Source organism: Mesorhizobium sp. CAU 1741 (assembly GCF_039839275.1).
GTDB lineage: Bacteria > Pseudomonadota > Alphaproteobacteria > Rhizobiales > Rhizobiaceae > Aerobium.
On the sequence record NZ_JBDOQP010000006.1, the window covers coordinates 1 to 230,686 of the forward strand.

Here is a 230,686-nt window from a genome sequence, read left to right on the forward strand (position 1 = left end):
CGCCGAATACGCCTCGGCTGAATTGATCGGGACGAAAATCGCGTCCCCGCCAATCGACGCTTGCCAAGCGTTCAATTCCGTCGAATCTTGGGCCTGTCCATTGTAGCCGATCTTCGTGCCGGATTCGGCAGTGCCTTCCACGGTACCCTCGAAGGAAAAGAAGTATAAAGTCATCCCGCTGTAATCTCCCTGCTCAAATATATTACCCAGGTAGCGTACGGCCCGCTTCAATTGCATGACAATAGAGCATTTTTTCGTTCTCCCCGGTTCATTGAAGGGATACACGCCGAGGCGGATTGATGCAAATCTTGGGCTCGGACAGGAGGTTTGAATGCCTCGCTCAAATGAAGAGGATTTGCGCGCTCAGCTAATATAGGGGTTGTCCAGGATGGCGGTTCGGCGCGATCGGCGGCCGCACGGTTGGAGATCGGCTGCGACAATGGTGAGAAGGTGCGCGTCGCCTTCGCACTCGACTGCTGCGACCGCGAGCCCATCGCTCATGTCGCCACCACGCAGGGAATCAGGGGCGGGGACGTGCGCAACCTCATCGTCACCGCCGTTGAAAGCCGTTCGGCCAGATCAGTCAGCGGCCCGCGACGATCGAGTGGCTCAGCGATAAAGGATCGGGCTACTTCGCCCATGAGACTAATGCGATGGCCCGTGACATCGGCCTGAAGTGAAGAATGACGCCGGGCCAGAGCCCGCAAACCAACGGAATGGCCGATGCGTGCCTTGTGACGCAAAGCCGGAGCTCCATCGCTTATGAATGTCTTGAGTGGCCTTTGCATCTGGCGACGGGTCAACCCCAGAACGGTCGCTGCCGCGGCCACCGCCATTAATCGCTCGCTGACCTTGGAAGGAACCTCGATACGATGCAGATCGCGATCGCTCATCGCCATCAATCCCATCCGCAATCCTCTGCGCACGGTTCACGCGCGGGGATTCTAACTTTGCAGAAACAGGACATTCCAACTTTGCGGTGTGAGTTCTTGCTGCATAAGATGTCTTATGGAACTCATCATCCGGCCGCAGCGCCGATCAGGATGCTCACGTCGCGTGCAGGAACAATCCAACACGAACTTGAGAAAATGCAGCATTCGCGGTTGGTCCTGCTCATCTGTGGAGCGCGCTCTCGCCCGCGGAGCTGCAGTCCGCTCCCTCGGCGGCGTGCTGGAAGTGACGGCGCCGTTTTCCCTGATGGGCACCATCCTGTGGCGGCAGCCGGGACAGATGCATCTGCATTTCAGGCCGTTGGCGACGTTCTCTATGTGACGTGGCAGCTGCGTTTCGATGCATTCGGCGACGACCAGTTTGCCGTCCGTGCAGGAGGTCAGCTCGCCGAGCGTGATCCGGCATTCGCCGGATGCAGATAGTGAGGGTCGTTCCAGTTGCTCGTGCGGATCGTCGTTATGCATGATGACCGGCGCCGGCTTCGGAACGACGATCCTAACGCCATCCGGCCGTCACGGAGACTTCCCTGTCGTCCGTATAGAGAAGCCAAACCGTCGTTGCCGGACGCTTGCGACCCGACTTTCCTCTAACCTATCGATGCCAGCCCATGCCATCCGAGGAACGCGAACCCGTGAGCTGAGCGGGCATGTTGAAAATGGCGCCTCAGTAAGCTATGTAACCCGATAGACAGTTTACGGAGTTTACAATGAGCCGGACATCGCCGGTCAGTTCTCGGATTGCCTCCTCTTCCGTGGTCGCACAGGAAGTGACGGCTGCTGTCGCGGCAATGCTAGTCGAGGAAGACGCACAGCCGAAGGAGAAGCCTGCCAAGAAGAAAATGCGCCGGACCGCTGCGTCGATTCTGCAGGCGCGAAAGCGGAAGATAAAAGCGATCGTGAATCGATCGATGAACGAGACGCACGACTTCGTGTTTTCAGACAATGTCGATCCCGCCGCGGTCCAACTTTTCACGACGATTCACGAAATGGTCCAGGCGAAGAGAGAGGAGTTTTCCGGACGCAAGCTGGAACTGCTCGTCGAAGCGATGCTCCCCGCGAATGATCCCATGGGCGCGGTCCATTCGAAGATCGAACTGGACAATGCGAAAGCGCGGGTGAAATTCCTGGAGGAGGTCCGCTGCCTTACCTCCAGTGAGTTGGCTGACATGGCAGGGCACGGCGCCCAAAACAGAAGTGTCACCGCTTCGAGATGGAAATCTGAGCGCAAGGTATTTTCGGTGAGCGCGCGGCGCCAGGAGCTCTATCCAGCCTTCCAGTTCAGGGACGGGAAACCTGACCCGGCCATCGCCCAGATCCTTTCCGAGCTGCCGTCGAAGATGACCGCGTGGCAGATTGCCTTCTGGTTCGTTTCCAGCAACAGCTGGCTAGATGGCCGCGCGCCCCAGTCCACGCTTGATGATCCGGCAGCGGCGATAGCGGCCGCAAGGCACCTGAACGAAGTGCCTGCAGGTTGACATCCCTCCCTCCTCCGCCTGCGTCGCTTTCCTGCAACGCGATGACCATCCGCGTCGGCACGCGCCTGCACCGGATCCATGCGCGTCGCTTTCAGGCGGAGGAGTTCAATCCCGGTATGGGGTCGTCGCGGTTTGCCCCGTTCGCAAGCGCCGGATCGCAGGTTCCAACGATGTATGCCGGAACCACCTTCGCTTGCGCGGCTTACGAAACGATCTTCCATGACATCGATCCAGCCGCGACCTTCAAGTCCGTGTCGATGGTCGAAGTGGAACAGCGAGCCGTGTCGTGCATAGAGGTCGATCGCGATCTCAAGCTGGCGCGGCTCTTCGAACCGGACCTGAACCGTTGGGGACTTACCCGAAAAGACCTGATCGATACCCCGAGGTCCCTATACCCGCAAACAAGCCTGTGGGCGGCGGCAATCCACGATTCGGATCCCACGCTTGACGGAATGATCTGGACCTCGCGGCGTTTCGACGAAGAGAAGTGCATCATCCTGTTCGGGGCCCGCCTCGATCCGGATTCGATTTCCGTCCAGAGCTCGGAACATTTTGCGACCTCGCCCGGCTCGCTTGCAGCCCTCAGGGAAGCCGGGCAGCTTGCCGGAATTACCATCACCATCTGACGATGCCGAGGCGCGTCCTGACAAATGACTGGCTCTGGCCAATCGAACGCTGCGCGGGTGTCACGAAACCGCCTGCAGTTGGCGCTGGCTTCGAAGGCTTCTCCGGCAGGCCACCTGGCCCGGAAGGCATCGAGGGTCGAATACGGTGACCTTGCCGTATCGGCAGCTGGGCGCCCGACCAGCGCCATCAGGCCAGGCCCCTGACCTAAATGTAAAACCAGCACACGGCCGCAGGAGCTTGTCCAGCAACCCTGCACTGAATGGGTCAGAATGAACTCGGTGCTACAGTCCGAAGGTTACCGATCACGGTCCATCAATGGTCCACGCCGGATTACAGGCGATATCCCAGCCATGTTCGTCGGGGTGGCCACGTAACCGCGGTATCTATCCGGCGTGCGGCGGTGCGTCACCTCCCCGGCCCATACGCCCGCCTGTCTTTGCCAATTGTTGCATGACGGCGATGACGTCGTCATGGGAGGGCACGTTTTGGCCCAGCGAGAATGCACCAGGCACCGAAAGCCCTGTGCAGCCCATATCCAGTTCAAGGGCCGGCTTGCTGAATGTGCCGAGACCGAAACCGTTCATCCGGTAGAAGATGATCTCCTCATTCTCGACGATCGCTGTCCAGCCCAACCCCTCCACGTCGAAGCTGCGGGGAGCGGGCAAGGTTGTTGATGCCAGGCGTGACGACGGAACTCTACTGCTGCACGTCCAGTCCTCTGTTCGCCACGCACAATCGTGCAAGCGTTCAAGGTCTTGGGCCGTCACATCGCGACCGAAGAACCCGCTTTTGCGGGGGCCGGGCCAACCGCACCGACGTAACCTGTTCTAGACTGTTGTGGGCTTTCACATCCGGGTGCAGGGGCACAGCTCGTCAGTCTGTCCCATTCAGGTATCTCCAGAAAGGCAAAATACCCTTGAGGTCATATCGCTCACGCAGTTCAACAGGACTTTCAGCTCGAACTGCGGTCGCCCCAGACCGGGTCCAGGCTTCAAGACGGATCTGGAGGTCGGACAAAAATGGCGCACCGTAGGCATGACGACACGGGCAACAGCCACGCTCGTGGCTCAGATCAACGGCAACACTTCCGCGCGCTTGACCTGTCCAAGTGCGAAGCTGGTCTCGATCGATGCAACATTGTCCAAGCGCGTCAACTTGTCCTTGAGGAACCGCTCGTAGGCCTCAAGATCAGCCGCCGCGATGCGCATCAAATAGTCGCGTTGCCCGGTCATCAGATAGCAGTCAACGACCTCGGGCCAGCGCGCAACCGCATCGGCGAATGCTTCGAGGTCTTCCTCGCGCTGCCGCTCGAGCTTGATTGAGGCAAAGGCGCTGATTGGAAGCCCGACCTTCTTCTGGTCGAGGATCGCGGCGTATCCCTTGATGACCCCAGCCTGCTCCAGAAGCCGCACGCGGCGCGCGCAGGGAGATGGAGACAGCCCCACGCGACTTGCCAGTTCAGCGGTCGTGATCTGACCATCAGCCTGCAGTACGCGCAGGATTCTTCGGTCAATCTCGTCCAAGTCCGATTGTGGCATGAATCACCAAGAAAGCGGATGAAGTTGATGATTCTAGCTAACTCACGCGACGTTCGGGCGCAACTTTAGCCGCATTCGCTGCGGAGATGGATATAGGGTCGGTACAGGAGAGGAAAACACGAATGACCGACCTCAGAATTTTGACGGATCTCCAACGCAAGGTCCTTTGGCTGGCCACATGGATGATCCACAATGCCAATCATCTGCGAGACAATGGTGATGGTGTAAAGGTTGGCGGCCATCAAGCGTCGTCAGCTTCAACCGCGGCAATCATGACGGCCCTCTATTTTGCCGCCCTGCGTCCCGAAGACAGAGTCGCCGTCAAGCCGCACGCCAGCCCGATCTTTCACGCGATCCAGTATCTTCTGGGACACCAGACGCTGGATAAGATGAAAAACTTCCGCGGCTACAAAGGGGTGCAGTCGTATCCATCTCGCACCAAAGATGTCGACGACGTCGACTTTTCCACCGGCTCGGTCGGACTGGGCGTTGCCCAGACACTGTTTGCTTCGCTGGTCCAGGACTACGTGCAATCCAAGAGCTGGGCACCAGATCTGCCCGAAGGAAAGATGATTGCCCTGCTGGGCGATGCCGAGATGGATGAAGGCAATATCTTCGAGGCTCTGCTCGAGGGGTGGAAGCATGGTCTGCGAAACACGTGGTGGATCGTTGACTACAATCGCCAGAGCCTCGACGCAGTGGTTCGTGAGGGGCTGTGGGCTCGCTTCGAGGCGGTTTTCCAGAGTTTCGGTTGGGAGGTTGTCGTCCTGAAGCATGGACAGCTGCAAGAAGCGGCTTTCGCAGAGCCAGGCGGCGACAGGTTACGCGACTGGATCGATCAATGTCCGAACCAACTTTACTCGGCGTTGACCTACCAAGGAGGCGCTGCGTGGCGTAAGCGCCTCTTGGACGACATCGGCGACCAGGGACCGGTATCGCAACTGATCGACGCGCGCTCCGATGACGAGTTGGCGGCACTGATGGGCAATCTCGGCGGACACGACCTGCCGTCACTTTTGGAGGCATTCGAAGAAGCGCGCGGGCACGACCGGCCGGTATGTTTCATTGCCTATACCATCAAGGGTTTCGGGCTTCCACTTGCTGGCCACAAGGACAATCACGCGGGGCTGATGACGCCATTGCAGGTCGAAGCGCTGCGCGAGGAAATGGGCGTGCGGGAAGGCTTCGAGTGGGAACCACTCGAAGCCATGAAGATGCCAGAACCTGAAATCCGCGACTTCCTCAAAGCCGTACCATTCGCAGCTAAAGGGCGTCGTCGTTTCCAGGCGGACACCATCGAGGTTCCCGATGCGCTTGCCTACGGAGCTCAGCCAGTGATGTCTACCCAGCAAGGTTTCGGGCTTCTGATGCACGAGATCGGCAAGTCTGACACCAGGCTGGCCGACCGCGTGGTCACGGCTTCGCCCGATGTCACCGTTTCCACGAACTTGGGGGCGTGGGTGAACAGGCGTGGCCTCTTTGCGAAAGAAAAGACCGCAGATCTTTTCAAGGCGGAGCGTATTCCGTCGACGTTCAACTGGTCATTTTCCCCCGACGGCCAGCACATGGAGCTTGGCATTGCAGAGATGAACCTGTTCATCATGCTGTCGGCGCTGGGTCTGTCTCATTCCATCTTTGGAGAGCGGTTACTACCGGTAGGCACGCTTTACGATCCCTTCATCGAGCGTGGTCTCGATGCGCTCAAATACGCCTGTTACCAAGACGCCAGGTTTTTGCTGGCTGCGACGCCATCTGGCGTGACGCTCGCGCCGGAGGGCGGAGCACATCAGTCGATCGCAACACCGCTGATCGGCATGGCGCAAGATGGGCTGGCGAGCTTCGAGCCGGCTTTCGTCGATGAACTGGCCGTAATGATGCGCTGGGCATTCGAATATATGCAACGGGACGGCAACGAGGAGCCTGATGCATCCACATGGCTGCGCGACGCCATCGGCGGCTCGGTTTACCTGCGGCTGTCAACCCGCCCTATCGACCAGCCGAGGCGCGAGATGAACAGCGCTTTGCAGGGTGATATCATCAATGGTGGGTATTGGCTGCGGCGTCCAGGGCCGAACGCGCAGGTCGTGGTAGCCTACTCTGGCGCTGTGGCGCCAGAGGCCATCGAAGCGATCGGACTCATGGCGGAAGATCGCCGCGATGTCGGGCTGCTCGCGGTCACGTCCGCTGACCGTCTCAATGCTGGCTGGACGGCCGCACAGCGTGCCCGTGAAGGCGGCCTCACCAGCGCTACGTGCCATGTGGAGCGGCTATTGATGGACCTGCCGCCGCACTGCGGGATCGTCACCGTGATTGACGGTCATCCTGCTGCGCTGGCTTGGCTAGGCTCCGTACACGGCCATCGCACGCGCTCGCTCGGTGTCGAACATTTCGGGCAAACGGGCTCGATCGCAGAACTCTACCGGCACTACGGCATCGATGCCCGCGGGATCGTCGCCGGTGCGGCAACACTTACGCCGGGTCGGCCGATCAGGACTTTTCATATTTGATGCGGTGGGTGGCCGCCGCTTCCGGCGTCGAGGTGCCATCGTGAGTTTCAAGCTAGGTCGCCGGCTGGTCAGGTCTGCCGAACTCATGACCGCCGTCAGTGCAGATGCAGCGTTCCCGTCGTAGCGGAAGCATCGTCTCGACTGTCGCAATCGGATCGAGAAGACATTTTCAGTCAGAATCCGGCACCGTAGCGCGCCATCCATAAGGATCGTTGTCCATGCCTTTTTGCACGGCCAGAAGCTTTTTGTAGAGCCAATCCGTCGTTGGTCCACTTCGACCACCACAAATCAGCACCTCCTTATCCTTATAGGCGATCCGACCGATCGGCGAGATGATCGCTGCGGTGCCCGTCCCCCAGACTTCGTCAAGTTCACCAACTTCGTGGGCTTGGAATAACTCGTCGATAGCGATCGGTTCTTCGCTGCAGTCCACCTGGTTGTCCTTCAACAGCTTGAGAACAGTATCCCGTGTGACGCCAGCCAGGATGGAGTCGGAGAGCGGCGGCGTGCGGACCTTGCCTGCGATCTTGACGAAGATGTTCATTGAGCCGACTTCTTCCAGGTATCGCCGCTCCACGCCATCGAGCCATAGGATCTGGGAAAACCCGCGATCCGCTGCCTCACGCGAGGCGTACATGGCTGCTGCGTAGTTTCCGCCTGTCTTGGCGGATCCAACTCCACCTCGCGCGGCGCGGACGAACTCGTCGCTCGCAAGAATCCGAATGGGATCGCTGCCTTCAGCAAAGAAGTCTCCTACGGGCGACAGGAACACGATCAGGAGGTACTCGCGTGCCGGTCGCAAGCTGACGAAGCCTTCTGTTGCAATGATCGTCGGGCGCACATACAGAGCGCTGCCGGGGTCAGAAGGCGCCCACCTCCGGTCCACGTCGCACAGTCGCTCTATCAGCCGTATCAGTGCTGCCGGGTCGACCTGCGGAATACACATTCTGGCGGCGGAACGGTTCAGGCGGGACACATGCGCGTCAGGGCGGAACATTGCGAGGCTTCCGTCTGGCTGCATGTGCGCCTTGAAAGCATCGAAGATCGATTGGCTGTACTGGAAGCCGGCTGCTGACGGATGCAACGAAATCTCGCCGAAGGGCACCACCTGTGGATCCGACCAGCCAGCGTCCTCGGTGTAGCGCATGGTTGCCAGATGGTCAGTGAAGTAATTGCCGAAGCCATAGGGAGGCTGGGGAAGCGCAGCCAGTTTTGTCGAGCGCGTGATCTTCACCGGCCCCCCGGAATTAAGTCCACCGGTATCCGTAATGTCGGCGTTGATGCTCAATGGACCTTCTCCTGACTTGTGTTTCGCTCTTATGGATCGCGAATGAGCCGACTCGCCTCATGCACGTTCCTTCGGAAAGGTCTCAAAGCGATAGATCGCCATCGGTATGGTTGAAAGGTAGCGTGCGATGACGCATGCACATGAAGGCGCATCCATTAAGCGCGCGTCTGTTTGGTGAAGTTTTGCGCCTTAGATCTCGCTCGCCAGATGCCCGATGCAATCGCCGGCTTCGACCAGCGAGAACGTCCTCACGCACATCGCGATGCCGCCTGTACGGAAATGGACCACCACAGGCGCCGACCAGGGATTGTCGATGTCGTGAATCAGCCCAGCAACGGCTCCTGAAGGAAGCGTCTGGCCCAGAGCGAATCTTGGTTCGAAGAAGCCTCGCCGGTCCGCGAATGCATAAAGGCCGGGATCATCCATGGCAAAGCGCCGAATACCACGGTCGCGGGGGGTGGCACGTTGATCTGCGGGCAACACGCCCAGGTGTGCCAGGACTCCACGAATTCCTTTCTCTGCCGTGGAGAGCCCGTCGATGTTCACGCTAGATCCGCCGCCGAATTCGCCGGTTAGAAAATCGACGTTTTTCTGGTGCGCATAGTTTCCGATCACCCTGTCTTCCCCGCTGAGAGCGCGTACGGAATCGAAGTAGATGACATTCTCAGGCTCGAACGCGTCGATTAGAGCTTCGACGCGACTGGCTTTCTGCGGATCAGACCAACGCGGCGCGAGCAGTGTTGGGAGGTACTGCAGCGAACTGCCACCTGCATGAAGGTCAATCAGGCAGTCCGCACGCGGCAGCAACTCGGCCGTGACGTAGTGCGCGATCATCTCGGTGATGGTGCCATCGCGGCGGCCCGGAAATATACGATTGAGATTGACCCCGTCGATAGGCGACACTCGTGTCCCTGCGACGAAGGCGGGATGGTTGAGTGTCGGTGCGATGATGATGCGTCCGGTCACTCGGTTAACATCGATCTCGCGGGCAAGACGCGCCAGCGCGATAGGCCCCTCATATTCATCGCCGTGAACCCCCCCGGTCAGAAGGACCGTAGGACCGTGCCCATTGGCTGCCACCGCAATCGGAATTTGAATGTGGCCATATGCCGACCGATGCACGGAATGCGGCACGCGCAGCTTGCCAAATTGCAGTCCGGGCATGTCAAAATCGACATCGGTCGAAATCATAGTCCTGTCATTATCAGGGGAGGTCGGGCGTAGTGTCATCGGCGCATCTCTGCGGATTTCGAAGTCTGCCCAAGGAACTGGCGCAATTCCGCTGTCTTGGGATTGCCGAACACTTCCTCCGGAGGACCCATTTCGTGAAGTCTGCCCTCGTGCATGAACACAACCCGCGAACAAACACTTTGCGCAAAAGACATTTCATGAGTGACCATGATGACGGTCATCCCTTCTTCAGCCAGTTGCCGAATGACTTGGAGGACCTCCTCAACAAGTTCTGGATCGAGCGACGAAGTGACCTCATCGCAAAGCAGCACCACAGGGCTCATGGCTAGTGCGCGAGCGATCGCTACGCGTTGCTGTTGGCCGCCAGAAAGCTGGTGCGGCTTTGCATCGGCGCGGTGAGCAAGGCCAACTTTTTCCAGCCTAGACAGACCGATACTGCGCGCCTCAGAGGGTCTCATGCCCTTCACGACCTTGAGCGCTAGCGCAGTGTTATCAAGCGCTGTTAGATGCGGAAAGAGATTGAACTGCTGGAAGATCATCCCGACTTTGAGCCTGAGTTTCTGCAGCTTGCGTTCGTCCGGCTCGACCACTTCTCCATCGACGCTGATGGTCCCCGAGTCCATTTTCTCGAGCCCGTTTATGCAACGCAGGAAGGTCGATTTCCCTGACCCGCTTCTTCCAATCAGCGCAATGACTTCGCCACGTTGTATGTCCAAGCTGATGTCGCGCAAAACCTCAAGCGCTCCAAAACTCTTGCAGAGCCTATCGATCTTAACGAGTGACATCGAAAACCGTCTCCATCTTGCGGCTTGCGAGCGATAGCGGGTAGCACAGGCAGAAGTAGATCACCGCCACGAGGCCGTAGACGGCGAAAGGGTCGAGCGTCACGTTCGAAAGTATTGTTCCGGTCTTCATCAGTTCCGTGAACCCAACGATCGAGGCAAGCGCTGTGCTCTTCACGATCTGGACGAGGAAGCCAGCGGTGGGTGGAAGCGCCATGCGGACCGCCTGAGGAAACACGACATGGCGCAGGGCCTGCCGGCGCAGCATGCCCAGGCATAGCGCGGCCTCCGTCTGCCCAGCTTGTACAGACCGTATGCATCCTCGCCAGATTTCTGCCAGATACGCTGATGACCAAAGCGTCAACGCAATGCTTGCCGCCAACCATGCCGGGAGGTTAACGCCGAATAGCGCGGGACCAAAAAAGATCAAAAAGAGCTGCATCAGAAGCGGTGTCGCTTGAATGACCCATATGAACGCCAGCGCCGGATATCTCAGCAGCGCCTGCCTGGCGATCGTCGCCAGCATAAGCACCAGCCCCAGCATCCCGCCGAACAGAAATGCCGTCAGTGAAAGAAGAACCGTCCAGCGTGCACCGAGTACCAGCGCGTAGACTATGTTTTGATAGGTGAAATCTGTCACGATGGCTCTCCTTCACCCAGGAACCTGAGGCCGATGAAGCGGAGCGCTAGTCGTACCAATAATGCAAGAACGATGTAGATTGCAGTTACGACAAAGTAGATTTCGAACGCTCGGAATGTTCTGGACTGAATGAAATTTGCAGCAAATGTCAGGTCCTCGACCGCGATCTGTGACACGACCGCCGAACCAAGCATGACGATCACGATCTGAGACGACAGGGTTGGCCACATCTTTTGCAGCGCGGGGATCAGGACGACACGCCAGAACGCCTGGTTGCGGGTCATACCCAAACTGACGGCCGATTCCCATTGGCCCTTGGGTGTCGCCTGTACGCCTGCTCTCACGATTTCGGTGCCATAAGCGCCGAGGTTGATTGTCATAGCCACAATGGCTGCCGTCATCTCCGACATGCTGATCCCCAGTTGGGGCAAGCCGAAGAATATGAAGAACAACTGGATTAGGAAGGGGGTATTTCGAACGAACTCGACATACCCTGTCACGAGCGCGCGTACCCAGACGGGGCAAAACAGCCTCGCCCAGGTACATAACACGGAGACCGAGAGCCCTAGAGCAGCACCTACTGTGATAAGAACCAGGGTGGTAACGATGCCACTGACAATCAGATCAACGTAGTCATCCAGAAAGGTGAAATCGAAGCTCTGTATCATGCCTTGGCGCAGGATTCCGGGCGTCGCACGCGCCCTTCTCTAGTTTACATCTTATCCGGAATGCCACGACCCAACCACTTTTGGGAAATGCTCTCCAAGGTTCCATCCGCGATCATCTTGGCGATGATCTCGTTGACCTTCGCGATCATGGTGGATTCGCCCTTTTTCACGCCGACATAGAGCGGCGACGTATTAAGAATGAACATCTCTTCAGGCATGCGACGTGGCGAGCGGGCCTTGAGCGCGTTAATGATGATGTCACCCGTAGCGATAGCATCCACTTGTCCAGAAAGAAACGCCTGCGTATTGCTGGTCTCGTCCTCATAGCGCTTGATCTCCGACGTTGCCGGGGCAATCTCGGTTATCAGCATGTCAGCGATGCCGCCGCGCAGCACCGATACCGATTTGCCCGCGAGGTCCGCAGCTTCGGCGATGCCGGAATCCTCTTCCGCGAATACGGAGTTGTTTAGAACGCCGTAGGCATTGGCAAAGTCGATCACGGCCTCACGCTCCGGCGATTTTCCGAGAACGGAAATGATCAAGTCGACCTTATCGGTCTGGAGCGACGGAATACGATTCGAACCGATCACCGGCACCAGTTCCAGGGACACTCCCAGCTTTTCCGCGACATAGTTGGCCACGTCGACATCATATCCGGTGGGCTTCATGTCGAGGCCCATCGCACCGTAGGGCGGGAAATCTTCAGGAACCGCGATCCGTATGGTTCCGCGCTGGGTGACGTCGCTGAGTACATCAGCAGAGGCGCCGAGGACTCCTCCTGCAAAAATGGAAAGCGCCAACATCGTAGTTCTGATTACACTCAAGGGCATTGCATGCTCCTCTCCAAGCTAGAGTTATGGTGGGGTTTTTGACCAAAATCTAAGAATCCGACGACGTTCCCTCTTGCGGGAAACTGTCGTGCGGGGAGATGTTCAATCATGGACGATAGTGAATTCGTGCAGATCTCGCGGTAATGACACCAGTTTTCCCATAACGCCCTTCTATGCTCTGCTGTCGCCGTACACTGCGGCTCGGAGTGGCGACGGAAAGAACCCGATTCAGTCTACGGAAGCCGGGGTGCATAGAAAAGCGCGGCATGGGGCGCTGTCTGTGCGCCCGACCGCCGAAAGGCGCGACGATGAAACGTAGGGCTCGCTAGTGATATTTGCGATGCGGAGCTGTCATGTCGGCTCTGCAGAAACGCGGCGCGTTGGGTCGTACCCTTCAGACTGAAGCGTTGACCCTGTTTGCTTGAGGCGTCCCGCCATGACGCTCAGACTTCGATAGGCCCGTCCGGCATCTGGATGCCATTGATCCAGCGCCTGAGCCTGTTGTTCGACGACTGACCAGTCTCCACGAGAAGCAGGGCCCGAGAGAGCGGCCGCCGGCCCCATGGTAGTCACGTTCTTCACCGTCGATGAGAGCAATGCGGCGTTGAGCATCGGCGAGATTTCATCCGGCACGCCTGCCTCCGCCCATGCCTCGCGTGCCACCGCCTGTAGCACAACAGCCAGGTTGTTCGAAAGCACCGCTGCGGCATGATAGAGGGTCTTGCTTCCAGGCTTGATTGCAAATGGCTTCGCGCCGATCGCTGCCAGGATGGCCGCGACACGATCGACGGCGCAGCGGTCTCCCTCCATTCCACAAAAAGTGCCCGGAAACCCATCAACCGCAGCTTCCTTGTCTGCAAACGTCATCACGGGGTGCGCGCTTGCCACGCCCCATCCCAAGCGTGACAGGGGAGAAAGTTCCGACGCCGGCAGGAAGCCGCTGCAGTGAACCGCAATAGCAGGGCTGGATAAAGCCTCGGAGGCAATCTCACGCGCGACAGGCATGATCATTCTATCCGGCACTGTCATGAACCAGACGTCAGCTGGGCGCATTGCCGACAGCGACGTCCTGGCTTCGCCACCTCCGATGAAGGACACCGCTTGAGCAACGCGGGTTTCGTCGCGCCCGTATATGTCTTGGACAGCGAATTTATTCGAGGCAGCAAACAATCGGAAAAGCGTGCAACCGACGCTGCCGGCGCCGACAAGGTTCAGCCGCGGGGGTGCATCTCCCGACTCGAGTGGTCTGGTTTTCATTATTTCTCCGTGGATCGTGCGCTCGGCGGTCACCGCCCGATGCTCCTGGCGACGTTTGTCTATCGCTTCCACCTACAATGAGTGTCGCAATGCGCGACGTGTTCGCAGCGCTCAAAGCGTCCCAGTATGCCCTTTGTAAAGATCGCGGTAACGGTTGGGCGTCGTTCCGCAGATCTGCTTCATTTGGTATGTCAGGTGGCTTTGGCTAGCAAATCCGGAGTTGCGCGCGACATCTGCGATGGTCTGGCTCGAGTATACAAGCATTTTGCAGGCGTGCTCCAAGCGCCGCTTCATAAGCCATTTATGCGGCGTCGTGCCAAGCTCCCGAAAAAAGCTGCGAGTGAAGTGCCTGGCGCTGAGGTCTGCGGCTTTCGCAAGGTCCTTTACGCCAATGTCCTCTTGCAGGTGAGCCTCGACGAACTCTTCGACACGCCGCAGTCGCCAAAGCGGCAAATGAACCTGGTCGGTAAGATGGCGCTGCTCTCCAAGCTGTGAGAGCAGGTGCCACAGAAGGGTCGGCAACAGGCAACCGCCAACCCGTCGTTCCATGGCGTCCTGGGACGCAAGAGCGTCCCATAGCCTGGTCATCGCAGTATGGACAAACGAATCCACCAAAATCCTGCCGGCGAATCCCTCGAACGAGTCGCGTACTCGTACCGTTGAATCGGTCCTCAGGGTGCTTTGCATGGTGGCATCTGGCACGGTGAGGATGAGGACCTTTCGTGCGACCCCAACCTCCCACTCGCTTTCAACGCCGGATGGAATGATGATCGTCTCACCGCTGCTGGCTTCGCGGGCGAAATCTTGTCCGTCAAGCCTCCAGCGCCAGATATAGTCACGGTCGGATGACAGTGGAATTGCAATGATCGTCTCGCCGACGGCAGGATCATGGAAGGAATGAGGCTGCTGGTCGACCATGATCATGGCAAAGCGGTTGACGCCACTGGAGTGCCGATGCTCTTGACGAAAACCGGAATATCCGGATCTCCGATAAAAATCTGCGTAGTTGCGCCAATGCGGATCAGTCATGGTGGGGAACTCGTCTCAGCGACATGCGCCTATGATAGCATGTGCGATAGCTATCGCCATTGTGGCCAGCATGACGAATATTTTGCAAGTGGGCGGGGCCGAAATGCCCGGATAGGCAAGCAATATGAACGGCACGCCATAGGTGACGGTCGGCAAGTCGAACCGCATTGAGCCGGACGGGCCACCAGTGCACCCCGGCGATGCTCGCCGCCTCGAACAGCGCGATACAACAGGCGGTGTGATTACCGGGATCGTCGTATCGTAGAAGACGACCAGCGCCACTGGATGTTCCATCTCGAGAGAGCAAGACCGGGTCCGACAAGCCGTATCAAGTTCAAATCTCAACCGATCAGCAGGCATCACGATTGGGCTGTGGCAATGACTCTCGCAGCCGCGGTTCCAGCAAGGTGTAGTCCCGACGGCGTTCTTGACCTCTGTGATGATCCGACAACAGTCTGTGACGCGTGTTCGTGGGCGGGACTTCCGTCATCCAAGTTCGTGGTAAAGCGGCATGGTCGGGGCGTGTGCATCGATCGCTTTCACGACCCTGGCGGCGATAGGAAGATGCCCCTTCTCGGCCTGCCAGACCTGCCGAAAACGCCGGACGGTTTCCGCGGCGGTGTCGATGACGAGCTTTTGGGGCAGAAGCGCCTTAGCCGCCAAATGCCTAAGTTCATCCATATCAAGCTCGGCCATCTTCTTGGTCCGAGAGTAATTGAGTGCGGCCGTGTCCTCGCCCTCGATATAGGGGATGGTCGACACTAGATCGTAGGCAGGCGACAGCGCGGCAGTCCGCCGGTCGGGATAGATCAGCGACCAGTTCTTGAGGTGCATGTCGCCATTGCCGATTAGAGCACTGAACACGAGGCGACGAATGAACTCGGCAGCGCCGGCATGTCCAGCCTCGTTGCCGATCACGCGCGCGATGTTGGCATAACTTGCCCGCTTGTACTTGTCGTCCGGGAAGACCCCGAACACCTGCGCGAAATCATCGGTGTGTCTTGCGCCGTCGCCGGTTCGGTCGAAGCGATTGACCGCAAGAGCCTGTCCCCTGAGTTCCCCCACGCCTTCTGGAATACCAGCGATCGCATCGAGATCGATCAGGTTGATGGCCGGAACATCCATGCCGATCATTCCCGCGATCGTCATCATCGAAAACTCGTTTTCAGGAACGCCAGTAAACTGCTGGGACGGGAGCTTCACGATCCAAGAGCCGCCGACGCCCTCGGCGGGAATCGTCAGGCCTCCGCCCTTCCCGGCGTTCTCGAACGCGGAGAATTTGAGCTGCGCACCTGCAAGCGAAAAGCGCAACGCGTTTGGCTTGGCGATTTCCGGCAGATCCTCGTCGGCACCCGGTGGCAAAGCGTTACCGACGGCTGGATGGATAGACAATGCCCCGGGAAGGTCCAGGCCCAGCACCCAGAGCAAGAAGAATTCACGCTGCTGATTGACCCCGGCCCGCGCGGCGAGATAGCGGCGCAGACTGCCCTCCGGCAGCAGGTTCGAGAAGAATGGCGGCACAACCCGTTGGGTCGGGGAGATTTTGGTGACGAGGCCACCCAGATCGTCCTTGAATGACAGGCTGAGGGTGGGTCGATTCCGGTTCTCGACGTAATCTTCATTGAACGCAAAGAGCGTGCGATCGCCCTGCAGATGGGTTAGCGTCCCGATCGGCTCGTCGTAGAGCCGTACGTCGAGAACCGAGACGTCAGGCATCGGCATCTTCGTCGTCAAGCGAATAGGCGGGTCGCGGCTCCGACGGAGCCGCATGGGCGAGTGAGTTGCGCAGCCGCTCCAGGTTCTGCGCGATATCACGGATGAAGGGTGCTGCCTGCGCGCTCACCTTATGGTGCTCGAGGCGGGCGATCAGTTCGCGAATCAGCTGCATTTCTTGATCGCTCAACCTCACCCGCCGCAGAAAACGAATTGTTTCTTCCAGGCGATCTAGATCGGCCGAGCTCCCGTAAACGCGCTTCATTTTCTTTACCAAGCGCTCCGCGCGGCCAAAGCGCTTGTCATTGGGCTGACCGGTGTGGATATGCATGTCGGGCGTTGACTGCGCCTTGACCAAGCCAGATACCGCGGGCGCGAGCTTCTTCGGCACGAGCATGACCTCGAGATCGAGCGCACGGGTCATGTCGATAAAGCTCGACAGCCCTGGCTCCATCTTACCGCTCTCAATTTGGGAGATATGGCTCTGCGTGAGCCCGGCCCGTTCGCTAAGGGCACGCTGACTGACACCGGAAGCCTCGCGGGTCTCGCGTGCCTGGGCGATCAGGCTTTCGCTTTGATAGGCCATGATACAGGATCCCGATCATAATCGTGATAACAATCACGATACTGTATCTAGAGCGCTGCACTTGGCTGGTCAATTATTTGATGCAGAATAATGCTCGCAACACGGCTTTGATATATAATACTGGATCGCTCAACGCGTCGGCTGTTTCCAAGTGCGCCACGGCCCATCGGAGTAGGCTCACGAAGCATGACGTGGCTCGCCGCATGCGCACAGATGCGGGATACGAACTTCGACGGTCGTCTTCATTGACGATGCGCGCAATACGCTCGGCGAACAGAGCCTCAATCGCATCTCGCTACGTTGTCCCTCGATGATCTAGACGACGCCGCGCCTACTGCGAAGGGAGGTTACTTACACAAACGTGCTGGTGCAGGACGTAAAGTGCTCACGCGCTGATCGACAATTCTAGGTCCTGTCAGTCGCCATCTGAGCGCTCGCTCCCGGAGACAGCCGGTTTTTTTAGGATAGCTTGCCGCAATACCTCGTTTATCCGGTCCTGCCAGCCTGCGCCCTCCTCCTGGAAATGGTCGAGTACAGCTCGATCAATCCTGATTGAAACGAGCTCCCTGAGATTTGGAGCTGCCGACGCCACGCGAACCGGTGAGGCCGATTTCTTGGTTGGCTTAAAGGCCGCTTCAGCAGCGGCCATCGGATTAGTCGGTCGGCGGGGAGGATTTGCCATTGTGATGAACCTTTTTGAAGATCGACCGCACTCACTGAGCAGAACTCGCGAACGCATCCAGATGATAGCGTATACCGGGTGATCCAATATGCGTATCGCTAACGATCTCTTCCGTCTTGACCGGATAATTTTGAAGAGCGCAACTTCTCGAGAGAGCCCAGCCCTGTCTGCTTGGGCGGGTATTGAAAGCTCATCTCACCATCGCCGAAGGCTATCGGAGCCAAGAATTGGTTTACTTCCCACCCCGTTGTCACCGACAATGTCGGCAATGCCTTTCCGATTCATTCATACCGCTGATCTGCACCTGGATTCTCCTTTGCGGTCTCTGGCGATGCGCAACAGCGATCTGGCCGCGCTGATCGGCGACGCGACGCGCCAGGCCCTGATCACGATCGCCGATCTCTGCATCGAGGAACAGGTCGACGCACTCATCATTGCCGGCGATCTATACGACGGCGACCAGACCTCGATGAAAACCGCCCGGTTTTTGGCAAGCCAAATGCAGCGGCTTCACGAAGCCGGCATCGAGACATTCATCACGCGCGGCAACCACGACGCGCTGTCTCGAATCACCCAAGAACTGATCTTGCCGCCCTCGGTGACCGTCTTCGGCGGCCGCTCGCAGGCCGTTGAGCTCACACACGGCGATCTGGCTCTTGCGATTCACGGTCTGAGCTTCGCCAAGCCCCATGCGCCGGAGGGCCTGCTGGACAGGTATCACCGCCCTGTCCCCGACACAGTCAACATCGGTATCATGCATACGAGCTTGGCCGGGGCACCTGGACACGATCTCTATGCGCCCTGTAAAGCCTCCGACCTTCATGACTGGGGTTTCGATTACTGGGCCCTGGGGCATGTCCATGTCCGCGCCCAACATACCGGCGACCGGATGGTGATCATGCCGGGCATGCCACAAGGCCGCGACATCAACGAAGCCGGCGAAAAGAGCGTCACACTCGTCACGGTCAACGATGATCGCAGCCTCACGATGGAAGAACGCGCGACGAGCGTTGCCCAATTCGAACGGATTCCGGTCGACCTTTCATCCGCCAAAACCTGGCGAGAGGCGGCGGATCTTGTTGAACGGAGTATGGGTATCGCCCGCGACAAGACACGCTCGGCCCATCTCATCGGTCGTCTCGCATTAGAGGGTGCAACGCCTCTGTCGTGGCAGCTGAGACGTGACCGCGATCTGCTGCTGGCGGAAACCGAACAGCGCGCCGAGAGGCTCGGCAAGACCTGGATCGAGAAGATTGAGATCGCCACCACGACGCCGATCAGCACGCCGGTTGGAGGAGCTTCCGGCGACCCGGTCCTGGAACTCGGCGAGTTGATGCGCAGCGACATCATTCACCAGCATGGTCTTCGCGAAGCCGTTCGTGATCTGGTCAAAGAACTGCGCGATGATTTGCCACCGGACGCGCGCGGTTTCAGCGGTGATGACGAGGCGGAGTTCGAGGCTTTGATCGACCAGCTGCTGAGCGAAGGCAGCGAGGATATGCTGGCCCGATTGAAGCCGGATGCGTCGGAGATCAGCTGATGCGCCTGCGCCGGCTCGATCTCACCCGCTACGGCAAGTTCACCGACTTCTCGATCGATTTCGGGGAGCACACCGTCGGCACGCCGGATCTGCACATCATCTACGGGCTCAACGAGGCTGGAAAATCCACATCGCTGTCGGCCTTTCTCGATCTGCTGTTTGGCATCGAAGAGCGCACGAAGTATGGATTCCTTCATCACGGAAGGGCAATGGAAATCGGCGCCCGCCTCGAATTTGATGGGCAGACGCATGAATTCAAGCGCATCAAGCAGCGCAGCAGTTCGCTGCTGAACGAGCGAGGTCAGCCGGTCAACGAGGCGTTGCTCGGCGTCCCGCTCGCCGGGCTGACGCGCGACGCCTATCGCATGATGTTCTCGCTCGACGACCAGACGCTGGAGGATGGCGGCAACGCCATTCTGGAAAGCAAGGGCGATCTTGGCGAGTTGCTGTTTTCGGCGAGCGCTGGCCTTGCCGGCATCAGTGCCATTCTTGAGGCCGCTGTCACGGAGGCCGATGGCATTTTCCGCAAGCGCGCCAGCTCGACGAAGATCGCCGGTCTCAAACGCCAGATCGCGGACCTCAAATCGCAGCGCGATGATATCGACTTCCAGGCCTCGGCTTACAGAACGCTGACGACGGCGCTCGAGCAGGCTGAAGCCGCCTATGACGCAGTCATGAAGGAGATCGGGACGGCAAAGGCCCGCAACGCAGAGATCACACGTGTCCTGCAAGCCCACCCGCTTTCGGCTGAGTACGATCGGATAAACGAGCAGCTTGCCGACTATGCCGACCTGCCTCATCCACATGCCGAGTGGGCGACCGCACTTCCCGACCTGATGGTCGAAGAGACGCGGCTGCAAACAGAGCTGACCGGCATCAGGCAGCGCGAGCTGAAGGTCCGTGAAGAACGCGATGATCTCGTGGTAGACAATCGCCTGCTTGAGATGGCGGAGAAGCTCGACCAGCTGTCGGACGCAGCCGCGCGTTATGCGACCGCGGAGGAAGATCTGCCGAAGCGAAAGCGGGCGCTGTCGGAATCGATCCGCAACGTCGATCTCATCCTCGCAATACTCGGTCAGACAGACATCGGTGATCCGAAGTCACTGCTGATACCGGCGGCGACGATAGGGACGCTGCGAAATCTTATCACAACGAAATCCGGCGTCGACGTCGCACGAAAATCTGCCGAAAAGGAGCATGAAGCGGCCCAGCAGGCTGTCGATAAAGAGCAGCGTGACCGGCAGGCGCTCGATGGCCAGGGTGTCGCGCTCGATGCTGGCAAGATAGCCCATTTTCAATCGGTGCTGCGCCGCTTGCGTGACGGCAATCTTGTCGCAGAAGTCAGACTTGCCGAGCGGGCTGTCCCCACCGAACGTCAAGCCTTCGACGATGCCACAACTGAACTGCACCCATGGTCCGGTGACGGTGACGCTCTCCGGCGCATCTTGCCGCCCGCCACCGATCGCGTGGAATCCTGGAAGTCGACTCACAGCGAATTGGAGAAGCGTCGCTCGCAGATCGTCGAGCGCGAACGAGAGCTCACGACGAAGCAGGAGGAAGATGCGGCACGTCTGGCTGCACTCCGCGACGCGATCGACATCATGGATGATGAGGAGGCCAAGGCGACCCTTCTGGAAAGGGATGACGCCTGGGCGCAGCATCTGTTGGTCCTCGACCGCGAAACCGCCAGTCGATTCGAAACCCACATGCGAGCGACTGATGCAGCCGCGGCCGCACGTCTGAACAGCGCCAGACAACTCGAGGAGCTGCGCTCCCTGACCGCCGGGATGGCGGTAGACAGGGCAAGCGTCGACCGGCAACGCCAGTTGCTGCGGGATTTGGATGACGAACTGCAGACATTGCGACGCGAGATCAGGACTGAGACGCCAGCGGATATCGATCTGGATGACGATGCGTCCGCCGCATCATGGCTGACAAGGATCGACCGATGGACTGAAACCCGCACCTCGGCGCTGACTGCGTGGGATGATCTGCGCCTTGCCCTTAGGGACGCCGATGACGCCAAAGCTGCGCTCGGAAAGGAACAGGACACGCTCTTGGCGAGCCTGATCAGCAACGGGATCGATGTCGATGGACTGGATATCGCGGCCCTGACGCAGGCTGCCGACACCATCCTTGCGGACCATGCTGCCATGCAGACCAAACGGCAGGACGCTCAAAAGCGCATCGGTGAATTGGAAGCAGCCGCGGATCGACGGAAAGCAGAGCTCGACGAAGCCATCGCTGCATCCGATGCGTGGCAGACAGATTGGTTGACCGCCCTCGAAAGCACCTGGTTCAATGGGGAAGGAAAAGTCGGCGCCGTCCGTGAGCTTCTCGACGCACTCGACGGCCTGCCGGAAGCCCTGCGCGAGAAGGATGATCTGCTTCATCGCATCGACTCCATGGAAGCAGATCGAAAGTCCTTCGTCGACGCGCTTGTCGATCTGTTTGACGCTCTCGGCGACACATTCGACGGCAATCCGCTTGATGCCGCCAAGGCCCTGCTCAGGCGACGCGAGGAAGCGAGGCAGTTCCAGGCGAAACGGCAGGAACGGGACCAGACTCTTGTCGATCTCGCGATCGTACGCGAGCAGATGGAGGGCGAAATCGCTGTCCATGCCGCGCGCAAAAAGGAACTGACCGACTTCTTCCAGGTCGATTCCCTTGCGGATGTTCGCCAAGCTCTGGAACGCTGCCGGAAAAGAGATGAACAGGCCGAGCAGCTGGGCACGCTGGAACGGCAAATCGTCCGCGACATGCAGTTGTCATCGCTTGAGGCTGCCATGGAAAACCTCGCCAACGTCCACCCACCGGAACTGCAGCGGGAGCAGTCGGAACTCTCGACCCGTCTCGAAGACCTCGACGGCAGAGCAAAGAACCTGTTCGCTGACAAGGCGCGTGCAACGGATCGCCTGACCGCCATCGGCGGCGATGATGCCGCTGCCCGCCTGGCGGCGAACCGGCGCACCCTGCTTCTTGAGATTGAGGATCTGGCACTGCGCTATCTTCGGCTGAGAAGTGGGAGCCTCGTCGCCGAGCACGGCATTCGCGCTTATCGCGACAAGCACCGCAGCGCGATGATGAACCGGGCATCAGAAGCCTTCCGGCTGATCACGCGCGACGACTATACCGGTCTTGCCACACGTGCTGACAAGGATCGCGACGTGCTCATCGGTCTGTCACGGCATAGCGGTTCCAAGCTTGCGGTGGAGATGTCGAAGGGCACGCAGTTCCAGCTGTATCTGGCGTTGCGCCTTGCCGGATACGAAGAGTTCGCGGCGGCCCGGCCGTCCGTTCCCTTTATCGCGGACGACATCATGGAAACCTTCGATGAACCGCGATCGGAGGAGGTGTTTCGGCTGTTCGGGCAAATGTCTCAAGTCGGACAGGTGATTTACCTCACACATCATCGCCATCTTTGCGAGATTGTCGCACAGGTAGTTCCGCAGGTTTCAGTTCACGAGCTCACTTAGACGATTGAGCATGACGGCGTGATTTCGTGGCGCTGCGGCAACCAGAAATAGTAAGCTTTTAGGCATCAGTCGGATTCTGGCAGAAGGATATCCCGGCGTCGACGATGACACATTCACCCAACAGCATCGTCATTCATCGACTGCGACGAGCAGGCCAGTGCTTAAAATGCCCCCGATCTCGTTAAGCCCCTCGATCACGACCTCTGCTATAGCAGCGCGTTGCAGCCCAGATCATGGGGCCAGCATTGTACCTGACAGCATAGACAACGATGCAACTCGACTTCATCACGCTGTATGTAATTATCCTGCTCAATTCGGCGAGCTTCGCTGTGGTGTGGGCAACGATCTCCTACAATTATCGTTCCTTGACGGCGGCGCGTTACTGGCTAGTCGCCCTCGTCATGACCAGCATCAGCGGTCCACTGCTATTCCTCGGTAGTGACCAACCCGTTGTTACATTCGCCGGTCTGTCGATTGTTGCCGGCAGTTTTACGATGATGTGGCAAGGTTTGCGGGTCTTTTTCGGCCAGCCGTTCCAAGGCATCGTGGTCCTTCTAATGATGGTGGGTACTATGCTGTCGCTGCTTCTGATGGGGACGCGCCAGGAAGCGATCAACGTCATCGCGGCAGCCAGCCAGGTTCTGCCCGTTTCTCTAAGCATTGCCACGCTGTTGCGGACCGGTTCGAGATCGCCTGGCGCAGGTGTCGCTTTAGCCGCCGCTTTGATCGTCGTTGTGGGCCAAGCGGGCGAAGCCACAACGAACCTGTTGCGCCTAATCGGGTGGCCCAGCGAGGGGACGTATTTCAGTATTGGGGCATGGTTCCTCGTCTGTGCCATCATCGGCGGAAGTGTTTGGAACCTTGGTTTTCTGCTGATGGCAGCCGATCGGTTCCGCTCCACTCTCATCACGCTTGCAAAGACGGATGACCTCACCGGTCTGGCAAACCGCCGCGGATTGCGTGAGGAGATCTTGCGCAGCGAGAAGCTTGCTAGACGCAGGGGCTCTCCGGTTGTCTTGGCAATGATTGATATGGACAAGTTCAAGTCGATCAATGATCGCTATGGCCATTCAGCCGGTGACGCGGCCCTTGCGCACGCAGCAGGCATCATACGCAGTTTCCTGCGTGACAATCAGTATGCCGCTCGGATCGGAGGCGATGAGTTCTGTATTTTGATGCCGGACATAGACGTGGCTAAAGCTACGCCGATCGCAGACAGACTGGCTCGCAAGATCGTCCGAACACCGCTGTTTTGGAACGGTCATGAAATTCCGATCTCTGCGAGCGTTGGCCTTACGGAGTGGCGGCCAACATTCGATGTCGGGCTCGTCGAAAGGCTCGAGCTTGCCGATCAACGCATGTTCCACTCCAAGCGCGCCGGCCAGGCAAAAACCGAACTTGCACTTTCTGCATAGTTCCTGGCTAAACAGTAGTCGGCACCAATTGTGGCACGACCATTCGACGAGATGGAGTAGTGCTGCGCGAAACCGGCATCGCCCGTCAGCAACGAAGCGCCCGGCACTCTCACGCCGAGATGTCCGGCATAGGTCTGTGAGGCAGCAATGCCAACGGCCACGCATCCTAGGCGAAAGATTCCTGCTTCTTTCATGGCCTAACAACATCGCCAGTGAACCGATCGGGTGCAGTCACTCGTGCTTTGCGCGTCAGCGTGGAAACGAGTTTCCGACGGCTGCGAAGGTCTTCCTTGATCTTCTGGAGAGTCTCGACGCGTTTCGCTACCTCAGGATGATCGGACGGGCCGACACAATTCCTCACCTTCCTGGACTGGGTTTGCTCAAGATACCAGTAATCCCGCCCCTTGACCGGGACCCGGACCAGTTCAGCGTACAACGTGCAATAGACGCGATCGACCGTATTCAAGCGGCAGCTCCGTTACAAGAAAAACGCGATTTTCTTATAACCACTTGAGCTCGAGGGCGACGCGCCATGTTGGACGCACATCGCAGAAGACCCATAACGCGGCAGATCATCCAGGGTTTCGTGGAACCTCTGCCTGCTCGACACTTACTGTCCATGGCGTTGTTTATGAAGTGACCATTACTCATGGAGCGCGACGGTTCGATGCCGAGACAATCGGCGGATAACCCATCTGGACGAGGCATAAGACGCACGTCCTGCTAGCCTGTGCGCGACACAAGCAACCCGGCGGAGAACTTCCATGCATTGCAACGTCGTTGTGGTGGGTTCGGGCGCAGCTGGGTTGATGGCCGCGATCGAAGCGGCCGATCTCGGCGCCTCTGTCATCGTCTTGGAATCCGAGCCCCACACAGGTGGAAGCACGCGCCTGTCGGGCGCCTACGTCGCGTTGTGCGAGACCCCCTTGCAGCCCGGCACGCGTGATGAGCTTTATGAAGACCTTATTCACTCACATCATGAGGATTGTCAGGAAAGTCTTTCGCGTCTTTATGTCGACGAAGCTGCAGCCACCTATTCCAAACTCGAAACGCTTGGCGTGCGTTTCGTTCGCACTTTCCGCTTTGCCCACATGAGCCGGCCCTGGGCACACGAACTTTCCGGCGACGAGATGTCTGGCGGCGCGGAAATCGTCACCCAACTCGAAGCGGCTGCACGCGCAAGGGGCGTACGCCTGGAGACCGAAGCGCGCGTTCGACGTCTCGTCATTGCAAACGGCGAAGTAACCGGTGTGGCGTTCGAGTGGCACGGGATGGCTCAGCAGTGTACGGCCAGTAATGGCGTCATCCTAGCCACCGGCGGCTTTACACGAAACCAGGATCTGATCCACAACTTCGGCCCACCCGGAGCGGAAGGCATCCTGCCACTGACGGGCCAAGGCTCGCGCGGCGACGGCCTGTTGATGGGCATGAGCGCAGGAGCTGGCATTTCATACATGACGATGGGGGTGGCGCCAACGGCACCTTCCGAACCTGAAACCGGAAAGGGCGCGATGGTGCTTTATGCCGGCGCCATTGCACTCAATCGGGACGGAAAGCGCTTCTGCCGCGAGAGCGAGCTGTATATCGACACCTGCTGGGCTCTACTTAAGCAGCCTGGTGCGGTCTGTGCACAAATCTACGACAGCCGCATGAAGGGTGAGTACGAGCAGACCATGATGGGCAAGGTGCTTACCGGCTTCCGCGAGTTCCAGGCACCGACCCTTAGTGCACTTGCTATGCAGCTTTCCCGCGAGGGCTTTGATGCAAAGGGCGTCGTCTCGGGGGTCGAGCGTTACAACGGCCAGCTTGGCTCCGGCGGCGATACCGATTTCGAACGCAGGCATGCAGTCGGCGATTCAGGGCCTTTGCTGCCAATCTCGAAGTCGCCCTTCCATGCTGTGATCTGCCGCGCCGGCACCACGCATTTCAATGGCGGCCTTACGGTCGATACGGCGATGAATGTCCGCGACGTCTACGGAAACCCGATTGCCGGTCTCTACGCCGCGGGCGAGGTAACGGGCGGCTTTCACGGCGCCGGCTACATGTCGGGGACGTTCGTGGGCATGGCCCTGATATTCGGCCGCGTCGCAGGCCGCAGCGCAGCTCTTGCCTGAATCGATCCTAGTGCGGCTGGAAACGAGTACGAACGGACGATGCCGAACGCCGGCATCCTGCTCAATTTGCCTATCGAGATGGACCGCGTGGACGAAAGAATGGCCTGCAGCTCGGCATTCGAGGCGCGTTTTTCCTTCGAATAGACGGCTAGATCGGGAAGACCCGGCAAGTGCGGAGCGACGTGTTAGTCCGTGTCACTAATCCATCCGGACGAGGCGCAACCGAGCGGATCGGCAGATGCGTCGATGATGGAGCGGCAAACGGGAGACTCGGCTTGGGCAGACTTTCGGGCAAGACCGCCGTCATCACCGGCGGCGCATCGGGCATCGGACGGGCCGCTGCGCTGCTGTTTGCGTCGGAGGGCGCCCAGGTCTACATAATCGACCTCGCCGAGGATGCCGGCGGTGCGCTGGTGGCCGACATCGTGCAAAGCGGCGGCGACGCCGCCTTCGGAGCCGCCGACATCACCTGCGAGCAATCCGTGAACGCAGCATTTGCCGAGGTGTGCAGGGCCTTTGGCCCCGCCGACATATTGTTAAACTGCGCCGGTGGCTCGTCTGGTCGGGATGGCAGCATCGTGGATGCCCCGGTGGAAGAATTGTGGCGCGTTATGCAACTCGATTTGCTGGGCACGATCCTGGCCTGCCGCGCCGTCATACCGGCAATGGGCAAAAGGGGTGGCGGCTCCATCGTGAACATGTCGTCCAGCGTGACGTTGTCGAGCGTTCCGGGCGTTGACTTCTACACTGCGGCCAAAGGCGCGGTTTCCGCGCTGACCCGCACACTGGCCGCGCAGCACGCCGCAGCGCGCATTCGCATCAACGCGCTGGCGCCAGGCGTGACGATGACCGAGCGTGTGCTTCAATTATCGGGCGGCGATGTATCGCGCTTTCCACTGGCGCAGAAGCAACGGCTTGGACCCGCCACCCCCAGCCAGGTAGCTGCGGCTGCGCTCTTCCTCGCCAGCGATGACGCCGCGATGGTAACAGGCGTGATACTGCCTGTGGATGGCGGCGCGTCATCATGGTGAGCGAAGACAGGAGTGCATAATGGCAGGTCGACTCGAGGGAAAGGTCGCTTTCATCACTGGTGCGAGCCAGGGCATCGGTGAGACAACCGCCCGACTTTTCGCGCGTGAGGGCGCCAGGGTTGTACTGGCTGCGCGGCGGCGCGACGAAAGTGAGAAGATCGTCGCCGAAATCGAGAGCGCGGGCGGCACCGCCATGTTCGCCCCATGTGACGTCAGCGAACCCGAGAGCGTGGAGCGGGCCTTCGCGCTTTCGCACGAGGCATGGGGGCGACTCGACGTATTGTTCAACAACGCCGGCGGCTCCAGTCCCGATGACGGACCACTGACGCAGACAACGCTCGACACTTTTTGGAAGACGCTTCGGCTCGACCTTTTCGGCACATGGCTGTGCAGCCGTGCGGCGATCCCGCTGATGCAGCAGTCCGGCGGTGGCTCGATCGTCAATAGCGCGTCCATCATGGCCGAGATGGGCGTGCCGAACCGCGACGCCTATACGGCGGCCAAAGGCGGCATCATCTCCCTGACACGTTCGATGGCTGTCGAGTTCGCCAGCGACGGCATACGCGTCAACGTCGTGATACCGGGCGCGGTAACGACCGAGCGCGTCTTGGAGTTCTTCCGCCGAGAGCCGCACCTCAAGAAGCAGTTCGATGCCTATCTGCTTGGAATGGCCGAACCTATCGACGTTGCGCAGGCGGTTCTGTTTCTCGCCTCAGACGAATCCCGCCGCACGACCGGGCAGAAGCTGCCGGTCGACAGCGGCATCCTCATCTCCTGAGTGGACTGAATGGAAATCCTGAATCAGATTCTCGCCAAAAACGTCCAGTTGCTTCCGCAGCGCCCTTTCATCGTCACCGACAGCGAGATCCTGACCTACGCCCAGTTCGGCGAGCGGACGGCCCGTATGGCCAACGTTCTTGCCGCGCTCGGCATCGGCAAAGGCGACAAGGTCGGGCTCTACCTGCCCTCCACGCCGCTGATGGCGGTCGCGTTTTGGGCGTGCCAACGGCTTGGGGCGGTACCTGCGCCTCTCAGCGCCATGTTTCGCCATGCGGAGCTGCGCAAGATCGTGACGCGCACCGAGATGAAGGCGGTGGTGGCAGATGGAACCACCTGGCCTTACTTTTCCGATATTCGCGACGAATTCCCCACCTTGGAGACATGCTTGGTAGCCGGCGGCGGGGCTGGCGCACACGATCTCTCCGCGCTGACGGACGCGGCCGACCCGCATTTCAGCGATGCGGCGTGTGCGGCTGGTGACATCGCTTCGCTGTTTTTCACGTCCGGCACGACGGGAACACCGAAGGGCACCGCACAGTCACATTTCAGCATCGCCTCTACGTTGCGCGACATGATGGTTTCGCACCGCAGCCGCTACGGCAAGGAGGTCTATCTGTGTGCGGTGCCATTGTTCACCAATTTCGGTCTGACCGTAACGCTCAATCTGTGCCTCTACACTGGTGGGACCATTGTGCTGCATGAGCGGTGGGACACGCAGCGCGTAATGACCGACATCTACCGCTACCGCGCCACCTATTTCGGCGGCACTCCCACCATGTACGTCTACATGGTCAATGAGTACGACGCGGCACAACATGACCTCTCGTCGCTGCGGATCTGTACGACCGGCGGCTCTCCAGTTCCTCAGCCGGTAATTAAACGTTTTGAGGAACTGTCGGGCGTGAAGGTCGCGCAGGTCTACGGCGCCACCGAGACATGCGGGCAGAACGTCATGGAGCCGACGCTGGGACTGCGCAAGCCTGGCGCGGCCGGTCTGCCTGTCGGATCGTCGCGCATTCACATCGTCAACGACGACGACACGGAGCTACCCGTTGGCGCGATCGGCGAGGTCATCATCGGCGGCGACTGCGTGGCGCTCGGCTATTTGGGCGACGAAGAAGCCACGGCGCAGGCCTTCGGGCCGCTGGGCTGGCGGTCTGGCGATTTGGGGTTTGTGGACAAGGACGGATTTCTCTTCATCGTGGACCGCAAGAAGGACGTCATTATAACAGGCGGCCATAACATCTATCCGCTGGAGGTTGAGAGCGTGCTCTATCGCCATCCGGCCGTCGCCATGTGTGCGGTTGTCGGCACGCCGGACGCCGAGAAAGGCGAGGTTCCGGTCGCCGTTGTTGTGCTCGCGCATGGCGCGACCGCCACTGCGGAGGACCTGCGCGGATGGTGCCGGGAGGAACTGGCCGCCTACAAGGCGCCCCGCCGCATCGAGATCATCGACGACATGCCGGTTGAGGCCGCAAAGATCCGCAAGCGTGATCTTGTCGAAGCGCTGAAGGGCGAAGGACTGGGCAAATATCGGCGAGCGTGATGCTCGCCCTCCCCCGCCGCGCTCCACAAGTGGGCGCAGGCTCAATTAGCCTTCCGTGTGCCTGATCTTCACCACGTCGCCGGCTGCGCCATAGGCGCCCCAGCCGCCATCCACCGGCAAGACTACCCCTGTGACGTAGCTTGCCCAGTCCGAAAGAAGGAACACCGCTGCCTTCGCCATCTCCTCGGTTTCGGCCATCCGCGCCAGCGGCGTGCGGCGCTCGATGAGACCTGGATCGAACACCTTGCGGTCCAGAAGGTCTTTCACCATAGGCGTTTTGGTGTAGCCAGGCGCAATCGCGTTGACGCGCACACCATATTCGCCCCACTCGCAGGCCAGCGTCTTCGTCAGATGGCCAATTCCCGCCTTGGCGACGCCATAGGCCGAGCGCCCTGGGAAGGCATGCAGTCCCACTATCGAAGAAACGTTGACTATTGACCCGCTACGCTGCTCTACCATCAGCCGGCCGGCCGCGCGGGAAATGAGGAGCGTGCCCCAAAGGCTGACGTCGAAGACGCGTCGCCAGCGCTCAGTCGACTGCTCGTGCAACGGCACCAAGTCGTCGCCGATGCCAGCTGCGTTAAAGATCAGGTCGAGCCCGCCCAGTGCGTCGGCCGCTTCGCTCACCATTCGCTTCGCATCCGACTCCACCGCGACATCGCCCTGCACTGCCATATGCGCGCGCATGTCGTCGCGGGCCTCCAAGACCCTGACGCCGTCGAGATCAGCAAGTGCGACTGTGGCGTTCAGTTCAAGTAGCAGCTTGGCGGTTGCCGCGCCGATGCCACTTGCGCCCCCGGTGACGAGCGCGCGTCGTCCAGAAAAGTCGATCTGCAGGCTCATGCGTCGGGGTCGGCGCCGTCATCTTCATGCGGCTTGAAATGGAAATCCGGCTCCCATTGCGCGCGCGGGCGCGCATGGACCTCCCAATAGGCATCGGCGACACGCTGGTGATCGTAAGGTGTGTCCTTTGCCATGGTACCGTGAATGGCGATCGTAGATACCTGGACACCGTGAGGTGTCAGTTCCTTATGGAGCGAATGGCCGAGACTGCGCAGCGCTGCCTTGCCAAGTGACGTCACCCCCCATTCGATCCAAGGGCCGAAGGCGAGCACGCCGCCGGTGAGGAGGATCGAGCCGCTTCCACGCGCGATCATGCCGGGTGCCACCTCGCGCACCAGATGGTGCGCACCGGCGACGTTGGTACGAAAGCTTTCCATGAGATAGTCGAAATCGACGGGATCGCCGCGAGCCTTCCAGCCGGGGGCCGCCGAATACTGCGCCTCGTCAATGCCCGAAGGCGTGGCGAAGCGCGACGGCTCGATGACGGCAGCGTTGTAGATAACGGCTTCGGCTTCGCCATACTTATCACGCAGAATGGCGACGACCTGCGAAATGGCCGTCGGATTGCCGGCATCGGCAACGAACCCCTCGGTCTCCAGCCCTTCCGAGTCGAGCTGCGTCTGGTAGGCGGCAACGGCAGCTGGTCGTCGCGCCACGAAGCCCACCTTCATGCCGCCTCTGGAAAAGCGCCGCACGAGCGCGAGACCCAGCCCAGGCCCCGCCCCGACGACGATGGCAAGCGGCTTCTTGTCCATCAGTGCGAATTCGTTTCAATGACTGGCGCATCGCCGCCAGCGGCGAGACGCTCACGTTCCGCTCGGGCGGCAAGCCAGTCCTCAAGCGTTCCAACGACGCCCTTGCGCAGGAACAGCACGCAAAGCACGAACGCCGCTCCTTGAACGACAACGACCCAGGAGCCCAGCGTTGCGAGTTCCGTCTGTATCGTCACGACGATGATAGCGCCCACGATTGGCCCTAGCAGAGTTCCGACACCGCCGATGAGCGTCATTAGCAAGGCATCGGCCGAGGTCATGAAATAAAGGTCCGCCAGCGAGGCTATCTGGAAGACGATCGCCTTGGTGCCGCCGGCGAGCCCCGCCAGCATGGCCGAAAGCGTGAAAGCGATCAGCTTGAAGCGGTCAGTGGAGTAGCCGAGCGATATGGCGCGCGGCTCGTTCTCACGAATTGACTTCAAAACCTGCCCGAAGGGCGATCGTACGATCCGGTAGATCGCGCCGAAACCGAACAGAAAGATCGCGAGCACGAAAAAGTACATGTTCAAAGGTTCGTTGAGGTTGATGAAACCGAAGAGATATCCGCGCGGCACGGACTGGATCCCGTCTTCGCCATGGGTCCACGAAGACTGGATGGCGTAGAAATAGACGAGCTGCGCCAGCGCCAGAGTAATCATCGCGAAATAGAGGCCCTGCCGGCGGATAGCGAGCCAGCCGAAGATCATACCGAGCAAGGTCGCCATCGCCACTCCTGACAAGATCGCGAGTTCCGGCGGGAAGCCCCAGGATGCGGCGGTAAACGCAGCAACATAAGCCGAGGAGCCGTAGAAGGCCGCATGGCCGAAGGCAAGCAGGCCGACATAGCCGAAAATCAGATTGTAGGCGCAGGCGAACAACGCCAGGCACAGGATCTTCATGCCGAAAACGGGATAGATGAAGAAAGGCAGGATGGTGCCGCCGACGGCGATCACCAGCATCCACAACCGTCCGTTTTCCAAGATGCTATGGGGCCGGGCCGTCGACATGTCCGCGGCATGCGCGGCAACCGTTTCCTTGCCGAACAGGCCAGCGGGGCGGAAGACGAGTACCAGCACCATGATCACGAAGATCACGGTGGTCGAAGCTTGAGGCCAGAACACCTTGGTCAGCCCTTCGACCATGCCCAACATAAGGCCGGTGAAGATTGCGCCCGCGATCGAGCCCATGCCGCCGATGACCACCACCGCGAAGATCGTGATGATGATCGTTTGGCCCATCTGCGGACTCACCTGATAGATCGGCGCCGCCATGACGCCAGCAAGCCCTGCCAGACCCACGCCGAAGGCATAGGTCAGCATCAGCATGCGCGGCACGTTGATGCCGAAGGCGCGAACCAGATCGGGATTTTCGGTAGCAGCCCGAAGGTAGGCGCCCAGTCGCGTGCGCTCGATCGAGTACCAGGTAGCGAGGCACACGAGGATCCCCGCGCCGATTACCCACACCCGGTAGTAGGGCATGAACATGAAGCCGAGATTCACACCGCCTGTCAGGGATGCCGGGATGTCGTATTGCTGGCCAGCCGCGCCGTAGCGCACGTTGAACAGGCCTTCGATCAGCATTGCAAGTCCGACTGTCAGCAGAAGTCCATAGGCATGCTCGAGCTCATACACCTTGCGGATGAAGAGCCGCTCCATTACGGCGCCGATCAGGCCCACCGCGAACGGCACCAGCACCAGCGCCCACCAATAGTTCAGCGAGGGCAAACCGAGCCCGGGGAAAAGTTCGGGCAGATTGAGCAGGTACCATGCTCCAAAAGCGCCCAACATGTACTGCGCGCCATGCACGAAATTGCCGATGCGCAGCATTCCGAAGATGATGGCAACGCCCAGGCTCATCATCGCGTAGAACACGCCGTTGATAAGCCCGATCAAAAGCTGGCCGAACAGGAGCTGCGGGGAAATCCCGATCAGTGTCATCATGGCCAGCTCACACTTTCAGATAGTTCTGGATGCGCTCCAGGCCGCCGGCGACGTCCGCCGCCTCCAGCCTGTCGATCACTTTTCCATGCTCAACCACGTAGTGGCGGTCGGCGAGCCTGGCGGCAAAGCGCACATTCTGCTCCACAAGAAGCAAAGTGAACCCGCGTTCCTTGAGCTTGCGTATCACCACACCAATCTGCTGCACGATCACCGGCGCGAGACCTTCGGTCGGCTCGTCAAGCAGAAGAAGGGTCGCGCCGGTGCGCAAGATACGCCCGATCGCCAGCATTTGTTGTTCGCCGCCGGAGAGCTTGGTGCCTTGGCTCTTGCGCCGCTCGGCGATGTTCGGAAAGAGCTCGTATATGTCCTCCAGCGCCATGCCACCTTGAGCGATCACGGGTGGAAGCAACAGGTTTTCTTCCACTGTGAGGCTGGAGAAGATGCCGCGTTCCTCCGGACAATAGGCGATCCCACGCCGGGCGATATGTTCCGGCATGCGAGCGATAAGGTTCTCGCCCTGGAAGCTGACCTCGCCGCTGCGCTTGCGCAGAAGACCCATGATGGCGCGCAGCGTCGTCGACTTGCCCGCGCCGTTGCGGCCGAGCAGTGTAACGACCTCGCCGCGCCCAATATCAAAGGCCATGTCATGCAGCGCTTGACTTTCGCCATACCAGCCGCGCAGTCCGCGAACCGAAAGCAGGGTGGCGGCGCTCATTCTTCTCCCCCGATATAGGCTTCCACCACGCGAGGATCGGTCGACACCTGCGCATACGTCCCTTCGGCGAGAACCTTTCCCCTTGCAAGGACCGTGATGCGGTCGGCAAGTCGCGAAACCACGGAGAGATTGTGCTCGACCATCAGGATCGTACGGTTGGCGGAGACATTGCGGATCAGGTCGGCAATGCGCTCCACGTCCTCACTGCCCAGCCCTGAGGTCGGCTCATCCAGGAGCAGAAGTTCCGGCTCCAGCGCGAGCGTCGTTGCGAATTCGAGGACGCGCTTGCGTCCGTATGGCAAATCAGCTGCCGACCGATTGCGCAATGGCAAGAGGCCCACCACATCGAGCAGGCTGTCGACCCGATCGTCGAGCGAGTCGAGGCTGTGCTGACTACGCCAGAAATAGAACGAGGTTCCGACAGGCCGCTGCAAGGCTATGCGTACGTTCTCGGCGACGGTCATCCTAGGAAATATGGCTGATATCTGGAAGGATCGGACGATGCCGCGTCGCGCAACCCGCGCCGGGCTCTCCGCCGTTATGTCCTCGCCATTGAAGCGAATGGTGCCCTCACTGGGCTGCAGAACCTTAGTTATCAGGTTGAAGCAGGTCGTCTTGCCCGCACCGTTCGGCCCTATCAGGGCGTGGATGGAGTGCCGCCTAACGTCAAGATCAACGCCTGCCACGGCTGCGAACCCGTGGAAGCGCTTGGTGAGACCTCTCGCCTGGATGATGTTGTCCGTGGCCGGCGCGATCATAAGCTGCTTTCCACCAGCACACCGCGACCACGCGAGGCTTTCTCGCGCAGCGGCAGCGTCGCCTTGTAGGCCTGCGAATGATAGAAGTCGTGCGCCGCTTCGAAACTGGGAAACTCGACGACAGACAAACTTGGCGGATTCCAGCCGCCCTCAAGGGGCTCGATCCGCTCGCTGCGCAGGATGAACCGCGCGCCAGCGGCTTCCATCAGGGGGCCGGCGACCTCGCGATACGCCAACCAGGCATCCTGGTTGATGATGTCGAGTTCAAAGATCATGTAGCCACGCAAGATTGTCTTCTCCGCTGGCGAATGGAAAATGCGGGGAGGTCACCGCCAACCATCGCGTCAGGCGGCGACCTCCCGGGTACGTCTCGGCACGCTAGAGCTTGCAGACGCTCTCCGAATGCGGACGGAAGGCCTTCTCGGCCGGCACCGTTGCCACCAACTTGAAGAAGTCATCCTTCTCCGAAACGTCGTCCGGACCGTTGACTTCGAGCAGGTACATGTCGTGGATCAAGCGGCCATTGGGATACAGCGTGCCGTTGCTGACGAAGAAATCGTCCAGCTCGACTTCGCGCATCGCCTTGAGAACCGCTTCCGACTCATCTGTCCCTGCTTTTTCCACCGCCTTGAGATAGGCGCTGACGGCGGAGTATGTGCCCGCGGCGATCCAGCCCGGCGCGTTGCCGGTGATCTCCATCATGCGACGACCGAACTCTTCCGACGCCTCGTCCTTCTTCCAGAACCATGGTGTGGAGGCACGTACACCTGCCAGCGCTTCAACGCCAAGCGCGCGCGCATCTGACTGATGAAGGAACGTGACGGCGATCTTCTGACCGGCATCCATGATGCCGAACTCGCGGGCCTGCTTCATCGCGTTGACGAGCTCGGGACCGTTCAGGTTCATGATGATCGCCTGCGCGCCAGACGCTTGCGCCTGAAGCAGGTAAGACGAAAAGTCGGTCGTGCCGAGCGGCGCACGCACCTTGCCCTTGATTTCGGCGCCTGCATTGTTGACGGCGGTCTCCACCCAGGCTTCCTGAACCTTGCCCGCCTCGTAGTCCGGCGAAAGGATGTAGAAGGACTCGCCGCCTTCAGCGAGCAGCGCCGCAACCGTGGTGCCTACGGTGGAATAGGCGTCATAAGCCCATGCCACGATATGGCCGTTGCAGTCGGCTTCCGTAGGCCGGTCGGTGAGCGGCGAGACGAAAAGGCCCACTTTCTGCTGTTCGCCGATCAACGTGTTGACGCCCAGCGATACAGCTGAGTTGGCCACGTCGGCGATGGCATCTACACCATCCCTCTCGAGCCACTGCCGCGCAATGGCGAGCCCGACGTCTGGCTTGTTCTGGTGGTCGGCGGAGATGACCTCAATCGGGTTGCCGAGCACCGAGCCGCCGAAATCCTTAACGGCGAGCTCAGCCGCGCGGACAACCTCGGTTCCGCCGAGCGCCGAGAACGAGGTGCTCTGATCGTTAAGCACCCCGATCTTGACGGTGTTGTCCTGTGCCTGTGAGACAAGGGTCGTGGCGACCAGCATGGTCGTTGCCAGCAGCAATTTCTTCATCGTTCCTCCCATTGGCGCGCCTTGGTGCGGACGACGTGTTGCGCCCTGTTGCGAAGGCCGTCCGTTTCGCGCTCGTTACAAAATCTGCGGGCACCGGCTCGCGGAAGCATCGTCCTAACAGACTAGCCGGTCCTTCAGCCGACGTTCTGTGCCCCGTCGGCCGTCATCAAGCTGCCGGAAACATAGCGCGCATCCTGCGAAAGCAGAAAGCCGATGACGCCGGCAATGTCCTCCGGCTCTCCTCCCTCGGTCAAGCCTGCCAGGCGCGGGGCGCGTACCAATAGCGACGCATTTTGCCGTTCGAGCTGCGGTTGGTTCGAGGCGATTGCGGTCTTGACCCGGCCGGGAGCAACTGCATTGAAGCGCACCCCTGCATGCGCGTACTCCACCGCCAGCGATTTCATGAGCGCTACTATCCCTGCCTTTGCGGCGGCATAGTGGGCGGCGTAGGCGATGCCATGGGTGGCGGCCGTGCTGGCGATAAAAACGGCGCTGCCCCGCGCTTCGATCAGGGCTGGAACTGCGGCCTGAGCAATGCGGGCGACACTCGTCAGATTCACGGCGACGACCGTGTTCCATTCGTCTGGCCCGATCTCAACGAAATGGCTGCGGCGATAGATGCCAGCATTGCACACGAGCATGTCAAGCCGACCTGCGCCCGCTATCGCGCTGCGCGCCATGGCGGCCGAGCCATCGCCATCTGCTGCATCGTATATGAGTGTGGTCAGGTCTTCCAGTTCGCTTGCCAGCATCTCGAGGCCATCGCGATCACGATCCGCCGCGACCACGCGCGCTCCTTCTCGCGCCAGACGTAACGCGGTGGCACGGCCGATGCCGCCCGCCGCGCCCGTGACCAGCGCCACCTTGCCATTGAATCGTCCGACCATGTGCATCTCTCCGTCATGGAAGGACAGCCCGCCTCGTCTCTTCCGGCATCATTCGTTCGGACGATGCCGGCGCGGCGACACAGCGACAGTGTGGCCTTTTTGGGCAGGAGCATTGCGCGTGAACGTTCTCATCATCGGCGGAACCGGCATGATCGGCGGCCACGCGGCCGTGCATCTCGAAAAGCTCGGGCATGCGGTGACGCTCGGCGCGCGCAAGCCGGCGCGCGAGGGTACGCCCATGGCCACGATGCCGACGATCATCGGGGACTACTCCCAGCAGACTTTCACCGAGAAGGACCTGGAGCCATTCGACGCCATCGTGTTCGCGGCGGGCCAAGACATTCGCCATATCCCCCAAGGCGCCGACGAACACGAATTCTGGCGCGTCATGCAGATTGAAGGCGTGCCGAACTTCGCACAGCTTGCCAAGAAGGCTGGCGTCCGGCGCTTCATCCAGCTTGGCAGCTACTACCATCAAGTAATGCCGGAACTGATCGAGAAGGTGCCTTATGTGCGGGCTCGAGCGCTCGCCGACGCGGGCGCAAGGGCCATGGCGGACGACAGTTTCAATGTCACGACGCTCAATCCGCCCTCAATTGTGGGGGCAATCCCCGGCATTCCCGCGAAGCGCTACGAGACACTCGCAGCGTGGGGCCGAGGGCAGCGGCCGGAAATTCCCGACTATGCGCCGGCCGGCGGCACGAACTATCTGTCGGTTCGCTCGCTGTCGCAGGCCATCGCCGGCGCGCTCGAGCGCGGCGAACCGGGCAAAGCCTATCTCATTGGCGATGCCAACCTCACCTTCCGGGATTTCTTCCAGAAGATCTTCGACGCGGTGGGGACCGATCGCCAACTGAGCGAGGAGGACCGCGAGCACCCATTGTTGCCTGACGCTTTCATCGTGCCAGGCCGCGGCGTCATTCTCTCATACGAGCCCGACCCTGCCGAGACCGTGCTGCTTGGCTACCAGCGTGGCGACATCGACCGTGCGGTGGCCGAGGTGGTCACGGCGGTCGGCGGCTGACGCGATCGAGTCAGTCATAGAGGACGAAATCTCGATGATCGATCTCTACGCGTCCACAACGCCAAACGTCCTCAAGGTGACGCTGATGTTGGAGGAGTGCGGGCTCGACTACCGCATGCTGCCAGTCAATGTGTGGAAGGGCGAGCAGTTCGCGCCGGATTTCCTCGCGCTGAACCCGAATGCGAAAGTGCCGGTGATCGTTGATCATGACGGGCCGACAACGGTGTTCGAATCCGTCGCCATCTTGTTCTACCTTGCGGAAAAGTGCGGGTGCCTGCTGCCCGCTTCTGGCGCTCCCCGCGCCGCTGTGATGCAGTGGCTGGTGTTCCAGGCCGCCAATCTCGGGCCGACGAACGGTCAATTCAATCATTTCAAGCTGTTTGCGCCACCGGACCAGGCATATGGCCGCGACCGCTACACCACAGAGTTGCACCGCATTTACGCGGTGATGGAACAACGCCTGACACAGACGTCCTATCTCGGCGGTGAAGCGTTCTCCATCGCCGATCTCGCCGTATTTCCGTGGGTCTGGTCGAACGCGAACCGCTGGGCGGAAACGCTTTCCTTCCTCGCCCCCGCCGCCAGTCCCGGCATCGCCGCGTGGTACGAACATTGCAAGGCGCGGCCGGCGGTGCAGCGCGGGCTTGCCGCGCACGGCACCCTCAAACCGCTGGTGTCCACATCGACACCTGACGATCTCGACCGCATGTTCGGCCGCGGCGCCTATGCCTGGCGATCGTGAGATCGCACCCAAGACAGATGACGGAGTTGAAATGCCTAGCTTGTTCGACCCGGTGACCTTGGGTGCACTCGCGCTGCGCAATAGGATCGTGATGTCACCAATGACGCGCAGTCGTGCTGGCGCTGGCGACGTCCCGACACAACTTCACGCCGAATACTATCGCCAGCGGGCGACGGCTGGCCTGATTGTCACCGAAGGCATCCAGCCAAGCCCCGCGGGGAAGGGCTACTGCAGAACGCCGGGGCTGTACTCGGCCGCGCAAACGGAAGGCTGGCGGCGGGTCGCGGCGGCGGTTCACGGCGAGGGCGGCTTGGTCGTCGCGCAGCTCATGCATTGTGGCCGCGTCGCCTCCCGCGTCAACAAGAACGACGGTTCGGACGTCGTTGCACCATCGGCTATCCGCGCGGACGGCAAGATCTTCACCGATGTCAGCGGTCCCGTCGCCATGGAGATGCCGCGCGCGCTGCATACGCACGAGGTGCGGTTCGTCGTGGAGGAATACCGCCAGGCGGCGCTGAACGCCCGCGCGGCGGGCATGGACGGCGTGGAACTGCACGCCTCAAGTGGATACCTGCCGATGCAGTTCCTTTCCTCAAACACGAACATGCGCACGGATCGCTATGGCGGGAGCGTGGAAAACCGCATCCGCTTCGTCATGGAGACGCTGCAGGCGATGGGGGAGGCAATCGGTTTCGACCGCGTTGGCATGCGCGTGTGTCCCGGGCTCGACTACAACGACATCGATGATGCGAACCCAGCTGAGACCTACGGCCTTCTGCTGCAAGAAGCTTCGGCCTTGGGCCTCGCCTATCTTCACCTGGTGCGCCGCAGCTTTCCGCTCGTGGACAATTTCACGCTAACAAAAGCACATTGGCGTGGCCGCCTCATACTCAACAACGAGCTGACACCCAAGAGCGCGGCAGCCGCGATCGCCGACAGCTCTGCAGACGCGGCATCCTTCGGTCGACACTTCATCGCAAACCCCGACCTTGTTTACCGCATCCGCCAAGAGGTCGCGCTGTCCGACTACGACCGCGCCCGCGTCTATACGCAAGGTCCGCAAGGCTACACCGACTACAAGCCCGCCAACCCGGCCTAGTCAGTTTGGACCACGCGAACGGCGAAAGGCGGTTCTAGCCTGCGCGCGGGAAGGCTGCGGCGGCCTGATAATTGCGCGGGATGCGATGATGTCGCGCCCTGTGTCCAGCAGGGTCGTGGACAGCTGTTCAATGGTCGCGACCACGAAAGTCCGATCACCGCACGCGGTCGGGCGGCAACGCGGAGCAACGAATCGGACCACCATCGAAGAGGAGGAAATCAATGTCCATCGAAACACTTCGCGCCAAGGCGTCCAACACAGGGCCGGCGCTGTTCTTCCCCGATCCGGAAGTGCCCGCAATCTATAATTTCGATCAGGGTCTCGCCGCACCGGAAACGTATCCCGTCGCCGATCTCACCCGGCTCGCCAAGAAGGTTCTCGACGGCGCCGGCCCCTCGGTGCTCGATTATTTTGACCCGGACGTTGGGTATGAAGAGCTGATATTCGGGTATCGGGGTCTGCGCGCGCGCATCGCCGAGCGCACGAAGGCGATGCAGGGGCGCGATGTCGGGTATGACGGCGTGATCCTGACGTCAGGCTCGGTACAGGGTCTGGCGCTCGCCATGGCCGGCTATATCGACCCGGGCGACGTCGTCATCGCCGAGGCCTCCTCATTCCCCTACGCGCTGCGTTACGCCACGATGCAGGGCGGCGAGATTCGTACGCTGACCATCGACGACAACGGCATGGTGGTCGAAGACCTCGAGGCGCTGATCGGGCAGGTGAAAAGCGAAGGCAAGCGAGTGAAACTCGTTTACACCATCCCCACGTTCCAGACGCCGACCGGAACGGAAATGTCGGTTGCGCGCCGCAAGATGCTGGTGGACGCAGCAAAGAACCATGATTTCATGATCGTCGAAGATGCCGTCTATTCCGACCTGCGCTTTGCCGGTGAGCACCTGCCCTCGCTGCTCAGTCTCGACGACAGCGGTCGTGTTATCCAGTGCGGCTCGTTCTCCAAGATGGTCGCGCCCGCGCTACGCATGGGTTGGTTCATCGGCTCTCCCAAGGCAATCGAGCCGCTGGCGGTCATGCGGCAAGACCTCGGTGTCGCACAGTGGATCGCCCGCGTCATGGCCGAATTCATGGATGAGGGCCTCCTTGAGCCGCATCTGGCCCGTGCCTGCGCGGTCTACGGCCGCAAGGCCAACATTGCGGCAAACGCGCTGCGCGAGCATTGCGGCGATTTCGTCCGTTTCCAAATGCCGCAAGGCTCATTCTACATCTGGGTAGAGATCGATGACCAGGTAGACTGGGACGCGGCGGCGGCCCGTGCCGCGCAAGAAGGCATATTCTTCCGTCCTGGCGAGCGTTTTGCAGGGGTGAAGGACAACCGCAAATTCCTGCGCCTTTCCTACGGCCATGTCAGCGAAGAGATCATTGGCGATGGCATCGCCCGGCTGGGCGCGATCCTGCGCGAATGCGCACGGCAGGACGCATGATCGCGGCCCGCACGATAGCGTCGGGATTTGCCTATCCCGAGGGACCGCGCTGGCATGATGGTCAGCTATGGGTGGCCGATCAGCACGACGAGACCGTCCACATCCTCGCGGCGGACGGGCTACGCGTCGACAGTTTTCACGTCGCGGGAGGCCCGTCCGGCATGGGTTGGCTTCCAGACGGTGACCTGCTGGTGGTTTCGATGGAGGGGCACAGGCTTCTGCGCGGCGACAGAGCGGGCCTTGCGCCCTACTGCGAGCTCGGCGACATCCACCACCATCTCACCAATGAGATGGTGGTGGATAGTGCGGGCAGAGCCTATGTCGGCAATATCGGCTTCGATTTCGAAGCCGGAGACCCGGTGACGCCGACCATGCTTGTGATGGTCGACACCGCCGGCGCGCCGCGCATCGTCGCCGAAGATCTGGTCTGCCCGAACGGCACCGTGATCACGCCCGACGGCAAGACTTTGATCATCGCGGAGTCACTTGCCAACAGGCTCACCGCTTTCGACATCACGGGCGACGGCAGCCTGTCGAACCGGCGCGTGTTCGCGCAACTGCCCGGCCACATACCCGATGGCATCTGCCTGGACGCGGAAGGCTGTGTATGGGCGGCCTCACCGTTTACCAACTCGGTCGTACGCACGCACGAAGGCGGGCAAATTACAGATACGGTCACGATCGATGGGGCTGGAGCCTTCGCCTGCATGTTGGGCGGTGTGGACGGGCGCGACCTTTATGTGTGCGTCGCCAACCCTTCGATGCGGCCGGACACGCTGACAATGCGCGGCGGCAGAATCGACGTTGCACGGGTCTCGGTGCCCGCCGCCACCGGCGCGCGACCCTGAGGGACAATAGGCGGCGACGATGACCGACAGACAAAATCTCAACCCTTCCGGCATGACATTCCCCGGCATGAGCCAGGGTGTCGCGAAGGGAGACCTGATCCACATATCAGGTCAGGTCTCGCTCGACGCCGGAAAGGTCGTCGGCATTGGCGACGCGGCGGCGCAGGCTCGCCAATGCTTCGCAAATATCGAAGCGGTCCTGTCTCTTGCTGGCGCTACACTAAACGACGTCGTGGCGCTGCGCTGCTATCTCGTCGAGGCGGAACACTACGCACACTATGCGTCTGTTAAGAACACGCTTTTTGAAGGTAACCCGCCCTGCGGCACGGCGGTCATCGTGAAGTCGCTGCTATCGCCGGACTTTCTGATGGAGGTCGAGGCGGTGGCGCAGCGTGGCATGTAGCAACAGCCCGCCAGACAATCGCCAGGCGCCTTCATTTCGCGCATGGCAGTGCCCGAGCGGCGAAACACCCTACCGCATGTCCGGTTCATCGCCTGTGCGGCGCACACGACATCAGGTTGCGGACTGTTCCATGCAAAATACGCCGCAGCGTCGTCTGGTGACGATCACACGTGATAACCGCCATCGACGTTGATGACCTGTCCGCTGACGAACCGCGCGCGGCTGGAAGCCAGAAACGTCGTCGCTTCCGCCACGTCCACTGGCTTGCCCCAGAATTTCAGCGGCACGTTGGCCGCCGCCGCGTCGATATATTTCTGGTCAATGAAACCCTGCGCCATGAGCGCCGGATGAGAACCCGCATCGATAATGCCGAGCGCGACGCCGTTTGCGCGGATGCCATAGCGGCCCTCTTCCTTGGCTACGGCCTTCATGATGCCGTTGACGCCAGATTTTGGGACCACAGACAGCCCGTCGGCCGAGGCGTAGCGAAACTGGGCGGAACTTTGCACCGCCACGACCGAGCCGCGCGAGGCCCGCAGGTGCGGTATCGCATAGTGGACTACGTTGAAGAAGCCCAGTGTGTCCTGAAGCAGGTGCTTTTTCATCAGCGCGGGGTCGACCTTGCTGAGATGGATGAGCGGGACCAAAGGGCCGGCGGCATAGACAACCGTGTGGATACCCCCGCCCCCATCTGCGACCTTGGCGACAAGGTCCGCGACCGCTTCCGGATCCTCGATGTTGATACCGTGGATGGAGGCGCAGCGGCCTTCACCCCGCACGCCTTCGGCGGCAGCGTGCGCCTTCGGCTCATTGCTGAAATAGGTAAGCGCGACGTCGCAGCCGTCGCGCGCCAGCACACGGCAGATTTCTGCGCCGACGCCGCCGCTGCCGCCGATCACCAGCGCGCGGCCCTGCACGGGGTAAAGCCGCCTAGTATCATCCGTCATGAATCACCCTCCCATCTTCATGGCGTGTTCCGCATAGCGCCAGCCCAGTTCTGCGACCGGCCGCGCAAGCGCGCCTGCCTCGCGCGCATGGGGGCTGGAGGCGGTACCATCAACGACGCGTTTCATGATGCCTTGGCGTATCGCGGCGACCCGGAACAGGCAAAAGGCCAGATAGGCGTACCACGCCCGATCGCAGACGCCCTCCTGCTTCGTCGCGCGCAGATATGCATCCCGGTAGCGCCGCTCGTCGGGAATGCCCGTGCCTGTCAGGTCGATGTCCCCCAGCCCGCGATAGGGGCGGCCAGGAAAATGCCATGTCAGCATGTGATAGGCGAAATCGGCTATCGGGTCGCCGACGGTGGAAAGCTCCCAGTCCACCACCGCAATCACACGTGGTTCGCTTGTGTGAAAGATCATGTTGTCAATGCGATAGTCGCCGTGGATGAGCGCCGCGCGGCGCTGAGACGGAATGTTGTCAGGCAGCCATGCGATCAGACTGTCCATCGCCTCTATCGTTAGCGTTTCGGAAGCGCGGTACTGCTTGCTCCATCGCGCGACCTGCCGCGCGACGTAGTCTGCCGGCCGGCCGAAATCCCCCAATCCCGCCGCGACATGGTCAAGCGAATGAAGTGCGCTGATCACGCGGTTCATCTCATCATAGATCGCCGCGCGATCCCGAGGCTGCATGTCCGGCAGGACGGGCTCCCAGAAGGAGCGGCCCTCTACATACTCCATGATGTAGAACATCGCACCAGCGACCGTATCATCGTCGCAGAGCAACAAGGCGCGCGCTACGGGCACATCGGTCTGGCGCAACGCCGAGATCACGCGAAACTCCCGATCGACCGCGTGGGCGGAGGGCAGCAACGTGCCGTCGGGCTTCTTGCGCAGCACCAGCCTGCGCACGCCGCCAAATGAAAGCAACATCGTGGGGTTGGACTGTCCGCCCCGGAAGCGTTCGATGGTCATGTGCCCGCCGCAATCCGGCAGCCGCTCCATCAGCCAGGACTGCAGCCGCCCCTGTACGATCGGGCTGTCGGCCGCCAGCGGCTCGGTGCCGACGAAGCGCGCGGCATCCATGGCTCAGCGCGCCTCGGCATATTTGGCAAGTTCGAGCTTTCCAATCTGGTTGCGATGCACCTCGTCGGGGCCGTCGGCAAAGCGAATCTTTCGCGCATGGGCGTAGTAATTTGCCAGGACGAAATCCTGCGAAACGCCAGCCGCCCCATGCGCCTGTATCGCCCAGTCGATGACCTGGCAGGCCATGTTCGGCGCAGCCACCTTGATCATCGCGATTTCGGCCTTTGCCCGCTTGTTGCCGACCGTGTCCATCATGTGCGCCGCCCTGAGCGTGAGCAGCCGAGCCTGGTCGATGAGGATGCGCGCTTCCGCGATGCGCTCCAGTGTCACGCCCTGCTCGGCGATCGGCTTCCCGAAAGCGACGCGTCCTGCGACCCGGCGGCACATCAGTTCCAGGCAACGCTCCGCCTGCCCGACGAGGCGCATGCAATGGTGGATGCGCCCTGGCCCAAGACGGCCCTGTGCGATCTCGAAGCCGCGCCCTTCGCCCAGAAGCATGTTCGACGCCGGCACCCTCACGTCATCGAACGCGATCTCCATATGGCCGTGCGGGGCATCGTCATACCCAAACACGGTCATTGGCCGCAGCACGGTGATCCCCGGTGTCTTCAGTGGCACCAGGATCATCGACTGCTGGTTGTGCCGGGCAGCCGAGGGGTCGGTCTTGCCCATAAAGATCAGCAGTTCGCAGCGCGGATCGCCCACGCCGGAAATCCACCATTTTCGGCCGTTGATGACGTAGTCGTCGCCATCGCGGACGATGGAGCTCTGAATATTGGTGGCATCACTGGAGGCGACGTCCGGCTCGGTCATGGCGAAAGCAGAGCGAACCGAGCCATCGAGCATGCCGGGCAGCCAGCGTGCCTTTTGCTCGGGCGTACCATAACGCTCGATCGTTTCGATATTCCCGGTATCGGGCGCGCTGCAGTTGAACACCTGTGCGGAGAAATGAACGCGTCCCATGACCTCGCACAGCGGCGCGTATTGCATGTTCGTCAGCCCCGCGCCGTGTTCGGAATCGGGTAGGAAGAGATTCCAGAGACCTTCAGCGCGCGCCTTTTCCTTCAGCTCGTCGAGAATGGGCGGATTGCCCCAGCGGTCACCTGCGACCTGCTCGTAATAGTGCTTTTCGTTGGGATAGACGTACCGGTCCATGAACGCGGCTAGACGCGCCACCAGACCCGTCGTCTTTTCGTCGTATTCGAAATCCACCGCCGCCGCTCCGCTTTCAGCCCTGTCTTACCTGCACGCCTTCAGGCGGCTGCGCGGATGCCGGGCGGGTTGCCCTTCAGCACCTTGGCGCGCAGATTGTGCGGGTCGAGCCGGTTGATGATGGCGATCTGCTCGGCGGTGGGCGCCGCCGTTTCCTTGATGCCGTCCAATTTCAACAGCGGAAAGCCCGTGTTTTGTTGCACTTCATCGAAGGTGACGCCTGGATGAAGCGAAAGAACCCGCGCGCCATGCTCCGGCCCGTCAAAGGCGAACACGCAGAGATTTGTCACGACCAATCCCAGCTTGACGAAATCGTCCTTCGCGCCCACCGGCCAGGTTTCGGTTCGGAAGCCGACGCTCGACACGACATCCACTTCGCCTTCCACGAAGGTGCGCGTGCTGTGATTGGGCAAGAACATCGAGTTCTTGTGCGAGATGCTGTTGCCGGGAAAGCCGCGGACGCCGAGCATCTGTACCTTCGGCTTTTGAAAGTCGGGGCCAAGCGCGGAAATGTTGCCTTGCCCCCAGCGGTCCACCTGCACCGGCGTAACCATGGCGTGACGGCGACCAGACCAAACGCTATCGAACACGCGGCCATACGGCATCCAGCCGTTGTATTTCGGTCTGAACTCGCCGCGCGGACCGAGCGGGGTCGGTTCCTCGACGATCATCGCCTCGCCATCGGTCAACAAGATGCCGGGGGCGAATGTCAGCTTCGCAAGGCCCGCCGCCAAGCGCGGAAGCGGGCCGATGCCGGTGGCCAGAAGTTCGCCGTCATCCCGCCAGGTTTCCGCAGCCGCGGCGATGACGAGATCCGCGAGGGTGAAGTCTGTCGCAGTGGTCATGATACGTCCGTTCAGAATGTGGGGATGGGCAACGCGCGGATGCTGGCTTCGCCGCCGACGCTTTCGATGTAGGCGGCCTCGCCACCCGTGATGTGCATGTCGAAATAAGCCTGCCAGCCGCCTTCCTCGCCCGCCGAGGCGGCATAGGCTTTGAGGTGGGCAGCGTCCCAACCATACGCGTAGTGAGAGGTGGTGGGGTGGGCGCCGAGCGGCGCTTCCACAACGCCCTTGACCAGATAGGCCTCGAAAAGGTTTGCCTTCATGTCCTCGGGGTTCTCGGACGATAGAGAGTCAACAAGTTGTTCGGTGGTCACGTAGACGCTGCCGGAGGCCTGCGCAAAAAGCTGGTCAAAGAACGGATCGGGGCCGAACGTCAGCGTGTTGCCGACGCGGTCGGCCTTGCTGACATGCAGAATTGCCGCATCGAGCTTAATCGCTGGCATTGCGAGCAGCTCCTGCCCGTCCTCGTAGGGTGAGGTGATCGTCTTGAAATTTGGGTTTGCGTGCATGACCGCAGAGCCAAGCCCGACGCGCGTGGCAGCGAACGGAACGTTGTGGGCGGCGGCGCGAAGTCCAAGAAGCAGAAGACCTTCGTCCAATTCCGCCACCGTGACGGATCCACTTTCGCGCGCCTTGCGGAAGTAGGGTTCGATCGGGATGAAATCGAGCGAGACGAAGCCGTAGATCAGCTTCTTCACCTTGCCGGCCGCGCAAAGCATGCCGACTTCCGGCCCGCCATAGGCGACAATCGTCAAGTCCTTGAGGTCGGAGCGGATAATCTCGCGGATCAGCGCCATCGGCTTGCGCCGCGGCCCCCAGCCGCCAACCCCGATCGTCATGCCGTCGCGAAGCTCCGCGACAACTGCCTTGAGTGACATCTGCTTGTTCATGGGAAACTCGTTTCGTTCTGCAGTCGGAATTGATCGTTGCGGCCTCAATCGTGGAAGCCGCGCCTTTCGCTAGCGAGCCGCTCGATGAGCGCGGCCGGCTTGAAATATTCTTCGCCTACGATACGGCTGTACCTGTCGAGCGCTTCCTTGACGTTGGCGATGCCGATCTGGTCCGCCCAGAACATTGGTCCGCCCAAGTGGCTCGGCCAGCCGAAGCCACTGGTCCAGATCACGTCGATGTCGCCTGGCCTCGCGGCTGCGCCCTCGTCCAGAATCTTGGCCGCTTCGTTGACCATAGCCAGAAGGCAGCGCTCAAGGATTTCCTCGTCAGAGATCTCGCGCGCAGAAAACCCGCGCTCGGCGCGGTGTGTCGCCAGCAACTGGTCCACCGCCGGGTCGTCCTGCGGCTTCCGGTCCTCGCCATAGAGGTAGTATCCGGCTCCCGTTTTCTGACCGAGCCTGCCGGCTGCGGCCAGCTTGTCGACGATGTTGCAACTCTGCTCGCGCAATGTCATTCCGGCGATGCGCGCATTGCGGGCGGCAGCCATCACATCCATGCCTGCGAGATCGGCAAGCGCGAACGGTCCGATCGGAAAGCCGAAACCGGACAGCACCTTGTCCACCTGCCGCGGCGTTGCGCCATCTTCGAGTAGGAACTGCGCCTCGCGGGATCGTTTCGACAGCATTCGATTGGCGACAAAACCCTCCGAGCGACCAACCATGACGGGCACCTTGCCGATCTTTTTTCCAACCGCCGTGATGGTGGCGAGAACTTCTGGGGCCGTGCGCACGGCACGAACGTTTTCCAGAAGCTTCATCACGTTGGCGGGGTTGAAGAAGTGCATGCCCGCCACGTTTTCCGGCCGCGATGCCGCCGAGGCCAGCGCCTCGATGTCGAGGAACGACGTGTTGGTGGCGATGATCGCGTTGGCCTTCAGCACCGCGGAGAGCCGCGCGAACACCTCCGTCTTGACGTCGAGATTTTCCGTGACTGCCTCGACCACGAGGTCGACGTTGGCCAAACCATCGTAGCTGGTCGTGGTTTCCAGCAGCGTCATACGCTCGTCAAGCTGCGCCTCGGTCATCGAGCCACGCTTGATGCTGCCGCCATAGAGCTTGCGAATTGCCGCTTGAGCCTTGGTAAGGCTCTCCGCACTGCGGCCGACCAGAATCACCGGGAAGCCGGCATCCACGAAACACGCGGCAATGCCACGCCCCATCACACCGGGACCGACCACGCCGACCTTTCGAACGTCTCTCGGTTTCGTATCTGTCGGCACATCTTCCAGCTTGAGCGCCGCGCGCTCGGCCGCAAAAAGATGGCGCAACGCCTTCGATTGCGGCGAGGAGATCAACTCCCTGCAGGTGGCATATTCCTTTGCGGCGGCTTCTACAAAGGGCGTCACCGTCATCATCTCGATCAGATCGACCGCGATCTGCGGTGCCTTCAGGCCCTTGTGGCGCTTTGCCAGTTCTGCGCGCTTGGAATCGAGGAGTCCTTCATCGAATGCCGGCACCGGAAGATCGCTGGTACGTCGCACCGCACCGACGTCAGCCAATCGCTGCGCGAAATCGATCGCCGCGCTCCTGAGGTCGCTTGCGACGACTTCGTCTACCAGCCCCTTGTCGCGCGCAGCTTCCGCACCGATCTGGCCGCCTTCGGCGATCATGGTCAGCGCATCGGGTACCCCGATCAAGCGGGGCAGGCGCACGATGCCGCCGGAGCCTGGAAGCAGGCCGAGCTTCACTTCCGGCAGGCCCATGCGCGCATCCAACGCGGCGATGCGGTAGGAGCACGCCAGCGCGATCTCAAGCCCACCACCGAGCGCGGTTCCGTGCATTGCGGCAATCACCGGCTTGTCGCAACGGTCAAGCCGGTCGATCAGTTCTCCGAGCCGTGGCTCTTTCACGGGCTGCCCGAATTCGCGGATGTCCGCTCCTGCGAAAAAGGTGCGGCCGTCGCAACGGATCACCAGCGCCTTGCAGTCGACGTCCTCCTCGAAACGCTGCAGCGCCGCGACCAGCCCGACCCTGACCGAATGCGACAGGGCATTGACAGGAGGGTTGTCGACAGTGGCGACCAGAACCGGCCCCACCCTGACCAGAGATACGGTTTCACTTGTTTCGTCGTTCATATGACGTTGCTCCGCATCACGCATCTTCGGCCTCGTCCATCACAAGCACGACTTTGCCCTTCGCCGACCGCTCCATCACCACGTCCAGCGCTTCGGCGAAGCGGTCGAGCGGATACCTGGCCGAGATATGCGGCCGCAGGCTGCGTTCCGCGAACCAGGCGAAAAGCTCGACCATGTTGGCAGCATGGCGTTGGGGATCGGCGCGCGCGAACGCGCCCCAGAACACACCGACTATCGCCGTCTGCTTGAGAAGCAGCAGGTTGAGCGCAACCTTGGGAATGTCGCCGGCAGCGAAACCGATCACCAGATGGCGACCGTTGACGGCGAGGCTCCGCAACGCGGTTTCCGTCTGGCCCCCACCAACGGGATCGTAGACCACGTCCACACCGCGGCCCTGGGTCAGGTCCTTGATGCGCTGGCGCAGGTCCTCTTCCGCATAATTTATCGACTCGTCCGCGCCATGCGCGCGGCATAGATCCAGCTTTTCTTGCGTGGAAGCTGCCGCGATGACGCGCGCGCCCATACGTTTGGCTATCTCCACAGCCGTAAGGCCGACCCCGCCGGCCGCGCCCAGCACGAGCACGGTTTCGCCAGGCCGCAAGATGGCGCGATCCTTCAGCGCGTGATGCGAGGTAGCGTAGGTGATGAGAAAGCCCGCAGCCTGCTCGAAGCTCATCGCATCGGGAATCGGATAGACGCGCTCGGCCTCGGCCAGTGCTTCCTGCGCATAGCCGCCGATGCCGTTGAACGCGAGTACCCGCTGGCCAGGTCGCAGGGTGACAACATTCTCGCCCACCGCCGTCACCACGCCGGCAACTTCGCTGCCGGGAGTGAAGGGAAGCTCCGGCTTTGTCTGGTACTTGCCCTCGACCATCAGGCCGTCGAAGAAGTTGAGGCCGCACGCACGGACCTGCATCAGCACCTGGCCCTTGCCGGGCACAGGCGACGGCACCTCCTCGAGGCGCAGGTTCGCTCTTGGCGAAAAGTCCCTGCAGATGACGGCCTTCATTGTTTGTATAACCACGCTGTCAGTTTCGAGCGACGCAAATGCGCACCATGGCTGACACATGAGGGAGGCATTGGCCCCTGCCATCGTCCAATGGGACTAACGGCGGCGACATCTTCGCCGCCACCTGCCTCTAGTCTGTTCGGACCATAGCGATGGAAGGCCGCGCCCATACCATTGGCAACCAGCTGGATCGGCTGAGGGAAGCGTCGCATGACATCGCAGGAACATCTTCTGGACCTGGTCGCCATACGGCTGACGGCCGAGCGCTATGCCCTGGCGGTTGACACTCACGACGCTGACGCCTTCGCCGCGCAATTCACCGGCGACGGCGTTCTGGAGGCTCCGCGTGGCCGCTTTGAGGGACGCGCACAACTGGCCGGCGTGCCGCCCATGATGAAGGCACTCTACGAGCGCACACATCACGGCGTCGTAGCCGTGGTCCCGGTAATCGATAACATGCGCGCACGGGCGCAAACCTACACGCTTGCACGCCATTATTATCGCGATTCCGGCGGCGTCGAGCAGTGTTACGAGATGACGGTGCGCTATGAGGACATGTTCTGCAAGATCGCGGGCGAATGGCTGATCGCGAACCGCAAGCTGGTCGTCGTCGGCGACGCCACCTACCCAACAGGCAGCCGACGCGGGGCCGAAAACCAACCAGAAAAAATGGATGCGCCATGAGCCTCGACACCGAACGTTCCATCTTCGGGCTGGCCGGCAAGGTCGCTCTTGTCACGGGCGGCGGTGCCGGAATCGGTCGGGCGAGCGCCGAGCTTCTGGCCAAGGCCGGGATGCGGGTCGCGGTCGCGGAAATCGACCCGGCGCGAGCCGCCGACGTGCGTGAGGCACTTGAGGGCGCTGGCTGCGACTGCCTTGTGGTCGAGGCGGACGTGCGCGAGCATGGCGACGTCGAGAAACTGCTGGATGCCGTGTCGTCGCGCTTCGGGCGGCTCGACGTGCTCGTCAACAATGTTGGCGATTACCTCGGTTTCAAGGGAGAGTTCATCAATTCGACGGAGGAGGAGTGGCAGGCGCTCTACGCGGTCAACCTGCTGCACATGTTCCGTGTCACGAAGGCCGTCATACCCCTGATGCGAGGCAGCGGCGAGGGGGGCAGCGTCGTCAACCTCTCCACGATCGAGGCGTTTCGCGGCATTCCCCTAACTGTGGTTTATTCAGCGTTCAAGGCCGCGATCACCGGCTTTACGCAGAGCTTGGCGGTCGAGCTCGGCCAGCATGGCATCCGCGTCAACGCGGTCGCGCCGGAGACGACGAACTCCGCCCAGATCGTGGCGACGTCGCGAGTACCGTCCGAAAATCGCGAGAACATGAAGCGCTGGTTTCCCATCGGCCGCTTCGGCGAAGGTTCGGATTCGGCCGGAGCGGTGCTGTATCTCGCGTCGGATCGACTCTCGGGTTGGGTCAGCGGATCGACCATCGTGGTCGATGGCGGTGCGCTTGCAGCGGGCGCGTGGATGCGCATGCCAGACGACAACTGGACTCATCTACCGGTTATCGAATCCGACGGTTACACACCCCGTCCTGGCAGGCGCTAAAGCCATACGCGAGGCGCGACGAGGGGCGCGCGGGCTTCGCTAGTCTTTTCAGACGATGCCGGGGCCCGGCCGCCGGCACTAGAGCCTTTAGTTCAAGCGCTCCCGCGCGCAAAGAAGAGAACTGGAGCCACCCTTGCGCGAAGCCGTCATCGTTTCCGTCGCCCGAACCCCCATCGCAAAGGCATTCCGGGGTGCGTTCAACGACACCGAGGCCCCGACGCTGTCCGGCCATGTTACAGCAGAGGCCGTCCGGCGCGCGGGCATCGATCCCGTTTGCGTCGAAGACGTGATCATGGGTTGCTCTGCCCAGCAGGGCACGCAGGGTTACAATATTGGCCGCCTCACCGCCGCCGCCGCCGGCCTGCCGTCTTCCGTGCCCGGCATGTCGGTGGACCGCATGTGTTCTTCGGGACTGATGGCGGTCGCTATCGGCGCCCGGCAGATTGTGCTGGACGGCATGCAAACCGTCATAGCCGGCGGTGTTGAGTCGATCAGCCTCACCCAAAACAAGCACAAGAATTCCTACCGCAGCCGCGCGCAGGCCGTGCTTGCGAAATCGCCGCACATGTACATGGCCATGATTGAGACGGCTGAGATCGTGGCACGCAAATACGGTGTCACGCGCGAGGCGCAGGACGAGTTCTCGCTCACGAGCCAATTGCGCACCGCCGCAGCGCACGAAGCGGGTCGCTTCGACAGCGAGCTCGCGCCGATGGCGACGCACAAGGTCGTCGTCAACAAGGAGACCAACGAAACCACGTACCAGGAGGTGACGCTCACACACGATGAGGGTTTCCGCGCTGACACGACGCTGGAAGGCCTTGCCAAGCTGAAGCCGGTGTTCGCCGACGGTGAAGTCATCAAGGTGGGTGAGCATGTCACTGCTGGCAACGCGTCCCAGCTGTCCGACGGGGCGGCCGCACTGGTTCTTATGGAGGCAGTCGAGGCTGCCCGGCTTGGCCTTTCCCCACTCGGCGCATTCCGGGGTCTATCGGTCGCCGGCTGCGCGCCGGAGGAGATGGGCATCGGCCCAGTGTTGGCGGTGCCGAAGCTTCTGGCGCAGCATCGACTGAAGGTCGACGACATCGACCTGTGGGAACTCAACGAAGCCTTTGCCAGCCAAGCGCTCTACTGTCGCGATCGGCTCGGCATAGATCCTGAAAAGCTCAACGTCGATGGCGGTGCGATCGCAGTCGGTCACCCTTTCGGTATGACTGGCGCGCGCACCGCAGCTCATCTCCTATTGGAAGGCCGCCGTCGCAAGGCGCGCTATGGCATTGTCACAATGTGCGTAGGCGGCGGCATGGGCGCGGCCGGCCTGTTCGAGATTTTCTGATGGCGGGGCAGGCGCCACACGGGTCCGCCATGAACCTGGCCCGATCGGCACTCGGTCCTGTTACGCAGCTCGGTTTCGTCGTGCGCGATCTCGATGCCGCCGTGCGCCACTGGGTCGAGGGGGTGGGGGTCGGCCCGTTTCTATTCCTTGAGAAGGGCACTGGGCGGCCGCCGAACCCCTCCATTTTCCGGGGGCAACACGTCGTCGTCGAAATGCGGCTCGCCTTCGGATTTATTGGTGATGTGCAGGTGGAGCTTATCCAGCAGATCAACAACGCACCGTCTCCCTATCTTGAATTTCTCGCAGAGGGTCGCGAGGGGCTCCAGCATCTGTGCCATTCCGTCGATGACTACACCGCAGCATGTGTGCAGCTGGAAGCATCCGGCTATATCCGCGAATTCGTGATCCCGGTTGCTGGCCACAACGACGCGATAGCTTACTACCGTTCGCCTTCCTTCGTCGGGACGATGGTAGAGATCGTCCCGCCACGCTGGCGCAAGGCCAGAGCGGCCGTCCAAGAGCGGATTCGCGCCTGGGATGGCGGCGATCCGATCATTCGCTACGACAGCTATGGCGACTTCCTCGCGGCGGCCAAGGTCGATTTCGACTGACTGCTATTTGAGAGTACGTTCCAGCAAGTCTACCTGTTCGCGAAGGCCCTTCAGCGCGTCGCGCACGCCGGCATTTCTGTCGACCACGCCGTCGCGCGCCGTCAGGCCGTGCAGCGCCATGTCGGCGATGATCTCGCCGATCTCGGCTGGCGAGCGAGCCCCGCTGGGCGAATACCAGCGCGACGTCCAGTTGGCCATACCGATGACGGCGAATGCCGCCACCTTGGGGTCCACTTCGCGAAACTCGCCACAGCTAATGCCCTCTGCGATGCAACGGACGTAGAAATCATAGATGTCGCGCCTGCCCTGATTGTAGAGCGGACCGAGTTCCTCGGGGATCTGCGCTTCCAGACGCGCGAGCAGGATGAAGCGCGAGCCCGACGAAAGTCGCCGCGTGATGCCGTCGACCACCGCGCGGCGCAAGCGCTCCGCGGGCGTAAGGCCGGTCTGCGTCATCAGGTCCTTGAGCTGGTGGGACGGAGTGAGTGCCTCAGCCTCGACCAGGGCCGCAAGGATTTCCTCCTTGTTGCGGAAGTAGTGGTAAACTGCGGAACGACCGAGCCCGATGGCGCGCGCGATATCGTTGATGCTGGTCTGGACATACCCCTTGCTGTCGAACAGTTGCGCCGCGATATCGATCAACTGTTCGCGCACCAGCTCCTTGCGCGGATTCGTGCCGCGCGGGTCCGAAGCTGGTTGTACCATCGCGTTCGCTTCTTCCAGCGAAGGCACCGTTCTATCCGCTGTCCGGGTCATTCTATTCACACACTCCCCTTTTCGAGGCTTGTTCGCGTGCTGGGAGTTCTGCTGACACTGGGGCCTACTACGAACCGCTCCGTTCTTCCAGCCTTCACGCAACTGACCGCTACTATTGTGCAGAAGACAGTGCCAGCCCGAGCTTTTGCTGGCGTGTCTCCAGAGTATTCGCAAATGCGTCTGCCACCTTTTCCATAGTCCATTCATCCTCGAGCACCGGAAAGGCTATGAGTGGATGAGTGACATAGGAAAGCTGGCGTCCGGCAATGCGCACAACCTGCCCGTTGATCGCTGCCGCAGCGTCGGAAAGCAGGTAGCTGACCACCGGCGCATTCACCTGTGCTGGGGGCAGCGAAGCGTAGTGTACGTCGCGACCTGCGGCCTGGATCGACATCAGATGCGCGTTCTGGCTGGCCATCGCGGTCTCTGCCAGGGGCGACAGCGCGTTCATGCGGATGCCACTGCCCCGCAGCTCCATCGCCCAACTGTAGGTCAGCGATGCCACGGCGCCCTTGCTGGCGCCATATCCGCCGAGCGCAATGTCACCGGCCTGAGAGCCAGAGGCGACGTTGAGAACGGAACCGCCCTTGCCGATCTCCCGCATCCGACCCACGGCGGCCTGCGCACACGCCGCCGTGCCCAGCACGTTGATCTCCAGCATCCGCCGCATGTCGCTTTCCGTCACATCCTGCAGCAGCGCGGGGCGCAGGATGCCGGCGTTGTTGACGAGGCCGGTGATCGTGCCGAAAGTATCCAAGCATGCGTCAATCAGCGTTTGCGCGAATGACCAGTTGGAGATGTCCCCTGCACAGGCGGCAGCCCGTCCACCTGCCGCGACGATCGCCTCGACGGTTTCTGCGACCGCTGCTGGATCGACGTCGTTGGCGAGCACTGCCGCGCCACGCGATGCCGCGTGCCGTGCGTAGGCCTCGCCCAGCCCGCCGCCTGCGCCGGTAACCACCACGACCTTACCCGCCAGTTCATTCATACCGAAATCTCCTGAAACTCTTTGGCAGCAAGCCCGCGCGACAGAATCTCGCGACCGGCCGGCGTTCCGTCCATCAGCCTGTTTGTGCGGGAAGTGACTTTCCAGTCACCCGCGACGCGTATCAGCTCCCAGCGATTGGCGCTGACGCGCTCGATCTTCCACCCGTCGCCGGCGCGGACGTAGAGGCGCGAATAGCCTGTGGCGACCGCGCGGTCGCCCTCCACCGAGATGAACGGCAGGCTCATGACATGCGCGCAGCCTTTCGCGACATAGCCTCGATGGGAATGAAGATTGACGAGGCTGCCGACGTCTTGCGCGCCGACATGCGGCCTGCCGCCGTAGTCGTAGGTGCCGTCCGGCGCCCACAAACTTGCAGTAGCGTTCTCGTCGCAGCTATCCACTGCCAGTGGATAGCTGGCGAGAAGTCGATAGATTGCTATTTCGTCCTCAAGCCGGCGCATACGCGCCTCCAACGCCGCCAGACGCGCCTGCCTTCGGTGTCTCTCAGCCATTGCGCCGCTCCTTTTGATGCGCCGACTATCCACGCGGTGACAGCTGCGCTCATCGTTCATTTGCAGGATGCCGCTTGCCGCTTTGCGGATTTAGATTGCTCCTCAACGGAGGAGTGCACCATGGACGAGGCTGTCAGCCTACGCATCGAACACACGTGCGCGAAACTGGTTCACCGATTCTGCTTTCTGGTCGATGCCTATCGTCACGAGGAACTGACGGCTCTTTGGGCGGAAGACAGCGTTTGGGAGACATGGCGCGGCCCCATCCGCGGACGCAGCGCGATCCGTGCCTATCTGGACGCCAAACTGCGCACGGATGTGACCATCCACATGGCGCACAACATAGTCATCAATGTCGTGGATGAGTGTAATGCCAGCGGAAGCGCGGTTTTCACCTATCACGGCACGAAGCGCAGCGACCCCGCCTCGTTGACCCCACGCGTGGTTGGGCGATACTTCGACCGCTTCGTTGTGACCGGTGATGGTTGGCGTTTCGCACATCGCCGAACCGAGATGACATTCACCGCATCCTGAATTGGTGACATCCATCACCCGTTCGGACGATGCTTGCGGCAGGCCGGGGTGGCATTGCGGTCAGGCTGCCGATGCAACCGGCAAATGATCAACGAATAGATTCCGGCAACGGCATGGACCTTGTTTTCTCCGACGACCAGAAGATGATCCGCGATGAGGCGACGCGTTTCTTGGCCGATCGCAGCTCCTCGGAGCGGGTACGCCAGATCGTGCAGGCCGCGCAAGGATTGGACGCCGAACTGTGGGCGACGGTGGCGGGAGAGCTCGGCTGGTGCGCCATGGCGATAAGCGAGGAATTCGGCGGATTGGGCCTGGGGATGAGCGAGCAGATGCTGCTGATGGAGGCGGCCGGTTTGCGGCTCGCCGCGCTGCCCCTTTGGTCCACCGCGTGCATGGCCGCACCGCTTATTGCAGCCGTCGGCGTCGATGCGGCGAAGGCAAAGCTGCTCAGGCGCATCGCCGGTGGCGAGGCGGCGTCGGTCGCCTGGGGCAACATCGGCGCGGTGGACCCGCTGGCGCATGACGGGTTCGAGGCGCGTGCCGACGGCGGCGGCTACGTCATCGCGGGCCGTGCAGCGCAGGTGACGGACCTGCTGGCGGCTGGCATCGTGCTGGTGCCGGCGCGGCTTGATGGCGAGCTTGCCCTGTTTTGCCTACCGGCTGAGGCTGGTGAAAGGCGGCTCCTTGCCACGCTGGACGGCACACGCCAGATCGGTGAACTGACTCTCGACGCTGTCAGCCTCCCCGCCTCCGCGCGCATTGACGCCGCTGGCTTCGACGCCGCTGCCGCGCGACCCGCCATCGAAAGCGCGATGCTCGGCCTTGCCGCCGAACAGGTTGGCGCGGCGCGCGGCGTCATGGATATCACGCTGAACTACATCGCAGGGCGCGTTCAGTTCGGCCGCGCCATCGCATCCTTTCAGGCTGTCAAGCACCGCTGTGCGTTGCTTGAGGTTGATTTTTCGGAGGCGCGCTCGCTGATTTATGGCGCGGCAGCAAGCTTCGCCACCGCTACCCCAGACGAGCGCCGCAGTGAGGTTGCGGCTTCTCGCGCGCTAGCGAGTGCCCTGCTCTACCGCACATCTGAGGAGGCAATCCAGCTCCACGGCGGGGTGGGCTTCACCTGGGAATACGACCCGCATCTCTACTTTAAGCGCGCGCAAGCCGCGTCCAGCCTTTTTGGCGCGCCTCACGCCCATCTCGAGCTGATCGCCGATGGCCTCCTCGGTGCAAAGGGGCCCCGATGAGCGACGCTCTGCGCACTGAGGTTCGCGACTGGATGGAAACGAACCTGGCCGGGCGCTTTGAGCCCCTGCGTCATCGCGGCAATGCCGGCGACGGCGACGCGCTGCCGGAGCTGCGCAAGGAATGGGAGCGCGTGCTGGCCGATGGCCGCTGGACGTGTCCGGGCTGGCCGAAGGAATGGGGCGGGAGGGGCCTTTCGGTCGCCGAGCAGATCGTGTTTCAGGAAGAATATGGCCGCGCCGGCGGGCCGGGCCGCATGGGGCACATCGGTGAGGGACTGATCGGTCCGACGCTCATCGCCTTTGGGACCAACGACCAGAAGGAGCGTTTCCTGGCCGGCATCCGCGCCGGCACCGAATATTGGTGCCAAGGTTATTCCGAGCCAGGCGCTGGCTCGGACCTCGCCAACATCCGCACCCGCGCGCGGTTCGACCCAGCCAGCGGCGACTGGCTCGTCAGCGGCCAGAAGGTATGGACCTCGCTTGCACATCTGTCTGACTGGATCTTCGTGCTGGCGCGCTGCGAGGAGGGCTCGGTCGGCCGCAACGGCCTGATCTTCCTGCTGATGCAGCTCAACCAGCCCGGCGTCGAGATTCAGCCAATCCGGCAGATCGGCGGGGGGGCGGAGTTCAATTCTGTGTTTTTCGACGGCGCGCGGGCCAGAGCTGCCGATATCGTTGGCAAGCCGGGCGAGGGATGGAAGATCGCGATGGCGTTGTTGGGCTTCGAACGCGGCATTTCCACGCTCGGCCAGCAGATGGCTTTCGCGCAGGAGCTGAACCTCATCTGCGAGATCGCGCGCGAGAACGGCGCGGCGCATGTGCCGGAGCTGCGGCTGCGCGTCGCGCGCGCCTGGGCGGGGCTGCGCGCGATGCGCTATCTTGCCATGCGCGTCCTTTCCGGTGACCCGTCAGGCGAGACACTCCGCGAGACACTCGGCTACAAGTATCACTGGTCGAACTGGCATCGCGACCTCGGCAAGCTCGCCATGGACGTCTTGGGGCCTGACGCTAACGTCGTGTCGGACGACCCGCGCCATGAGAGGCTGCGGCAGCTTTTCCTGTTCAGCCGTGCTGACACGATCTATGGCGGCACCAACGAAATTCAGCTCAACATCATCGCCGAACAGGGTCTCGCCATGCCGCGTGAGCCCCGTGGCAACCTCTCGTGAGGGGCGACACATGGGAATCATGGACGCAAGCATGGATGAGATTATCGCGCGGGACAGCCTGCGCAGGCTCGTCACCGTCTATTCTCGTGCGGCGGACCGGCGCGACTTCGCGCTGCTGCGCAGTCTTTATCACGACGACGCCTTCGACCATCACGGCAGCATGTTCACGGGCGGCGCGGATGCCTATGTCGTCTTCGTGGAAAAGGCGATCGCCGCCTACGACGCCACCGTGCACTACGTGGTCAACATGGCCTTCGAGATCGACGGTGACGAGGCAGAAGGCGAAATACACAAGATCAACTACCACCGCACCGGCGGGGCGGATGCCTACGAGATCATCACGGGCAGCCGTAGCCTTGACCGCTATGCGCGCCGCAACGGCGAGTGGCGGTTCTTGTCGCGCTCCATCACGCTGGACTGGGCGCACAGACAGCCGGTCGATCCCTCCGCCTATGACGATTTCGCCGCCGGCAGCCCGCATGGCAGGGCCGGACCGGACGACCTGTCCTATTCGCTGTTGACACGGTTTGCGCGCCAATCCGGCTGATCGGCACGGCGCAACATGGGAGGATTGAGGATATGGGTTCAACCAAGCAGTTTGACGGCAAGGTCGCCGTCGTCACTGGCGCAGGCAACGGCATCGGCCGCGCCTGCGCCATCGCCTATGCCCAAGAGGGCGCCAACGTCGCCGTTTTGGACCGCGAGGCGGACGCGCTTGCCGAAACCGTGTCGCGGATCGAAGCTCTCGGCGCGAAAGCCATGCCTTTCGTCGGCGATATGACGAAATTGAACGAGGTCCAGGCGGCGTTCGCCGCTGCGCGCAAGGAACTTGGCCCCATCGACATGTTGCTCAACAATATCGGGCAGACGGCACGCGAGAACTACTCCGAATTCTGGCTGGCAAAGCCAGAAACATTGCAATTCGTCGTCAACGTATCGCTGATGACGACCCTGAACTGCTCCCGTCAGGTGGTGGAGGAAATGCGCGCGCGCAAATCGGGCAAGATCGTTTCGATCTCCTCCGACTCGGCCATGAACGGCGACATTGGCACCGTCGACTACGCCTCTGCAAAAGCCGGCGTTCTGGGCTTCACGCGAGCCCTGGCACGCGAGCTTGGTCCGTCAAAGATCAACGTCAACGCAGTATGCCCCGGACCCACCAACACGCGCGCCATGCAGCGCATTCCCAAGGACGCGTATGAGCGCGCGAAGAACGCGATTCCGCTTGGCGAATTGTCGGAACCGGAAGACATCGCCAATGCCGTCGTCTTCCTGTCGAGCGAAAAGGCACGCTTCATCACCGGGCAGACCCTCATGGTGAACGGCGGACGAGTCTTCTACTGAGATGGGCCGAGCGGCGGTCCATAGTTCATTCAGACGATGTTGCACTGCACCCGCGGGCTCATCTGAATGACGGGCAGTCGGAAGGGAAGATCATGGCAAGCACTCTCCACACGATCCTTTGCGACAAGCTCGGCTGCCGCTACCCGGTGGTTCAGACCGCGATGGGCTGGGTGGCCGACGCCAAACTGACGGCGGCGACCTGTAACGCCGGCGGCTTCGGCTTTTTCGCCGGCGCGACGACCGAGCCCGGCGACGTCGAGAACCAGATTCTCAGGATCAAGGCGCTGACCGACCGGCCGTTCGGCGTGAACTTCCATATGTTCCAGCCCAACGCAGAAGAACTCATCGCCGCCGTTATCAAGCATCAGGTGCGTGCTGTCAGCTATGGCCGTGGCCCGGATGCGAAGACGATCAAACGGCTTCGCGACGCCGACGTGGTGTGCATGCCCACGGTGGGTGCGCTCAAGCACGCGGTGAAGGCTGTGGAGCTTGGCGCCGACATCGTTACGGTGCAGGGCGCGGAAGGCGGTGGCCACACCGGCGCGGTGCCGACCTCGATCCTCCTTCCACAGGTGCTGGACGCGGTGAATGTCCCGGTCGTCGCCGCAGGCGGCATGTTCGACGGGCGCGGCCTTGCCGCGGCACTGGCCTACGGGGCTGCCGGCATCGCGATGGGCACACGTTTCCTTATGACGAGCGATTCGCCGGTTCCACGCTCCGCACTCGACCGTTACATCGCTACGAAAGACCCGACGACGATCCGTGTGACGACCGCGGTCGACGGCCTGCCACAGCGCTTCATCGAGAATGACGAGATCCGGCGGCTGGAGGCGATGTCGTTGCCCTCACGACTTGCAATGAGTGTCAAATATGCCCGCCAGTATGGCGTAGAGGCTGGGCTGGGGATGGTTGGCATGGCGAAGCTCGGCTGGAAGGTCCTTACCAGTGGCGAAAACAGCTTTGCGCAGACAGTGATGGCGCCAAACCTGCCCGTCCTTGTACAGCAGGGTATCGTCAGGGGCGATCCCGACAATGGCCTGCTGCCGGGTGGTCAGGCTGCAGCCGTGATCGACCAGCTGGAAAGCTGTGAGGAATTGATCGCGCGCATCATGTACGAAGCCAATGAGCGGCTCGACGCCCTGTCGGCGCTGGCGGCAGCCACGAAGGAGGATGTTCGATGAGCAAGCAACAATTCTGGAGCAGGGTGGAGATCGGCATTGCCGAGTTGGTGATCGAAAGCCCGCCTGTCAACGCGCTCGACAGCGTCGGCTGGCGCACATTCTCACAGGAAATCGACGCCCTGCAGGCCAACCCGGAGGTGCGCGTGCTGGTGATCCGCGCCGAAGGACGCGGTTTCTGCGCCGGGGTCGACATCAAGGAATTGCAACGGCATCCGGAGCGCATTTCAGAGGTGAATGCGGGCAATTGGGAGACCTTCCGCGCCATCCATCGCGGCCAAAAGCCGGTGATCGTGGCAGCGCATGGCTATATCCTAGGCGGCGGCATCGGCATCAGTGGCTCTGCCGACATCCTCTTCTGCTCGCCGGACGCTACCTTCGGCGTGCCTGAGGTGGATCGCGGCGCGCTTGGTGCGGGCGCGCACCTTCAGCGGCTATTCCCAGTACAAAAGGTACGCCAGATGTATTTCACCGGCGAGCCAATCACTGCCGCGGAAGCCTACCGCCTCGGTGCGGTAGAACGCGTCGTACCGCGCGAGGAACTGCGCGCGGCGGCGATGGAAGTGGCAGGCAAGATCGCCGCCAAGAGCACGACGATGATCCGCCTTGCAAAGGAGGCGTTGAACGGCATCGAAGACGGAGACCTAGAGCACAAGTACCGCTGGGAGCAGGGTTTCACTGCGCAAGCCTATCTGAGCGCGGAGTCCCAAGAAGCGCGCGACGCCTTCGTAGACAAGCGCGACGGCGAATTCAACAAGGCGAAGGGCGGGCAGGATTGACCATGAGCGAGACAATTACAGTCGCGGTACCGCCTTACGTCCAGGGCCATGCGCTGCTCGAAGGACGTTCAGTCCTGATCACCGCGGCCGCCGGCGTAGGGATCGGTTTTGCTGCGGCGCGGCGCGCGATCGAGGAGGGTTGCCGCGCGATCATGATCTCCGACATCCACGAGCGCCGGCTCAACGAGGCGGCTGAGAGGCTGCGGGCGCTGGGCGGGACGGCCGAGGTTCACGCGCAGCTGTGCAATGTCACGAAGGAAGACGAGGTGCAGGCGCTGGTTGACGCGTCAGAAGACAAGCTCGGCGGGATCGACGTGCTGATCAACAATGCCGGCATGGGCGGCTTCAGAAGCGTCGTAGAGATGAGCGACCAGGAATGGAACCTCGTTCTCGACGTCACCCTCAACGGCACAATGCGCATGACCCGCGCCGCCCTGAAGAAGATGATTCCGCGCAAGAAGGGGGTGATCGTCAACAACGCATCGGTGCTGGGCTGGCGCGCGCAAAAGAGCCAGTCGCACTACGCGGCCGCCAAGGCGGGCGTCATGGCGTTCACCCGGTGCAGCGCGGTCGAGGCGGCCGAGCACGGCATCCGCATCAACGCCGTGTCGCCGTCGATCGCCATGCACGAATTCCTCAAGAAGGCGGCCGGACCCGGCGAGCTCGAGGCGCTGACGTCTCAGGAAGCCTTCGGCCGCGCTGCCGAAGTGTGGGAAGTCGCCAACGTCATGATGTTCCTCGCCAGCGATTACTCCGGCTATATGGTCGGAGAAATTGTCTCCGTTTCCAGCCAAAGGGCGTGACCGTGGGGGTCGTCTTCACGTCTCCACAAGACGCGCTTGCCGCCGTCGGTTCGTCGCTCGGCGCAAGCGATTGGCTCACCATCGATCAGACCCGCATCGACGAGTTCGCTCGCGCCACGGGCGATTTGCAGTGGATCCATGTCGATCCCGCAAAGGCCAAGGACGGCCCGTTCGGCAAGACTGTGGCGCACGGCTACCTGACCTTCTCGCTGATCAACATGTTCTTGCCGCAGCTGTGGCGCGCGGAAGGAGCGTCGATGGGCATCAACTACGGCGCTGACCGGCTGCGCTTTCCCGCGCCCGTACCAGTGGGATCGCGCGTGCGCGCCGTAGCCGAGCTATTGAAGGCAGAACCGACCGGCGGCAATGCCGTCCAGACGACCGTGCGCGTGACTATGGAGCTGGAGGGCTCGGCCAAGCCCGGCTGCGTGGCCGACATCATCGGCCGCTACTATTTCTGAAGGAACCCGTGATGGACGAGGCACAGGCTGAGATGCTCCGGCGTCTCGATCGCATTGAATCCCGCGACGAGATCCGTCAGCTCATTTCCAAATATTCGATCGCGCTCGACATGCGCGACATGGATGCGCTTGCGGGACTGTTCCTTCCCGACGTGAAGGTCGGCGCGGACAAGTCTGGCCGCGCGGCCCTGCGCGCCTTTTTTGACGAGACCATGCGAACGCAGTTCGACGGTACGTCGCACCATGTCGGCACGACGGTGATCGAGTTCGTCGACAGCGACAATGCCGCGGGCGTTGTCTATTCGAAGAACGAGCACGAGACCGGCGCGGAATGGGTCATCATGCAGATGATGTATTATGACCGCTACCGTCGGGTGGACGGCCGCTGGCATTTTGCCCGCCGTCAGCCCCTCTACTGGTACGCCACCGACCTGAACAAACCGCCGATCGGCTCACGCAAAATGCGCTGGCCGGGGCGCGAGCCTTATGAAGGCGCGTTTCACGCGCTGTTTCCGTCGTGGAACGAATACTGGGAGCGGGGTGGCCCCGCGGACACCCCCATCGCCGTGCCGGCGCCGCTAGAAGAGTTCATCGAGACGATGCGGCGCGGCAACGAGGTTCGCGGCAACCGGGTGCGCTGAGCCCCGCGCCGCCACGATGCAGCGCGAGGCGTAGCACTTCAGGCGGGGTGATGCTTTGTCTCGCCAAGCAGTGCGGCACTGTTCAGCACCAGCCGCACCAGCTCCGTCTGACGCGAGATTCCGCTCTTGGAAAAGATTGAGCGCAGGTGGGCGCGTGCGGTGTTGCGGCTGATGTCGAGCGATGTCGCGGCATCCTCCAGCGACAGACCGGATGTCAACCGACGTGTAACAGCCGCCTCGGCAGGCGTTAGGTCGAATATCTGGCGTACGAACTCGCTTTCCACTTCGGGCGCCACGTCGCAGTCACGCACGTACACAACGGCACGTGCGACCGCGCCGGGGCGGCGTCCAGCCATCGGCCGAACCATCACGCCAAGCGTGCGGGCTCCCGATTCCTTGGTCAGCGAAATACCGCGCGACACACCTATGCCGTCGCCCGAGATGGCATCCCGGATCGCGGACTGAAGAAGGCGATCTTCACTGGCGCTGGTTGCACGCAGCCTACCGAGTTGGGCCTGGATGCCGTCGCGCGACGCGAGGAAGCGTTCGGCCAGCGCTGACACGCTGCATAGACGCCCGCTTTGATCGACCAGAATCACGCCGACATTCAACCGGTCAAGAGCGTCGGAATAGAGGCTCTTTTCGACCGCGCTTCCGTCTATGCGCGCTGCAAGCTCAAGCGCGCGCGCGATGTGGGCGACCAGCACCTCGGCGACTGCGCAGTCGTCCTGACTCAAGGACGCATGATCAGTGGCACGGAACAAGCGTAGCCCATAGTGTGTATCGTCGGCATTGCTCGACGCGTAAACGCTCCGCAAGCCGGCCTGCAATTCCGCCAGCGCCGGGGCGTCGCATACCACGCCGTCAGCGGCGGAAAGGAAAAGCTCCGCTTCCCGCCCCCGGCGCTCGATTTCTAGGACCACGACATCGGCTTCGAAATGCGCGCGCACGACCGCGAGCGCGGCCTCGACCGGCGCCCCGTCAACGAGCTCCACCGAGAGCGTGTTAAGCAGCTGGCCGAAACTGATCGCCGATCTGGAATGAAACGACATGACTCCTCCTCGCCCGCGCGAGCTGGTCGCGGGGCCACAAATGCTTGTTCGTTTTAAACTTGAATGCGAGCGTGGGCGGCAGCCCTGGCTCAGCCCGGCATGCGCGGATAACGATTGATGAGATGCAGTGGGGTCATCACAGTTCCTCCCGTGAACTCCTAGCCCGACGAGATTGTCACTAATTCAACAGGCTGTCAAACAATTCGTCATGCTGTCGCAAAATTCTGCATTGCGTCAAATTCTTGCCGCGTCGCAGCAAAAAAGAACCCCGCCGAAGCGGGGTTCTACGCCTTCCTGGAGAGTGGTACGAGCGATCAGGATGCGCAGTCCAAACGCTCCACAAGGCCGTCTTCGCGAAGGATGTGCGGATTCTTCGTCACCTTGATCGACTCCGGTGCAGGCAGAAAATGGCTGGTGTCGGTCGCGGCAATCGCACCGATCTGCACCGTGATCTGGTCGGCATTCTCCTCGATCCACTTCGCCACGGCCTCGCCATCCGTCGTGCCCGCGCCGTTGACGGCAGCGGCCATGATAAGCGGCTGGATGTAGTATGGGTTGAGTGATGGAGCGCCGCCCATCCGCTCGATGTTCGGCACGGACGCTTCAGCGCGCGTCACAAACTTGGCAAAGTCCGATTCCCCCACGGCGTCGTCAGGGCAATACGTCATACCCACGAACTGCGTGCTGTAGACACCCTCGAAGGCGTCGGCACCGATGATGTTCGCGTTGCCCACGGCGTAGTTCGACATGGTCTGATTGGCGAGCACCGGCACGTCCCAGCCGATATCGGCACGGTTCTCCAGCAGCTTGCGCGAATCGTCCCCGATAGAGTTGATCAACAGGATCGCCTCCGTGCCGGCGTTCCGCATCGAAAAGAGCTGTGGCGTCATGTCCTCCGCGCGGAAGGGAAACTCCTGCGTGATGACTGGTTCGACGCCCTTTTCCTTCATGTAGTCGACGATCTCGCTCACCGCCGCCTTGGACATGCCGCCATTGTCGGAGATGAGGCCAATCTTGGTGATGCCCAGCACGTCAATGGCGTAGTCGATGTTCGGCATCATCTGGTACAGGCCGGTCACCGAGGTGGAGAAGTGATAGGGGGCAGCCTGAGGCGTCAATTCGGTCGACGCGGCCGTCGATATATGCGCCACCTTTTTCTCGGTGGAAACGGTCGTGATCGGTATCGTCTCTTGACTGGTGGCAGGGCCAACGAGCATTTCCACGCCGACATTGTCGATCAGGCGGCGCGTTTCGCTGACTCCGTGCGTGGGATCGGTTGCGGTGTCTCCCAGAACCAGTTCAACCTGTTTGCCCAGAATGCCGCCTGCTTCGTTTATCTCCTGGATTGCCAGCTTCCACGCTTCCGTCGCCACCGCACCGATCGACGCGCCGCCGCCGGTGATCGACATGACGCCGCCCATCTTGATCGTTTCCTGAGCGGACGCGCCTGTAGCGCCGAGGGCCAGTACGGCCGCAGACGCCAGCGCCAACCGCGTGATGCGGGTACCGCAAGAGTTTAATGTCATAAAACTTCCTCCGCTTGATGGATGCCCGGAGGCTACGCGCATGCCTGCAACGAGCATCACTCATTCAGACTAGGCATTCCCCGGCCTGCCTGCCTCCCGGGGGCATTCAGGTCAGCTGTGCGAGGACGGCGCGTGACGCTTTATTATATCGATGAAAAGCGGCGGTTCGCCGCCGCCGTGAACTTCCAGCGACGCCCCGCTGACGAAGGCGGCCATAGGCGACGCCAGATAGAGCGCGGCTGCGGCGATGTCCTCGCCACGCCCCATACGTCTTGCTGGCAGCGCGGCCGAAAGCGCGTCCTGCGCGGCCTTAGATCCGTAACTCAGCTCGGTCTGCTCGGTCTGCATCAGTCCGGCGACGATCGCGTTGACCCGGATCTTTGGCCCCCACTCCTGGGCGAGGCTACCTGTCAGGTTGAGCAGGCCGGCCTTGGCCGCGCCGTACGCCGCCGTTGTCGGCGCCGGTCGCTGGCCAGCTACACTGGCGATGTTGATGATCGAGCCGCCCTCAGGCTGTGCCGCCATCCAGCGATGGACCGCCTGAGACAGGTGCAGCGGCCCGGTCAGGTTGAGCGCGATGATCGCCTCCGAAAAACGCGGCGAGACCGTCGCCGCATCAACTGGCGGGGAGCCGCCGGCATTGTTGACCAATACGTCTATGCGCGTGTGCGCGTTTCCTGCCGCGTCAATGAAGGCGCGGCAGGACGCTGCGTCGCGTACGTCGCATGTGTGGAAACTCGCAATGCGGGAGCCGCTTTGCGGAAGGTTTTCAGGCTCCGAGCGGGCACAGACGGCCACTTGCGCGCCTGCGTCAAGAAACGCGCACGCAATGTGGCGGCCGATGCCTTTGGTGCCACCGGTTACCAGGACGACGCGTCCCTCCATGGGCAAAAGAAAGGAATTGCTCGTCAATGCCGGGTCCGTGTTTGAACTGTCCAGGCCGGCCCCGAGGACCGGATTGCCAATGTCTATGGGAAGGGCCTGCAACGCAACTCGTCTCTTCGGACGATGCCACGTTCGAAGGCCCGCTCTATCGGCTAACCTGTTGCGGCTGGCAGCGCCTGAGGCGGCTGTCGCTGGCCACCGGACAGGACGAAGATGGTGACTGAAGGCTCAGACTGGAACTTCACGACGATCCCTGCGCTGAGCGCGCGGGCCGCGGAGCTCTACGGCGAAGCGCGCGCGCTTGAGGATGGGAGCGTCAACCTCACCTTCATCGAACTTGACCAGTGGCGCAGACGGCTGGCGAAGGCCTTCATCGCATCGGGCGTCCACAAAGGCGACAGGGTGATGATCTGGGCGCCCAACTCGTGGAAGTGGTTCGCAGCCTCGCTCGGTCTCGTCAGCGCCGGTGCGATCCTCATCCCCTGCTCCACCCGCTTCAAAGGTACCGAGGTGGCCGAACTCATCCGTCGCAGCGGCACCACCATGCTTCTGGTGACAGGCGAATTCCTCGGACAATATTATCCCGACATGCTGGGTCCGGAAGCGCGCGCGCCGCTTCGAGAAATGGTCGTCTTTGACGGCGCGGGGGCTGGCGAGACCACATGGGAGGCGTTCGTCGCCCGAGGCGAGGCGATGGGTGACGACGAGCTGGACGCCCGCGCCGCGAGCGTCGCCCCCGATGACTTGTGCGACACGCTCTTCACCTCCGGCACAACGGGCTATCCCAAGGGGGTGATGTACGCGCATCGGCAGTGCTTGCGCGCCATCGACGCGTGGGCGACCCGTGTTGGTATCCGGCGCGGCGACCGCATCCTCGTCATCCCGCCTTTCTTCCACGCCTTTGGCTACCGCTCGGGCGCGATCGTCTCACTGATGCGGGGCGGCGTGCTCTTGCCGCACCTCACCTACGATCCCGACGAGATCCTTCATCGCGTACAAAGTGACAGGGTCAGCGTCATTGCTGGCCCACCTGCAATCTTCCACGGCATGTTGCAGCACCCCGACTTGGCCGAGTTCGACACCAGCAGCCTTCGTCTCGGCATTACCGGCGGGTCTGTCGTGCCGGCAACGCTCATCAGGCGCATGCGGTCCGATCTCGGTTTTGCCGGCGTCGTCAATGGCTACGGTCTGACCGAATGCGGCGGCTACGGCACGATGTGCCGTGCCGATGATGATGACGACGTGATCGCCAACACATCCGGCACTGCGTTTCCCGACACGGAGGTTCGCATTATGGACGCCGACGGGGCTCTCTTGCCCGACGGAGAGCCGGGGGAGGTCGTCGTACGGGGCTATCTGGTGATGCGTGGCTATTTCAACGACCCGGAGGCAACCGCCAGAACTATCGACGCGGACGGATGGCTACACACCGGCGACATCGGCTATTTCGACCGAAACGGCAATCTGCGCATCGAAGACCGCGTCAAGGACATGTACATCACCGGCGGCTTCAATTGCTATCCGGCGGAGATCGAGCGCTTTATGAGCGCCCACCCCGCCATAGGCCAGATCGCGGTGATCGGCGTTCCCGACGACCGTCTCGGCGAGGTTGGCAAGGCCTTCGTGGTGCTACGCCCCGGCGCGTTGGCCACCGAGCAGGAGCTGATTGCCTGGGCGCGCGCGAACATCGCCAACTTCAAGGTTCCGCGATCCGTCGAATTCCGTGCGTCTCTACCCACAAGCCCACAGGGCAAGGTAGTCAAGGACCAACTCAGAGCCCCCGCCTCCCAAGGCGCATGACCGGCAGTCTGCCGCGCAAGCGGCAGGCTGCCGGAAGCCAGGATTGGTGCGCACCTCTCCCGTCCGATCGAAAATTCAGGTGAGGAGTTTCAGTCCGCCCCGTAAACGGGTTTCGGAGCTGCGCGTTCGGCCATCAGCCGCTCGATCCTGTCGCCGATCTCCGCTGCCTCAAACCGCGCACCTTTGTCGAACTCGGGTCCATCGGTCCAGCCAAGGCAGATGCGCAACTTGCCACCGATCAGTTCGAAGATCTGCCCGGTGACATCGGCTGAATGGTCGCTGCACAGCCACGCAACCAGTGGGCCGGTGTTTTCAGGCGCAAATATGTCGAACTCACCTTCCTTCGCCTTCATGGAGTCAGCAAAGGCGGTCTCAGTCATGCGCGTGCGCGCGTTCGGCGCCAGACCGTTGGCGGTTATGCCATAGCGGGCGAGCTCGGCCGCCTGTACCAGCGTCATCGTTGCGATGCCGGCTTTTGCGGCCGAATAGGCGCTCTGGCCGACACTGCCTTGCAAACCCGCGCCCGACGAAGTGTTGATGATGCGGGCATCCACCTTATGGCCGGCCTTGTTGCGCGCGCGCCAATAGTCGACCGCATGACGGCTGATGCAGAAATGGCCGCGCAGATGGACGCGCAGCACAGCATCCCATTCCTCCGGCGTGCAAGATACGAACATCCGGTCGCGCACGAAGCCTGCATTATTGACGACGGCGTCAAGGTCGCCGAAAGCTTCCAGGGCGGCCGCGACCACACGGCCTCCTGCCTCCCAGTCTGCCACGTCGTCATAATTCGCGATGGCCTGTCCGCCCAGCGCGGTGATTTCGCCCACCACCTGCTGCGCAGGCGTTTCTGCGGTGGCGTCGCCATGCGTGCCGACGCCGAGATCGTTGACCACCACCTTTGCACCTTGTCGTGCCAGTTCAAGAGCATAGGCCCTGCCTAGTCCCCGCCCCGCGCCGGTGACGATGACGACTCGATCCTGACAGATGCCAGCCATAGCGGCTTTCTCCCAAATCCTATTTCGTGTCGGACGACAGCCGCACGGCCCTCGCCTCGCCGCTGTTGCGGCGGCGGCCAGGTTCGACCTCGGCCAGCGGCTCGCATTCAATGATGCCGACAAGCGAGCGGTCGGCAAGGCGCTGGTACTCGCCGTCGCCATTGTTGCGCCATACAATGGCTGCTTCGGGCAGTTCCTTCACGACTTTCGCCGGATTGCCTGCGATCAGGTGGCGGGCGGGGAAGTCGGCGTCATTCTTTACCAGGCTCAAGGCAGCAACGAGGCTGTCCTCGCCGATCACTGCGCCGTCGAGGATGACGCTGTGCATCCCGATGAGTGCGTTCTGGCCGACTTCGCACCCATGCAGGATACTGCCATGGCCCACCGTCGCGCCGCGCCGCACGAGGCAGTCGGAACCCGAGCCGGTGTGTAACGTGCAATTGTCCTGAATGCTGGAATCGCCCTCGACGGTAATGCGTCCGAAGTCACCGCGCAGCGAGGCGTTGGGGCCGATATAGCAGCGCGGCCCGATCGTGACGTCGCCGATGAGCACCGCCATGGGGTGCAGATAGGTGGTCGGATCAACGACCGGCACGATGCCTTCGAATGAATAGACCGGCATTGCCTTAAAGCCTTTCGATGATGGTGACGTTTGCCTGCCCGCCACCCTCGCACATGGTCTGCAGCGCATAGCGACCACCCCGCCGTTCAAGCTCGTTCAGCATTGTGGTCATGATGCGCGCGCCCGTCGCGCCGATAGGGTGGCCAAGCGATATGCCGCCACCATTGACGTTGACCTTTTCGTGCGGAATGCCGAGTTCTTTCATCCACGCCATCGGTACCGACGCGAAAGCCTCGTTGCACTCAAACAGGTCGATGTCGTCCACGGCGAGCCCGCTCTTTTCGAGTGCATGGCGTGTCGCGGGGATCGGCGCGGTCAACATCCAGACCGGGTCGGCGGCACGCACGGCCAAGGTGTGGATGCGCGCGCGCGGCATGAGGCCGTGATCCTTCACCGCGCGTTCAGAGGCGATCAAAAGCGCGGCGGCCGCATCGCAGGTCTGGCTCGACACCGCCGCCGTAACACGACCGCCTTCAGTCAACGGCTGAAGCCCTGCCATCTTCTCCAGCGAGGTCCCACGCCGCGGCGTCTCGTCGGCTGAAATGTCACCTACGGCTATGATCTCCTCGTTGAAATATCCTGCATCCATGGCTTTCAAGGCGCGCTCGTGGCTAGCGAGCGCGAAACGCTCCATGTCCTCACGCGAGCAGCCCCATTTCTCAGCGATCATCTCTGCAGAGCGGAACTGGCTGATTTCCTGATTGCCGAAACGTGCGAGCCATCCGGGCGAAGTGCGGAACGGATCGGTGAAGCCGTACTGCTGGCCGACAATCATCGCGGCCGAGATGGGAATAGCGTTCATATTCTGGACGCCGCCGGCGACGACGAGATCCTGCATGCCGCTCATCACGCCCATGGCGGCAAAATGCACCGCCTGCTGGGAAGAGCCGCACTGCCGGTCGATCGTGACGCCGGGAACATGCTCAGGAAGACCCGCGACGAGCCAGCAGGTGCGCGCGATATCACCAGCCTGACCGCCAATCGTGTCCGTGCAGCCGTAGATTACGTCGTCCACCGCGTGCGGATCGACGCCGGTGCGCTCGATCAGCGCCGAGAGCGGCACCGCTCCAAGATCTGCCGGGTGCATCGCGGCGAGTGCGCCCTTCTTGCGCCCGACAGGCGTGCGCATGGCGTCGACGATATAGGCCTCAGGCATTGTCATGTTCCTGGAAGAAGATGCTTTCGGGGCCGAGCGCCCCGGCAAGCACGCGCTCCGCGACGCGCGCGCGATGCAACGCCGGCTTGCCCCACCACGTTTCCAGCGCAATGGCGCGCTTGAGGAAGAAGTGGACATCAACTTCCCACGAATAGCCCATCGCGCCGTGAACCTGAATTGCGGTCCGCGCCGCCAGGTCGGCGGCTTCCGTAGCGACGAGCTTGGCGTGCGAGATGCGCGCGCGAGAATATAGGTCGCCCTGCGGCAGCGCCGCGGCGGCGGCATATAGCACCGGGCGCGCGAACTCGATCTTGACCTGTACGCTGGCCAGATGGTGCTTGATCGCCTGGTAGGAGCCGATCGGCTTGCCGAACTGGTGCCGCTCCTTCGCAAAGGTCACGGCAAGGTCTACGCAGCGTTTGGCGATTCCAACTTGCTGTGCGGCGGCGAACAGCGCTCCGCGATCGAACGCCTCGGCCAGTAGCGGGGCCGCCTCGTGCGCGGATGCGATACATGGGATCCCGCCGGGCGCGAATTCGACGGTGAACAGCCGACGGAACGGGTCGATGCTGGGCTGTCTCGTCAGGCTTGCAGCGCCAGGCTCGATCAGATGCAATGCTCCGTCGCGCTCGATGACGATTGCTCCAGCCGTGTCGGCATCAGCGATGAAGGGGTTCGCGCCATGCCCCAGCGCCACGGTGATTTGCCCGGCGAGCGCGCGTGCCAGCAACGAATGCGTCGGCGCCGCGCCCGCCAGCAGCGGCAGTGCGACGCCGGCGTTTTCCACCAGCGGTTCCGGCAGGCCGGCATAGCCGCACGCCTCCGCGCACTGGACGAAATCCACCGGCTGGAGACCGAGCCCGCCCACATCTTCCGGCACCAGGATGCCCGCGATCCCCATCTCGACGATCTTGTCCCAGCGGTGCCCGTCTCGTGCCTGGCCGGCCACCATAAGCCGGCGCAGATCCGCGGGCTGGCATAGATCCTCCAGCAGGTCACGCACGACCGACGCGGTCATTTCCTGTTCGTCTGTAAAGCGAAAATCCATGTCTCAAGCCCGCGGCAAGCCGAGCAGACGCTCGGCGATGATGTTGCGCTGGATCTCGTTGGAGCCTGCATAGATCGGCCCGGCCAATGAGAAGAAATAGCCGTCCAGCCATTTCCCGACGTCGCCCGCCGCAGGTGCTGACCGAAGCAGCTCGGCCCGTGCACCAAGGATCGCGAGCGCAGTCTTGTGCAGCACGATATCCATCTCAGACCAGAAGATCTTATTGGTGCTTGCTTCTGCGCCGATGTGACCGCCCGCGCGCAGGCGCGAGGCGGTGCTATAGATCGACAGCGCGTAGGCGTCCGCGTCCATTGCGCAGCGCACTACCGCGTCGCGCACACCGGGCTCTATCTCCGCCTCGTGCGCTTTGTAGAGCTCGACCAGCTTTCGCGCCGCTACCTGGAATCGCGCCGGCGAGCGTAGCATCAGCCCGCGCTCGAAACCGGCGGTAGCCATGCAGATCGACCAGCCCTCGCCCTCCGGGCCAAGCCTGTTGAACGCGGGCACACGCACGTCCTCGAGGAAAATTTCAGCAAAGCCGGTTTCGCCGTCTATCTGCGCAATGGCTTGCGTGCGTACGCCTGGCGCATCGAGCTTGAAGAAAATCAGCGACAGCCCCTTGTGGCGCTGAGAACCGGGGTCGGTGCGGAAGAGACCGAAAGCCCAGTCGGCAAAAACGGCCCGTGACGACCAGATTTTGTGCCCCTTGAGCACATAGTCGTTGCCATCGCGCGTCGCGGTCGATTTGACCGCCGCCAGGTCGCTACCGGCCTGGGGTTCCGACCAGGCCTGCGCCCAGATTTCGTCGCCGGACGCCATCGCGGTTAGAAAGCGGGACCTCTGCTCGTCGGTGCCGTATTCCATCAGCGTCGGCCCGAGCAGGAATATGCCGTTCTGGTTGACGCGCAACGGCGCACCGGCGCGGTAATACTCTTCCTCGAAGATCAGCCATTGAATGAGGTCGAGACCGCGGCCGCCGTAGCTCTCGGGCCAAGTCACCATGCCCCAGCGCCCTTCGCTCAGCGTACGCTCCCACTCGCGGTGCGCCTCGAAACCCTCGCGGCTGGCGTCGAAGGACGTCAGGGGAGCCTTGGGCACATGCTGCTCCATCCAGGAGCGCACCTCCTGCCTGAACCGCTTCTGCTCGTCTGTATAGGTTAAGTCCACGCTGTTGCGATCCTGTACCTGCTGGGCTGCTGCGCGTTAACTCGAGCCCGCCTGCTTTTTGTTGGCCGCCGCCATGCTCTTGGCGTCCAGACCGCCCAGCCTGTCGCCGGTGGTCAGGTCGTTCTGGGCATGGGCGAAGTGGTGCATGTGATAGTGGGCATCCATGGCTGTGCGCTTGCCGCGCAGATCCTCGACATTGTTGATCGCCTGCTTGCCGAGCCAAAGGCCGAGCCGGGGAAAGCCGGCAAGCTTAGTGGCCATGTCGCGGCCGGCCTTTTCTAACCCGTCGCGCGCGACAATCTGGTTCACCATGCCGAAGTCATGGGCACGCTGCGCCGGCATACGCTCGCCCAAAAGCAAGAATTCCTTGGCAATACGGGTGGGAAGCTCGAAACCGTGCGCAAAATATTCCACGCCCGGTATACCCATCCGGATGACCGGGTCCTGAAAGAAGGCGTCCTCCGTGGCGACGATAAAGTCGCACACCCATGCCAACATCAATCCGCCGGCAACGCATGCACCCTGGACAAGCGCGATGGTAGGCTTCGGGATCTCGCGCCAGCGGCGGCACATGCCAAGATAGACCTCGTGCTCGCGGGTATAGAGCAGTTCGGCACCGGGTTTGTTTGTGTGGTCGGCCCACATGAGGCGTCGCTCGAAGCTCTTGTCGACGTCACGGCCCGGCGTGCCAATGTCGTGACCAGCGGAAAAATGCTTGCCCGCGCCGCGCAGGATGATGACCTTCACGGCGTCGTCGCCGACGGCGCGCTGGAAAGCGTCGTCGAGCGCATAGGTCATCTGCGAGTTCTGGGCGTTGTTGTAGGTGGGGCGGTTCATCGTCACCCATGCGATGGCGCCCTCGCTCTCATAGAGAACGGGGGTCTCGGTTTCGTAGGTGATGTCTGCCTTGCGGGGTTCAACGAGGTCGTTCATAGCCTTCCCTTTCGCACTTGCAGCAATATTGCCGCACGCCCGTGCGGCAATCGTCCAAAGAGACTAATGGCTGGCGGAGCGGACTCAGGCCGCCAGGATCTGATCGATTTCCGAGAGCTCCGGCGGGGTCAGCGTCCATTCGCCCGCGCTTGCGTTGGCGCGCACCTGCTCCACCCGGGTCGCACCTGCGATGACGCTCGTGACGAGCGGCTGCGCCAGCAGCCAAGAAAATGCGAGCTCGAGGAGGGTTCGCCCGCGCGCCTCGCAGAACGTGATAAGCTTTTCCACGACGTCGAGGCGCTCGTCGGTCAGGCCTCCCGCGAAATAGGACATGCTCATGCGCGTGCCCTCCGGCAGGTCGTGACCTTTGCGGTATTTGCCCGTCAGCAGACCGGAGGCAAGCGGGAAATAGGGCAGCAGTGTCATGCGTGTCGCCTCCAGCGCCGGGAACAGCGACTGTTCCGGCTCGCGGGCGAGGAGGTTGTATTCTACCTGTGTGGAGAGAAGTCGCTCCAGCCCCTGCGTGAGGGCGGTCCAGCTCGCGTCCACGAGCTGCCAGGCTGGCATGTTGGAGCAACCGATGTAGCGCACCTTGCCCTGTCGCACGAGATCATCCAGGGCACGCAGCGTCTCCTCGACGGGCGTATTGGGATCAGGGAAGTGATATTGGTAAAGATCGATCCAGTCGGTGTTGAGCCTGCGCAAGCTGTCCTCCACCGCCGTCATGATGTAGCCGCGCGAGGCGTTGCGGCGGGTACTCAGCGCCCTGTTCAGCGGCGAGGAAAATTTCGTGGCAAGAACGATCTCCTTGCGACGCGTGCCCAGAACCTCGCCCAGCACCTTCTCGGAACCGCTGTCGGTGCCGTAGGAATCGGACGTGTCGAAGAGCGTGATGCCGGCATCGATTGCGTTGTGAACCACATTGCTTGCACCCTTGAGGTCGAGCGACTTCACCATGCCGCCAAAATTGTTGCAGCCGAGGCCGATGACCGAAACCTCAAGTCCCGATCGACCTAGAAAGCGCTTCTCCATGACAATCTCCATCATTGAAATATCAGCCCGCCCGGATCAGATCGGCGGCCTTTTCCGCAATCATGATCGTGGGAGCATAGGTGTTGCCATTGACGAGAACCGGCATCACGGACGCGTCTGCGACGTGAAGGCGCGAGATGCCGTTGACCCTTAGCTGCGGATCGACGACCGCGCGCGGATCGGAGCCCATGCGGCATGTACCGGCGGCATGATAGTGCGTCGCGGCCGTCGCTCGGATGTCGGCGGTGATCTCAGCGTTTGTTGCCGTTGGCTTCGCCGGCTGCAATTCGCGGCCCAGGACACGACCGAGCGGGCCAGCGCGGACCATGTCCTGCACCCGTTTTGCCGCGCGCGCGAGGATGCGGATGTCGCGCGGATCGGAAAAGTAGTTGGGCGAGATCTCCGCGTGCATCAGCGGATCACCGGACTTCAGCCTCACCTCGCCACGGCTAAAGGGTGAACCGTGATTGAGCAGCAGCGTGAAGCCATGCTCCTGCGGCAGAATGCCGAGCAGTCCCGGCTTGCGACGGATCACCAGAGCCGGCGCCATGCACACCTGCACCTCGCTCGAGGGATCGCCGGGCTCGGCGTGGAAATAACCTGACGTGGGAAACAACCCGCGCGACAGAACACCGGTGCGGCGAAGGATATATTGCAGCCCAGCGCGCGCCGCTCCAAGCGGGCGTATGTGGGAATATGCGCTGACCGGAGCCGTCGTGGCGTACATCATTCGGTACATCGGATGATTTTGTAGGTTGCGCCCGACGTCGGGGCTGTCTACCGCGACGGCGATGCCATGCGCCCGCAGATGATCGGCGTCGCCGATTCCCGAGAGCATCAGGAGTTGCGGTGAATTGACCGCCCCGCCGCACAGGACAACGCCGCGCGATGCCATCAAGCGCTGCCGCGCACCGTCTTGCATGAACTCCACGCCGCGCGCCTCGCCCGCCTCGATGATCACCCGCGTAACCGTGGCGCGGGTGAGCACGGTGATGTTGCCACGTCGCAAGGCTGGGCGCAGGTATGCCACCGAGGTGCTGGAGCGCAATCCCCCGCCGATGGTGAGGTCGACGTGTCCGAACGCCTCGGGAAGGTCCGCATTGAGATCGTCAGCAATCAAGAAGCCGGATGCGGCCGCAGACTGAAGATACAGATCGCATACCGGGGCTGTACCCCGCCCCCGGCTGACCTGAAGCGGACCGCCGCCGCCGTGCAGCGCGCTTGCTCCGCGCTCGTTGGTTTCGGACTTGCGGAAGTAGGGCAGCACGTCTTCGTACCCCCATCCGTCCGCGCCTTCGCGCTCCCACCGATCGTAGTCTGCGCGATGGCCACGCATGTACATCATGCCATTGATCGAGCCCGAGCCGCCGATCACCTTGCCCTGCGCCCAGTAGAGGGTACGGCCGCCAAGCTGTGGCACCGGCTCGGACTGATAAGCCCAGTTGTAGCGCGGGTCGGTGCCGGTGGCGACGTTGGCGCCGGGGATGCGCATGATTAGCGCCCCGTCGCCTCCCCCCGCTTCCAGCAAAGCGATGCGCAGTTCGCGGTCCTCGGAAAGCCTGGACGCAACGACGCAACCGGCCGCGCCCGCACCTACCACCACAAAGTCGAACCCGCACGCGCTCATCCGCCGGCTGCGCATATTGATCGCCTCGCCCAGCAGCAGCCCGCGCTCGTATTGCAGACCCCGCTTGAGCCGGGAGCATGAGAACCCGGTTTGCCGACGCATAGTGTCATTTCGCGACGGCGCTCTCGCGAGCCGATGCGGCAAGCCGTGCCTCGAGTTCAGAAGCCGGACAGGTAAACTTTACCTGTCCACGTTCCACGATCAGTGCGCGGTCGGCGTAAGGGACCGTCACCGACAGATGCTGTTCGACCACGACGACGGCCGTGCCGCTCTCCGCCCATTTGCGTAGGAAGGCGAGAATTGTGGGCAAAAGCGCCTGCGCCAGGCCCATTGACGGCTCGTCGCACAGAAGCACCTTGGGCTGTGCGATGAACGCTTGACCCAGCGCCAGCATCTGCTGCTGGCCGCCGGAAAGATCGCGCGCATACTGTCTGTGCTTTTCCTTCAGAATCGGGAAGACCGCATAGATTTCCTCAACCGACAGGGCAAAGCCGGCGCGGTCGCCAGAGCGACGAGCCGCAACGCCCATGCGAAGGTTGTCATAGACACTGAGTTCAGGAAAAACCCGGTGGCCATCGAGCACCAACCGCAGGCCCGACTTTGCGATTACCTCTGGGGCGAGGCCCTGAAGCGGCCGACCCTCAAGCAGCACCTCGCCGCCGGTGGGCTTGTTGAACCCGGCTATGGCACCCATCAGGGTCGATTTGCCTGCGCCGTTTTCGCCGCCGATCAAGAGGATTTCGCCTGGCTTTGCCTCAAGCGAAACGCCCTCGATAACCGGGACGCTGCCATAGCCCGCGTAAAGATTCCTGACCTCAAGCATGGCGGCCTCCGATGAACATGTGCTGTACGGCAGGGTCAGTGGCCATATTGGCCGGATCGCCGGACGCAACCACCCTTCCCTGCTCCATCACGGTAATGCGATCCGCAATCCCCCATACGAGGTCCAGATCGTGCTCGACCAAGATGACCGTCTTGTGCATGCGACGCGACAAGAAGCGGATCAGCTTGGCAAAGTTTTCGCGTTCGCTTGACGACAATCCCGCAGCTGGTTCGTCGAAGAGCACAACGGTTGCCTCCTTGAGAAGCGCGCGCATAACCTCGACCAAACGGCGCTGGCCATGCGACAGCAGTTCGGCGCTGTCGTTGTCGAACTCTGACTCCAGCGCGCTCGCAAGCCGAAGGATCTCCGGCGTGGGCTGAACAGTGCGCGCATCAAGGCCGAGCTTCAGGTTTTCCCACAATGAGAACTGCGGGAAGATACGCGGCGTCTGGAAGGTGCGCCCCAACATCGATGCAATCCGGTCCGCCGGCATTCGTGTGCAGTTGCGTCCGTTAATCATGAACGACCCTTCGTTGAGGCGCGACAGCCCGGAAAGGATGTTCAGCAGGCTGGTCTTGCCGGAGCCGTTGGCCCCAATGAGGCCATGGATTTCGCCCTTGCGTATTTTGAGATCGACATTGTCGACGGCCACAACAGCGCCGAAGCGCTTCGTCCCGCCCTTGACCTCGACCACAACTTCATCCGACGGCTTCCGCTCCTGTGCGCCTTCAAGCCCCTCAAGAAAGGAGTCGACCCGGAAAGCCTGCTCGCCGCGACCCGCCACACCACGCTTGACGCGCCAACGCTCGATCGAACCTACGATGCCGTCTGGGAAGAGCATGATCGCCGCCAGCGTCAGCACACCGTACATGAGCAGGCGGTACTCCACGAATTGCGCGAGAGCGATGTTGGGCAGGATGAAGACGATCCAGATCCCGATGATTGGTCCGAGCATCTGCCCGCGCCCTCCAACCACGACTGCGAAAAAGAAGACGAATGAGAGCTCTACATTGAAGCCCTGCGGGCTCACATAGCCGGTGGCAGGCAAATAGAGGATGCCGCAGATGCCTGTGCCGATGGCTGCAATGATGAAGGCTGTAAACCGCATGAGACCCGGCTTGATCCCGAGCGTGCGGGCCGCCTCCGGGCTGGCGGCGGCAACGCGCATTTGTCGGCCGAGCCGCGAGCGACGCAGCAGGTAGTGGATTGCAAGCGCCGCCATCGGCCATAGCGTCACGAGAAGCGTCAGCGTTGAGAAGCCAAGGAACTGCTCGAAATGTGCCCATGGAAGTTGGACCGAAATGCCGTTGATGCCATTGGTCCACCGGTCGAGTGACATGAGCAATTGCGGAAAGACGATCGCGGCTGAAAGCGTGACGAAGCCGAGATGGAAATACTGCACCCTCAGCGCCGGCAGGGCGAAAAGCAGTCCGCCGAGGACGGCTGCGCCAAGGCCAAGCAGCGATGCGACGGCAAACGGCAGTCCATGCAGGCCAAAGGCGATAGCGGTGACGTATGCGCCGATTCCGAGAATTACACCCTGTCCGAACGATTTCTGTCCCGCATCCACGAACAGGAAGTTTTGGAACACTGCAGCTGCGATATAGATATTCACGAGGTGGAATGTGTGCACCCAGTAGGAATTGCCGATCAAACTCGGTGCGAGGCCCGTCACGGCGATGAGCGCGATCCCTATCCACAGTTGCGGCAGGTCGGAGCTGAAGCGAGGCTTGGCACTGTGCTCGCCTGCCGCGACACCGGTGCGAGCGTGCATCGTGTTGGAAACGTTCATGTCAAACCTGCCTTGCCGAAGTGCGCCCGAACAGACCTTGGGGACGGACCATAAGAATGGTCACAAGGATCAGCAGCGAAGCCATGTCCTGGTAGGCGCCGCCGATCTGGTACGCGGTCAGCATCATCACCACGCCAACCAGCGGGCCGCCGATAAGCGTTCCCAGATTGCTGCCCAGACCGCCAACAACCACCGCGACGAACCCGTTGAGCACGTAACGCAGCGCGGCGTCCGGGCTGATGGCGATCACCGGCGCGACGAGAAAGCCCGCTGTTCCGACGATGAGGCCTGAGATCGCGAAGGATACGAGCTGAAGTCGGCGCACGGGTAGTCCGGCAGCGCGCGCCGCGTCGAAATCCTGCGACAGCGCGCTGATTGCAAGGCCGACGAAAGTCCGCGTCATGAACAGGCGCAGCGCGATAAACCAGAACACCATCGCGCCAATTGCCAGCGCATAGGCGCCCGGCGTCCTTACGCCAAGGATGCGGAAGGGCGGGACCACACTTTGCACGGAATAGGCAAACGGTCCTTGCGTGATGAGCATGAGCGCGCCGAGGATCACCGACACTGCCACGGTCGAGATGATCCACGAATCCTGCTCGACCGAGGAGCGCAGGGGTATCAGAGTGATCCAGCCCTGGAACGCGGAGAACAGCGCGATTAGACTGCCCGCAGCCAGCAGCATCAGCAGCCACCAGCCCAGTCCAACCCCATTGGCGAGGAAGAAGGCGAAGAAGCCGCCCATGATGAGCAGATTGCCTTGCGCGAAGTTGAGAATACGCGTGGCCCCGAACGTCACGTTGAAGCTCATGGCGATCAGGGCGAAGATCGACCCGATCGCAATGCCCCGCACGGCGATGATGAATATCTCGCTAAGCATGCTTCCTCCCGGTTGCGCGGCTGCCCATCCCTCTGCGCCATCTCGTCCAATGGCTTCGCTGGCGTTTGCCTGCATCGGCTGAACAGACTATTGCCCGTCCGCCAGCCCGTCCCTGGCCTGCGCCACAAGCTCTCTCACGCCTGCGATAGATTTGATCGCCGCCGCCTCGACATCCATCGTGGCTTGCTCCTGCGAAATTATCTCCACGCTGACCGGCGCGGTTGTACCCGTAGCGGCCACTGAGGAAAGAAAGGCCTTGAGGTCAAATACACCCGTTCCGCATGGCCTGCGGTACAGCGTATCTTGGGCGAGTGACCCGCGAATTTCCGCGTCGGCGTCGTTGATCTGGATGTCCAGTATGCGCTCTCCGGGCAGTTGCGTTATCTGCGACAGTGACACGCGCCCGCGAAACACATGCCACGAATCGATCACAAGACCGGCGTTGGCAGAGGCTCCGACGATCTCCATGGCCGCGTCCACGTCTGCCGCGTCGCTCCACGGAACGATCTCCAGCGCGACGGACATGCCATGGTCCATTGCCCGTGCGCTCAGTTGACGAAAACGAGTTTTCATCGTCGTGCGTGGCACGCCCCGCCCGGCAAAATCCGATCCGACGTTGAGCGTCGAAGCGCCGAATGCGCGCGCTGCCTGGTAGGCGGTCGCTTCGTCATCGCGCGCTTGCCCGGCAGCCTCACCCTCGAGAAACCAGTCGAGCAGGAACTCGACCGACATGCACTGCAGTCCATGCTGTTCCAGCACAGCAGCGAGATAGGCGTCCTCATGCCCTTGTGCGCGCAGTGCGCGATAATCGCGCAGGTGAAGGCAAAGACCGTCATAGCCGGCATTTGCACAGGCGGCCGCGCGCGACTGGAAGCCGTGCCGTGTGGGCAAAGGGCTGCCCGGCATGACCCCGCTGATCGTGTGAGAACTACATATTATTGACGGCTTCCAGCCCATCCGTCCTCCCAGATGCACCGTGCCCGCTCTTCACGCCTCAGCGCTGGCATGAAGCCTCCACCACATGCGATATGAAATCGCCGCGAGCGCCGCCATCACGAGATTGACGATTACCAGCCCGATCGACGGATTTGCAAACGGCGTGATAGCTATGGAGCCCAGCAGTCCCGTCGCCATTGTGGCGAATCCCGTCAGCGCCGATGCCGAGCCAGCTTTGTCGGGAAATGGCGCAAGGCTTGCCGTGTACATGCCCGGCAGCACGAACGCGTTGGAAAACAGCATCCCCCCGATGGACACGGCGACCCCTGCGAGGCTCGGAGGGAAGAGCGCCAGCGAGAGCGCAAGTGCGGTGGTACTGACGACAAGACCACTGACCCCGAAGCGGGCAAGCCTGAAGGCGTCCCATCGCGGCGCTGCGATACGCATGCCGAACGCGCCAAACACGTAGCCACCGGACACGCCCAGCATAAGCAACCCGAATGCGGTGGCGCTGTATCCCAATTGGCCGATCACGATGAACGACAACACTGTCGACTGAGCATAGAACGTCGCGACAGCGCTGGCGACGGTGAGCGTGGACCAGACATAATAGGGATTGCGGACGATGCTCGCATAATCGCCAATCACTCCGCCGATCCCACTCGCGCCAGCGCGCGGGTGCCGGGTCTCGCGCAGCAGAAGCTGAACCAGCAGCAGACTGGTGACGCCGAGCAGCACCATGATGATCAACGGCGCGCGCCAGCCAGCGGCCAGCATCGCCAGCCCGCCAATCGCTGGCGCAATGGCCGGGCCGGCCCCAAGGAGAATATTGGTCAAATTCAGCACGCGCGCGGAGCTCTCGCCGGTAAATAGATCGCGTACGATGGCGCGGCCGACCACCATTCCTGCTGCCGCGCCCACGCCTTGGACGAACCGGAAAAGCGTGAACAGCTCGATGCTAAGCGTGAGTAGGGCGCCGACAGAGCCAGCGAGATAGAGCGACACGAAGGCCATCGTCACCGGCTTGCGGCCGAACCGGTCGGCAAGCGGACCGCTGACGAGCTGAGCACCGGCAAAGCCTGCGAAGTATACCGAGAGAGTGAATTTGACGGCTGCGTCGTTGGCCGCGAACGCGTCGACGAGTTCCGGCATCGCCGGGGTGTACAGGGCGAGTGACAGCGGCCCCAGCCCGCCGACCAGTGCAGCCAGCCACATTGTTCTGCGCTCGCTCATCACGGGCTTCGGCATGGATGGCATCGGGTGATCGCTCCGGCGAGAGCCTCAGCCATCCCACGCGCCTTTGCGAGCGCCATCGTCTATTGAGATTAGACTGCAGAAAAGCGTGATCCCACATCGGAAGCCGAGGGATCGGCCTCGGATCTCTCCAGCCTGAGGTGGCCTGACACGTTAAGGTTGGGCGGACCGTGTCTTGAGGAACGACGTCGCCGGTTGGTGGAAGTGCCAATTCCCGTGGGCGGCTCCAGCCTATGCAGCCATCCAGCGGAAGTCCTGTTCTTCGATCCACATCCGATGAAGGGTGACCGCCATTCTTCTGGCAGACGCTACCTTGGCGCGTAGAGCACCCTGGTGATCGGCAAGCTTCATTGCCCAAGCTTCCATGCTCGACCAGCGGGTTGCCGGCGCCCAGAGTATGGCAGCGGGTGCGCATCGTTTTCTCTGCCTGATTGTCACGACCTCCAGGACATTCTGCAAAACAGCTCTGATGCCGGCTAGCCGTCGCCAGCCTGTGGATCAGGTTTGGCAGGCTTGGATGGCGTCCGCGTGCGACCTGTCGCTCTACACCGACAAGTTCAGCCCGCTTCCTGACGTTTGACCACGCTATCATGGCAACAACCCGGCGATGCGGGCAATCCAAAAACGCTATCGCCGGCCGAAATAAATTGCGTTTCCAGTACCCTGGAGTTGCCCTAGGCTCAGGCTCCTCGTCGTGAGGCGCCGTCACTAAGGCTTGGGAAAGAAATGTTCTTCAAACAAACCGATACCCTGTCCGAAATGGGCCTTACTTGTGTCTCAACGTTCCTCGAAACATTTGCGGATTGTGGACTGAGAGACGACAATTTTGGCCTGGTGGTCGTCAGACAACCAGCCGAAGGTGCCGAGGCGGAGGGGTTTTCCTGGCGGGGCGACTGGGTCTGCTACCCATGCAGCGTGGTGAAATCCTTCCATCTTGTGCATGCGCTCCATGCGCTCGACGCTGGCTTGCTCATACCTCATGAAGATCTCGACCGGGCCATGCGTGACATGATCCTGTGGTCGTCAAATACGGCCACCAATTATGTGATCGACCTTCTGACCGGGACCACCGGCGACACGCTGCTCGACGGCGAGGAGCTGAAGAGCTGGATCGACAAGCGTGAAGGCCTGAACCGTTTCTTCTACGATCTCGGATGGTCCGAATATGCCGGATGCAACATTTCCCAGAAGTTGATGAGCGACATCCGCTATGGCCGCGAAGCCACCTACGCATCGCTTGATGGCGGCTATCTGAATGCGCTGACGCCGCTGGCGTCGGCCCGCCTGCTGCATGAACTTTTCGACGGCGATCTGCCTCTCTCCGACGCGGCCCGCCAACGCGCGCAACGGATAATGTTTCGGGATCGCAACTCGCCTGAGGCCAAGATGCCCAAGTTTCAGGTCGACAATTACCTCGGAGGGGCAGTGCCGGAAGACTGGTCGCTATGGAGCAAGAGCGGCTGGAACCCCTGGTCCGGCGATGAACGGACCTCCTACTTCAAGCACGATCTCGCCAGAATCCAGAAGCCGGGTGAGCCTGCGCTGACGATCGCGCTGATGACGAAGGGCAAGACTCTTTGCGAGGACCATCCCGAGATGTTTCCTCAGATGGGGCAGATCATAGTTTCATCATTCGCATCGCATTAGACGGCCACGATCCAAGGCCGTCAGAACAGCTTTCCACGCGCCGTAACGGGCCATAGCGCCTCTACGCGTTCGCCCCTAATGGTGACATACCAGTCGTGCAGGTTGCAGGTGGGGTCGCAGTGCCCCGGGACGAGCCGCACCCAGTCGCCAAGGTCGAGGACATGATCCGGATCATCGAGCACTCCGTGCTCGTCCGATGCCCGCAGATAGCTCACTCCCGGCCTATCGACACGCGGCAGTCCGCTGTCGACGGCAATCGCCTTAAGGCCGGCATCGCAGACCGGCCTGCCGGCAATCGCGGTGCTCATCACACCGGCAAAGACAAACAGGGAGTTCTCCATTCCGCCCGGCCTTCCGCCACCTTCTTCCTCCACGCGGTCGTAGTGGGCATCCATGAAGATGTATGATCCGCATTGAAGCTCGTTGATGACCCCAAGGGAGGCGTCCATCGCGAACGAGCCCGTGCCGGCGCCGCCGACCGTGCGGCATTCGATCCCGGCGACGGCGAGCATTTCGACGACGGCACGAGTAGCCTGCGCGGCGGACGTAGCCTGCCGTCGTCGCTCAACGGGATCCTCAATGTGCTGGAGACTTCCCTGATAGGCTTGGAGCCCTTCGAAGCGAAGCGACGGCGCCTTTTCCACCGCCCGAGCCAGCTCGACCGCGGCGGCTCCCGGCTCGACGCCGCAACGATGGGCACCGCAGTCAATTTCGACGAGGACCTCAAGCGTGCTGCCGTGGCGCTGAGCGGCTTCGTTCAATTCATGGACAGAGCGGATGTCGTCGCTGCAGACGATGATCCGCGCCGTTGCAGCCAGCCGGGCAAGCCGGTCGATACGCGCCTCACCCCACACCTCATTGGAAACGAGAATATCTCTCACGCCAGCGCGGACGAGTGCCTCCGCCTCCGAAACCTTCTGGCAACAGATGCCGCATGCGCCGCCTTCGGAAATCTGCAGCAGGGCGATATCGGCTGATTTGTGGGTCTTGGCATGGGCGCGCAGTCGCAAGCCCGTGCGCTCGATGAAGTCGCGCATGCGCCGCAAGTTGCGTTCAAAGTGGTCGAGGTCGACGATCAAGGCAGGTGTTACCACCTCGTCGATCCGCTGGCCGAGGCGGGCCGGAATGTCATAACCGACTTCAAATGCATCAAGGTCCATTGGCTGGCAGCTTTCGATGGGGGTTGGAAATGGCGGTCGGTGAAGCGCAGCGCATCACGCGACCTTGTGATAGCGCAGCCCGCGAGCGAGCCAACAACCCAGCACGCATCCCGTCACGGCTCCGGCAGTTCCCCGCCTGACGCTCAGCGTCCAGTCTCCCGGGGCAGGAGCGTCCAGCGTCCGGCGTGTTGCCACCGTCCACATGTCGGGACCGGCGGGGCGAACCAGCTCCATTGGCCCAGCGCCGAGGAATCCTTCAAAACGCGCGTAAACGCCACCGTCCGCCGCCTCGATGACCATGGCCGCGCCAAGCTCATCGCATACATACCGTCCCGCGATTTCACCCGCATCAGCCGTCTCGACACTTTCGAGCGGTTCAAGATGGCATACGAGGTTCTCGTTTTTCCGCAACATCCTCAGCGCCGGCCCGCGTCGTACTACCACAACCCCCGGGCCGTGAAGGCTTCCGTCCGATGCCGGCAGCAGCCTTTCCACGCTGCTGGAAAAGTTCAGGAACGCTCCTGTTTCACCGGCATCGATACGGCAGAGTAGTCCTGTCTCTGAACACATCCATCGTCCGCGCCAGCTTTCGTCTGCCGCGGTTGTCCGGGGCTCGGGCAGCCCGAGCGCGGCCCTGGCGAGACGGAGAGCGGCTTGCTGCGCGTCTGCTTCGTGGTTGAAAGCCACGAATACGGAAAGGCGCCTGGAAGCTATATGCAGCCGGTATGCACTGAAGCCCCGTAGCGCACCGCCGTGTCCGGTTGTGTCCATATCCTCGAGCTTGCCGCGCGCCACACCATAACCGTAGGCTGCCGGCGTGCCGTCCTTGAACGTTACCGGGCGCGTCATCCGTGCGTAGAGCGAGCCTTCGTCGTCGCGGTGCCGGTCGATCCAGCTTTCGTAGGCCAGCATGTCAGTCAGGGACGCCGAAATCCCGGCATCACCAGTCCAGTAGATGCCATTTACGGCAGGATAGAATCCGCACACCGCATTGCCTTCGTATCCGATGACCTCGTCTACCGGAAAACGCGTGTCGGGCGCCGCGACGGCTGTTTCCATTCCGGCCGGTCCCCAGATCAGGTCACGGTAGTGCGCCTCCAACGGGGAGCCAGTTTCCGCCTCGACCAGTTCCGCGAGCAGCCGGTAGTTCCCGTTCGAATAGGAATAGCGCGTTCCGGGCGCGAAGTGTCCGCTCTCCATCCCCTCAAACAGCCGGATGGCGTCGTCGCGGCTGAAAGTATGGCCGGCGGAGGCCCCCAGCAGCACGGATAGCGCCCAATAGTCCCTTAGCCCCGACTGGTTGTGGCACAGTTCCGCCACGGACGGCAGGGGTTCCTTGAACCGAGGCAGCAGCCGGCCCAAGCCGCCTTCGAGCTCATCCAAACTTGCAAGCCGGGCGAGCAGAACGCCGCAGGTAAACTGTTTGGAGATGGAGCATATAGGCAGCCGGGTGCTGGCCAACATCTGCCGATGCCAGGCCAGATCGGCGTAGCCCCAGGCTCTCGCGGTAATGACCTCGCCATCGCTCACGACGCCTGCAACACCGCCCGGCCCAGGATATTCGAGCGGCAGCGCCTCAATGGCGCGTTCAAGTTTGACGGTGTGCGGTTTGATCATGATTCACGAACGGACGTGAAGATCCGTCAAGCTTAGGCGTCGGAAGGGCGCCATCGCAACACATCGCGGATATTTGCACTCATAGATTTGACTTTTGTTCCTCCACCATCCGCTAGGCCAGAACATGGCCAGGCCTTGAATTCGAGACTTGCCCATCCTTCCATACCGCGGTGCCGTTCACATAGACCGAAACGATGCCCTCGGCGGGGCGAACGGGCGTGTCATAAGTCGCCCTCTCGTGGATCGTTGCTGGATCGAACACCACGATGTCGGCGAAGTTGCCCACGCGAAGCCTGCCCCGCTCCTTCAGCCCAAAACGGTCAGCGGTAAGCGAGGTCATGCGTCGTACGCCCTCTTCCAGCGAGAACAGGCCGACGTCACGAGCATAATGGCCGAGCACCCTCGGGAAAGTACCCCAGACGCGCGGGTGGGGATGCGTGCCCCCCGCAATGCCGTCCGAACAGATCATCGTGTGCTCGAAGCGCAGTATTCTCTGCACGTCTTGCTCGTCCATGATGAAAAAGATGCCCGTTGCCGGGAGCAATCTTTCGACAGCCTCGTCGAGATTCACTCCCCATTCCCGTGCTACGTCGGCGAGGTCGCGACCGGCGTGTTCCGGAAACGGTTCGGATTCTGCGACGATGACGCGCTGTGCCTGGCGGTGGCGACCAGAATTCAGAATCGTGGAACTCGCAGTCCAGGGCGTGGTGTCCAGGCCAACATCCTGATGCTTCATCGCGGCGTTGATAATCGCCAACGTGCGCTCCGAGACGCCGAAGTTGGCCACCCCGGCGCATTTATGGTGCGAAATATGTACGCCACAGCAAGCAGTCCGACCAATCTCAAGAGTCTCTTCCAGCGCTTCGACGACGCGGTCGCCCTCATCGCGCATATGTGTCACGTAGAGCTTGGCATGCCGCTGGGCGACGCGCGCCATTTCGGTCAGCTCATGGGTCGAAGAGGCTCGCGCCGGAGCATAGAAGGGTCCCGTGGAGAGGCCTATGCCGCCTTGGCCCAGCGCCTTGTCGAGAGCGCGGCTCATTGCGCGCAGCTCGCCCTCGTCGGCCGGCCGTTCCAGATCTGCGACTTCGTTGACCCGCAGCGTCCCATGTCCGATCAGGCAGCCTGCGTTGACTGCTGGCGGCTCCGCGCGAAGGCGATCGCAATATTCGCCAAACGATCCGAACCGTGGTGCATTGATACCGAATAGCATTCGCAGCGGCTGCGGTAGCGGGTCGGGTGCCGTCAGAGGAGCAAGCGAAAAGCCGCAATTACCGTTGATAATCGTCGTTACCCCCTGGCTGACGACCGACGCCATGTCTGGATGGGTGAATACCGCGAGATCATTGTGGACATGTGGGTCGATAAAGCCGGGTGCCACCGCGAGCCCAGAGCAATCCTCCTCACGCCCGCCTTCCATTTCCGATAGGTCGCCAACGGCGGTAATACGATCATCGGTGATCGCGACGTCGCCCCGGCGTCTAGGGCCCCCGGTACCATCAATGATGTCGGCGTTTCGGAATATGATATCGACTTTCAACTGTTCGTCCTTTCGGCACAGGCCAACCAGCAGCCCTCCGGCCGCGGGAGCGTCTAGAGCTCCTTGGTTTCCAAGCACGAAAATATAGGCCGGATGGGCAAGCCGGATAACAGAATATGCTTTGCGATCTTATAGCATTATTCTATACAAGCGAGCTTATGAGAAGATTGACGCTCCAGCGCGTGCAGGTCTTTTGCGCGATCTACAAACACGGCTCGATCAACGTCGCGGCGCGGCACTTAGGCATTTCGCAGCCTACCGCCAGCCGGCATCTCCAAGATTTCGAGGCGGCTCTCAAGGTCGTCCTTTTCGAACGCCGGCAGGGTAAGCTTCATCCGACGCAGGAAGCACATTCGCTGTACGAAGAAAGCCGTATCCTCAACCACGGCATCTCCCGGCTTGAGCGGCATGTGGAATCCATGGCGCTGGGGATGGGTAAGCAGCTTTCGATCGCCACCGTCAGCCTTTACGGCCGGGAGCATGTCGCATACGCGGCCGAGCGCGTCCTAGCACGGTTTCCGGACCTGAACCTGAAGATCACTATCGGCCTCGCCGAGCAGCAGGTGGCGCTCATCCACGAGGGTCGTGTGGATCTTGGCTTCGTCTCTGGCGCTGTCGACACCCGAGATCTTCATTCGACCAATGTCGGACGCGGCAGACTGGTGGCGCTCGTGCCCGAGGAGTCGTCTTACGCTCAAGGCAATGTATTGGAGCTCGCCAAGCTCGATCCCGGCATCTCAATGATCAACATGTCGCCACGTGGGGCCGTCGGGCACATTGTAAATGAAGCTCTTGCAAGTCACGGCATCGTTTCAGATGAACGGATAGTCAGCCATTCGCTCGACGTTCTGCCGTTTCTGGCCAAGCAGTTCAACCGCATGACCATCGTCGACATCTTTACGGCGCGTTCCGTTATGGTTTCGGGAATGCGGATCGTACCGATAAGACCTGCCCTGACGTTCGATGTAAATATGCTGTCAAGCACTCGGGTCCGTAACGGGACGGTGGGATGGCATTTCTTCCGAAGCATGAAGCAGGCGCTTCAGAACGAGGAGGCGTGAAACCTAAAGCGGTCGGAAATTGCGAAAGTCCCAGCCACGGCCCGGAGCGGCTTCGATAAGCGCGCGGGTGTAAGGATCACGGGGCTGGACCAGCACAGATTCCGCGGAGCCATGCTCGACGACCCTCCCCTTGTTCATGACAATCACGCGATCGCAGATTTCGGCAGCGACGCGAAGATCGTGCGTGATAAACAGCAGCCCGACACCTGTCTCGATCCGAATGGTATCGAGAAGTTTAAGTATCCTTGCCTGAACGGAAACATCGAGGGCGGAAACGGCTTCATCCGCGACCAGAACCTCAGGCTTCATCATAAGCGCTCGTGCGATGCAGATGCGCTGGCGCTGTCCGCCCGAGAACTGGTGTGGAAAGCGGGCTAGAGCGGTAATCGGCATGTCAACCAGATCCATCAGCTCTTCGGCGCGCTGCAGCGCAGTGGATCGCGGTACACCGAAATTGGTGGGCCCCTCGATGATGGATTCGCCTACGCGAACACGAGGATTAAGCGAGCGGTAGGGATCCTGGAACACCATCTGGATGCGTCTGAACCGCTCGCGAAAAGCCTTGCCCCGGGGGCTCAAGAGCTCCTCCCCTGACAAAATGATTCGTCCGGCGCTCGGCGTCTCCAGGCCGATGATGCATCTTGCGAGAGTCGATTTTCCAGATCCAGACTGCCCAACCACTCCAAGGATTTCACCTCGGCGTAGCGTCAGGTCACAATCGACAGCTGCTTCGACGACCGTGGCGGGCCGCAGAAGGCGGCGCCGCACGAACGTCTTCGAAAGCCCCTCGATGGAGAGGACGACATCGCCGGTGACCTCGTCGCGTGATTGCGGCACCAGGCTGGGCACAGCGGATACTAGCATGCGCGTATAGGCATCGCGAGGAGTGCAAAGGATGGCATCGCGCGATCCTGTTTCCACCACCGCGCCATCGTTCATGACGACAACCTTGTCAGCTATGTCGACGACCACGCCGAAATCGTGTGTGATGAACAAGACGGCGGTGTTGAACTTTTGCTGGAGTTCGCGGATCAGTGCGAGGATTTGCTTTTGGGTACTTACGTCCAGCGCAGTCGTCGGCTCGTCAGCTATGAGCAGTTTCGGATTAAGGATCAGCGCCATGCAGATAACGACGCGCTGTCGCTGGCCACCGGAGAGCTGATGCGGATAGGAATCGAAAATCCGCTGCGGATCAGGCAGATGGACCGCTTCGAGCATAGCCAGAATTCGACGACGCCGCTCGCGGGCATCGTCACTGCAATGAATCTCCAGCACCTCCTCGATCTGCGCCCCGATGCGCTCGACTGGATTCAGCGCAGTCATCGGTTCCTGGAATATGAGCGACATGCGGGTCGCACGCAGCTCGCGCAGCCTTCGTGGGGTCGCGGTTAGGACATTTTCGCCCTCGAGCAATATCTCCCCCGCCGTGTTCTGAAGGCTTTCCCGATCCAACAGGCCCATGACCGAATAAGCAGTCAACGACTTGCCGGAACCAGATTCGCCAACCACACAGGTGATCTCGCCGGCTTTCACTTCGAGATCGACGTCGCGAAGCAACTGCTTGCCCCGATGGCCGGCCAGCGCCACGCACAAGCCTTTGATCTGGAGAACCGTAGAAGTCGGTTCGCCCTTCTCCACAGCGGTCATGTCCGTTTTTCCATTTTGGGATCGAGCCGGTCGCGAAGAACGTCGCCGAGGATATTGACGCTGAGAAGTGTTATTGCGAGCGCGAAACCAGGAAGAAGGATGAGGCCCGGCTTAAGCTGAAAATACATTCGCCCGTCCGCCATCATGTTTCCCCAGGAGGGTATTTCGCTCGGTAGACCGGCGCCGAGGAAACTCAACGTCGACTCCGTTAGAATAGCGGACGCGAAGACGAACGTGGCCTGGACCGTAAGGGGCGCCACGGTGCTCGGTATCAGATGGCGCCACAGGATACGTCCTACGGGACTCCCCAAGGTAACGGCGGCCTCGACATATGCCTCCGAGCGAACATTAAGAATGACCCCTCGCACGAGCCTGACGACACGGGGCACCTCAGGAACGATAATGGCCACGAGCACGGTTGTCAGCGATGCGCCGGTCAGCGCGATCAACGCAATTGCCAGGAGAATACCGGGAATAGCCATCAGACCATCCATCACTCGCATGACAACCATGTCGAAGGCACGAAAGTACCCGGCAAAGACACCGATGAGCAGTCCCAGAGCGACGCTGAAGAAGGTCACTCCTGCACCAACTGTGAGCGAAAGGCGTGACCCGTAGACGATGCGTGAAAAGGTATCGCGGCCCAGTGCGTCGGTTCCCAGCATATGCTCCGCCGTGGGCTCCATCAGGCGTTGCGCCGGCGCTATCGCGGTGGGGCTGTGAGGGGAGATTAACGGAGCAAGAAGCGCCATCGCCACCACGCACACCATCACGACGGCCGCCAGACAAGCCGGAATGCTGGCGAAGGCGGCGCCAAAGTTGCGTGCCCGCCCTGGCGAAACGGCTTCTTCATCATGCGTCGAGCCCGACACTGGTAATGGCGACATCTGGCAGCTCAGTATCTGATCCGGGGATCGAAGACGGTGTAGAGGATGTCGACGATCAGATTGACAAGGATATAGACGAAGGAAAACAGCAGCATGAGCGCCTGGATGACAGGGTAGTCCCGCGCAAGCACAGCCTCCACGACCAGCCTCCCCAGCCCAGGCAGATTGAACACCGATTCGGTGACAACAACGCCAGTGATCAACGACGCAATACCCGCCCCAATCACCGTCACAATGGGAATGGCGGCGTTGCGCAAAGCATGGCGGATTAGGATCGAGGTTTCCGACGCGCCCTTGGCCCGGGCGGTGCGAATAAAATCTTCGCCCTTGACCTCGATGATGCTGCTGCGCGTCATGCGCGCGACGAGAGCGATATATGCACCGCTCAAAGCAAGGGACGGCATTATCAGCCGCTGTGCATGCGCCCAAACGCCGCTCGAAAGCGGCTCATATCCCTGCACCGGCAGCCATCGAAAATATACGGCGAAGACATAGATCAGAAGATAGCCTATGACGAAAACCGGAAGCGAGAGCCCCAGGGTCGAGAAGCCCATCACCATCCTGTCGAGCAGGTAGCCCGGCCTGCGGGCTGCTACGATTCCGAGAGGGATTGCCACCAGGATGGTCAGAAAGAACGTGCTGGTTGCAAGGGCGACCGTCGGCCCAATCCTGTCTGCGATCAGATCAAGAACCGGGGCGTTGGAGATGAGTGAGACGCCAAGATTTCCACTCGCAAGTTGCTGTAGCCAAGTGCCAAGTTGGACCATGATCGACTGATCCAGCCCCATGCTGACCCGTATAGCTTCTAGCTGCGCCGCCGTGGCGTCCTCGCCTGCCATTATCGTGGCCGGATCGTTGGGCGTCAGCCGCAAGGCGGAGAAGACGATGATCGCTACAAATGCCATGACCGGCAATGCGGCCCCAATACGCCTGAGCACGTAGGTCAGCATGTGCTTTAGACTTTCTCAGTCGTCATGCGTCTGTGCGACGCATGACGACCCCCTGCGAATGTGTGAAAATCGGATTCGTTTGAGAACGGATCCCGCTTATTGAGCTTATGCTAGTCTGCAGCTCGGCTGACATTCCAGAAGACCGTCACCGGCGCTTCCATGAAGCCAGTCCATTCGTTGCTGAAGGCTGCCGGAACCTGGAACTGGCCTAGCGGACCTGCGGCAACCTCGTCCATGGCCATCTTCTGGATCTCGACAGCGATTTGTCCGCGGGCGGCGGCATCTGGAGCCTTGGCATACTGCATGCGCAGATCAAGCATCGCGGGTATATCGGGCCGCGTCACAGCAAGTCCGTCCGTTGCCAGCATCGAATTGCCAAAGGGATCCTTGGCTATTGCCATACTCGCTCCGGTAATGAAGATGTTCCAGCCACCTTCAGCCGGGCTTTTGTCGTTGGTCAGATTACTAATGGCCGACTGCCAGTCCATGGTCTTCATCTGAACGTTGAAGCCGACCTCTCGCAGGGCCTCACCGATGACGATCGGTTGCGTGGAAAATAGCGCGACATCGGTGGGCTGGAGTATGACGACGGGTTCGTCGTTATAACCGCCTTCCTCCATCAAGGCCCTGGCCCTGTCCTTGTCGCTATCGACGATCCACTCCTTGCCGGTCTCGTCGCCGTTCACCGTCCCGCACCCCATAATCGCGGCGCAAGGCTGGTAATACGCCGGGTTGCCCACCATTGCGTCAAGGATGTCCTGCTGTGAGACAGCCGCCAGCGCGGCTTGCCTCAGCAACTTGTTGTTGAACGGCCGCTGCCTTGGGTTCAGCGAGAAGAACGTCCATGAGCCGAGAGTGTCCAGCACCTTTACGGTTACATCCGGATTGGCATCCAGCAACGGTATCAAGTCGAAGGGCAGCTGCTGGATATAGTCGACCTCGCCATTTGCCAGAGCATTCACCGCCGTCATCTGGTCGGGCATCGTCACCCATTCGACGCGCTCGACATTTACAACCTTGCCGCCGGCGGTCCAATCCGCAGGTTCGTCACGTGGGATGTAATCAGGGTTCTTCTCGTAGACCGCCCTGATACCTGGTTGGAACTCGTCCTGGAGGAAGCGGTACGGTCCAGAGCCGGTGTAATCGGTAATCCCCTGCGACGCAGGGGTCTCGGCCACACGCTTTGGCATGATGAATAGCGGTCGCGCGCCGAGTTTCGAGAGCCCTTCGAGCACGAGTTCTGTCGGCTGCGAGAGCGCGATCTCAAAGCTTCTCTCGTCCAACGGCTTAATCTCTTTGACGAGGGTCATCAACGCACCACCAGTTCCGTCAACCTCCGCCCATCGGCGGATCGAGGCAATGCAGTCTTCGGAGGTGACCGGCGCCCCGTCATTCCATTGCAGACCATCACGCAAGGTAAATGTGTAGACGAGCCCGTCTTCCGATACCGTCCAGTCCGCCATCTGCGGACGGACTTCAAAATGCGAATCCAGCCCCAGAAGAGTGTCGTAAATCATGTATCCATGATCCCGACTGATGTAGGCAGTGGTCATGATGGGGTCCATGAGGCGAAGTCCCGTCTGCATGACGACCCGCAGCGTCTCAGGCTGGGCTTGGCTTGAAGAAGGGGCGATCAAAAGCGCGCCGAGGGCGAGCAAGCAAGCTCGACTGAGTGAAAAGAAGGACTCTGTTTGCATGCGTCATATCCTTGCGAATGATCGGGGATACGTTCGAAAGCCGGCGGGCCAGCGACACGTCGCGGGACTAGCGTTGGATAGCCGATTTTCATCGGTGATGCCGCTACGGCCTTCGCCCTCACCAGATGACATGTGTTCCCCATTTATTGTGTGCATCTCTCATTGGATGCGAGACGGATGATAGGGAAACGTAGAGGGCCGATAAAGAAATTTTCCTTTCGCATTCCATAGCATATTGCTATTCGAAGGCCTCCTTGACGGGGCCGTCATCGTCTGTGGTACAGGCGGTTGCTGCGGTCCAATAGTTGCAGGCCGCCTCGCGGGCAGTATTGCAACCACATTGAAGGTTCGATGAGCGTCGTGCAGGCGACGAGGGTAGCTGCCGGGGCCTTGGTGGTGTTGGCGTGCATGCTGACCTCCAGGCGATGTTTGGCAACTTCACTCTGGCAGAGCGCTGGTCGCCTTCCATCCCCATAGGATCTTCACGGGAGGGGACAGACAGGTTGCGGGCAGGTACGGCGTCAAAGCGGCCCTTTGCAAAACGGCCGCGGTGGGCATCGTGCCCGCTCTCTGTGTCGGTGCCGATGTCCACGATGCGATAGACTCTTAGCTAAGAATAGTTCAGCGGCTCATCCCAGTAGTGCCCGGGGAAAAGCCCTTCCGTCAGGAAGGTCATCAGAGCATGGCCTGCGCTCAGAAAAAGTTGCGCCCGCCCGTGCGTGAATGGGCGCGGCGGGTTCCCCTTGCTGCCGTGAGCGATGTTGTTACCTAGCTGAGCAAACGATCGGGTGAGCAGCCGGCTCCAGGACTCAATCGGCTACAGGACGGGCGACTGATTGCGCTAGAATCGCATCTGAGAGAAAGCCGAATGCCCATCGCATGAGCTGCCGGACTTTCCCACAACTGGCTTACCGGATCTGTCACGACCTAGTCGAGCGCGTCGAGGATCTGTCGCCAATCTTGCCGGCCCCCGAGAACGCGCAGGATACTGATATGGTCACCGGCAATGACGTAGACGATCAGATGCAGCCCATGGACGTGGATGCGCACAGGCGGATCGAATTCCTTCCTCTCACCGGCGATTTCGGGAACGGAGACAAGCAGTTCGAAGGTTCGAACAAGATCGTCGATAAAGCGGTCGGCCTGTTCGACGGACCAGCTTTCGGCGCTGTAGCGCCAGATGTCGTCAAGATCGTCCGCCGCCGCCGGATAGAGCCGGAATTCGGTCAGTTTAGCGAACAATGTGACGCTCACGCATCCTCAGTTTGAACGCCGTGGCGTCGAAGCGTTTCGCCGTTCCGCCTTCCACGCCGGCGGTAATTGCCGCCTGCAAGGCCTCTATCGCTGCCTGACGTTCCTGGTCCTTACGAATCAACTCGCGCACATAATCGCTAGCATTGCTGTAGCGACCGCTTGCCGCCTGGTTCTCGACCCAGATTTTCATGGGGTCTGGAAGGGACACGTTCATCGTCGCCATTGGCACTCTCCTTTTATCCAGAATGTCATCAATGGCAAATTTTGTCAAAATTGTTGCCAACAATGCGGGCTACTCCAGATAGAGCAACCACAATGCCAGGACGCTACGGCGCTCCATTGCTGCGAGGTTTGATTCTCGCCGGCCTTGTCGCTGCAGCTAATAGGCATGCAGAAGATAGGTGCAGCAATGATGCTGGTGACGATGAACTATTCCGCCCTGAAATAAAGTCCCGCGCTGTTGAGCGCGATCCTGGAGAACTCAAGCGTCAGACCGGGACATAGGCCGCCCGCGAGCTCAAAGGCGCTGGCACGGGTCATTCGTTCCGGGAGCGTGTACTGAAGAAGAGCAGAACCGCGTGGAAGCCGATCTACACGTCATAGCCCGGCGTCGCCTCCTGCACGAGGCTGGGAAAGACCGGCGCGCCGATGGCGGCCGTGGCCGAACCGCGGATTAGATTTTCCGTGAACGCGTAGCCAAAGAGAACTCCGTATATCCAACCTTCATAACAGCCAAACCGCCCCTTCACTTTGTCGCATTGCCGTGGCCAGGCTCTTATTTGCTTTGTACGAAATGCTGGCCACGAACTACCTTTATGACCAATCAAATGAACAAGACTTGACTATCACTCAGCCCCATGGCACAATGTACAAAATTATGGACATGAGAAGGCCTCATGTCCATCAAAATGAACATACAGGTAATGGCTGTGCCCCGTCAAAGAAGCTACTCTAGAGTCACGCATCAGGCGCTCGCCATGCTCGGCAAGCTGATCCGCGTCGGCCGGGCCGAGCGCGGCCTGACCGCGCAAGAACTGGCGGACCGCGCCGGCATCAGCCGCACCACCCTGTCCAGCATCGAAAAAGGCGCGCCGGGCCCTGAGATCGGCATCGTCTTTGAGGTTGCCTCTCTCGTCGGCGTGCGCCTGTTCGACTATGACGAGGGCACGCTCCAGATCCACAGCGCCCGTCTCGACGAAAAACTGACGCTGCTGCCGAAGAGCGTCCGCCACGCCGTGAAGGCGGTCGATGATGACTTCTAAGGCGGACGCTAGCGAAGCCTTTGTCTGGATCTGGCTGCCGGGGGCGACGGAACCGGTGGTGGCCGGCCGCCTCGATCCGGATGGCGAGCGCCTGCTTTATACCTACGGCGCCAGCTACCGCCGCCGTAAGAGTGCAATTCCAATATACGAGCCTGAACTCCCACTCCAAGAAGGTGTCATTGCGCCCATCAACGGCCTCACCATGGCAGGCTGCATCCGCGACGGCTCGCCGGACGCCTGGGGCCGCCGTGTCATCATCAACAGGCTGACGGGTAAAAAGCCCGACGCTGCCGGCGTGCCGGAAATCAGCGAGCTAACCTTCCTGCTCCAATCGGGCTCCGACCGGATTGGCGCCCTCGATTTCCAGGCATCGGCCACAGAGTATATCCCCCGCCTCGCCGCACAGGCTTCGCTTGACGAGCTCATGGAAGCGGCCACCTTCGTCGAAAAGGGCGTCCCCCTGACCCCGGCACTCGACCAGGCCCTCAATCACGGTACGTCGATCGGCGGCGCTCGCCCGAAGGCGCTCATCGACAACGGCACGAAGAAATTCATCGCCAAATTCTCGGCAGCCAACGACACCTACAGCGTCGTGAAGGCCGAATTCATCGCGATGAAGCTGGCAGCCGCCTGCGGACTCAACGCCGCGCCCGTATCGATGACCCGTGCTGCCCATAAGGATGTGCTGCTGATCGAGCGCTTCGATCGCACGCACACAAAGGATGGCTGGACGCGCCGCGCCATGGTCTCGGCCCTGACCATGCTCGGGCTCGATGAGATGATGGCCCGTTACGCCTCTTACGAAGACCTCGCCGAACTCATCCGCCACCGCTTCACTGACCCGAAGGGCACGCTCAAGGAACTCTACGGGCGGATCTGCTTCAACGTGCTGTGCGGCAATACCGACGACCATGCCCGCAACCATGCCGCCTTCTGGGATGGCCGGATGCTGACGCTCACGCCTGCCTACGACATCTGCCCGCAAGGCCGCACAGGCAGTAATGCCACGCAAGCCATGCTCATCAAGGGCGATGGCCGTGCGAGCACGCTCACCACTCTGCTCGCCGCTAGGCCGGACTATCACCTCAAAGAAGCTGAAGCCGTCGCGCTGATCGAACACCAAATCAAGACCATCGCCGAACACTGGCGAGAGGTCTGCGACGAAGCAGACCTCAGCCCCGTCGACAGCAATTTGTTCGCCGGGCGCCAGTTTCTCAACAGCTACGCCCTTGACGGCCTCGATAACCACGAGGCGCTGCAGGACGCCTTCCGCGCCGCGCGCAACACGCTGCTCACAAACGCAAGCGCCTAACTAGAACAGCGCCAAAGCAGATCAAAAGACGCGCATGGCCGGCATTTACGAAGACCTGAAAAGCTCGCGCGTACGAAGCACTACGTCGAAATCTATATCGCCAACGGGCACGGTGCCTGGGAAGCGGCGAACACGAACCTGTTCAGTCCCGGCGATCACGCTCGCTCTGGTCACGCGCAGGTTCGGAGAAGCTGGCGCAGACGGTTGAGGCTCTCGGGGTGACCGTGCAGCGCCTGGGTTTCGCCAAGCAGTGCCCGGCCGATCCGGAAGCGGTGGCCACAACCCTTGCGTCCAAGGCCGATGGCGGGATCAAGGTCGTGCTGATGTCGCATGTCGACACGACAAGCTCGGTTCGCAACGACGTAGCTGCGGTTCACGGAGTTTGCTGAGATATCTGGCTATCACCGCAAGCATGCTTAACGGCTCCTACGGCGTGAACATGTGGTGGAGCGCTCCCGGTCACCTCCCGGACGGCGAATTTATGACGAGGCTGTGCGAGAGGCTCTGGTTCTACTATGGGAAGCGACTGACCGAACCTGCGGCAAGCGGCTGGAGCCTGTCATCAAGCTGCTGATTCTGGCGATGGAGCGGCATGGTCATCTCGCACTGGAGGAGGTGTTGCGTGTCGGCTGGGGTCGAGACGCAGCTCGTTCGACGAGACAATGCCGGCGAACGCGGCCTCACTGGTGTGGTGGTACAAAGTGGCGGGCGCGGGCTCATGGGAAACGTTGTGTATAGTATGGCGCGCGAAATCCGGCCTTGGTTGCCAGTCGTTTCGATCAGACAGGCTTGCCTGACGTGTATCTCGTTGACGTCAACCTCGCCATCAAAGCCATGCGGCTTGAGACACGACCGCAGTGAACACCAGCCGTCGTGGATCGAGATCCGCCTGAAAGGACCGCCAGCGCCTCGCCGCCGCGCGATGTCGGCGCGGGCCTGCTCAAGGGCAAACAGCGTTTTTGAACCACAGCCCCTCGCGGCGCAGGAACTTCCACGCCGTGTCGTGCGACACCTCCACTCCGCGCGCCGCCAGTACAACCTTCAGGCCATGCAGCGTCATATGCGATGTCTGGTTGATGCGCTCCAAGATGAACGCACGGTGCGGTTCGAGAACGCGCTTGAGATGCCTCCCATCTTGCCCGGCGCCACCGAGCCGGTCGCCCGGTAGCGCTGGTGCCACTTCACTACCGACGATACAGCAACGCCGAAGCGGGCGGCCGCCGACCGGCAGCTCTCGCCGCCTTTAATCGCACCGACCACACGCTGACGAAGATCAATGGATAGAGCTGCTGTCATCAGATGCTGGCCTCCTTTCCCGCCAACATCTTGGATCGCGAAATCAACAAAACCGGAATCCCTCGCGATTCAATCAAGCGCTGAACCGCTCTAGATTTCGCGGAGGGGTAGGTGAGTGTCTCGAATAGGCCAGCGCCGATCACAGCCAACGATCGCCAGTTTCACTTGCAGTTTTGCAGGTGCGCTGCGCCGATCCGACCTGGTACGACTTCAGTCGGCCAGGGAAGTCGATCGGCGACGCCTGTATCGAAACCTTCGACTGCCGCTTCCGAGCGGAATGTCTGAACGCCCACTGGTTACTGACGTCTGCCAATGGGGCCAACAAGAGTGTGACGCCACGATTCGCTGTGATGATCGGTGCTGACAATTCGTTACTGAAGTTCGAATTGCTGCATGGATGCGGCCTACAGCGCAGCTGCTAAAGCTTGATGTCGAGCTTCGGCTCCTCGGTGGCGGTCGCCGCAGGTGCCGCATCGCGCGCGGCACGGCCACGCGCATAGGCGCCGATGTCGCCGACGAACATCCACATTCCGGTCTGTGATCGAGGTATGATATGGACACGTGCGTAGGCGCCGCACTCTTCCAGTCCCTCGGTCGGGAAGTTGTAGAACTGCGGCCACATGAAGAAGCTGTAATCGCGGACGTCGTTCCATGGCACGAACTGCGCGAGGTGATCTGTCTCCTGCCCGTCCATCGCCCAGTAGGTGGGTATCTCGTTGCCAGGGCGGACTTCACACACCGTTTCCTCGCGACTGTCGTTGTTGCGGCCGATGCGGTAGACATTGTCGCCCCACGACATCGACGCCTCATGCTGCTTGAACAGGTCCTCGGGACCAAACTTCGAACGTAGCGACGCCACCAGCGCATCGGGAGAAAGCGCTGAAGTAGGCGCGATCATCTGGCGTGCCACGCCGACGATCCTGTCTTCATTGCCCGGCGTCGGGTCCTTTAGCAAGGCGACATATTCGAGCCCATCCTGGCGCAGAAAGATGCGGGCGTCCTGGAATGACTGGTTGGGCCGGCTCGCGCCGCGAGACGTATCAAGGACACGCGGATTGTCGAAATGCGCGCGCAGGATCGCGTCAGCCTCATCCAGCGTCTGGCCGGCCGTGATGCCCAATATGTCCGGTAGCGCTCCGATCCTCTCGGCGAAGGTCGCCTTGGTCGTGTCATCGCGCCCGATTGTGCCAAGGTGCGTCAGGGTCGGCTTCGCGTTCTCGTCTACCCTGTTCCATTCGAGGAAACGGACCTCATCGAAGCTGGTCTTGACCAGCACGTGGGGTATGCCAGGGCCGTTGTCGATGAACTCGACGGAGGACAGTGTGACGTCGATCTCAGCCAAATTGCCCTTGGAGCTCGACGGAGGCATGGGAAGGCTATCGACCACAATCTGGATTGCCGGAAGTCCCTCGTCGGACCTCAGGTCGAATTCGTCAAGCATCAGCGTTGCGGCCTGGCCGCCAAATCCACGATCGGCGCAATTGGTGGCCGACGAATAGCGGAATTCTAGGTAGGCCGGCTTCACGATCAGCGGATCAAGTTCGTTGCGGTTGTTGATCTCGTTGACCTGCGTCTCGAACACTTCCGACTTTTCTGGGCTGGCGAATCCGGCGGGCATCGCGTCCTGCCGCGGGTATGAGGATAGATGATGGCACTGCGATCGGAGCAGCGAAGAATCCACCAAGCTGCCGCCCAGCGAACGCAGATCACCCCGTTCCCACACAAGCGTCATCTTCTCGGGCAGTGCGTCCGGCGTCGCGTCCAACCACTGCCGGAACGGCTGGATGAAGTGGTCGCGCGTCGCGCGCACAGGCGTGCGGGCGCCATCGGCGTAGAAGCGGCTGGCGAGCGACGGCTTGACCTCGAACTCGTAGAGGAACCTGTTGGCCAGCAGCCAGTTGGACGAACGGTCGTCGAGGCTTGCGGCCTTTCGCGCGGCAAGGCCGAGCACCATGTCCTGATTGAGAATGGTTCGGCCGGTGGAGCCCTTCCAAGTGGCGCCGGTATCTTTCGCGTTGGCTGCCTCGACGATGTCCGGGGCCTTTTTTGCCTCCAGCCGGGCGATGACCTCGGTTACCGAGGACGGATCGCGTTCGTTGCCATTCAGGACGTAGGCTTCCTTGAGCCGATAGACGAACTTGAGCTCGGGGTAGCGCGGATTGTCGCCGTCCCAGCTTGCGCCGAGCGGCTCGACAAGCAGTCGAATGATGAACTTGCGATCCGGGTACTGCTCGACCAGCGCGCGCGCCGCATCGGGCGTCATCGGCAATGTCGACAACGCTTCGGGATTGTAGATTGCCATCTCCACGCTTCCGGTGAAGCTGTCGATCGTGCTGCTCATGTGCATGATGGACGTGGACACAATTGGGAACGCCTGGTGGGCGGAATCGTACTCGCCGAGTGTGATCTCGCCACCCAGCCAGAACTCCTCGGCTTCGTTTCCAAGCGATGCGAGCACTTCGCGCTCGACTTCGGCTCGCACGGCATGGCGGTCGAACTCGTTCGCATCGCCGTAGCGGCGCGAGGTGTCGACGTAGGCGTCGAAAAAGCTGTTGGACGATGCGTAGTCGCGCGACAGCGCCGCCAGCACATGCTGCGGGATAACAGGCTTGGAGTAGATCGAGCGGGCGTCGGTCCGAGCTGCCACGATCGCAGGATCCTCCGGCGCTGGGCCGCGCCGCATCAGCGGCTCCAGCTCGAAATCGGCGATGTGCTGCGTGAGGCCCGGATCGACGAACAGGCTCACCCGCTCCGGCTCGAGCGAGAAACTGGCCGTGTTCGCATCGTAGGACTGGAACGACATTTGCGAATAGATCGCGAAATGCACCCGCCGACCCCGCAGCATGCCAACCAGCTGCTCCGCCTTTGCCGGATCGAGATCCAGCTTGGAGGGGAAATGAGCGAGCGCGCTGCCGGCCCCGGGGATAGGGGAGATGTAGTCGGTCGTGGAACTGTTGCTCACGGAACGCGCTGTGAGCGGGAAAGACTGGCTCGCGAAATCATACTCGCCGACGAAGCCCTCGAAGAGCTCGACCACAGGGAACGGAAGATTGGGGACACGGCCGAGGATCAGGTGAAGGTAGTCCTCGCGCAGGCGATGGTAGAAGCGCGCTCGTGCGAACTCGTTCAGGACTTCAATGCCGCCACTGTGGGACTGGAAAACGGCCGCGCCTTGCGCAAGCTCTGCCTTCTCACCCTCCGTCAGAGCCCGGAAGGCATAGGCCAGCGCAACCTCATCGGAAACGAGGATTTCGGGATGCGCGCCGACGCGAGCCATTTGCATCAGACGCTCCCAGGACCGCGATTCTTCGCGGTCGAGGCTGGGCTCCAGCACCGCCAGCCTGCCATCGGCCATAGGCAGGTTGAAGAACGCGGCCGCCTCGGCCAGGTCGAGACCACCTTGGGCAACGCTCTGGCGAGGCGCCACGTCCCATCGGTAAAGCTCGACCTGCTCCTTGCGGCTGCGCGAATAGCCATAGACGGCGAGACCGTCGAGCCTCGCGTCGGCCGCGATATCTCCGTCGCGGCCAGCCGGGCGATCGGGACCGACTTTGTTGATCGTCAGAAACAGACGCAGCGTCAGGCGCTCGGAATTCTGGAGATCGGCCAACGCATCGGCCAGCCGGCGCGCATCGTCGGGCGTTGCGGCAGGGATCAAGTCGATCACCGGCGCATTGGGCAGGATCATCAGGATGTTGTCGGACAGGAGCTGGTTGTGGAGCCGGTATTCCGCTTCAGACAGATCATTGCCGAGGCCGAAGCGGACCGGGTAGCCAGCCCCTTCGCGATAGCCGCCATTGAGGAGGAGCTCCTCCGTCAGGGTGACTTTCAGCGGCGCGGTCTCAGCTTTCGAAACGAGTTCGCCCGCATATTCGTCAAGCACGTCCTGCCTGTCGAACTGCGTGCCTTCCCAATATTTCAGCGAGCGCGGCGTACGGTCGCCGCGCGAGGAATACATAGGTGAGGGATGCTCGCTCTCGAACAGCTTCCTGACGAATTCAGCGTTGTCGGCGAGCTCCGGCATGGTCGCTAGCGCCCGGAAGGCGATCTCGTGATCGATATTGATCGGCGAGCCACGACCAGTCAGCGGGTAGTCAGCCGGATCAATAGGCTCGACCGCGGCGACATAGTCGGCCGCTCCCGGCGCCGAAGCATCGATCGCTTCGCCGCCGAAGATCGACCGCGCATGACCGCTCGCCGCGGCCCACGTCGCGGGATCGCGCCCGTCGACCGCCAGTTCATAGGCGGCGCGAAGTGAGATCTGGTAGGGGTCGTGGTCTCGGTCCGAAAGGAACCGGGCAATCGCCCGGCCGGTGCGCGGCCCCGACACGCCGTCTGGCCGTCCGACATCGTAGCCGAGTTCGTTCAGGCGCTGCTGGAAGCGCTGGACCTCGGACGGCAGCAGCACGTTTTCCTGGCCGGCGGCCGACTGGACGGCCGCATCTGCACCCGCCAGCAGTTCCGACGCCTGGTCCTGCGTGAGATAGCCGGTGGTCGCGACACCTTTCGAACTCTGCCAGTGACGAATGCCGCGACGCGTGTTGGAGCCCAGGCCGCCGTCGGGCGTGCCGGTTTCGAAACCGAGCGCATTGAGGCGCATCTGCAGCGCATAGATCTGGTCTGGAGACAGCATGGGCTCGCCGCGTCGTGCACCGACCGATGGCTGGACGCGCGCAGCATTGCCCTGTTCGCTGCGTCGGTTCAGTTCGTTCTGCAGAATCGCGGAGCCGAAACCGATAACTCCTCGCAAGAGTTCGTCGTTGGCAGAGGCTCCAGAGGCAGGCAAAACAGCCAGGGCAGAAAGAAACGCTCCGCCGATTGCCGACCGGCGACCATCTTGCGACGAGAAGAACTTCCTGAGCAATGCTCCCTCCTACTGCCTTGTCGTAACCCAGCGTGAAATTTCCTGTCCGGTGACCTCGATGTCAAGTTTGGAGTGCCGCATTCTGCTTCCACTCACGCCGGTTTTCGTCGGCAAAAGCCTTGAGGCAGGTGAAGGAGACAATGTTCTCATAGGGGATCGATGGCTAAGGTCACGTCCGCTCATCTTTGATGTTGAATGGCATTGCAACGCCTGATTCATGCGGCCTGCACCTCGCCACCTCAAACGAGAACACCATGCAAAGCTCCAAGACGGTAATCCGACCTATCGTCGCTTGCGATAAGCCAAGTGCCGCCGCCGTCTGGTTGCGCGCCTCATCAATTGCGCATCCGTTCTTCAAGGCCGCGCAGCTTGCAGAGCAACAGCAATTGGTTCGCGACGTCTACCTTGAGAAAGCCGAGACATGGGTTGCGGTAGTCGCTGGCGAGGTCGTTGGCTTTATCGGCATTCTCGTTAATTGGATCGGTGGCCTCTTCGTCGCCCCCGAGTGCCAAGGGCAAGGCGTCTGACGGTCCCTGATCGAACATGCGCCATTGGAGAAGCAACAACTCACTCTCGAGGTTTACGAGAGCAATGATGCCGCCATCGGTTTCTATCGGCGCCTGGGCTTCGCTGTCGTAGCCGGGAGATTGATGACAATTATCTCCCCTTCCACTGATCAAGATGACCAACGGGTAGTATATCCAGTCACTGTGGACGTTGTGTCTCGATGTCACGCTTCACCACGAGCCGCCGGGAAACAGGCCAAGCTCGTACTCAGCGCAACAGCGACAACAAACCAGAGGACCAGCCAGATGAGCGCACCGCCCACGAACAATGCGAGAGAAAATCCGAACATCTGAATAGTCTCCTCAGAGATATGTTCCCTAGCAGCCGAGCGGGAACGATTCGCTGCACAGTAGAGATGTTCAGAGCCACCGAAAACTATCGAGGTTGATAGGGGTGGACGCCCGGGTAAGGCATCGACGTGCCAGTGGGGAACGCCAAACAGCGCCGACGTTGAGCCGGGCGATTTATTGGCGGCAATGTTAGCAGCGGGATAGGCCGTTTGCGCCGGGCTTTATGTCGCTAGCCGGGTTACGCCCCGCTCTACGACGATCGTCGCTTCTTCCGCGCTGTAGTGGGCATCGGCCAAAAATAGAGCGGCTCAGGTATGGGGTTACTGCATGGAAAGATGGCACGCACCGATGACACCAGCCACTCAGAAGGACGCATGATATTCGGCCTGTTCGCCGTACGGGCGAAGTTTGAACGGGAGCCGATCCGCGAGCGCACCATCGCCGGCATGTACGCGGCCCGCGGTCGTGGTGTGCGTATGGGCCGGCCCCGCAAGTTATCGAAGGTAACAGCTAGCCACCGCGCGGGGGTGGATCGAACGAAAATCCAAGAGTTACAAAGAAGCCGCCGACGAACTGGAGGTCGATGTCACGACTTTACGCCGCGCGCTGAAATCCGCTTCGGCGTGAACGCATTCTGTACCTACCATCGTCAGGCACTGGCCTTGAGCAATTCATAGGCCTCATTGACCATGCGAGCCATCATGTTGGAGCCGCCCAGATCGGGGTGGACTTTTTTCAGCAGTTCCAGGCGACGCTTGTTGAGTTGTTCAAGCGTATAGAAGTGCGATAGCTCGAACAATTCAAGGGCGAGTTTTTCCGTACCGACTGTGCCGCCAGTGTCTGACGCCTTGTTACGAGGCTCTTCCTGCGCGCGCTCTTGCCGTTCCCACTGCTCCTGTTTCGCTTGCTCGTCGCTGTTTCGACGGCTTTGTCCCTGCGCCTGCTGTTCCCGCTCGGCCTTCATCCACTCTCTTGCGTAGGCTTCAGCCCGGCGTTGCGCTTCCTCATCCTGCTTTTTCTGACGTAGCCGCGCCCACTCTCGATCTTGCGCACTGTGTATCGATCCGAGATCGTGGCCATGGAAACGTCCAAACAACAAATTACTTAACCGGACCAGAGCGCCGGCAGCGCCATGAACGGCCAGCAACCCCGCACCGCTGATGGCAAGGGCCGCGATTACCTCGCCTTGTGTGCGGCCTAAGTTGTTGAAAGCGAAGTACCCCCAGATGGCCATGGTGACCAGCCAGACAATCGATCCGATGACGCTAAGCGCCCGGCGAACATTGGTGCGCTCTTCCTGCCGCTGCCACGTCCATTCTGATGATGCGCCGTAGCCGAAGAGGATCACCAAACCACCGAGGCCGAGCCCAATTGCGTAGAGGTAAGGCGCAACCGCCCGGAATAACGAGACGACGACAACAACAACTGCGATGATCAGGATGAACTTGCCCACGTCTACCGATCCGCCATCACCGGGATTTTCGGCGCAATCGCCACCAAAGCCAGAGACCGCCAATGGCAGTCAGGAACAATCCATTCCCGATTGAAAACCCGCCGATATAGCCTGTAAGAATACCGAGCCCCCAAAACAGTGCACCCAGCATGAGCAGGGAAAACAGTCCACCGCCGCGTCTGACGGATGTGCGTCCACCTTTGCTGCCGCGCCTTTTTCGCCAGTAGGCTGCGCTCCGTTCCGCCTCACGTGCATTGGCTTTGATCTGCTGGCGGTGCTCGTGAAGCTGCTTGTCGGTGTCATATTTGACACGATAGCCCCAGTCTTTCTGGGCGCGCCATGGGTCGTTGTGACCGGGATGACTCATGGGGTCACCCGATATTCAAACCAATGGCGGCACCTGCGACCACCACGATAAAGGCGGCACCGGCATACATGCCGTCCTTGAAGTCAAAATATCCGCTCCCGTCAGGGCGGGTCAGAAATTCCATATACGCAGGAAGTGTCTCATCCAGCTTCGTCCAAGGCATACCGTCCTCTCGCTGTCGTATCATCAGGATGCGTTGGGCCAACTTCACGATGACCTTGAGGGCTATCCAGACGAACAATGCCAGAAACGCCAAGCCGGCGATCGAGTGGATACCTTCTGAAAACCCAGGTCCGATATCTCTTGCCATCTCATAACCGGCCCGCACCACTTCCATGGTCAGTGGCGTACGCGCAGCAACCAGCAGAGCAAGGCCAACCACGCTCATCAAGCCTGTCATGGCCATTCGTCGGCTCTTTATGGAATAGTCGCCGGCATCATAGGTGGCTGCCTGAACGGTTGCCGGCAGCGTTTGTTTCTCAGCAGTCATTTCTACTAATCCCACGCCCTTTGCCCTTGAATCTGCGTGAAGACTGGCTTTTCGCACATTCGGTAAGCGATCATGCCTTCGCCAGGAAGACAGCTTTCACGCTCATACCGGGGCATGGCGAAGTTGCTCCTTCCTGACCGCTCAGGAACCGAAGGCGACGGAATCGTCGCCAACGGCCAACAAGTCAGCTGCCGTCATTAGTGTGGAACCTCGACGCCAGCACATCATGACGACCTGATATTCATGCCACGCGTCAAAATGACCAAATAGACGATCGTACTAAGCGTTATGATCCAGCCCATCGTCGCGGGCCCGATAAACATCTTGATGGTCCGATCTTCAAGTTCGCACTTCATGAATGCATTCTTAGCTGCTTGGACGTAACTGGCCACGACAGAACTTTCTTCAAACCGGAAGGTCTCGCCATTGAAGACAGTGGGATACAGGTACGGCAGGTCGATCATTCGATCCAGTGGGCGCGCAATCGTGCAACTCGCCATGTAAATGCGATAGAGAAGTGCGTGCGCGATAATTAGCGCAAACGCGACAGAAGCTAGGGAGGCCAGCCGCTGACCGTCAGATGTCAGCACGTCTGGTCTGACAAAGGAGAGGAACACACCTAACGGAAGGTACAGCCACGCAGGATTATAGATCAGCAAGGCAAGCGGCACGAAAGACAAGACGGCGTAGACAATCCGGTTCTTTGCTAGCTCATTATCTGTGATGTGAGAGAAGCCATCAGGAAGAGCAAAGTTTCTAAGGGATTCGTTTTCCCTTTGAACAATATCGGACATTCTCTTGCCCCAGAAAAACGTTTGAGCAGTTGGATCGGAACAGAAGCACTGGGTGAACAATCACCCAGTGCTCCACGCGCTATTTCCCGCCCCGTCCCCGGAGATAATTTTGCTGGGCAGCATGACTGCCGGCCTGTTGCGCCGACGGTTTCGGTTTATTTGACTCCTGATCCTTTACACCCTGATTGTAGCCATTTCCGCTCATAATGGCTTCTCCTTGCGCATAGTTATTTGCCACATGTGTTTATGAGGCCCGTGAAAGGGACGATGCCGATTCTAGCGCTCCACTGCGAAACGCATAACTATCGACCTTGATAGGGCTTGCCGATAAATGCGGGGATGATGAGCCTCAACTGGACTGCCTTGGCTACTGCCGACACGCGCCCGCTGACGCCGAGCTTCTCAAAAATATTCTTCCAGTGAAAGCGTACCGTAGGCGTCGTGACGCCAAGCATGTCCCCGATTGCATTATCTGTCATATTCTCAGCAGCCCAGTTCAGCACGTCACGCTCCCTCGGCGTTAAATGTGGCATCAACTGTAGCGGATAGAAGCTCATGAACTTCTCATGGAAAAAGGCTGACAGCAGATAGATTTCGGCCATCTCCTCAAGTCGACGCTGTTTGACGGGGCGTGTACGCGACAAACCGACAGCCGCGATTTCCCCAAGCGGGCTGACAAAGGAAATGCCGATGCCGTCGGCGACACCGGCTTCAGCGGCTTCGGCCATGACCCGGCGGGATAGCGCGATCTGGTCCGTCGTCAGCCCCTCCTGATAGGCAAGCTGTTCCAGAATGTCGCCCCAGAAAAATGGAGCTTGCCCTTGGAGCAGCCGTTGCCATACTGGATCGGCGCGCTGGAATTGATTGGCATTGTAGTAGCGTAGCCAATCCTGCGGGTAGCTCGCAACCAGACCATGGGTCGATTGCTCGCCTATCGAGGGATGATCGGTGATGAGCGTATAGACATTGCTGTCATAGCCGTAGGCTTCCATCGCCGCATTGAAGCGCTGAAAGGCCAGTTCTTTGGTGCCCGCTGACTGGATGAGCACAATAATGTCTTGCAGCGTTCGCATTCCATCCCCCTGTGCCGCGCTCCGCGTTTTGCAGCGTTAACAGTCCTGCGGTCTATACCTCGGCCTTTTTGCCATCGTGATTTCAGCGCAGCGCACGGATCAGAGTCCACCACGTCGGCTCGTGGATAAAGCTCAAATTTGAACCTTGAAGGAAGGACCTGTTAACCATCCCTTCTTATCTCCTAAGGCGTCGTCAAACTTGTCTGAGTAGGTTTCCATGCGCCTTTCCCGTTCGAATTATACTGGGCCCAAGAATGTGGACAGTGGTGGGACGCCTGCCAGTGACGAGAAGCAGGTAGAGGCTCTGACGGCGGCAAACGATGCCGCCGTGCCCGTGACAATCGCACGCCACCCCGACGTGGCCCTGGAACGGCCGGCATGGGAAAATCATTTCTACATGGCGCCCAACGTCCGCTTCACCCGGACCCCTGACGCCGCCCGTAAAAGCACGGGTTATCAGCCAGATGACGTCCCCGCATCCCCGCCTGGCTCGACAGGTGTGAGCCCCGCCTCAAAGCCCAGGATGAACCAGCAACCGGCTTGCCCGGATGATCCTAATCCACCTTCCGCCGCCCGCATCGCACCAGCCGCACAAGCCGGCGCAGCCGCCAGGTCTGCTCCATTGCGCCGGTGGGCGAATCTTTCCGACCATGCGTTCTTCGAACTGATCGGTCCGAAGCTGGATGTACCGGCGGTACCGATGCGCCGGCCGGTGCCGGCTGCCATCGGCGACAGCTCTACCACCTTGCAGAACAATCCGCCTTCCAACGTCGCCGCTCACGCTCCTTCGTCAGGCAATGCTATGCCCGCTGCGCGTCAAGCGGCCGACATCACATCGCTCTACCGGGTTATCGAATACCAAAAAACGGAGCGGCCAGTCGCACACGAATTTTCCGTATCACCGAAATCGGAACACGTGTCAGATGGACACGTGACGATCCCGCGGGAACTTGCAGCGCAGGGGTCCGTGTTGATGGACCGTGCAGTCCTTCACCATCACGATCCGGTTTCCAACTCCGACAACTATCAGCTTCCATCGGCTGAATTTCTCCAGCATGTGCCCGGCGACCAGGGCTTCTACATGTCTCAGGAACAGCTCGAGCAGAAGGCGGACCTTCTCGAAAGCGTTCTGGAGGATTTCGGGGTGCGCGGCGAAATCATCCATGTGCGGCCCGGCCCCGTGGTCACTCTCTATGAATTCGAGCCAGCGCCCGGAGTTAAATCAAGCCGGGTCATCAATCTCTCGGATGACATCGCACGTTCTATGTCGGCGATTTCCGCCCGCGTTGCCGTGATCCCCGGACGAAACGTGATCGGCATCGAGTTGCCAAACGAGACGCGCGAGACCGTATATTTCCGCGAGCTTGTCGAAAGCACGGGATATCGCAACAGCTCCTGCAAGCTCGGACTGTGCCTCGGAAAGACGATTGGCGGCGAGCCTGTCATCGCCGAACTCGCGAAAATGCCGCATCTGCTGGTCGCCGGCACCACCGGCTCGGGCAAATCCGTGGCAATCAATACGATGATCCTGTCGCTGCTCTACCGGCTGCGACCGGACGAATGCCGCCTCATCATGGTCGATCCCAAGATGCTGGAATTGTCCGTCTACGACGGCATCCCGCATCTGCTGACGCCCGTCGTTACCGACTCCAAGAAGGCGGTCACTGCGCTGAAGTGGGCGGTACGCGAGATGGAAGACCGCTATCGCAAAATGGCGAAGCTGGGGGTCCGCAACATCGACGGTTACAACACCCGAGCGGCGGTTGCGCGCGAAAGAAATGAAGTCATCGTCATGCAGGTGCAGACCGGCTTCGAGAAGGGCACTGGCCAGCCAGTGTTCGAAGAGCAAGAAATCGACTTGTCGCCAATGCCCTACATTGTCGTCATTGTCGACGAGATGGCCGACCTGATGATGGTCGCCGGCAAGGAAATCGAGGGTGCCATTCAAAGGCTGGCACAGATGGCACGCGCAGCGGGAATCCACCTCATAATGGCGACGCAGAGGCCTTCGGTCGACGTGATTACGGGCACGATCAAGGCCAACTTCCCGACGCGCATCTCCTTCCAGGTCACATCCAAGATCGACAGCCGCACGATTCTGGGCGAACAGGGCGCCGAGCAGCTTCTCGGCCAGGGCGATATGCTTCACACCACCGGCGGCGGTCGGGTATCGCGCGTTCACGGCCCATTCGTGTCAGACGAGGAAGTCGAGCGCGTCGTCGCGCACCTGAAAGCTCAGGGTCAGCCGGATTATCTCGACATCGTCACCACAGAGGAAGAAGCCGCTCCCTCGACCGAGCATGATACCCCTGTGTTCGACAAAAGCGCCCTCGCAGAAGAAGACAACGGCGATGCGCTGTTTGAGGAAGCGGTCAAGATCGTCATGCGAGACAAGAAGTGTTCGACTTCGTACATCCAGCGCCGTCTCGGCGTTGGCTATAATCGTGCCGCATCAATCGTCGAGCGAATGGAGCAAGAGGGTTTGGTGGGCGCGCCGAACCACGTCGGCAAGCGCGAGATACTTGCAGGTTGAAAGCTTGCTGCTGGAAGCAAACTGCGCATGGCGCCCCATGCGACGGAAGTGTCCGGGGCCGCTACAGCCGCTTTTCAGAAAGAGCGCGAAACCCCGCGCCAACGGCTATGACGGTTTCAACCAAGCTCTCAAACGGCGGGTCGAGTGTCGGCGCGAGGCGGGCTGAAGCGAGGAGGTGCACGGCACGAAGCGGACTCCGCGTTTGCCAACCCGCTCTCGATAGCGGTCTCTAACGCCACCCTGCGTGGCCGCGTGGCCGTAGCACGCCTGACCGGCAACGCTCGCTGGTCGCGAAGTCCTATGAGCCGAGCAATGGCCGCAAAGATCGCCCGGGCGCGCGCTTGTCCGAGGTGGCTGAGACGCCCAATGCCAGCGCTAGATCTATTGGGCCACCGAGCGTCGTGGCGGCGATCGCGAGCCAGAGCAGCCATACACTCTTGGCAGATGCGGCGCCGACGGCGGCCAGCAAACCGTGGGAGGGGATGACGCGCTCGGCAAATCCAAGCGCCATCAGCCCCCGATGCCCCCCATTGCAAGGACGGCAATGAGTGCGCCGAGGGGATCCACCTCAGCTTCCGGCCCGCAGGAGCCGCGTCGTGGCGAAATCGTCGAATGTAAGTCCGGTGAGGGTTTCCGTCTCGTTCCAGAGCCGCCGCGCGGCATCGGCGTTTAGCGCGGCCTCGGGAACTCTTGCCTCGCCCGGCCAGCCACGAACCTCGCCGAAACCCGTTGGCCCATAATATCCCCCGGCTCGCACCGACGGGTCGGTAGCAGCATAAAGCGTCGGCAAGGCTCCGCGAGCCGCCGGCTGGAACAGGAACCAGAGCCAGGTCCGGGCCAGCCCCTGCAGGCTGTTGCGGCCTGGTGCGTTGTGCAGAAGGTCTGTGCGCGAGATGCCGGGATGCGCAGCGATGCTTTCGATCCCCCAATGCGCCGCGTCGCTCCTGCGCTGCAGTTCGAGGGCGAACATGAGACAGGCGAGCTTCGACTGGCTGTAGACCGGCATCGGCTGGTAGTTCCGCTCGGACTGCAGATCGTCGAAATCGATCCGTCCCTGCCGGGCAGCGACGCTCGACAAGGTCACCACCCGGGGCGACGCCGCCCTTTGCATCAGCGGCATCAGGCTGGCAGTCAATGCGAAGTGGCCGACATAGTTGGTGCCGAACTGTAGTTCGAGACCATCGGCCGTCTCCTGGCGCTTCGGTGGTGCCATGACCCCCGCATTGTTGATCAGAATGTCGATTCTGTCGCGACGCGTCGCGATCCGCCCGGCGAAGGCTGCGATCGAGGCGAGGCTGCCGAGATCCAGGGCCTCGAAATCGACGCGCGCGCCCGAATAAGACTGCCTGATCCTGCTGACGGCTTCGGCGCCCTTGTGTGGGTTACGGCCGGCGATGATGACGTCGGCGCCGGCAAGGGCCAGCGCAAGCGCGTCTTCGTAACCGAGACCGCCGGTGCCGGTCACGACCGCATTGCGTCCGCGCTGCGGCGGGATGTCTTTGAGCGTCCATCTGGTCGTCATGATGTGTTCCTTGAAGGGATATGATACGGCGCGAGCGGGCTTGCTCAGTCAGCCAGGACCGTTCTCGTCCGTCGCTCTCCGATCGTCTCGGTGACCGCGAGTGGCAAGGAGCGCAGGCGTCTCCCAGTGGCGGCAAAGATGGCGTTTGCGATAGCTGCAGCCGCAGGCACAACGCCTGGCTCGCCGACGCCGCAGGGCGGCTCGTTGCTCTCGACGATCGACACGATCACCTCGGGCGCGTTGGCGAGGCGCTGGATCGGGAAATCGTGAAAATTCGTCTCCACGACTGCGCCACTCTGGACCGTGATTTCGCTCATCAGCGCGCTGGTTGCGCCGAAGAGAGCGCCACCCTGGATCTGTGCGATCACCTGATCCGGGTTGATGACGAGGCCGGCGTCGATGGCGCAGAAGATGCGATCGACGCGCACCTCGCCGTCATCGGCGACAGTGACCTCGGCGATCTGAGCAACAACGCTTCGGTAGCATTCTTCGATCGCGACACCGCGCCCGCGGCCCGGCGCCATCGCGTTACCCCAACCGGCGAGCTCCGCGACGCGGTCGAGGACCGCTAGATGCCGCGGCCTTTCACGCAGAAGGGCCCGTCGATAGGCGATCGGGTCTTTGCCGGCCGCCAAGGCGCATTCGTCGATGAAGCTTTCGGTGAAGAAGGTGTTGAAGGAATAGCCATTCGAGCGCCACAGTCCGATCGGCATGTGGCTCGCTACGTCCTGACTGCGAACGCGCCGCGCCGGCAAGGCGTAGTGCAGCTTGTCGAGCCCCTCAACGGCAAGCCGATCTCCGTCCGGGCCAGGATTGAAGGGTAGATTGCGGCTGGCGACAGACTGGATGACCGACTGGGTAGCTACCACCGCGTCATAGGCAAGGGGCAGTCCGTCAGGGCCGAGCGCCATGCGAAGCCTGGCCGCGGCGTGGCTGCGAAAGAGACCGCGCGATATGTCTTCCTCACGCGACCAGATGAGCTTAACGGGTCGCCCGCGGTGACGGGCGGCGAGAAAGGCAGTCTGCGCCACCACATCCAGGTCGCTGCGCCGGCCAAAGGCACCGCCACTCATCGTGACGTGGCTGATGACCGACGCGACCTCGACCCCCGCCCAGCCGGCACCTGTTCCGACACCGACACGGATGTTGACCGGTCCCTGCGACGGGACCCAGGCCTCGGCAGAACCATCGTCGCGGACGATCACCGTTGCGTTGACCGGTTCCATGCAGGCGTGCGCCACGAAGGGCGCTTCGTATGTCGCTTCGACTAGGGATTGCGCGTTCGCATCGATGATGGTGGCTGCATCGCCCGCGTCGAGGATCTCATAGGGCTGCGCCACATCGAGTGCGGCATGGATGCGCCGGGACAGGTCCGCGCTCGACGTTGCATCGTCTGCTGTCGCGGCCCACGCGACGTCTAGCTGCCATGCGGCCTGCTCTGCCTGCCACCATGAGCCGGCCACGATCGCGACCTGACGCTCGTTGATGATGACGACATCAAGCACGCCTGCTTCAGCGCGTATGTCGGCCTCGTTGCGGATGCGTGACACGCGCGCGCCGAAAACCGGGGCATGGCGGATAGCAGCATGGAGCATGTCTGGAAGGACCACATCCATGCCGTAGACCGGCTCGCCGCGCACCTTCGCCGGAAGATCGACACGCTGCTGCCGCGTGCCGATCAGCCGCCAGTCTGCGCGCTGCTTCAGGACGGGATCGGCAGGGGGCGGGAGGGTCGCGGCGGCTGCTGCAAGTTCGCCATAAGACAGACTGCGGCCCGAGGCTTCGTGGCGGACGAAGCCGTCGCGGGTGACGAGAGCGGACGCCGGGACGCCGAGGCGCGCAGCGCCCGCATCGATCAGCATCTGCCGCGCCGAAGCTCCGGCCACCCGCATCGGATGCCACAACGACATCGTCGATGACGACGCGCCCGTAGAGATGAAGCCGAGCAGTCCGAGGACGCGCCTGCCCGCCCAGACGACAGGTCCACTCGCCTCCTCTGGCCGCACCTGGAACACATTGAACCAGGTCGAATAGGCCGGATGAGCCTCGGTCGGAAATTCGACCCGGATACGATCGTCGAACGGCAGCTCCAGCTCCTCGGCGACGACCATGGCGAGACCGGTATGGATGCCCTGGCCCATCTCTGCACGCGGCACGTTGATGACCACGCGGCCGTCGTCATGAATGGTCAGGAACGCGTTCAGCACGGCGCGGTCGCCGTCAAGAAAACCGTCCAGCCCGTCGACGTCGACAGTGGCGAGATAGCCAACGCCGCCGACAGCGGCGACAAGGGCTGTACCTCCTAGCGCTGCACCGGTCATCAGGAACCCGCGGCGAGACATAAGGCGAGCCATGTTCAACTCCTAGCTTTGCGAAATCGTGCCTGCGGCACGGTGAATGGCGCGACGGATGCGCGGGTAGGTCCCGCATCGGCAGATGTTGGTGATGGCTGCGTCGATCTCTGCATCGGTCGGATTGGGGTTCTGGCGCAGCAGATCGGTGACCGCGATCAGGAAGCCGGGCTGGCAGAAACCGCATTGCGGCACCTGCTCCTCGATCCATGCCTGCTGAACGATCGACAAATTCCCCTGCGCGTCCGCAAGACCCTCCACCGTAACGATAGAGGCACCTGCGATGCTGCCGACCGGCATGACGCAGGATGGAGTCGACACACCATCGATCAGAACACGGCAGGCCCCGCATTGCGCGACACCGCAGCCATATTTGGGCCCGAGGATACCGAGGTCTTCGCGCAGCACCCAGAGCAGCGGCTTGCTCGGATCAACCGACACGTTGGCAGGGGTTTCGTTGACGGTGAAGGCGACCATGACGGGCTCCTGATGGCTGTGGGACCTGGACCGCATAGGATGCGCCGCCCTCGGTCGATGATGGAGTGACAGAGGCGCTGGGTTATCGCCCGGCGCGCTCCGGAAGCAGCGGGCGGACGTCGAACCGAGGGACGCTGCGTCCGGTACTGGGGAGGCCCCCCGCTGTTTCGACCTTGAAGCTAGCCGGGCTCTGTCGCCGGCCTGTGCCCGGCCTGTCGCAAAGCGTATCAAAGTGTATCCGGCGCGATGCTTGGGCCCTCGCAAGCCGGCGAAGCTGATACAAACGGTTACACTTTCGTCCGCGCGGGCACGCAAGCACGACGCTATAAGGGACTGTGTTTCAGCCTCAGGACCCGTCATGGAGCATGTGCCCCACATCGCCGTCGTCGACGATCATCGCGAAATCCGCGATCTCGTGGCCAAATATTTACAGCAGCAGGGCTACCGCGTCTCGACCGCGGAAAACGGCACCGCGCTGCGGCGGCTTGTCGATCGGGGCGCTCCCGACCTTGTCGTGCTCGACATCATGATGCCGGGCGAAGACGGGCTGACGCTTTGCCGCGAACTGCGTGCGCGCTCAGGAACTGCCATCCCGATCATCTTCCTGACCGCACGTGCGGAGGAGACCGATCGTGTCATCGGCCTTGAACTCGGCGCGGACGATTATCTGGTCAAGCCGTTCTCCTCTCGCGAGCTTCTGGCGCGCATCAAGGCGGTCCTGCGGCGCGTCAACAGCCTGCCGCCACAGCGCGCAGCGCGAAGGGCGGGCTCCGTCCGCTTCGAACGCTGGGTGCTCAGCCTCGCGCGCCGGGAGTTGCAGAGCAATGACGGGGTTGGCGTCCCGCTGTCCACCGCCGAATTTCGGCTGCTGAAGGTCTTCGTGGATCACCCCGGCATGATCCTCAGCCGTGACCAGCTGCTTGACCTCACCGTGGGCCGGGAAGCCGATCCCTTCGACCGGTCGATTGACAACCAGATCAGCAGGCTGCGCCGCAAGGTCGAGCTCGACCCGAAGAACCCCACCATCATCCAGACCCACCGCGGCGGCGGATACTCGTTCATGCCGGAGGTCCACGCGGAATGAGGTCGCTCCTTGCGCTTTGGCAGAAGAGCCTCATGGCGCAGCTTCTGTCCTGGATGCTCGTCGCGCTGTTTGCGTCCCAGGCGATCAGCCTCGCGATCCTGTGGGACTATCTGCAGGCCGATCTGCGAGCAGCCGCGCGCGCCGAAATCAGCAGCCGCGCGGCTGCCGTGTCACGGCTCGTCGAGACGGTACCGCCGGATCTGCGCCAGGATCTCATCCGCATCAGCAGCACCGAGTCATCGCGTTTCTGGGTGTCCGACGCGAGCCCCGTGACCCTTGAGACCTGGGTCCGGCAAGCCTTCGGTCAGTTCGAAATCCCGCTGGCCGAGCTGCTGGCTGCGGCCGGCGGATCGAGCGCTGCAGGCCTTCCGGAGGAGAGCCATCTTCCGGCCGGGGCGGATCAGCAATACTTCCTCTCCGGCGCGACATGGACGATGCCTGCGCACGACCACAGCGAGCTCCCGATCCTGGCACAGCATCTCGACTTCGCCAAGATGAACGGCGCTGGCGTACTCGTTCCCTTGGGCGACGGCCGGGTTCTCAACGCCGCCTACTACAAGACGATTTCGCCGTCGATCTGGCGCACCCATTTGCCACTGTCGCTGACGCTGGCGGCGATCATCGTCGCGCTCGCCGGGTTCCTGACGGTTCGCCGGATCGCAAGCCCGCTGCGCCGGTTGATCGAGGCAGCCGACACGCTCGGCCGCGGCGAGGCCGTATCGCCCCTGCTGGAACGCGGACCCGAGGACATCCGTCGCACGACGGTCGCCTTCAATCGCATGCAGGAGCGGATCCACCGTTTCGTCGCCGACCAGACGAGGATGCTCGCCGCCATCGGCCACGATCTGCGCACGCCCCTGACGACCTTGCGGCTGCGCGCCGAGCTCGTCGAGGACAGCGAGCTCCAGGCGCGAATGCTCGACACGATCGACGAGATTCAGGTGATGACCGACTCCGCGCTCGCGCTCGCGCGGCAGGAGGCCAGCACCGAGCCGACCCGCACGATCGACCTGACCGCGCTCGTGGAAAGCGTATGCGACGACCTCGCCGACATCGGCCAGCCGGTGCGCTTCAGGCCGAGCGCGCGCATCACCTATCGCTGCCGCCCGGACGCGCTGAGGCGGGTGATCCGCAACCTCATCGAGAACGCCGTACGTTATGCGGGCGGCGCCGACGTCAGCCTCGTCACTGAGGCGTCGAGCGTAAGGGTCCTCGTCGAGGATGATGGGCCGGGAATTCCGATCGACAGCGTCGAGGACGTGTTCGCGCCCTTCTTCCGTCTCGAAGGCTCGCGATCGCGTGAAACCGGCGGCAGCGGCCTCGGCCTCTCCATCGCCCGCGCCATCGCCCGCCAGCACGGCGGCGATATCATCCTGTTGCCCCGCGCACCGGGGCTTAGCGCGGCGGTAGTGCTGCCAAGTTGACGAATTGTCCGTGGCTACGTAGCCGCTATGGGCCCGATACCGGATGGTCAGGTTTTGGGCGCCGCGGGCCAAATAGCTGCCGTTTAACTCGGACTGACCTAGTCGACGGCTCCCGACCCCCAAGTCGATCTTTCAGGCTGGGCTGTTGAGCGCCCTAGACCTGCCGTTGATACAGCACCTGCTTCCGGCTCAAGCGAACCCGATTGCGGATAGTCCGGTTCATCGCGCGAAGTCTGATCATGCCGGCCATTCGCAACAAACAGGGTTGGCATCGCTCCCAGCCCCTAACTGATATGCGGAATACATTGGGCGTTTTGTGAGCGTTCTGGGAGACGAAGAACGCTCAGTTCTGGCAGAGCGCGTTGGTGCGACATTAGAAACAACCCACTACCAACGTCCTATTCAGCGGCAAATGACCAGAACGACGATAGTGGCAGGGCGAATAGCTTTGAGCCGAATGTCAAAGGTCTATCTCCCAGGTAGATGACGATGCCGATGACGTTCCAGGCGCTCCCGGGGCCGTCGGTTCGGAACCATTGCAAGTGGCGGAAATCATTCAAGTCGACGTTCGATGATGCCTTCATCTCGAAGCCGACTATGGTTCTGTTGGTTTCCGCGAGAATATCGATCTCTCGCCCACGTTGGTGGCGCCAATGATAAAGACGCCAGTGACTCTGCTGATGAGGCAAAGATTTCAACAATTCGTTGTGCACGAAGGTTTCAAGCACTCCACCGAGCGCTGCCGGATTGGCATCGGCAAGAAAGCTCTCAGAAGTCAGGTTCCGTAGTGCCGCGACGATTCCTGTGTCTACGAGGTGAACCTTCGGCTGTCGGATATCGCGTCCGGCCTCGCCAGAAGTCCAGGCTGGGAGCCTCGACATCAACGATAGCTTGGTGAGCACGTCCAGATAGGTCTCGATTGTAGGGCGCTGAACACCGATGATGCTCCCCATTTCCTGGACATTGAGTTCGTTTGCGGTTCGAGCGGCAATCTGGTCAATCAGGCGGCGCATCGCATCGGACTTCCGTACCTTAATGAGATCGGCAACATCCCTTTCAACAATGGTGTCCACATAGTCACGGTAGCGACGTTGTCGGCTACGGTCCGGCAGGTTACGGATTTCAGGGTAGCCGCCCGCCAGAAGCTCCTGAATATAACCGTTCCTCGAGACGGGTTCTGGTTTCGGTAAGTCCCTAAGTGACGGTTCGGGAGTGCGGCTTGCCCAGTCAAGGATTCTCGCCGGACCCTTGCGTTGGACTTCGGCGCCGCTCAGCGGCAGCAGCGTCAATGTCTGGACCCGTCCCGCGAGGGAATCAGCAACATGTGCGTTCGTGAACACATTGGATGATCCAGTTAGGATGAACTGCCCCATCCTTCGCCGTTCATCGACTATCCGCTTGATCGCGAGGGCGAGGCGCTTGGATCGCTGCGCCTCATCGATGATAAGCGGAACGTCATCCGCTTCAGACACGAGCGCTTCGATTTGTCCGGACGGATCGGCCTCGATCGCTGCAAGCACGTTCTCGTCGTCCAACGTAATGAACCTCCCGACATCAAGGAGCTCCCGAACCAGGGTCGTCTTGCCGACCTGTCGAGGGCCGATGATGTTGACCACCCTCGTCGAACGGAGGGAATCCAGCAGTTCGGCGCGCAGGTGTCTTGGCAGCAGAGTGTCTTCCATCGAATCTGACCTCGACGTGTTAGATCGCTGGGCGAACTGATAACAGGAAGTTGGGGAAATGTATAGTAACGAATTGGGGAAATGTATAATTGACATCCGGGGAAATGTCTATTCGCTCTAGGCCGAACCCCAACGGACGTGCCCTGCTGGCGCAAGTTCCGCCCTCGGATAGTCGATGCGTCCGCCATTCCGTAGGGTCAGCGAGGCCGGACTAGGCGTAAAGGTTCTGGTGACAGCTGCTACCGGATGGCGCAGGTTCTCCCATTGCAGCCATTCTTGCTTTAGACGCTGCCGGCCTAAAAGTGAGACCTGCTCGGGGTGGAAAAAGGACACCTCCAACAGCCGCATGGTTCGGGCTTTCCTGCCCACGCCGGAGAAGGGCGCAGGGCAGTTGGTCTTGGCTCGCCGAGGGTATGCCCGGCGTCGATTGGCTCTCCGGGAACTATTTCGAAACTACAGGCCTGCTCGCAGGAATAATCCGCGGGCCCTTGATGGTGAACTTGCCCGGCAAGTCTGGGATCGGTCTGCGCAGTTGCTCGATCTATAGCGACGAACCGCCAGCGGCATAATATGCCGGTGGTATTCCAGAATAGCGAGAAAACGCGACGCTGAAGGTGCTCGCCGAGCCGTAGCCTACGCGTTCTGCGACTTGGGCGACGCTTGTTTTTTTCCCGCGCAGCAGGTCTTTCGCCAATGCCATGCGCCAGCTCAAGAGGTATTCCATCGGCGTGACTCCCACCTCGCGGCGGAACCGATCGAAGAAGGATGAGCGCGAGAGCGCCGCCGTCCTGGCGAGCTCCAGAACTGTCCAGCTTTTCTCCGGGTGCTCGTGGAGCCTCCGCAGCGCTATGGCCAGACGCTCATCGCAAAGCCCGCGCAAAAGGCCGGGTGGAGAAGCTCGCCCCGCAGTCAAGCGCAGCGCCTCGATGAGCAGAACCTCAAGCAGGCGGGCCAAGACAACGTCGCGACCCGGGCGGTCCGACCGTGTCTCGTCATTCACAAGTTCAACCAGCGCCATAAGCCGCCGATCGTCGCGAACATGGACGAGTTGGGGCAGGAGTGACACCAGAAGGGTGGCATCGTCCGATCCGAAGGAGCAGTGCCCCACGAGCATCCTGACGTCGGGGCGATCGTTGGGACTGCCCAGACGGAATATCCCCGGGTCCATCTCCACCATCTCCGGTTCGGCCTCAATCGGCGGGGGCACCAGGCTCGAGGTCACGAAATCATAAGCTGCGGGCACCAGGACAAAGTCGCCACTTCGGAGCGTGATCGTCGCTCGCCCTTCGATCGACAGGCGGCACGCGCCGTCCAGCACGGCGCAGTAAAATGGGAGCCCGTCATCCAAACGGCGCACGGCCCAGACCCCAGCCCCGATAACGAGCTTGGACACGGAAGTGTTTGGCTGAAGAAGCCCAACAACTTGGGTCAGCGGATCAGACATTTGGACTTACGCCAATGATGTGTGGATCCTGGATTGTAGCAGGTCCAAATTGGTGCGGCTATCCTTCTTATATCCCCTGGCGGTCGCCGCCGTGGCCGTACTGCCGGGGGCATCAAGAATTCAGGAGAACCGCTTTGATTTTATATGACGCAAAACAGCCAGGTCCGAACCCAGCCGTCGTTCGGCTTTTCGTCCATGAGCGCCACGGGCTTCGGTTCGACGTGGAGTTGATAGATCTTGCTGGCCTTGAGAACAGAAAACCGGCCTATCGGAATACCATCAATGCTCGGGGGGAGGTGCCGGCACTTCGCCTCGATGATGGCCGCATCATAACTGAAGTTACGGCGATCTGCGGCTATTTCGACGAGATCGCAGAAGGCGGCCGCCGATTGTTCGGTGACACGCCGGAGGGCCGCGCGGAAATTCATATGTGGACCCGGCGGGCCTATCTCGAAGTCGTTCTGCCTTTCGTGACGTGGTGGCGCGGTACCGACGCGGCCGAGGAGGCTTATCGGGGGCACCGCGTCCTAATGCCTGAGGCCAAACGCTCGCACCGTCTGCTTGCTGACCGTGGCCTCAACCAGTTCGATGACGATCTCCAAGGCAAGAGCTTCATCGTTGGCGAGGAGCTCACCATGGCCGACGTCATGCTGTACGGCTTCATGGGGACAAACATGGCGACTGGGGAAATCCCATGGCTCAACGTACCCCAACGCCCCAACATCGCGGCTTGGTTCGACCGCATGGCGACAAGAGCGTCTGGCGAGCAAATGATGTCGCCCTTGCCGGCGCGTGTCGCAAACTAGTTTGGCAGTAGGCGATGGCTCATTCGATGTTGAAGCTGCCCGCACCCGGCTCGCACCGCATGCAGTGATCGACGGGTAATCAGGAGTCTATTCGAGCCAAGAGCATCCATTTGACAAAATGACCAAATATGTGTTTCTAGTCATATGGTCATTTTCTGTTATATGGTGGTTTGATGGTTTCCAGAGTTGGCTGCACGGTAATGACGGGCGCAACATCCGGGCTTGGCCTGCTGGCTGCCCGCAAAATCGCAGCGCAGAGCGACATCTCCCTCGTCGGCAAACGCGGGGTGGGAGCCGCTCTCGTAGGAGAGGCCCTGCCTCTGGATCTCGCAAACCTCGACTCCGTTCGACGGTTTTGCAGCCTGGCCCTCGAGAAATGCACCAAGACGGGGATAGACTTGCTGGTGCTTAATGCAGGCGGCAATTTTCCGTTGGAAAAGACTGGCGACGGATTCGAGACAAACTTCGCAGTGAACCACCTTGCGCATTACCTGATCATCCGGATGCTCTGGCCCGCGATGAACTTGGGTGCGCGCATCGTCGTGACGACAAGCGGCACGCATGATCCGGAAGAGGGCGCTGCCGTCCCGGCTCCCAAACATGCGGACGCTTATCGTTTGGCTTATCCCGAAACGGACAACGAACTGGACGAGAAGGTGTCCACAGCAGCAGGCCGGGCCTATGCAGCAGCCAAATTGTGCAATCTGTTGACCGCTCAGGCGCTGATGGGGAATTCCGCGGTGCGCGCGAAGCGCGTCAAGGTGGTAGCCTACTCACCGGGGCCGACGCCAGGCACCGGGCTGCTCGGAGGGCGTGGAGTGGTCCTTGGCCTTGCGTTCCGTTATGTCCTGCCGCTTGTGGCGAAGTTGTCTCCAGCGCTGCACACGCCAGAACTGGCAGGATCGACGCTTGCAGATGTCGCAATTGGCGAGATCGAGCCGCCCGATAATCAGGTTTACGTGCTGCTGAAAAGGGGCAAGGTCACCTTTCCGGCCCCATCCGTGCTTGCTCGGGACAAACCTGCCATCGCTCACATGTGGCGTGACAGTGCAAAGATGCTGGGCCTTGAAGAGGGATTGGAACAGGGATGAACGAGGAGGTCAGGGCAGAGACAGCCGACACCCGACGAACGGCGAAGATATTGGACGCTGCGACTCGCCTATACTTGGCCTATGGGGCCCGCCGGACATCGATGGATGATATCGCGATCGAGGCAGGAATGGCTAAGGGGAGCCTCTATCTGTCCTTCAAGTCGAAGGAAGAGCTTTTCCATGCCCTCATCGAACACCTGCTGCGTCAGTGGCTGGCTTCCGCGCGAAGTCATATGGCAAAAGCCACCAGTACTACCGAGACACTCGTCGCCTATCTCGACGTGGCGGTCGGAGAGCCGGCCCGACTTCTTGGATCAACCCCACACGCGGTCGATCTCCTCGAAGCAAAAGGACGGCTTGCCGGAGAGTTGCTATCCAACTATCGACGCGATGTCGCGCATGACCTGTCCCTGCTGCTCGCCGGTCAACCTTCAATGCAGCCCCTTGTGTTAGAGGCGGCCTATGGCTGTCGCGAAACAGGCGATATGGCTTCGGATGCCTACCGGCAGCGTCTCAGCCGGCATATTGCTGTGCTTCTCGAACCCAGATAGCGATAAGGTCGTGCCTACGCCCCCGTAGTCCAAGCAATAGGGGGGCTCGCCGCCCGTGTCTATTTCGTCCTGTACGACGGGAAGTTCGCCAGAGTGCAATCCTGTACCCAAGAACGGCCATCCAACACGAGCCGGTCTCGGCCCGCGGCAAGAAGGCGGTGTCTGCTTTAAGAAAAACGCCAGTTTTGATCGAATGGCTGGAATGAGGCGTGTTAGCTACATCGCCTGATGTCCGGTTTCGTGCCTAAATCGCTGTAGGTCCACCAGTCCGCAACCCACCCCGATCGAGACCTATACGAATCCTTTGACCGTCCATCCTGGGAAGGATTCATTCTGGCAGGTCAGCGGCCGTCTGCTGACTGTCCGGTCTTGGGAATCAAGCAAGGCATAGCTGCCGTTGTTTGTAACCCGCCGAGCCGGCTCACTCCTGGTCGGCCACGCAGCAGGCACCAGGTGCTCCACTGTTGTAAGAAATCCTTAACATTCCCACCGCAACCGTTAATGCAAAGAGTAGCAGCCGAGCTTGCACGTAATGACCAAGCCAACACAGATCTCCTGGAAAGAAGCTCCTGTGGCGAACCAGCAAGAAGCGGGTCGCCTGTCAGCTCTCGATCGACTCGACTTGCTCGACACACCGCGCGATGAGGCTTTCGCCCGCATCGTCAGGCTCATTCAGAACATCTTCAATGTGCCGTTAGGATTGGTGTCGCTGATGGACGGCCACCGGCAGTGGCACATGGCGTGTCCCAGCGGCATGGACGGCGAGGCGGAACGGAAGGACACATTCTGTCAGTATCCCGTTGCCACCGGTCAATCACTCGTCATCCGTGACGCAAGCCAAGATCCGCTGTTTGCTCACAACCCTCATGTCCTGGCAGATAACGGCATCCGCTTCTACGCGGGGGTCCCGCTCAGGACGCGGGACGGGCACACCATCGGCACCGTCTGCGCGGTTGGACCAGAACCTCGCCAGTTCGACGCTCGCGAACTTCAAATCCTGACCGATCTCGCCGACATGGCGATGGGTGAGATCGAACTGCGCCAGCAAGCGGGCACAGATGTCCTGACCGGATTGCTTTCCCGGCGGGAATTCAAGGAGCGTGCATCTCACGCGATCATGCTGGGGCTACGCCACAAATATCCGGTGTCATGTGCGGTGATTGATGTTGACCATTTTAAGCTAGTCAACGACACACACGGCCACGCTGTTGGCGACGAGGTCCTGCGGGAGATTGCAGGCGTATGTCAACGAGAGCTGCGGGCTACGGATGTTCTTGGTCGGCTTGGCGGCGAAGAGTTTGCCGCGATATTGCCTCACACAAGCCTTGCAGACGCCGTCGAAGCTGCCGAGAAGCTGCGGAAGGCAGTCAAGCTTATCCGAGTAGAATCGGAAAATGTCATCATCAAAGTCACGGCCAGCATCGGGCTCGCTGGCATGGACAGCGTGGCCGAAGATCTCGACATGTTGTTGGCACGAGCTGACAAAGCACTTTACGAGGCAAAGGATCAGGGTCGCGATCGCTGCGTAAGCTTCCGCACTGCGGTTGTGGCCGGACCACGCCGACGAGTCTTGAAGGGGGGACGCATCATTTTCAACAATCGATTCTCGGCGATCGATTGTACGCTCCGCTCACTTGGTGACGAAGGTGCAGAAATTGATGTGTGGAATCCCCACGATATTCCCGAAAAATTCACGCTCATCATCGCGCCCGAGAATGTTGAGAGGTCATGCCTGGTCGTCGGCCGAACTGACAAACGTATTGAGGTTCAATTCACTTGACTGCCCATGGCCGCTTGACCCGTAAAAGTCTCCAAAGCTCGTTTTGATGCAATGTCAGGGCGGATTGCTTGGGATCGGTGCATTGCCTACGACGCGATCGGGGCCGAAGAACGAACCCGCTCGCGCGGGAGGGTTCGTTCAACGGCCCCTTTTACGACATTGGGCGCGCAGGACGGAAGGTTCGAAAGTGGCTGTGCCGCTTGGAGCGGTTCGCACGACGACCGACCCTCTCGATTAGTCGTAGCGTCGCTCGAAAAAGGCCTTCTGCGCTGCGAAGGCGCGTTGGAAGGCCGGTCTCGCCTTTCCCCGCTCGACATAGGCGGAAAGGTTTGCATGAAGCTCAATCAGGCTCGAATCTTCCAACCGGCGCAAGATCTGGACCATTAGGATGTCAGCAGCCGAGAAGTCGCCAACAAGCCAATCGGCCTCGCCAAGGGCGCGTGCGAGCTCGCCGAGGCGGTCAGCGATGCGATCCTCGACGATCGCAAGACGCTCCTCGTGCCACGGCTCGTCACCTTCGAGGTAAATCGCGCTCTCGCGCTGCACGACGACCGGCTCGATCGAACCGACGGCCGCGAACATCCAAGCCACCACCCGTGCTCGGCCGCTCGCGTCGTCAGGTAGAAGGCCGCTGCCGGCCTCAGCGATGTGCAGGACAATGGCGCCTGACTCAAACAGCACCAGTTCGCCCTCCTCGAAGACGGGAATCTGCCCGAACGGCTGGCGAGCGAGGTGAGCTTCCGCTTTCATCTCGACAAAGGTGACGGGCATGACCTCGTAACGTTGACCGACCTCCTCCATCGCCCAGCGCACGGGCATATCCCGCGCGAGGCCCCGGCCCTCGTCCGGAGAGGCAGCGAACACCGTGATCACAGGATGCATGCGGAACCTCCTCGAACCGATTGCGGTTCAGTCCTGGTCGAACCTTTCTCGCCACCTAGAGCCCGCCGGAGCGATCGATAAATGCGAACTGAATTCTTCGCTGGGCGGGATGGCGCGTCTGGTCTTTAGTCGTCGAGCCGTGGATACCAGTCGGTGCCGCGCCCCTCGGGCGTGGTGTCGAGGAGCACCCAGAGCGGGTTCATGTCGGGCGCGTTGTGGGGATCTTGGCCGGGATCGGCGATCTGGCCTCCGCCTTCGGCCGCGTAGAATAGGCGGATTGTGCCGTCGCCCTCACGCCTAAACACGAGGTAACCGGGCTTGTCGGCGTCGCGCTCGCCGTTGTAGTCGGCCCAGAAGTCGCCGGTAGGATCGGAGTAGAACTTCAAGCCCGTCCAGTTCCGCGTCTTGGCGTAGTCGAGGATGCGACTGATCGGCGAACGGGCGATGACCGCCAGCGCGGTGCGCTTTTCGATGTGGCGAGCCTCCCCGTCCCAGGCGTCGAGCTGCGCAGAGCACATCGGACAGCCGTTGGTCCGTTGCGGGCCGTACATCATGCAGTAGACGATCAGCGTGTCGTGGATTCCGAAGAGTTCGGAGAGTTGAACCGAGCCCTCCGCGCCGTTGAAGCAATAATCCTGCGGAACCTCCCCGCCCGGAGGCAGCGCGCGGCGCTGCTCTGCAACACGCCCAAGATGACGACGTAGTTCGATCTCCTCAGCGAGGAGGGCCGTGCGCGCCGCGCGGTACTCCGGGCTCTCGTTCGGCCAGTGCGCCGGCTCCAGCGAGGCGAGTTCGGCTGCTGGCCTGAGCTCTACAATCATAACTTGGCTCCCTGATCTCGTAGCTTTGACCGACGGTGAGAATGCTGCCCGCCCAGCTAAATGAGGCAGACCGTTTCGAGGTTCCCTTCAAACCCGCTCCGAGAAGGTCGCCATGGTAGCTTCAGCAGGGGCTACTTGAAACGACTGACTGCCTACCACCACAATTTCGTCTTTCGCGGCGACCCGGTGTCGTGCTGGCCGGTAGTGATCTTCCTCGACAGAAATGGGGCCGTCTGCTGCCTGTCCGGTTTTGGGAAACGCTCGGCGGCAAGCTGCCGTTCTGCGGCTGCCCCCTCAGCCAGAGTTTGCCCAGTCAGCCTGCGACGCCATTGTCGCCGTAGGGAGTGCTGCCTTCGACGCCCGAAACTTGCCATTCGTTGCCTTCCGCAAAACGGTAGAGTCGGAGTCGGCAGTTGTTTGACAGCTTCCCCTTCGCATTCGAGCGACAGCGACCAGGGCTTAGCTTCGTTTCACCAACGGCGCGACCAAGCCTCCGCGTACCGTCGGCCTGGACGGCCTTGCCAAGGGCGTCCGCTACAGGACATGGCCGCCATCGATGGTAATCCTGTCGCAAGCCCCGGTTCTGGACTCGCTAAGACAACCGCGATCTCCTCCTGCCGCCCCATGCTACCGATAGGCAGGGTATCTCGCGATGGATCGGCGAACCGATCCATCGCATGCCGCTGAAGATGGTTGTGACCTTGCTCATGGGATGAGCAGTAGCTTGCCCGATGTCTTGCGGCCTTCCATATCGATGTGCGCTTGCGCCGCCTCTGGTAACGGATACTCACCGCCGGCTTCAATCCTGAGGCGGCCTTCCAAGATCCAGTCGAACAACTGCTTCGAATGTTTGCGGAGGAGTTCCGGTGTGTGGATATGATCGAAGAAAACCGCGTAGCCAATCCTGATGCTTCGGGGCAGGCTCATGATATCGAGCGGCCCGGGGCCACCCAGGACGGGGCCATACCAGCAGAAGGTGCCAGATCGCCGCAGCACATCAAGGGAGCCTTGGAAGGTCGCCGGCCCCGAACCGTCATAGACCACGTCCACGCCCCTTCCATCAGTGAGGCGCAGCGCTTCCTCCGCGAAACGGCCATCGGTATCGACGATCACATGATCGGCACCGGCCTTCGTCGCGATGAGTGCCTTCTCTCGCGACGATACGCGTCCGATGACATGACCGCCACGCAGCTTGATGATCTGCGTCAGCAAGAGGCCGAGGCCGCCCGCGGCGGCATGAACGAAGGCAATTTCGCCCGTCTGCAAGGGATAGAAGTCGGTTGCGAAATGGCTGGCGGTCAGGCCCTGCATCATCACCGACGCAGCGGTGCGGTCATCAATTCCGTCAGGTATTGGCACGAGCGATGTCGCGGGGATCGCGATCCGCTCGGCATAGCTGCCCGGTGCGTATGCCCAGGCAACGCGCTGCCCCGGCACAAAATCTTCGATCCCGACTGCAACTGAAACCACGCGGCCGGCACCCTCGACGCCAAGTATCTTGGGGTTGGGCACTTCGGTCCAGGCGCCGCCTCGCCGTACACCGATATCCATGAAGTTGACGCCTGCTACGGACACGTCGATCAGCACCTCGCCCGGTCCTGGGACCGGGTCGAGCAGTTTCACGACCTCCATCATCTCCGGTCCCCCAGTTCCATTCATTACCACGGCTCGCATGTTCAATCCTTTCTTGAACGATCATTCCATTATAACGCAAAAAAAATGGGCTCAGCGCAGCGCCCGCATGGCCATCTCGCCAAGGTCGCGCAGTTGCTGGGGCCGGGCGCCGCCACGAGCGGCGATGCGGATGCCGGCGAAGCTTGCAATGAAGAAGGTCGCTATCGCATCCGGGTCGAGTGCATCGGCGATGTCGCCCTGCGCCTGCGCAGCCCGCACTTGCTCAATCATTGCTCCGCGCAGATCCCGGTCGGCCGCCAAATTGATCTCCGTCAGCTCCGACTGCGAGCAACCAAACTCGGCGATCGAGCCGACGCCCAGACAAGGTGTCGCCGCATCGCTGACGACGCGCTCGATCATGGCTCTGATGCCGTCGATGGGCCGTCGGCCGGACTTCAGCGCTGTTCGATGTGCCTGCTTCTCGGCTGTCGCGTATCGCCGCAGCGCCCCCTTGTAGAGTTCCCACTTGTCGCCGAACGTATCGTAAAGGCTCTGTCGCCCGATCCCCATCGCATCGACGAGCATTTGTGCCGACGTGCCTTCATAGCCATGCTCACGGAATACGCCCATCGCGCCGTCAATGGCCGTATCGATATCGAAGGTTTTTGGTCTCGGCATACCCGCCTACTTAGCAATTACGGAACGATCGTTCAAGTATGTTGGGGAGGCGGCCTAAATTGCCCTGATGGGATGCGTTGCAATCAAATTTGGGCGCTCCGGCATCGTTGGGGGTCCCAACGTCAGCGCCTAAAAGCGGACTGACAGGAATCCACCCCATGATGGTCGGAGCAACCCGGTATGCCGCGAGTCAAAAGCAGCCATCCACGCTGCGTTGGATGGCCTTCACGTCAGATCTCGGTTCTCTCGGCCAAGAGGAGCGCGTCCTCCACGTCGACGCCAAGATAGCGCACCGTGTTCTCGATCTTGGAGTGACCGAGCAAGATCTGGATGCGCGGATGTTGCCAGTCGCCCTGTAAATCATCGAGGCCGTCGTGCGTCGGAGCGAGTGAGTGCCATACTCCTCCGGACGCAGTCCAATCGCGGTCACCCATTCGTCGACCAGACGCGCGTATTGCCTCGTGCTCATGTGGCGGGTGTGATCATGCCATGCCGGGTCATGGGTCAGTCTCCCGGTTCGTCGCTGATGCCTGCGGCGGTCCGCGCGGCTGCCCCCAGCGTTCGAACACTTCAATGACGATCATGCGTCCGCCGCAGCAAGGGCATGGCGGGCGGAGGTTGGCGTCAGCGAGTCCATGAGAGGCGCTGCATGGCCTACAGCGTATCCCTCTGTCTCATGCCTTGACTTTCAGTTTGCGCTGCGGTCTTAAGGTGTCCTCTGTCCGAGGACAAAGGACACCGACATGATGATGAAAAGCCAGGACGTAGTAATCCTGCTGAAGCTGGCTACCTTGGAGGATGCCGAGCAGGATTCCGGGTCCATCCTGCGACCCCGCGAACCCGAAAGCGGCGAAGATCCCTATTCCGTTCGTGGTCTAGAGGCTGCGCTTGGCATCAGCAAGACTGAAGTCAGCGCATCGATCAAACGCAGCCTCGCTTCGGGTATCGCGATCAAGGACCGAAAATCGGGACGCCCCAAGCCGAATAGGCGCCAGTTGCGTGAATTCATCGCTCACGGCCTGAAGTTTGTTTATCCCGCACGACCAGGACCCATGCAGCGCGGCATGCCCACCGCTTTCGCAGCGCAGGTGCTTCGTGGATCGCTCCACAGCGCCGGCAGTTTGATCAACGTATGGCCTTACGCCCGCGGCGAGGAAATGGGGCAGTCGGTCGAACCGCTCTTCAAGACCGTGCCAGAGGCGGCCGAACGGGACGAGCGTCTTTACGCATATCTCGCCCTCGTCGATGCCATTCGTCTGGGCAATCAACGGGAAGCCAATTTGGCTTCGGACATGTTGAAGGAGAGGTTGGGGTGACGGTGCAGGGCCAACTCAAGAATATGCTGAAGACCGTCGCGGTGGCCCTCGGCGATGACCTCCGCGCGCGCCTGGTGTTTGTCGGCGGTTGTACAACAGCGCTCTACATCACCGATCCCGTCACGCTCGAAGGGGTCAGGGCCACGGACGACGTCGACCTGATCGTCGATCTTGCGGGATTTGCCGAGTGGGCAGAACTGCTGGATCAGTTGCGCAAGCGCGGCTTTACTGAATCGGCCGAAGACAACGTCATTTGCCGCATGAAGCTTGGCGAGCTCAAAGTCGACTTCATGCCGGACGATGAAAAGATCCTCGGCTTCAGCAACCGGTGGTATGGCAAGGGTATAGAGACCGCCGTCCAGACGGAACTGGAAGATTCGCTCCCCATTCGCCACCTCACGCCACCATTGTTTGTCGCCACCAAGCTCGAGGCATGTCGTGGGCGGGGTGGTGGGGATCTGATCGGCAGCCGGGACGCCGAAGACATTCTCCTACTGGGAGACGGCAGAGAGGCGCTTGTCCAGGAAGTCGCCGAGGCTGAGACCGACATCCGAACCTATATTGCCGAACAGATAACTGATCTGCTCGAGGACCAGAGCTTCGATCACTTCCTCGAGGGCAACATCCGGGGACCCGCGGGCCGTGCCGACATTGTCTACGAGCGACTATTGGCGCTCACCCGGTCGGGCGCTGACTGAATGCCCTTCGACGTCCGGTGGGACTGCCAGCAGGGCACCAGAACGGCTGACAACCGCGACCATGCCGGCATTGGCATTCGTGGCGATTCATTTCTGGCAATCGTGCTCGATGGATCGACGCGCGGCGCGACCAGCGGACTTTTTGCTCAGGAAACCGCGCGCCGTCTCATCGACTGGTTCGTGACCGGAGCGGATGTCATCGATGAGGAGATCGATACTGGCATCGCGCCCTACGATGCGGGCAAGGGCCGGGCGCTCAACTGGCTGCGGCGCGGCAAATAGCACGGCCTCGCTGCGGTTCATCCATTCGCGCCAGCGGGCTTCCGGCGGCAGCTCGGCGAGCTCAGGGTCGAAGCCAAGGCTCTGAGATTGTTTCGCGCGGCGGGCCATTGTCACAACCCGTAGAGCCGGAAGGTGGGCCGCCCGCTGAGCTCGCGCACCACGCCCAGTTCCTGCAGCCGCTCGAACAGCCGCCGTGCACCGCGCGCCGACAATTTGGCACTTGACCATGACGCCGGGAGCGCGTCGTCGTCGAGCAGCAGCTTCACCACCTCGGCCGAGCCCTTGGCGCGCAGCCTCGGCGCCACCGCGCGAAGCTGATCGGCGCGCCGGCCGAGGTCGGCGCCGAGATCACAGGCCTCCGCGGCCGCTTGCGCATAGGCGACCAGCACCGCCCTGCCCCAACCTTCACCTCCCGGCCGAATGCGTCGGCGCGGCTCACCCACTTTGAAGCAGGCGGCGTTCACCTGCCCCATCAGCAAGGGTACGGGTATGGGCCAACGAAGTTTTTGCGCCAGCACCGCATCAGCCAGCCAAAATGCCATGAGTTCGGCATCCGGCCGCACCCGGTAAAGCTCGGCGGCGACTTCGGCGGCGGCGGCGGCGAGGACGCCAGATCCTCGGCGTTGCGGACGACATCGGCGAGCGCCTCGTCCCATTTCACGTCGAGCAACTCAGCGATGTGTCGAACGAGCTCTTCGTCGAGCGTGGTCGAGCGGCTGGCGAGGCGACGCCAGGCCAGCAGGACCTTTCCTGCGGGACCTGAATCATCGCCGGCAGCGCGAAACAGATGCGCATCGCGCAGCGCAGACTCTTCTTCCGTTCGACCTAACAGGCGTGTCGCAGAGGCGGCTGATTTCAGCGCGAGCCGCTGCCGCCAGACGTCGCCCCAGGCCGGTGCGCTGCGTACCAGATTGTCCAAGGAATTCAAGGCTGCGCGGGCGACATAGCCAGCGTCGACATCTCGCAGAACGTCGCCACGCGGCCGCGCCCAGACCGGTACCTTTGGCACCGGCGACGGAACGATCTCGGGCAAATCAGCGGCGGATTTCATGATCGCAAGCTAACAGTTCGGGGCGCTTTATGCTATCGTATGGGCCATTAAACCGCACCGCCCGTCGCGCCGCTATCACGAATGATAATGTTGCATTATCGGTCTTAACTCACGCGCCCCACGAATCCGCCTCTCAGGCCGAGCAGACGATGGAAAACCAGGCTGACAGGAGCTCCGCTCAACCACAGGAACGAGTGTCAGGTGTCGACCAGATCGTGCAGGCGGGCTCGGTCGACCCCTGGCGCACGTCAGAGATAACCATTGACCCTCAGAACCGCAGCGAAAGTCGCCAACGGCACCACCAGCGTCAACGGAGGATCGGCAAGCGGTTCGGCGCCGAAGCCGGCATACCAGGTCGCCGCCCGCTCGCTTTTGGCATCGATGATTATCAGCACGCCCCCAACATCCTCCGAAACACGAATGCAGCGCAACGCAGCGGCGAGCAGAAGCTGCCCGCCAAGCCCCCTGCCCGCTACGGTCCTATCGACGGCGAGCCTCGCCAGCAGAAAGCCCGGCACGTTGTGGCGCGCCGAGCCCTTTGCCATCGCCTGGGGGACAGCATCATGCGCGACCGATGCCGGCGCGATGCTGTAGTACCCGAGGATCCTGTTCGGGGCATCATCGGAAACCGCGCAGAAGGTCTTGACCGCCCCCTGCTCGTGCCCCTGACGCGCGAAACGCTGCAGGAAGATGTTCAGTTCAGCAGCACCGCAGTCGAAGGCCTTTCGGTCGTGAGCCTTGGCGATCGCCTCCTCGTGCCACGCCGGAAGCGTCACAGGTTCTTTGGAAGCGCGGCGGCGGCGGCACGCAGCCGTGCATTGGGCTTGGGCGGATTGTCAAGAAGCTGGAGAATGCGTTCAACGTCGCGCTCGGAGGCGTTCACGACGTCGGCTTCGGCAATCACCGCCTCGGCTTCGCGTAAGGCAGTCTGGGTCACAAAACTGGTCAGGTCTGTGTGGCGCAGGGCCGCCGCGCGCATCAAGCGCGCTTTCACCTCCGGCTTAACCCGGATGTTCATCCTGTCGGTATCATCAAGCGCTGCGCGGGCCATGTTCAGTCTCGTACCTCTTGCACACTGGAAAGATACGCCGGTTTGGTGGCAGGTTCAATACCATGCGCATTCAATACGTACAGATCGGGCCGGAGAGTTGATGGATCCCGATGAAGACCTTCGCGATGTCATCGACGTTGTGATGGAGATGGGGTGGAAGACCGGTCACGCTGAAAAAAGCCCCCTCCCCTCTCCGGGAGCCGAAACTCCGACAAATGGCGACCGCCTGTCGGCGCATCTGCATGCGCTGGCGGGTCGTGCACGCTATGCCGGCATTTTCAATAATCGGAGACCTTTCCTCGCTTCGCCGGCCCCATGAGAGTGTCCACAATATCATCGAGCGATTGCCTCGCGTCCGTGAGAACAGAGGGATGTCTCTTTGTTGCCTCACGACGTCCGTAAGGCATTTGAACCACCGTGCCGTTTGACACTGTAGTAGATGGTAATTTCAGCCGCTGCTTATGCTGCCCCCACCCCCTGCTCACCGGAATGACGAACGCAACGCCTCCCGTCGGGGCCCTCGTGAACACCGGAACCTTTTCACGCTCACTCGATTGAGGTGGTTCGTATCAATAAGGGCGATATCCAATGAGCATTCTGATCAGTCTTCTCGTCACCGTTCTCGTACTCTTTCTTGTGCTCTATCTGATCCGGATGCTGCCAATTGATGGGCGTGCAAAGCAGATCGCGCAGGTGATCGTGATCATCATCGGCATCATTTCGCTGCTGCGCTATCTTGCCGTCTTTTAAGGAGACCGCAGCTTCCAATCGTGGAAGGCTTTGGCAGGCCTGCCAGCAGGTCGTAAGCTTGCTGAGATCTTCCCTCTCAGATCTGTATCGTGCCGGCTCGTCACGATACAGATGAGGCGGCCTTCCGATCGCCAGTGTTGATTGCCATGGGGAGCAAATCAGCACCAAATATGGTCATCTCAATCAATTTCGGCTCTCGCTTGCCGCCTCGTCGCTGAACAGCGTCCTCGCCTGCTTCATGAACGATGGTGTCTCGGCGATGATCTGCATCGTGCTTCCTGTAACCGACGGGTTAAAGTGCGCCATTGGTAGGTTAAGTCTTTGGCCGACCTCCCGAGGCGGCCACTTCAGGCAAAGCAAGTTGCCGCTCCCCAACTCCCAAACTCCTTGACTCATGACGATCTCGGCTTGCTCAGGGATCGAAGAAGAGCTTCCGAGACCTCAAGCCGCCCTTCCCCGCTGCCGCTTGACGGTTCGTGGTCGGCCTTCTCTACCGATTTGTCAGCGTCCAGCTTGGCGCGCAGCAGTGCCATGATCATTGGCCAGGTCGAGAATTTGCCGGCTCTCGCCTTCTCGGTCAGGCTGCGCAGGTATCCACCAGCGTTGTTGATCTGGTCTGATCGTTGATAGATCGCGCCGAGGGCAATCGCCGCATGTCGCGCGCCCATGACCTCGCAGGCGTCTCCCCAGGCGCTGGGGCTGATCGACAGCATCGGTCGCGCCAGTTCCGCGGCGGACAGAAGGTCACGCCAGTGGCGGATTTCGCCGCCTTGGGCCATTTCTCGCAGGTTCGGGCAAGCGTCTAGCACAATTCCCAAAGGCAACTCCCGCTGCGGCAAGCTCCGTACGTTATCGGGGTCCGGGGCGCTGCCACTCGCTTCTTTTCTGTTTTCGGTGCGATTAGATTCATAATTGGAGTCTGTTTTTGAATTCTGTATGTGACGCCCGGAATGGGACTCATTGCCGCTAGGATTCTGAGATTTCACAAAGGATTCCAATACCTCGCGGATCTCGTCACTCAGGTCCTGAAGGTCTGCACAGACGCGCTCGACGATTTGCCTGGGTGCCGTTCTCGGAAGTCGCAACACTATCAATTGATAGGTCTGCTGCACCCTGGCCCAGTTCGCTGGAACCCCTTCCTCGAGACCTGCCTCGATCATCTTGACGATGTCCCGTCGCAACAACGTCAGGCGTTCTTTTGCAACGCGAAATGCCTTTTTCTCAGCACGAATGGCATCTGCCATCGCCTCGAATTCTTTGGCTCGTGCAACGATCGGAGCCAGGTCAAAGCCATATGCCTGTTCAACGACGCCTCCAGTGCCTTTTCGAGCGAAGCGCTTTCCGTTTGGGCTGTCTCGACGAACGACCAAACCGCACTCGACCAGCACCGCCAGATGTCGACGCAGCGTTGATGCCGGCATGCCATTCGCACGGGCCGAAAGTTGTTCGTTGGATGGCCATACGACCAATGTTCCGCTGGCAGTCAGTTCTGTGTCACGGTGAAAGGAGAGCAGGGCATTGAGGATCGCCAAGGAGCGATCGGTCGCACCCAGCAAGTCCTTGGCTTCTCGAATATGCCTGAAAGCATCCCATTTGTTGACCGCTGCCCCTGCGGGAATGGCCTTGGCTGTCACTTGGTTCGCAATTTGGGCGAGCGTCAACGCCCGCTTCCCAAACGGCGTGGTCGTGATGTGCGTCTGCATTGTCCTTCACCTATCGCTAGGCAAAAGAAATCCGTCCGCCGAACTGACATCAGTCGTCGATTGGTCTTGACTGTGATTCTCGGAAGTGCGATTCTCTGGTTACCACACGCAGAGAAGGGCTTCCGGATGACATTTCGGGGGCCTTTTTCTTTTGCTGTTTGTCTTGCGATCCTCTCTCAGTTGAAACGTTAGAACGAACGGACGATGCCGCCCTCACCGAAAAACCTTGTCAGCTGACAAGGTTTTTGCTCAGCTGCCGCTCTCTTCCGCCTTGAAAAAACGGCTAACAAGCGAGGGCAACTCGCGCTCCAGAAAATCAGCGAACTGTGGGCCGCTGTCGCTCGGTAGCGCAATTTTCACGACGCCTTTAGAATAGGCCACGGTGCCAAACTCACGACCACCTGGCGTCAGGAGCTTGGTCGGCACGGGCTTGATCGCCGTCTCATCCTTGAGCGAGCTCAACACTTTCCGGAAACGGACATCAGATGCGAGCGCCAAAACCTTGTCGTCTGACAAGGTTTGACGGAGCGCTGCCTCCGCACCGGGTCGCCCTGAAAGCATGGAGGCCAACTCAAGCCACCGCGGCCGACCAATCGCGGGCGCACGTCCGATCACCGCGATGACGTCACGCGGTACTGCTCGACACACGCTGCGCATCTTTGCCAGTTCCGCATCGTCAATGGAAAGAGCGGCTCGAATGTCTTTCGTCTTGATACCGGCGCCGTCCATGGTTGCGACAAAGAGGGCACGCTCTATCCAGCTGAGATCCTGCCTTTGCCCATTTTCGATGCCCTGGGCAACGACAAGCTCAGAATCGTCCAAATCAACGACCACTGCCTTGACTGCGCGCCCCAGCTGCTTTGCCGCGCGCCAGCGGCGGTGCCCATAGACGACCTGATAGAGCCCGTCGCGTTGGGGATGACGTCTGACCTGAATAGGAACCTTCTGACCATTCTCTTCGAACGATCGCATAAACTCCGCGAATTCTGCTTCTGATTCATCCGCAAGCCGATCAGGAAACGGCGACGGCTCAATTGCGTCCGGCGAAAGCTCGATACTGCCCCCGGCTTCGACGATCGATTGCAACCGGTCGCGCTGTTCGATGAGCTCGCTCAAGGAGCGCTGCGTCGCACCGATGACCCCCGCGCCAACGCGCCCCGATGGTTTCAGTGCAGAAGCAGATTCACGTTTTTCGGATTCAGAGCTTTTGCTACCCGCGGCGTCCTTCACGTCAGCGAAAGCGCCGAAATTTGCCAAGATGGATTTGCCGGACCGCCTGTTCACGCGCGCCCCCAACTGGCTGTGACAAGAGACAGGATGCGTTCATTGACCGCATCGATGGATTCTCGCGCGCGTTTGGCTGTTGCCGCCGCGATGTTTCCAGATTCGAGCTCGTACAGCGTGCGTTTTGCCAGACCAGCAGTCTCGACCGCTGCACTCTCTATCGCGGTGGGGACCAGAACGTCCTCCCCAAAAAGATGACGCAGCATCGAAACGACATGCACCTGCGATTGATCATTGGGATCATGCCGCGTGACGACGTACTGCAAGAAATCCTGATGGAGGATGGCTCCCGCGTCCCTGATCACCGAAATCAGGTCCCCCATCATCAAGAGGAACTGGTTCATCGACATCACGTCGAGCATAGCTGGATGGACGGTCACCAGCAGGCCTGTTGCCGCATAGATGGCGCCGAGCGTCAGGAACCCCAGTGATGGAGGGGTGTCGAGGATGACCACATCATAATCATCTTCCACCTCCGCAATCACGCGTCGCAGCCGCTCAAAGAAGATGTCCTGCGTTCCAGCCTTTCGTTCTGCCAGAAGGCGAGGGGTTTCGTGCTCGTATTCCATCACCTCGATATTGCCGGGTATCAGGTCGATACCGGTGAAGTAGGTGGGACGAATGATCTCCTTGATAGGCCTTCGATCCTCATCGTATCGAAGGGCCGCGTAGATGGTCTCGTTCTGCTTGACGTCCATCTCGGGCTGGGACCCAAACATTGCTGAAAGCGATGCTTGGGGATCAAGATCAATCGCGAGCACGCGATATCCGTGCAGTGCGAGATAGTGGGCAAGATGCGCGCTTGTTGTCGTCTTCGCGCTTCCGCCCTTGAAGTTCGCAACCGCCAGAATCTGCAGGTGCTCATTGTCGCGACGACGGGGCAGAAAGCGCAATGCCTCCGTGGGCCGTTGCTCCGCGAACAGGTGCCTCAGCTCGTTTATCTGCGCAAGAGTATAGGCGCGGTGGTTATTCTCGAGCCTGGCGGGAACTGGACCCTTGCCTTCATTCGACATGAGTTTGAGCGTCGATTCGGGTATCGACGTCAGCCTGGAGACTTCGTTGGTCATAAAATAGCGGAGTGTCTTCTCGGCATTCGGCGGATACATCTGCTCACGCCGCGCTTGCAGATGATCGGACAGCAGCGCTGCATGCCGAACGATCTTGTCGGCAGGGTCCTCAAAAGTTTGCGTGCTGACCTTTGTCGCTGGCATTGTCGTCCCGATTCTTGTTTGGCGGTATATGGCCGTTCTAGCGGCCTCCGCCCGCCAAGTTTAGGACATAGTTTCCGTGCCGCGTCCAGCCTTTTAAGGTTAACAGACTCTTACGCGGCACGGGAACGCGCCAGCTCTCTTTGCCGCACTAGCCGTGATTCTGCGCTTCATATCAATGGGTTACCATCTCACGCCGTACACGCCCGACGACTTGATTGCCCCGGTCCAAACGCCGGGGTAGCCCTTGTCCTGTACCTCTTGCGCAATGCCGGCAGCCTTTTCGCGAACTCGATTCTGCGCGACTCAGCAATCCGCTCAGCCCCGGCATTTCTCACGGGGTGACCTTCCACATCGCGTCATGATGCTCTCTGCACGGTCACGAAACGAGCGAAACCACGCATGCCGCCGGTATCTACGACAGCAAACACGATTGTCCTGAGCAATTCCGGACCGATGGTCGAAACCGCGACTGTGAATTGCCAATGACCGTATCCCGCTCCCATCCGCGACTTGTCCGTAAACTCGAAGAGGCTCTGGGCGACGCGATCTGCTGTGCACTGGCGGACAACTCAGTTGTCGAGATCATGCTGAACCCGGACGGCAAACTCTTCGTCGAACGGCTGGGACAGGGGATCACCAGCATGGGGGGTCTTCCACCTGGTGCTGCCGAGATCATCATAGGGGTCGTCGCACATGCGCTTCAGACGGAAGCTGATGAGGCCCGACCGATCATTTCGGGCGAACTGCCAATCGGCGGCCACCGCTTTGAAGGCGTGCTACCCCCCGTCGTGAGCGCGCCCAGTTTCACAATCCGCAAGCGGGCGTCACGACTGATACCACTTGCCGATTATGTCACCAGCACGATCATGGGCGCCGATCAGCACGCCCTTGTGTGCCGTGCCATCGAAGCTCGGCTCAACATTGTCGTGTCGGGCGGGACGGGGTCGGGCAAAACGACACTCGCCAATGCGGTGATCGCCGAGATGGTCCGGAGCGCACCAGAGCATCGGCTCGTGATCCTGGAGGACACGGTCGAAATTCAGTGCGCAGCGGAAAACGTCGTCTGCCTGCATACCTCGGATACCGTCGACATGGCGCGGTTGCTCAAATCGACCATGCGTCTGCGCCCCGACCGCATCATCGTCGGCGAAGTGCGTGACGGTGCAGCGTTGACGCTCCTCAAGGCATGGAACACCGGTCACCCAGGCGGCGTCACCACGATCCACGCCAACAGCGCCACCTCCGCGCTGCGTCGCCTCGAGCAACTGACGGCCGAGATAAGCCAGCAGCCCATGCACCACGTGATCGGCGAGGCTGTCGATCTGGTGATCTCCATCGAACGCTCCCCAAAGGGCAGGCGGGTTCGTGAGGTCGTCCATGTCGAGAGCTTTGCCGGCGGACAGTATCAGATCGGGACCCCTTTGGAGGAAAGATCAGTCGATGACGAGCGATAGAACGAGAATGCGCGTGATGGCCCTCATATCCGTCTCCCTGGCAGGAATTCGGCCTGCCGTGGCCTCGGGCGGCGGCGGACTCCCATGGGAAGGGCCATTGCAGCAGATTCAGCAATCGATCACCGGACCGGTGGCAGGGTTCATTGCGCTCGCCGCCGTTGCCGTGGCCGGCGGCATGCTGATTTTCGGCGGCGAGCTCAACGATTTTGCCCGGCGGCTGATGTATGTCGTACTCGTGGCAGGCATCCTGCTCGGCGCGACGCAGATCGTCGGCCTGTTCGGCGCATCTGGCGCTTCAGTCGGCGTTGCCGAACACGCCGGCCTGAGCAGGGTAGCGGAGATGGCCGATGGCTGACGCTGCGCCACCCCTTGCACGCTCGCGCATACATCGCGCGCTTTCACGGCCAAACCATATCCTGGGTGCGGATCGCGAACTTGTCCTGCTAACAGGGCTTGCCACCATCATCTTGATCTTTGTGGTGCTTACCTGGTTCTCTGCACTGTTTGGCCTCACGATATGGATTTCCGTGCTCGCTGCGCTGAGGATGATGGCCAAGGCGGACCCGATGATGCGACAGGTCTATTTGCGTCACATTGGTTACCAGCCCAGCTATCGCCCGACCTCTTCTCCTTGGCGGAGGTCTTGACGAGCCATGGTCGCGCTTCAGCAGTTCCGCAATTTGCGTCCCTCTTTCTCAGACCTGGTGCCCTATGCCGGGCTTGTCGCCGACGGTGTCATCCTGCTCAAGGATGGATCGCTCGCCGCTGGCTGGTACTTTGCCGGGCCGGATTCAGAGAGCTCGACCAATCCGGAGCGCAATGAGGTCTCCCGGCAGATCAACGCCATCCTGAACCGGCTCGGATCAGGATGGATGATACAAGTGGAGGCGCTGCGTGTTCCAGCTGTTGGCTATCCTGCACGTGAAAACTGCCACTTTCCCGACACCGTAACACAGGCGATCGATGAGGAGAGACGCGCCCGTTTCCTGGAAAGCCGCAGCCATTTCGAGAGCCAGCATGCATTGATCCTGACGTTCCGCCCACCCGAGCGCCGGCGCTCGGGAATGGCGCGCTATATCTATTCCGACGTCGAAAGCCGATCGGCCGCTTACGGCGATATTGTGCTTGATGCCTTCCAGACCTCGATACGGGAGGTGGAGCAATATCTCGCCAATGTGCTGTCGATCCGACGCATGGCCACGCGCTCCGTTCCTGATCCGGCGACGGGCCGTGTGGCGGTCTATGACGAATTCTTCCAGTTCATTCGGTTCTGCATCACCGGTCAGACCCATCCTGTCAGGTTGCCGGAAATCCCGATGTACCTGGACTGGCTGGCCACGGCGGAATTCCAGCATGGATTATCGCCCGTGGTAGACGACCGCTACCTCGCCGTTGTTGCCATCGACGGGTTCCCGGCCGAGAGCTGGCCCGGCATTCTCAACAGCCTTGACCTGATGCCGCTTGCCTACAGGTGGTCTTCCCGCTTCATCTTTCTCGACGAGCAGGAAGCACGGCAAAAGCTCGAACGCGCGCGCAAGAAGTGGCAACAGAAGGTCAGGCCGTTCTTCGACCAATTGTTTCAGACGCAGAGCAGGTCCATGGATCAGGACGCCATGATGATGGTGGCCGAAACCGAGGACGCAATCGCAGAAGCGTCCTCCCAGCTCGTCGCCTACGGGTACTACACGCCTGTCATCGTGATTTTTGATACGGACGCAGCAAGGTTGCGCAACCTTGCTGAAACCGTGAGGCGGATGATCCAGGCCGAGGGCTTTGGCGCCCGCATCGAGACGCTCAACGCGACGGAAGCGTATCTTGGGTCATTGCCGGGCAACTGGTACGCCAATGTTCGTGAGCCGTTGGTCAATACGCGCAATCTTGCCGATCTGATCCCGCTCAATTCGGTCTGGTCGGGCAGCGCGACAGCACCATGCCCCTTCTATCCGGACAATGCGCCGCCTTTGATGCAGGTTGCCGCCGGCTCGTCCCCATTCCGGTTGAACATTCATGTCGACGATGTCGGCCATACGCTGGTCTTCGGGCCAACCGGCTCCGGAAAGTCCACACTCCTGGCGTTGCTGGCGGCACAGTTCCGACGGTATGCCGGCGCTCAGATCTTTGCTTTCGACAAGGGCAAATCAATGTGGCCGCTGACGCTTGCGGCCGGCGGTGATCACTATGAGGTCGGGGAAGGGGAGGGGGGAGCAGCCTTGGCTTTCTGTCCGTTGTCCGATCTTACCGGCGAAGGTGACCAGGCTTGGGCTTGCGAATGGATCGAGACCCTGGTGGCGATGCAAGGGATCACCGTCACACCTGATCATCGAAATGCGATAGCACGCCAGGTGGCCCTGATGGTGGGTGCCCGCGGACGATCCCTCTCGGACTTTGTCAGCGGCGTGCAGATGCGCGCGATCAAGGAGGCACTGCACCACTACACCGTCGACGGGCCGATGGGGCAGCTGCTCGATGCCGAGGAAGACGGGCTTGCGCTTGGCGCCTTTCAGACTTTCGAGATCGAGCAGCTCATGAATATGGGGGAACGCAATCTCGTCCCCGTCTTGCTCTATCTGTTCCGACGGATCGAGAAGCGCCTCACCGGCGCTCCCAGCCTGATCGTTCTCGATGAAGCCTGGCTGATGCTCGGCCATCCCACCTTCCGTGACAAGATCCGCGAATGGCTCAAGGTTCTGCGCAAAGCCAATTGCGCGGTCGTGCTTGCGACGCAGTCGATTTCGGACGCAGAACGCTCCGGAATTATCGACGTGCTCAAGGAAAGCTGCCCCACGAAGATCTGTCTGCCGAACGGTGCCGCCAGGGAGCCGGGGACGCGGGAGTTCTACGAGCGCATTGGCTTCAACGAGCGTCAGCTCGAGATAATCGCCACCGCAATTCCCAAGCGCGAATATTACGTCACGTCGCCGGAGGGCCGGCGTCTGTTCGATATGGCACTTGGTCCCGTTGCTCTGGCCTTCGCCGGTGCATCGGGAAAGGACGACCTCAAACGCATCCACAAGCTTTGTCGCTATCACGGCGCGAATTGGCCTTCGGCCTGGCTTACCGAAAGGGGGATCGGCGATGCCGAAACACGTCTCTCGCACGCATAGGGTTCTGATTGCCTCGCTCATGACCATCAGCATCGCGAGTGGCCAGGCAGCAAGGGCCGGCGCTGTCACGGGGCAGGCAACAGAATGGACGCAGCTTCTCAATAATTCAGAGCTCGTCGGGCTGGTTGGGCAATCGGCAGAGCAGATCCAAAACCAGGTCACGCAGATCACGCAGCTTGCCGAGCAGATTCAGAACCAGATCCGTATCTACGAAAACATGCTGCAGAATACGGCGCAATTGCCGACCCACATCTGGAGCCAAGTCGAGACCGATCTGTCTCGCCTTCAAGACCTCGTCAACCAGGGCGAGGGCATCGCTTTCGCCATGGGCAATGTTGATGACGTGCTCAAGCAGCGCTTTCAAAGCTTTTCCGAGTTCCGGACAGGGCTCCCCGATGGCGAAAGCTTTTCGTCTAGTTACCGGACCTGGTCCGACACCAACCGCGAGACGATCGCGGCGACACTGCGCGCGGCGGGGCTGACGGCCGAACAGTTCGGCAGCGAGGAATCGACATTGGTGCAACTGCGCTCAATGTCAGAATCATCGATCGGGCAAATGCAGGCCCTGCAGGTCGGGCACAAAATTGCGGAGCAGCAGGTTGCCCAGACGCAGAAGCTGCGGGGTCTCGTCTCCCAGCAGACCACCATGATGGCCACATGGTACCAGTCCGAGCAGGCGGCAAGGGATCTCGCCCAGACGCGGCGCGAGGACTTCTTCACTTCAACTGCCCCATCGATATCGGGTGGTCAGATGATGGAGCCACGCTGGTGAGCGGGCACACATCTCTTTTCATCACAACCTGCTCCGTCGGCTTTACCGTCCTGAGCAGTATCAGCCTGCGATTTGCGGACTTTCCGTGCGGATCAGTAGAAGCCCGCAGTTCTGTCTGGAAGCCCAGCCAGTTCGGCAAGGGTGGGCGACGACAGACGCTTGGCCGCTGGAGAAGTCACGAGAGATCGACCGCCCGCGAGATGAGGATGATCGGGATCGTTTTTGTGGGGCTCTTCACGCTTGTTCCGGCGGCATTCGCACAGGATGGGTCGCTGCTCACCAGTCTGGAAGACGAGGTTATAAGCGCGGCCCAGGGGTGGGAGGCGACCGTCATGGATGCAGCGCGCTCGCTGTTCTGGATACTGGCGGGGATCGAGATCGGCCTTGCAGCGGTCTGGCTGGCGCTTGCCACCGCCTCACTCGACACATGGTTTGCCGAGTTGGTGCGTCGCATCATGTTCATCGGGTTATTTGTCTTCATTCTCGAACAGGGTCCGGCATTTGCCAAGGCCATGGTCGACAGCCTGTTCCAGATCGGCGCGGCTGGCGGATCGGCCTCGCCTGCCGATGTCTTCAATGCCGGGCTCCAGGTGGCGAGCGCCATGTCGGAGAAGGCTCAGTTCGGTCTGTTCGAGGACAACGCGCTCGCCATTGCGGCGGTGTTTGCAATGATCGTCGTCGTGATCAGCTTTTCGCTGGTCGCAGCGATCTACGTTTCGGTGATGGTCGAGATGTATGTCGGACTGCTGGCCGGCATGATCATGCTGGGCCTTGGAGGCTCCAGTTTCACCAAGGATTTTGCGGTCCGCTACCTGATCTATGCGTTCTCGGTCGGAATGAAGCTGATGGCGCTGGTCATGATTGCACGGATCGGATCGCAGGTCCTGCTTGGGCTTGCCACCGAGCCGGCCGACACCGATGACTTCCTGTCGACACTCGCCATTGGCGGTGTGTCGGTGGTTGTCTTTATCATCTCGATCTATGTCCCCAACATCGTGCAGGGCGTAGTCCAGGGCGTCTCGGTCACTGGCGGCATGGAAACCATTCGCCATGGCGGTCAGGCGGCAAGTTTCGCGGCTGGTGGCGCCGCGCTCGCGTGGGGCGGCGCCCGGGCTGGGGCTTCAAGCTATTCCGATGCCCGCGCATCGGGCGGGACGCTAGGGCAGTCGGCGCTCAAGGGGATGGTGGCCGGCGCAGGCGCTGCAGGCAGCGCACTTACCTCCGCCGCTCGTGACAAGGCGATTGGCGTTCCGGGCACCTGGGGCGCATCCACTCTCGGGCTCGCCAATGCCAAGCTTGACCACGCGTCAGGATCAGGCGCTGCCAAAAAACCCAGCAACGACCAGGCTTGAGCAGATCTCCATGGCAGGACGCATTCCCCCCGAAAATCCATACCTTGCCGCGCGCCAGGAATGGAACGAGCGTTACGGCTCCTATGTGAAGGCAGCTGCATCCTGGCGGATTGTGGGTGTAACCGGAATGGCAATGGCGATTATCGGTTTCGTCTACGCGCTTTACCAGAGCACGCAGGTCAAGCTCGTGCCCTATATCGTAGAGGTCGACCGGCTGGGGACAGCGGTCAGCGCTGGCTTTCCGCAGCAGATCGAATATGCGGACCCGCGCGTTGTGCGCGCCGCGCTCGGCGGCTTTGTCGCCGCGTTTCGGTCAGTGACGCCCGACGCCGTTGTGCAGAAGCAATATATCGATCGAACCTATGCGCTATTGCGCACCTCCGATCCTGCTACTGAAAAGGTCAATGCGTGGTTCAGGAGCAATTCTCCCTTTGATCGCGCGCGCACCCTGACCGTTGCCATTGAGGTGACCAACATCGTGCCGCTCTCCAACCAGAGTTATCAGATCGACTGGACCGAATACGAGCGTGACCGGCAGGGCAAGGAGCTTGCCGTACGCCGGTTCCGGGGAATTGCAACCGTCACGCTGACACCGCCACAGGACGAAGCCGTGATCCGGCTCAATCCGATCGGCCTGTATCTCAGAGATTTCGATTGGACGGCGCAGCTGTCTGTGTCGGGAGGATAGTTTCATGAATACTGCCAGAATCCGGTCCATCAGCCAGTCAGCCATAATGTTGCTCGTCGTCGCGTCTCTTCCTGCCGCTGCCCAGAGCCTCAGTGCCAATGAAGTGCGCGGCACCAGATTGTCCGATCAATGGAAGTCAGGGCAGGGGGTGGTTACCCGAGGCGCCGATGGGAAGGTTATCTTCCTCTTCGGCGAGGTGCAGCCATCGGTCGTGTGCTCGCCGCTGCAGGTCTGCGATATCGAGCTGCAGGCGGGCGAGATCGTGCGCGATGTGCTGCTCGGCGATACCGTGCGCTGGAAGGTGGAACCTGCAACGTCCGGCCCTGCCGGTGGGCAGGCCGTGCATCTGATCGTCAAGCCGGCCGAGAGTGGGCTTGTCACTTCTATGGTGGTGACCACTTCGCGGCGGGCCTATCATATCCAGCTGAAATCCCATCATATACGGTACATGGCCAAGGTAGGCTTCGAGTATCCGCAGGACGCTGACACCCGCTTTGCCGAAATCAATGCACGTATGCAGACAAGTGTGCTGCCCGGCACCAGCGTTCCTTCAGAGCAGCTCGACTTCGCATTCAAGATGAGAGGCACCGCGCGCTGGAAACCCAGTCGAATCTACAGCGACGGCGACAAAACGTACATCCAGTTCCCATCCTCCCTTTCCGGGCAGGACGCACCTGTACTGTTTGTCGTTTCAGGCGGGGAAAACCGCATCGTCAACTATCGGCTGAAAGGCGCCCTCATGGTGGTCGATTACAATATCGATCACGCAATCCTCGTCTCGGGCGTCGGCCGCCATCAGCAGAAGATCACCATCCGGCGGGGAGGCTGAACTGTCATGCAGTCGACCCAGCTGCGATATATTGTTGCCCTGCTCCTTACTAGCTTGCCGCTCACCGGATGCCAGACGACTGGCAACGCGGGGCTGATCACCAGTTCGGTAACAACAGAGCTGACCGCTGAAGCGGCAGCAGCTATTGCCGGCGATCTCGTCGGCCGATTGGCTGAGCAGGTCGGTCCGGGTGGCGCCACCATCCAGCTTCAGACCGACGGAACTGCCTTCGGGCAGGCGCTTGAGGCATCACTCAAGGGTGGCGGTTATGCTGTTGTGACGGATCAGAAGACGGAGGGCGGGGCAATGGTCGCAGTCGCCTATACCATCGACGGCCTTCAAGGGAATGTCATTGCCCGGCTATCAATGCCATCGCTTGAGCTGACACGCATATATCAGCTGGGCGCAAACGGTGCAGTGCCAATCAGTCCGCTATCAGTCATGCATCGCAGCGCTGGACACTCAGGATGACGGAGGCCCTCAAGCTCGGGATTTCCGACGCGGATACCAGATCCCGTATCCGTCGTCTCAACCGTCTCCCGATCGTTGTTGCTATCGTGCTCGTCGTGCTGTTCCTCGGCGTCATTTTTTATGGCCTTTCCACGCGCGGCTTCCAACTTGGCAGTGATAGTACCCGCCTCGCAACGGGCTCCCGCCCAGCTTCTACCCATGCCGATCAGCTCAAGCAGGGGGTGCCGGATGGCATCATCGGCGACCCGCCACGGATCGAGTATCGCCCTGCGCCGATTGAAACTGCCAAGCCGGCCGCCAATCCGTTCACGCCGCATCGCAAGCCGACACCGGTGGATGACGAGCAAGGACATCAGCTCGAGCGGGAGGAGGCTTGGCGCGCGCGCCTGGAGCGCGAGCAAGAAGAACAGATGCTGCGGGAGTTGCATCGGCAGCGCATGGCAAGCGTTCAGGCCAATGATGCTGCTTTTGATTCCCCGATTTCGGTGAACCTGCAACACCTTTCGAAAACCGATGCGGGCGGGGGGTCGCGGCCTCCGGGAAATGAAGCGAACGGAACGCGCGCGCCGAGCGCACTCGATCTCTATGCCTCCGCGATGCAGGCAGGGGCGGCGTCACAAGACAGCGATCCCAATGGACAGTCAGGTAAGGAGCGCTTCTTCAACCGGGACATGCAGGACCTCGGCCATCTTCCCAATGGAGTTGTCCCGCAAATGTCACGTTTCGAGCTCAAGCGCGGGTCGGTCATTCCCGCAACGCTTGTCACCGGCATCAACTCGGATCTTCCCGGGCTTGTTTCAGCGCAGGTTTCTCAAAACGTCTACGACAGTGCCACAGGGCGCCATCTGCTCATCCCACAAGGCTCGAAACTGTTTGGTCGCTACGATTCACATGTGAGTTTTGGCCAGGACCGTGTTCTTGCGGTGTGGACCGACATCATTTTCCCAAACGGTTCAACATTGCAGATCGGCGCGATGGCGGGGACGGATGCGGCCGGCTATGGCGGCTTCAATGATCGCGTGGATAATCATTATGCCAGGACTTTCGGCGCCGCGATCCTGGTAGCGCTGATCGGCGCGGGTACGGAGACGATGATCCCGCGGGATCGCAGTTCATTCGGCACGGCCAACGGTGCCGAAGATGCAGCTCGTCGTTCTTTCGCAGAAACATTCGGAAAAATGTCGGAGCAGACGATTTCGCGGAACCTGAACGTTCAGCCCACGCTCGAGATTCGGCCGGGTTACCGCTTCAATGTGATGGTCGACCAGGACATTACGTTTCCAGGATCAGCGCGATAGCATGTCGGTTTTTACGTCGCGCTCGTTTTCCGCTCAAGGTGCGTGAGTTGCCTCCTTCACCTTCTAGGCGTCCTACCGTCCCGGAGATGGTCGCCGACATGTCGCTCGATTGCGCGGCCGCTTTGATCAGCTTGCAGAAGATGTTGGCTTGAACCAAGCGGCTATTGTGAGTGGATGCTGGGTCGCTCAGTCAAGGGTACGGCGCAGCGCGCGGACAGGACTATGAGACCTGCCATTCCGCTCTGGCGCGCGACCGAATCATATCGCCGGAGCAGGCGCCGGGGTTCGGCCTGCCATTGGGAAAATGCTCGTAGCGGATACGCCCGTCCGCGTCGATCCGTAGGCGACACAGCGCCGATGGCTGCAGGTTCATTTTTTGCTCCGCTTGAACGATTTGGCTGAAAGGTGTCGCGGCTATCGGGGCCGCAGGAACCCTCGCCTGGTCATAAAGCGCGGATGACCATACAACCGCTCCAGAAACAGAAATCGCCGGGCAGACGATTGCCTTTTCTCCATTTCTGAGTCGAAGCTTAGCATATGAAGTTGTTGGGATTTGATCGCAATGCCCAACGAAAGCGCTCTTCATTTTCCGTGATGGGTTCGGTGCGGAAATTCCTCTGTTCGGGCTGGACACGGGGTCAGTCGCGATAAGCGGCAGTGTAGAGGAACTCCTACAGACCCACGTGGTCGACTCGTGGCGCATTGCGCCTTCCCATGTATGATCGTGACCGACTTCCATTGAGTTAGTCAACGCAAGGAGCAACTCGATGCCCAAAGGCTCGGACCTGTTTATCGCCGCGCTGGAAAACGAAGGCGTAGACCGCATCTTCGGGGTGCCGGGGGAAGAGAATCTCGACCTTCTGGAATCGCTGCGGACGTCTAGCATCCGGCTGATCCTGACTCGCCATGAGCAGGCCGCGGCCTTCATGGCAGCCACCCATGCACGGCTGACGGGTAAGCCTGGCGTCTGCCTGGCGACGCTAGGGCCCGGCGCGCTCAATTTCTCGACCGGAGCGGCCTATGCCCATCTCGGTGCGATGCCGATGATCCTGATCACCGGCCAGAAACCCGTGATGAGCGCCAAGCAGGCGCGTTTCCAGATTGTCGATATCGTCGCCTCAATGAAGCCGCTGACCAAAATGACGCGCCAGATCGTCAGTGCCGCCGCCATACCCTCCACGGTGCGCGATGCCTTTCGTGTCGCGATGGAGGAGCGGCCGGGACCGGTCCATCTGGAACTGCCGGAGGATGTCGCGGGCGAGGAGGTCGCCAACATCCCAGTCATTGCACGCCACACGATGGACCGCCCATTGGCCAGTGCCGCAGCACTCAACAGTGCAGCCGAAATGATCCGCGCGGCAAAACGCCCGCTTGTGATGATCGGCGCGGCGGGTAACCGGCCTTCTTTGGTCGACCTGCTGTCAGCCTTCGTTGCACGAAGCCGCCTGCCGTTTTTCAACACACAGATGGGCAAGGGCGCGGTCACCGGCGGCTCGAACCTCTACATGGGCACCGCGGCGCTTTCGGAAGGCGACTATGTGCACGAGGCGGTCGATCGAGCCGACCTGATCGTTGCCATCGGCCACGACACGATCGAGAAACCGCCCTTCCTCATGAAAAGTGCCGGCGGGCCGAGGGTCATCCATGTCGGCTACCAGTCCGCCACGGTCGAACAGGTCTACCATCCTGATTTTGAGGTGATCGGCGATATCGGGGCCGCGGTCGAGGGACTTGCCGAGCGTCTCGAAGGAAACCTGACGCCCGACGAGGGGATGCTCGAACTGCGCCAGCGAATCCTCGCCCGCATCAACGACCGCGCCGAGGAAGACCGCTTCCCGCCAACCCCGCAGCGCGTCGTCCATGATGTCCGCAAGGTAATGCCGGAAGACGGCATCGTCTGTCTCGACAACGGCATGTACAAGATCTGGTTCGCCCGCAACTATCGCACCCATGTCGCCAATACGCTGCTGCTCGACAATGCGCTCGCCACGATGGGGGCCGGGCTTCCCTCGGCGATGATGGCGGCGATGCTGCATCCCGACCGCCGCGTCATGGCGGTCTGCGGCGATGGCGGCTTCATGATGAACTCGCAGGAGATGGAAACGGCGGTGCGGCTCGGACTGAACCTCGTCGTCGTCGTTCTCAACGACGGCGCCTACGGCATGATCCGCTGGAAGCAGGCGGTGGACGGTTTCCGGGATTTCGGCATGAGCTTCGGCAATCCCGATTTCGTGCGCTACGCCGAGGCTTATGGTGCGAAAGGCTCGCGGGTGACAGCCGTCAAGGATCTCGTGCCAACCCTTGAAGCCGCCTTTGCCGGCGCCGGTGTTCATCTGGTCGATGTGCCAATCGACTATTCAGAGAACACTCGCGTGCTGGTCGACGAATTGAATAATCGCAAGCCCGACGTGGATTGCATGTGAGGGCAACGGACATGGGAGCGCCGGGACGATCGATCATGAGAAAACCAGCGAGTATGGGCAACCTATGCATGTTCTCAAGGTCGCAATTGCGGGCTTCGGCGGCGTCGGCCGCGCCATTGCCCGACTCCTGTTGTCGCGGCGCGAGCGCTACCGCAAGGTCTACGGGACGGACGTCCGGCTCGTTGCGGTGTCCCCTTCTACGTCCGGCTTTGTCGACCCGGAACCAGGATTTTGAGCCCGGAAGCTGTACCGTTTAACCGGGAAGGCCAGACGGCACTCGTATTCGACGCAAGTGCCATCCTGGACGTTTGAACATCAAACGAAACGTCTCTTCGGACCGTGCAAAGCGCACCATGATGCTTGCGGGGCTTTGCGCGATCGTTCTCACTCACAAGCCGCCGCACTGACCTTTTCGTTGGCTCACGCGACAACGGTGGCTCAGCATCAACAACATTCCTATTGCAGGTCTTGACGCAGCGTAGGCCTGTAAGGCCTCACGAAAGCCGTGCTGTGAGCATCGGAGATTGCCGAGGCCATTAAGAGCCTCACCAACCCGCGCCCTTGTTGATCCACGCATTAGCGTTCCGCCCGGGCTTGAACGTTACCACCGCTCCTCGTCAACGTGGCGCACGCTTCCGTGGCGATCCTCATCGCGTCGTGGCGGCTGCAACAGGCGTAAGCTTCCCTGGGTGATCGATTCCATCGAAGGTCGTTTGAAGATTGAGAGGTCCGCCCTGCTCAGCGCCTACTTCAATAGGCAGCATCAGGTTGAACGCCTGTCAGCCGAGTAGCCGCAGGCGGCTAAGGAAACCTTCCCCGATTGGTTCGGCCACTTGTGCCGGGAAGCCATCTGGCAGTCCGTCCAGGGTCTGTTGAAGCGCGGCTGCTCCTTGCGTCCTGAGGGACTGAAATACTTCCGCAATGATTGGATTGCCCACGCCGGCCTTTGCAGCAGTTTGCTCGAAGTGCCGCGGCACGATTTCATCAACGCGGTAACGCCGGCTATCCCCTGCGGCCATGGCCAATTTCATCTGCTTTCTTTGCAGTTGCCCGGCCACAAGCGAAGGCTGAGCAGACAGTACGTCATACAGCGGCGTCATTCGGTATCCGCCGCCCGGTGACAGAAACACGCTGAAATTCTTGGCGTGGCCGTCCGTTGCCCCCAGCAGCCAGAATATGACTGCAGCGCTCAGAAGTTTCTTCTGGTCCTCTTCCGGAAGATCGCCGCCGCGCATGAGTTCGAGCAGCACAGGGATGCCCGGACCGCCATCTGCTTCACATTTGCGCGTGGGCACAACGCCCAAGGCCTGGCAGCAATCCTCCTGCGGCAGCCGCAAGAGTCTTGCATCACGCGATCAAAGCGCTCAACGATGAGGACGCGCTTTTCCCTGAATGTGGCCATCTGCGCAGCGGCACTTGGCAGGCCGAGCGCTGCTGTAGGCTTGAGGCAGAAATATTCGTTCTCGACGCGGCGTCGTTGCCTGCGTAGCGCGTCTCGCGCAGCGGCATGGAAAGGGAGATAGCGAAGGTATTCTCCCAATCCAGCCAGGAGCGGTCATACTGAAACTCTATAGCGCGCTGACTTCCTTGCGCAGGCGCCCGACGAGCCGAGCATTCAAGAAGACGGTGAGGGGCGCGTGACGCGCACGGCGCGCCATCAGAACAGATCCTCGATATCAGGCTGGCCTGATGATCGTTCGCGAATGACGAGCTCGAGTCCTAATCCGGCGAGTGTATCAAGCAGGGTGCTGAGTTTGGTCCCGGGGTCACCGGCTTCGAGTTTCGAGATCGTCGCCTGGCGCAGCCTTACTCTAGTCCCGAGCTTATCTTGAGACATGCCCAGAAGTTTGCGGCGGCGCTTGAGCGCCGCGCCGATCTGGCGAGGTGTACGGGCGGGTTGATCCATGAAGAGCTCAATTTTGGCCATTATACGCCGAGACGCATAGCGACGCAATATACGCTTAAGCGTCTAAGCTTGAATTATACGTCCTCGCGTATACCGTCTTTCCATGCGCTAGAGCGCATAATCGAAAGGCGCCCGGAAGTACTTATACCTTGGGGAATTACCCCCAACAGAGTGCGGCACACTGAACTTGTGGCAAAAAACGAGGCCTCAACAAGAGAGATTGCATAAAGGCGCTGGAGACTGATCGCCGTGTCCTGCGGAATTTTCAGGCGAGCGATGCAAAGGCCCTGTTCGACTATGCCGACGCCCGCCACGATCATATGGAGGTCAGGATGGTGGGTCATCGCCGATGCCGCGCTTGCTGAATTCGACCAGGGGAAACTCGTTACCATACCCGCGCTGGTCTATATCGACGGCTGGAAACGGCCGGAAGAAGCGCGGCTCGCTCTGGGTGAAGTGCTGTCACGAGCGCAGCCGGCTCCACGCTATTGGGCATAAGCGTTGCCCCTCAGCAGTAAGACCCCTGAGGGGCACCGGCCGGAGCGGACGAGCCGCCAAGCAGGTGGACGATGATGTCCGCGTCGCGTTGTCGTAGCGGCTGCATCGCGGGTACTGAACGGAACTAGCGCGCGCTTTCGCCCTATACTGACGAGCATAATCACGTGCGTGATAACGACCGCTCTCCAAAGCACTCGCCGAGCATGGCGACCGAGTCCCCTCGAGAGTTCTCCATCGCTCTTTCGAGAATCGAGAAGATTCGCTCATCGTCGAGTTGTGCGACATTGAAACGGAGGAACGGGGCCGCAGACTGCGAGATGCTGAAGACGTTTCCCGGTGCCAAGATGACGTCTGCCGCCATACAGTGGCGCGCGATGGCAGTGGAATGGTGTCCATCGGGCAAACGGCACCAAAGATAGAAACCACCGCGTGGTTCGATCCAAGGAGTGATGCCAAGGGGCGCGAGCCGATCCATCGCCTCTGTCCTGGCTCGCAGCAGACGGTGACGCAACTCGTCCATGTGTTTGCGATAGCTGCCCCCGGCCAGGATGCTCGTGATCAGCCCCGTTGCAACGGGGCTGGGCCCGCCGAAGCTGGTCGCGACCTGAAGATCGATCAGACTTTCAGTCCAGTCTGGCCGAGCGGCGATGTACCCGCAACGCACGGAAGCAGAAAGCGCTTTCGAGAAGCTGCCAATTCGGATGACGCGGTCGAGGCCGTCAAGTATGGCCAGGCGTGGCGACGATGTCGGCTCGAAATCCGCAAAAATGTCGTCTTCTACGATTGTCAGTCCACGGGTTGCCGCAGCGGCCAGCACCCGGTGCGCAGTCTGTGGTGAAATGCTCGCGCCGGTCGGGTTATGGAGTGCGGAGTTCGTAATATAGAGACGTGGTGTCTCGTCGATGAGTGCCTGTTCGAACGCGGATGCGTCCGGGCCCGTCGGCGTAAATGGGACGCCAACGATCCTGACCTGATGCGCACGCAGGAGCGCATGAAAATTGAAATAGCAGGGATCGTCGACCAGCACCGTGTCGCCGGGCCGCAACAGCAAACGGCATACCAGATCGATTGCCTGCGTTCCCGAGGGCGTTAGAATGATCTGATCTGCGCTCGCTGAAATACCTTCATCGTGAAACCGGGCAAGCAATAGGCGACGCAAGGCAAGAGACCCTCGTGTGGTTGCATAGTCCGACAGCACTGCATTGTCGGCACGTCCGAGCGCTCTCAATCCCTTTCGCAGCGCAAAATTGGGCATCCACTCTGCAGGTAGCCACCCACAACCTGGTTTGAGGGTTGTGGGGTTCGCATCAAGCGACTGTTTGGACACCCAAAATGGATCGACATCGCGCTGGCGCGGCGGCCCGATGTGAGCCAATGCCATGGGTGGCATGTTAGCGCCGGTGACATAGAAGCCGGAGCCTCGGCGAGCGCGAATAGTCCCTTCTGCTTCCAGACGGTCGTAGGCCTCGACCACTGTCGACGGCGAGACGTTCATCGTTTTGGCGAACCGACGAACCGATGGCAAGCGATCCCCAGGGCTGAGAACCCGGTTGGCGATCTTAGCCCGGACAGAGTGCATCAGTTCTTCGGTGCGCGTCATATCTGAAAGCCTGTTAGCGGATTTCACGCCCATTGTATGGCTTGCATGCACCATACACTTTGTCGAAATTGTATCTCACTGTTCCTGTCCGAGCCAGAATGGAATTGATATTGCGGAGGTTCGGAAAAGCGAGGGGCACATGGATCGCACGACAGCGGGTTGGGGTAGTGGCCTCTTGGGCGTCATCATATTCAGCGGCTCGCTGCCTGCGACACGTGTTGCAGTTGCGGACTTTTCGCCGATCTTTCTCACCTCCGCGCGTGCGGTCATTGCCGCCTTGTTCGGCGCGCTCCTTCTACTGGCGCTTCGTCCGCCGCGCCCTAAGCGTCGCGACATCCTCCCGCTGACACTGGTGGCGATCGGTGGTGTGGTAGGTTTTCCGTTGTTGACCGCGATTGCGCTCCAGCACATCACGGCAGCGCATTCCATCGTCTTTATCGGGCTACTCCCCCTGGCAACGGCGATCTTCGGCGTGCTGCGCGCCGGCGAGCGGCCAAAACCTGCCTTCTGGTTGTTTTCGATCGCCGGCGCCGCCGCTGTCGCGAGCTTCGCCCTCTACGGGAGCGAGGCGGGAACTGTGGGGGGAGACCTGCTTATGATCGCGGCCATCATGGTGTGTGGCCTGGGCTACGCCGAGGGGGCGACACTGTCACGCCGCCTCGGTGGATGGCAGGTTATTTCCTGGGCGTTGCTGCTGTCACTTCCGATCATGGCAATGATCGCTCTGCTCAACATCCCCGAAGTGTGGGCCAATATCGGTGCGCCTGCCTGGGCCGGCCTCGCATACGTCTCAATCTTCAGCATGTTGGTGGGGTTCATCTTCTGGTATCGCGGCCTTGCACTTGGCGGCATTGCCGGGGTCGGGCAGTTGCAACTCCTGCAACCATTTTTCGGGTTCCTGCTGGCCGCTGTCCTCTTGGGCGAACCAGTTGCGTGGACGATGATTGCCTCCGCAGTCTTCGTGGTCGCATGTGTGGCAGGGGCCAAGCAATTTGCCCTTCGCTGAGCGCCAGCGGCCTTCAGTTCCGCTATCGAAACACGATGAATAGATCCGGTAGGTAAAAGCCACCACCAACTGTCGACGAGTCACCCGATGCATCAGAAAAATGAGACAGATCGCGACGGTAAGCGGTTGTCGACGGCAATGGTGCGTGCCGGGCAGCAGATTGACAATCCCTGTTTTGTTCAACTGTCTCTCGACCTTGGGCGTGGAGTGCGCTGAACGGGAAAACGAAACTCGAAAGCAACGCGTGATCACCTACTATGATCAACGATGGCTTGCGGGTACAATCGGAAGCAGATGATAAAAGTTCAGCACATTTCAGCCTTTTCAAGCGATCAGCGCGGTGGCAACCCGGCCGGTGTCGTTATTTGCGATCAATTGCCGGAAGCGGCGATGATGCAGAAAGTGGCCACCGAAGTCGGCTACTCGGAATGCGTTTTTGCAACGCCTGTAGAAGACGCATGGCGGGTGCGATATTTTTCACCTGAGGTCGAGGTGGACTTCTGCGGTCATGCAACCGTCGCGCTGGGCGCTGCTCTGGCCCAGCAAGAGGGACCGGGCCTGTTCACGCTCGATATCAATCGCGCACGCATTACCGTCGAGGGCCACCTTTCGGGCACCCGCTGGGGAGCTTCGTTTTGGTCACCTCCAACTCACAGTGGCCCGGTCACGTCTTCTGTTCTGAATGACGCATTCGAACTATTCGGCCTCGCATCGATCGATCTTGATCCGCGCATTCCGCCCGCGATCGCGCATGGCGGTGGTGACCATCTGGTTCTGGCACTGAAGGACAGAGAGACGTTGCGCACGATGCGGTATGACTTCGACAAAGGTCGAGCAGTGGCCGAACGTGAAGGGCTCATAACCTTCAGTCTCCTATACGCCGAGACTGCCCAACTTTTCCACGCACGCAATCCGTTCCCGCTTGGCGGCGTCGTGGAAGATCCTGCGACCGGGGCTGCTGCTGCCGCCTTGGCCGGATACCTGCGTGACCTCGGCTGGCCTCATGGCGGCGCCATCACCATTCGCCAGGGCGAAGATATGGGCGTTCCATCCCTTCTCGAAGTGGAGATCACGCCCGAGCGAGGCGCGAGCATCCTGGTTCGCGGAAGCGCCCGCACCGTTCGCGAAGCGCAGCTGTTGGAAGCCTGAGGAATGGCCATGGCATCGGAATAGGAATGATCCTGCCTGCGGGCGGGCAAGCTTCGGCTATGACGATGCAGTGAGCAGCTGCTGTATCTCGATGAGCTTTTTCAGGGATGCTTCTACCCGGACCGGCCAGCGCATCAAGCCTTCCCTGGACCCATTCGTCAGGCAACGATGATAAAACCTCCCGTCAGACGATCACCATGATCCCTTTCACTGATGTCATTCTGATTGGGCCCGGTCATCGACCCGACATTCGCCACTAAATACTGTGCAAGGATCTCCTTTGTATCATGCATTCGCTTCAGTGCGTTCGTGATGGGTTCGCACCCTCGATACCAGACATCGCATTGTCCTTCAGGAGCCGCAGCAGATCGGTACACGCGCTCAAGGCGATACTGCGGAGGGGCGTCATACCCAACACGTCCAAGTACTTCATAGCATAGATATGCCTATCAATATTTTTGGTTGCTGGGCATGTTCCCAAGATATCCTAGGGACACAGAGCATGGCACGTTTTTTCGACCATTATCCACGCAGTCCTCGACGCAACCAAGATAAGAGCGTTTGTGGCTCGCGTGAAGGTTGGGCGACCATCCTCTTCGGAACCCGCGCAATCCGATTGCTGCACTCGCATGCGATCGTGCGAAGGGCATCTTGCAGGCCCGGTCTACGAAGTCACCTCACAGCGCGTCCTCGCGCTTGACTGAATTGATGAACACAGCAAAAGAAGCGGCAGGCGTGTGCCTGCCGCTCCAGAACTTCTGTCACGATTTTTACTGGTCCGGTCCCCAAGCGTTCACCTCTTCACACAGCTGAGCCATGGTCACGGGTTCGCCAGCGGGACTTGCATCGATTGACGCGGTGGTCTCCTCGTCTACCACGGTCGCGTCAGCGCCCTCGGCGGTCGTGAGTGCGCAACGGTCGCGCAGCGCCTGACGCTCGGCGCCAGAAAGATTGTCCCACGACAGACGCATTTCGCGTGGCGTCAGAAGCTCGGTCATGTCTGAATCTGTATGAAACGTACCACACCTTGCCAGTCACTTTGCACCGCCGATCATCGCCGTGGCCATGTCCCAAAGGCGGTCTGCATTGGCCGGGTCGCGCGCATACGGCGCAACCCCCTGCAACGGTGTGGCGCGCTCGGCCACGAGTTCGGCCTCTTCGCAATGGTCGAAATAGCGCCCGGAAATGCCTTCCAACAGTGGCGAGGCCGCAAGAAGCACAGAGGTGGCGGCGCCCTGCTCCGGCGTCTTGCGCAGGTGCTCGGGGGTTCGCAGGCCGCCAGTGTGGCGCTGCAGGTTGGTTGCGATCGCGCCTGGGTTCAGCGCATTGCCCGTAATCCTATCTGCCGACCATTTCCGAGCGATTCCCACGGCCATCAGAATGCAGGCAGTCTTGGACTGCCCATAGGCCAGCACCGGATCATAGCTGGTGAACCGGAAATCGAGGTCATCCCACTGCACCGAACCGAAGAGGCTGCCGGTGGAACTGACCGAGACTACCCGCGCGCCCTGGGCAGCCTTCAGCCAAGGATGCAGTCCAAGGGTCAATGCAAAATGGCCGAGGTAGTTGGTGGCGAACTGCAGCTCGCGACCATCCGCATTGCGGTCCAGGGTCGGCAAGGCCATGACGCCGGCATTGTTGATGAGGGCGTGCAGTGGACGGTCCCATCCCGCAACAAAAGCCCGGACGGAGGAGAGGTCGGCCACATCCAACGCGCGGACATGGATACCGGGATTGCCCGTGGCGGCGCGCAGGTCGCCAGCCACCGCCTCGGCGGCGTCCACGCGGCGGGCCGCAATGGTCACATCGGCGCCCGAAGCAGCCAGCGCCTTCACCGTTTCGATACCGATGCCACTGGCGCCGCCAGTGACGATCATGGTCTTGCCGGTCAGATCGACGCCGGCCAGCACCTCGCTGGCCGTGCTCGTGAAGCCGAAGTCTGTGGTGATCCGCGTCATCATTTCTCTCCTTGTTGGGAGAGCCAGAGATAGTCCTCGCTCAGTGCTTAGGGTATTGGTGCAGTATGGCACGCAATGATGAGATATTTCGCACAGTGGGTACGCTGCCGCCCGGGGAGCTGAGTGCCTTCCTCGCCGTGGCGCAACATGGCGGGTTCCGTGCAGCGGCGCGGTCCACCGGTGCCAGCCCTTCAGCGATCAGCCACGCCGTAGCAGGTCTTGAGGCGCGGCTGAAGGTGCAGTTGTTTCTACGCACCACACGCAACGTGTCCCTGACGGCTGCGGGCAAGCGTTTCGCCGATGAACTCCGGCCGGCCATGGCGCAGATCGACAGGGCCGTTGCCGCCTTGAGCGAGCTTTCGGGCCGCCCCTCGGGCAAGATCCGCATCAATGCCGATCCGGCAGCCGCCGAACAGGTCATGGACACCCTTATCCTGCCGTTTCTCGCGGCCTACCCCGAGATGGAAATCGAAATCGCTGGCGAAAAGCGGCTCGTCGACATTGCCAAGGATGGCTTCGATTGCGGCATCAGGGCTGGAAGCCTCGTCGCCGGCGACATGGTCGCCGTGCCGATCAGCCCGCCCCAACAGCACATCGTGGTGGCCTCACCCGAATATCTGGCAGTGGCCGCACCCATCTCGTCTCCCGCCGATCTGGTCCACCATTCCTGCATCCAGCTGCGCATGCCCAGTGGCAACCTTTATCGCTGGGAGTTCGAACGCGGTGGCGAGGCTATCCAGATCGAAACGGCCGGACGGCTGGTCCTGACCAACTCGAGACTAATCATCGCTGCGGTTCAGTCCGGACTTGGGCTTGGCTATGTGAACCGATGGGCGGCGCGCCGGGCTTTGGCGGACCAGCGGGTTGTGCAACTTCTGCCAGACTGGACGCCGCACTATGCGGGGCTCAGCCTCTATTACCCCAGGCATCACCATATGAGCGCGGGCATGCGCAGTTTCGTTGAATTTGCCCGGAAGGCCGCACGGACCTGACAATTGTTGGGCTGGCGGTTGTTGGAATTTGTGGTCGTCCCCTCTTGCGGCAGCGACTATGGGAAGCTGCTGGTCCGCTATCTACCCCGATCGAGGCCCATACGAATCCGTTGATCGTCTATCCCGGGAAGGATTCATTCTGGCTTCAGGGTCCGTCTCCAGACTGGCTTTCAGGCGACCGATTGGTCGAAGCTGCCGTTTCATTCCCCGTGTTCGGACCCAAATCGCCAGCTTTCGAGGCCGCGTTTTGCTCCAGCGAGCCCATGCTGCCACAATGCTCCGGTGTACGGCTGCCTTCGGACCGCATGCCACTTTCCGGGTTGCCGATAACGCCGCTATCATGTCGTGATGGAAATGGTAGTGGACCGCGTGAATGGTAGTTCTTGATGGCGACTGAACCACGATCCCCGCGCCTTGCGGTGTTGATTGATGCCGATAATGCCTCGGCAAAGATCGCCGATGGTCTGTTCGAGGAAATCGCGAAGATCGGGGAAGCGAGCGTTCGGCGCATCTACGGTGATTTCTCCAGCGCCCGCTCCAAGGGCTGGGCGGATATTTTGTCGAAACACGCCATCATTCCACAACAACAATTTGCCTATACGCCAGGCAAGAATGCCTCTGATATCACGCTGGTGATCGATGCGATGGATCTTCTTCATAGCGGTCGGCTCGATGGATTCTGCCTTGTATCTTCCGACAGTGACTTCACGCGGCTCGCCGCCCGCATCCGCGAACAGGGCGTTGATGTGTATGGGTTCGGTGACCAAAAGACCCCAGAGAGTTTCCGGCAGGCCTGTCGCCGTTTCGTCTACACCGAGAACCTGCTGCCGACCGCTCCCGCCAACGCGTCCGATGCCGTTCAATCAGCCGCGCCTCTTCAGCCACCGAGCACGGCGGCGGCAATTATCAAGCGAGTAATTGCCCAGATGGAGAGTGAGGACGGCTGGGTAGCGCTTGGTGCGGTCGGCAACCAGCTTGCCAATCTTGCCTCCGACTTCGATCCGCGAACCTTCGGCTTCCGCAAATTGAGCGACCTTGTGCGAAAGACGAACGAGTTTGAGATCAACCATCCCGAGGGCGGGACAATGCGGATCCGGGTGAAGCCAACACCCTCCAGGGGATCACGATCCAGAACGCGACAATCGTCTTGATCGACCCAGACATTTCACCTCATGGAAAGACGGCGTTTCTTCGCGCAGACATACTTTTGGGCATCCACACAGGGAGGAAGTTGATTGCGAAACGAGGAACTGGATGATGTCTCTCCTGACAAGCGCCCTGTCAGCCCGTCTGCCGAACGCAACAAGGGACCCATCACCGATGTCCTGAAACGCGTCTTGCCCGATCGTGGCACAGTGCTCGAAATCAGCAGCGGAACTGGACAACATGTCGTTCATTTTGCCCGCATGATGCCGTACCTCACATGGCAGCCCAGCGAACGCGATGAGCTCTCTCTCGGATGGATCAAACAGTGGATGGCGGCTGAAGCGCTCGAAAACATTCTACCCCTAGTGCGCCTCGACGTGACCGAATTGCCTTGGCAGGCAGGACCTGCGGCGGCGGTCATTTGTCTGAACATGATCCACATAGCGCCTTGGTCTGCCGCGGAAGGACTCATCTGTGGTGCGGAGACCGTCCTTGGCCAAGGCGGCATTCTTTTCATCTATGGCCCATATTTGCGTAGTGGTGTGCAACCATCACCGAGCAACATGGCGTTCGACAGCGAGTTGCGCTCGCGCAATCCGGAATGGGGTTTGCGCAATGTCGAGGAAATCACCCGCTGCGCCGGGTTGCACGGCTTCGGGCAACCGGAGATCCATGAGATGCCCGCGAACAATCTGTCCGTCATATTCTGCAGGCAATGAAGCCGAACCGAAGCCTCTCGCGGGAGGACTGGACAGGGGCCGCTTGCGGACTGTCCGGTTTCAGGTCGGACTATGCGTTTACCTGCCGTCGTATGGTCAATTGACCACCAGCTGTTCCGGCTCAATCGTCCTTGTCTTCCGTATCGCCGGGTGCACGATTGGTGACCGACCTGAATGGTTCAATGACTTGCAGCGCCGCTCAGGGTATTTTCGAAAAAGTCGGCGTGAGTTGTGTCCGGTAGAAACAAGGTTTCAGAAGACATGGCTACGAACCGGCACACTGAGGCAATTCAGATGGATCAGTCTGCGGAGAAATTCGATTGGCGTTCGGCAATCATCGAGCGATCGGCGCCGATCGCCGTCATCGCCGCGCTCATAGTCATTGTCTTCCTGACCGTCTCGCCCTTCCTGCCCGCGATCATCTGGGGCGCGGTTGTCGCGGTGGCGATCGCCCCCTGGTTTCGCTGGCTGGTTCGGCGGATGGGCGGTCGTCGATTGCTCTGCACCTGGATCGTCGGTCTCCTTCTCGCAGGAACGGTGGTGATACCCGCGCTGGGGCTTGCGGCGGCGATGCTGGACTTCCTGCCCAACATGCTTTCGTGGACCGGCACGCTCTCGGAGGTCGGGCCGGTCGAGCCTCCGGCGGCCCTGACCGAGCTCCCGGCAATCGGACCGCATATCAGGGAGTTTTGGCTCGACCTGACCACAGACACGTCGCATGCGCTGACACTCTTCCGGGAGGAGATCAAGGCCGGCTTCCTATGGCTGCTGGGAGAGGCCGAGGTGTTCGGGATCTTTGTCGGAGAGTTTGCGATCGGTATCCTTCTTGCGGTGGTGTTCCTCCACGCGGGCGACCGCCTGACCGCCGGTCTCGACCAGTTCTTCTACAAGCTTGGCGGAAGTTTCGCGCAGCAGATCGGGCGCGCCTCGGCTTTGACCGCGCGGCAGACAGTGATTGGCGTGCTTGGTGCCGCGCTTGTGCAGACGCTTGTTGCGACAGTCGCATACCTCATCGTTGGCGTCCCGAACTGGATGCTGCTCGCCGGTGTCACCTTCATCCTGGCACTGATCCAGATAGGGCCCGTGCTGGTCTTTATTCCACTTGCGATCTGGCTCTGGGCGGACGGCGAGGGCTGGCAGGCGGCATTCGTTTTGTTTTGGGGCATCGTCGTGGTCGGCATTGTAGACAACGTCGTTCGGCCCTTGATCGCCAGCAAGGGGCGCGATGTTCCCGCCACGCTTGCGTTCTTGGGCGCCCTCGGGGGGTTCGCCCAATGGGGCGTAATCGGCGTCTTCATCGGTCCCGTCATTCTAGCTGTCGCCTACGAAACCGTCACCCGGTGGAGTCGCCTGCGCTCAGGGGACCACGAGAATGAACAAGCTGAAGCTGAGTTGCAGTAGGCTGGCTCGACAACCCGTTGAAAGCACATTCTTGCTATTTCCGAAGACCAGCACACTCTCTTGCACTTCTATTTGGGTCAAACGCACTAGCGAATTGCGCGATCACTTGGTTGTAGTGCATATTCGCAGCTGGTCCTTGGACTTGCCGCTTGAGGAAGGAGCAGGCCATGAACACCCGCATCATCATCAGCCTCATCGTCTACGCGCTGTGGATCGTTGTCACGCTGCTCGGCGCAAAAATCCTGCTCGGCGGAGCGGAAGTCCCGCTCGACGAAATGGTGAAGAACGGTATCGGCTGGCAATTCGTGGCGGCAATCGTACTTCTGGTCGCGTTCATCCTCGCCCGCAAATGGAACGACCTTGCGTTCGGGCCGCCGCACTCCGTCCTGAAGGTGATGTGGTTCCCCGTCGCGTGGCTGCTGCTCATCTTCTCCGTGACGCTGCTCACCGGACTGCCCCCGGCATCGATGATCGTATTCATCGCGTTCAACACGCTGTTGGTCGGCATCTCGGAGGAGACGATGTTCCGCGGCGTGCTGTTTCGCGCATTTGTTACGCAGTACCGCATCTGGACCGCGATCATTGTCAGTTCTGTCCTGTTCGGCGCGGTCCACATCCTCAACGTCTTCAACACCGGCGACCTCAACGGCGCACTCATGCAATCGGTTCCTGCCGCGATGAGCGGCATACTGTTCGTGGCGATCGTCATCCGCACTGAATCGATCTGGCCCGCAATCATCTATCACTGGCTATGGGACTGCGTTCTGTTCATTCTTCTAACCGGAAGCCAGGCTAGCGGGGTGGACGCCAACCCGGCGGCGCTCGAAGGTCTGGGGTCTGCCAAGGATTTCCTGCCAATCGCAATGGGATTGCCCAACTTCATCTGTGGCCTGATCCTCCTGCGCAAGGTTCGTGACGAGAGTTTCCGCGAGGCGGAAGCACGTCGAATGTCGGAGGCGGCCTGAGCCGTCGCGCGCAAGCCCGCGCCAGCCATAGACCGATGTAGCCCGATTGAACGGCACTCAGCCGACAGTACCAACTGCCAAGAATACGACGACGAGAAGATAGCCTCCAATGAGCAGTCGAAGGAAAGTACCCGACTGCGCAGCTTGCCATGCCGCAATCGAGAGGAGGATGCACATGCCAATCGCTGCCAGCCAGTCCAAAATGTAGACAGGCGAGTCCCACACATCCGGGGTGGTCACGCCTTGCTCATTGTCGGATACGCGGATCGAAGAACCCAACCAGATGATCTGACCGACCAAGACACCGGCGAACAATCGATACAGTCTTGCGTCGAATCCGCTCCGCAAGCGAGCGACGATGCGCCAAGTGAGTGCGGCGTTCATAAGAGCAACGATCGACTGCGTTACCCAAAGCATTGGTCTGCTGGTCGACTCGAAAATGAAATGGGCAATCGGGATGATTGGACCGAAAGCGAAAGGCAGTACAGCCAGACTCGCGATCGCCATAGCGCAACGCCAAACCAGTCGAGATGGATCAGAGGCAATCGAAAGATGCAGCGCAGCAATATTGACAGTCAGAAACAGCAAGGAAGCCGTCATGCGGCCAATTGATGGATCACCTGCCGCGCTTCACGCAAGCTGCCGATGCATGAGAATCGCAATATGACACGACACTGGAAACTGGCTGAAAACTTCCCAGCGTTCATTAATCTATCGTCCGATCAGGCATTGGATAGCCGTTGTGGGGTGCACGCCCAAAAGGTGTTCTGGACCTTAAGACATGATGACAAAGTCACGCCCGGACCTTCGCTCCGGATGAAGCGGTGCATCCGTCGTGATGAAGATCATGCCCGGATGAAGCCGTGCGCGCATTGCTTGCAGGAAATTGCCATCGGCCGAAACGCGGTTCAGTGCGCGTTCTTCTGGCTGAAAGAAGCCACCGACGTCTGTATTGTGGCTGATCGCTGTCCAGTGCATACCCTGGCTATCACCGTGCGCGCCATTGAGTACAAATACATGGCTGCCGAGGGGCCCTCTGCCGCTAATGGTCGCTTGCCCTTCTGCTATGACTTCACCGTTCTCGATCAGCACAGCCCTTTTATCGGCTGAGGAGGCGATGATTGAGGTGACCGGATAGGCTTCCGCTTCAGCCCAGTCTTTCGGGTGCCTTTTTTCTTCCAGCCCCGCCTCTACTTGCTCGAACTCCGTTTGTGCGTAGCCGCTGAGAACCATTCCTGGGTGCACAAGCTCCCATGGGTCAGAGTGGGACCCGGATATGATGACTGGCGTGCCGAGATGGGTAATCTCGAACAGTCTCTCGGAGAATTCCATCGGCAGTCGTATGCAGCCATGCGAAGCGGGATAACCGGGAAGATTGCCTGCGTGGAGAGCGATGCCCGACCAGGTCAGTCGATTCATGTTCGGCATCGGTGCGTTGTTGTAGGTGCTCGATCTGTGGTGCTTGTCCTTCTGCAGGACAACGAATACGCCCGTCGGCGTTGAATGCCCCTGCTTGCCGGTAGAACAGGTCGACACCGCGATCCGCACCCCGTTGCGATAGATATGAACGCGCTGTTCAGGAAGTGACACCACGACCGCCACCGGTCCTTCTGGCTGCCGGTCTGGGTGCCATGTGAATTCGCCCGGTTTCAGGTCCTTGATTTCCTTAAACACCTCATTGGCAAAAAGGTCGCCCGCGAGGAACGCGCCCGTCGTTGCGAACGTTGCCAACATCAGGCGTCGGCGGTCGAGATCGAATGTCATTGATGGCATTGCGCGGCTCCATCTCTCTCGTCCTTATTGAAGGGGTTCGACGTCCACCCGTCCAATGAGAATTTGAGTGAAATGCGATGATGGATTCATGTATTGGCAAGGCATTGCGCGAGAACGGCTCGAAGACAGGTGCGCGCATTCTTTTTGCCTTGGCGTAGCGGAGGGCCTGGCACTACTCTGACGTCCATGGATTTCAGGCAGAACTTTCGAGCCCTGCAGGCATTCGAGGCGGTATCTCGGCATCTGTCTGTGTCGCATGCCGCGAGCGAGCTCGGCGTGACCCAGAGTGCCGTCAGCCACCAACTGCGCCTCCTAACCAATCTGGTGGGTGAGAACCTGTTGCGCAAGCAAGGCCGTGGCGTTGCGCTGACGGAAGCTGGAGCGCGTCTCGCAGTCAAGCTGCAGGAAGCGTTCACAACGATCGATCGATCTGTCAGCGATGTGATTGGCAAGCACGACCCTATTGTTCGTCTGGCGGTGTGCAGCAGTTTCGGTCCGGGATGGCTAGTCCCGCGGCTCGCCGATCTTTATGCATCAAAGCCGGGTTTCGACCTGCACCTTCAGATGTATGCGCGCGATCCAGAGCTGAGTGACGCGGTCGCGGATGCATTCGTGACGACCTTACCGAATGAAAAGGGGTTCTTTTCGCTCCTCCTCTGGCCAGAGAAGCTGGTGCCGGTCCTGTCGCCCTCAAGTGAACGACACGGTACGTTTCCGCTGATCACGACCGACCTTGCGAAGGGCAAATTCGGGAATGACTGGAAACTATACGCGAAGCTTGCCGGAAAGAACCACGTCAAGCTCCCGGAAGAACGCTGGCTGTTCGCATCACATTATGTGACGGCACTGGAAATGGTTCGCGCCGGACTGGGAGCAGCGCTCGTGCCCGATTTTCTGATTGCCCGCGAGGTCGAAGCAGGATCACTCGTGCTGCTCGACGACACAGAGATTCCAACGCATGAGGACTACTACCTCTGCGTCAAGGAGACCCGCCGCAACGAGCCGGCCCTCGACGCGCTTGTGCGATGGTTCCGCAGCCAGATATCGCGGCAACCAACTGCCGACGCGCTTCGCCTCGCGGCTCCCAAATAGTCGTTGCCCTGCCGGAGACATGATTTTTGTCCGCAAGGTCGCGACAGATTTCACATATCGCGTGCAAGAAGAATTTGGCATTATCGGCTCTGGCCGAAGAGGGAATTCTGGCCCGGATCGTTTGGAGGTGTCGGGGCCGGATATCGGATTGTCGTTCTGAGCGTGTCGCCAGGGCGAAATACTGATCTAATGCCTTTTCGTCACGTTGATACTTGGGAGAACATTATGAGAAGTATGTTTGCATGCGGCGCCACTGTGGTCGCACTGACTGTTGTTGCGGGATGCACGACCGATTCCAGTACGGGTAGCTCCGTGGCCGCCGCCGCCGCCGGCCTGACTCCGCAGCAGATGCAAAGCTACTGCGCCGGTGAAGCCGCGGGCGAGTTCAACACCCGGCCGGACTACGTCAGCACTAACACTGCACTGCCATCCACGAGTGGCGGGTTTGTCGTCACTGGCACGGTGGATCGAGGCACAGAAGGCAATCCGCCATTCGAATGCCAGTTCGCCCGCTCGGGCCGATTTATCTCGTTCCGGATGATCTGAGGGCTCCCGCCCGGGACAAAAGTCGAGCCATGTACGGCGCGGATAGCATGCAGCCGTACCAGCGGCTGCGGGCTGGCGGCGCACAACAGCGGCAGACGACTGCTGCAGAACAACCCGAAGAGGTGAAGCGCGATGGTACAAGTGCTACCCAGGGCGGCGGTAGTCGTCGCACCTTGTTGCTTGCGACGCCGATCCTCGCACAGCCGATCAATGAAGTAAGGATCGAGTTCGCGGCGGGGGCGTCAGGTACCTCCGTCGACGGCAGTCTGACTGGCGAACGGATCGTCGACTACGTGCTCGGGGCACGGGCAGGCCAGACGATGTCGATCGATCTCAAAAGTTCCAACCCGGCAGGCTACTTCAATCTGATGAGGGGAAACGATCCTCAGGCGATTCACATCGGCTCGGTGTCCGGCAACAGCTACACCGATGTTCTTCCCGCAGACGCCGATTACCGCATCCGCGTCTACCTGATGAGAAGCGCGGCGCGGCGAAACGAGTCGATGGACTATGAGCTGTCGGTATCGATCGACGGCGCCGCTTCAGATGCCGGCGCTGCGCCCGGGCCCGACTATGCCGATGGTTTGGCTGGAGGACCCGACTTCTGGCGGGTTGCTGGTCTTCCCCGCAACGACACGCTCAATGTCCGGTCTGGCCCGGGCACTTCGCATGGCATCGTGGGTGAACTGGCGGATGGCGACGTTGTCGCCAATCGCGGCTGCGAGATGGCCAGCGGATCAAAATGGTGCCGCATCGAAGCGGGAAGCGAGCAGCGGTTTAGGGGATGGGTGAGCGGACGCTACCTCGTCGAGGCAGCTCGCCCCCAAAACGGCGGTACGACAGCCGAGTCCAGCGGAAAGGTCCCATGTTCACCATCTGCCGGCCAACCGACGAGGGACTGCACCTTCAGGGCCTCGCGCGGCAATGGCGGAAACGCCAGCGTCTGGATCGCGCTTCCTGCGGGAGGCGAGCGCTATGTGCGGTTTGTCGACGGTAGGCCCGTAGAAACCGATCCTGGCATGGACATCACCTTCGAGCAGATCTCGGATCTTTATCTGGTCCGCATCGGAGGCGTCGAACGGTACGAGATACCGGAAGCGGTGGTGTTCGGCGGGTAAGATGGCGCGGTCCGCACCAGCATGTCGCTGAGAATCATCAGGTCCGGATCGACATGAAAGGTCGCTCGCAATCTGGCCGGAGGGAATGAGTTTGAAACCGGCCTGTGCCGAGTGTGCAGTTCGAAGCCTTGATGAGGAGAAGTCGGATGGATCGATCGATCAGCAAATTCCTGGGTCTCTTGACCGTCTCGCTGGCGTTGTGCACGACCGGCTCTGCCCAGGATGTCGAAAGTGTCGGCTCTATCGGACCTGATCAGCTCAGGTTCTCGGTCGAAAACATGGACAGAACCGCCGATCCCCGAGCCGACTTCTATCGCTACGCGGCGGGCGGGTGGCTTGATCGCGTTGATCGCCCATCCAATTTGCCCTCGGTCGATTTCCTCGCCTACGTGACTGAACATGTGAAGGCCCAGATGAAAGTGGTGGTGGCCAAGGCAGCCGAAGAAGCGGCGGTGGCCCCCAAAGGCAGCCCGCTTCAGCAGGTTGGAGACCTTTTCAGTTCCTACATGGATGTCGATCGCATCAATGCGCTGGGTATAGAGCCGATCAAGCCCGAGTTTGCGCGGATCGATGCCATCTCCTCGCTGGATGATCTGTCGGACTATCTCGGCTACTACGCCCGGAACATGGGAGCCTTTGCCTTTGCGAGCTTTGTCGTACATCCCGACAATCAGGACTCCCAGCAGTTCATCCTTTACTTCATCAGCGGCGATCCGATCCTGTCCTTCGGTGGATTGTATGAATTGCCCGACGGATCGCCACAGGTGGCAGCCTATCTGACATACCTGGAAGATTCGCTAGCCTTGGTGGGGTACGATGCGGAGAAGGCTGCCTCGGTCGCAAGGTTGACGCTGGCGATCGACCGCGAAATTCACGCGGGCCAGCTGACGCCACAGGAATCCGCTGATCCGGGCAATTCCAATTTTGCAATGAGCTTTGCCGAACTGCAGGCCATGATCCCTGAGCTCAACCTGGAGAGACTGGCTGTCGCATCCGGCGTGCAGGCGCCGGAACGGCTCATTGTCAGCGAGCCGCGCTACACCAAGGCGCTGTCGGAGATGCTTCGCACCCGGCCGTTGAGCGATTTCAAGGAGTTTCTGAAGGTCAAGGTGCTGGCGCGCATGGCCGGGGTCATGACGACAGCGTTCGATGAACCCTATCTTGCCCTCAATGCAGCCCTTACCGGTGTTTCGGTTCTGCCACCACGCGAGGAAGTGGCGCAAGGCGTGTTGCAGCTTCAACTGGGTCACCCGTTCTCCAAGGCTTATGTCGACAATTTCTTCGATCAGTCGTCACGGGCGACCGCGACGGACATGATCGGGCGCGTCAAGGCGGCTTTCCGGTCAAGGATGGAGAAAGTAACCTGGCTGACCGAAGAGACGCATGCTGCAGCGCTCGACAAGCTCGACCGGCTGGCCTTCTATGTGGCCTATCCCGAAAACTGGATCGACTACAGCAGTGTCGATATCAAGCCCGACGACCTTGTCGGCAACATCATGGCGCTACAGGCGTTCAATTACGACAGGGGCATGAGCAAGCTCGGCAAGCCTTTCGTCCGTGACCAGTTCGCTGACAATAAGTCCACTCTGCCGATCATCGTCAACGCGGCCTATAATCCAGAATTGAACGGTTTCGAGGTGCCGGCGGCATTTCTTCAGCCGCCGGTTTTCAATCCCGATTCCGACGTCGCACTCAATTTCTGCCGGCTTGGCGCCGTGCTCGGCCATGAGATGACGCACGGTTTCGACACCAGAGGCGGGCGATACGACGCCGACGGCAATCTTCGCGCGTGGTGGACCGAAGCCGACCTGGCGGCGTTTACTGCCGAAGCACAGAAGCTGATAAGCCAGGCGGATGCCTTCGAAATTCTGCCCGGGCTGTCGATCAACGGAACGCTGACGGTCGCCGAGAACATGGCCGACGTCGGCGGCCTCAACGCCGCATACGATGCGTTGATGCAATATCTCGAGGAGCATCCGGAAGAGGACGTCGAGATCGATGGCATGACCCCGGCGCAACGCTGCTTCGTTGGTTGGTCACAGTTGTGGGCGTCGAAAGCCAACGACCAGTATCTGCGACTCGCCGCACGGGACTACCACTCGCCGAATGTCTACCGCACCGTGGCTCCACTCAAGCATGTCGATGCCTTTTACGAAGCATTCGGCATCAAGGAAGGCGACCCGATGTGGCTGGCTCCCGAACAGCGACTGAAGACGTGGTAGTAGGTTTGAACTGACGCGTCGTTCGGTGATTTTCGCATGAAGATTGGCGTTTAGAGCGGTGGCTGGCGTCAACGTCGCGTCACTTCCGACGATGTCCGCTTTCGGCAGATGCGCAGAAGGCCCGGAACGACTGAAATAGGGGCCCAAAACTGCCGTCTTGCCTTTCAGAAGGTCGATCTCTTGGTGAGCATACCCTAATTCCCCGAACGCCGAAGCCAGTGGGAGTCCTCGAGGATTTGCTGCCTCCATCGGCTGGGGCTCTTGCCGTATCGCTTTGTGAACGTGCGGGAGAAGTGCGGCAGGCTGGAGAAGCCGGACGCGAGGGAAACGTCTGAAATGCTGACGGTGCTCTGCCACAGGAGGCGCTGCGCAAGCGTCATTCGGCATCGCATATACATCTCGGAAAAAGTGGCGCCGGTATATTTGACAAAGAGGCGCTCGAGATGCCTCGACGAGATATCCATCTCTTCGGCGATCTCCTCTCTGGATAGTGGAACGGCGATGTTGCCCTCCATCCGGGCTATCGCATCGCTAACGATGCTGTTCGTTACGATGTGGCGATCCGAGACGCTGCCGCGCTGCGGGTCTCCTGCAAAACTGCCCTTGGTGTAGAGGAACCACTCTGAGACCCGTTGCGCCAGGCTTGCGTCGGCACGCTCCGCGATCAAGGAATTCATCAGATCGAGTGCTGCGATGCCGCCGCCGCATGTCACCGTCTTGCCATCCCTGACATATCGGGCGGGCTCCGGCGTCAGCAGCGGAAACATCTCCTGAAAAAGGTCGACATGTTCCCAGTGGATGGTGAACCTTCGGTCGGTCAACAGCCCGGCCCGGGCAAGGAAAAACGGACCGGCCGTGATGCCGCCGATCGTCGCGCCGTGACGCGCGGTGCGCCGTATGCAGGCGTCGATGCGGCGCGACCCCCATTGGTCAACATGTCCGCCCGCGACCACGAACAGGTGAGACAGGTCCTCTGTTGCCTGCGGCAGATCCTGGGTCTCGACAGCCATTCCCCCCGATGAGCTGACCCAGCCGCCTCCGTCGGAGTGAAGCGAGAGATCAAAGAGCTTCTGGTTGGAAATGTGGTTAGCGGCCCTCAGAGGTTCGAGCGTCGCCGAAAACGACATGAGGGGAAAGCCTGGCACGAGGATAAATGCAATTTTCGCCATTCCAGCAGTGTTGTCCGTTTTGATCAAAACTACGTCCGTCAAAGGCAAGCACCTTAGAGCAAGCCGACTTAACGTTCAACGGATGAGGTGACCAGAATATATCTGGAATCTCAAAAATATTAATGATGACGAAATCGTCAGGATGCGATCAACAGTATGCGATGAAAGTAACAATAAACAAATTTAGGTCATGACGAGGTTGATATGGCTAGAGATAGACGATCAGGAAACTGAAAAGAAATGTCTGAAAACTGAAAAGCAATTGTCGGAACGAGTCTTCGTCATGATTGATGCGCATGGGATACTTCAAGAGGACGGGCTGGCGCCGGTGTCGGTGGAGGAATATTTCGTCGTCGGGGACGGAAGTGTCCCGAATTCGAGATTTCCCATCACCGTGTATCGCAACCTCGGCGACGACAGGATCGAGGCTCGCAATCTGAAGGATTGCCTAGGCCGGAACGGATGGATTCCGGACTGGTTCTCGGCGGACGGGATGTATCCCCGGCATCACTTCCACAGCGATGCCCACGAGTTCATCGCCGTGATGGATGGGGAGTTCACCTGCCGGCTCGGTGGTGAGCATGGTGTCGATGCTCATCTCGGCAAGGGCGATGCCCTCGTCATACCCGCCGGCGTAGCCCATTGCGGCGATCGAAAATCCGAGAGGCTCGCCATACTGGGGGCATTTCCGACCGGTTTCGGCATCCATGATTTCAGGCTTGGCTACCCGTCGGAATACGCGCAGATGGCCATGCGCGCGCAGCAGGTTCCCATCCCGCCAAATGACCCGCTGTTCGGGCCCAAAGGCCCCCTGGTGCAGCGCTGGACACAACATTTCTAAAGGTGCGGGTAATGCGACAGGTAGAAATTGCAGGCGGCGGCATCGCCGGATTTGTTGCGGCCATTTCGTTTGCGCGGAACGGCTGGAAAGTCAGGGTGCACGAAAAGAGCGACCGTCTCCGGACGGCCGGCAACGGTTTCGTCGTATGGGCGAACGGCCTCCGCGTGCTGGGCGCCCTCAAAATAGCGCCCGACATCGACAAGGTCGGCAACCAGATCAAGACTTGGGATGTGCGGAACGAAGCCCACGGTCTCCTGAAGCACTACGACATGCCGAGCGCCAATGGTGGCCGGGCAGCGATCTTCACACGTCAGGAACTGGTCGACCTGCTCTCCGCCACCGCGGTCGATCTCGGGGTCGAGATTTCGCTGGGGTCGAGTGTGGCCGGTGTTACGGCAGAAGGCCAGATGAGCTTCGCCGATGGCAGAACAATCAGCGCCGATCTGGTCGTGTGTGCCGATGGCGTCTTCTCGAATACGCGCCGCTCGCTGCTGGGAGATCTACCGATTGCAAAGCACCGCAAGGGAGCGATCCGGATGCTGCTTCCCTCGAATCCTGACCAGTTCAGCGAGCGTGACCGGCATCACGCGACCGAGTTCAACCACCCGGAAGGACGCCGCGCGGGCATCATTCCCTGTGCGGGCGGTCTGGTCTACGTGATCCTCGTCTCCATGATGACCGACCCGGCGGCGCACGCCGTGCCCATCGACGTCGACCATTGGTCGAAAACGTTCCCATCCTTGGCCACCTATTTCAAGCAGGCTGGCAGCCTCGGGCACTTCGACCAGTATTTTTCGGTGTCAGCGCCCACTTGGCATCTCGGCCGATGTGCCGTGATCGGCGACGCTGCGCACGGGATGACGCCGGCGATCGGTCAGGGCGCTTGCTCGGCGATGATGTCGGCTTACACGCTCGGCCATACCGACTTTGGTGCCGGCGCGGTGGAGGATGGTCTCGCGCGCTGGGAAGCCAAGATACGGCCGCTTCTGGACATGGCCCAGGAATATTCCCGCGCGACAACTGCTGGCCTGACGGATCCCAACAGCCACAACCTGTTCCTCAGCGATCCCGCCATACGGCCGATGTACGAGGCCGATATTCCCGCTCTTTATGCACGAGCAACATCACCGGAGAAAGAAAAGTGCTGATCTCGGGTCCGTCTGTAGACAAATATGATGCAGTGTCGGATTTCGCTGCAATTGCCAGCGATCAAGCCGATATCGACGCGCATGCGCGATTCCCCGATCACGTCGCGAACCTGATCCGTATCCGCGACATACTCCTCGCCAGGCGGCGACTTTTCGCACAGGACGCCGCCGCATACCCCGTCGTCACGATGGGACGCGCGGGCGACATCATCACCGTATCCCGCATGCTGACCGAACTGGACGGCATTATCGAGCAGGAAAAGCGGCTTGCATCAGAGCCGGCATAATCGAACATCCAAGAACAAGGGGAACTGGCATGAAAAACATACCATTCGCATTTGCATTGTCGCTTTTGCTCGTCGGCGGCACTTCAGCTTCGGCGGACGAGGTCACTTACGCGGGGCCTGGCGGGCTCTATCAGGAGCTGATGAAGAGCACGACCTTTGATCCGGCAAAGGCAAAGTACGGGCTGACCGTCAATCTGGACAACATCAAGTCGATCGCGGACGCCAGGATGCAGGTCCAGTCCGGCAATCCATCCTGGGATATCGTCGAGGTGCCCGAGCAGCAGTGCCGTTCCGCAGAGGCCGCCACGCTCTTTGAGGATATTGACTACAGCCTCGTGGCCAATGCGGCCGATATGCCTGAAAATCTCAAGGGCAAGAACTGGATCGGCGGCTTTACCCGTTATGCGATGGTTCTCGTTTGGAACAAGAAGACCTATGGCGACAACCCGCCAAGCAGTTGGGCCGACTTCTTCGACGTCGAGAAATTCCCCGGCACGAGGGCGATGTACAACCAGCCTCGCATGATGGCTGAGCTTACGCTTCTCGGCGATGGCGTGGACAAGGCGACGATGTATCCTCTCGATGTCGACCGCGCGATCCAGAAGATGGAAGGTTTCCGCAAGAACATCACGGTGTTTTACGAGACCTACGGCCAAGCCACCCAGCTTTTGGCCAACGGCGAAATTGACATGATGGCGCTTACCAACGGCCGTGCGTCGGCCGTCACCGCCGAATACGATCATTTCGCCTACACGCTGAACGAAGGCATCGCGGACAATGGTTGCCTGGCCATTCTCAAAGGTTCGAAGAACCGGGAAGCGGCCATGAAGGCGCTCAATGCTTTCATCGATCGCGAATTCCAGGCCAATATCGGTGCCCAGTCGACCTACGGGCCAGTGAACCCCAAGGCGTTCGAGGTTGGAACGATTTCCGCCGACAAGATGGCTCTGCTGCCGACCTATGCTCCGGTACTTGAGAAGATGCTGCTGCTGGATGCCGGCTGGTGGGCGAAAAACGAGGTGGACGTCGTTCCCCGCTGGTTGCGAATGATGCAGAAGTAATATGAGCGGAGTGCAGCACGTGGACGTCCCCCTTTCCGCCGGAGGCGTGGAGATCACTGCGCGGGATCTGGGCAAGCGATATGGGGGCGTCTCGGCATTGTGCGAGACCACCCTTGATATCCCTGCCGGCGAGTTCCTAACGCTGCTGGGGCCCTCCGGGTCCGGCAAGACGACGCTCCTGATGATCCTGGCCGGGTTTACCCGGCCAGACAGCGGGGAGCTGTTCTTCGGGGACCAGCCTGTCCACCGGCTGCCGCCACACAAGCGCAACGTGGGCATGGTGTTCCAGAACTATGCCCTGTTCTCGCACATGACGGTTGCGGAGAACATCGCCTATCCGCTCCGCATACGCGGCGTCGGCCGGGCGGACTGCCAGAGGCGGGTCGCCGAGGTCCTGTCGCTCGTTCATCTGGAGGGTTTCGAAGACCGACAGATCAGGCAGCTTTCGGGAGGGCAGGCACAGCGTGTCGCCTTGGCGCGGGCGACGGTCTTCAAGCCGAAGATCCTCCTGATGGACGAGCCATTGTCCGCACTCGACAAGAAGCTGCGCGACCAGATGCAGGTCGAGATCCGGCGCATTCATAACGCGCTCGGCGTCACCACGATCTATGTGACCCACGACCAGCGCGAGGCGCTGACCATGTCGGACCGGATCGCCGTTCTGAACAGGGGCGCGATCCAGCAGCTGGGCACGCCGAATGAAATCTACACTTCGCCCAAGACCGCGTTCGTTGCTGACTTCATCGGGGGAAGCAACATCCTGCCACTGGCGCGGAATGGAGATGGCGTGACGTTTGCGGATCAGGACATCCTTGCCTGCAATTCGCTTCCCGATGCGGAGCCGCTCTACCTCGTAGCACGACCCGAAAAGCTCCTTTTCGCGTCGTCAGGCGAGCCGACACTGGATGCGAACCGGTTCTCGGCCACCGTGACCAACATTTCATTCGAAGGGGACAGCTATGCAGTCACGGCGGCTCTGACCAATGGCCGCGAAGTGACTGTCCGCTGCACGACCACGATAGGCGCACTCCCGAAACAGGGCGAGATGGTTACCTTGGAGCTCGCAAGGCAGGACGCACTGATAGTCAGGGGCGATACATGAGCGTTGCAGCGGGCGCGTCGGATGCCATTGTGCCGTCGCAGGCGAGAGCCGACGGCCATTCCTCTGCCTGGGCGGCGCTAGCCTTTCCGGCCGTCCTTATCGTCGTCGGCGCGCTGGTCATTCCCGTTCTCGTGATGGTGCTGCTGTCGTTTGTCGACAGCTCGGGCTCGATCAGCCTCGCCAACTACTGGCTGCTTATCTCGGATCCTTCACTTCCCACCGTCATCGAAACGACTGTGAGCATCGCGCTCTGGTGCACCCTGTTGTGCATCCTGCTCGGGACGCCGGTCGCCTACCTTCTGTCAGAGCTTCCGCAAAGGGTCGCTGGCCTGCTCCTCATCGCGGTGCTGCTGCCGTTCTGGACGTCGCTGCTGGTCCGTACCTACGCAATGCTGCTGCTCCTGCAGCGCCGCGGCCTCGTGAACGAGACCCTGCAGTCGGTCGGATTGACGACGGAGCCGTTGCAACTCGCCCACAACATGACCGGGACCGTGATCGCCATGACTCAGATCATGCTGCCCTACTTCATCCTGCCGCTTTATGTGAGCTTCAGGCGGATCGATCGCGGAATGATGAATGCCGCTGCCGGCCTCGGGGCAACGCCCGTCCGCGTCTTCTGGACAATTACTCTGCCGCAGGCGCGCAGTGGCCTTCTCGCCGGGGGCTTCCTGGTGTTCGTCCTGTGCTTCGGCTTCTATGTGACGCCGGCGATCCTCGGCGGAGGTCGGGTGATCATGATGGCGCAGGCCATCAACACCTATCTCGGCCTCTATCCAAACTGGGGAGCAGCGGGCGCGCTCGCGACGGTCCTGTTCCTTTGCACCCTGCTGACACTCGGCTTCATGCGGCTGTGCATGGTCTATCTCACCCGCAAAAGGACCAGCTCCCGTGCTTAGCAATGAACGACAGATATCTCATGGCAGACGGGCCTGGCTGTATCTCTGGACCTCGGCGGTGCTGGCATTCCTGGTGGCTCCCAGCCTCATCGTCATCCCAATGTCGTTCAGCGCATCGAACCTGCTGGAGTTTCCGCCGTCGACATTGTCGTTGCGCTGGTATGCCAGCTACTTCTCATCCAGCGAATGGATGCGCGCCACAGCCATCTCGCTGAGCACCGCTTTGCTTACGGTTCTTATCGCAACACCGGTCGGCTTTCTGGCTGCCTATGCCGTTGCGCGCACGACGCCCCGGTTAGGTTCAGTCGCTACTGCCATCATAGTCCTGCCGACAATACTGCCGCATATCGTCGTTGCCGTCGGCATGTTCTTTGTCCTGTCCTGGGCCGGACTGATCAACACGATCACGGGCCTGACGATCGGCCATGTCGTCGTCGCCTTGCCCTTCGTGTTCGTGGTCATGCTGGCCGCCCTGAAGAGCTATGACTTCAGCCAGGAGAAGGCCGCGGTCAGCCTCGGCGCTTCGCAGTTTCGTGCCGTCATCGACATAACCTTGCCCCAGCTGAAGATGTCACTGATCACAGCTGCGCTGCTGGCGTTCATCTCATCCATCGACGAAGTCATCATCAGCATGCTGGTGTCCACGGGAAGCGCCTCGACTTTGAGCCGCAGAATGCTCGTGTCCCTGACCGATGTGATCGACCCGACGATCGCTGCGATTTCAACGTTGTTCATTCTGGTCACGGTATCAGTCATTGTCATCGTCCAGCTCACCGGAAACCGGTCTGCACTGGTACCGGGGGGAACTGAGCGATGACCCGAAAGCCATCCCAGACGGACATGCCTGCCGGCCCGGGCCCAGAGCCACTGCCTTCCTTTGATCGTGATGGCAGGGGTGTCGGTCACCTGCCGCTGACGTCGGTACAAAGTATCTCGACCTTGCTTGGTCGGACCGGGCGCTGCCGTTCTCCAGAGACGATGAAGTCTGACGAGTTGGTCATTCTGCCAGCCAGAGAATGAAGAGAGTTGAGAATGATGACACCCAGCGCACAGGACATCAATACGTCGCTGATCAGGAGGTTCGGCGTTGGCAAGCGCGGCAGTCTCGCTGTGACCGCCAACGGTCTGGGCGCATTCGCGGTCACCCCGGACGCCCCATACGATGGCGGGCTTACAACGGCCGTGCAATTCTCCCAGCTTCTCTCCAAAGCCAGGGGACGGCTGGACGAGATCGACAGCGGCAAGGACAGGCTGATGTTTGCTGCAATCCTGCTGACGGACATGAACGATCTGGACGCGGTCAATGCGGTCTGGGACAAGTGGGTATCTGACGTCCAGCCTCCGGCACGGGCCTGCTTCGAAGCGAGACTTGCTCATCGCGACCTCAAGGTCGAGATGATCGTGATCTGCGTGGCCGACTGAGGGGAGCATGTCCATGGCGACAATGACCGACCCTTGTGTCGTCACTATCGACGAACTCACCTCAAAGGTGAACGCCATCTTCCGGAAGTCGGGGCTGACCGATGCAAACGCGGCGGCACTCACACGGGTGCTGATCGCCGGCGAGCGCGACGGCTGCAAGTCGCACGGCATCTACCGGATCGAAGGCGCGCTTCGGACGATCAAGGTCGGCAAGGTCCGACCCGATGCGATCCCCCGAATTCTCCCATCGGACGGGTCGGCGATCGTGCGTGTCGATGCCGATGGCGGTTTTGCCAATGCGGCCTTCGAACTGGGCGCGCCGGCCCTTGTAGAGATGGCCGAGCGCTACGGCATAGCATCGCTTGTCATCAACGACTGCTGCCATTTCTCGGCGCTATGGCCGGAGATTGAGGCGCTGACGGAGAATTGTCTTGCCGGGCTCGCCATGTGTCCCAGCTACGCGACCGTCGCGCCGACGGGAGGCAACAGGCCGCTTCTGGGCACCAACCCTCTCGCCTTTGGATGGCCGCGGCCCGGCAATGACCCGTATGTCTTCGACTTCGCGACATCTGTCGCTGCGCGTGGTGAGATCGAACTCAAACGTCAGGCAGGGGAGCCATTGCCGGAAGGCTGGGCGATCGACGTTGACGGACGTCCCACGACAGACCCCGTGACGGCTCTGGCCGGCGCTATGTTGCCCTTCGGCAGCCACAAGGGTTCGGCGATCAGTACGATGATCGAACTTCTCGCCGGCGTGATGATCGGCGACCTGACGAGCCCTGAAGTGCTGGATTTGCTCGGAACGACGACGCTGGCTCCCTTTCATGGGGAACTCATTGTCGCTTTCTCACCACGGGTCTTTGCATCTGGCCGGTCAGGCGATCCGTTGGTCCGGGCGGAAACGCTGTTCGACGCGATACTTGGACAGGGAGCCCGACTGCCATCGCAGCGTCGCTTCGCCGCGCGCGCCGCCTCACTGGCCGGAGGGATGAGGATCAGCGGTCGCGAGATGAAACAGCTGGATCGCCTGGTTGAACATGGGCTTGACGCGATCTCTTGACGCCTTCAACGCCGAGGGAGCTATCCGATGAGCTATCACGTTCCCCATTTGCCGGGCAGGACGCGCCCAAGTCGACTTCAGTTGCTTCAAGTTACGTCATTTGGCGACAATAGCGCAGTCAGAGACACCTCGTATTTAAACGTCGGCTTGGGAGCCGATGGTGTCCCACCGCGTGGTGAAACTGGCTAGCGGTGGTCATCGGCGCTTTCCGGTAGGGTCTGGTTGTCAACACCAACCCCAAACTTGAGAGACCACCGATGACCGACGCCATGATGAACCTGCGCGCGTTCGTGGAGAAGACCCCGGACGCCGACTTGCTGCGCGAGATGATCGGCTTCGCCGCCAAGAAGCAGATGGAGATGGAGGTGGGCGCTGCAACCGGCGCCGGCTATGGCGAGAAGTCGCCGCTCAGGACAGCCCAGCGCAACGGCTACCGCGACCGGGACTGGGAGACGCGCTAAGGGGCAAGTTCGTCACGGCAGTGCCAGACTGCTATCTTTTCGTTGCCATTGACTGGACGTTCAATTTCGCCTTGGTCCAGTTGGTCGAGAACGCCAGCCGTGCGCCTGCGGAAGGTCCTCCCTTGTTGCAACCAGCCGACATGAACCTTCCGGTAAACGTCGGCTCTCAGGCAGCGTCACCTTCAGGGTGAACGGCCAGAATGGGGGCGCAATGGCGACGGGCCGCTACGACCCCACTCCGTCCACTCGGCGGATGGATTGATATGCAGCTTTGGGCGGCGGCAAGGCCCGTAGTCTCGGCACGGTGATCGACGAAGAGAGCCAGTCTGACGGCTATCACTTCGGTGCAAGCCCCAGCAGTAGTGTTGGCACGAGCTCCGACACTGTCGGGTGAATTGGAACGGCCCACCGGAGCACATCCACGGGCTGATCAGCATTCATAATATTGAGAATGCCATGTATGGCTTCGTCACCGCCGGTGCCAAGGATAGCCGCACCAAGGATGCGGTTGGTTTCAGCGTCCGAGACGACCTTCATGAACCCGCGCGTTTCGTCTTTCTCGACAGCACGACCGACAAGGCTCATCGGGCGCTTGGAGTAGAGAAGGGGGCGCCCGATCTTTTCCGCTTCCGCGTCGGTCATGCCGACGCGACCGAGCGGCGGGTCGATGTAAAGTGCATAGCCGAGAAGGCGGTCGCTGACGTGGCGGTCGTCGCCATCGAGAAGATTTGCGGCGACGATCTCGAAATCGTCGTAGGCGGTGTGCGTGAAAGCGCCTTTGCCGTTGCAATCGCCCATCGCCCAGATGCCGGGCACGTTGGTTTCGAGCCGACTGTCGACGGTGATGTAACCGCGCTCGTTCGTCGTGATACCGGCATTTTCGAGCCCGAGATCATCGGTGTTCGGCTTGCGGCCGATGGCGATCAAGACATGGCTACCGACGACCGGGGATCGATCGGTTTCGCATTCGACTGACACGGCGATGCCTGCTTCGTGCTTGTTTAAGCCGATGCAGGTGACGCCCGTACGCACCGTAATGCCTTCGGCCTCGATGATTTCGCGCACGGCTTCGGAGACGTCCTTGTCTTCGCGAAAAATCAGCCGCTCGGAGCGCTCGATGATCGTCACCTTAGCGCCAAAGCGGCGATACATTTGCGCGAATTCCAGGCCGATATAGCTGCCGCCGACAATGACGAGATGCCTTGGCAGTTCTTCGAGGGCAATGATCTTCGAATTGGTGAGATACGGTACGTCCTTGAGTCCGGGCATGTCCGGAATTAAGGCGCGTGCTCCAACATTGAGGAAGATTTTGGGAGCAGTCAGTCGCTCGCCGTTAACGGCAATAGTTTTCGGTCCGTCAAAGCGGGCATGGCCTCTGATCAGTTCCACGTTCGGCATGCTCGCGAGCCAGTCTTCGTTGTCCTTGCGCGAGTCGAGAATGACTTTTCGCGCGCGGGCGGCGACGGCAGGCATGTCGATTGTGACATCGCTGCGGGAGAAGCCATAGTCGCCGCCGCGACGGGCTTGATGGGCGGCATAGGCGCTGGCGACAAGAGTCTTGGTGGGTTTGCAGCCGGTGTTGACGCAGGTGCCGCCGACGAAGTCACGCTCGATGATCGCGACCTTCATGCCTGCATCATTGAGGCGTCCTGCAAGAGACGGCCCGGCCTGACCGGCGCCGATGATGATCGTATCAAAGCTGCGCAGGCCCTCAGGCTGTTGCTCGGTGTTCGACATGACGCTCTTCCCGATTGCTCTTGAGTCTTGAGGCTAAGCCAACTTCCATTGGGCCGGAAGTTAGCGTCAGGCACTCTGCGGCGTGCGCTTGCTGAAGAGGAGGGCGATTGCCGAGACCAAAAAGTAGATGGCGCCGAAGGCGGCATAGCCGGCCAGCGTCGGAGCGATGGCAGGCACGGTTTGCAGGGACTGGAAGACGAAGACGGCCCCTGCCAGCGCAGACTGGGCGCCGCTCAGCACCATGGCCCATTGTGCGCCGGCGCTCTTCCATCGGCGAACGGCGGTGCTCAGCTGCAGAAGACCGGCCAAAATGGCCCAGGCGCCAAAGACGGTCAGCACGGCGTTGAGGCTCATCCCCAAGGCAACGAGGACAGCTAGGGCGGTTATCGTGCTGACCGCGACGTTGATCGCTTGCGTGCGGTTGTCGCCAAGCCCGCCATTGTGATTGGCGTCAAGGTAGTTAGCGGCAGCGTCCCAAGCCGGATAGATCACGAGAAGCGCCGCACTGAGGGCGGGCACCTGCTGACCGACGGTGAGGATGGCAGCCACCCAGGCGAGCGAAAAGGCGGCGCGGCCAAAATAATAGCGGGCGAGCCAGTGAATCTGATTGATCGAAGCAATGTTTGCCATTTTGCTTATCTACTAGTTGGTAGGTTGATAGGGTTAGTTTGGTCGAGTTAAGGCGAAAGGCTAGCTGGCCATTCGTGCAAGAAGCGCGGTGGTGATGGTACCGAAGAGCTCGGGATCACCGCCCACACGTGCTGACAGCATCCCCCCATGCACTGTTGCCATGAATGCTTCCGCTTCAGCGCCGGGCGTATCGGAAAGGTGAAACGCGCCGCTGTCTGCGCCGCGCTCCAGGATTCCGGTCAGGAATTTCGAGAGCGTTTCAAAGTGCAGGCGCACTTCGGTAGCGATCTCAGTGGGTAGGACAGGCAGCTCACCGGCAAGCAGGGCGCATATGCAGATGGGCGCGGTGCCATCGAGCAGGCACTTTTGCCAGTACCCCAGATAGAGCCGCAGCTGCTCGTGCGGATTGCTGGTCACGGTCTCTACTTTTATGAAGCCTTCCCGTGCATCAGCGCGATAGCGGCTGATCAGGGCCCGGACCAATTGGGCCTTGCTGGGGAAATGATGATGGATGCTCGCCTTTCGGATGCCCACCACTTCAGCGATGTCAGCGTAGCTGAAGCCATTGTACCCGCCCTTCATAATCAGGGACTGGGCGCAGTCCAGAATGTCGCTAGCGGTGGTCGTCAATGTGCTCATGGCGTTTAACTACCTACTGGTAGGTAGTATGTCAAGGGATGACTTGATGTTTCCGGCCGAATGAGGTGACCAATACGGAACCTTCATCGCTGCTTGCTCAGTCACCGTCCTGCCACCTGCGCAGATCCGTCAGGTCATGATAGCCCATGCGATCCGGCGTAGTGATGAATTCGATCGTCGTGCCCCAAGGCATGCGGCAATAGCAGACCCGGTTCCCGGGACCCTTCTCGGTGGCATAGGGGATGGCGCGGGGCGCGGTGAGAGGCGTGCCTCCCGCCTTTTCGAAGCGCTCCACTGACGCTTCGATATCGTCGGTGTAGAGAGCGAAGTGCGTGATGCCGAAGTCGCTCGGGCGGACCGGCTGGGCCTGCTCGGGGCCATGCATTTCGAAGAGCTCGATATCGGGTCCGGTTCCGATCTTGACCATCGCCTGCGCACGCACGACCGTTCCGGGAGCGGCACCGACGGCCCGCTCGAATTCGGGCCCCTGCCGGGGGCGATCCTGCGGTCCAAAGGACTGGTAGATCACCTGACCGCCGAAGGCTTCAATGAGGAATGATTTCGCTGCTTCGATGTCAGGCACCGTAATGCCAATGTGATTGACGCCGCGGAGGATGGAGGCGGTCATGACGGATCCTTTCAAATCTTTTCGCTGCGCCCGGCCGACGACGCGGGAGCAATGTTCCGACTGGTCTTGAGGAAAGCGATCAGAGCGGCTGCCACCTCTTCGGGCCGTTCGTCCGCGACGTAGTGGCTGCACCGTGCGATCGAGCCGCCCGTCACATGGGTGGCGAACTCTTCGAGCATCGACACCATCTGCGGGCCAAAGCGCTGATCCCCGCCAAGGCCCAGAACCGGGATGTCCAGTGGCCGCCTCTTGTAGTCGAGCGCGGCCGCATGATCTGCGCCAAGCGTGCGATACCATTCCAGGCCGCCGCGCGTGCGGCCAGGAAGCGCCATCGCCTTCACGTAGATATCGATGTTCGCCGGATCGAAGGTGCTGTGATCGTAGAACCGCTCCGCCATGAAGGCGGCGACGTATTCATGTTCTCGCCCATGGATCAGGCACTCGGGCAGATCCCGGTTCATGTGGAAGCCGAAGTGCCAGAGCTTCGCGATCGTGGCCTCCCATCTGGTCCAGCCCGGAAGCGGAACGTCTAGGACGGCCAGGTGGGTGACGGACTCGCGATAGATGGCGGCCAGCGGCACGGCGACCATTCCCCCGATGTCATGGCCGCACACGGCGTAGCGCTCATGGCCGAGGGCGATCATCACCTCATGTGCGTCGCGCGCCATCGTCGCTTTGTCGTAGCCACCCTGCGGGCAGTCGGAGAAGCCTGCACCGCGCAGATCGATGGCCACCACGCCAAAGTTCTCTGCCAGCAACGGCATCACGCCATGCCATTCCCACCAGGTTTCCGGCCAGCCGTGAAGCAGGAGGATCGGCGGGCCTGAGCCTCCCGTAACGGCGTTGATCCTGATGCCATTCACCGGCACCAGTTGCTGGGTAAACCCCTTCAAGGCTGCGATCATGATCGCCTTCCAGACGGATATTGAGGTGAAAACCGAGTTTTCGGCCGGCGGTCAGGGCTGGTCGAAATCGGTGGCGATCGCGATGTCGCGCCAAGCGTCGATATCGCTGCGGAAGGAAGCCAGCTTGCGCTCGGAGACCGCGTGCGCGATCGGGCCGAGCGGCAGATGAAGCGGGGCGTCATCGGCGTCGACCGCCTGAAGGATTACCGCGATCGCCTTGTCGGGATCGCCCGCCTGTTTGCCGTCGTTCGTCTCGCGATAGTGCTTGCGTGAGCTCGCGGCGTATTCCCGCATCTCATTGGCTGCCATCGTGACCGAACGGCCAAGAAAGTCGGTGCGGAATGGCCCAGGCTCAACGATCAGCACGCGGATACCGAACGGCTCCAACTCGTCGGCGAGCGCTTCGGAAATCCCCTCCACGGCAAACTTCGCGGCGTTGTAATAGCCTCGACCGCTGCCGCCAGAGATGCCTGCCACGGACGACATGTTGACGATCGTTCCGCCTGAACGTCGCAGGACCGGCAGGGCGGCTCGGGTGGTCTCGATCAGACCGAAGACGTTGACCTCGAACATCGGGCGATATTCCCCGGGCGTGCCTTCCTCGATCGCGCCGAGGAGCCCGTAGCCGGCATTGTTGACGAGAATGTCGAACCCGCCGAACGTCTCGACGGCCTTCGCGACCGCAGCCTTGGCTGCCGCAGCATCGGTCACGTCGAGCGGCAGGGTGATCAGGCGGCCGTCGAAGGGCTCGGCCATCTCCACGATCGCCTCGACATTGCGGGCCGTCGCGACGACCCGATCGCCGCGCCGTGCCGCAGCGAGCGCGAGCCGATGGCCGAAGCCGCTTGAGCACCCCGTGATGAACCATGTTTTCATAACTTCCACTCCGCGTCAGAAGGCGCCAAGGTCTCGGCGCCAGATACCGTTACATCGGCCATGATCGACCTTTCGGTCTTGCCAAGGCCTGCCCGTTTGGCTTCGTTGAGCCCGTTGCAGACAGCCTTCGGCACGCCTTCGATCTCATTGCCCGGCCTCAAATGTGATCCACAGAGGGACACCATCAAGCCGATAGTGGAAATCTAGGTGTTTGGATTTGTTCTTAAACTAAAGATTCTGTACTCTCGGCGTTCAATTATGTGCGGGCGGGTCAGCAACGATGGAATGGAGTGACGTTCGGATTTTTCTGGCCATCGCGCGCTCGGGTACGCTCGGAGGCGCTGCGCGGTCTCTCAAGACGAGCCACCCCACCGTCGGCCGGCGCCTCCGCACATTCGAGCAGTCAATCGGCCACACGCTCTTTCAGCGCACCGCGAACGGACTCGTTCTGACCGAAGAGGGTCACGGGATCATCGCGCTGGCGGAGCAGATGGAGGAAGGCGCGCTCGCCATGGAGCGCCGTCTTGCTGGGCAGGAGCAGGATCTCAAGGGCAGTCTGCGGATCTCGTCGGCGGACTGGTTCGGGGCATATGTCCTCCCGCCGATCCTTGCGGATTTTTCGAAGAGCTATCCGAAGGTGGACATCGAGATCCTCACCGGCACGCGCCTATTCAATCTCGCCCAGCGGGAGGCCGACGTGGCCTTTCGTATCGTTCCGTTCGACGCGGCCGACGTCGTTCAGCGGCGGCTCTTCAGGCTCGAATACGGCGTCTACATCGCCGAGGATGCGGCCGATCCCGAATTTGGCGACGGGACCGGTTTCCGGCTGATCACCCATGACACATCCACTGGCCAGTTTCCCGACATCGCCTGGCTCGTAGAGAGTTTTCCCAACGCGAGACCAGTCCTGCGATCGAACAACCGCAACGTCCAGGGGCGCATGTGCAGGGAAGGCGTCGGCATCGCCGTCCTGCCCCGCGTGGTCGGCGACCAGATCCCAGGTATCCGCAAACTGCACCTGCCGACGCCGCCGCCTGCGCGCGACATCTGGATGGGATATCACCGAGACCTACGGCGTCTTCAGCGACTTCGCGCGTTCATCTCGATTTTATCGCACCATCTAGTAAATGCGCCGTCATGACGTGCAGCGACAATCTTCGCTGGAACTCGTCTGTCCGCTCCCCCCTTGGCATCGACCCACTCTAGGTACCGAAGTCGGCGGCCGCGACAAGCGGATTTTGTCGGTAAAGGTCCTATAGGATTGTGGAACCCGCTGCGCATAGGCGGCCTGGGATGCCTCGACGGTCATGTCGTTGGTCAAGGCCTCGCGCCAGATCGGAAATGGCATCATCACCGTGCCGTCGTGCTTGGCCATCTCGTCGAACATTGCAAGAAAGAACTCCGGGACGAGGTCATTGAGGCTCTCGCCATCATTGGGCACGAACGCGTTCCAGTAGACCAGCCGCCTGATGGTGCCAGGCGGCAGGCGATCGGCGGCGCCGGTAATCAGCATGCCGCCATAGCTGTGCCCGACGAGAACGACATCCTGCAGGGCTTCTCGGCCAAAGAACTCGATGATCGAATGGATTGCGGCATCGAGGTCCGTCTGCGGGTCATCGCCGAGGCGATTGCCGGCTGCAGTCGGGGTGTGGACCTCATGCCCGTGGGCAGAAATCTTTTCGGCAACTGCCAGCATCAACTCGCCGGTGTGCCAGGCTCCATGCACGATAACGAAGGTCGCCATTTCAACTCCTCATGCGTTCAGGCCCGGTTTGGAGGCCGCGCTTGAGGATATCGGCACGCTCGGTCATGTTGGAAATCGAATGATGGTATGGAGCCGATTGATCTGATGAATATCGCCTCGCTCGATCTCAATCTGCTGCGCGTCTTCAACGCCCTGATGCAGGAGCGGAGCGTCACCCGCGCCGGCGAACGCATAGGTTTGAGCCAACCCGCCGTCAGCTCCGCCCTTAACCGGCTGAGGCACCTGGTGGGCGATCAGCTCTTTATCCGCGAGGGCAACACGATGGTGCCGACGTCTCGGGCGCTTGCTCTCGGGACTGCTATTGGGGAGGCCATGGCGAGCATCGACACAGTATTTTCCGAGCACTCTGTGTTTGATCCCTGGACGGCAAGGAGGGTCTTCCGAATTTTGGGTTCGGACTATTTTTCCACCATGCTGATGCCGGAGCTTTCGCGACGCGTCCTTGCGCAAGCACCAAACGTCCTCCTTCAATTTCTCGATGGCGGTCCGCGGGCCATGCCTCACGTCCTGTCGGAAGGAACGATCGATCTGGCGCTCTCGCCGCCGGTCAGCACGCCGGAATGGGCAGCCTTCCAGTTCTCTTCAACTCCCGTCTCGTCATGGTGGCGAAATGCGACAACGCGGCACTTGCCGAGGCTGGTGTCGAAGCGGGAACTGTCGTGCCCCTGGACCTGTTTTGCAGGCTGCCTCAGGCGATCTGCTCACCGACGGTGGGCTCTCGACCGCGACCGACGAGGCGCTCGCAGCGCGTGGGCGCAAGCGACATATCTCCCTGACGATGCCGCATTTCCACGCGCTGGCTCTGGCCATCGCAAAAGGCCATGTCGTGGGATCGCTCCCGGTGCAATTTGCAGAAGCCACGGCTCGTTCCCATGGCCTGGAGCTCTATGAACTCCCCGTTGGCGGCGAGGAATTGGCTATGGGTATGTACTGGCATCGCCGCTATGACGGCGACAGCGCGCATGCTTGGCTGAGGAACGAGGTGCGTGCCGTGCTTGAAGCACAGCCGTGAGTCACCAGTCCTCGCGCGAAATGGGCAGGGGGTTGCATACTAGGCGCAATATGGGTGCGACTCCGGACATTCCGGTTCGGGCGTCGAAGATCGTAAAGCTGACGTTGCGCGTGGAGTCCACAATACCACTTGCAATCTAATTGCCACTGGTAATGCCGTATCCCGCATCGCCAAGCCTTCTTGCCTTGGGGGTAAAATGACGTCGCAAAAGGCCCTGAGTCTCGCTCGCAAGGTCAATTTGTTGCCTTGGTGAAACCTATACGGCATATTCGATTATGGACATCATTCTTGGAAGCGCATGACATTACTATCGATCCGTTCGCAGGACTTCGAGATTTCCCGGCGCATCGAGGAATTTCAGAATGTGGTGTCGGCGATAACCCGGGTCGACTTCATGCCTGACGATCTGGAGTCCTTCCATTCCGAGACCGAGATCGGCGTCCTGCAGAACCTGATCGTCGGATATGGCCGACATTCCATTTCGACGGCCGTGCGTACGATTGCCCATGCCGCCGACACAGACGACACCGTGATGTTCCACATTCCGCTTTCGGGAAGTTGTTCGATCGAGCAGCAAGGCGGCGTGCGCACAGAACTGAGGGCCGGTCTCGTCTATGCCGATCCCGGTGATGTTCCCGGTGTCATCAGGTTTCATGGCGAACCCACGGAAGGGTTCTACGTTTCGGTTCCGCGCGTTCATCTCTCCGCAGCGACCCTCGGACTCAACTCCATGCTGCGCGGCACTGCGCCGCTGACGCCTCAATGGAGGCTGTTCTTCAACTACGCCCGCAGCCTGCACCAGGAACTCGGCGCCCTGACACCTTTCGACGCCGCGCAATGTGCGTCGCATGTGCAGGATCTTGTGTTGATGGCACTCGGCGCGACACGCGAGGCAGCCGAGGTCGCGGCAGGCCGCGGTGTGCGGGCGGCACGGCTTCGGGCCGTCAAGGAGGACATCGAACGTCATCTGGCCTCGCCGGATCTGACGGCGGACGCGATCGCGAGCCGTCACGGTATCAGTTCCCGTTATATCCGCTCGCTGTTCGAGGCTGAGGGCACCTCGTTCGGGGATTTCGTTGCCACGCGGCGTATGGCGCGGGCCCACCGGATGCTGAGCGACCCGCTTAGCGCAGGCATGAGCATCGCCAGCATAGCGATGAACGCCGGGTTCGGCGATCTCTCCTGGTTCAACACGCGCTTTCGCCGGGCCTACGGCATGACGCCCAAGGACGTCCGTTTCCTAGCACGCCAGCGCTGAGCAATCCGCCTCGCGTCTGTTCCGTTCTCCCAAATTTTTCCTGCCTCTCTCCCCAAGACGGGTGAGGCCGGCCTGCTTACCTTGCGAAACCGGCAATGCCCGGCAGTCAGGTGCGGTCGGCTTAGCCCGTTCGCAGTCCTGATCGACGCCGCCGTTTCATGCGGCCCGCATTCGTGGGTCGTGATGTCGACGGGACGACAGCTGCCAAACGAGGACGAGGAATGATTTTCAGGTCGGGGAATGCCCTGCGCGATCTGCGGGCTGTAGCAATCGGATTGTTCAGCTGTCTGGCGACGACCGCCATGGCCGTCGAGCCGCAGGCTGACTTCGTGTTCGACGCGCTTGGCCCGGTGGCCTGCGAGATACCGCCGGCGGGCTTCGACATCTCTCAGTTCAGGGCGTATGCCGAAAACAAGGCTGATGCGCACCTGGTTCGGGGTGAGATCGGCGGTACTCTTGCCACCAGCTTCGCCGGCGGCGGGCTCTACGGTGCCGATGACGCAGGCGGTTTCGTGGTCGCGGTACAGGGCATGCTGTTCGACGACGCGCCCGAATTGACCATGCTGTGCATGGTTCTGGTGCGGGTCGGCGAGAGCGACGACACCGCCGGTCCGATCGTCGGCGAGGTCGGCCTGGATGCCGCTGCCGATGGCTCCTTCCTGGGAGTCTTCAAGCTGGTCCGGCGCAACGCAGATGGCGTTCCGGCGACCGTTGCCACCGGCAGCGTCGAGAGCGGCACGGCCAGCTTCGTCATGTTCGGCGGCATACTCGTGGACGGGTCGATCGCGGTCGAGGGCAGCTACACGCCGCAAGACGCAGCCGAACCGCTGCCGTTCAGCGCCAGCATCGCCGTCCCCCGCGCCGAAAACGTGATCCGCCCGGCCCTGAGACTCAGCCGCTACTGAGCGGCACGCATACGAGGACAACCATGACACAATCCAGCTTCCGAACGGTTTTCGGCATCGCGGCACTTTCGCTGCTTCCGATGATGGCCCCAGCATTCGCGCAATCGGCCGACGCCGCGCCCGATAAGGCGGCAGTGCTCATCCTCGACGCCTCCGGGTCGATGTGGGGCCAGTTGGACGGCGGCATCACCAAGATCGAAGTCGCGCGCGACGTGATGGGGCAGTTCTTCTCCACGCGCGACGCGACGATCCCGCTTGGCGTCATCGCCTACGGCCACAACCGGCGCGGGGATTGCGCAGATATCGAGGTGATCGCGCCGACCGGTGTGCAGGATGCTGCCTCCCTGTCGCAACGTCTGAACCGCATCAACCCACGGGGCATGACGCCGATCTCGGAAAGCCTTCGCATCGCTGCCGGCCAGATCCCGCTCACGGCGGAAGAGGCAGACATCATCCTCGTCACCGACGGGCTGGAGACCTGCGACGCTGATCCCTGCGCGGTTGCGGCACAACTGGCGAATGAAGGCATCAAGATCCGCGCCCATGTCGTGGGCTTCGGCCTGACCGAGCAGGAGGCCGATGCGCTTGCCTGTGTGCCGGACCAGACCGGCGGGCAATTGCTGCGTCCGCAGTCGGGTGCGGAACTGACGGATGCGCTGAACCAGATCGCGGCGGCAGAGCCAGAGCCAGAGCCAGAGCCGGCCCCGGCGCAGGAAGCGTTCTTCGATCTGGGCCCCAAGGCCGAGGCAGGGCATACCTACCGCATTTCCTATAGGGGCACCGCACAACCGGTCGATTATGCGGGCTTCACGCCGCGAGGCGATGGGGCACCAAACGTCAGTCCGTCCTACGGCGTCATTGGTGGTGGAAGCACCGCCAACAATCCGTTCTCCAGGCAGGCGCCCGTGGAGCCGGGCGAATACGATCTCATCCTGTTTGTGACTGGTCAGGGCGTCATCGCGCGCCAGGCCATCGAAGTCGTCGCCGCATCGAACGGCTTTGACCCGATCGGCTCGGTGGAGCCCGACAAGCGCTTCCAATTCACCTGGCGCGGTCCAAATCAGCTCCAGCAGCGGATCGTCATTGCGCGGCCGGGAGCAGCGACCGACGATATTTCGCTCGGCTGGGGGTATCCCTACAGCAACCGCCAGACCCAGCGCATGAGCCTCAAGGCGCCTGCCGAAGCCGGCATCTATGAGCTGCGCTATATCACTGCAAATCGCAGAGAAATTCTCTTCTCCCGCGCGTTCGGCGTCGGGGTGCCTTACGAGGATGCCGATCTGACGACGAGCGATGAACTGGCCGAGCGCGCCGCGGCGGCGACCCAGGCCGCGCCCGGACAGGACGCGCTGCCCATGGTGCGCGCCACCTTCCGCATCCCGGACGGCTTTCCCGAAGTGCCTCTTTCCTGGTCGGCGGTGCCGCTTGATCCCGACATGAGTCCGCAGGCATGGTCGCCGCAGCAAGAGATGTGGATCGCCGAGGGCGAGTTCGAACCGGGTCGCTACGAGGTCTCCACGATGGGACCGGGCGAGGTCGAGTTCCGCGGCGTGGTAGAGATCTTTGCGGGACGGGCCAACGACTTCGTCATTCCGCTCGTCGGCGGCGGCGAGGAGGAGCAGAACCCGCCGCAACAGCGCGGCGATCTGGACGACGGCCGCATCGTGGTGACGTTGAAGCTCCCGCCCGAGCAGAGGGACATGGTGGTGCAGTGGTCGGCGGTCCGGCTCGACAGAGTGATGATGGACGTCGAATTCGCGATGAACGATCGGATTGGCGACTACAGCACCGATTTCGCACCCGGCCGCTATGAGATCACCGGTCACGGCGCTGACTTCATTCTCGAAGGAGAAATCGAGGTTGCTGCATCGGGTGCGCGCCAATTCGTCATCCCGGTGACCGAGTACACACGCGAGGAAGGTCTCGCGCTGATCTGCGGCACGCATGAGGGGTGCGACTTCAACGACCCACGAACCGGGCTCTCTCTCACCGTTCCCTATGGCTGGATGATGACCCATCCGAGCTTCTACCCGACACCGTCGCCTGTGAAGGCGGACTATCCGAGCGTCGACCTGTTGCGCGCCCACGAGGCGGGCCACCTGGAGATCAGGCTCAATCCACACGACTGGAACGAGAGGTTCGGTCCCTGCGTGGATACGAGCGCCGGCAGCCTGTGCCGCAACATTGTCGAGGTTCCCGCCCTGCTCGAGCCGTTCGAGGTGATCCGCGCCTCGCTGAAGCTGCATTCGCCGGGCGCGCCACCGGCCGACACCGTGCTGGAGGCAGGCACCGACGTCGCCGTGCTCTGCGACGGCGACACGAATTGCAACTATTTCGATCCCCATACGGGCCTGCGCATGGTCGTGCCAGCCGGCTGGGCGATGGGCGAGGCTTTCTTCGTCTCGGCCACGGCAGGCGCGAACCCGATCAAAAATCCGCGCATCTCCTTCTTCAAGATCGACGGCGGTGATGACGAGCGCTTCGAGTTCAACCCGCATCAGTGGCTGGCATCCAATGGGCCTTGCGAGTCTACACTCATCGGAGGCGTCTGCCACTTCGCCGGCGCGCCGGATTCGACGAAGCTGGCGATGATGACCGCCGGTCTTTACGCCCGCATCGACAGTCGAGCCGCAGCGACCGGCGGCATTGTCTTCGCGCAACAGGCCGGCACCACGATCGACCCGCGCGGTCCCTACGCGGCTGGCGAGAAGACCGTGTTCATCGTGCGCCGCGACCAGGCGCTTGAAGGTGACGAGATCGCCGTCTTCCCGGCAACAGGCCCAATGTCGGAAACGACCATCCTGACGCGCAACCGCGACCTCGGGCGCGGCTTTTACGGCTCGGTCGAGATGCCGGCCGAGCCGGGCGACTACCGTATCGCCCTGCTGCGCGAGGGCGACCGCATTGTCCAGGGCGTGTCGGATATCCGGGTCGCGCCCGATCCGCAGATGCGCTTCACCGACTGGAACGCCCAACCATTTCCGGGGCGCCCGATGACGGTCAATCTGCATGGCCGCATGGCCCATGACGATGCGATTGCCATCGTGACATCCGAAGGGCGCGAACTGGCCCGGGCGTCCGTCGATGAAACGATGTTGGGACGCTTCCGCACGCCGGATGGCCTGTCGGGTCCGCACAGAATGGTCCACATCGCGCGCGGCGCTGGCGGCGAGCGGGTGATGGCGGGCGTCGATCTCGACATCGGAGCGCGCGGCGACACGGTCGATGCGGGTGGCGTCGGTGGCGCGCCGGTCATCTCCGTCGCGGCCAAGGTGCTTGCCGGCTCGAAGGTGCCGGTCTCCGTGCGCGGCGCGATCCCCGAAAAGCCGATACTCGGCTTCATCCGCCCCGACGCGGGGGAAAACCAGATCCTGGAAACCGGCCAGCATTTCCTGCCGCAGACGCCGTCCACAACCGTCGATGCGCCGCGCCAGACGGGCCGGTGGATGATGCGGCTGGCCGACCAGAACCTGTGGCGCTTCGCAGAGGTGCCGGTCGAAGTGGTGGACTATCTGGAGGAGGCGTCACCCGAATCCGTGTCGGGGCGGGACATCCAGCCGCGCGACGGCACCTGGACGGTCTCGATCGGCAACACGGCGGTGCAGGGATGCCCGGCCATCATCGCCGACCAGATCCGCAATGCCGGCATGCAGGGGCGCGCGGCATCGCGCGACATCACATTCGCCGATCCCTTCCATCCGGCGCCGCTGATGGAGGATGCCGAGATGCAGGTCGACTGGCGCAAGACCGGCCCCGGTGGCTGGGAAGCGAATCTGGTCCAGGATTCGATGGGAACGGCCAGCGTCGAGGCCCGCTATGAACTGACCGTCGTCTCCGAAACCGAATTGCGCGAGGTCAGCCGCTTCTCGATGCAACTGCCAGCCGAAATGATGGCCCTCATCGGCGGCGGCGACGGCAACTGCACCTCGCGGACCAGCGCGACGTGGAACTGGCAGGGATGAGGTGCATGCGCCGAATCGCGATCTTTCTGTGCGCTCTGGTCGGACTGGCGCTGTCCGGTCCCGCGCAGGCCAAATTCCTTGCCGACTCGAAATACTTCTCGCTTTACAGCGCATTCGTGCCGCTCAAGCCGGAAACGCTCTCCGACCGTGCAACCGTCGCCGAGGCGCAGCGGGTCGGCCAGATGATGGATCTGATCCTTGAGCGCTACCGCGCCTTCGGTTTTCCGGAACCGCTCGTCTCGCACAGCAGGAGCGGGCGCTACATCGTCCATCTCCTGCGGTATGATGATCCCCTCGAAGGGGGCACCTATGCCGTGAAGTCTGAAGGGTGGTTGTCAGACGCCACGTACCACATTCGATTGAACGTCGAGCAATTGCGCCGGAGGCCGGCGAAGTTTCCGCACACCGCGGCACATGAGATGTTTCATGCGCTGCAGGCAGCCTTTACCTTCGGCGCGCAGATGATGAAGGACGAGCGCGAGGGTGGCGGCGAGTACGGTCTGGTCCGGCACGACTGGGTGATCGAGGGAACGGCGGATGCCGCGGCGTTCTTTGCCGCGGACGGGATTGCTGGCTTCAGGCCGGACCCGGGCTTGTTCAGTGGCGACAACATCATGCAGATGACGCTGGCCGGCGGTCGTCGCTACTCGGGGCCTCTGCACATGGACCCGCCATCCAGCTTTCCCCGCTTTCCCTATCCGAGCTGGGACGCCAGGCAGAGCTACGTGAACCAGACCTACTGGACCTCGGGCTTCTGGCGGTTCCTGGCAACCGAGACGACCGGCTTGCCCGCCTTTCGCGAAATCCTGCGTGGTGATCTGGGCAGTGCGGTGACTCCCGACCGCATCATCCAGCAGGTCCACATCAACATCCAGAGGCTCTATGGCAAGGGCGGCCGCAAGCGCTTTCCGGGAGGACTGCCGCAGGCCTATGCCGAGTTCATCGCCGAGCAGGCGGACCTGCCTTTCATCACCAGATACGGCACATTCTCCAAGACCTATCCGAACTTCGACGAGGAGACGTGGACGGCCATCACCTTCGGCAAGCCAGGCCGGGACCACTGCGAAGTGATCGAACTGGGTGGCAAAGCCGCCGCCGTCTCCGCCCGCGTATCGATCGACCGTTTCGCGTCGACCTGCTTTCGCGTTGTTGTGAAGGGGGCTGCACCCAGCGCTTTCGACATCAACGTGGTCGCCGCCAGTGGCGCGGATGAAGAGTACGCGTGCCAGGCCGTCGGCCTCGGCTCGAACGGGGTTACGTTGAAGAGAAACCTGGCCCGGTCGATGACCGGCTCCGTGGCCTCCTGCAGACTATCAGCACCGATCACCTTCGCGCCGCGCAGCAACATGACCCATCAGAGCGTCGTCGTGACCAACGTCCATGCCCAGGGTGGCAACGGGCCGGTTCGCGGCACCCGGCCCGTCGATCTTCACGTCCACTTCGTTCTTGGTGCAGCATCTGCCACCGGTCAAATGGCGCCATCCCCGCAATCGTCCTCCGTCCCGCCGCCGCCTCCCGCGCCGGGCGCCCCGGTTGCGGCGCCGTCCGGGGCATCGACGGGCAAGAACGTCTCCATCAACTCGACGTCGGCCCGCGCGCGCGGCCGGCAGGCCCGCAACGCGACGCCGCGCCAGATCAGCGATTGCGGGACCTCGCCGGATAGTTGCCCGCAGATCGAGATCGACCTCGGCCAGTATGACGAGCGGTTCGAGACGATCACCGCAATGGGCAACCGCCTCGGCGGCGGCGCACTCGTTGCGCTGGACGGGGCCGTGCGGCAGATCGATGTTTCAGGCATCTTCGGCAATGCCGAAGATCTCGGCGCCATGGCGATGGAGTTGGCCGATACGGAGTTCACGGAGGTCGCGCTGCGGTTCCGCGCGCCCGATGGGCGGATCGAACAGGGCATGGTCTGGGACGATGCGCTGGTCACCGCGCTTGTGGGGACCATGGCGGGCGACGAAAACGTAGACATGCACAGCCGCGGGCCGCTGCCCCAGCAAGACGCCTGCCGCTCGCAACCGCCGGCCACCGGCCGGGTCAGGATCGACGACGTCGGCGAGGGCTGGATCCGCGGTGCCTTCTCGGCCGACCTGTTCGAAAACTATGTCCACGAGGTCGGGAAGGATCCCTGCGCCGCGCGGCCGGCAACGGGGCAGGTCTCGGGCGACTTCACCGCCCGCTACGAGGACATCACCCAGCAGCCGGTCGATCCTTCCCTCGCAGCCTACCAGGTCTGGGCCGGCCTGCCGGCGGCGGGCTGGGGCGCGGTCGACTATGACGCGCTGGTGCAGCAGGCCGTCGCCACCCAACGAGAGCTTCTCGAAGAATGGGACGCGACCCGCGGGCCATCAGGCGCGGGCGGCGGTGTCGGCGGGCCGGTCCCGGCGGCATGCGCGCAGGAGTGTTTTCCCGGGGTCATGGGTTGCCCGAACATATCGCCGGAAGAAGCCGAGCGGCTCACCCCGATCTATCTTCGGACGCTTCCTGCCGCGATGCGGGACCTGATGCGTCAGCAACTCGAAAAGGCACCGCCCGAAGCGCGGTCCCGCCTGCTTGCAACCGGCATGGATCTCAAGGGCTGTATGGAAGGGCCGGGGCAGCCGTGACGGCACCCTTGCTTCACGAACACCGATCTGGAGCCGGGCAGATTGTAGGGACGTGCTTTCCCAGTCTCCGTGAAGTCTCGATGTCCGTTCCCTTGCCCATGATCGGTCCGGCAGGAAACCAGCCGGTTTAGGCGTCGCATCGACCTAGGCGTTCGAGGCCGCATATCCGAGACAGGTTTTGGCGGGCTGCCGTCATCCAACCGACTTCATTGAGGCTTCGGACTTCCGCCGTCGGCGCTCAAAACTCGCCATTCGAAGGACATCTGCAGCTCAGCTTCAACGGGGCTGTCTGTTGACTGTCCGGTTATGGCCAAAAAATACTGAGAAAGCCGACGTTTGGCCAGCGACCCTGTCATAACGCCTGAAGGAAATGGAACACCACAGCCTGGTTCGACGTGTCGAAAGCGACCCCGGTGAGCCAGGCTACATGACGCCCCCCGTGGCCGATGAGTTGAAGCCGGTGGTGCAGGCTTTGGGCAAATGGGCGCATCGCAATATCAACAAGGAAGTCTCGCTGAAGAAACTCGATGCGCGCTTGTTGATGTGGAACATGCGCCGAAAGATCGATGCCAGCGCATTTCCGCGCTGCACGACGAAGGTAGTCCAGTTCACGTATGTCCCTGTCTCAAAAACCGGCACCACCTTTGCCGAAAGGTGGCAGGCATGTTTCGTTCAGCAGAATGCTGCTGTCCGGCACGACCGGCAGCGGCAACAACGCCAGGGAATCTGCCGACTGCTCATCGGCGGATAATGTTAGCTGGACGTCGTGAGCGTACTAGGCTTTGGGCACCGTCTTCGATAAGTTTCCTACCAAGGGGAAGACAGGTGGGGCATAGCATGGACCGTGGTCGGCAGACCCACGTCGTGGGTCTCGATATTATCCGTTTCGGAGCGGCTGTGGCGGTCGCCGTCTATCATCTCGCCCTCGTCGTCTGGGCGGTTGAGTTTCCTTATCCGCTGCCTTCCGTCGAGTTCGCGGGTGCGGCATGGTTTAGCGCCTGGTTCGGGTTCGTAGGCGTCCAGATATTCTTTGTCGTTTCAGGCTTCGTTATTGCCTACTCGGCCGAGCGGGCGACACCCTTCAGCTTTGCAAGAGACCGTGTGGTCAGGCTATGGCCTGCCTTGGTTGTTTCGAGCTTTATTAGCGTGGCCGTCTATGCTTCCCTTGCAATCTACACACCCGAGGAGATCGCAGGCCGGCTTATCCGCCAAATCACCTTCTGGCCCTTCGAGCCTTGGCTCGACATTGTTGTTTGGACGCTCGGAATCGAGATTGTCTTTTACGGGCTAGTTTTCCTGCTTGTCGTCTGCGGCGTTTTCCACCGGGTGCATGGGCTGGCGATCGCGCTGACCGTCTGGTCGCTTTACTACAATCTGAACAGCTGCGGGATCGACTGGAAAACGGGGGCCTGCGTGATTGAGAACGTGCGCCTGAGTCAGCTCCTACTAGCGCCTCACGGCTGTTTCTTCGCGATCGGGATCTTCCTCTGGGCGCACCTGCTCAAGGGAAACCGGCTGTCATGGTGGACCCTTCCAGCACTCGTGGCCTGCCTGATGCAACTCTCTCATGAGACCGACGCCAACGTGGCGTCGAACTGGTTCGTCGTCGATCTAAACCGCTGGGTTGCCCGCGCAATCGTCGTCACCGTCTGGGTGGTTGCCATAGGTGCGATCTACGCCAGCGCGAGGTGGAAGGAAGAGATCTCCGCCGTCCTCAACGTCAACGGCCGGAAGGTCAGCCGTGTGCTCGGTCTCGCGAGCTATCCGCTCTATCTGATCCATTTCCCAGTCGGCTGCGTCCTGATTTCTAGCGGTTATGCCGCCGGACTTCCGGTGGCATATGCGATTATCCTCAGCCTGATCGGCGTCGTAGGGGCGAGTATCGCGCTCGCCGTCTATGTTGAGTTTCCGTTGCAGCGAGGTCTGAGGGCAACGATTAACAGGCTGCAACATCCCTTGGGGACATGGGCAAATCGGTTTCGCGTTGACCGGCGCTGAATGCTTGGAGAGCGCACTCGCGGTTCGCCAGTAGTTTGGATATGTCCATCAACCGATTGCTGCAGTCAGAGTGTCCGTGCCAGATTGCGTCTGGACCCATGAATAGGCGACGGACAAACTGGGACCGATCATTCGCGAGATGGCGAACCGCATCTCGCATGAGGTCGGAGGTATCGACGCTATCGACGTATCGGAAACATCCGCTGTGGTCGGCTGTCCGCCGATGAACCGGCCGTATGCGACCCCAAGTTCACGGACCTTATCTTCTGTTTCCTGAGGGCCAATATTCCATAGTTGCTGAGATTGTCATTGACGCGTTACGTGCATTAACAGCACGACGGGCTGCGTGCACGGTCGCGCCGCCGTGGGCTGCCGAAGGATACCGGCGAGCGAACGGCCGTCTCGGACAACCTTCTCGACCGCGCCTTCGAGGCACCGGCACCGAACCAGAAGTGGATCGCCGACTTCACCTAGATCTGGGCCGCCGAAGGTTGGCTCTACGTTGCCGCCGTCGTCGACCTATTCTCCCGCCGTGTCGTCGGTTGGGCGATGGAGGCCGAAATGACCGCGCGTGACAGATGTCGTCAGCATGACAATCTGGCGCCGGGGCAAGCCCGACAGCCTGCTGCACCATTTTGATCAGGGCAGCCAAGGTGGATTCAAGCAGTCGTCGCAGCAGCAGTGTTCCCCTGCGCCAGCCATTGGTCACGCGCTTCGGCGGGCATCTTCCAGCCCAATGACTTTCGAGGTCTCGCGTTGAGCGTCGCTGCAACTGCCGCGATCGTTTCGGCGCTATGCGCGCTCAGGTCCGTGCCCTTTGGAAAGTATTGGCGCAGCAGGCCATTGGTGTTCTCGTTGGTGCCTCGCTGCCAGGGGCTCTGGGGATCGCAGAAGTAGACCTCGATCCCTGTGTCGATTGTGAGGGCAGCATGCTGGGACAGCTCAGCGCCCTGGTCCCATGTCAACGAGCGACGAAGTTCCTCGGGCAGGGTTGTGATGGTGGGCGTGATGGCGTCACGAACAGCCTCTGCACCATGCCCCGCGAGTGCCGGTCCATTCTTAGCCCGAGGTGCTTCGCCGTGACCATCCAGTCGCGGTAGATGCAGCAACATCGTGAACCGTGTCGTGCGTTCCACCAGAGCGTCGCCGAACTGCCAGGCCCCTGAATGAGATCCCCTTCCCAATGTCCGGGGACTGCGCGGCCATTCGATTCAGCAGGGAGCTGGCTGATCATGATCTCGGACGACACGAAGCCCTTGCACGCAAGCCGACGCGCGGCCGAGGCGTCCGTAGTGCTCGCCCGGTCCTCAGGCAAGCCGTCAGCTCTCGACGCAGCGCTCCTCGGCCTTGGATAAAGAACGACTGATAGATGGCTTCGCGGCTGATTCCGCATCGTCGCATCATCCGGGTAGTCGATCCCCTGGCGATGGTTGATCTGCTCTGGACTCTACGCCTTGCCCCATCTTCTGTCCTTCTGCTGCCCGTGTCGGCGACCAATCCAAGGGACCGTAGGACCAGCAACGACGATCCCCTCAGGGGCCGCGATCGTTCCGGCAAGCCTTTCTTCGACATAGGGGCGCAGAACTGGGTTTAGCGCAAGCTTGGCGATCTCTGCGCGCTTGCCCAGCATCCGCGCGTACAGATGCGTTAGCTGGACAACCACAAAACTATTGCCCGCTCGATAATCTGAGGGCCGTCCGGTGGCGCAGGGCGACTGTCCGTTGCTATGCGAGAAGATGATTACCGCCGGCACGCAGCCCTTGGTCTGGCAGGGAACCCGCCCCTTAAGGTCAATACCCCTCCGCAACTGGACCCATGTATTGTGCGAAGCACTTCACAAACCCGTGGAGAAGCCAGTCTATCGCCCTTATGGCACAAGAAATCAAAGACACACGCGATCGATCGTGTCAAAATCCACTTTGAAACTTAATCATCGACAGGCCTCGCACTCTCTCTAAGGGTTAAAGCGGATGATGAGCACGTTCGACGAGGCTTCGACACACAATCCGCTCTCCAACCGAGCGGTTCATATTCTTGGATCGATTACAGCGATTGCGTGGATAATCCAAACTATAGCAAGCTATTGGCTTGCACCGGCCGGGCTCGCATATGGCGGTGTGGTGTCAGGCCAGCAGCTTTATGCCGACATGACTGGTATCGAGGCTATCGATTGGTTGGCAAAATCGCGATATTGGCTTCCATTGTTCTTCCTTCCGCTGGTAGTTTCTAGCATTTGCACCATGGCCCTTCTTTTTCAGATCATGAGGCGGCCTCCATCGCAATCAACTGTTAGAGCCGTCTTTTCTTGGACTTTTGTTTTCGGCGTGATCTGCCTGCCTGCCATCCCGGTACTCGCTCAGGATTTTTGGCTTTCTGCCGCTTGGGGGAAAATGATCGCCACGGGGCTCAACCCCTACCATCAAGACATTCCTCACGATATCGCGGCGCGTTGGTACGCCGATCTCAATCCCACTAGAATGACCTACGGGCCTCTGTGGGCGATTATATCAGGACTCGTGATGACAGTGAGTAACCACCCGTGGGTGGTGTTTTCGCTGTTTAAGGCAGTCATAGCCGGTTCTTGGGCCGGTGCGCTGATCATCGTTCGCAAAATGACGGAGTCTCTGCCATTTCGAGATCAATGTACCGCAATTGCCATTGTTGGCTGGATGCCGCTCGTTCTGTATTTTAGCGTTTCGGAGGGCCATAACGATATAGTCATGGCCGTATTCGCCTTGTTTGCATTCTATATTAGAAACCCGATCGCTCTGGCTGCCTCTGTCTGCATCAAGTATGTAAGTGGACCTTTGGGACTCATATTTCTTCTGGCGCGCGAGCCATTCAATGCGCGCTTGCTCATTGGCTATCTGTTTTCAAGCCTTCTCGTGATCGCCTGCTTCGTGTTGTTTTATCGCGGGATCGAATTTTTTGATGCAGCGCGTGCCATGACCTGGGAATTCCTCACACCATCTAGCGCAGTCGCTATTGCAGGACGCCCGGCGCAGTGGGCAGCAACCGCCGTTTTCCCCATCATTGCGATCTACCAAGGCGTAAAATGGGTGAAAGAGAGGAAAGAGCCCAGGCGACGCGTATTCGCATTGGCCCTATTGTCGGCCGGGATGTTTGCGATCCTTCCGCATGTCTGGCCCTGGTACCTGGTTCTATTGCTCGTCTTCGCGGCAGTCGCACCCTCTGCACCACTGTCGCGGTGGTTGACGGGTCTAGCGCTGGGCGCACCCTTCGCCGTGGCCATGGCTGCCCGGGGCTGGTCATTTGATTCCGTGATGCATATTCCAGATACCGCTCTTTATCTATTCGCGCTGACCTGGCTTGCGTTTACCGGCTGGATTATGACGTCACATTACAACGCTCCTCGCTATACAATATCTCCGGAAGCGCCTCCTTCGATCCAGTCGTGAGTTGTTTCCGCCACTGGAGCGAAGTGCGATTCATGCGCCTGTCATGTCGATGAGCGTGGATTCGTCCTCGATGAGACCTCAGATGCAAGGTCAGCTGTTGCTGAGCCGTCGCGCTGCGCGCGCAATCGTGTCCTCAACCCCGTATGGGTGCCGAAACCCCGTAGCTTTCAGGGCATCGTTTGGAAAGTGCATCATGCCCAGCGGCAGTCGGCGCGAAGGGCGCTTATTGCGCAGCATATCAGCAAGGTTGTAACATTGTCGGGGCGCGCCAAACCGTTCGCGAAGTCCTCTCACGTCAGACAGTGCTTCTAGTTTTCGGTAGAGTCTTGCATAGGTCAGTTCAGGCGTCGTGTCGTCGGACAGGTTGAATACGCGCGCGCCGGGCAGTGCGTCGTCGGCATAGTTCTTTTCCATGACCCAGACGAACGCGGCTGCGACGTCCGTTAATGTGACAAAGTTCACTCTGCGGTTGGCGCCGATTTCCTTTGCAGCCCTGCCGATCCTGGTCGTCTCGAGAATCTTGTCTTCGTCGACAACCACGGTAGGACGCAGGATCGTGCCGTTCATCTGGCGTCCATGATGGGCTCCCACGCTGCACGCATCGTGAACGGCGATCTCTCCCAAAACTTTCGAGCGACCATAGGCCAGGACGTTTGCTTTGCCCCGATACTCCGAGGGCACATAACCTTGTGCCGTTACAACGGGCGAACTCTCGTCCACGCGCGGCGATTTCGACGAACCGTAAACTGCAACCGAGCTCGCAAACACGAAGCTCTTGACCCCCGATCGGGCCGCGGCTTTCACCAAGGCACGCGTCGCCTCCACGTTGACGCGCTCCATGCGATCGGTGCGCCAGATTTCCGCGCCGAGATGGATGACCGCCACGCACCCTGTGACGTGCCGGTCGAAGTCGAGGTCTTCGCGCCAGTCGTGAAAGCGCCACTCGATGCCGTCCTCCCTTGTGTCTGCCTGGTCTCGGCGCGATGTGAGAGCGCGGATCGTATGCCCACGGCTGCGCAATAGATCGCATACGGCACGACCCACAAAGCCGGAGGCACCGGTGACGAGAACCTTCACAGCATTCTCGCTTGGCTCCCCCACGAACCTTCGCATGGCCGCAACAGCCACGTCGTTCTGCACCAGCGTCTCGGGAGCGCCGTCCACGTGACGCTCAAGGTCTCCAGTGAGGTGGGCTGCAAGGCGCCGCGCAAGCGCAACGCCCACGAAGGTGGGATTGGCGTGCCCGGAGGTCGGCATCACTGACGTCGAGGCAATGTAAAAATTGTCCAAGCCAAACGCCTTCAGGTCAGAATCGACAACGCCGGTAGTGGGATCGTCCGACATACGCGTCGCCCCAATCTGATGGAGGCCGTCGCGCGCCTGGGAGAGGATAGCGGCGACACGATTCTCCTCTGGCACGCTGTAGACAAGCCCGCCGATGCCCAGTTCCTTCACCGCCTTCTCAACGCTCTTGTGAGCGCTTGCGACGTATTCGGCATCCGCATGGCTAAAGTTGAACGCAACGTTTGCCCGCGGCATCCCCACCGCATCAACTTCCTCGCTCAGTGTGATGCGGTTCTCGGGGTTGGGGCTCTGTTCGCCATGATAGTAGAGCGTGTAGCGACCATCCTTGTTCGGGAGGAATACGGAGGGCTTCTTCGGCCGCTGGCGGAACATCTGCGTGTAGACGCTCCACACGCCGCTTATCGTGGCGATCGGCTCGCGAAGAACGTTCATGAGGTGGGGCCAGACCGCAGGCTTTGTCTCACCCAGATAGACGCTGCGCAGCGGAGCATTGACGAAGCGCGCGCCAAGCGGTGAGGCGAGGATGAACCACAAAAGAGACAGAGCACCGGAACGGTGGGAAGAATCGTAGACAACGGCATTGCCGGAAGAAAAGCTGATCTGACCAAGCCTTTCTTCGCGCTGCACGGCTTCAGTGAGGGTGATGCGCCGCCGAAGGAAGCCGGTCTCTGCGCGCATATAATCGAGCGTGTCAGCCTTTTCGGGAACCGCAAGCTTCAACTCGGCAAGCTTTCCGGAGACGTGGCCCATATAGTAGCGCCCCAAAGGCCCTTCGGGACCGCCGAAGAGGTTTGGATGAGCGCGCTGCACGGCCAACAGCAGCCGCGGCGTCTGCACGCCGCCGCAGGCCACCACGAGCCGCCTAACGGGGACTTCCACAGTGCGCGTGCCGTCGGTTGCACGGATAGCGACAACCCGTCGTACATTTTCGTCAAACACGAAATCTGTAACGGTAGCCCGGGTAACTATGGTGAGATTCTGGTGATTTTCGATCCAGGAATTGTGGTGTGTGGAAACATTGCTGTCATTCATCCAGCTCTCTATGGTGTCGAAGCGCACAGCGTCGCTGTGTGGCCAGATTGGCTCCACTTTGAAAGATTGACTGCATTTGAGGAATTGCGAAGCCTCGGCGTACCAGCGCGCGACCTCAGCGTATGGGATTGGCCAGCCGGAAAACGGGATGTAGTCGCGCTTTTCGAAATCGATCGCGTCAAAGGGCACGCAGCGGCCGCCCCAAAGGTGGGAATTGCCCCCGAGCACACGTGCGCATCCCTCTTCGAGGGGGACGTGTGCTGTTCCATCCATCTTGGCGGCACGCGAAAGCGCGTTGGCTTGCTGATCGGGATTGCGGCCGCCGGATTCCAGCATCATGACGCGAAAGCCGCGCACTAGACATGCGTGAGCGAGCGCCAGGCCAAGTGGCCCTGTTCCAACGATTGTGACGTCGCAGGTGGCAAGGCTATCGAAACTCGATATCGCTTCAAAATCTTCAACCATAAGAGTCTTCTACGACACTCCCCGATCGCGACCAATCAGGATGAGAATGCATTGAGCGCATTTTTCTAGGGTCTGCAGCCTACTTCCTCATGATCCGCGAACCCCGACATTGAGTGCGCCAGAGGACCATCACATTACTTCTTACTTCGCAGTGAAAAGGGTGCGGATCGCTGTCTTGCGAGCTGACGACGGATCTGGGACGCTGACATCACACTCTGTGAACGATCTCAGCGGGTTCCTTGTCCTTTATGCGAGCTGGTGCTTCAAGCGAATAGGTCGAACCGCAGGCTCATCGCGCTTCTTTCACAAATGCAACCCAAACACGAGAACGACGGTCGTGTAGTGGGTCCGCCGGGTGAGGGCGGAATCCGATTGCTTCAAGAGGTGGTGGGACGCCCAGAAGACGCTCCCACGAAATCGGTTGGATGCGCTGCGCAACGTTTTCACTGCGGCATGCGTCGGCTCGCCGCGTCCGAGATTGCCGGCGATGGATTGGTTGGCACCATGGCCGCCACTTGCATCGCACTTGATGCGGGCGGCGATCTGCCTAATGCGCCTTCCCTTTCGATTGCGATACAGGTTTGGTGTTTTTTGCTTCTGCAAGCGCCGCCTCGATGAGAAAAGAGAGCCTCGCGGAACCCTCTCTTTGTGCGAGGCGATGCGCTTCTTCCAGCAGTTCGATGATGTCTTCTTGCGCGCGTGTCATGAATTGCCCCAGGTTCCCTCGGCCCGTTTCGGCCGCGTGAGCCACACGACCTCGCCTCTTTGCACATTGAGCAACCCGTTCGCTGCTCAATGAACGCAAGTGCGGTCATGCTGCCCGGCATCTAATGAAATCGATGATCCAACAACCTTGCTGTTCAGACGCCTACTTGCGCGCGCGACGACTGTAGAAGAACGCAGACCGTGAAGCTGGGCGCTAGACGAGGCCCTCCCTTGCCAACGATTGTGGTCGCTGGCCAGGTTACCCTCTCGGCGTCGGAGCCGATCCACCGTGGGGGTCGCTGTTGAGCGAGATTTGAGACCAGCGCGGATCACTCAGTCGCCCCGTTAACCCAAACGGCAGATTGCCGGACGATTACTTGATGATTTTGGTTAACAGAACGTTAAAGCCGTTGGAATCTTATTTAGCGCATGGTAACGTAAGTTATGCATGGGGCATTTAGTATGGGGTCTTTAATGCGGGAACATGCGCAACGGAGTGCCGTCAATCTCACCGGCACATCATCCAATGTGGTCGCACTGCAAGGCACAAAGTCTCAGCAGAGCAAGCGCTCGATGGTGCGGCAATACCCTTTCGCGTCGGTTGGGCCGGCCGTTGAGGTGCGATCGCGATCACAAAACGGTCTCCCGCTTTACCTAGGGGGCGACAAGCCTCTGCTTACCATCCGCAATGCGCGGCTCGCGGCATCCAAGCGTGCGCTCGACATCGCTGGCTCCTTGCTGCTCATTCTTCTTTTTGCGCCGCTGATGGTGATGGTCGCTGCCGCCATTAAACTATCGAGCAAAGGACCCATCATTGTCGCGCAGGAGCGGGAAGGGCTGAATCGCGCTCGTTACAAGATGATGAGCTTTCGCACGGTCCCCTGTGAGGCCGGGGCTCAGGTCGTCAGGCACATCTATGCTGGCGACAGCGCACACGTGACGCCGCTCGGCAAGTTCTTGCGCGCAACGAAGATGGATGACCTGCCTCTGCTCTTCAACATCTTGCGCGGCGACATGTCTTTCGTGGGGCCCCGTCCGTATGCGCCGCAGATGCGTCTGAGCAACCTCAACTTTCGCAATATGCCTTACGAGGAAATCGTTCCGTACTTCCATCTTCGCCATGAGGTTCGCCCGGGCCTCGTGGGTTGGGCACAAGCGAACGGATATTATGTGCAAGCGACATCTGCCAGCATGGCTCTAGAGAGTATCGATCATGATGTCGCCTATGTGCAGAACGCGTCGCTGGCGCTCGATCTCAAGATTGTGCTGCGGACGATGGCACGAGAATTCCTCACGACTGTGGAGCCGTGACGCTGCGGCAGTGAGGCATTTCCGGGACAGATCAGAAGCTGGGCCGGCTGGAATGGAATTTTCTACGGGTCGTGGTTCTTGCCAATGGTAGCCCGACAGACGAGACGGCATGGGTTGTCAGAAGCTTGGCGAAAGGGAGTTTGCGCCGAGCAAGGTTGGAGCAGGAAATGGCGTTTTTCATTCCGCGATCCGCACTGCGCGATCAAGAGCAGGATTTGCAGCGGATACGTCTCGTTGCCGACACCATTTCGTCCGTTTGTGGTGAACTGCAGCGAGAGATAGACGGCCTTACACTTCGGCATTCGGCATCGCGAGAAAAGGCGACCGAAGTCCTGCTCGCGCTGGAAAGCGAGGGGAATTCCGGCAAGCTTGAGCGCAAACTGGACGAGGTGGAATCTGCATTGATCTATTGCGAGCGGCGGACAGCACAACTGGGCGCATTGAGAGCTCAATTCAGCGTTCTGCTTGATAGCGCTGCTCTAATCCGTCGCTAGCAGCAATGTCGTTGTTCCGGTTGGCGAGGCATCTTCGACGCTTTCCTGGCCGCGAGACGCTGCGTGGAACTTGCGTATTGCAAGTGACGGGGAATGCCTCCACGTTCAGAATACGCCTTTCGATTTACTTGCCACGGTCAAGTCAGGTTCAGTCCGATCATCGGATGGACGCAGACCGTGACCAGCGGAGTTTTCTTCCCCGCCCACCTTTCAAGACCATCGTGAGTCTGGCATGTTACCCATGCTGGAGTCGCGGGGTGGCGCTAGCATGCTGTTGAGCTTCGGCAAGGCCTTGGCGATCGGCGTGAAAAAGGGGCGAGCTGTCGGGACGGCCCGTGGAAGCTCTAGGGAGATAGCGTATAGATGCTCGATACCTGGAAAGGGACGAAGCGGCGGATCTTTGACTTTGTTGAGCGTTCTTCCCTACCGCGCGGATGGTATTGGATTGGCGCACTTGTGGTGTCGCTGACACTGTGGTTTCTTATCTTGCGGCTGGTCTTCAGTCTGTTTTGATTTCGTCGGGGTGGCTGTCGCGTAAATGAACACTGCCGACGCGATAGCCAAACCACTGATCGTCGATCTCGATGGCACATTGGTGCGTTCTGATCTGCTTTTGGAAACGGCTTTCGCCGAATTGGGGCAGCGCCCTCAGTCCATTGTCGACATGCTGCGGTCCCTGCGGAGGGGCAAGGCAGCGCTCAAGCACCGTATTGCGGAACCCTACGATTTCGATCCCTCGGTCCTTCCCTATGATCAGGAAGTGCTGGCCCTTATCCACCAAGCGCGCTCCCAAGGGCGACAAGTCTATCTGGCCTCCGCCAGCACGACACGTCTTGTCGAAGCGATAGCCGACCATCTGGGCGTCTTCGACGGCTGGATTTCTTCAGATGAGATGACAAATCTTTCCGGAGCGGTGAAAGCAGCGCAGCTCGTCGAGCGTTTCGGTGAGCGCGGCTTTGACTATATCGGCAACGACAAGGTCGATCTGGCCGTCTGGAAGGTTGCCGATGGAGCGATCGCGCGACGCGCATCGCCGTCGGTCCGCCGGGCGTTGGACCGCATCTCGCCGTCCGCCCACTATCTCGATGATCCGGCTCCGTCGCTTCGCGTGTGGGCAAAACTCATCCGCGTGCACCAATGGGCCAAGAACGGGCTGGTTTTCCTTCCGCTGATCACGGCGCAACAGTTTGAGATCGCAGCCGCCATCAATGCGCTTCTCGCCTTCATCGCTTTTTCGCTATGCGCCTCCGGCGTCTATGTGCTCAACGATCTGGTTGATCTGGGGGCGGACCGCGCCCACCCATCCAAGAAGCGCCGGCCGCTTGCCAGCGGTGACATTTCGCTATGGGCGGGCGTTGCAGCAATACCGGTCCTGCTGGCCGCAGCCGCATTGATCGCCATAGCGGTTTCGTGGATGTTTCTTGCCGCGCTTTTGGCGTATCTGGCGCTAACGACGGCGTACACCTTTTACCTCAAGCGCAAATTCCTGGTCGATGTCGTCGCGCTGTCGATGCTTTATTCTGCACGGGTGCTCGGCGGCGCGGTGGCCATCGGCGCGTCTGTCTCGGAGTGGCTGCTGGCCTTCTCCATGTTCATTTTCACGGCACTCGCGCTCATCAAGCGGTACAGTGAGCTTGCCGTGCGGCTGGACTCGAACCTGCCCAACCCTTCAAACCGAAACTATCAGGTCGGCGACTTGGACATCGTCATGGCGATGGCGGCGTCATCCGGCTTCAATGCGGTCACCGTTCTGGCGCTTTATGTGTCATCCGACTATGTCAAACAACACTACGGGCGCCCAGAGGTGCTGTGGCTTCTTTGCCCGATTCTCATGTACTGGATAGGCCGCGCCCTGATGCAGTCGCACAGGCGGTTGATGCACGACGATCCGGTGGTCTTTGCGCTCAAGGATCGCGTTAGCCGTCAGGTCTTCGTGCTTGTTGCCGTTATCGTTGCCATCGCCATCTGGGGCGGATGAGCCCGCTGTTCGCTTCATGCGGCAAATTTGGGGTGCCGCCATTGCAGACGCGGTTGCAAATCTACGCACCGCCGGACGGCCCCGTCCAGACTAGTTGGATCTCCCGAGCAGATTCTTGCCGATGGCGAATGCGTCGGCCTCGAAACCCTGCCTGCGCCCGCCAAGGATCCAAAGTCCCAAAACGGTCGTGCTGTATACCACGGCTCCAAGCGGTATTGCGATCAAGATGAACAGCAAAGGCGCAGCTGTGGGATCCAGCACGCTGCGCAATCCAAGCACGATGACACTCATCGCTGTGACGCCGCACAGCGGCCGCCACACGCCGGCGGCAACGTCCTTGTAGGTGAGGCCAATAACACGCTGGGCAAGCTGGATGTTGAGAGCGAGGCCAAAGGCGCTGGCGGCCGCTCGAGCGATCAGAAGCCCGAGCAGACCGAACCATATGATGCCAATAGCCATCAAAGGCAGGCGGAAGAGGAGAACGGTGAGGTCACGCCAGAAGAGCGCTCGCGTGTTTCCCTGCGACATTACCATCGGATAGGTCGCGCCGGCGATGAGTTCAAACGCGAAAACCGGCGCGAGAATTTCTATGACGATGGCGGCTGGCACCCAGACATCGCCGAGTGTTATCCGCACCATGGGCTCCGCGACCAGCGCAAGCCCAACTCCGAATGGCGGAGCAAAGTTGCCTAGAAACCGCTGGCTCTGCTGATATGCGTTGAACAATGCCGCCCGATCGCCACGCAGTTGGGAGAACCCTGCATACAGGGTTCGCATGATGGGCATTACCGGTGCATGGATGAGATTGGCAATGTCGGAGCCGACGCTGAAATGACCGAGCGTGCGCTGGCCAAGTACGCTTCCAACGATGAACTGGTCCAGCCGCAGGTTCAAGGTGTTGACGATCGAAACAAGCGTAAGCCAGCTCGAGAACCCCCATAACACACGGAGCGAGGCCAGAGCCGGGCGCGGGCGGTAGGGTGCCAATGCGTAGGAAAGCACGAGAGCAATGAGTGCCGCGGCCAGTGGGCCGGCCACAAGCGCCCAATAGTTTCTGAACTGAAATGCAACGATTGCCGAGACAAGGACTGACCCGACTTTGGATACGGTCTCCAATATGAAGCTTCTGGAAAAGAGAAGCTGGCGATCGAAGATGACCATGTATGGATTGAGCCCTCCGAGAAGGAGCGGCGAAAGCGAAAGTGCGACCAGCACCCCGATCAATCGCTCGTCGCCATAGGCTGCGGCGATCAGAGGAGCAACACCAGTCAGTGTCAGCATCACCAGCAGGCCGCGCAACAGGCTGATGGTCCATGCGGTGTCGTAGTCTGCCCGGCTTGGCTCTTCCAGCTGGACCAAGGCTGCAGCGACCGGCAGATCGGTCACCGCCGTTGCGATGGCCAGGGATGCCGCGGCAATGGCGATCAACCCGAAATCCTCCGGAACAAGAAGGCGCGCCAGGATGATGGTTGAAAGAAAGCCCACAGCGGTGGTGCAGACTTTGGCACCTGTCAGCCACAGCGAACCTGATATCAGTTGCGATCGCACGGTCTAGCAAACTTCAATGCTGGTGTGGGTGTGTACCATGCTGTATTTGGCATGATCGTGGATCGAAACAGCGCCTTCATCGGGGTGGGAGCGTCGCGACGACAACGGTGACGATGCCCCACATCCGACTTCAAGACACAATGATAGATTGAGAAGGTGAATACTTTTTGCAGTGCCTTCAGCGCTCGATTCTGTCGTGGCCAAGTTCTTGCGTTTTCGGAGCGCGATCTCATCGAGAGAACGTGCAATGACAGCCAAGACAGAGACTTCAGAGGTCCCCTCAAGACATGCACGTCAATACATGCTTGTGCCCTCGCAGACGGCTCGTATGGCAAGATTGGTTGAGCGATGAAACCATTGGACGCAGAACGGCCGCTCTTGTGGGGATCGGATAGGGCAATGCTGCAGGTGCATCCCCTGATGGCCGGGTCATCGTTGTGATGCACGTTGGAAGCCGCGTGCGAAACCTCTTTTACTTTTACCGCATTCTCGATAGATCCCGTCTTGGGCAGCAGCGAGAACATTCCCTAAATGGAGCTGGCATGGCTTTCTCTTCACTTCTCCTGATCGCCGTCAGTATAGCGCTTTCGTCAACGGCACAGGTCTTGCTCAAGATGGGAATGTCGACGACACGGATCCAACTGGCGCTTGTCGATGGCGGAATTGCCGCGCTTCTGGCCATCGCAACCTCGCCGGCGATCATCCTCGGCCTGGCAAGCTTTGGCGCGAGCGCGATCGTGTGGCTTCTGGTTCTATCGCGTATCGACGTGTCGCAGGCTTACCCATTTGTGGCCCTGGGCATTGCGATTACTGCTGCCGCCGGCCATCTGTTGCTTGGAGAAGCGCTGCCAGCGCTTCGGATTGTAGGAATCGTCGCAATTCTCGTCGGCGTAATTGCTGTAGCGCGCAGTTGATATGTAAAATTTGATATATTGATTAAGTTTAATTTTTTAGGTTAATAACCAGTGAATGTAGAATTTGGCCGCAATTGCTGACAGCATGAGGTGGACCCTTGGAGTTCACTGTTAAGTGGCAAATAATGTGCTTAAGAAAAGCGATCCGGATCAGCAACCGGACGCCCCCGCGAAAAAACAAAACCGCGGACCGCTGATCGCCATGCTCTTGGTCGGCGGCATTATCGTATTTTTCTGGGTCGCGTTCTTGCTCTGGTTGGTGCTTCACCTGAGTGGCATTGCGTGAGGCACACACGCGGTGCGGTCCAAACTATCTCGATATTATTGGAAAGTCGGGCGACACCAGCAGATTTGGGGTGTCACCAGAATTCAGGAACAAGCCTGGTGACAACGGACGCAGCTTATCGGTGGCAAATTGCATCAACGTAGCGGGGATCAGTGTCGGCGTTGCAAGGATCTCCCGCACAGCGGAGGCGAGGCCATATTTTTGCCTGCGGTCGAGGAGCATCCGGTAGTGATATTTGAAGGTGACCTGTCGCAAGTGGCGGTACAATACATCACGAGATCCCGGATCGAGGCTCTCGGAAGCAAGAAGACGCTCATCGATGCCGATCACGCCTCCAAGATCGCTGCTCGAATGGGTCGAACTGAGGGAGCTGGAATGCACCAGCGCCCCATATCCGGCCCGCGGGTCGAAGGTAAAGCGTGCACCGGCGACAAGCGCTCGGCAATAAAGGTCATAGTCCTCGGCAAAGCGGATCGCCTCGTTGTAGCGCAGGCCAGCGCGGTCGAGAAAATCACGGCGCATGACCGGCTTGAGGAACCCGAGTTCCCGGCGTGGCAGGAAACCGGAGATATTTCCCTCGACGAACCGTTTCAATGTCAGAACAGGCCGCGAAGAAGACGCTCCGCCGCGCGAAGCCTTGACCGCCGTGTCGAGGGGCGTTTCCATCGAGCGGTACATCACGATGTTATCGGCAACCAGGTCCCAGCCATCATCTTGCAGCAGCCAGTCAAAACGACCGGGCAGGAAGACGTCGTCGCCATCGAGCACTGCGATCAGGTTTGCCCGACTGGCGTCGATCGCGATGTTGCGAGCGCGAGATGGGCCAACTTGCTTGTCAAGGGTGAGCACCTTGAGACGACCGGTACCGTCCTCTGCGCCGCGCGCCACCTCGCTAGTGCGATCGGTGGAAGCGTCATCCACGACGATGAGTTCGGCAGTTTGACGCTGGGAAAGAGCCGACGACAGCGCATGCGCGATTGTCGCCTCGACATTGCGCGCGGCAACGATGACGACGACATCCATAACCGGGCCGGCGGGCATTTTTGTGAAACCTTGTATCGCCAAAAGAGGGGAGCGCCTGCACCCGACATCGTCAAAATACGAGGGCTCTTTTTTGTGATCGCCCAGTTATCTTGCTCTATAAGGGCATTCGAGTAAAAGTCTACATCCCCGTGGGGGAGATATTCAAGTCTATCGAGTGATCTCTTGCACCAGAATGCACCATTGCCCCACCCTACCAACGTAACGCCGCTGCCACCAGCGGAGGATACGATCGACGTTGAGCGTCTCCTGCTGATCGCTCGACGCAACGCGCTGGTCGTTGCAATGTTGGGGTTCATTGGCCTTTGTCTCGCCGTGGTCTATGCGCTGAATGCGCAACCGCTTTTCAGTGCGTCGGCAGAGATCATCCTTGGCGGCACTTCCGCAAGTCGCGAGCAGGGCTTCGATTCGAGCGTCGAAGCAGATACCAGGATCGCGGGCCAGATCGAACTTCTGCGATCAACACGGATTGCACTCAAGGTGGTCGATGATATCGGTATCGAAGCCTTCAATGTGCCGGTCTCACCCTCTGTGCTGGCTATGCTGCGTACGGCGGTGCGAACTGTATTGAGACCGTACGACGAGGCGGCAAACTACGGTGTCGTCACCGAACCAAAACTCGCAGCGGCGCTTTCGCTTCAGCGTTCGATCTATGTGCAGCGGGTGGGAAGGAGTCCGACCATTACGATCGCCTTCACGTCCCCTGATCCCGAGCTTGCTGCGCGCGTACCCAACGCCTACGCCAGCGCATATGTTGCCGATCAGGAAGAGGTTCTGCGTCAGCGTGCCGACGAATCCATCGCCTGGCTGGAAGAGCGCATGCAGGGCCTGCGCCAAGACCTCTTCGAGGCGGACCTTGCGGCAGAGGCGTTCCGTGCAGCAAACGGGCTGGCGCAGCCTGGCGGGCAGTTGATCTCGGAACGCATGATCATCGACCTCAACCAGACGATCGTTGCAGCCCTGTCTCAGTTGGGTGAGGTCAAGGCACGCTCCGCCCAGCTCGATGAAGTCATAGACAGCACGGACCCTGTCCGCCTTTCGGCGATCCCAGCCGATATACTGACCGGCGATACGGGCGAAGCCACTCGGACGCTCAAGGACAACTTTGCAGCCGCAACAGCGCGGCATGCGGAGATCGTTGCGCGCTCCGGCACCGATCATCCCGAAGCAATTGCGCTGTCGGCACAGTTGGACCTGTTGCGCGAGCGTCTGGTCTCGCAACTGCTCACTATCCAGCAACAGGTCAGCGATGGTGCGGAGATCGCATCAGGGCGCGTGGACTATCTTCGCCAACAACTTGCCGATGCGATCGAGCTCAACAAGTCCGACACCAGGAAAATGATAGAGTTGAGCAACCTCCAGCAGACGGCAGAAAGCTATCGCACGCTGCTTGCCAGCTATCTCGACCGATATCACGAGAGCACGCTCGTAAGATCGGCTCCCCATGTCACGGCCCAAGTCATTTCGCCGGCAAACCGCCCGATCGTGCCAGTTTCGCCGCGCAAGATGCAGATCGTGCTTATCGGTCTGCTGCTCGGTTTGATGGCGGGGGCCGTCGTTGCCGTGTTGAGGGAGTATCGTGAGAGGTATTATCGCACCGGCGAGCAGCTCACGCGGGATTTCGGCACCGAATTTCTCGGCTCTCTGCCCACCATGCGGCGCGGATTCGGCTGGTCGCTCGGCGCACGTCATGATCACGCATTGTTCAAGAGCCGAGACAACTCGCTCAAGATGTGGATCGACAAATTGCACTTTGACACCGCCGAGACGTTACGGCGTGTTCTCCTGATATGCGATCAGCGAATGAGCCGGCGAAAGCCGAAGGTGATAGGCGTCGTTTCCGCGCTGCCCGGAGAGGGAAAGACAACCTTCGCGATCAATCTTGGGCGTCGTCTTGCCAATTCGGGAAAGAGGACCGTTCTCATCGACGTCGACTTCCGCAAGCCAGGCATCGCCGGCACTTTGACCACACCTCCCTTGGTCGGGCTTGTCGAGTTGCTCATGGACGAAAGTCCGCTTGAGGCGGTGATGCAGGCCGACAAGGAAACCGGACTTTCCGTCATTCCCGTTCTCCACAACAGCGACACCCAGCGCATCGGGCAGCTCATCGCCTCGTCGCAGATGGACAGCCTTTTGGAAGAACTAGGCGAGCTGTTCGATTATGTGGTGATCGACTTGCCGCCCATGGGCGTTGTCGCTGATGCGCGTGCGCTTGCCTCGCGCATCGACGGATTCTTCCTCGTCGTGCGCTGGGGCCATACACCACGCCGTCTTGTCCAGGATACGGTCTTCGGGGATCCGACGATCTATGCCAAGCTGCTCGGCACGGTTCTCAATCGCGTCAATACGCGCCGCATACGCCGTTACCTGACATTCGGCTCCTCCGAACTGCATCGTGAGGAATACATGTATTATGCGGCCCCTTCGAAGCGGAAGTGATTGCGATGACACTTTTCGGACGTCGTCTCCTTGCCTTGCTTGGCTTTACGTTCGCCGCATCGCACAGCGCCGCTGTCGAGACGCTCGGACCTCCGGGCGGCTCGTTCTTCGAGGCCTTCAACAGTCTTGACCTGACGCACCAGTGGTACCCCTCTGACGGCTGGTCCAACGGCGAACATCAGGGCTGCGTGTGGCGCGAGGAGAATCTGTCTGTCGCGGACGGACGGCTTTCTCTGGCGCTGACAAAGGATACGGCAAACCCGGCTGAGTGGAACTGCGCTGAACTGCAATCGCGTGCAATCTATGGCTACGGCACCTACGAGGTCAGCATGCGCGCTGTTGCAGCACCGGGAACGGTAAGCGCATTCTTCACCTATATCGGGGATGTCCATGGGCGTCCGCACGACGAGATCGATTTCGAGTTCGTGGGGCGGGATATCGCGAAGGTTCAGCTCAATTTCTTCGTCAGTAGCGAAGGCGGCAATGAGGTCTTCGTGCCAGCTGTGCCGAAAGATGCCGATGGCTTCGTCAAACTTGCGTTTGAATGGTCCCAAGATCGCATTCGGTGGTTTGTCGACGGCACGCTTGTCCATGAAACAGCGCCGGACGAACGCATCCCCGTAAATCCGAGCAAGATCTATCTCAGCTTCTGGAACGGCACGGCAATGCTTGATGCCTGGCTGGCTTCATTCGACTTTACGACACAGCCGCCTGACATGGAGGTGGAATGGGTTGCTTTCACCGTTGCGGGCGAATCCTGCCGATTTCCGGCGTCGATAACTTGCGGCTCGATGCCGGAGTAGGCGATGCGCATCGCATATCTTGCCCATAATCTGGACGATCCCGCGATCGCGCGACGCGTGCGCATGATGCAGATAGGTGGGGCAGATGTCGACCTTGCGGGGTTCAGGCGAGGGGATGGTGACGTCGTTCCCATTCACGGGGTCGTTCCGATCGTATTGGGACGCACCAAGGATGCCAGGCTCCTGCAGCGTGTTGCCTCGGTGGCCGCAGCGCGGCTTCCCGATGCATTCTTGACGGGTGCCGATCTCATCCTCGCGCGAAATCTGGAAATGCTCGCGATCGCGATGCGCCACAGGCGGCGTAGCGGCTTGGCGATACCTGTCGTTTATGAATCGCTCGACATTCACCGGCTCCTCACAGGAAATGGCGTTGCCTCGCTGCTCTTGCGCTGGATCGAGGGGCAGCTTGCTCAAGCAGCCTCGTTGCTCATTACCAGTTCGCGCGCCTTCGTGAGAGAGTACTTCGTCGCACGGTCGCGGGTTGGCCTGCCGGTGTTGCTGGTCGAAAACAAGATGTTGGCGCTCGACGAACCAGATCCTGTCGCGGTTCCGGTCGTTTCTGCCGTTGCGCCACCGTGGCGGATCGGGTGGTTCGGTGCCATACGCTGCCGTCGCAGCCTTGCCACGCTTGGAGCCCTGACAGAAGAGATGGACGGCAAGGTGGAGGTGGTGATCCGCGGTAGGCCCGCCTATTCCGAGTTTGCCGACTTCGAAGCGGAAGTCGGACGATACAGGCACGTTTCTTTCCTTGGGCCTTATGGCAGCGCCGACCTGGCGCAGATCTACGGTGAGGTCCATTTTGCATGGGCCGTCGACTTCTTCGAAGAAGGTTTCAACTCTGCCTGGCTATTGCCGAACCGCATCTACGAAGGCGGGCGACACGGCGTGGTTCCCATCGCCGAAGCCGCCGTCGAGACGGGGCGCTTTCTTGCCGATGCCGGCATCGGCGTGCTTCTTGGAAAAGACATCAGGCGAGACCTTCACAGTTTTTTCGAACGCCTGTCTGCGGTCAATTATGCGGTCGAGCGCGCAAAAGTCACAGCGATCTCGCCCTCTCGCTGGGTCTACGACGCCTCTGATTGCCGGCGCCTTTTAGAGACACTCGAAACGGTCGCGGGCGGCAAGCCCGTTGAAAGCGCGGTGCTTTGATGGAGAAACCGGCATCGCCGCGGGTCGTTATCGCCGTGCCATGCCTTAACGAATGCGAACACATCGCGACGGTCCTTGCGGGACTTGCCGCGGAAGCGGAGAGCCTCGACGCCGTGGTTCTCGTTCTCGATGGCGGCAGCGTCGACGGCACGAGGGGTATCGTTGCCGAACTGGCTAGAGCAAATCCGCACATAAGGCTGGTCGATAACCCGAAACGGCTGCAGGCTTGTGCGATCAACCTCGCCGCGAGCATGGCTGACGGCGCGGACTTTCTGATACGCGTTGACGCGCATTGCGCCTACCCGCCCGACTATTGCGTCAAGCTGGTTGCAGAATGCGAACGCATTGGCGCTTCGTCCGTCGTGGTGTCGCTGGCGTCGATCGGGTCGGCCTGCTTTCAGCGTGCAGTCGCCGCATCACAGAACTCGCGGCTGGGAAACGGCGGCTCGCCCCATCGTCTGGTGGCGGCTGGATCCTTCGTGAACCACGGCCACCACGCCCTGTTTCGGACATCGGCCTTTCTTCAGGTGGGTGGGTATGACGAGACCTTCACCCACAACGAGGACGCAGAACTCGACCATCGGCTCGTGAAAGCCGGCCACAAGATCTGGCTCACAGGGGCAGTCGCCGCCGTTTATTTTCCACGATCCAGCCTCGGCCGGCTCTTTGCGCAATATCGCAATTATGGCCGCGGACGCATGCGAACCTTGCTCAAGCATCGGCTGCGTCCATCTGCCCGACAAATTGTGCCGGCCGGGGTAGTCCCCGCATTGATGCTTGCTCTTGCGAGCCCGTGGTTCTGGCCAGCCATTCTTCCTGCCGCAGGCTGGATGGTGTTGTGCCTGACTTACGGCCTCGGCCTCGGGATCCGACGCGGCAATGCGTGCGAGGCCATGTCCGGCCTCGTCGCCGTCATCATGCACGCCGCATGGTCGCTGGGCTTTTGGCAAGGCGTGTTCGAAGGGCGCAAGGAGGGCCGGATCTGATGGTGTCGAGAGTGTCGGATACCGTGGTTACGGTCTGCGTTTGCACATATCAGCGTGGGTCGCTCGCGGACACGCTCCGGTCGCTCGCCTTGCAGCGTCTGCCCGTGAATACGCGCATCAAGGCAATTGTTGCGGACAATGACCACATCGAAAGCGCGCGCGCGATTGTAGAAAGCGCTGCCACGGGGTACGAGCTCGATGTTACCTATCTCCACACGCCTGCTCGCAACATCTCTCGTGCCCGCAACGCCTGCCTTGACGCGTGCCAGAGCAATCTGGCTGCGTTCATTGATGATGACGAGGTCGCCTCCGAGGAGTGGCTCGCAGCACTCCTGGCAAAGGCTGGATCAGAGGCGAGCGGCGTGGTGCTCGGGCCGGTCGTTGCGATCTATGACATGAACGCGCCGGCTTGGATGCGACGCGCGGATCTTCACTCCGCAAGGCCGGTGTGGCTGCGCGGACGAATTCAGACCGGCTATTGTGGCAATGTCCTCTTGCGCATGGACGACCCCGCGCTAACGGGACTGCGTTTCAACGAGGTTTTTGGCCAAAGCGGCGGCGAGGACAGCGATTTCTTTGCACGTTATACAAGACGCGGTGGCAGCATTGCCTTTGCAGATTCCGCCATTGTGCATGAACCGGTGCCACCTGACCGCGCGCGCCTGGCATGGCTGCTCAAGCGGCGATTTCGCATGGGTCAGACGCACGCTGAAATTCTCACCCATTCCCGGTCCCCGGGAGCTGCTTCGTGGAGCGTTTTCGCGAAAGCCACGGGAAAATTCATGGTGACGGCGCTGATAGGGGTCTGCACCGTCGTTCGGCCTGAGACGGGCGTGCCCTATTTGATGCGGGCCGCGTTCCATATGGGTAGTGTTTCCCATTTCCTCGGGGTCAACAAGCTTTCGCTTTATGGCCGCAACCATGACGCCTGATGTCAGCGTGGTGATCCCAGTCTGGAATGGCGAAGCGTTCATCAAAGATGCGGTTGGCAGTGCGCTCGGCCAGGAAGGCGTGACTGTTGACGTCATTGTCGTCGACGATGCATCGACGGATCGCACTGTGGAGGTCGTCACCGCAATTGCTGATGTGCGTGTACGCATCATCAGGCACACCCGAAACGCTGGACCGGGAGCTGCACGCAACACCGCGTTCGCACAGGCGACCGGACGCTGGCTTGCCGTTCTGGATGCCGACGACACAATGGAACCGGACCGTCTTCGGCACCTGGTCGACCTTGCGGACAGCGCGGGCGTGACGATCGTGGCAGATAATCTCCGGCTTATGCCCTCCGGAGCGCCAATGTTCGGGCCGGAGTTTTTCCCGCGGGACGGGATTCTCCATCTTGAGGATCTTGTCGCATCCGAGAGGCTCTTCGTGAAACGGTGGACGCTCGGCTATCTGAAGCCTCTGTTTGCTCGCGACTTTGTGCTTAGCAACGCAATGTCATACCGCACCGATATCCAGATTGGCGAGGACTTCATCTTCCTCGCCGATTGTCTCGCAAGTTCCGCGCGCATGTGCGTGGATCCCGTTCCCCGATACAATTATTCCGTCCGCGAGGGCTCAATCTCATCTCGGACCGCGCAAAGCCATGTGAACCAGATGCTTCGCGCCCAGTCAGCCTTTGAAGACCGACACCACTTGCGGCCGGAATGGCAAAGCGCGTTGGCGAAACGGCGGGCCGGCCTTGAGGCGGCGGCAGCCTATCTGACCATAGTCGATCACGTGAAGGCGCGGCGGTTTGGAAGTGCGTTTGCAGCAGCCATCGCGCATCCCAGAGGGGCCTTGCTGTTGCGCCTGCCGATCCGCGCACGCCTGCGCCGGCTTCGCGGACGCCCTTAGGACGGAACGCCCCGAGTTCAAATGTTGAAAAAGAGCAACCAGAAATCGCCGTTGGGACTGCGAGTCGTGAAGTCGCAAGCCTTGAACATTTTGAAGTCACCTTGGGACTTGACCTTGCAAGGTCACTCTCATGAGCCTCTTGTTCACAGCGACCCGAAGCCATGGAGCGCACGTGGGTGACCTTATTACCAAATTGCGTCGTCGCGCCGGCCGCCATTTTGGCGTCGGGGGAAGCGCCCTCCGCTCCGAGCGCGGAATGCTCAGCGTGAGCTTCGATGACATTCCGGTCTCGGCCTGGACGGAGGCCGGACCGATCTTGGCGGAGCACGGGGTCAAGGCCACCTACTATGTGGCAGGCGGACTTTCGGGCCGGCGCAATCTCGGCCTGCCGCAGTTTACGACCGAACATTTGCAGGCGCTGTGCGCTGCCGGCCACGAGGTCGGCTGCCACACCTTCGAGCATGTCAGCACTTTGGCGCTGTCGCCAACAGACCTGCGTGCCAGCCTCGAGCGCAATGCCGCCTGGATTGCTGATCGGCTGGATGGCTATCGGATGCAGACTTTCGCCTACCCTTATGGCGACTGCGCCCTTGCTGCCAAGAAGGTGATCGATGCCAGCTTCACGTGCGCACGTGGCACGCTCGACGGCGTGAACGCCGGCCGTTCTGACCGACTGAATCTTCGAGCGATCGGCTTGGAGTCTCGACGTCTTCCCTCATACGATTTGGAAGCCTTACTGGCGCAAACCAGGGCCAGACGCGGCTGGTTGATCGCCTATGGCCATGACGTCGGCGACCGGCCGACCCCTTATGGATGCCGCCCGTTGGATCTAAACCGGCTGATCACCCTCGCCAAGGCGATTGATCTCGATATTCTGCCCGTTGCAGCCGCTTGGCAGCGCATGGTCGCCCGAGACCAATTCTGACCCTGCCACATTCTTCAATGGCGCACGCGCCGCACGCGGCACATGTTCCCGATGATGCGCCGTTTCGATCAGACAGTTCTTGGCAGGCATTTTCCAACGATGATGGCGAAGACATCGCCGCCACGCTCCAACGGGCTTTTCTCGAGCACGGCTATCGGCCGTCGACCGGTCGACGATGCATCCACGTTCATTTCCCGTGACCGCTCTGTGGCGTATCAAACGGACGTCGCGCGCGACGGCCTGCGGCAGGACCGGGCGACCAAAGCAGGTTTGTGTCAGCCATCATGGATCGGAGCCGCCTATTAATGTTGACGCTTCATGCTATTCATCCTGTGTCGATGAAAAATGGATTGTGGCTTCGCTCTCAAAAACTCCCGAGACGGCGAAACAACAATTGGAGAAACGGTGATGGGCTCGATGAGGCACGATTTTACCCGTGCATCTCCCTATGTCATTCCTGTGAACTGGCAGGCCGTGCTTGCTTTCTGCGCGTTTTGCGCAATCGTTCTAGAGCGAATATTTCTGTCGTTTTCCGCATTGCTCTTTCTGAGCTTTGGCGCCGTTCTCATCATTTCCGCATTACGATCGAAATCGCGAATGCTGTTGCGATATTGGCCGCTCCTGCTTCTTCCGACATACTGCATCGTCTCGACCCTTTGGTCCGACTATCCCGCTCAGACGCTGCGGCATTCCGTGCAGCTTGCGCTTACCCTTATCATCGCCATGGCAGTCGCGATAAAATTGCGGTCCGAGACCATAATGCGGGGCCTATATTGCGCGCTCGCTTTCGCTGTCGTGATTTCCACCCTCGTGGAACTCACGTCAGGTCGAGCGACTTCCTGGCAGGGCATTTACGAGAGCAAGAACGTTTTTGCGTCCATCGTCGCAATATTTTTGCTCATGGGCATCTCGCTTTTGTACTTTCGCGAAAACAGACTGGCGATCAGCACGCTATTTACCTTACAAATTATCTTTTGTTTGTACGCACTTATTCGATCGGCGTCTGCTGGAATGATCATTTCCATTATTCCGGTAGTGGCACTGTTTTTCGTTTTCCGGTTCAATAAATACCTTGGAGATGCCCAGCGGGCGTTTCTTATGATTTTCATTTTTCTCGCGTCGATTACGACAGCGATATTCGCATCATTATATGTTGAGGAGATTCTTGCGGGCGTTCTGGAATATTTTGGAAAGGATCCCACCCTCACAGGACGCACGGATCTCTGGAACTTTGCCATACAGCTCATTGCCGAACGACCGGTGTTTGGGCTGGGATACAAAGCGTTTTGGGTTGTGGGTAACCTCGATGCAGAAGCCCTCTGGGCTGCCTTTTATCTGCCGTCCGGCTCCGGCTTTAATTTCCACAACACCTATCTTTCCAATACGGTTGAGATCGGCTTGGTAGGCATCACGCTACAGGTCTTCATCTTCTATATCGGCCTCATCCGCGGCATCAGGCTTTCTTTGGTCGAGCCCACGCATGACAATATATTCTGGTGCGCATTTATGGCCCTGACAATCATCCGGAGCTTTGGGGAGGTCTCCACATTCTTCGAATTCAGTCTCGACTCTCTGGTCTACTATATCGCTTTCATAACGGTGAGCGAAAGACATCGTGAGAGGCGACGGACAATGAAGATCAACAGAACGCCATTTTCTGTCTTGCAACGATAGACGCGATTACATCTCCGGACCCGAACAAATATGTCATCACTAAACATCGTTGCTCCAATTGGCTATCCGTGGGATTTCAACGGACCACGATCGTCGGTAAACAACGTAAAGAGGGTCTACTTTCTGCCCTTCAACAGGCTGAAGCAGGAACTGGATGGCTTTACGCTATTCGGTCCCTGGGATGCGGCCGGCGCAGACATCATCCATGCATTCAACAGAATACCGCTCAACGGGAAAGATTTTATCATTGGCTTTGAATCGCATCTGCCACGCACGTTCGGCATAGAAAGTTCTGGCTATCGAAAGTTCCTCTACAAAAAGCTGCTTTCCCCAAGGTGTCGGCGGATTGTCGCAATTTCCCAGCATGCGCATAGAACGTTTCTTGATGAGCTCGACGTCGGCGCCTTGACGTCAGCTGAGCGGTTTGTCTTGAAGGACAAAACGGAGGTCCGGCTTCCAAACATGAAGCCTGCGACAGCCCCCCAGCTTTCATCCCCCCCCGGCAACGCGGTTCAAGTCACGTTCGTTGGCAATCATTTCGCGAGAAAGGGTGGATGTTCGACGGTCAGGATGGCGCAGATAAGCCTTGAGAGGAAACTGCCATTTGTCTTCAACATCGTCTCGTCGTTGCAGTGTGGCGGAAGCATTTGGACAGACCCGACAGACGCCAGTTTTTATCAGCCCTATCTGACGCTCCTTTCTTTGCCCAACGTCAGGCATTTTACAAGCCTGCCAAATTCCGGGGTTCTTGAGTTGTTGAGAGGAAGTCACTTCAGCATTCTGACGACGTTCGCAGATACTTTTGGTTACAGTGCGATCGAATCCATGTCCGTGGGAACGCCCGTCATTGCGTCACGTCAAGCCGCGCTACCGGAGTTCATCATCGACGGCGAAAGCGGCGTCTTGCTCGACCCCGCCCGCACGGCTGGACGCGACGACTGGGGCCCGGATTTTCATTCACGTGCTGACAGCGAATTTGAGGCCCTGTTTGCTGAAAATGTCGAACGCTTTGCGGTCGAGGCCATCGATCGCATGGAGGCTCTGCTTAATGACCAAGAACGCTACGTGGACATGCGGCGAGCGGCGTTTGAAACGATCCGCGATGATTTTTCTGCGGAGGCGGCGGCCCAATATTGGGACAATCTCTATCGCTCATGCGTTTGACCTGGCTGAAGGACCCGAGCCGGCACTACAACGCGGCGCAAGGTCAATAATGTCCCGCCTTCAGCACGCGACCATGGGTTCGTACCAAAGGGGCTTGGTCAATTGGTGCGATGAGCCATTTCGCGCGAAGGCAGGTCCGCCTTGGATTGCGCGAGACAGTCACTGTTTATCCCGGCCGAAGAAGTTGGCTCCGCGTTGTCGCTGGAAACCTGGAGCGTGTCACTTGGCCTGAGAGGGGTGTCGGCCGAGGCTATCGCCCCCTGTGGGCAACCAGGCCGGACGATTGTGTAGATCAAAGACCCCGAACCGTCTGTGGCGCCAGAGACGCGCGACACCTGGTTGAGCACGCGCCTGGCGGTCGTTTGCCTGGCTGCGTTCTCATCGATCTGCGCCTGCGTCTCCTGCAGCTCCGTGACGATCCCTGCATGATGCTGCGTCTGAATCTGCAACAGGTCCCTCTGCGCCCGGCTCATCTCCTGGCGAGCGCGAAGCGTCAGTGTCTGAAAATCGATCAGGCGACTTTCTGTTTCGGCGACGACGCGGACCATTTCCCGTTGGCGCGAACTGACAGCCAAACCCCGTTCGACGAGGTTCCCGACACTTGCGAGCTCTTCTCGCGAAAGAGTCAGAAGCCTGTTTTCAGAATCGATTTTCTGCTGAATGGCTTCCAGCTCTCCTTCAAGAAGTTCCTGGAGCCTGGAGATCGCTTCCGTCTGCGAACTGAGGCTTTGCCTCCTTGCCTGCAACAGCGCGTTTTCATCGGCAAGGACGCTTTCACCAACGCCTTCTTCACGCAACGCGTCAGTCATCGCGACAGTCTCGCCCTTGGCGAGTTCTGTTCTCAGTCGCGCCTCTCGCGCAAGCAGTCTGCTGCGTTGAAGCTGCAGGACCTGGAGATCACCTGCCGAGGTGATCGCGTCGCGTTCGAACTGGATGGCGAGGTCGCCTCCGCGGTAAAGACCGCCAGCCAAGCTCACCGCCTGAAGAACGGTAAGCCCCGGCCGATATGCGAATGCACCAGGGCTAGCAACGCCTCCCAAGACGTATACGGGCCTGTACTCAATCACTTCAACAGCCGCGCTGATCCGCTCCAGCAAGCCATAACGCTGTTCGAGGTCACTGCCGATGCGAACCGCAAGTGACTCAGGCGTCATACCGGCGACCGATATCAGGCCGATCAAAGGCAGCACCAGATTGCCATCTGCGCCCACCACATACTCGCCCGCCAGGACATCCCAGTTCGTCGCTTGGGCACTGGTGGCGGTCCATTCGACCACACGCACGCGGATCTTGTCCTCCGGCCCCATCGCATAGGATTGCCCAAAGACGGGAACGCAGGCCGACAGGAGTATGGCGAATATGGAGGAACCCAGCTTAATCATATGTAGTCCCAATTAGCCGGCGTTTGGTTGCGCCGACGATGGATCAGAACGACCCGCGCGTCATTAAAACCGCGGGAATTGTGCGAAGCAGGATATGCAGATCCCGCGACAGGGACTGGTTCTTGGCGTAGTCGACATCGAAGGCAACGCGTTCATCATAGGATGTATCGCTTCTGCCGCTTGTCTGCCAAGCGCCGGTCAGTCCTGGCCTCAGACTCGTGTAGTAGGAGTAGGAGTCGCGGTAATAGACGATCTCATCATGCACAATGGGGCGAGGACCAACCAGGCTCATATCGCCGCGCAGCACATTCAGGAGTTGCGGCAACTCGTCCAGGCTCGTTCTGCGCAAGAGATTTCCAATAAAGGTTACGCGTGGGTCATCGCGCAGTTTTCGCGACGCAAGCCATTCTTCTCGCGCCGCCGGATTACGCTCGAAATGGGAAGCCAAAACCTCGTCGCCATCGATCACCATGGTCCGGAACTTCAGACAGAGAAAATCGATGCCATTGCGGCCGACCCGCCGATGCCCGTAAAGCACCGGCCCTCCATCGATGGAGACTGCTGTTGATATGATGAACAGTACAGGCAAGAAAGCGACCAAAAGAATACAGGAGATTACCACGTCAAGTGCCCGCTTGACGCCCCCTCTCATTGCTGACACTTTTACAATGTTCCCAGCACTCTTTACAGGATTCTGAAGTATAGCCTGCTCGTTCATGGCAAACCCGGTTAATGAATTATTAACACGCTATCGCATGCATTTTCACATCGCAAGGTTGCGCATAAGAGAATTCGAATATGAAGTTAATATGCAACAGTCGCCAAAACAGGTGGACCACATGGGGGCGGCGGCTAGGACGGAACAAGATTCCTTTTTATATCAACGACCTGCACTAGGACATGGCGCTGCCGCTTGCCAATCGAGGGGCGGCATTTGCGCTCCAGACACATGCTTGGGTCCCGTAGAGGTAGCCAAGTAACGCAGATGTTACGCGTGGCGACGCTGCATCCTGAGCTGATCGTCGGCAGCGCCTTTCAGGATTCAGGAATGCTAGGCGTGAGCGTCTGTCTCGCCGGCAAATAAAGCCGCCGCGCTGTGCGATCGTTCACTCCCACAGCTGGCCAGGTGGGCGCAGCGGGGGAGGCCCATGCGCAATCCGCGTCCTACGAGCAAATGGGCTGCGATTTTGCATCCGGCACCTATCGGATTAGGCTTGCCCTCTTCAACGTACTCCGACGTCGACCTTAGTGGAAACCAATGAACCGCCTGCACCGATCCGCACCTGCGGGCAAGCGCTTGAGGGGCAGTGGTCGTTACCTTCACCCGGCCCGCGCTGGAGTATCCACATCCGGCAAATCGTCAAGATCACCGACGGAACAGCCGCGGCGACCCTCCTCAACTCCTC

Annotated in this window: 206 protein-coding genes and 11 pseudogenes; 110 read left to right on the plus strand and 107 right to left on the minus strand. The window is 60.6% G+C overall.

Going from position 1 to position 230,686, the window contains the following annotated elements; all coding sequences use genetic code 11:
• Window positions 1-423: 423 nt before the first annotated feature.
• The 4 genes and pseudogenes from AAFN84_RS20915 to AAFN84_RS20930 all read left to right on the plus strand — a co-directional run.
• Window positions 424-740, plus strand: a pseudogene (locus AAFN84_RS20915) (DDE-type integrase/transposase/recombinase); the annotation flags it as partial.
• Between the two features lie 268 nt (window positions 741-1,008).
• The gene (locus tag AAFN84_RS20920; protein WP_347516640.1) at window positions 1,009-1,272 is read left to right on the plus strand and encodes a hypothetical protein; all 264 of its coding nucleotides are present in this window, start codon (window positions 1,009-1,011) and stop codon (window positions 1,270-1,272) included.
• 385 nt (window positions 1,273-1,657) lie between these two features.
• On the plus strand, window positions 1,658-2,425 hold the full coding sequence (locus AAFN84_RS20925) for a hypothetical protein (protein ID WP_347516641.1): 768 nt from the start codon (window positions 1,658-1,660) through the stop codon (window positions 2,423-2,425).
• Window positions 2,426-2,466: 41 nt separating this feature from the next.
• Window positions 2,467-3,051 carry an RES family NAD+ phosphorylase gene (locus AAFN84_RS20930; RefSeq protein WP_347516642.1) on the plus strand — a complete coding sequence of 195 codons (585 nt, stop codon included), beginning with the start codon at window positions 2,467-2,469 and terminating at the stop codon, window positions 3,049-3,051.
• 384 nt (window positions 3,052-3,435) lie between these two features.
• On the opposite strand, the gene AAFN84_RS20935 is transcribed toward AAFN84_RS20930, so the two are convergent.
• Both AAFN84_RS20935 and AAFN84_RS20940 read right to left on the minus strand, forming a co-directional pair.
• Entirely contained in the window at window positions 3,436-3,717 is a 282-nt protein-coding gene (locus AAFN84_RS20935; RefSeq protein ID WP_347516643.1) for a hypothetical protein, read from the minus strand.
• Between the two features lie 402 nt (window positions 3,718-4,119).
• Window positions 4,120-4,590: an Lrp/AsnC family transcriptional regulator gene (locus tag AAFN84_RS20940; protein ID WP_347516644.1), complete on the minus strand. Its 471-nt coding sequence runs from the start codon at window positions 4,588-4,590 to the stop codon at window positions 4,120-4,122.
• Window positions 4,591-4,712: 122 nt separating this feature from the next.
• Here AAFN84_RS20940 and AAFN84_RS20945 point away from each other — a divergent pair, with 122 nt between their 5' ends.
• Entirely contained in the window at window positions 4,713-7,097 is a 2,385-nt protein-coding gene (locus AAFN84_RS20945; RefSeq protein WP_347516645.1) for a transketolase, read from the plus strand.
• Window positions 7,098-7,266: 169 nt separating this feature from the next.
• Here the strand turns inward: AAFN84_RS20945 and AAFN84_RS20950 are convergent, their stop codons facing one another.
• From AAFN84_RS20950 to AAFN84_RS21000, 11 genes are all read right to left on the minus strand, one after another.
• On the minus strand, window positions 7,267-8,385 hold the full coding sequence (locus AAFN84_RS20950; RefSeq protein ID WP_347516646.1) for a branched-chain amino acid aminotransferase: 1,119 nt from the start codon (window positions 8,383-8,385) through the stop codon (window positions 7,267-7,269).
• 189 nt (window positions 8,386-8,574) lie between these two features.
• Window positions 8,575-9,576, minus strand: a complete 1,002-nt coding sequence (locus AAFN84_RS20955; RefSeq protein WP_347516647.1) for a succinylglutamate desuccinylase/aspartoacylase family protein — start codon at window positions 9,574-9,576, stop codon at window positions 8,575-8,577.
• A gap of 35 nt (window positions 9,577-9,611) precedes the next feature.
• Window positions 9,612-10,361 carry an amino acid ABC transporter ATP-binding protein gene (locus AAFN84_RS20960; RefSeq protein WP_347516648.1) on the minus strand — a complete coding sequence of 250 codons (750 nt, stop codon included), beginning with the start codon at window positions 10,359-10,361 and terminating at the stop codon, window positions 9,612-9,614.
• Window positions 10,348-10,998: an amino acid ABC transporter permease gene (locus tag AAFN84_RS20965; RefSeq protein WP_347516649.1), complete on the minus strand. Its 651-nt coding sequence runs from the start codon at window positions 10,996-10,998 to the stop codon at window positions 10,348-10,350. Before AAFN84_RS20965 ends, AAFN84_RS20960 begins: the two co-directional genes overlap by 14 nt.
• Window positions 10,995-11,666, minus strand: coding sequence for an amino acid ABC transporter permease (locus AAFN84_RS20970; protein WP_347516650.1), 672 nt, complete (start codon window positions 11,664-11,666; stop codon window positions 10,995-10,997). The genes AAFN84_RS20965 and AAFN84_RS20970 overlap by 4 nt, the downstream gene beginning before the upstream one ends.
• Window positions 11,667-11,710: 44 nt before the next feature.
• Window positions 11,711-12,469 carry a transporter substrate-binding domain-containing protein gene (locus AAFN84_RS20975; RefSeq protein ID WP_347516651.1) on the minus strand — a complete coding sequence of 253 codons (759 nt, stop codon included), beginning with the start codon at window positions 12,467-12,469 and terminating at the stop codon, window positions 11,711-11,713.
• A gap of 378 nt (window positions 12,470-12,847) precedes the next feature.
• Window positions 12,848-13,753 (minus strand): DUF2520 domain-containing protein, encoded by a 906-nt coding sequence (locus AAFN84_RS20980; RefSeq protein ID WP_347516652.1) that lies wholly within the window; start codon window positions 13,751-13,753, stop codon window positions 12,848-12,850.
• A gap of 111 nt (window positions 13,754-13,864) precedes the next feature.
• The gene (locus AAFN84_RS20985) at window positions 13,865-14,782 is read right to left on the minus strand and encodes an AraC family transcriptional regulator (RefSeq protein ID WP_347516653.1); all 918 of its coding nucleotides are present in this window, start codon (window positions 14,780-14,782) and stop codon (window positions 13,865-13,867) included.
• A gap of 486 nt (window positions 14,783-15,268) precedes the next feature.
• Window positions 15,269-16,498, minus strand: a complete 1,230-nt coding sequence (locus AAFN84_RS20990) for a type II toxin-antitoxin system HipA family toxin (protein WP_347516654.1) — start codon at window positions 16,496-16,498, stop codon at window positions 15,269-15,271.
• Window positions 16,491-17,081 (minus strand): helix-turn-helix transcriptional regulator, encoded by a 591-nt coding sequence (locus tag AAFN84_RS20995; RefSeq protein WP_347516655.1) that lies wholly within the window; start codon window positions 17,079-17,081, stop codon window positions 16,491-16,493. Before AAFN84_RS20995 ends, AAFN84_RS20990 begins: the two co-directional genes overlap by 8 nt.
• Window positions 17,082-17,496: 415 nt before the next feature.
• Window positions 17,497-17,763, minus strand: a complete 267-nt coding sequence (locus AAFN84_RS21000) for a BrnA antitoxin family protein (RefSeq protein ID WP_347516656.1) — start codon at window positions 17,761-17,763, stop codon at window positions 17,497-17,499.
• Window positions 17,764-18,031: 268 nt separating this feature from the next.
• Here AAFN84_RS21000 and AAFN84_RS21005 point away from each other — a divergent pair, with 268 nt between their 5' ends.
• The 7 genes from AAFN84_RS21005 to AAFN84_RS21035 all read left to right on the plus strand — a co-directional run bounded on the left by AAFN84_RS21005 (window position 18,032) and on the right by AAFN84_RS21035 (window position 29,665).
• On the plus strand, window positions 18,032-19,303 hold the full coding sequence (locus AAFN84_RS21005; RefSeq protein ID WP_347516657.1) for a DNA repair exonuclease: 1,272 nt from the start codon (window positions 18,032-18,034) through the stop codon (window positions 19,301-19,303).
• Between the two features lie 836 nt (window positions 19,304-20,139).
• Window positions 20,140-22,779 carry a hypothetical protein gene (locus AAFN84_RS21010; protein ID WP_347516658.1) on the plus strand — a complete coding sequence of 880 codons (2,640 nt, stop codon included), beginning with the start codon at window positions 20,140-20,142 and terminating at the stop codon, window positions 22,777-22,779.
• Window positions 22,780-23,048: 269 nt separating this feature from the next.
• Window positions 23,049-24,194 carry a GGDEF domain-containing protein gene (locus AAFN84_RS21015; RefSeq protein ID WP_347516660.1) on the plus strand — a complete coding sequence of 382 codons (1,146 nt, stop codon included), beginning with the start codon at window positions 23,049-23,051 and terminating at the stop codon, window positions 24,192-24,194.
• Window positions 24,195-24,958: 764 nt separating this feature from the next.
• Window positions 24,959-26,308 carry an FAD-dependent oxidoreductase gene (locus AAFN84_RS21020; protein WP_347516661.1) on the plus strand — a complete coding sequence of 450 codons (1,350 nt, stop codon included), beginning with the start codon at window positions 24,959-24,961 and terminating at the stop codon, window positions 26,306-26,308.
• 275 nt (window positions 26,309-26,583) lie between these two features.
• Window positions 26,584-27,339 carry an SDR family oxidoreductase gene (locus AAFN84_RS21025; protein ID WP_347516662.1) on the plus strand — a complete coding sequence of 252 codons (756 nt, stop codon included), beginning with the start codon at window positions 26,584-26,586 and terminating at the stop codon, window positions 27,337-27,339.
• 19 nt (window positions 27,340-27,358) lie between these two features.
• Window positions 27,359-28,117 (plus strand): SDR family oxidoreductase, encoded by a 759-nt coding sequence (locus AAFN84_RS21030; protein ID WP_347516663.1) that lies wholly within the window; start codon window positions 27,359-27,361, stop codon window positions 28,115-28,117.
• A 9-nt stretch (window positions 28,118-28,126) separates the two neighbouring features.
• The gene (locus AAFN84_RS21035; RefSeq protein WP_347516665.1) at window positions 28,127-29,665 is read left to right on the plus strand and encodes an AMP-binding protein; all 1,539 of its coding nucleotides are present in this window, start codon (window positions 28,127-28,129) and stop codon (window positions 29,663-29,665) included.
• A gap of 45 nt (window positions 29,666-29,710) precedes the next feature.
• Here the strand turns inward: AAFN84_RS21035 and AAFN84_RS21040 are convergent, their stop codons facing one another.
• From AAFN84_RS21040 to AAFN84_RS21075, 8 genes are all read right to left on the minus strand, one after another.
• On the minus strand, window positions 29,711-30,508 hold the full coding sequence (locus AAFN84_RS21040; RefSeq protein WP_347516666.1) for an SDR family oxidoreductase: 798 nt from the start codon (window positions 30,506-30,508) through the stop codon (window positions 29,711-29,713).
• Window positions 30,505-31,263 carry an SDR family oxidoreductase gene (locus AAFN84_RS21045; RefSeq protein WP_347516667.1) on the minus strand — a complete coding sequence of 253 codons (759 nt, stop codon included), beginning with the start codon at window positions 31,261-31,263 and terminating at the stop codon, window positions 30,505-30,507. Before AAFN84_RS21045 ends, AAFN84_RS21040 begins: the two co-directional genes overlap by 4 nt.
• Window positions 31,263-33,200 carry a branched-chain amino acid ABC transporter permease gene (locus AAFN84_RS21050; RefSeq protein WP_347516668.1) on the minus strand — a complete coding sequence of 646 codons (1,938 nt, stop codon included), beginning with the start codon at window positions 33,198-33,200 and terminating at the stop codon, window positions 31,263-31,265. The genes AAFN84_RS21045 and AAFN84_RS21050 overlap by 1 nt, the downstream gene beginning before the upstream one ends.
• Window positions 33,201-33,207: 7 nt before the next feature.
• Window positions 33,208-33,915: an ABC transporter ATP-binding protein gene (locus AAFN84_RS21055; protein ID WP_347516669.1), complete on the minus strand. Its 708-nt coding sequence runs from the start codon at window positions 33,913-33,915 to the stop codon at window positions 33,208-33,210.
• A complete protein-coding gene (locus tag AAFN84_RS21060) occupies window positions 33,912-34,673 on the minus strand; it encodes an ABC transporter ATP-binding protein (RefSeq protein WP_347516670.1) in 762 nt (253 codons plus the stop codon). Before AAFN84_RS21060 ends, AAFN84_RS21055 begins: the two co-directional genes overlap by 4 nt.
• Entirely contained in the window at window positions 34,670-34,948 is a 279-nt protein-coding gene (locus AAFN84_RS21065) for a DUF1330 domain-containing protein (RefSeq protein ID WP_347516671.1), read from the minus strand. The genes AAFN84_RS21060 and AAFN84_RS21065 overlap by 4 nt, the downstream gene beginning before the upstream one ends.
• A 103-nt stretch (window positions 34,949-35,051) precedes the next feature.
• Window positions 35,052-36,239, minus strand: a complete 1,188-nt coding sequence (locus AAFN84_RS21070; protein WP_347516672.1) for an ABC transporter substrate-binding protein — start codon at window positions 36,237-36,239, stop codon at window positions 35,052-35,054.
• 134 nt (window positions 36,240-36,373) lie between these two features.
• Window positions 36,374-37,126 carry an SDR family oxidoreductase gene (locus AAFN84_RS21075; RefSeq protein WP_347516673.1) on the minus strand — a complete coding sequence of 251 codons (753 nt, stop codon included), beginning with the start codon at window positions 37,124-37,126 and terminating at the stop codon, window positions 36,374-36,376.
• Between the two features lie 118 nt (window positions 37,127-37,244).
• Here AAFN84_RS21075 and AAFN84_RS21080 point away from each other — a divergent pair, with 118 nt between their 5' ends.
• From AAFN84_RS21080 to AAFN84_RS21105, 6 genes are all read left to right on the plus strand, one after another.
• The gene (locus AAFN84_RS21080; protein WP_347516674.1) at window positions 37,245-38,150 is read left to right on the plus strand and encodes an NAD-dependent epimerase/dehydratase family protein; all 906 of its coding nucleotides are present in this window, start codon (window positions 37,245-37,247) and stop codon (window positions 38,148-38,150) included.
• Window positions 38,151-38,184: 34 nt separating this feature from the next.
• The gene (locus tag AAFN84_RS21085; RefSeq protein WP_347516675.1) at window positions 38,185-38,892 is read left to right on the plus strand and encodes a glutathione S-transferase C-terminal domain-containing protein; all 708 of its coding nucleotides are present in this window, start codon (window positions 38,185-38,187) and stop codon (window positions 38,890-38,892) included.
• Window positions 38,893-38,932: 40 nt separating this feature from the next.
• A complete protein-coding gene (locus tag AAFN84_RS21090) occupies window positions 38,933-39,991 on the plus strand; it encodes an alkene reductase (RefSeq protein WP_347516676.1) in 1,059 nt (352 codons plus the stop codon).
• A gap of 221 nt (window positions 39,992-40,212) precedes the next feature.
• Window positions 40,213-41,433 carry a PLP-dependent aminotransferase family protein gene (locus tag AAFN84_RS21095; protein WP_347516677.1) on the plus strand — a complete coding sequence of 407 codons (1,221 nt, stop codon included), beginning with the start codon at window positions 40,213-40,215 and terminating at the stop codon, window positions 41,431-41,433.
• Complete coding sequence (locus AAFN84_RS21100) at window positions 41,430-42,281, plus strand: SMP-30/gluconolactonase/LRE family protein (RefSeq protein ID WP_347516678.1); 852 nt, start codon at window positions 41,430-41,432, stop codon at window positions 42,279-42,281. Before AAFN84_RS21095 ends, AAFN84_RS21100 begins: the two co-directional genes overlap by 4 nt.
• 19 nt (window positions 42,282-42,300) lie before the next feature.
• Window positions 42,301-42,684 (plus strand): RidA family protein, encoded by a 384-nt coding sequence (locus AAFN84_RS21105; RefSeq protein ID WP_347516679.1) that lies wholly within the window; start codon window positions 42,301-42,303, stop codon window positions 42,682-42,684.
• A gap of 164 nt (window positions 42,685-42,848) precedes the next feature.
• On the opposite strand, the gene AAFN84_RS21110 is transcribed toward AAFN84_RS21105, so the two are convergent.
• Genes AAFN84_RS21110 through AAFN84_RS21140 form a run of 7 tightly spaced genes read right to left on the minus strand, consistent with a single transcriptional unit; the run spans window position 42,849 to window position 50,802 of the window.
• On the minus strand, window positions 42,849-43,631 hold the full coding sequence (locus tag AAFN84_RS21110) for an SDR family oxidoreductase (RefSeq protein ID WP_347516680.1): 783 nt from the start codon (window positions 43,629-43,631) through the stop codon (window positions 42,849-42,851).
• 3 nt (window positions 43,632-43,634) lie between these two features.
• Window positions 43,635-44,711, minus strand: a complete 1,077-nt coding sequence (locus tag AAFN84_RS21115; protein WP_347516682.1) for a phosphotransferase family protein — start codon at window positions 44,709-44,711, stop codon at window positions 43,635-43,637.
• A 3-nt stretch (window positions 44,712-44,714) separates the two neighbouring features.
• Complete coding sequence (locus tag AAFN84_RS21120; protein WP_347516683.1) at window positions 44,715-45,923, minus strand: acyl-CoA dehydrogenase family protein; 1,209 nt, start codon at window positions 45,921-45,923, stop codon at window positions 44,715-44,717.
• Window positions 45,924-45,964: 41 nt separating this feature from the next.
• Window positions 45,965-46,768 carry a ketoacid CoA transferase gene (locus AAFN84_RS21125; RefSeq protein WP_347516684.1) on the minus strand — a complete coding sequence of 268 codons (804 nt, stop codon included), beginning with the start codon at window positions 46,766-46,768 and terminating at the stop codon, window positions 45,965-45,967.
• An 11-nt stretch (window positions 46,769-46,779) separates the two neighbouring features.
• Window positions 46,780-47,658 carry a CoA-transferase gene (locus tag AAFN84_RS21130; RefSeq protein WP_347516685.1) on the minus strand — a complete coding sequence of 293 codons (879 nt, stop codon included), beginning with the start codon at window positions 47,656-47,658 and terminating at the stop codon, window positions 46,780-46,782.
• A gap of 44 nt (window positions 47,659-47,702) precedes the next feature.
• The gene (locus tag AAFN84_RS21135) at window positions 47,703-49,793 is read right to left on the minus strand and encodes a 3-hydroxyacyl-CoA dehydrogenase NAD-binding domain-containing protein (protein ID WP_347516686.1); all 2,091 of its coding nucleotides are present in this window, start codon (window positions 49,791-49,793) and stop codon (window positions 47,703-47,705) included.
• A gap of 16 nt (window positions 49,794-49,809) precedes the next feature.
• A complete protein-coding gene (locus AAFN84_RS21140; protein WP_347516687.1) occupies window positions 49,810-50,802 on the minus strand; it encodes an NADPH:quinone oxidoreductase family protein in 993 nt (330 codons plus the stop codon).
• A 210-nt stretch (window positions 50,803-51,012) separates the two neighbouring features.
• On the opposite strand from AAFN84_RS21140, the gene AAFN84_RS21145 reads away from it, so the two are divergent.
• The 4 genes from AAFN84_RS21145 (at window position 51,013) to AAFN84_RS21160 (ending at window position 54,308) form a co-directional block, all read left to right on the plus strand.
• A complete protein-coding gene (locus tag AAFN84_RS21145) occupies window positions 51,013-51,486 on the plus strand; it encodes a nuclear transport factor 2 family protein (protein ID WP_347516688.1) in 474 nt (157 codons plus the stop codon).
• Window positions 51,483-52,361: an SDR family NAD(P)-dependent oxidoreductase gene (locus AAFN84_RS21150; RefSeq protein WP_347516689.1), complete on the plus strand. Its 879-nt coding sequence runs from the start codon at window positions 51,483-51,485 to the stop codon at window positions 52,359-52,361. Before AAFN84_RS21145 ends, AAFN84_RS21150 begins: the two co-directional genes overlap by 4 nt.
• 133 nt (window positions 52,362-52,494) lie before the next feature.
• The gene (locus AAFN84_RS21155; RefSeq protein ID WP_347516690.1) at window positions 52,495-53,697 is read left to right on the plus strand and encodes an acetyl-CoA C-acyltransferase; all 1,203 of its coding nucleotides are present in this window, start codon (window positions 52,495-52,497) and stop codon (window positions 53,695-53,697) included.
• Window positions 53,697-54,308, plus strand: coding sequence for a VOC family protein (locus AAFN84_RS21160; RefSeq protein WP_347516691.1), 612 nt, complete (start codon window positions 53,697-53,699; stop codon window positions 54,306-54,308). Before AAFN84_RS21155 ends, AAFN84_RS21160 begins: the two co-directional genes overlap by 1 nt.
• A gap of 3 nt (window positions 54,309-54,311) precedes the next feature.
• Here the strand turns inward: AAFN84_RS21160 and AAFN84_RS21165 are convergent, their stop codons facing one another.
• The 3 genes from AAFN84_RS21165 to AAFN84_RS21175 all read right to left on the minus strand — a co-directional run bounded on the left by AAFN84_RS21165 (window position 54,312) and on the right by AAFN84_RS21175 (window position 56,564).
• Window positions 54,312-55,013, minus strand: coding sequence for a TetR/AcrR family transcriptional regulator (locus AAFN84_RS21165; RefSeq protein ID WP_347516692.1), 702 nt, complete (start codon window positions 55,011-55,013; stop codon window positions 54,312-54,314).
• A gap of 163 nt (window positions 55,014-55,176) precedes the next feature.
• Window positions 55,177-56,052: an SDR family oxidoreductase gene (locus tag AAFN84_RS21170; protein WP_347516693.1), complete on the minus strand. Its 876-nt coding sequence runs from the start codon at window positions 56,050-56,052 to the stop codon at window positions 55,177-55,179.
• Window positions 56,049-56,564, minus strand: coding sequence for a nuclear transport factor 2 family protein (locus tag AAFN84_RS21175; RefSeq protein WP_347516694.1), 516 nt, complete (start codon window positions 56,562-56,564; stop codon window positions 56,049-56,051). Before AAFN84_RS21175 ends, AAFN84_RS21170 begins: the two co-directional genes overlap by 4 nt.
• A gap of 120 nt (window positions 56,565-56,684) precedes the next feature.
• On the opposite strand from AAFN84_RS21175, the gene AAFN84_RS21180 reads away from it, so the two are divergent.
• The 10 genes from AAFN84_RS21180 to AAFN84_RS21225 all read left to right on the plus strand — a co-directional run bounded on the left by AAFN84_RS21180 (window position 56,685) and on the right by AAFN84_RS21225 (window position 64,720).
• Window positions 56,685-57,098: a nuclear transport factor 2 family protein gene (locus AAFN84_RS21180; protein WP_347516695.1), complete on the plus strand. Its 414-nt coding sequence runs from the start codon at window positions 56,685-56,687 to the stop codon at window positions 57,096-57,098.
• Window positions 57,099-57,211: 113 nt separating this feature from the next.
• On the plus strand, window positions 57,212-58,345 hold the full coding sequence (locus AAFN84_RS21185) for an acyl-CoA dehydrogenase family protein (protein WP_347516696.1): 1,134 nt from the start codon (window positions 57,212-57,214) through the stop codon (window positions 58,343-58,345).
• A complete protein-coding gene (locus AAFN84_RS21190; protein WP_347516697.1) occupies window positions 58,342-59,514 on the plus strand; it encodes an acyl-CoA dehydrogenase family protein in 1,173 nt (390 codons plus the stop codon). The genes AAFN84_RS21185 and AAFN84_RS21190 overlap by 4 nt, the downstream gene beginning before the upstream one ends.
• 31 nt (window positions 59,515-59,545) lie before the next feature.
• Window positions 59,546-60,061 (plus strand): nuclear transport factor 2 family protein, encoded by a 516-nt coding sequence (locus AAFN84_RS21195; RefSeq protein ID WP_347516698.1) that lies wholly within the window; start codon window positions 59,546-59,548, stop codon window positions 60,059-60,061.
• 32 nt (window positions 60,062-60,093) lie between these two features.
• Window positions 60,094-60,858 carry an SDR family oxidoreductase gene (locus AAFN84_RS21200; protein WP_347516699.1) on the plus strand — a complete coding sequence of 255 codons (765 nt, stop codon included), beginning with the start codon at window positions 60,094-60,096 and terminating at the stop codon, window positions 60,856-60,858.
• Between the two features lie 92 nt (window positions 60,859-60,950).
• Window positions 60,951-62,039, plus strand: coding sequence for a nitronate monooxygenase (locus AAFN84_RS21205; protein WP_347516700.1), 1,089 nt, complete (start codon window positions 60,951-60,953; stop codon window positions 62,037-62,039).
• Window positions 62,036-62,815, plus strand: coding sequence for an enoyl-CoA hydratase family protein (locus AAFN84_RS21210; RefSeq protein WP_347516701.1), 780 nt, complete (start codon window positions 62,036-62,038; stop codon window positions 62,813-62,815). The genes AAFN84_RS21205 and AAFN84_RS21210 overlap by 4 nt, the downstream gene beginning before the upstream one ends.
• A 2-nt stretch (window positions 62,816-62,817) precedes the next feature.
• Complete coding sequence (locus AAFN84_RS21215; RefSeq protein WP_347516702.1) at window positions 62,818-63,618, plus strand: SDR family oxidoreductase; 801 nt, start codon at window positions 62,818-62,820, stop codon at window positions 63,616-63,618.
• Window positions 63,615-64,079, plus strand: coding sequence for a MaoC family dehydratase (locus AAFN84_RS21220; RefSeq protein WP_347516704.1), 465 nt, complete (start codon window positions 63,615-63,617; stop codon window positions 64,077-64,079). The genes AAFN84_RS21215 and AAFN84_RS21220 overlap by 4 nt, the downstream gene beginning before the upstream one ends.
• Window positions 64,080-64,090: 11 nt before the next feature.
• Complete coding sequence (locus AAFN84_RS21225) at window positions 64,091-64,720, plus strand: nuclear transport factor 2 family protein (RefSeq protein ID WP_347516705.1); 630 nt, start codon at window positions 64,091-64,093, stop codon at window positions 64,718-64,720.
• A gap of 38 nt (window positions 64,721-64,758) precedes the next feature.
• Here the strand turns inward: AAFN84_RS21225 and AAFN84_RS21230 are convergent, their stop codons facing one another.
• The 3 genes from AAFN84_RS21230 to AAFN84_RS21240 form a co-directional block, all read right to left on the minus strand.
• Complete coding sequence (locus AAFN84_RS21230) at window positions 64,759-65,772, minus strand: helix-turn-helix transcriptional regulator (RefSeq protein ID WP_347516706.1); 1,014 nt, start codon at window positions 65,770-65,772, stop codon at window positions 64,759-64,761.
• A gap of 314 nt (window positions 65,773-66,086) precedes the next feature.
• Window positions 66,087-67,298, minus strand: coding sequence for an ABC transporter substrate-binding protein (locus AAFN84_RS21235; RefSeq protein WP_347516707.1), 1,212 nt, complete (start codon window positions 67,296-67,298; stop codon window positions 66,087-66,089).
• A 111-nt stretch (window positions 67,299-67,409) separates the two neighbouring features.
• On the minus strand, window positions 67,410-68,210 hold the full coding sequence (locus tag AAFN84_RS21240) for an SDR family oxidoreductase (RefSeq protein ID WP_347516708.1): 801 nt from the start codon (window positions 68,208-68,210) through the stop codon (window positions 67,410-67,412).
• Between the two features lie 186 nt (window positions 68,211-68,396).
• Here AAFN84_RS21240 and AAFN84_RS21245 point away from each other — a divergent pair, with 186 nt between their 5' ends.
• Window positions 68,397-69,983 carry a FadD3 family acyl-CoA ligase gene (locus tag AAFN84_RS21245; RefSeq protein WP_347516709.1) on the plus strand — a complete coding sequence of 529 codons (1,587 nt, stop codon included), beginning with the start codon at window positions 68,397-68,399 and terminating at the stop codon, window positions 69,981-69,983.
• 89 nt (window positions 69,984-70,072) lie between these two features.
• On the opposite strand, the gene AAFN84_RS21250 is transcribed toward AAFN84_RS21245, so the two are convergent.
• The 13 genes from AAFN84_RS21250 to AAFN84_RS21310 all read right to left on the minus strand — a co-directional run bounded on the left by AAFN84_RS21250 (window position 70,073) and on the right by AAFN84_RS21310 (window position 84,230).
• Window positions 70,073-70,981 (minus strand): SDR family oxidoreductase, encoded by a 909-nt coding sequence (locus AAFN84_RS21250; protein WP_347516710.1) that lies wholly within the window; start codon window positions 70,979-70,981, stop codon window positions 70,073-70,075.
• A gap of 19 nt (window positions 70,982-71,000) precedes the next feature.
• Window positions 71,001-71,603 carry a DapH/DapD/GlmU-related protein gene (locus tag AAFN84_RS21255; RefSeq protein WP_347516712.1) on the minus strand — a complete coding sequence of 201 codons (603 nt, stop codon included), beginning with the start codon at window positions 71,601-71,603 and terminating at the stop codon, window positions 71,001-71,003.
• Between the two features lie 4 nt (window positions 71,604-71,607).
• The gene (locus tag AAFN84_RS21260; protein ID WP_347516713.1) at window positions 71,608-72,759 is read right to left on the minus strand and encodes an acetyl-CoA C-acetyltransferase; all 1,152 of its coding nucleotides are present in this window, start codon (window positions 72,757-72,759) and stop codon (window positions 71,608-71,610) included.
• The gene (locus tag AAFN84_RS21265; protein ID WP_347516714.1) at window positions 72,752-73,807 is read right to left on the minus strand and encodes an acyl-CoA dehydrogenase family protein; all 1,056 of its coding nucleotides are present in this window, start codon (window positions 73,805-73,807) and stop codon (window positions 72,752-72,754) included. The genes AAFN84_RS21260 and AAFN84_RS21265 overlap by 8 nt, the downstream gene beginning before the upstream one ends.
• 3 nt (window positions 73,808-73,810) lie before the next feature.
• Complete coding sequence (locus AAFN84_RS21270; protein WP_347516715.1) at window positions 73,811-74,974, minus strand: acyl-CoA dehydrogenase family protein; 1,164 nt, start codon at window positions 74,972-74,974, stop codon at window positions 73,811-73,813.
• Window positions 74,975-75,010: 36 nt separating this feature from the next.
• On the minus strand, window positions 75,011-75,907 hold the full coding sequence (locus AAFN84_RS21275; protein ID WP_347516716.1) for an enoyl-CoA hydratase: 897 nt from the start codon (window positions 75,905-75,907) through the stop codon (window positions 75,011-75,013).
• Window positions 75,908-75,991: 84 nt separating this feature from the next.
• Window positions 75,992-76,939: an aldo/keto reductase gene (locus AAFN84_RS21280; protein WP_347516930.1), complete on the minus strand. Its 948-nt coding sequence runs from the start codon at window positions 76,937-76,939 to the stop codon at window positions 75,992-75,994.
• 22 nt (window positions 76,940-76,961) lie between these two features.
• Window positions 76,962-78,668 carry a GMC family oxidoreductase N-terminal domain-containing protein gene (locus AAFN84_RS21285; protein WP_347516717.1) on the minus strand — a complete coding sequence of 569 codons (1,707 nt, stop codon included), beginning with the start codon at window positions 78,666-78,668 and terminating at the stop codon, window positions 76,962-76,964.
• Between the two features lie 4 nt (window positions 78,669-78,672).
• Window positions 78,673-79,389 (minus strand): ABC transporter ATP-binding protein, encoded by a 717-nt coding sequence (locus AAFN84_RS21290; RefSeq protein ID WP_347516718.1) that lies wholly within the window; start codon window positions 79,387-79,389, stop codon window positions 78,673-78,675.
• Complete coding sequence (locus tag AAFN84_RS21295; protein WP_347516719.1) at window positions 79,382-81,181, minus strand: ATP-binding cassette domain-containing protein; 1,800 nt, start codon at window positions 81,179-81,181, stop codon at window positions 79,382-79,384. Before AAFN84_RS21295 ends, AAFN84_RS21290 begins: the two co-directional genes overlap by 8 nt.
• A gap of 1 nt (window position 81,182) precedes the next feature.
• Entirely contained in the window at window positions 81,183-82,061 is an 879-nt protein-coding gene (locus AAFN84_RS21300; RefSeq protein ID WP_347516720.1) for a branched-chain amino acid ABC transporter permease, read from the minus strand.
• Window positions 82,062-82,148: 87 nt separating this feature from the next.
• On the minus strand, window positions 82,149-82,967 hold the full coding sequence (locus tag AAFN84_RS21305) for a sugar phosphate isomerase/epimerase family protein (protein ID WP_347516721.1): 819 nt from the start codon (window positions 82,965-82,967) through the stop codon (window positions 82,149-82,151).
• Window positions 82,968-83,048: 81 nt separating this feature from the next.
• Entirely contained in the window at window positions 83,049-84,230 is a 1,182-nt protein-coding gene (locus tag AAFN84_RS21310) for a multidrug effflux MFS transporter (RefSeq protein ID WP_347516722.1), read from the minus strand.
• A gap of 855 nt (window positions 84,231-85,085) precedes the next feature.
• Here AAFN84_RS21310 and AAFN84_RS21315 point away from each other — a divergent pair.
• Entirely contained in the window at window positions 85,086-85,898 is an 813-nt protein-coding gene (locus AAFN84_RS21315) for a serine hydrolase (RefSeq protein WP_347516723.1), read from the plus strand.
• A gap of 20 nt (window positions 85,899-85,918) precedes the next feature.
• Here the strand turns inward: AAFN84_RS21315 and AAFN84_RS21320 are convergent, their stop codons facing one another.
• From AAFN84_RS21320 to AAFN84_RS21330, 3 genes are all read right to left on the minus strand, one after another.
• Window positions 85,919-87,058 carry a DSD1 family PLP-dependent enzyme gene (locus tag AAFN84_RS21320; RefSeq protein ID WP_347516724.1) on the minus strand — a complete coding sequence of 380 codons (1,140 nt, stop codon included), beginning with the start codon at window positions 87,056-87,058 and terminating at the stop codon, window positions 85,919-85,921.
• Window positions 87,059-87,112: 54 nt separating this feature from the next.
• Window positions 87,113-88,675, minus strand: coding sequence for a D-aminopeptidase (locus tag AAFN84_RS21325; protein ID WP_347516725.1), 1,563 nt, complete (start codon window positions 88,673-88,675; stop codon window positions 87,113-87,115).
• Window positions 88,676-88,787: 112 nt separating this feature from the next.
• A complete protein-coding gene (locus AAFN84_RS21330; protein WP_347516726.1) occupies window positions 88,788-90,215 on the minus strand; it encodes a D-aminoacylase in 1,428 nt (475 codons plus the stop codon).
• 167 nt (window positions 90,216-90,382) lie between these two features.
• Between AAFN84_RS21330 and AAFN84_RS21335 the strand changes: the two genes are divergently transcribed.
• Window positions 90,383-91,276, plus strand: coding sequence for a LysR family transcriptional regulator (locus AAFN84_RS21335; protein ID WP_347516727.1), 894 nt, complete (start codon window positions 90,383-90,385; stop codon window positions 91,274-91,276).
• A gap of 3 nt (window positions 91,277-91,279) precedes the next feature.
• Here the strand turns inward: AAFN84_RS21335 and AAFN84_RS21340 are convergent, their stop codons facing one another.
• From AAFN84_RS21340 to AAFN84_RS21365, 6 genes are all read right to left on the minus strand, one after another.
• Window positions 91,280-92,923, minus strand: coding sequence for an ABC transporter ATP-binding protein (locus AAFN84_RS21340; protein ID WP_347516728.1), 1,644 nt, complete (start codon window positions 92,921-92,923; stop codon window positions 91,280-91,282).
• Window positions 92,920-93,810 (minus strand): ABC transporter permease, encoded by an 891-nt coding sequence (locus tag AAFN84_RS21345; protein WP_347516729.1) that lies wholly within the window; start codon window positions 93,808-93,810, stop codon window positions 92,920-92,922. The genes AAFN84_RS21340 and AAFN84_RS21345 overlap by 4 nt, the downstream gene beginning before the upstream one ends.
• A gap of 8 nt (window positions 93,811-93,818) precedes the next feature.
• On the minus strand, window positions 93,819-94,760 hold the full coding sequence (locus AAFN84_RS21350) for an ABC transporter permease (protein ID WP_347516730.1): 942 nt from the start codon (window positions 94,758-94,760) through the stop codon (window positions 93,819-93,821).
• A 110-nt stretch (window positions 94,761-94,870) separates the two neighbouring features.
• Window positions 94,871-96,457: an ABC transporter substrate-binding protein gene (locus AAFN84_RS21355; RefSeq protein WP_347516731.1), complete on the minus strand. Its 1,587-nt coding sequence runs from the start codon at window positions 96,455-96,457 to the stop codon at window positions 94,871-94,873.
• 927 nt (window positions 96,458-97,384) lie between these two features.
• On the minus strand, window positions 97,385-97,711 hold the full coding sequence (locus AAFN84_RS21360) for a type II toxin-antitoxin system RelE/ParE family toxin (protein ID WP_347516732.1): 327 nt from the start codon (window positions 97,709-97,711) through the stop codon (window positions 97,385-97,387).
• Entirely contained in the window at window positions 97,689-97,934 is a 246-nt protein-coding gene (locus AAFN84_RS21365) for a type II toxin-antitoxin system ParD family antitoxin (protein WP_347516733.1), read from the minus strand. The genes AAFN84_RS21360 and AAFN84_RS21365 overlap by 23 nt, the downstream gene beginning before the upstream one ends.
• Before the next feature lie 754 nt (window positions 97,935-98,688).
• Between AAFN84_RS21365 and AAFN84_RS21370 the strand changes: the two genes are divergently transcribed.
• The 4 genes and pseudogenes from AAFN84_RS21370 to AAFN84_RS21385 form a co-directional block, all read left to right on the plus strand.
• Entirely contained in the window at window positions 98,689-98,973 is a 285-nt protein-coding gene (locus AAFN84_RS21370; protein ID WP_347516931.1) for a helix-turn-helix domain-containing protein, read from the plus strand.
• Window positions 98,963-100,285, plus strand: a complete 1,323-nt coding sequence (locus AAFN84_RS21375) for a HipA domain-containing protein (RefSeq protein ID WP_347516932.1) — start codon at window positions 98,963-98,965, stop codon at window positions 100,283-100,285. The genes AAFN84_RS21370 and AAFN84_RS21375 overlap by 11 nt, the downstream gene beginning before the upstream one ends.
• Before the next feature lie 218 nt (window positions 100,286-100,503).
• Window positions 100,504-100,674, plus strand: coding sequence for a hypothetical protein (locus AAFN84_RS21380; protein ID WP_347516734.1), 171 nt, complete (start codon window positions 100,504-100,506; stop codon window positions 100,672-100,674).
• Window positions 100,664-100,894, plus strand: a pseudogene (locus AAFN84_RS21385) (transposase); the annotation flags it as partial. The gene AAFN84_RS21380 and the pseudogene AAFN84_RS21385, both read left to right, overlap by 11 nt.
• A 250-nt stretch (window positions 100,895-101,144) precedes the next feature.
• On the opposite strand, the pseudogene AAFN84_RS21390 reads toward AAFN84_RS21385, so the two are convergent.
• Together AAFN84_RS21390 and AAFN84_RS21395 are read right to left on the minus strand one after the other, a co-directional pair.
• Window positions 101,145-101,581: pseudogene (locus AAFN84_RS21390) on the minus strand (transposase); the annotation flags it as partial.
• 418 nt (window positions 101,582-101,999) lie between these two features.
• Window positions 102,000-106,445 carry a DUF4852 domain-containing protein gene (locus AAFN84_RS21395; RefSeq protein WP_347516735.1) on the minus strand — a complete coding sequence of 1,482 codons (4,446 nt, stop codon included), beginning with the start codon at window positions 106,443-106,445 and terminating at the stop codon, window positions 102,000-102,002.
• A gap of 254 nt (window positions 106,446-106,699) precedes the next feature.
• Between AAFN84_RS21395 and AAFN84_RS21400 the strand changes: the two genes are divergently transcribed.
• Complete coding sequence (locus AAFN84_RS21400; protein ID WP_347516736.1) at window positions 106,700-106,972, plus strand: GNAT family N-acetyltransferase; 273 nt, start codon at window positions 106,700-106,702, stop codon at window positions 106,970-106,972.
• Window positions 106,973-107,637: 665 nt separating this feature from the next.
• The gene (locus tag AAFN84_RS21405) at window positions 107,638-107,979 is read left to right on the plus strand and encodes a recombinase family protein (protein ID WP_347516737.1); all 342 of its coding nucleotides are present in this window, start codon (window positions 107,638-107,640) and stop codon (window positions 107,977-107,979) included.
• Here the strand turns inward: AAFN84_RS21405 and AAFN84_RS21410 are convergent.
• From AAFN84_RS21410 to AAFN84_RS21430, 5 genes are all read right to left on the minus strand, one after another.
• A complete protein-coding gene (locus tag AAFN84_RS21410; RefSeq protein WP_347516738.1) occupies window positions 107,952-108,755 on the minus strand; it encodes a hypothetical protein in 804 nt (267 codons plus the stop codon). The two genes, AAFN84_RS21405 and AAFN84_RS21410, sit on opposite strands and share 28 nt — an antisense overlap.
• 16 nt (window positions 108,756-108,771) lie before the next feature.
• Entirely contained in the window at window positions 108,772-109,122 is a 351-nt protein-coding gene (locus AAFN84_RS21415) for a hypothetical protein (RefSeq protein WP_347516739.1), read from the minus strand.
• Window positions 109,123-109,126: 4 nt separating this feature from the next.
• Entirely contained in the window at window positions 109,127-109,612 is a 486-nt protein-coding gene (locus AAFN84_RS21420) for a hypothetical protein (RefSeq protein WP_347516740.1), read from the minus strand.
• A 224-nt stretch (window positions 109,613-109,836) separates the two neighbouring features.
• A complete protein-coding gene (locus tag AAFN84_RS21425; RefSeq protein ID WP_347516741.1) occupies window positions 109,837-110,406 on the minus strand; it encodes a hypothetical protein in 570 nt (189 codons plus the stop codon).
• A gap of 302 nt (window positions 110,407-110,708) precedes the next feature.
• On the minus strand, window positions 110,709-111,479 hold the full coding sequence (locus AAFN84_RS21430; RefSeq protein WP_347516742.1) for a LuxR family transcriptional regulator: 771 nt from the start codon (window positions 111,477-111,479) through the stop codon (window positions 110,709-110,711).
• A 217-nt stretch (window positions 111,480-111,696) separates the two neighbouring features.
• On the opposite strand from AAFN84_RS21430, the gene AAFN84_RS21435 reads away from it, so the two are divergent.
• A complete protein-coding gene (locus tag AAFN84_RS21435; protein WP_347516743.1) occupies window positions 111,697-114,012 on the plus strand; it encodes a DNA translocase FtsK in 2,316 nt (771 codons plus the stop codon).
• 568 nt (window positions 114,013-114,580) lie between these two features.
• Here AAFN84_RS21435 and AAFN84_RS21440 read toward each other — a convergent pair.
• Genes AAFN84_RS21440 through AAFN84_RS21450 form a run of 3 tightly spaced genes read right to left on the minus strand, consistent with a single transcriptional unit; the run spans window position 114,581 to window position 118,362 of the window.
• Window positions 114,581-115,534 carry an oxidoreductase gene (locus AAFN84_RS21440; protein ID WP_347516744.1) on the minus strand — a complete coding sequence of 318 codons (954 nt, stop codon included), beginning with the start codon at window positions 115,532-115,534 and terminating at the stop codon, window positions 114,581-114,583.
• 44 nt (window positions 115,535-115,578) lie between these two features.
• Window positions 115,579-117,888, minus strand: coding sequence for a molybdopterin cofactor-binding domain-containing protein (locus AAFN84_RS21445; protein ID WP_347516745.1), 2,310 nt, complete (start codon window positions 117,886-117,888; stop codon window positions 115,579-115,581).
• Window positions 117,889-117,897: 9 nt separating this feature from the next.
• A complete protein-coding gene (locus tag AAFN84_RS21450) occupies window positions 117,898-118,362 on the minus strand; it encodes a (2Fe-2S)-binding protein (RefSeq protein WP_347516746.1) in 465 nt (154 codons plus the stop codon).
• A 358-nt stretch (window positions 118,363-118,720) separates the two neighbouring features.
• Here AAFN84_RS21450 and AAFN84_RS21455 point away from each other — a divergent pair, with 358 nt between their 5' ends.
• Complete coding sequence (locus AAFN84_RS21455; protein WP_347516747.1) at window positions 118,721-119,446, plus strand: response regulator; 726 nt, start codon at window positions 118,721-118,723, stop codon at window positions 119,444-119,446.
• Window positions 119,443-120,870 (plus strand): ATP-binding protein, encoded by a 1,428-nt coding sequence (locus tag AAFN84_RS21460; protein ID WP_347516748.1) that lies wholly within the window; start codon window positions 119,443-119,445, stop codon window positions 120,868-120,870. Before AAFN84_RS21455 ends, AAFN84_RS21460 begins: the two co-directional genes overlap by 4 nt.
• Before the next feature lie 398 nt (window positions 120,871-121,268).
• Here the strand turns inward: AAFN84_RS21460 and AAFN84_RS21465 are convergent, their stop codons facing one another.
• Together AAFN84_RS21465 and AAFN84_RS21470 are read right to left on the minus strand one after the other, a co-directional pair.
• A complete protein-coding gene (locus AAFN84_RS21465) occupies window positions 121,269-122,552 on the minus strand; it encodes an ATP-binding protein (protein ID WP_347516749.1) in 1,284 nt (427 codons plus the stop codon).
• A gap of 541 nt (window positions 122,553-123,093) precedes the next feature.
• A complete protein-coding gene (locus AAFN84_RS21470) occupies window positions 123,094-123,996 on the minus strand; it encodes an AraC family transcriptional regulator (protein WP_347516750.1) in 903 nt (300 codons plus the stop codon).
• Window positions 123,997-124,013: 17 nt separating this feature from the next.
• On the opposite strand from AAFN84_RS21470, the gene AAFN84_RS21475 reads away from it, so the two are divergent.
• The 4 genes from AAFN84_RS21475 (at window position 124,014) to AAFN84_RS21490 (ending at window position 128,224) form a co-directional block, all read left to right on the plus strand.
• A complete protein-coding gene (locus tag AAFN84_RS21475) occupies window positions 124,014-124,802 on the plus strand; it encodes a glutathione S-transferase family protein (RefSeq protein WP_347516934.1) in 789 nt (262 codons plus the stop codon).
• A 200-nt stretch (window positions 124,803-125,002) separates the two neighbouring features.
• Complete coding sequence (locus tag AAFN84_RS21480; protein ID WP_347516751.1) at window positions 125,003-125,893, plus strand: SDR family NAD(P)-dependent oxidoreductase; 891 nt, start codon at window positions 125,003-125,005, stop codon at window positions 125,891-125,893.
• Entirely contained in the window at window positions 125,890-126,444 is a 555-nt protein-coding gene (locus AAFN84_RS21485; protein ID WP_347516752.1) for a helix-turn-helix domain-containing protein, read from the plus strand. Before AAFN84_RS21480 ends, AAFN84_RS21485 begins: the two co-directional genes overlap by 4 nt.
• 532 nt (window positions 126,445-126,976) lie before the next feature.
• Window positions 126,977-128,224 carry a sensor domain-containing diguanylate cyclase gene (locus AAFN84_RS21490; RefSeq protein ID WP_347516753.1) on the plus strand — a complete coding sequence of 416 codons (1,248 nt, stop codon included), beginning with the start codon at window positions 126,977-126,979 and terminating at the stop codon, window positions 128,222-128,224.
• Between the two features lie 234 nt (window positions 128,225-128,458).
• On the opposite strand, the gene AAFN84_RS21495 is transcribed toward AAFN84_RS21490, so the two are convergent.
• From AAFN84_RS21495 to AAFN84_RS21520, 6 genes and pseudogenes are all read right to left on the minus strand, one after another.
• Window positions 128,459-129,106 (minus strand): glutathione S-transferase family protein, encoded by a 648-nt coding sequence (locus tag AAFN84_RS21495; protein ID WP_347516754.1) that lies wholly within the window; start codon window positions 129,104-129,106, stop codon window positions 128,459-128,461.
• Window positions 129,107-129,231: 125 nt separating this feature from the next.
• Window positions 129,232-129,927, minus strand: a complete 696-nt coding sequence (locus tag AAFN84_RS21500; RefSeq protein ID WP_347516755.1) for a DUF899 family protein — start codon at window positions 129,925-129,927, stop codon at window positions 129,232-129,234.
• A 705-nt stretch (window positions 129,928-130,632) separates the two neighbouring features.
• Window positions 130,633-131,601, minus strand: a complete 969-nt coding sequence (locus AAFN84_RS21505; RefSeq protein WP_347516756.1) for a quinone oxidoreductase — start codon at window positions 131,599-131,601, stop codon at window positions 130,633-130,635.
• Between the two features lie 51 nt (window positions 131,602-131,652).
• Window positions 131,653-132,219: a TetR/AcrR family transcriptional regulator gene (locus AAFN84_RS21510; protein ID WP_347516757.1), complete on the minus strand. Its 567-nt coding sequence runs from the start codon at window positions 132,217-132,219 to the stop codon at window positions 131,653-131,655.
• A gap of 230 nt (window positions 132,220-132,449) precedes the next feature.
• A pseudogene (locus tag AAFN84_RS21515) lies at window positions 132,450-132,691 on the minus strand (tyrosine-type recombinase/integrase); the annotation flags it as partial.
• Between the two features lie 25 nt (window positions 132,692-132,716).
• A pseudogene (locus AAFN84_RS21520) lies at window positions 132,717-132,839 on the minus strand (IS91 family transposase); the annotation flags it as partial.
• 129 nt (window positions 132,840-132,968) lie between these two features.
• On the opposite strand from AAFN84_RS21520, the gene AAFN84_RS21525 reads away from it, so the two are divergent.
• The 3 genes from AAFN84_RS21525 to AAFN84_RS21535 are packed head-to-tail and all read left to right on the plus strand — an operon-like array spanning window position 132,969 to window position 134,515.
• Window positions 132,969-133,535, plus strand: coding sequence for a hypothetical protein (locus tag AAFN84_RS21525; protein WP_347516935.1), 567 nt, complete (start codon window positions 132,969-132,971; stop codon window positions 133,533-133,535).
• A complete protein-coding gene (locus AAFN84_RS21530) occupies window positions 133,532-134,233 on the plus strand; it encodes a hypothetical protein (RefSeq protein ID WP_347516758.1) in 702 nt (233 codons plus the stop codon). The genes AAFN84_RS21525 and AAFN84_RS21530 overlap by 4 nt, the downstream gene beginning before the upstream one ends.
• Complete coding sequence (locus AAFN84_RS21535) at window positions 134,234-134,515, plus strand: hypothetical protein (protein WP_347516947.1); 282 nt, start codon at window positions 134,234-134,236, stop codon at window positions 134,513-134,515. It abuts the gene before it with no gap.
• Here AAFN84_RS21535 and AAFN84_RS21540 read toward each other — a convergent pair.
• The 5 genes and pseudogenes from AAFN84_RS21540 to AAFN84_RS21560 form a co-directional block, all read right to left on the minus strand.
• Window positions 134,423-134,623 (minus strand): annotated as a pseudogene (locus AAFN84_RS21540) (segregation and condensation protein B); the annotation flags it as partial. The gene AAFN84_RS21535 and the pseudogene AAFN84_RS21540 overlap by 93 nt on opposite strands.
• Window positions 134,624-134,625: 2 nt before the next feature.
• A complete protein-coding gene (locus AAFN84_RS21545) occupies window positions 134,626-135,078 on the minus strand; it encodes a DUF1403 family protein (protein WP_347516759.1) in 453 nt (150 codons plus the stop codon).
• Complete coding sequence (locus AAFN84_RS21550; protein WP_347516760.1) at window positions 134,988-135,548, minus strand: DUF1403 family protein; 561 nt, start codon at window positions 135,546-135,548, stop codon at window positions 134,988-134,990. The genes AAFN84_RS21545 and AAFN84_RS21550 overlap by 91 nt, the downstream gene beginning before the upstream one ends.
• Before the next feature lie 266 nt (window positions 135,549-135,814).
• A complete protein-coding gene (locus AAFN84_RS21555; RefSeq protein ID WP_347516762.1) occupies window positions 135,815-136,342 on the minus strand; it encodes a GNAT family N-acetyltransferase in 528 nt (175 codons plus the stop codon).
• The gene (locus tag AAFN84_RS21560; protein WP_347516764.1) at window positions 136,339-136,617 is read right to left on the minus strand and encodes a DUF1778 domain-containing protein; all 279 of its coding nucleotides are present in this window, start codon (window positions 136,615-136,617) and stop codon (window positions 136,339-136,341) included. Before AAFN84_RS21560 ends, AAFN84_RS21555 begins: the two co-directional genes overlap by 4 nt.
• Before the next feature lie 100 nt (window positions 136,618-136,717).
• Between AAFN84_RS21560 and AAFN84_RS21565 the strand changes: the two genes are divergently transcribed.
• On the plus strand, window positions 136,718-136,936 hold the full coding sequence (locus tag AAFN84_RS21565) for a hypothetical protein (protein WP_347516765.1): 219 nt from the start codon (window positions 136,718-136,720) through the stop codon (window positions 136,934-136,936).
• Window positions 136,937-137,205: 269 nt separating this feature from the next.
• Complete coding sequence (locus tag AAFN84_RS21570) at window positions 137,206-137,367, plus strand: Thivi_2564 family membrane protein (protein ID WP_347516767.1); 162 nt, start codon at window positions 137,206-137,208, stop codon at window positions 137,365-137,367.
• Between the two features lie 392 nt (window positions 137,368-137,759).
• Here the strand turns inward: AAFN84_RS21570 and repC are convergent, their stop codons facing one another.
• From repC to repA, 3 genes are all read right to left on the minus strand, one after another.
• The gene (gene repC, locus AAFN84_RS21575; protein ID WP_347516768.1) at window positions 137,760-139,070 is read right to left on the minus strand and encodes a plasmid replication protein RepC; all 1,311 of its coding nucleotides are present in this window, start codon (window positions 139,068-139,070) and stop codon (window positions 137,760-137,762) included.
• 249 nt (window positions 139,071-139,319) lie between these two features.
• Complete coding sequence (gene repB / locus AAFN84_RS21580; protein WP_347516769.1) at window positions 139,320-140,354, minus strand: plasmid partitioning protein RepB; 1,035 nt, start codon at window positions 140,352-140,354, stop codon at window positions 139,320-139,322.
• Entirely contained in the window at window positions 140,351-141,565 is a 1,215-nt protein-coding gene (gene repA, locus AAFN84_RS21585) for a plasmid partitioning protein RepA (RefSeq protein ID WP_347516770.1), read from the minus strand. The genes repB and repA overlap by 4 nt, the downstream gene beginning before the upstream one ends.
• 482 nt (window positions 141,566-142,047) lie before the next feature.
• Here repA and trbB point away from each other — a divergent pair, with 482 nt between their 5' ends.
• The 11 genes from trbB to AAFN84_RS21640 all read left to right on the plus strand — a co-directional run bounded on the left by trbB (window position 142,048) and on the right by AAFN84_RS21640 (window position 153,956).
• A complete protein-coding gene (gene trbB, locus AAFN84_RS21590; protein ID WP_347516771.1) occupies window positions 142,048-143,019 on the plus strand; it encodes a P-type conjugative transfer ATPase TrbB in 972 nt (323 codons plus the stop codon).
• Entirely contained in the window at window positions 143,006-143,374 is a 369-nt protein-coding gene (locus tag AAFN84_RS21595; protein WP_347516772.1) for a TrbC/VirB2 family protein, read from the plus strand. The genes trbB and AAFN84_RS21595 overlap by 14 nt, the downstream gene beginning before the upstream one ends.
• On the plus strand, window positions 143,367-143,666 hold the full coding sequence (locus AAFN84_RS21600; protein ID WP_347516773.1) for a conjugal transfer protein TrbD: 300 nt from the start codon (window positions 143,367-143,369) through the stop codon (window positions 143,664-143,666). The genes AAFN84_RS21595 and AAFN84_RS21600 overlap by 8 nt, the downstream gene beginning before the upstream one ends.
• Before the next feature lie 6 nt (window positions 143,667-143,672).
• Window positions 143,673-146,123 (plus strand): conjugal transfer protein TrbE, encoded by a 2,451-nt coding sequence (locus tag AAFN84_RS21605; RefSeq protein ID WP_347516774.1) that lies wholly within the window; start codon window positions 143,673-143,675, stop codon window positions 146,121-146,123.
• Window positions 146,124-146,142: 19 nt separating this feature from the next.
• On the plus strand, window positions 146,143-146,895 hold the full coding sequence (gene trbJ / locus AAFN84_RS21610) for a P-type conjugative transfer protein TrbJ (RefSeq protein WP_347516775.1): 753 nt from the start codon (window positions 146,143-146,145) through the stop codon (window positions 146,893-146,895).
• 206 nt (window positions 146,896-147,101) lie between these two features.
• Window positions 147,102-148,247: a P-type conjugative transfer protein TrbL gene (trbL, locus tag AAFN84_RS21615; protein WP_347516776.1), complete on the plus strand. Its 1,146-nt coding sequence runs from the start codon at window positions 147,102-147,104 to the stop codon at window positions 148,245-148,247.
• A 10-nt stretch (window positions 148,248-148,257) separates the two neighbouring features.
• Window positions 148,258-148,935 carry a conjugal transfer protein TrbF gene (locus AAFN84_RS21620; RefSeq protein WP_347516936.1) on the plus strand — a complete coding sequence of 226 codons (678 nt, stop codon included), beginning with the start codon at window positions 148,258-148,260 and terminating at the stop codon, window positions 148,933-148,935.
• 4 nt (window positions 148,936-148,939) lie between these two features.
• Window positions 148,940-149,764: a P-type conjugative transfer protein TrbG gene (gene trbG, locus AAFN84_RS21625; RefSeq protein WP_347516777.1), complete on the plus strand. Its 825-nt coding sequence runs from the start codon at window positions 148,940-148,942 to the stop codon at window positions 149,762-149,764.
• A gap of 6 nt (window positions 149,765-149,770) precedes the next feature.
• Window positions 149,771-150,235, plus strand: coding sequence for a conjugal transfer protein TrbH (trbH, locus tag AAFN84_RS21630; protein ID WP_347516778.1), 465 nt, complete (start codon window positions 149,771-149,773; stop codon window positions 150,233-150,235).
• Window positions 150,232-151,533, plus strand: a complete 1,302-nt coding sequence (gene trbI / locus AAFN84_RS21635) for an IncP-type conjugal transfer protein TrbI (protein WP_347516779.1) — start codon at window positions 150,232-150,234, stop codon at window positions 151,531-151,533. Before trbH ends, trbI begins: the two co-directional genes overlap by 4 nt.
• A gap of 767 nt (window positions 151,534-152,300) precedes the next feature.
• A complete protein-coding gene (locus tag AAFN84_RS21640; protein WP_347516780.1) occupies window positions 152,301-153,956 on the plus strand; it encodes an acetolactate synthase large subunit in 1,656 nt (551 codons plus the stop codon).
• Between the two features lie 779 nt (window positions 153,957-154,735).
• Here AAFN84_RS21640 and AAFN84_RS21645 read toward each other — a convergent pair.
• From AAFN84_RS21645 to AAFN84_RS21660, 4 genes and pseudogenes are all read right to left on the minus strand, one after another.
• Entirely contained in the window at window positions 154,736-155,293 is a 558-nt protein-coding gene (locus AAFN84_RS21645) for a HipA domain-containing protein (RefSeq protein ID WP_347516781.1), read from the minus strand.
• A gap of 44 nt (window positions 155,294-155,337) precedes the next feature.
• Window positions 155,338-155,496, minus strand: a pseudogene (locus tag AAFN84_RS21650) (hypothetical protein); the annotation flags it as partial.
• Window positions 155,481-155,636, minus strand: a pseudogene (locus AAFN84_RS21655) (hypothetical protein); the annotation flags it as partial. The pseudogenes AAFN84_RS21655 and AAFN84_RS21650, both read right to left, overlap by 16 nt.
• A complete protein-coding gene (locus AAFN84_RS21660) occupies window positions 155,614-155,862 on the minus strand; it encodes a helix-turn-helix domain-containing protein (protein ID WP_347516782.1) in 249 nt (82 codons plus the stop codon). The gene AAFN84_RS21660 and the pseudogene AAFN84_RS21655, both read right to left, overlap by 23 nt.
• 297 nt (window positions 155,863-156,159) lie before the next feature.
• Between AAFN84_RS21660 and AAFN84_RS21665 the strand changes: the two genes are divergently transcribed.
• The gene (locus tag AAFN84_RS21665; RefSeq protein ID WP_347516783.1) at window positions 156,160-156,360 is read left to right on the plus strand and encodes a hypothetical protein; all 201 of its coding nucleotides are present in this window, start codon (window positions 156,160-156,162) and stop codon (window positions 156,358-156,360) included.
• Between the two features lie 160 nt (window positions 156,361-156,520).
• Here AAFN84_RS21665 and AAFN84_RS21670 read toward each other — a convergent pair whose 3' ends face one another.
• Complete coding sequence (locus AAFN84_RS21670; protein ID WP_347516784.1) at window positions 156,521-157,960, minus strand: PLP-dependent aminotransferase family protein; 1,440 nt, start codon at window positions 157,958-157,960, stop codon at window positions 156,521-156,523.
• A 139-nt stretch (window positions 157,961-158,099) separates the two neighbouring features.
• On the opposite strand from AAFN84_RS21670, the gene AAFN84_RS21675 reads away from it, so the two are divergent.
• Both AAFN84_RS21675 and AAFN84_RS21680 read left to right on the plus strand, forming a co-directional pair.
• The gene (locus AAFN84_RS21675) at window positions 158,100-158,966 is read left to right on the plus strand and encodes a DMT family transporter (protein WP_347516937.1); all 867 of its coding nucleotides are present in this window, start codon (window positions 158,100-158,102) and stop codon (window positions 158,964-158,966) included.
• Window positions 158,967-159,263: 297 nt separating this feature from the next.
• Complete coding sequence (locus AAFN84_RS21680) at window positions 159,264-160,115, plus strand: PhzF family phenazine biosynthesis protein (RefSeq protein WP_347516938.1); 852 nt, start codon at window positions 159,264-159,266, stop codon at window positions 160,113-160,115.
• Between the two features lie 770 nt (window positions 160,116-160,885).
• Here AAFN84_RS21680 and AAFN84_RS21685 read toward each other — a convergent pair.
• The gene (locus AAFN84_RS21685) at window positions 160,886-161,113 is read right to left on the minus strand and encodes a hypothetical protein (RefSeq protein ID WP_347516785.1); all 228 of its coding nucleotides are present in this window, start codon (window positions 161,111-161,113) and stop codon (window positions 160,886-160,888) included.
• A 36-nt stretch (window positions 161,114-161,149) separates the two neighbouring features.
• On the minus strand, window positions 161,150-161,992 hold the full coding sequence (locus AAFN84_RS21690) for an SDR family NAD(P)-dependent oxidoreductase (RefSeq protein WP_347516939.1): 843 nt from the start codon (window positions 161,990-161,992) through the stop codon (window positions 161,150-161,152).
• A 146-nt stretch (window positions 161,993-162,138) separates the two neighbouring features.
• On the opposite strand from AAFN84_RS21690, the gene AAFN84_RS21695 reads away from it, so the two are divergent.
• The 5 genes from AAFN84_RS21695 to AAFN84_RS21715 all read left to right on the plus strand — a co-directional run bounded on the left by AAFN84_RS21695 (window position 162,139) and on the right by AAFN84_RS21715 (window position 167,296).
• Window positions 162,139-163,065 carry a LysR family transcriptional regulator gene (locus AAFN84_RS21695; RefSeq protein ID WP_347516786.1) on the plus strand — a complete coding sequence of 309 codons (927 nt, stop codon included), beginning with the start codon at window positions 162,139-162,141 and terminating at the stop codon, window positions 163,063-163,065.
• A 386-nt stretch (window positions 163,066-163,451) separates the two neighbouring features.
• Complete coding sequence (locus AAFN84_RS21700) at window positions 163,452-164,216, plus strand: NYN domain-containing protein (RefSeq protein ID WP_347516787.1); 765 nt, start codon at window positions 163,452-163,454, stop codon at window positions 164,214-164,216.
• A gap of 84 nt (window positions 164,217-164,300) precedes the next feature.
• Window positions 164,301-164,930 carry a DUF938 domain-containing protein gene (locus AAFN84_RS21705; protein WP_347516788.1) on the plus strand — a complete coding sequence of 210 codons (630 nt, stop codon included), beginning with the start codon at window positions 164,301-164,303 and terminating at the stop codon, window positions 164,928-164,930.
• A 294-nt stretch (window positions 164,931-165,224) separates the two neighbouring features.
• Window positions 165,225-166,331, plus strand: coding sequence for an AI-2E family transporter (locus AAFN84_RS21710; RefSeq protein WP_347516789.1), 1,107 nt, complete (start codon window positions 165,225-165,227; stop codon window positions 166,329-166,331).
• Window positions 166,332-166,498: 167 nt separating this feature from the next.
• The gene (locus tag AAFN84_RS21715; RefSeq protein ID WP_347516790.1) at window positions 166,499-167,296 is read left to right on the plus strand and encodes a CPBP family intramembrane glutamic endopeptidase; all 798 of its coding nucleotides are present in this window, start codon (window positions 166,499-166,501) and stop codon (window positions 167,294-167,296) included.
• 57 nt (window positions 167,297-167,353) lie between these two features.
• Here the strand turns inward: AAFN84_RS21715 and AAFN84_RS21720 are convergent, their stop codons facing one another.
• Together AAFN84_RS21720 and AAFN84_RS21725 are read right to left on the minus strand one after the other, a co-directional pair.
• Complete coding sequence (locus AAFN84_RS21720; protein WP_347516791.1) at window positions 167,354-167,884, minus strand: hypothetical protein; 531 nt, start codon at window positions 167,882-167,884, stop codon at window positions 167,354-167,356.
• A gap of 186 nt (window positions 167,885-168,070) precedes the next feature.
• Window positions 168,071-169,069 carry a L,D-transpeptidase gene (locus AAFN84_RS21725; RefSeq protein ID WP_347516792.1) on the minus strand — a complete coding sequence of 333 codons (999 nt, stop codon included), beginning with the start codon at window positions 169,067-169,069 and terminating at the stop codon, window positions 168,071-168,073.
• A gap of 186 nt (window positions 169,070-169,255) precedes the next feature.
• Between AAFN84_RS21725 and AAFN84_RS21730 the strand changes: the two genes are divergently transcribed.
• The 4 genes from AAFN84_RS21730 (at window position 169,256) to AAFN84_RS21745 (ending at window position 174,047) form a co-directional block, all read left to right on the plus strand.
• A complete protein-coding gene (locus AAFN84_RS21730; RefSeq protein ID WP_347516793.1) occupies window positions 169,256-170,161 on the plus strand; it encodes a LysR family transcriptional regulator in 906 nt (301 codons plus the stop codon).
• A gap of 312 nt (window positions 170,162-170,473) precedes the next feature.
• Window positions 170,474-170,707 (plus strand): hypothetical protein, encoded by a 234-nt coding sequence (locus AAFN84_RS21735; RefSeq protein ID WP_347516794.1) that lies wholly within the window; start codon window positions 170,474-170,476, stop codon window positions 170,705-170,707.
• Window positions 170,708-170,736: 29 nt separating this feature from the next.
• Window positions 170,737-171,825, plus strand: coding sequence for an SH3 domain-containing protein (locus AAFN84_RS21740; protein ID WP_347516795.1), 1,089 nt, complete (start codon window positions 170,737-170,739; stop codon window positions 171,823-171,825).
• Between the two features lie 146 nt (window positions 171,826-171,971).
• The gene (locus AAFN84_RS21745) at window positions 171,972-174,047 is read left to right on the plus strand and encodes a M13 family metallopeptidase (protein ID WP_347516796.1); all 2,076 of its coding nucleotides are present in this window, start codon (window positions 171,972-171,974) and stop codon (window positions 174,045-174,047) included.
• Between the two features lie 194 nt (window positions 174,048-174,241).
• Here AAFN84_RS21745 and AAFN84_RS21750 read toward each other — a convergent pair whose 3' ends face one another.
• A complete protein-coding gene (locus AAFN84_RS21750; protein WP_347516798.1) occupies window positions 174,242-175,264 on the minus strand; it encodes a GlxA family transcriptional regulator in 1,023 nt (340 codons plus the stop codon).
• A gap of 142 nt (window positions 175,265-175,406) precedes the next feature.
• Here AAFN84_RS21750 and AAFN84_RS21755 point away from each other — a divergent pair, with 142 nt between their 5' ends.
• From AAFN84_RS21755 to AAFN84_RS21800, 10 genes and pseudogenes are all read left to right on the plus strand, one after another.
• The gene (locus AAFN84_RS21755; RefSeq protein WP_347516799.1) at window positions 175,407-176,057 is read left to right on the plus strand and encodes a cupin domain-containing protein; all 651 of its coding nucleotides are present in this window, start codon (window positions 175,407-175,409) and stop codon (window positions 176,055-176,057) included.
• A gap of 11 nt (window positions 176,058-176,068) precedes the next feature.
• A complete protein-coding gene (locus AAFN84_RS21760) occupies window positions 176,069-177,205 on the plus strand; it encodes an NAD(P)/FAD-dependent oxidoreductase (RefSeq protein ID WP_347516800.1) in 1,137 nt (378 codons plus the stop codon).
• Window positions 177,199-177,492: a hypothetical protein gene (locus tag AAFN84_RS21765; protein ID WP_347516801.1), complete on the plus strand. Its 294-nt coding sequence runs from the start codon at window positions 177,199-177,201 to the stop codon at window positions 177,490-177,492. Before AAFN84_RS21760 ends, AAFN84_RS21765 begins: the two co-directional genes overlap by 7 nt.
• Before the next feature lie 29 nt (window positions 177,493-177,521).
• Window positions 177,522-178,553, plus strand: a complete 1,032-nt coding sequence (locus AAFN84_RS21770; protein ID WP_347516802.1) for an ABC transporter substrate-binding protein — start codon at window positions 177,522-177,524, stop codon at window positions 178,551-178,553.
• Window positions 178,554-178,572: 19 nt separating this feature from the next.
• Window positions 178,573-179,655, plus strand: coding sequence for an ABC transporter ATP-binding protein (locus AAFN84_RS21775; protein ID WP_347516803.1), 1,083 nt, complete (start codon window positions 178,573-178,575; stop codon window positions 179,653-179,655).
• Window positions 179,652-180,551: an ABC transporter permease gene (locus AAFN84_RS21780; RefSeq protein ID WP_347516804.1), complete on the plus strand. Its 900-nt coding sequence runs from the start codon at window positions 179,652-179,654 to the stop codon at window positions 180,549-180,551. Before AAFN84_RS21775 ends, AAFN84_RS21780 begins: the two co-directional genes overlap by 4 nt.
• On the plus strand, window positions 180,544-181,368 hold the full coding sequence (locus AAFN84_RS21785) for an ABC transporter permease (RefSeq protein ID WP_347516805.1): 825 nt from the start codon (window positions 180,544-180,546) through the stop codon (window positions 181,366-181,368). Before AAFN84_RS21780 ends, AAFN84_RS21785 begins: the two co-directional genes overlap by 8 nt.
• A 215-nt stretch (window positions 181,369-181,583) precedes the next feature.
• A complete protein-coding gene (locus AAFN84_RS21790; RefSeq protein WP_347516806.1) occupies window positions 181,584-181,973 on the plus strand; it encodes a Rid family hydrolase in 390 nt (129 codons plus the stop codon).
• Window positions 181,974-181,995: 22 nt separating this feature from the next.
• On the plus strand, window positions 181,996-183,033 hold the full coding sequence (locus tag AAFN84_RS21795) for an Ldh family oxidoreductase (protein ID WP_347516940.1): 1,038 nt from the start codon (window positions 181,996-181,998) through the stop codon (window positions 183,031-183,033).
• A gap of 257 nt (window positions 183,034-183,290) precedes the next feature.
• A pseudogene (locus tag AAFN84_RS21800) lies at window positions 183,291-183,491 on the plus strand (transposase); the annotation flags it as partial.
• Window positions 183,492-183,830: 339 nt separating this feature from the next.
• Here AAFN84_RS21800 and AAFN84_RS21805 read toward each other — a convergent pair.
• The 6 genes from AAFN84_RS21805 to AAFN84_RS21830 all read right to left on the minus strand — a co-directional run bounded on the left by AAFN84_RS21805 (window position 183,831) and on the right by AAFN84_RS21830 (window position 188,909).
• Complete coding sequence (locus AAFN84_RS21805) at window positions 183,831-185,231, minus strand: FAD-containing oxidoreductase (RefSeq protein WP_347516807.1); 1,401 nt, start codon at window positions 185,229-185,231, stop codon at window positions 183,831-183,833.
• Between the two features lie 66 nt (window positions 185,232-185,297).
• Window positions 185,298-185,861, minus strand: a complete 564-nt coding sequence (locus AAFN84_RS21810) for a DUF308 domain-containing protein (protein WP_347516808.1) — start codon at window positions 185,859-185,861, stop codon at window positions 185,298-185,300.
• Between the two features lie 60 nt (window positions 185,862-185,921).
• Window positions 185,922-186,500, minus strand: coding sequence for a TetR/AcrR family transcriptional regulator (locus AAFN84_RS21815; RefSeq protein ID WP_347516809.1), 579 nt, complete (start codon window positions 186,498-186,500; stop codon window positions 185,922-185,924).
• Window positions 186,501-186,597: 97 nt separating this feature from the next.
• A complete protein-coding gene (locus AAFN84_RS21820; RefSeq protein ID WP_347516810.1) occupies window positions 186,598-187,128 on the minus strand; it encodes a VOC family protein in 531 nt (176 codons plus the stop codon).
• 11 nt (window positions 187,129-187,139) lie between these two features.
• Window positions 187,140-188,033, minus strand: coding sequence for an alpha/beta hydrolase (locus tag AAFN84_RS21825; protein ID WP_347516811.1), 894 nt, complete (start codon window positions 188,031-188,033; stop codon window positions 187,140-187,142).
• 51 nt (window positions 188,034-188,084) lie between these two features.
• A complete protein-coding gene (locus AAFN84_RS21830) occupies window positions 188,085-188,909 on the minus strand; it encodes an oxidoreductase (protein WP_347516812.1) in 825 nt (274 codons plus the stop codon).
• A 280-nt stretch (window positions 188,910-189,189) separates the two neighbouring features.
• Between AAFN84_RS21830 and AAFN84_RS21835 the strand changes: the two genes are divergently transcribed.
• Window positions 189,190-190,050 (plus strand): LysR family transcriptional regulator, encoded by an 861-nt coding sequence (locus AAFN84_RS21835; RefSeq protein ID WP_347516813.1) that lies wholly within the window; start codon window positions 189,190-189,192, stop codon window positions 190,048-190,050.
• Here AAFN84_RS21835 and AAFN84_RS21840 read toward each other — a convergent pair.
• Window positions 190,045-190,653: an alpha/beta hydrolase gene (locus AAFN84_RS21840; RefSeq protein WP_347516814.1), complete on the minus strand. Its 609-nt coding sequence runs from the start codon at window positions 190,651-190,653 to the stop codon at window positions 190,045-190,047. The two genes, AAFN84_RS21835 and AAFN84_RS21840, sit on opposite strands and share 6 nt — an antisense overlap.
• Before the next feature lie 63 nt (window positions 190,654-190,716).
• Window positions 190,717-191,019, minus strand: coding sequence for a hypothetical protein (locus tag AAFN84_RS21845; RefSeq protein WP_347516815.1), 303 nt, complete (start codon window positions 191,017-191,019; stop codon window positions 190,717-190,719).
• 331 nt (window positions 191,020-191,350) lie between these two features.
• Here AAFN84_RS21845 and AAFN84_RS21850 point away from each other — a divergent pair, with 331 nt between their 5' ends.
• From AAFN84_RS21850 to AAFN84_RS21885, 8 genes and pseudogenes are all read left to right on the plus strand, one after another.
• Window positions 191,351-191,686, plus strand: coding sequence for a LysR substrate-binding domain-containing protein (locus tag AAFN84_RS21850; RefSeq protein ID WP_347516816.1), 336 nt, complete (start codon window positions 191,351-191,353; stop codon window positions 191,684-191,686).
• Between the two features lie 298 nt (window positions 191,687-191,984).
• Entirely contained in the window at window positions 191,985-192,944 is a 960-nt protein-coding gene (locus tag AAFN84_RS21855) for an AraC family transcriptional regulator (protein WP_347516817.1), read from the plus strand.
• Between the two features lie 302 nt (window positions 192,945-193,246).
• Window positions 193,247-193,849, plus strand: coding sequence for a hypothetical protein (locus tag AAFN84_RS21860; protein ID WP_347516818.1), 603 nt, complete (start codon window positions 193,247-193,249; stop codon window positions 193,847-193,849).
• 23 nt (window positions 193,850-193,872) lie between these two features.
• Entirely contained in the window at window positions 193,873-197,811 is a 3,939-nt protein-coding gene (locus AAFN84_RS21865; RefSeq protein ID WP_347516820.1) for a VWA domain-containing protein, read from the plus strand.
• A 5-nt stretch (window positions 197,812-197,816) separates the two neighbouring features.
• Window positions 197,817-200,420, plus strand: coding sequence for a hypothetical protein (locus AAFN84_RS21870; protein WP_347516821.1), 2,604 nt, complete (start codon window positions 197,817-197,819; stop codon window positions 200,418-200,420).
• Between the two features lie 370 nt (window positions 200,421-200,790).
• Window positions 200,791-201,171 carry a hypothetical protein gene (locus AAFN84_RS21875; protein WP_347516823.1) on the plus strand — a complete coding sequence of 127 codons (381 nt, stop codon included), beginning with the start codon at window positions 200,791-200,793 and terminating at the stop codon, window positions 201,169-201,171.
• Window positions 201,172-201,257: 86 nt separating this feature from the next.
• A complete protein-coding gene (locus AAFN84_RS21880) occupies window positions 201,258-202,418 on the plus strand; it encodes an acyltransferase (RefSeq protein ID WP_347516824.1) in 1,161 nt (386 codons plus the stop codon).
• Window positions 202,419-202,754: 336 nt separating this feature from the next.
• Window positions 202,755-203,070, plus strand: a pseudogene (locus AAFN84_RS21885) (DDE-type integrase/transposase/recombinase); the annotation flags it as partial.
• A 7-nt stretch (window positions 203,071-203,077) separates the two neighbouring features.
• Here the strand turns inward: AAFN84_RS21885 and AAFN84_RS21890 are convergent.
• Window positions 203,078-204,048: pseudogene (locus AAFN84_RS21890) on the minus strand (IS30 family transposase).
• A 343-nt stretch (window positions 204,049-204,391) separates the two neighbouring features.
• Between AAFN84_RS21890 and AAFN84_RS21895 the strand changes: the two are divergent.
• Window positions 204,392-205,837, plus strand: a complete 1,446-nt coding sequence (locus AAFN84_RS21895; RefSeq protein ID WP_347516825.1) for a hypothetical protein — start codon at window positions 204,392-204,394, stop codon at window positions 205,835-205,837.
• A gap of 90 nt (window positions 205,838-205,927) precedes the next feature.
• On the opposite strand, the gene AAFN84_RS21900 is transcribed toward AAFN84_RS21895, so the two are convergent.
• Complete coding sequence (locus AAFN84_RS21900; protein WP_347516826.1) at window positions 205,928-208,639, minus strand: NAD-dependent epimerase/dehydratase family protein; 2,712 nt, start codon at window positions 208,637-208,639, stop codon at window positions 205,928-205,930.
• A gap of 547 nt (window positions 208,640-209,186) precedes the next feature.
• On the minus strand, window positions 209,187-209,345 hold the full coding sequence (locus AAFN84_RS21905) for a hypothetical protein (protein WP_347516827.1): 159 nt from the start codon (window positions 209,343-209,345) through the stop codon (window positions 209,187-209,189).
• 473 nt (window positions 209,346-209,818) lie between these two features.
• Between AAFN84_RS21905 and AAFN84_RS21910 the strand changes: the two genes are divergently transcribed.
• The 3 genes from AAFN84_RS21910 to AAFN84_RS21920 all read left to right on the plus strand — a co-directional run bounded on the left by AAFN84_RS21910 (window position 209,819) and on the right by AAFN84_RS21920 (window position 213,127).
• Window positions 209,819-210,655 carry a sugar transferase gene (locus AAFN84_RS21910; protein WP_347516828.1) on the plus strand — a complete coding sequence of 279 codons (837 nt, stop codon included), beginning with the start codon at window positions 209,819-209,821 and terminating at the stop codon, window positions 210,653-210,655.
• 167 nt (window positions 210,656-210,822) lie between these two features.
• Window positions 210,823-211,149 carry a hypothetical protein gene (locus AAFN84_RS21915; RefSeq protein ID WP_347516829.1) on the plus strand — a complete coding sequence of 109 codons (327 nt, stop codon included), beginning with the start codon at window positions 210,823-210,825 and terminating at the stop codon, window positions 211,147-211,149.
• Between the two features lie 538 nt (window positions 211,150-211,687).
• Window positions 211,688-213,127: a UbiA family prenyltransferase gene (locus AAFN84_RS21920; protein WP_347516830.1), complete on the plus strand. Its 1,440-nt coding sequence runs from the start codon at window positions 211,688-211,690 to the stop codon at window positions 213,125-213,127.
• 90 nt (window positions 213,128-213,217) lie between these two features.
• On the opposite strand, the gene AAFN84_RS21925 is transcribed toward AAFN84_RS21920, so the two are convergent.
• Window positions 213,218-214,675, minus strand: a complete 1,458-nt coding sequence (locus AAFN84_RS21925; protein ID WP_347516831.1) for an oligosaccharide flippase family protein — start codon at window positions 214,673-214,675, stop codon at window positions 213,218-213,220.
• Window positions 214,676-215,133: 458 nt separating this feature from the next.
• Between AAFN84_RS21925 and AAFN84_RS21930 the strand changes: the two genes are divergently transcribed.
• Window positions 215,134-215,589 (plus strand): hypothetical protein, encoded by a 456-nt coding sequence (locus tag AAFN84_RS21930; RefSeq protein ID WP_347516832.1) that lies wholly within the window; start codon window positions 215,134-215,136, stop codon window positions 215,587-215,589.
• A gap of 115 nt (window positions 215,590-215,704) precedes the next feature.
• Window positions 215,705-215,875, plus strand: coding sequence for a hypothetical protein (locus tag AAFN84_RS21935; protein WP_347516833.1), 171 nt, complete (start codon window positions 215,705-215,707; stop codon window positions 215,873-215,875).
• A 24-nt stretch (window positions 215,876-215,899) separates the two neighbouring features.
• Here the strand turns inward: AAFN84_RS21935 and AAFN84_RS21940 are convergent, their stop codons facing one another.
• Window positions 215,900-216,898: a glycosyltransferase family 2 protein gene (locus tag AAFN84_RS21940; protein ID WP_347516834.1), complete on the minus strand. Its 999-nt coding sequence runs from the start codon at window positions 216,896-216,898 to the stop codon at window positions 215,900-215,902.
• Window positions 216,899-217,099: 201 nt separating this feature from the next.
• Here AAFN84_RS21940 and AAFN84_RS21945 point away from each other — a divergent pair, with 201 nt between their 5' ends.
• The 9 genes from AAFN84_RS21945 to AAFN84_RS21985 all read left to right on the plus strand — a co-directional run bounded on the left by AAFN84_RS21945 (window position 217,100) and on the right by AAFN84_RS21985 (window position 227,898).
• Complete coding sequence (locus tag AAFN84_RS21945) at window positions 217,100-219,355, plus strand: polysaccharide biosynthesis tyrosine autokinase (RefSeq protein ID WP_347516835.1); 2,256 nt, start codon at window positions 217,100-217,102, stop codon at window positions 219,353-219,355.
• A gap of 5 nt (window positions 219,356-219,360) precedes the next feature.
• On the plus strand, window positions 219,361-220,158 hold the full coding sequence (locus AAFN84_RS21950; protein WP_347516941.1) for a family 16 glycosylhydrolase: 798 nt from the start codon (window positions 219,361-219,363) through the stop codon (window positions 220,156-220,158).
• A 3-nt stretch (window positions 220,159-220,161) separates the two neighbouring features.
• A complete protein-coding gene (locus AAFN84_RS21955) occupies window positions 220,162-221,307 on the plus strand; it encodes a glycosyl transferase family 1 (protein WP_347516836.1) in 1,146 nt (381 codons plus the stop codon).
• Window positions 221,307-222,293, plus strand: coding sequence for a glycosyltransferase family 2 protein (locus AAFN84_RS21960; protein WP_347516837.1), 987 nt, complete (start codon window positions 221,307-221,309; stop codon window positions 222,291-222,293). The genes AAFN84_RS21955 and AAFN84_RS21960 overlap by 1 nt, the downstream gene beginning before the upstream one ends.
• Window positions 222,236-223,225, plus strand: coding sequence for a glycosyltransferase family 2 protein (locus AAFN84_RS21965; RefSeq protein WP_347516838.1), 990 nt, complete (start codon window positions 222,236-222,238; stop codon window positions 223,223-223,225). Before AAFN84_RS21960 ends, AAFN84_RS21965 begins: the two co-directional genes overlap by 58 nt.
• Window positions 223,164-224,135 carry a glycosyltransferase family 2 protein gene (locus tag AAFN84_RS21970; RefSeq protein ID WP_347516839.1) on the plus strand — a complete coding sequence of 324 codons (972 nt, stop codon included), beginning with the start codon at window positions 223,164-223,166 and terminating at the stop codon, window positions 224,133-224,135. The genes AAFN84_RS21965 and AAFN84_RS21970 overlap by 62 nt, the downstream gene beginning before the upstream one ends.
• Window positions 224,136-224,391: 256 nt before the next feature.
• On the plus strand, window positions 224,392-225,060 hold the full coding sequence (locus tag AAFN84_RS21975; RefSeq protein WP_347516840.1) for a polysaccharide deacetylase family protein: 669 nt from the start codon (window positions 224,392-224,394) through the stop codon (window positions 225,058-225,060).
• Between the two features lie 408 nt (window positions 225,061-225,468).
• Window positions 225,469-226,734 (plus strand): O-antigen ligase family protein, encoded by a 1,266-nt coding sequence (locus tag AAFN84_RS21980; RefSeq protein WP_347516841.1) that lies wholly within the window; start codon window positions 225,469-225,471, stop codon window positions 226,732-226,734.
• Between the two features lie 30 nt (window positions 226,735-226,764).
• Complete coding sequence (locus AAFN84_RS21985; RefSeq protein ID WP_347516842.1) at window positions 226,765-227,898, plus strand: glycosyltransferase family 4 protein; 1,134 nt, start codon at window positions 226,765-226,767, stop codon at window positions 227,896-227,898.
• A 98-nt stretch (window positions 227,899-227,996) separates the two neighbouring features.
• Here AAFN84_RS21985 and AAFN84_RS21990 read toward each other — a convergent pair whose 3' ends face one another.
• Together AAFN84_RS21990 and AAFN84_RS21995 are read right to left on the minus strand one after the other, a co-directional pair.
• Entirely contained in the window at window positions 227,997-229,280 is a 1,284-nt protein-coding gene (locus tag AAFN84_RS21990) for a polysaccharide biosynthesis/export family protein (RefSeq protein ID WP_347516843.1), read from the minus strand.
• Window positions 229,281-229,323: 43 nt separating this feature from the next.
• Complete coding sequence (locus AAFN84_RS21995) at window positions 229,324-229,998, minus strand: sugar transferase (protein ID WP_347516844.1); 675 nt, start codon at window positions 229,996-229,998, stop codon at window positions 229,324-229,326.
• Between the last annotated feature and the right edge of the window lie 688 nt (window positions 229,999-230,686).

Coding starts and splice junctions, on each gene's coding strand:
- AAFN84_RS20920 (WP_347516640.1), top strand. CDS start 1,009: ATGGAACTCATCATCCGGCCGCAGCGCCGATCAGGATGCTCACGTCGC.
- AAFN84_RS20925 (WP_347516641.1), top strand. CDS start 1,658: ATGAGCCGGACATCGCCGGTCAGTTCTCGGATTGCCTCCTCTTCCGTG.
- AAFN84_RS20930 (WP_347516642.1), top strand. CDS start 2,467: ATGACCATCCGCGTCGGCACGCGCCTGCACCGGATCCATGCGCGTCGC.
- AAFN84_RS20940 (WP_347516644.1), bottom strand. CDS start 4,590: ATGCCACAATCGGACTTGGACGAGATTGACCGAAGAATCCTGCGCGTA.
- AAFN84_RS20945 (WP_347516645.1), top strand. CDS start 4,713: ATGACCGACCTCAGAATTTTGACGGATCTCCAACGCAAGGTCCTTTGG.
- AAFN84_RS20955 (WP_347516647.1), bottom strand. CDS start 9,576: ATGATTTCGACCGATGTCGATTTTGACATGCCCGGACTGCAATTTGGC.
- AAFN84_RS20960 (WP_347516648.1), bottom strand. CDS start 10,361: ATGTCACTCGTTAAGATCGATAGGCTCTGCAAGAGTTTTGGAGCGCTT.
- AAFN84_RS20970 (WP_347516650.1), bottom strand. CDS start 11,666: ATGATACAGAGCTTCGATTTCACCTTTCTGGATGACTACGTTGATCTG.
- AAFN84_RS20975 (WP_347516651.1), bottom strand. CDS start 12,469: ATGTTGGCGCTTTCCATTTTTGCAGGAGGAGTCCTCGGCGCCTCTGCT.
- AAFN84_RS20980 (WP_347516652.1), bottom strand. CDS start 13,753: ATGAAAACCAGACCACTCGAGTCGGGAGATGCACCCCCGCGGCTGAAC.
- AAFN84_RS20985 (WP_347516653.1), bottom strand. CDS start 14,782: ATGACTGATCCGCATTGGCGCAACTACGCAGATTTTTATCGGAGATCC.
- AAFN84_RS20990 (WP_347516654.1), bottom strand. CDS start 16,498: ATGCCTGACGTCTCGGTTCTCGACGTACGGCTCTACGACGAGCCGATC.
- AAFN84_RS20995 (WP_347516655.1), bottom strand. CDS start 17,081: ATGGCCTATCAAAGCGAAAGCCTGATCGCCCAGGCACGCGAGACCCGC.
- AAFN84_RS21000 (WP_347516656.1), bottom strand. CDS start 17,763: ATGGCAAATCCTCCCCGCCGACCGACTAATCCGATGGCCGCTGCTGAA.
- AAFN84_RS21005 (WP_347516657.1), top strand. CDS start 18,032: ATGCCTTTCCGATTCATTCATACCGCTGATCTGCACCTGGATTCTCCT.
- AAFN84_RS21010 (WP_347516658.1), top strand. CDS start 20,140: ATGGTCGAAGAGACGCGGCTGCAAACAGAGCTGACCGGCATCAGGCAG.
- AAFN84_RS21015 (WP_347516660.1), top strand. CDS start 23,049: ATGCAACTCGACTTCATCACGCTGTATGTAATTATCCTGCTCAATTCG.
- AAFN84_RS21020 (WP_347516661.1), top strand. CDS start 24,959: ATGCATTGCAACGTCGTTGTGGTGGGTTCGGGCGCAGCTGGGTTGATG.
- AAFN84_RS21030 (WP_347516663.1), top strand. CDS start 27,359: ATGGCAGGTCGACTCGAGGGAAAGGTCGCTTTCATCACTGGTGCGAGC.
- AAFN84_RS21035 (WP_347516665.1), top strand. CDS start 28,127: ATGGAAATCCTGAATCAGATTCTCGCCAAAAACGTCCAGTTGCTTCCG.
- AAFN84_RS21040 (WP_347516666.1), bottom strand. CDS start 30,508: ATGAGCCTGCAGATCGACTTTTCTGGACGACGCGCGCTCGTCACCGGG.
- AAFN84_RS21045 (WP_347516667.1), bottom strand. CDS start 31,263: ATGGACAAGAAGCCGCTTGCCATCGTCGTCGGGGCGGGGCCTGGGCTG.
- AAFN84_RS21050 (WP_347516668.1), bottom strand. CDS start 33,200: ATGATGACACTGATCGGGATTTCCCCGCAGCTCCTGTTCGGCCAGCTT.
- AAFN84_RS21055 (WP_347516669.1), bottom strand. CDS start 33,915: ATGAGCGCCGCCACCCTGCTTTCGGTTCGCGGACTGCGCGGCTGGTAT.
- AAFN84_RS21060 (WP_347516670.1), bottom strand. CDS start 34,673: ATGATCGCGCCGGCCACGGACAACATCATCCAGGCGAGAGGTCTCACC.
- AAFN84_RS21065 (WP_347516671.1), bottom strand. CDS start 34,948: ATGATCTTTGAACTCGACATCATCAACCAGGATGCCTGGTTGGCGTAT.
- AAFN84_RS21070 (WP_347516672.1), bottom strand. CDS start 36,239: ATGAAGAAATTGCTGCTGGCAACGACCATGCTGGTCGCCACGACCCTT.
- AAFN84_RS21075 (WP_347516673.1), bottom strand. CDS start 37,126: ATGGTCGGACGATTCAATGGCAAGGTGGCGCTGGTCACGGGCGCGGCG.
- AAFN84_RS21085 (WP_347516675.1), top strand. CDS start 38,185: ATGATCGATCTCTACGCGTCCACAACGCCAAACGTCCTCAAGGTGACG.
- AAFN84_RS21095 (WP_347516677.1), top strand. CDS start 40,213: ATGTCCATCGAAACACTTCGCGCCAAGGCGTCCAACACAGGGCCGGCG.
- AAFN84_RS21100 (WP_347516678.1), top strand. CDS start 41,430: ATGATCGCGGCCCGCACGATAGCGTCGGGATTTGCCTATCCCGAGGGA.
- AAFN84_RS21105 (WP_347516679.1), top strand. CDS start 42,301: ATGACCGACAGACAAAATCTCAACCCTTCCGGCATGACATTCCCCGGC.
- AAFN84_RS21110 (WP_347516680.1), bottom strand. CDS start 43,631: ATGACGGATGATACTAGGCGGCTTTACCCCGTGCAGGGCCGCGCGCTG.
- AAFN84_RS21115 (WP_347516682.1), bottom strand. CDS start 44,711: ATGGATGCCGCGCGCTTCGTCGGCACCGAGCCGCTGGCGGCCGACAGC.
- AAFN84_RS21125 (WP_347516684.1), bottom strand. CDS start 46,768: ATGACCACTGCGACAGACTTCACCCTCGCGGATCTCGTCATCGCCGCG.
- AAFN84_RS21130 (WP_347516685.1), bottom strand. CDS start 47,658: ATGAACAAGCAGATGTCACTCAAGGCAGTTGTCGCGGAGCTTCGCGAC.
- AAFN84_RS21135 (WP_347516686.1), bottom strand. CDS start 49,793: ATGAACGACGAAACAAGTGAAACCGTATCTCTGGTCAGGGTGGGGCCG.
- AAFN84_RS21140 (WP_347516687.1), bottom strand. CDS start 50,802: ATGAAGGCCGTCATCTGCAGGGACTTTTCGCCAAGAGCGAACCTGCGC.
- AAFN84_RS21145 (WP_347516688.1), top strand. CDS start 51,013: ATGACATCGCAGGAACATCTTCTGGACCTGGTCGCCATACGGCTGACG.
- AAFN84_RS21150 (WP_347516689.1), top strand. CDS start 51,483: ATGAGCCTCGACACCGAACGTTCCATCTTCGGGCTGGCCGGCAAGGTC.
- AAFN84_RS21160 (WP_347516691.1), top strand. CDS start 53,697: ATGGCGGGGCAGGCGCCACACGGGTCCGCCATGAACCTGGCCCGATCG.
- AAFN84_RS21165 (WP_347516692.1), bottom strand. CDS start 55,013: ATGGTACAACCAGCTTCGGACCCGCGCGGCACGAATCCGCGCAAGGAG.
- AAFN84_RS21170 (WP_347516693.1), bottom strand. CDS start 56,052: ATGAATGAACTGGCGGGTAAGGTCGTGGTGGTTACCGGCGCAGGCGGC.
- AAFN84_RS21175 (WP_347516694.1), bottom strand. CDS start 56,564: ATGGCTGAGAGACACCGAAGGCAGGCGCGTCTGGCGGCGTTGGAGGCG.
- AAFN84_RS21180 (WP_347516695.1), top strand. CDS start 56,685: ATGGACGAGGCTGTCAGCCTACGCATCGAACACACGTGCGCGAAACTG.
- AAFN84_RS21185 (WP_347516696.1), top strand. CDS start 57,212: ATGGACCTTGTTTTCTCCGACGACCAGAAGATGATCCGCGATGAGGCG.
- AAFN84_RS21190 (WP_347516697.1), top strand. CDS start 58,342: ATGAGCGACGCTCTGCGCACTGAGGTTCGCGACTGGATGGAAACGAAC.
- AAFN84_RS21195 (WP_347516698.1), top strand. CDS start 59,546: ATGGATGAGATTATCGCGCGGGACAGCCTGCGCAGGCTCGTCACCGTC.
- AAFN84_RS21200 (WP_347516699.1), top strand. CDS start 60,094: ATGGGTTCAACCAAGCAGTTTGACGGCAAGGTCGCCGTCGTCACTGGC.
- AAFN84_RS21205 (WP_347516700.1), top strand. CDS start 60,951: ATGGCAAGCACTCTCCACACGATCCTTTGCGACAAGCTCGGCTGCCGC.
- AAFN84_RS21210 (WP_347516701.1), top strand. CDS start 62,036: ATGAGCAAGCAACAATTCTGGAGCAGGGTGGAGATCGGCATTGCCGAG.
- AAFN84_RS21215 (WP_347516702.1), top strand. CDS start 62,818: ATGAGCGAGACAATTACAGTCGCGGTACCGCCTTACGTCCAGGGCCAT.
- AAFN84_RS21225 (WP_347516705.1), top strand. CDS start 64,091: ATGGACGAGGCACAGGCTGAGATGCTCCGGCGTCTCGATCGCATTGAA.
- AAFN84_RS21230 (WP_347516706.1), bottom strand. CDS start 65,772: ATGTCGTTTCATTCCAGATCGGCGATCAGTTTCGGCCAGCTGCTTAAC.
- AAFN84_RS21235 (WP_347516707.1), bottom strand. CDS start 67,298: ATGACATTAAACTCTTGCGGTACCCGCATCACGCGGTTGGCGCTGGCG.
- AAFN84_RS21245 (WP_347516709.1), top strand. CDS start 68,397: ATGGTGACTGAAGGCTCAGACTGGAACTTCACGACGATCCCTGCGCTG.
- AAFN84_RS21250 (WP_347516710.1), bottom strand. CDS start 70,981: ATGGCTGGCATCTGTCAGGATCGAGTCGTCATCGTCACCGGCGCGGGG.
- AAFN84_RS21255 (WP_347516712.1), bottom strand. CDS start 71,603: ATGCCGGTCTATTCATTCGAAGGCATCGTGCCGGTCGTTGATCCGACC.
- AAFN84_RS21260 (WP_347516713.1), bottom strand. CDS start 72,759: ATGCCTGAGGCCTATATCGTCGACGCCATGCGCACGCCTGTCGGGCGC.
- AAFN84_RS21265 (WP_347516714.1), bottom strand. CDS start 73,807: ATGGATTTTCGCTTTACAGACGAACAGGAAATGACCGCGTCGGTCGTG.
- AAFN84_RS21275 (WP_347516716.1), bottom strand. CDS start 75,907: ATGAACGACCTCGTTGAACCCCGCAAGGCAGACATCACCTACGAAACC.
- AAFN84_RS21280 (WP_347516930.1), bottom strand. CDS start 76,939: ATGGAGAAGCGCTTTCTAGGTCGATCGGGACTTGAGGTTTCGGTCATC.
- AAFN84_RS21285 (WP_347516717.1), bottom strand. CDS start 78,668: ATGCGTCGGCAAACCGGGTTCTCATGCTCCCGGCTCAAGCGGGGTCTG.
- AAFN84_RS21290 (WP_347516718.1), bottom strand. CDS start 79,389: ATGCTTGAGGTCAGGAATCTTTACGCGGGCTATGGCAGCGTCCCGGTT.
- AAFN84_RS21295 (WP_347516719.1), bottom strand. CDS start 81,181: ATGAACGTTTCCAACACGATGCACGCTCGCACCGGTGTCGCGGCAGGC.
- AAFN84_RS21300 (WP_347516720.1), bottom strand. CDS start 82,061: ATGCTTAGCGAGATATTCATCATCGCCGTGCGGGGCATTGCGATCGGG.
- AAFN84_RS21305 (WP_347516721.1), bottom strand. CDS start 82,967: ATGCCGGGCAGCCCTTTGCCCACACGGCACGGCTTCCAGTCGCGCGCG.
- AAFN84_RS21310 (WP_347516722.1), bottom strand. CDS start 84,230: ATGAGCGAGCGCAGAACAATGTGGCTGGCTGCACTGGTCGGCGGGCTG.
- AAFN84_RS21320 (WP_347516724.1), bottom strand. CDS start 87,058: ATGGACCTTGATGCATTTGAAGTCGGTTATGACATTCCGGCCCGCCTC.
- AAFN84_RS21325 (WP_347516725.1), bottom strand. CDS start 88,675: ATGATCAAACCGCACACCGTCAAACTTGAACGCGCCATTGAGGCGCTG.
- AAFN84_RS21340 (WP_347516728.1), bottom strand. CDS start 92,923: ATGACCGCTGTGGAGAAGGGCGAACCGACTTCTACGGTTCTCCAGATC.
- AAFN84_RS21345 (WP_347516729.1), bottom strand. CDS start 93,810: ATGTCGCCATTACCAGTGTCGGGCTCGACGCATGATGAAGAAGCCGTT.
- AAFN84_RS21350 (WP_347516730.1), bottom strand. CDS start 94,760: ATGCTGACCTACGTGCTCAGGCGTATTGGGGCCGCATTGCCGGTCATG.
- AAFN84_RS21355 (WP_347516731.1), bottom strand. CDS start 96,457: ATGCAAACAGAGTCCTTCTTTTCACTCAGTCGAGCTTGCTTGCTCGCC.
- AAFN84_RS21365 (WP_347516733.1), bottom strand. CDS start 97,934: ATGGCGACGATGAACGTGTCCCTTCCAGACCCCATGAAAATCTGGGTC.
- AAFN84_RS21370 (WP_347516931.1), top strand. CDS start 98,689: ATGCTCGGCAAGCTGATCCGCGTCGGCCGGGCCGAGCGCGGCCTGACC.
- AAFN84_RS21375 (WP_347516932.1), top strand. CDS start 98,963: ATGACTTCTAAGGCGGACGCTAGCGAAGCCTTTGTCTGGATCTGGCTG.
- AAFN84_RS21400 (WP_347516736.1), top strand. CDS start 106,700: ATGCAAAGCTCCAAGACGGTAATCCGACCTATCGTCGCTTGCGATAAG.
- AAFN84_RS21405 (WP_347516737.1), top strand. CDS start 107,638: ATGGCACGCACCGATGACACCAGCCACTCAGAAGGACGCATGATATTC.
- AAFN84_RS21415 (WP_347516739.1), bottom strand. CDS start 109,122: ATGAGTCATCCCGGTCACAACGACCCATGGCGCGCCCAGAAAGACTGG.
- AAFN84_RS21420 (WP_347516740.1), bottom strand. CDS start 109,612: ATGACTGCTGAGAAACAAACGCTGCCGGCAACCGTTCAGGCAGCCACC.
- AAFN84_RS21425 (WP_347516741.1), bottom strand. CDS start 110,406: ATGTCCGATATTGTTCAAAGGGAAAACGAATCCCTTAGAAACTTTGCT.
- AAFN84_RS21430 (WP_347516742.1), bottom strand. CDS start 111,479: ATGCGAACGCTGCAAGACATTATTGTGCTCATCCAGTCAGCGGGCACC.
- AAFN84_RS21435 (WP_347516743.1), top strand. CDS start 111,697: ATGCGCCTTTCCCGTTCGAATTATACTGGGCCCAAGAATGTGGACAGT.
- AAFN84_RS21440 (WP_347516744.1), bottom strand. CDS start 115,534: ATGACGACCAGATGGACGCTCAAAGACATCCCGCCGCAGCGCGGACGC.
- AAFN84_RS21445 (WP_347516745.1), bottom strand. CDS start 117,888: ATGGCTCGCCTTATGTCTCGCCGCGGGTTCCTGATGACCGGTGCAGCG.
- AAFN84_RS21450 (WP_347516746.1), bottom strand. CDS start 118,362: ATGGTCGCCTTCACCGTCAACGAAACCCCTGCCAACGTGTCGGTTGAT.
- AAFN84_RS21455 (WP_347516747.1), top strand. CDS start 118,721: ATGGAGCATGTGCCCCACATCGCCGTCGTCGACGATCATCGCGAAATC.
- AAFN84_RS21460 (WP_347516748.1), top strand. CDS start 119,443: ATGAGGTCGCTCCTTGCGCTTTGGCAGAAGAGCCTCATGGCGCAGCTT.
- AAFN84_RS21465 (WP_347516749.1), bottom strand. CDS start 122,552: ATGGAAGACACTCTGCTGCCAAGACACCTGCGCGCCGAACTGCTGGAT.
- AAFN84_RS21470 (WP_347516750.1), bottom strand. CDS start 123,996: ATGTCTGATCCGCTGACCCAAGTTGTTGGGCTTCTTCAGCCAAACACT.
- AAFN84_RS21475 (WP_347516934.1), top strand. CDS start 124,014: ATGTGTGGATCCTGGATTGTAGCAGGTCCAAATTGGTGCGGCTATCCT.
- AAFN84_RS21480 (WP_347516751.1), top strand. CDS start 125,003: ATGACGGGCGCAACATCCGGGCTTGGCCTGCTGGCTGCCCGCAAAATC.
- AAFN84_RS21485 (WP_347516752.1), top strand. CDS start 125,890: ATGAACGAGGAGGTCAGGGCAGAGACAGCCGACACCCGACGAACGGCG.
- AAFN84_RS21490 (WP_347516753.1), top strand. CDS start 126,977: ATGACCAAGCCAACACAGATCTCCTGGAAAGAAGCTCCTGTGGCGAAC.
- AAFN84_RS21495 (WP_347516754.1), bottom strand. CDS start 129,106: ATGCATCCTGTGATCACGGTGTTCGCTGCCTCTCCGGACGAGGGCCGG.
- AAFN84_RS21500 (WP_347516755.1), bottom strand. CDS start 129,927: ATGATTGTAGAGCTCAGGCCAGCAGCCGAACTCGCCTCGCTGGAGCCG.
- AAFN84_RS21505 (WP_347516756.1), bottom strand. CDS start 131,601: ATGCGAGCCGTGGTAATGAATGGAACTGGGGGACCGGAGATGATGGAG.
- AAFN84_RS21510 (WP_347516757.1), bottom strand. CDS start 132,219: ATGCCGAGACCAAAAACCTTCGATATCGATACGGCCATTGACGGCGCG.
- AAFN84_RS21525 (WP_347516935.1), top strand. CDS start 132,969: ATGAAAAGCCAGGACGTAGTAATCCTGCTGAAGCTGGCTACCTTGGAG.
- AAFN84_RS21535 (WP_347516947.1), top strand. CDS start 134,234: ATGCCCTTCGACGTCCGGTGGGACTGCCAGCAGGGCACCAGAACGGCT.
- AAFN84_RS21560 (WP_347516764.1), bottom strand. CDS start 136,617: ATGGCCCGCGCAGCGCTTGATGATACCGACAGGATGAACATCCGGGTT.
- AAFN84_RS21565 (WP_347516765.1), top strand. CDS start 136,718: ATGGATCCCGATGAAGACCTTCGCGATGTCATCGACGTTGTGATGGAG.
- AAFN84_RS21570 (WP_347516767.1), top strand. CDS start 137,206: ATGAGCATTCTGATCAGTCTTCTCGTCACCGTTCTCGTACTCTTTCTT.
- repC (WP_347516768.1), bottom strand. CDS start 139,070: ATGCAGACGCACATCACGACCACGCCGTTTGGGAAGCGGGCGTTGACG.
- repA (WP_347516770.1), bottom strand. CDS start 141,565: ATGCCAGCGACAAAGGTCAGCACGCAAACTTTTGAGGACCCTGCCGAC.
- trbB (WP_347516771.1), top strand. CDS start 142,048: ATGACCGTATCCCGCTCCCATCCGCGACTTGTCCGTAAACTCGAAGAG.
- AAFN84_RS21595 (WP_347516772.1), top strand. CDS start 143,006: ATGACGAGCGATAGAACGAGAATGCGCGTGATGGCCCTCATATCCGTC.
- AAFN84_RS21600 (WP_347516773.1), top strand. CDS start 143,367: ATGGCTGACGCTGCGCCACCCCTTGCACGCTCGCGCATACATCGCGCG.
- AAFN84_RS21605 (WP_347516774.1), top strand. CDS start 143,673: ATGGTCGCGCTTCAGCAGTTCCGCAATTTGCGTCCCTCTTTCTCAGAC.
- trbJ (WP_347516775.1), top strand. CDS start 146,143: ATGACCATCAGCATCGCGAGTGGCCAGGCAGCAAGGGCCGGCGCTGTC.
- trbL (WP_347516776.1), top strand. CDS start 147,102: ATGATCGGGATCGTTTTTGTGGGGCTCTTCACGCTTGTTCCGGCGGCA.
- AAFN84_RS21620 (WP_347516936.1), top strand. CDS start 148,258: ATGGCAGGACGCATTCCCCCCGAAAATCCATACCTTGCCGCGCGCCAG.
- trbG (WP_347516777.1), top strand. CDS start 148,940: ATGAATACTGCCAGAATCCGGTCCATCAGCCAGTCAGCCATAATGTTG.
- trbH (WP_347516778.1), top strand. CDS start 149,771: ATGCAGTCGACCCAGCTGCGATATATTGTTGCCCTGCTCCTTACTAGC.
- trbI (WP_347516779.1), top strand. CDS start 150,232: ATGACGGAGGCCCTCAAGCTCGGGATTTCCGACGCGGATACCAGATCC.
- AAFN84_RS21640 (WP_347516780.1), top strand. CDS start 152,301: ATGCCCAAAGGCTCGGACCTGTTTATCGCCGCGCTGGAAAACGAAGGC.
- AAFN84_RS21660 (WP_347516782.1), bottom strand. CDS start 155,862: ATGGATCAACCCGCCCGTACACCTCGCCAGATCGGCGCGGCGCTCAAG.
- AAFN84_RS21665 (WP_347516783.1), top strand. CDS start 156,160: ATGCCGACGCCCGCCACGATCATATGGAGGTCAGGATGGTGGGTCATC.
- AAFN84_RS21670 (WP_347516784.1), bottom strand. CDS start 157,960: ATGACGCGCACCGAAGAACTGATGCACTCTGTCCGGGCTAAGATCGCC.
- AAFN84_RS21675 (WP_347516937.1), top strand. CDS start 158,100: ATGGATCGCACGACAGCGGGTTGGGGTAGTGGCCTCTTGGGCGTCATC.
- AAFN84_RS21685 (WP_347516785.1), bottom strand. CDS start 161,113: ATGACCGAGCTTCTGACGCCACGCGAAATGCGTCTGTCGTGGGACAAT.
- AAFN84_RS21690 (WP_347516939.1), bottom strand. CDS start 161,992: ATGATCGTCACTGGCGGCGCCAGTGGCATCGGTATCGAAACGGTGAAG.
- AAFN84_RS21695 (WP_347516786.1), top strand. CDS start 162,139: ATGGCACGCAATGATGAGATATTTCGCACAGTGGGTACGCTGCCGCCC.
- AAFN84_RS21700 (WP_347516787.1), top strand. CDS start 163,452: ATGGCGACTGAACCACGATCCCCGCGCCTTGCGGTGTTGATTGATGCC.
- AAFN84_RS21710 (WP_347516789.1), top strand. CDS start 165,225: ATGGATCAGTCTGCGGAGAAATTCGATTGGCGTTCGGCAATCATCGAG.
- AAFN84_RS21715 (WP_347516790.1), top strand. CDS start 166,499: ATGAACACCCGCATCATCATCAGCCTCATCGTCTACGCGCTGTGGATC.
- AAFN84_RS21725 (WP_347516792.1), bottom strand. CDS start 169,069: ATGCCATCAATGACATTCGATCTCGACCGCCGACGCCTGATGTTGGCA.
- AAFN84_RS21730 (WP_347516793.1), top strand. CDS start 169,256: ATGGATTTCAGGCAGAACTTTCGAGCCCTGCAGGCATTCGAGGCGGTA.
- AAFN84_RS21740 (WP_347516795.1), top strand. CDS start 170,737: ATGTACGGCGCGGATAGCATGCAGCCGTACCAGCGGCTGCGGGCTGGC.
- AAFN84_RS21745 (WP_347516796.1), top strand. CDS start 171,972: ATGGATCGATCGATCAGCAAATTCCTGGGTCTCTTGACCGTCTCGCTG.
- AAFN84_RS21755 (WP_347516799.1), top strand. CDS start 175,407: ATGACGAGGTTGATATGGCTAGAGATAGACGATCAGGAAACTGAAAAG.
- AAFN84_RS21760 (WP_347516800.1), top strand. CDS start 176,069: ATGCGACAGGTAGAAATTGCAGGCGGCGGCATCGCCGGATTTGTTGCG.
- AAFN84_RS21770 (WP_347516802.1), top strand. CDS start 177,522: ATGAAAAACATACCATTCGCATTTGCATTGTCGCTTTTGCTCGTCGGC.
- AAFN84_RS21780 (WP_347516804.1), top strand. CDS start 179,652: ATGAGCGTTGCAGCGGGCGCGTCGGATGCCATTGTGCCGTCGCAGGCG.
- AAFN84_RS21790 (WP_347516806.1), top strand. CDS start 181,584: ATGATGACACCCAGCGCACAGGACATCAATACGTCGCTGATCAGGAGG.
- AAFN84_RS21795 (WP_347516940.1), top strand. CDS start 181,996: ATGACCGACCCTTGTGTCGTCACTATCGACGAACTCACCTCAAAGGTG.
- AAFN84_RS21805 (WP_347516807.1), bottom strand. CDS start 185,231: ATGTCGAACACCGAGCAACAGCCTGAGGGCCTGCGCAGCTTTGATACG.
- AAFN84_RS21810 (WP_347516808.1), bottom strand. CDS start 185,861: ATGGCAAACATTGCTTCGATCAATCAGATTCACTGGCTCGCCCGCTAT.
- AAFN84_RS21815 (WP_347516809.1), bottom strand. CDS start 186,500: ATGAGCACATTGACGACCACCGCTAGCGACATTCTGGACTGCGCCCAG.
- AAFN84_RS21820 (WP_347516810.1), bottom strand. CDS start 187,128: ATGACCGCCTCCATCCTCCGCGGCGTCAATCACATTGGCATTACGGTG.
- AAFN84_RS21825 (WP_347516811.1), bottom strand. CDS start 188,033: ATGATCGCAGCCTTGAAGGGGTTTACCCAGCAACTGGTGCCGGTGAAT.
- AAFN84_RS21830 (WP_347516812.1), bottom strand. CDS start 188,909: ATGAAAACATGGTTCATCACGGGGTGCTCAAGCGGCTTCGGCCATCGG.
- AAFN84_RS21835 (WP_347516813.1), top strand. CDS start 189,190: ATGGAATGGAGTGACGTTCGGATTTTTCTGGCCATCGCGCGCTCGGGT.
- AAFN84_RS21840 (WP_347516814.1), bottom strand. CDS start 190,653: ATGGCGACCTTCGTTATCGTGCATGGAGCCTGGCACACCGGCGAGTTG.
- AAFN84_RS21855 (WP_347516817.1), top strand. CDS start 191,985: ATGACATTACTATCGATCCGTTCGCAGGACTTCGAGATTTCCCGGCGC.
- AAFN84_RS21860 (WP_347516818.1), top strand. CDS start 193,247: ATGGCCGTCGAGCCGCAGGCTGACTTCGTGTTCGACGCGCTTGGCCCG.
- AAFN84_RS21865 (WP_347516820.1), top strand. CDS start 193,873: ATGACACAATCCAGCTTCCGAACGGTTTTCGGCATCGCGGCACTTTCG.
- AAFN84_RS21870 (WP_347516821.1), top strand. CDS start 197,817: ATGCGCCGAATCGCGATCTTTCTGTGCGCTCTGGTCGGACTGGCGCTG.
- AAFN84_RS21875 (WP_347516823.1), top strand. CDS start 200,791: ATGGAACACCACAGCCTGGTTCGACGTGTCGAAAGCGACCCCGGTGAG.
- AAFN84_RS21880 (WP_347516824.1), top strand. CDS start 201,258: ATGGACCGTGGTCGGCAGACCCACGTCGTGGGTCTCGATATTATCCGT.
- AAFN84_RS21895 (WP_347516825.1), top strand. CDS start 204,392: ATGAGCACGTTCGACGAGGCTTCGACACACAATCCGCTCTCCAACCGA.
- AAFN84_RS21900 (WP_347516826.1), bottom strand. CDS start 208,639: ATGGTTGAAGATTTTGAAGCGATATCGAGTTTCGATAGCCTTGCCACC.
- AAFN84_RS21905 (WP_347516827.1), bottom strand. CDS start 209,345: ATGACACGCGCGCAAGAAGACATCATCGAACTGCTGGAAGAAGCGCAT.
- AAFN84_RS21910 (WP_347516828.1), top strand. CDS start 209,819: ATGCGGGAACATGCGCAACGGAGTGCCGTCAATCTCACCGGCACATCA.
- AAFN84_RS21915 (WP_347516829.1), top strand. CDS start 210,823: ATGGCGTTTTTCATTCCGCGATCCGCACTGCGCGATCAAGAGCAGGAT.
- AAFN84_RS21920 (WP_347516830.1), top strand. CDS start 211,688: ATGAACACTGCCGACGCGATAGCCAAACCACTGATCGTCGATCTCGAT.
- AAFN84_RS21940 (WP_347516834.1), bottom strand. CDS start 216,898: ATGGATGTCGTCGTCATCGTTGCCGCGCGCAATGTCGAGGCGACAATC.
- AAFN84_RS21950 (WP_347516941.1), top strand. CDS start 219,361: ATGACACTTTTCGGACGTCGTCTCCTTGCCTTGCTTGGCTTTACGTTC.
- AAFN84_RS21955 (WP_347516836.1), top strand. CDS start 220,162: ATGCGCATCGCATATCTTGCCCATAATCTGGACGATCCCGCGATCGCG.
- AAFN84_RS21960 (WP_347516837.1), top strand. CDS start 221,307: ATGGAGAAACCGGCATCGCCGCGGGTCGTTATCGCCGTGCCATGCCTT.
- AAFN84_RS21965 (WP_347516838.1), top strand. CDS start 222,236: ATGGTCGCTGGGCTTTTGGCAAGGCGTGTTCGAAGGGCGCAAGGAGGG.
- AAFN84_RS21975 (WP_347516840.1), top strand. CDS start 224,392: ATGCTCAGCGTGAGCTTCGATGACATTCCGGTCTCGGCCTGGACGGAG.
- AAFN84_RS21980 (WP_347516841.1), top strand. CDS start 225,469: ATGGGCTCGATGAGGCACGATTTTACCCGTGCATCTCCCTATGTCATT.
- AAFN84_RS21985 (WP_347516842.1), top strand. CDS start 226,765: ATGTCATCACTAAACATCGTTGCTCCAATTGGCTATCCGTGGGATTTC.
- AAFN84_RS21990 (WP_347516843.1), bottom strand. CDS start 229,280: ATGATTAAGCTGGGTTCCTCCATATTCGCCATACTCCTGTCGGCCTGC.
- AAFN84_RS21995 (WP_347516844.1), bottom strand. CDS start 229,998: ATGAACGAGCAGGCTATACTTCAGAATCCTGTAAAGAGTGCTGGGAAC.